Below are 230,686 nucleotides of genomic sequence, written 5' to 3' on the forward strand. Positions count from 1 at the left end.
CACGACGGTGGACAGCGACTTCCCCGGCAACGACTTCGCGCTCGTCCAGACCGAGCAGGGCGGCGCCGGCCAGAGCGCGGTCAACCTCTACAACGGCCAGGCCCAGGAGATCACCGAGGCCGGCGAGGCCGTGGTCGGCCAGCGCGTGTTCCGCAGCGGCAGCACCACCGGCGTCCACGCCGGCAGCGTCACCGCCACCGGCGCCACCGTGAACTTCGCCGAGGGCACGGTCACCGGCATGATCCAGACGACGGTGTGCGCGGAGCCGGGCGACAGCGGCGGCCCCCTCTTCGCCGGGAGCACCGCCCTCGGCCTCACCTCCGGCGGCTCGGGCGACTGCCAGACCGGCGGCGTCACCTTCTTCCAGCCCGTCACCGAGGCCCTCCAAGCCTTCAACGCCGAAATAGGCTGACCCCGCGGAAAGGAAGCCCAGGCCACATCCGGCCTGGGCTTCCTAGTGCCGGTGGTATCGCGTGCGACACCTGAGCCGTGAATCGGGTGACAAGGAGCGGATCGGCTGAAAGGCTGTGCGCGCACCGTGTTCGGGGTGCCTTCAGGGGACAGCGAGGAGGCGACGGTCGTGACCGTCTCAATGGTGAAGGGCCAGCGGATATCGCTGGAGAAGCCCGGCGGTGCGCTCAGCATGGTCCGGATGGGCCTCGGGTGGGACGCGGTGAAGAAGAAGGGCTTCTTCGGCTCCCGGGAGCGGGAGATCGACCTCGACGCGTCCTGCGTGCTGTTCGCCGACGGCAACCTCGCCGACGTCGTCTACTTCGGCAAGCTGGTCAGCGACGACGGGTCCGTCCGGCACACCGGTGACAACCTCACCGGGGCGGGCGACGGCGACGACGAGTCCGTCATCGTCGACCTGGGCCGGCTGCCCGTGCACGTCACCTCGCTGGTGTTCACCGTCAGCTCCTTCAACGGGCAGACGTTCAACGAGGTCGAGAACGCCTTCTGCCGCCTCGTCAACGAGATGGACGGCGGCGAGCTGGCCCGCTACACGCTGACCGGCGGCGGCGCCCACACCGCGATGGTGATGGCCCGCCTCTACCGGCACGGCGAGACCTGGAAGATGAACGCGATCGGCGAGCCCTGCCACGGCCGCACCTTCCAGGACATGCTGCCCACGATCGTCGGCCTCGCCTGACCGCCCATGGCCGAACTGTCGCCCGGCGCCAACGCACCGCTGCCCGCCCGGCGCGTGACCGCCACCGCGTCCTGCGCCGTCCCCGTCGACGTCAGCGCCCTGCTCGTGGGCCCCGGCCTGCGGGCGCGCTCCGACGCCGACCTGGTGTTCTACAACGCGCCCGAGGCGCCCGGCGTGCGCTGGTCCGGCGACGGCCGCCAGCGCGTCGAGGTCGACCTCGACGCCGTCCCCGCCGACGCCGCGGCGGTGCTGATCGCGGTCAGCCTGACCGGTGCGACGACGTTCGGCACGATGCCCCCGCCCCGGCTCGGCCTGACCTCCGGCGCCGGCGACCCGCTCGTCGAGTTCACCGTCCCGGGGCTGGGCCCGGAGCGGGCCATCATCGGGCTGGAGCTCTACCGCCGCGACGGCCGCTGGAAGGTGCGGGCCGTCGGCCAGGGCTACGCCGGCGGGCTGGCCGAACTGCTCGAAGCGCACGGCATCGAGGTGGACGACCCGGGCGAACCCGAGCCCGCCCCTGCCGTCGGCCCGCCCCTGGCAGCCCCCTCACCCGCCGTCCCGCAGCCCACGGGTCCGCAGCCCACCGTCCCGCCGCCCGCGACCCCGCCGCCTGCGGAGTCGCGACCGCCGAGCCCGCCGCCGGCCTCGGAGGTCGGCTACGTCGAGCGGTGCTGGCTCGTCTGGGAGGACGCCAGCCGGTCCCTGGCGGCGTTCCACTCCTCCACCGAGCACGCGCTCGTCCTGCGCAACGAGGAGATCGCCGGGCGCAAGCCGCCCGGCGGCTTCCAGCGGCTCATGGAGGCGGCCGACCAGCGGCTCCGCGCCGACGCGGCGCAACTCCGCGACGAGCTCGCCCGGGTGGAGCCGCAGGTCACCCCGGAGGCCGCGCCCTTCGACGCGCCCGCCTGGCTCACCTGGCAGCCCCGCGCCGACCTGGCCGAGGGCATGCTGCTGGGCCGCCTGTCCACCGCCGAGCTGCCCGGCCTGCAGGTGCCGCTCATCCTCAGGCTCCCGCTGCGGCGCGCCGTGTGGATCTCGCGGGGGACCATGCCGGGTGACTCCGCCGCCTACGCGTGGTCGCTGGTGACCCGCTTCCTGGCGGCCGTCCCGCCCGGGCTCGTCGGCCTGGAGGTGATCGACGCCGCGGGGCTGTCGGGCGCCGGCTGGCTGCACGGGTTCGACCCGTCCACCACCGCCCGCCTGCTCGGCGGCGGCGTGGCGACCGGCCCGGCGGCCGCCGAGCGCCTCCGCCGCCTCCTCGACCTGGTCGACCTGCGCCGCATCGGCGGCGACGACGGGCCGTCCGCGGGGCCGCCGCTGCGCGTGGTCGTCGTCATGGACGCCGGCGCCGCGCTCGACGGCGAGGACTCGCACCACCTCCTGCGCCTGGTCGAGGACGGGCCGCTGGTCGGCGTCCCGGTGCTCCTGGTGGAGACCGACACGCCCGCGGCCGATTCCGTGCGCACCATGCGCGTCCGGCAGGTCTGCAACGACCTGCCCTCCAGCGAGGGCTCCATCGGTGACTCGTGGGTGGGCGCGGAATGGACGCTGATCCCCGACGTGCTCCCGGACACGGTGGGCGGCTCCCGTGCCCCCGCCCTGCTCGCCCACGTCCTCGGCATCCACGCCCGCGCCGGCACCGCGACCTAGGCGTTCGGCGCGAGGTCCAGGATCTGCCTGGTGTGGCCCGGCAGTTCCGTCCCCGCGAGACCGCCGAGCAGGTCGCGCAGGGGCACGGGCTGGTCGACCAGAAGCTCGCCGTTGGACACCAGCCGGGTGGGCACCAGCACGTCGAGTTCGGCGTCGCTGAGCATCGACCCCCCGAGCGAGCACACGGCGTCCGCCTGGAGGGCGATGCGGTTCCGGAGCACCGCGCCCCCGCCGGCCTGCGCGATGACGCGTTCGATGGTCCAGGGCTCCTGGGCCAGGCGGTTGTCGTAGGTCGCGATGGAGCCCGAGGCGACGGCGGAGACGGCGGTGATCGTGACGGCGTTGATGACGATGACGTGCGCCAGGATCTGCTCGACGTTCCACTCGCCCGGCGGCGGGACGGTATCGGCGTCGGCCGCGCTCGCGGCGGCGTCCAGCAGGGCGCGGTAGGCGTCCCGCAGCGGAGCGGTGTCCATGATGTTCTCCTTCCGTCCGGGCTCAGGCGTGCGTACCGGACATCTCCCACGGCACCTGCGGGAGGACGTCGCCGGTCTCCAGCAGCGACTTGAGGTTCGCCACGACGGCCGGCCACCCCTGGGAGATGCTGCTGAGCGCATCCTCGTCGGGGAGGTTCTCGTGCGTCACGGTGAGGCGGACGATGTCGTGGTGCGGTTCGATGAGGAAGGTGACGACCGACGCCTCCCCGGGCGATCCGGTGCCGGAGGGGTCCTCGAAGGTGATGGCCAGGCGCGTCGGCGGCTCGGCTAGCAGCACGCGCCCGACGCCGTCGACCACGCCTGATCCGTCGGAGCGCCGGTGCTCCCAGGACGAGCCCGGCTGCCAGTCCGAGATGTTGGCGTGTCCCCAGAAGCGCGCCGTCAGATCCGCGTCGGTCAGCGCGTGCCACACCTGCTCCGCGGTGGCGCGGATGTAGGTGACGTAGACATAGGTCGGGACGGTCGTCGAATCGCCGGTCATGGCGTACTCCTCTGCCTGGGACTTGATGGCGCCGAGCGCTTGCAGGCGGGGCCTGTCGAACTCCGAGATCCAGCGCTCCTCGATCTCGTGGAGCGGCGCCGGGTTGAGGTAGTGGAGCCGTTCGCGTCCCCGCCTGACGACGGTCACGAGGCCGGCCCCCACCAGGACGTCGAGATGCTGCGTCGCCGACTGCCGCGCCATGTCCAGCCGCTCGCACAGCTCACGCAGCGTCTGCCCGTTCTGCTCCCGCAACCGGTCGAGCAGAAGGCGCCGCGTGGGATCGGCCAACGCCTTGAAGACCGGATCCATCCCGCCCGCTTCCGAGTTCACCCGCTCATTATGCAGGTAGCTACCTGCCTATCGTCAAGCACGCGTTCGGTGGTCGAGCTGGGACGGGACCAGTCAGATGGCCTGGGCGTCTTCGTGGGCGACCGATTCCCCGCGTGGTCGCTGCGCCCATCGGACGGCCAGTGGCGCCGCCAGGCCCGTCAGGGCGAACAGGGCCCCCACGACGTACCAGCCGGGACGCCCCCACGTGACGCACAGGAGGATGAGGAGGCCCGGGCCGATGGCCTCGGCGAGTCCGGCGCCCAGGCCGAACACGCCCAGGTACTGGCCCGTGGCGTGGTCCGGCGCGAGGGCGAACGACACTTCGAAGCCTCCGGCGGAATGCCACAGCTCGCCGAGCGTGTGGACCACGACCGCGGCCATGAGCAGCGTCACGGCGGCCCACGGCGGAGTCCCCGCGGCAAACGAGACGAGCGAGCAGGACAGGAGGAAGGCCGCGCCCGCCCGGCGATAGGCGCCGCCGCCGCTGGTGGGGGAGTCGATGCTGCGGCTGGCCCGCACCTGGAAGACGATGACCATGACCGTGTTGAGGACCATGGTCCCCGAGACGAGCCAGCGGGGAGCGGTCGTCGCTCCGACCAGCCAGAGCGGCAGGGCGACGGTCAGCACCTTGAACTGCACGGCCATGATCCCGTCGATCGCGGTGAGAGCGAGGTAGGGCCGGTCGCGCAAGGCGACCCACCGGGGGCCGTCGGTGACGGGCCTGGGAGGTGCGTGCGGCAGGAGGCACACCACCGCCGCGGACACCGCGAAGGCTGCCGCGTTGCCGACGACCAGGAGCCGGTAGGCGGTGAGCGTGCCCGCCTGCACCGCCCAGCCGGCCAGCACCGCCCCGAGCGAGATGCCGACGTTGGTCACGGCGCGAAGGTAGGCGCGGAACTCCTGCGGCCGGTCCCCGCCGTAGCGGCGTATCAGGGGGCTGCGTGCCGCGAGCCCAGCCGCCTTGGCCCCGGTGGCCGTGCACACGGCGACTAGGAACAGCCAGAACCGGTCCGCCAGCACGAATCCCGCCGTCGCCAGCGCTTGGACGACAAGGGTGACCGCGTAGACGCCGCGCGCTCCCCGGGTGTCCGCGAGATGCCCGGCGGCGATGCCCACGGCCAGCGAGACGAGCCCGGCGAGCCCGAGCCCGGCCCCGACCTGGCCCGCCGGAAGGCGCACCGCCTCGGTGAAGTACAGAACGCCGGCGGTCAGATAGAGCCCGCTCCCGACCGTGTAGACGAAGTTCGACGCCGCGATGACGCGCTGCGGCCCGGCAGGGGGCATCAGGTGGGGCATGGGTCGCCGCACTCCAGGAGCTGAGGCATTAATTGCGAATATCTTGCAACAACAACTCTCTTGCGGGAAGACCTGAAGGTCCGGGTTCATGCCGGAGTGAGTGATCTTGGTAAGGCGTCGGGGGCGGTGTACTGCGTCCGCAACCACCTGAGCCCCGGCCGGTGACGGCGGGGTCCACCAGGCGTACGGCGGGCTGCTGCGCGACCGTCCGGCGCTCCGCGCACCGATCACTAACAGCTGGACGACACGAAACGGGAGATCCGCAGGGCCGTCGCGGCGGGCCTGGACGGCTTCACCGTCGACCTGCTGATCAAGGCGGCCGAGCAGGTCGACTCGCCGAATCCCAGGAGCGGCAAGGCCACGAGAGGGAAGGGCGGGCATGGCAGTCCCGCGGAGACCTGAAGCCGTGCAAGGCGATGAGCTGGACCCCAGCCGCCTAAAAGAGTGGCGTGTACCGAAGCCGCCACGGGCCTCAAGGCACAAACAGAGCCCCAGCCCCGCACACAGGGGGCGTGGGGGACGGAGTCCCCCACATCGGGGGTCTGGGGTCGCCCCCCAGGAAAGCATTGCGGGCCACCGGGAAGGCGGCAGAGGCGCCGAACATGATGGCCCCGACTCGGGGGTCTGGGGGTCGCCCCCCAGGAAAGCATTGCGGGCTGCCGGGGAGGGCGCGAAGCGCCGACCATGACAGCCCGACTCGTGGGCGATACTGGGATTGAACCAGTGGCCTCTACCGTGTCAAGGTAGCGCTCTCCCACTGAGCTAATCGCCCGGGTCCGTCGCCTCCGGGGGGAGGTACGGGTTGAGGTGGAGACGGGATTTGAACCCGTGTACACGGCTTTGCAGGCCGTTGCCTCGCCTCTCGGCCACTCCACCAGAAGGAGACCTTCTGGTCATAGCCTGAGGCCCCTCAGAGCGGAAGACGGGATTTGAACCCGCGACCCTCACCTTGGCAAGGTGATGCTCTACCCCTGAGCCACTTCCGCTTGCGCCCTTCGGCGACGGGGAAAACATTAGCGCGTCCTGGGCGGTGACGCGAACCGGTTTGCGCGGTGGTGCGGTGCGGGGATGCTTCGGCGCTGGTCGAAGGGTGGGTCGCCTAGGCTCGGTGGCATGGGCTCGGAACAGGTCGTGAGTGTGGATTTCGCGCCGGTCGCGGCTCTGCTCGCGGACCGGGCGCGGGCCGCGATGCTGACGGCGCTGCTGGACGGGCGGCCGCTCGCGGCGGGGGAGCTGGCGAGGACGGCCGGGGTGAGCGCCCAGACGGCGAGCGCGCATCTGTCGCGGCTGCTGGACGGCGGGTTCGTGACGGTCGTCAAGCAGGGGCGGCACCGGTACTACCGGTTGCGGGGGAGCGAGGTCGCCCAGGTGATCGAGGCGTTGTCGCGGATCAGCCCGCCGGTGCGGGTGAACAGCCTGCGGCAGTCGCGGGACGCGCGGCGCCTGCACGAGGCGCGGACGTGCTACGACCATCTCGCGGGCATCGCCGGGGTGGCGCTGTTCGCGGCGCTGGTGGACGGCGGCCTGATCGAGGCGGCGGGCGGCGACGCCTACGAGGTGACGGAGAAGGGCGAGGAGCGTCTCGGGGCGCTGGGCCTGGATCTCGAGGCGTTGCGGAGCGCGCGGCGGAGGTTCGCGTGGCAGTGCCTCGACTGGACGGAGCGGCGGCCGCACCTGAACGGGGCTCTCGGGAAGGCGCTCACCAGCCGGATGATCGAGCTCGGCTGGTTCGAGCGCGGCAGTACGCGGCGGGCGCTGGTGGTGACCGAGGCGGGGCTGGCGGGCCTGTCCGATTCGTTCGGGTGCGTGCTGGGGTGAGCTTCGCCTATGCCGGGGGGCTGCTGGCCACCGGGCTCGCGGATGTGACGTCCGACCTGGGGGCGCTGGATTCGCGCGGCTGGTGGGCGGTCGTGGTGACCTACGAGGGGGCGGTCACGTGCGCCCGGTTCGAGACGGTGAGGCCCGCGCCGCATCCGGGGGGCGCGTGGGCCGGGCCAGGGGGGTGGACGAGTTCGCTCGACGAGGCCGCCTACGTCGCGGGGGTCGAGCGCATCCGCGGGGCGATCGCCGACGGTGTCGTCTACCAGGCCAATCTCTGCCGTGTGCTGTCCGCGGAGTTGCCGGTCGGCGCCGACATCGCCGGGCTGGGGGCGAGGCTCGCGGAGCGCCATCCGGCGCCCTACGCGATGACGCTCAGGGTGCCGGGCCTGGAGGTCGCCTCCGCCTCGCCCGAGCTGTACCTGCGGCGGGACGGCCGAGTGGTCGAGTCGCGTCCGATCAAGGGGACCGGGCGGACGGCGGACGACCTGCTGCCCAAGGACCGCGCCGAGAACGTGATGATCGTCGACCTGGTCCGCAACGATCTCGGACGGGTCGCGGAGACCGGTTCGGTGAGCGTGCCCGAGCTGTGCGCGCTGGAGGAGCATCCCGGGCTCGTCCATCTGGTGTCGTCGGTGCGGGCGCGGCTGGCGGGGGGAGGCTGGCCGGAGCTGATCGCCGCGACGTTTCCTCCGGGTTCGGTGACGGGCGCCCCGAAGTCGAGCGCGCTGAGCCTGCTGGAAGAGCTCGAACCCGTCCCCCGGGGGCCGTACTGTGGGGCCATCGGCTGGGTGGACGCGGACTCCCGGCGCGGCGCCCTCGCCGTGGGCATACGGACGTTCTGGGCGCTGGACGGCGTGCTGCGGTTCGGGACCGGCGCCGGCATCACCTGGGGGTCCGATCCACATCGCGAGTGGCGCGAGACCGAGCTGAAGGCGGCTCGGCTATTGGAGGTGGCTTCCGGTGACGGAGCAGGCCAGGATCTGGCTGAACGGGGAACTGCTCGACCCTGAGCGGGCGGTGGTGTCGGTCTTCGACCACGGCATGCTCGTCGGGGACGGGATCTTCGAGACCGTGAAGGCGGCGAACGGGGAGCCGTTCGCGCTGACCCGGCATCTGCGGCGGCTGGCCCGGTCGGCGGCCGGACTCGGGCTGCCCGAGCCCGACCACGACGCTCTCGCGCAGGGCACGCTGGAGGTGCTCGCGGCCGCCCCGAAGTGGCCGCTGGCCCGCATACGCATCACCTACACGAGCGGCCCGGGGCCGCTCGGCTCCGCGCGCGGCGACGCGGGCCCGACCGTGTCGATCATCGCCGGCCCGCAGGCCCCGTTCCCGGCGACGGCGGACGTGACGATCGTGCCGTGGCCGCGCAACGAGCGGGGCGCCCTGTCGGGTCTCAAGACCACGTCCTACGCGGAGAACGCGCTGGCGCTGGCCTACGCCGGCGAGCGCGGCGGCGGCGAGGCGATCTTCGCCAACACCGCCGGGAACCTGTGCGAGGGGACGGGGAGCAACATCTTCCTCGTGCTCGGCGGGCGGCTCGTCACGCCGCCGCTGGCGTCCGGCTGCCTGGCCGGGGTGACGCGCGCGCTGACGCTGGAGTGGTGCGGCGGCGAGGAGGAGGACGTCGCGCTGGACGACCTGTACCGGGCGGACGAGGCGTTCCTGACGTCGACGACCCGCGACGTCCAGCCGATCCGGGCCGTGGACGGGACGATCCTCCCGGCGGCCCCCGGCCCGATCACGGCGAAGGCCATGGAGGCGTTCGCGGCCCGGTCCGCCGAGCTGATGGACCCCTGAACCAGAAAAACGATCTCCGAGTCTTTACGTGATCGAATTCTTCGTTCACGTTATGTGGTGACGCTTGTAGGAGGTCACCCATGGTCTTCTCCAGTAGGGACTTCTCCAGGAGGCGGATCGGCGCGGCGGCCGCGCTCGCACTGGCGGGCGCGGCGCTCGCCGGGTGCGGCGGCGGTTCCCCGGCGGACCCCGACCGGGGCAAGGACGCCAAGAGCTTCTCCCTGACGATCACCCGCAACGCCATCGCGGGCGGTAAGAACACCGAAGAGGCCGAGTGGATCACCAGGACGCTGATCCCGAAGTTCGTCGCCGCGCAGAAGGCCAAGGGCGTGACGGCGAAGGTGTCGTTCCGCGGCCAGGGCGTGGACGACGAGGTGTACAAGACGAAGCTGGCGCTCGACCTGAAGTCGCGCTCCGGTGCCGACATCATGGACATCGACGGCATCTGGGTCGGCGAGTTCGCCCAGGCCGGCTACATCCTGCCGCTCTCGAAGGCGGTCGGCGCCCCCGCCGGCGCCTGGGAGGGCTGGTCGCGGATCCCCGGCTCGGTCCAGCGGCTGGCGACGTTCGAGGGCGAGCGGTACGGCGTCCCGCCCGCGACCGACGGCCGCCTCATCTTCTTCAACCGGAAGCTGTTCGCGCGGGCCGGCCTGCCCGCCGGCTGGCAGCCGAAGAGCTGGCAGGAGATCATCGAGGCGGGCCGCGCCCTGAAGAAGCTTCCCGGCGTGACCCCGATCCAGCTGAACGCGGGCACCGCGATGGGCGAGGCCACCAGCATGCAGGGGGCGCTCCCGCTGCTGGCCGGGGCGGGCGCGGAGATCTGGGCGGACGGCAAGTGGACGGGCGGCGGCCAGGCGCTCAAGCAGGTCCTCGGCCTGTACGCGCAGGTCTACGGCCGTGAGGGCCTCGGCGATCCCAAGCTCCAGCAGGAGGCCAAGGGGCGCGACAAGTCGTTCGAGGAGTTCGCCGCCGGCAAGATCGGCATCCTGTTCGAGGGCGACTACTTCTGGCGGGACGTCCTCAACCCGAAGACCGGCGTCGCGAAGATGGCCACCCGCGACCAGGACGTCGGCTACGCGCTGATCCCCGCCGCCTCCCAGGGCCGGGGCCTGCGCGGGCAGTCGTTCGTGAGCATGTCGGGCGGCTCGGTGACCGTCCTCAACCCGAACACGAAGTTCCCGCAGCAGGCGTTCGAGCTGCTGGCCTTCATGAACTCCCCGGAGATGGTCAAGGCGCGGACGGCCGGCACCCCCGAGATCACGTCCCGGACGGACGTGAACAAGGAGATCCTCGCGAACGACCCGTTCCTGACGTTCGTGTCGGAGAAGGTGCTGCCCGTCACCTCGTACCGGCCGGGGCTCTCCGCCTATCCGCAGGTGTCGACGGCCTTGCAGGAGGCCACGGCGAGCGTGGTGGCGGGCAGGAGCCCGGACCAGGCCGCCGCCGAGTACGCGAAGAAGCTGGAGGGGATCGCCGGTGGCGCCGCCCACGTCGCCCCGCGCTGACGTCGCACCCGTGGCCGCGCCGTCCTTCGGGGACGACGCGGCCGGGCTGGGCCGGGGGCGCGCCGCGGCGTTCGTCGCGCCGGCGCTGGTCCTGGTCGCGGTGTTCCTGGTGTTCCCCGCGCTCTGGACGCTGTACCTGGGCACGACCGACTACCGGCTCACCGGCGTCGCAGCCAGCGAGCCGCGGTTCGTCGGGACCGGCAACTACCGGGACGTGCTCGGCGACGGGGACTTCCACCGGTCGCTGTGGCTGACGCTCCAGTTCGTCCTGGGGTCGGCGGTGATCGGGCAGACCGTGCTCGGCTTCGCGATCGCGTGGGTGATGCGCGACCGGTCCGGCCCGGTCAGGCGTCTGGTCGAGGGGCTGGTGCTGCTGGCCTGGATCCTGCCGTCCTCGGTCATCGCGTTCCTGTGGATCGCGCTGCTCGACCGCGACGGCGGGACCCTCAACGCCGTGCTCGGCACCCCGGGCACGGCGTGGCTGCTCGACCATCCGATGGCGTGCGTCGTCGTGTTCAACGTCTGGCGCGGGACCGCGTTCTCGATGATGCTCTGCGGCGCGGCCCTCGGGAACGTTCCACCGTCCCATCTGGAGACGGCGCGGCTCGCGGGCGCCTCGACCTGGCAGACGCTCCGCGACGCGGTGTTCCCGCGCGTCAGGGGCCATCTGCTGACGAGCCTGCTGCTGGTCAGCCTGTGGACGTTCAACGACTTCACCCCCTTCCTGATCACCGCGGGCGGCCCGGACGGGCGCTCGGAGATCATGTCGGTGTACGTGTACCGGACGGCGCTCGGCGACGGCCGGCTCGGGTTCGGCGCCGCCATCTCACTGATCATGATCCTGATCAACCTGATGATCGCGCTGGTCTACCTGCGGGCCCTGCGCGACCGCGGCCGCGGCCGCGGCCGCGCCCGCGCGGCGCACGCCGGTGCGGCGGAGGAGGCGGCCGCGTGAACGCCGCCGTGCGCGAGGCGCTGCGCCGGATCGGGCTGGCCACGTTCGTGTCGGCCGTCCTCGGGTTCTTCGCGCTGCCGCTGCTCTGGCTGGCGTTCGCGCCGTTCGACGCGAACCCGGGCATCGCGGCGTCGCTGCCCGAGTTCACCCTGCACAACTTCCGGGTCCTGCTCGACAACCCCTACGCGCTCGCGTCGCTGCGCAACTCGGTGCTGCTGGCCGCCGGGACGGCCGCGCTCGTGGTCGCGACCGCGTCGCTGGCCGCGTACGCGCTGAGCCGGGTCCGGGTGCCCGGCCGGGACCTGCTGCTCTACGTCCTGCTCCTGCTGTCGTCGATCATCACGGGGACGGCCGCGATGGTGCCGGTGTTCCTGCTGGCCTTCAACCTGCACCTGATCGACTCGCGGATCGGCGTGATCCTGGTGCTGACCGGCGGGCTGCTGCCCGCGGCGATCTTCCTGCTGAAGGACTTCACCGACGCCACGCCCACGTCCTACGAGGAGGCCGCGCGGGTGTTCGGCGCCTCGCCGCTGCAGGTCCTGCGGCACGTCGTCGTCCCGGTCATCCGGCCCGGCCTCGCCACCGTGGCGGTCTGGACGGTCGCGCAGGTGTGGGGCGACTTCCTCATGCCGTTCCTGCTCCTGCGCGACCCGGACAAGGCCCCCGCCTCGGTGATCATGTACACGTTCTACACCGAGGGCGGGCAGCCGGACCTGCCGCTGATCTCCACGTTCTCGCTGCTGTACTCCCTGCCGGTCGTGCTCATGTACCTGTTCGTCAGCCGCCGGTACGGGTTCCGCTTCCACGGAGGGATCAAGCGCTGATGGGGTCCATCACGATCCGGCGGCTGACGAAGGTCTATCCGGGCGGCGTCCGGGCCCTGGACGCGCTCGACCTGGACGTCGCCATGGGCGAGTTCTTCGCGCTGCTCGGCCCGTCCGGCTGCGGCAAGACGACGCTGCTCCGCACGATCGCCGGCCTGGAGGCGGCCACGGGCGGGACGATCCGCCTCGGCGACGAGGACGTGACGCGGCTCCAGCCGGGGCGCCGCGACGTCGGCATGGTGTTCCAGGACTACGCGCTGTTCCCGCACATGACCGTCATGGACAACATCGCCTACCCGCTGCGCGTCAGGAGGCAGAGCCGCGCCGTCCGGTACGGGCGGGCCGCCGAGGCCGTCCGGGAGCTCGGCCTCGGGGGGCTGGAGCGGCGGCGCCCGGGGGAGCTGTCGGGCGGTCAGCAGCAGCGGGTGGCGCTGGCGCGCGCCGTGGTGGCCGATCCGCGGGTCCTCCTGCTGGACGAGCCGCTGTCCAACCTGGACGCGCGGCTCCGCCTGGAGGCCCGCACGTTCCTGAAGAGGTTCCAGCACCGCCTCGCGTTCACCTCGGTTTTCGTCACGCACGACCAGGCGGAGGCGCTGGCGCTCGCCGACCGGATCGCGGTCATGGAGGCGGGACAGATCCGGCAGATCGGTACGCCCGCGGAGGTGTTCCGGCGTCCGGCGAACCTGTTCGTGGCCTCGTTCATCGGGTCGACGCCGATGAACCTGCTGCCCGGCACGGTCCGCGGTGGTGCCGTCGCGGCCTGCGGGACCGTGCTGCCGGTCCCGGAGGAGGCGCGCGGCCTCGTTCCGGACGGGCAAGAGGTCGTGTGCGGGGTACGTCCCGAGTACATGGAGTTCAGCACCGAACCGGTGGACGGGGCGTTCGGCGGGAGAGTGTCAGTGGTGGAGAACCTCGGCGCGTCCTCCCTGGTGACCCTGGACGTCGACGGCGAGACGGTGCGGGTCGTGGTGGGGGAGGGCGTCGAGGTCCAGCTCTCCGCGGAGGGGTGGGCGTCGCCGCGTCCGGGACGCGTCCTGCTCTACCGCGACGGCGAACTGGTGACCGGAGACGGCGACGAGGTCGGGAGGGCGGCGGCGTCCCTGACCAAGGACGGGAAGAGCGGATGACCGTGCACGGCGGACGGTGGAGCCTGGAGGACCGTCTGGAGCAGGGCCTACACGAGCTCCCCTTCGAGGTGCCGCAGGGCACGGCGTCCATCACGGTCGAGCTCTCCTTCGACGGCGGTGTGATCGACCTGGGCTGCCACGGGCCGGACGGGTTCCGCGGCTGGTCCGGCGGGGCGCGCCGCCGGTTCACGATAGGCGCGGACTGGGCGACGCCCGGATATCTCCCCGGCGAGCTCGAACCGGGCCTATGGCACGTCTGGCTCGGGCTGCACCGCATTCCACCGGACGGCGTCCCGTACGAGGTCACCGTCACCACCTCTGGGACGGCCCCAACGCGGCCGGACGAAACAGCGCCTCCACGGCCGGAACGACCGTCCCGCCCTGGTCTCCCCGCCCCGGACGGGATGCGCTGGCTCGCCGGTGACCTGCACTCGCACACCGTCCACAGCGACGGCACGCTCACCGTCCACGAACTGGCGTGCCTCGCCGCCTCCCGGGGCCTCGACTACCTCGCGGTCACCGACCACAACACCGTCAGCCACCACCCCGAGCTCCCCGCCGCCGGGGCGCACGCCGGGATCCTGCTGCTGCCCGGCCAGGAGGTCACCACCGACCTCGGCCACGCGAACGTCTTCGGCGACACCGGCTGGATCGACTTCCGAGGCCCGAGCGCCGACTGGGCGGCCTCCGCCGCCGCGCGGGGCGGGCTCATGTCGATCAACCACCCGCTCAGCGGCGACTGCGCCTGGCGCCGCCCGCTGCCCGCCGAGCACCGGCCGCGCCACGCCGAGATCTGGCATTCGTCCTGGTGGGACCGCCGCTGGGGCGCCCCGCTCGCCTGGGCGCAGGTCTGGCGTCCGCAGGGCGTCGTCCCGCTCGGCGGCAGCGACTTCCACGACCCGGCGCAGGAGAAGAGCCTCGGCGAGCCCGTCACCTGGGTCCTCGCCGAAGGAGACGACGTCCTGGGCGGGATCGCGGCGGGCCGGACGGCGGTGTCCGCCGGCCTGGAGGCGCCGGTGCTGCTGCGCGTCGACGGCGAGCTCGTCGCCCTCGGCGCGGACGGCACCGTGCTGGTCCGGCCGGACGGGCGCCGCACCGCCGTCCGGGGCGACCGCGTCCGGATGCCGGCGGAGGCGGCGGGCATGCATCGACTGGAGACCCACGAGAACGAGGTGATCGCACTGTGCGGGTAGCAGGCCGGGCCGAGGACTCAGAGATCGTCGTCGTGCCGCACACCCACTGGGACCGCGAGTGGTACCTGCCGTTCCAGCGTTTCCGGCTCCGCCTGGTGTCGCTGCTGGACGGCGTCATCGACGGGATGGAGGCCGACCCGCGCTGGCACTTCACCCTGGACGGGCAGATGGCCGCCGTCGACGACTACCTGGAGATCCGCCCCGAGCGGCGCGAGCGGATGGCCGCGCTCGTCCGGGAGGGCCGGCTCGCCGTCGGGCCCTGGCAGATCCTGCACGACGAGTTCCTGTGCTCGGGGGAGAACATCGTCCGGAACCTGGAGCTCGGGCTGCGGCGCGCGGAGGAGCTGGGCGCCGCGATGATGGTCGGCTACCTTCCCGACCAGTTCGGGCACTGCGCGCAGACCCCGCAGATCCTCAGGCTCGCGGGGATCGAGCACGCCTGCGTGTGGCGCGGCGTCCCGGACCGGGTCCGCACCCGCGCGTTCGCCTGGGAGGCGCCGGACGGGACCGCGATCCGCACCCAGTACCTCCCCGAGGGCGGCTACGGCAACGCCGCGTCGATGTTCGAGGAGTTCGAGGACGGCGCGTCCCTGCTGCCCGGCCGCGTCGCCGGGTTCGCGGAGGCGATGGGCCGCTGGTACCCGGGCGGCGGCCCCCTGCTGGCCATGTACGGGGCCGACCACACCGCGCCCGCCGCCGACCTCGCCGACCGGGTCGCCTCGGCCGGGCCCGCGATGCGGCTGGACACGCTCGCCGGCTACTTCGCGGGCGAGACCCCGTCCGTGGACGGGCTGCCGCACGTCCGGGGCGAGCTGCGGTCCCACGCCCGCGCCAACATCCTTCCCGGCGTGCTGTCGGCCCGCGTCCGGCTCAAGCAGCTCATGGGGCGCGCCGAGCGGCTCGTGGAGCGGTACGCCGAACCCCTGACCGCCCTCTGGTACGCCGGCGACGCGCAGCGGTTCCTCGACCTGGCGTGGCGGCGCCTCATCGAGGTGAGCTGCCACGACTCGGTCACCGGATGCGGCAGCGACGAGACCGCCGAGCAGGTCGCGGCGCGCATGGCGGAGGCCGAGCAGCTCGGCCGCGCGGTCTGCGACCTGGTGACCGCCGAGCGCGCCGCGACGGTACCTCTCGGCTCGCACCTGGTGTTCAACCCGACCCCCGCCGCCCGGACCGGCCTCGTCACCCTGGACATTCCGTGCGAAGGGGAACCCGGTCTGGTGACGGGGGACGGACGGCCCGTCCCCGTGCAGACGCTCGACATCGCGCCCACCGTCCTGGACGACGCCGTCCACCCGGCCTCCGAGCTGCCGATACTTCTGGAGCGGGTGTACGGGCGGGTGCTGTTCGGGCAGGAGATCCGCGACTGGGCGGTGTCCCAGGCGGATCGCACGCTCACCTTCCACGTCACGTCCCGCGCCGAGGTCCCGTTCGACATCGGCGAGGTGCGGGAGGCGCTCCGCGATGCGGACGGAGACTGGCGGGTCCGGATCGTGGCCGACCCGCGCCGCACGGTCGCCGCGCTGGTCGACGTGCCCGCGCTGGGGCTCACCGCCGTCCAGCCTGCCGCGCCGGCCGGTGCCGCCGAGGGGCCGGTGACGGCCGAGGGGCACGTCCTGGACAACGGGCTGCTGCGCGCCGAGGTCCGGGTGGACGGCACGCTCCAGCTGCGCACCCCGTCCGGCCACATCGTCGAGGGGGTCGGCCGCGTCGTGGACGGCGGCGACCTCGGCGACTCCTACAACTACGCCCCGCCCGCCGAGGACCGCATCGTCGGCGACCCCCTGACGGTCGACGTCCGTCCCGTGTGGGACGGGCCGCTCGTCGCCGCGCTCGACATCGTCCGGACGTACCGGTGGCCCGCCTCCGGGGACGCTTCGCGCGACGCCCGGTCCGAGGCCGAGGAGGACGTGACCGTCAGCACCCGCGCCGAGCTGCGCGCCGGCGAGCCCTTCCTCCGGCTGCACGTCACGTTCGACAACCGCTGCGACGACCATCGCGTCCGGCTGCACATGTCGCTGCCGCGCCAGGCCGGCTCGTCCTTCGCGGAGGGGCAGTTCGCGATCGTCGAGCGGGGGCCCGCGGCCGAGGGCGGCTTCGGGGAGCGGCCGGTGCCGACGTTCCCCGCGTCCGGGTTCGTCGCCGCCGGCGGCCTCGCCGTCCTGCTGGAGCACGCCACCGAGTACGAGGTCCTCGGCGGACGGGAGATGGCGCTCACCCTGCTGCGCTCGATCGGCTACCTGTCACGGGACCGCAACGCCTACCGGGACCAGCCCGCCGGACCGCAACTGCCCACCCCGGGGGCCCAGTGCCGCGGCGAGCGCGCGGTCGGCCTCGCGATCATGCCGTACTCCGGCGAGGCGCCGGGAACCGACGTCCTGCAGGCCGCCGAGACCTACCGGCATGACCTGCTCACCGCCGTCGGATACGGGCGCGCCGCCCTGCCTGTCCCGGCCCCCCGGGCGGGCCTCTCGATCACCGGCGACGGCGTGGCGATGACCTCGCTCCGCCTTCGCGACGGCTGGACCGAGACCCGCATGGTCGCCCAGTGCGCCCACCCCACCACGGCCGTCCTGCGAGGCGACCTCACCGAGGCGACCCGCGTCGACCTGCGCGGACACCCCGGCATCCCGCTCGACGTCCACGACGGGACGGCCACGCTGGCACTGCGGCCCTGGGAGATCGCGACCGTCCGCTTCCGGACGTCCTAGCGTGCGGCCTCCGCCGAACGCGCCGCCTCGTCCGCCCTGTCATGAGCGGCCTCGGCCGCTCTGTCATCAGCGGCCTCGGCCGCTCTGTCATCAGCGGCCTCGGCCGCCATGGCCGCCCCCACGATGCCCGCGTTGTTCACCAGCCGCGCCGGGACGATCTCCGCCCGGACGCCCTCGATCAGCGGGAGGAAGTGCTCGGACTTCTTGCTCACCCCGCCGCCCACGATGATCAGCGAGGGGGAGATCAGCGCCTCCAGATGGCCCATGTAGACGCTGAGCCGCTTCGCCCACTTCTTCCAGCTGAGGTCGTGCTCCTCCCGCGCCTTCGCCGCCGCGCGGATCTCGGCGTCCTCGCCGTCGATCTGGAGGTGCCCGAACTCGGTGTTCGGGACGAGGACGCCGTCGGTGAACAGCGCGCTGCCGATCCCCGTCCCCAGCGTGAGCACGACGACCGTGCCCCGCCGGCCGCGGCCCGCGCCGAGCCGCATCTCCGCGATCCCCGCGGCGTCCGCGTCGTTGAGCAGCGTGATCTCCCGGCCGGTCGCGTCCGCGATCAGCGACTCCGCCTCCAGCCCGATCCAGTGCCCGGACACGTTCGCCGCCGACATCGTCCTGCCGCCGATCACCACACCGGGATAGGTGACCCCGACCGGCCCCTCCCACCCGAAGTGGTTCACGACCTGCGCGAGCACCTTCGCGACCGCCTTGGGCTTCGACGGCTGCGGCGTGTCCACCCGGAACCGCTCCCGGGTGAACGACCCGTCCGACAGGTCGACCGGCGCGCCCTTGATCCCCGACCCGCCGATGTCGATCCCCAGCATCTCCCTCGCCATGCCCCCACTCTGCCCGATCTTTACCCCGTTAAGAGCCCTCCAGCATCTGCAGGCCGACCACGCCGACGACGATCAGGCCGAGGAACGCCAGCCGGGCCGGCGACGCGCTCTCACCGAACGCGACCATGCCGACCAGCGCGACGCCGAGCGCCCCCAGGCCGACGAAGACCGCGTACGCCGTCCCGACCGGCAGCGTCCGCAGTGACAGCGACAGCACCACCACGCTGAGCAGCGCGACCGACAGGCCGATGACGGTCGGCCAGAGCCGCGTCAGGCCGTCCGACTGCTTCAGCGCCGTCGCCCACACCAGCTCCGTCAACCCCGCGATCAGCAGATAGATCCAGGCCATCAGGCTGCGTACCCTCCGTCCACGGCGATCGCCGCACCGGTGACATAGTCCCCGCCCGGACCCGCCAGATGCGCGACCATGGCGGCGATCTCCTCGGCGCGCGCGTACCGGCCGAGAGCCGTGAACCCGCGCTCGAACTCGGCGTCGGGGGAGTCAGCGGGATTCATCTCGGTGTCGGTGGAGCCCGGCTGCACCACGTTCGCGGTGATCCCGCGCGGCCCGAGATCGCGGGCCAGGCCCCGGGTGAGCCCGGTGAGCGCCGACTTGCTCATGGCGTACAGCGTCCAGCCCGGGTAGGGGACGCGCTCGGCGAGGCTGCTGCCGATGTTGATGACGCGCCCGCCCGGCCCGAGATGACGGGCCGCCGCCTGCGCCGCGACGAACGCCGCCCGGACGTGGATCGCCAGGGTCCGGTCGAGCTCGGCGGCCGTCACGTCCTCCAGAGGCCCGTAGGGCGCGATCCCCGCGTTGTTGACCAGGATGTCGAGCCGGCCCAGTTCGGCCGCCGTCCGGTCGACGGCCGCGACGACGGCCGCGGGGTCGGCGGCGTCGGCGGCGATCGCCAGCCCCCGCACGCCCGCCGCCTCGATCTCCTCGACGACGCCGGCGGCCCGTTCCGGGGCCCGCACGTAGGTCACCGCGACGTCGGCGCCGTGCCGCGCCAGCCGCCGCGCGATCGCCGCCCCGATGCCGCGACCGCCCCCCGTCACCAGCGCCACCCGTCCTGCCAGATCCGCCGTCATCTCAGCTCCCGCCACTAATCGGAGAAGTTTCCGCTTAGCGAGCATAACCGGAGAGTTTTCCGGATACAAACCCGTTACGCTGGGGTGCCGTGCCGAGAGGGGACTGGATGCGGGAGTTGCCCGTGGTCGGGCGGCCGCCCGCCGAGCGCGCGGACGCGGCGCACAACCGCCGCCGCATCCTGCGCGCGGCCGCGGAGGTGATCGCGACCCGCGGCCCCGAGGCCGTCACCATGGACGAGGTCGCGCGGGCCGCCGGGGTCGGGGTCGGCACCGTGTACCGCCGCTTCGGCGACCGGGCCCGCCTCGTCTACGCCGTGATCGACGACCGCGAGCGCGACTTCCAGGCCGCCTTCATCCAGGGCCCCCCGCCGCTCGGCCCGGGCGCCGCCCCCGCCGAGCGCGTCCGCGCCTTCCTGCACGCCCTGGCCGACCGGACCGAGGCCCAGGCGGATCTGCTTCTGATGGCCGAGTCCGACCCACCCGAGGCCCGCTTCCGCGACGGCTCGTACAGGCTCTACCACCGGCATCTGACGCTGCTGCTCCGCGAGGTCCGCCCGGACGCCGACGCCGCCTACCTGGCCGACGCCCTCCTCGCCCCCCTCGCCGCGAACCTGTTCCTCCACCAGCGACGCGCGCGCGGCATGCCACTGGACCGCATCAAGGCCGGGCTGGACACGCTCGCCGGCGCCCTCGTCGCACCGCCCGACGCCGCTCCCCAGGAGCGGCCGGGCTGATCGTCCATCGGGACGCGGGACGTCCCAGGGCGGACGCCCCTCACAGGCGCGGCGCCAGCAGGGTGAACGCCTGGTCGATGAGGGCGGCGCGGTCGGCGGTGCCGTCCGAGCGCAGCCACTCCCGGGCGGCCACGTCCAGGGCCGCGCCGGCGGCGGCGGTGAGCAGGTCGGCTGTGAAGGCGTCGAGGGAGGCGCCGGGCCGTTCCCTCAGCGCGGCGCTGATCCGGTCCCGCAACTCGTCGCGTTTCTGGTGCAGACGGGCTCGGAGCGCCGGGGTCGTCTCGATGAGGCGCATGCCGGTCAGGTCGCGCTGGGCGGCGTGAATGCGCGGCTCCCACTCGCGCAGAACGGCATGCAGACACTCCCACGCAGTGCCGTCGCAGCGCCGCAAGCGGAGGTCGTCGGCGATGCGCCCGGCGAGCTCGTCGACGTCGCCGAACAGCACGTCCTCCTTGGTCGGGAAGTAGCGGAAGAAGCTGCGCTTGGACAGGCCCGCCGCGGCGGCGATGTCCTCGACGGTGGTCCCCTCGTACCCGCGTTCGATGAACAGTCCCAGCGCGAGTTCGGCCAGTTCGGCGCGCACCGCGCGCCGTGTCCGCTCCCGCAGCCCCATCGTCTCCGCACGTGTCATGCACCGAGGATAGATTATGGCACTCAACGCTAAACATGGCACTCGGTGACATATGCTGTGTCCGTCAGAGATGCGAGGAGAAGGCCATGCATGGCAAGACCGCCCTGGTGACCGGCAGTACTGCGGGGATCGGCCGGGAGACCGCTCGGAGGCTGGCCCTGATGGGCGCCGACGTGATCCTCGTCGGACGGAACCCCGAACGCGCGAGGGCCGCCGCCGGCGAACTGTCACGGGAGGCCGCCGGCAGAGTCGTGGCGCTGACCGCGGACCTGTCCGACATGGCCGGCCAGCGCCGTCTCGCCGAGCAGGTCACCGAGCGTTACGACCGCCTCGACGTGCTGGTCAACAACGCCGGGGGCATGAACGCCGAACGGCGGCTCACCCGGGACGGCGTCGAGGCCACGTTCGCCGTGAACGTCCTCGCGCCGTACGCCCTCACCTGCCTGCTGCTGCCGCTGCTGCGCGCGGCCGGCAAGGCGCGCGTGGTCAACCTGACGGGCGGCATGCCCGACGGGACGATCGATCCCGGCAACCTCCAGGGCGAGAAGAAGTACCTCGGCTGGACGTTCGCGCACTACAACCAGGCCAAGACAGCGCTCATGGCGATGAGCCACCGGTTCGCCTCCCGGCTGGAGGACGGGGAGGTGACCGTGAACGTGGCCTACCCGGGCCACGCCTACACGCCCGGGAACCAGGCCACACCCATGCGCGCCTTCCCCTACCTCTACCGGCCCGCCGCCCCGCTGATCAGGCTGCTGGGGCCGCTCCTGCTGTCGGACATGGGCAAGGCCTCGCATTCCAGCGTCCACCTGGCGTCGAGTCCGGAGATGGAGGGCGTGACCGGCGTGTACGTCAACGCCCGGGCGTGCCGCGCAGCCTGGCCGTCAGGAGCGCTTGACACGCAAGCGCAGCAGGCGGTGTGGTCGGAGTGCGAACGCCTCAGCGGTCTGGACCCGGATCGGGACCGGCCCGTCAGATCATGAATCGTCCCGGAAAGCCCTTATCGGATGGACGGCGGGCGGTCAGACTGGGGGAGTGAGCGACTTCGATCTCCTCGTCCTCGGCTCGGGGCCCGGCGGCCAGCGCGCGGCCATCGCCGCCGCCAAGCTCGGCCGCAGGGTCGGCATCGTCGACCGCCGCGACATGTTGGGCGGCGTCTGCATCAACACCGGCACGATCCCGTCCAAGACGCTCCGCGAGGCCGTCCTCTACCTGACCGGGCTCAACCAGCGCGAGCTGTACGGGCAGAGCTACCGGGTCAAGGAAGAGATCACCGTCGCCGACCTCGGGATGCGCACCCAGCACGTCATCGGCCGCGAGACCGACGTCGTCCGCAGCCAGCTCGCCCGCAACCGCGTGACCGTTCTGCCCGGCACCGGCCGCTTCCTGGAGCCCGACACGGTCGCCGTCAGCGGGACCGGCGACCGCGAGCAGAAGGTCACCGCCGACCGCATCGTGATCGCCACGGGCACCCGCCCCGCACGGCCCGACACCGTCGACTTCGACGACCGCACGATCATCGACTCCGACGGCATCATCCACATGGACCGCATCCCCGAGACCATGGTCGTCGTCGGCGCCGGCGTGATCGGCATCGAGTACGCCTCGATGTTCGCCGCGCTCGGCACCAAGGTCACCGTCGTCGAGCGGCGCGACCGCATGCTCGACTTCTGCGACCTGGAGATCGTCGAGGCGCTCAAGTACCACCTGCGCGACCTGGCCGTCACCTTCCGGTTCCGCGAGAGCGTCGCGTCCGTCGAGCGGATGGCGCACGGCGCGATCACCGTCCTGGAGAGCGGCAAACGGATCCCCGCCGACACCGTCATGTACTCCGCCGGACGCCACGGCATGACCGGCGACCTGTGCCTGGAGGCCGCGGGCCTCACCGCCGACCACCGCGGCCGGATCAAGGTCGACGGGCACTACCGCACCGAGGTCCCGCACATCTACGCGGTCGGGGACGTGATCGGGTTCCCCTCGCTCGCGGCCACCTCGATGGAACAGGGCCGCCTCGCCGCCCACCACGCCTGCGACGAACCGGTCTCGCAGATCCACGAGACCCAGCCCATCGGCATCTACACCATCCCCGAGATCAGCTTCGTCGGCCGCACCGAGGACGCCCTGACCGAGGCCAAGGTCCCCTTCGAGGTGGGCGTCTCCCGCTACCGCGAGCTCGCCCGCGGCCAGATCATCGGGGACTCCTACGGGATGCTGAAACTCCTCGTCTCACCCGAGGACCGCAGGCTCCTCGGCGTCCACGTCTTCGGCACCGGTGCCACCGAGCTCGTCCACATCGGCCAGACCGTCATGGGCTGCGGCGGCACCATCGACTACCTGGTCAACGCCGTCTTCAACTACCCCACCCTCGCCGAGTCCTACAAGGTCGCCGCCCTGGACGCGATGAACAAGATGCGCCACATCGCGCGGCTGTCCGGCTAGGACGGCCAGAGCAGGTTCTCCAGCTCGGCGTCGATGTCGATGAACTCGCTCTCCTCACCCGCGGGCACCGCCTGGTACGTCCGGTGGAGGAAGTCGGCGAGAGGCGAGAGCGGCACCTCGAACAGCGCGTCCCCGAACGGGGAGGACAGTGCGATGTTGAGCGTGCCGTCGTCCTCGCCCGGCCAGACCTCGACGTCCCCGTCCCCGACCTTGCGCACGATGCCGACGGTGAGCAGCTCCCGAGCGAAGATCCACTCGACCGGCTCGTCGTCGCCCACGTAGAAGGCCATCCGGATCGCGTACGGGTCGTCGGCCGCGTACTCCAGCCCGGCCAGCAGAGGGACGGTCGTGCGGTCGGGGACGACGAGACGAAGGCCCAGCTCTGCTGAGACGGTGGTACTGCTGTTCATGGCCATTCCCTCTTACGTCGGTCCCGCTGGCTCACGGGGTGCTCCGGTGGCGGTACTCCTTCTCACCGACATCCCCGCGATCTATGACGCCTAACTGCCTGAACTCGGCCGAACATTCCGGCGTCCCCGGCGTTTGTGATCCATCTCACCATAGCAAAACCCGCGTCTGACCTGGGCAAAAGCGGATCATTCGCAACTTTCCTTCGCCCCGCCCGCCCTGCCCCGCAGCCCGATCCGCACGCTCCCCCCGCCCCCCGAGGGCCCATCCGCTGCCTTAGGGTAAAACGGTGGCAATAAATCATGAAAAGGACGCTCCACCACCGGAGCCGCGCCTCTCGCACCGCTTCCGCGCCCGGATCCGGCGCAACCCCCTCCTCAACACCGCCTGGCGCGCCGGCGTCTTCCTCACCGGCGCCGCCGTCCTCACCGGCGGCCTGATCATGATGGTGACCCCCGGCCCCGGCCTCCTCGGCATCGTCATCGGCCTGGCCATCCTCGCCACCGAGTTCGCCTGGGCCCAGCGCGCCCTCCACCGCGCCAGAACCGCCGCCGACCGCGCCAAGGAAAAAGCCCTCGACCCCCGTACCCGCCGCCGCAACACCATCCTCGGCGCCCTCACGGCCGCCGCCCTCGCCGCAGCCCTGACCGCCTACCTGGTCGTCTACGGCACGACGCTGCCCTGGAACATCGAAGACCCCACCTTCTGGACCTGACCAGTCACCAAGCGTAACCAATCAACTCCCGCCCGTCCCCCAACCCGCCGCGAGCCCGAAACCAGCGCGCGACCACCCCCCGACATGCGCTAAAGTTTCCGACGTCGGAACGCACGTTCCGCAGGGGCGATTAGCTCAGTGGGAGAGCGCTTCGTTCACACCGAAGAGGCCACTGGTTCGAACCCAGTATCGCCCACCCCGTTGTAGCAGGTCAGACTAGGTCTCGGAGATCATTCCGAGACCTTTTTCGATCTTGAGGCCCCTCCGGGAGCCAAACGGGGAGCCACCGCTCCCAGACTTACGCGGACTTGCTCTGACCGAAGACCGTGTTCATGGTCTCGGCGCCCTTGGTGATGACCGGCCTCAGCTGGTGCCGGTAGACCTTCTCGGTGACTGCCGTTCCGGCGTGCCCGACCAGGTCGGCGATCGTCTCCAACGGCACCCCGCTGTCACTCATGATCGAGACGAACGAGTGGCGGAGCTCGCGAGGAGTCCACTCGTCACCGATCCCGGCCCGCGACGTGATCAGCCGGAAGCTGCGCCGCACGTTCCCGGCGGCCAGGGCCGTCCCGGTCCTCGTGCAGAACACCAGACCAGTGTCCTGCCAGACCTCACCCGCCTTCAGGCGCTGAACGGCCTGGCGCGCATGGTGCCTGCGCAGGGCGTCCGCCGCCTGTCCGGGGAGCTCAAGCGTGCGGCGAGACTTCTTGGTCTTGGTGTCGCCGTGGACCCGCACGGAGCGCCACACGTACAGGGCGAACCTGGTGTGATCGAAGCCGGCTTCGCTCACCGACCGGAACCTTTCTTTCCCCTCGTCCCAGGCGATGACGTGCGCCCACTGCAGAGCACGTGCCTCTTCGGTGCGGATGCCGACCATCAGGCTGAGCACCACGTAGGCGTGCAGCGGGGACGACTCGGCCTGTTCCAGGACGGCGTTGGCCTGGGCGAGCGTGAGCGCCTTGCTCGGCCGCCCGGCCCTCCCGCGAGGCGTCGTGACGAGTTCCGCCACGTTGCGTGCGATCTTGTCTCGGGCCTGCGCATGCCGGATCGAGCGCTTGAGGATCGAGTGGACTCCTTGCAGGGACCGCGTTGACAGCCTGCCAGTGAGTCCGTCGAGCCACTCGTCCACGTCGTCGGCGCGGAGCTCGGTGAGCTTGGCCCTGCCGAGATAGGGGATGACGTGCTTCTCGGCGAGGATGCGGTTGGTGGTGACCGTTTGGGCGTCACGTCCCTTGAGCCCCTTGGACAACCAGTCGTCGACCGCGTCGCCGACCGTGTAGTACGCGGTGCTCTTGATGCCGGCCTCCAGCTCCTTGACGGCACTGACGAGCTTGTCCCGGACCTCGGTCTTGGTCTTCCCCTTCCTCTTGAGCCGCTTGCGCTTACCGCTCGAAGCGAAGCCGAGCGAGATGGCACCCGTCCAGCCATCTCCTTCCTCGTAGATCGACCCTTCGTACTTACCGATCAGGATCTTTGCCACTGCATTCCTCCTCCTACCTGTAGTTCGCGATCGCCTCTGTGGGCCCCTGGCCCTGAGGCGCCTGGGCCTTCACCTGCGCCCAGCCAGGCGCATCGTGAAGGGCTTCGCCCGCACATTGGCAGGCGTGGGCACCTCTCTCGGACTGCCACTAGTCACCTCCTTTGAGCATGTTTGCGCTCCATACTATCACGATCAGTACTTTTTCTTTAACTTAGAGTGAGATGCATCTGACGTAGAGCCTATAATTGATCTACGATGTAAGGGAGTTGGCTGGCTTGCTGAATGAACACCCATCAGGGATCGATCAACGTCAACCATCTGGGCTGCCACGGTCACTGGCGCCTTCTGACTCACCCTCCTACGACTTCGTCGACCGGGGTGAGTTGCCCGTGCCGCTGGCAGGATCGGAGGACCGCAAGTTCGACGCGCAGGTCGCCCGCGCCAAGCTTCTCGTCGACCTGTACTGCGACGCCCAACGATTCCGGGAACAAGCCTGGTCGCTCTACCCCAGATCGTCACCCGACCACTCGGTACCGAGCTCGTCGCGACCAAGCTCCCGCCGACCCGCGACCAGAAGGCGTCAACGCTCGGTCTCGCCTACGACGCGATCGAGTCCCAGGAGCCACAGAACGCCGACCACGAGGCGCCCTCGCCAGAGTGACGGCGGAGTGCCGTGTTTCTGCAGGTGGCATCCACGCGAACTGCGGAAACACGGCGAGTCGGCGTCAGGCTTGCTGCTCGGCTGAGCCGCTGGGCGAGAAGTAGGAGCGGCGAAGCTCCCAGATGCAGTCATCGTCGCTGGGGCGCCCAGTGAGCCGACGCAGCGGCGGTCCTGCCGGAGCGAGGCGCGTTCGCGCGACGTTGACGAAGTCCTGCCGCTTCGCCTCGATCCCGGCGCGAAGCTCGAACCATTCGCCGTCTGCCGTCCAGCCGCGGGCGATCTGAAGTCCGACAGGCCAGAAAGCTGCGTCGATCTCCTGCGCAGCCTTGACGATCTCGTAGTCAGCGGTCAGCACGACCGTTCCCAATGCCTCGTTCCAAGGCCGCTAATCGATCGGCGTGGGGACGCGCACTCCGTCGTCAAGCACAGGCAGGTCGCGGGCGTCCAGCTTGCCCAGCTCGATGAGGACGCTCGACGATTCGCGCAGGATAAGGGCGCATGCTTCCGCTTGCCGGTCGCGCGACCAGCGTTGCTGCTGCGAGCGATGCGTGATCGCGCCACCAACGAAGACCCCGAGCAGCGTGGTGATGGCTGTGCCAACGGTTGTGATGTACAGGCTCATAGCTGAAGCGTGTACTTGATCAGGCGTTGCGGTCTGTGCTCGAAGACTCAGTTGCATCCACGATGCGGTGGCGCGCGGAGGCGGGGAAGAGGGCATCAGTGTCGGCCTCGTCTTCCACTCGTACCAGCAGGTCGAGGCTCCACTGGAGCGCAGCCTCAAGCACCGTCCGCGCGGCTTGGCGCCTGGACGGCTTAGACGACCACACAGCCGGCAGCAGCACGCCGAACAACACGACGACCACGCTGAGGGCGATCAGGAGTAGGAACCAGCCCCTGATGGCGAGAGCCGCGACCAAGGAGATCATGGCACTGCTTGTGATTTCGAGAGACGTTGAACTAGGCCTCTTCACCGTCGAACCGGGGCGGCGCCCTTCCCTAGGGAGGGCGGTCGTCCAGGCCACGGCGACCGGTCAATAGATGGCCACAACAGATATTCTCTCGCACCTTCAGCTTGGCAGCGTCCGCCCTATGGCCGCAGGCGTGTCCCGTACCCGCCGGCTCGCTGCGGTTGCGGCTGGCGGTGGCGTGGCTGAGGGGTGGTCGTGCCCCCGACTGTCGCCCTGGAGTTGGTCATAAGCGTGATGTCCCGCAGGCAAATCCGCTCGATCGTCGAGTCCGAGCGGGTGAAATCTCGCTGTGGGAGGGTGCGGTCTCCAGCGGGAAGACCACCGACAGCCTCGTCGCGTTCCTCATCGCGGTGGCGCAGGCTCCAGAGAACGGCTGATCTTCTGCGTCGGCCGGACGCTCCAGACGGTGGAGCGGAACATCATCGAGGTGTTGATGCAGCCCCTCGGGCCGTTCGGGCCGTTCGGGCCGCTCGTGACGTACGTCGAGCACACCCGCGGCTCGAACGTGGTCACGATCTTTCGGCGGACCATGCACATGGGCGGCGCGAGCGACGTCCGCGCCGAGGGCCGCATCCACGGCGCCACCGCGTCCCTGATCTACATCGACGAAGCCACGCTGAACCCGAGAGCATCGTGCGGCGACGACGTCCGGATGATCCTGGACCTCAGCCCGATGTGCGGCATCGCCTACGACCCGCGCCTGCAGGCCTGGGCCGTCGAGGCCAGCGCCACCAACTGGCTCGTCTACAAAACAAACGATCAAGAGGCCGGTTCTCCGTGGTGGAGGTGCGGGCTCTGAACTGGTGTTTTGTCGGGACGGGCGAGATCTGAAGCCACGCCCTCTTGACCCCAGATGGGCGTGGATTCCACGATCGCCCGGGTTAACCAGCACGCCGCCGACGCCCGCAGTCGGCCTGGCGAGCAGGCCGAACCTCTTATCAGTCGGGCCGCGCGGACGTCCGGCGACTCCCTCCGGTTTACATGCCAAATTGTAACGGCGCACTGCGGTCAGTCACCGAATTGGGTTGCGGTGGGACGCCTGTGAGCAGTGAGGTTGGTGTGTGCGGATACAACGGGTGGCGATCAGGAACTATCGGTGTCTGCGAGACGTGGACATCCGCTTCGACGACATCACGACCTTCATCGGGCCGAACGGGGTGGGCAAGTCCGCGGTGCTGCGCGCGCTGGACTGGTTCTTCAACGGCCCGCCGGGAGGTCGTGGGCTTACCGAAGACGACGTGTGGGCCGGGGCAGAGCGGAAGCAGATCAGCGTCGGGGTGGAGTTCTCCGACCTCACCGACACGGACCGGAACGCGCTGGGCAAGTACGCGGCCGGTGACGTCCAGACCGTGTGGCTGTGGCGCCGTTGGGAGGACGGTTCCGACAAGCTGTCGGGACGCGCGCTCACCTACCCGCCCTTCGACGAGATCAGGGCCATCAAGGGTGCGATGGATCGCCGCAAGCGTTACAAAACGCTGAGCGACGAGGATCCCGGGCTGGGCCTGCCGCCCGTCAAGAATGCGCAAGAACTGGACGACGCGATGGCCAGGTGGGAGCGCGAGCACCCAGAGCGGCTTGAGGGGACGGAACTCGATTCCGACACTCACTTCTTCGGATTCGCCGGCCAAGCCAAGATGACCGGCCTGTTCGACTACGTATTCGTCAGCGCCGATCTGCGGGCCAGCGAGGAGGGACGGGATGTCAAGGGCTCCGTCATCGGGCGGATCCTGAACCAGGCCATCGACCGCAGTGAGGCGGAGGAGGAGATGGCCGAGCTGCAAATACTGGTCAACGCGAACCGGGAGAGCATCCAGAGCAAGCACTTCGGAAAGCAGCTGGAGTCCCTCTCTGATCAGCTGACCACGGAGATCGAGCAGCTGACCATGGGCCGGCGCGTTCAGGTCGACTCGCTCGTACCCGAGCTGCTGTTGCCGCAGGCGCAGTTCCAGGTCTCCATCCAGGACGGCACCGCGCGCACCCGGATCGACCAGCAGGGCCACGGCTTCCAGCGCGCCCTGCTCGTCACCGCCCTGCGTGTCCTCGCTCAGAGCGCCGTCACGGCAAGCGATCGCACGATCTTCCTCGCCATCGAGGAGCCGGAACTCTTTCAGCACCCGGTACAGGCCCCGCGCATTCGCGGCCGTCCTACGCAAGCTGGCCGCCGACACCGGCCACGGGGTCCAGATCGCCTACGGGACACACAGTCCGTATTTCCTGGAGACCGAGGGCTTCGCGCAGATCCGCCGGATGACACGCGAGTTCGCCCAAGGCGCCCCGTCCGTGCGGATCCATTCGACAACCGCCGACGACGTTGCGGCCCGACTCGACACAGTGCTGGGCCGAGACCAGATCGACCGGCGGCTGACGAACATGTACCTCCTGAACCTCCCCGAGGCGCTCTTCGGTCACGCCGTACTCCTGGTGGAGGGCAGCACCGACAAGGGTGTTTGGGAAGGTTGTGGTCAACGTTTGGACCCGCTGAAGAGACACAGCGTCGTGGTGGCCAACGTCGGCGGTAAGGACAACATCGCGCTGGCGCATGCGGTCCTTACCGAGTTGGGCGTGCCCTGCTACGCCGTCTTCGACGGTGATGCCAACTGCAAAGCGGAGACGCTCGAGGAGAACAAACGCAAGAACCGCCTGCTGGTCGGTTACCTCGGCGGGGTGCCAGAGGACTTTCCGGTGACGAAGGTACACGACTCCTATGCGGTCGCTCATGAGGACCTGGAAACGTATCTGCGCAGCGAATGGCCCGAATGGGAGGACGCACGGCGATCGCTCATCACCGACGGGCGCGGAGTGGACGGTAAGAACTGGGCCACCTACCGGCAGGCCGCCGTTGAGGCGGTCTTGGATCCGCCAGCGTGGCTTAGCGACGTGATCTCAAAGGTCCGGGATCTGTGCCCCGACGGGTGAGACGGCAACTCCGCGGAGCGAGAGTCCCGCCATAGAAGGTCTCGGATGGGCCCGGGCAATCCGAAAGTGAGCCTTTTTCAGCGTGATGCGGTCTCGCAGAGTTGCAATGTGTAGATGGCCTTGGCGAGACGTCCGGTGCGGTGGGGGCAGCGGAGCTTCCGCAGGATTCGCCATGACTTGAGCTGGGCGTTCGCGCGTTCTCCGGGTCTGCGGAGCTTCGCGTGCCTGCATGTCCGGGGGACGGCACCGGTCCTTGCTGCCGGTGGCCCAGCGGTGGCGGCCGCACCACCCCGGTGGCGTAGGTCAGGGCCTGACGCGACAACGGTAGCGAACAACCGTCCTACGAGGGCTTCTTGACGTCCGGCACTGCCTACATCGTCCGCGATCATGCTGTGATCAGCACGCACGGAACGGCCGCTGAAAAAGTCTCAGTCCCGCCTCGAGCGTCGAACAGGTTAATCTGCGGGCGCCTGTTGCTCGATATGCTGGAGGAGGGGCTGAGTAAGTGGGTCTCTGATCATTCGTGGTGCCGCTGTAGCGGTTATCGGAGGCGGAAGCACTCCCGCTGTGGTGAGTCTTGACGTGCTTACTGTTCGATGAGTGCAAATCCTTTGAAGGAGGTCCTTCTGCTGGTCCTCTAGGGCCACGCACCCGGTGAGAACCGCAGTGAGGGCGAGGAGTTCGTCGGTCATCGCGGCTGTCCAGCGTTGCGGCCTGACATGGTCAAGGGGCGAGGACCGGCCGTGGTACTCGGTGGTCCGGTAGTTCAGCCAGTGCCGTATTACTCGCATGCCCCCGACGTCGTATTCCCAGACGTCTAGCGTTACGGGGCGGATGCTGCCAGTGCCGATGTGTAAGGTCAGGGAGGTCGCGTCGTGAGTGATCTCTGCGGCCGAGCGGGAGGGCAGCGTACTTATCGGCGCGGGGTTATGGATGCCGAAATGCTGGGCGAGAGCTCGATGTCCACGGGGCCGGCTTGCGGCACCATCATGCTGGTGCTCGCCAAAGGTGTGCAGCCACAATAGGTGCCGCCCGAGATCGACGGCCTCGGCCCACAATGCGGGTTCCGTCGTCAAAGGTACACGGACGCCAGGAAGCCTCAGGTCTGCGCGGAACCGTTCGGTGTAGCCGCGGTGAGCGGTGACGGCGGCCATATAGGAGAGCAGGTCGCCGGGTGTGACTGTGGTCTTCAAGTTCTGCGAAAGTATGGATAGCAGGCCGGGGGCGATGTTGGTTGAGGTGTCCCTGGTGTCATGGGCGTTCCGGTAGAGCGGCCTTACGCCACCGCCGCGACCGTTGAAGTGATCCAGGTCGGGAATGTGGTTGGTGAATAACAGTCCTGGGCCGCTCTTGATGCTGTGGGAATCCTGCTCGTTCACATAGATCTGGTGGTCTGAACGTACGGCCCATAACGGCGGCCGAGGCATCTCCATCAGGCGGCTGTCGGGAATTATCCACTGCCGGTCAAACGGGCGATACGCGACCGGGATCGGTTCCGGGCAGGGGCCGGTCTCTTCAGAGAGTGATCCGCTGGCGGGTGGAAAGCCAGGGAGAGGGCAGGGCGCAGTGTCAATCTTGCGGTCGCGCCCCTCCTTGAATAGTTGGACACGCCTGGTGCCGGAAGCTGAGATTAGCTTGAGCCAGCGGGTCTTGAGCGTGTCTGGATCGGGGGCGTAGATCCATGAGCGACCTGGGGTTACGCCGCGTGATCGCCACGGCATGATGTCGCTGAGCGCTGGATACTGCGACCATTCGGGAGTTGCTTCCGGGAGGAAGGGCGCTTCCCAGCCTTTTCTGCAGGTCCGCCATTCCGGATCGTCCGGTCCGAGCGCGGCGAGCCGGGTCAGTTTCTCTTGTCGGCTTCCGTGAAGTTCCAGATACCGGACGATGGCCGGCCTGGTGGGTGCGGGATCGTTGGAGCGGCTGAAGACGGCGATGCAGAGTTGGCGACTGACCGCTGCGCCGAAGATTCGTGTTCCGGCTTTGGATCGGTTGCCCTCAGGTGACAGTTCGATGACCCAGCCCTCGTCGCAGATGCTCCGCAGGTAACGGCGGACACCGGCGAACGCCCTGCTGCTGATGAGGCTCGCTGGAACGATGAAGGCGACGACTCCCTGGTTGTGGTCGTCGTGGGCCTCGAATGCCTTCCAGATGGCCCAGCGCCAGAACAGCCACGGCATGCCGTGTAGATCGGACGTGTACCTGCCCATGCCGGGAGTGCGGAACTCATCCAGGGAGGGGCGAGTCCGGTTGCCGTCCGTTCCGGAGCGGCGGGGCTGCTCGATCCATGGTGCCTGCCCCTTGGTGTTCTCCACGTGGGGTGGATTACCGATCACCACCATGACGGGCACTTCGCGTTTGAAGCGGTTGGCCTCTTGGCGGGAGCGCTCCAGAGGCCAGGTGGCGGCGCCGCCTATGCGCCCTTGCTGTGCCGCAGGGTTCTCAAGGGCGTCGGTCAGGAAGCGGGTCTCCACGCTGGGGACCTCGGTGCTGAAGCGGGACAAGGCTTGATGGATGCGCAACTCGGTGATCGCGTAGGGAGCGACCTGTACCTCGAAGCCCACCAGCCGGGTGGAGAGCAGTTCGCGTAAGCGCTCGTTGCGTGCGCCGTCTCCTTGGGCCTGGCCGATGGTGTCGGCGACACGTTGGACGACCTCGACCAGGAAGGTCCCTGTGCCCATCGCGGGATCGACCACGACGACGTCGTCATCGGCGAAGCCCCATGGTCTTGCCAGCCGGCTGCGCAGGATCTGGTCAACGAAGTCGACCATGGCGTGCGCCACGGGTTCGGGTGTGTAGTAGCTGCCGCTCTCTTTGCGTCTGCTCGGATCGTAGGCGGCAAGGAACTTCTCATAGAGATCGACGTAGATGCTTGGCCGGACACCCTTGGGCCGGTTGAAGTCGACTACACCGATGATGCGGTGCAGGGTGTCGATCGTGCGGAGTTCCTCGACGGCGGCGCTGTCCAGCAAAACCTGGAAGGCCCGCCCGATGAGGAGGTGTTTCTTGCTGAGTTGTCGGCCGATCTCCAGCAGCGGCGTGCCTTGAAAGACGATGCCGTCCAGTCGGGCCAGCAACATCGCAAAGACGATGGTCTGGGCATAGGCGTCGGCAAAGCCAAGGTCGTCCAAGCCGGGGAAGAGCAGGGCACGCCAGTCCTCGGCGAGCAGGCTGAGTCCTTCGTAGGCGCGATGATCGGGCGAACCGCGCAGAATCGCCGCGACTTCGTCGCGCAGTAGCCGGCAGAGACCTGCGACTCGCCGGATGAGTTCGGGTAGTGAAGTCAGCCGCTTAGGCTCCCAGCACAGAAAATCAAGCACGAGATCCGAGAACCCGGCGCCGGAGAGACGAAGAGGTTTACGTGGATCGGTGAGGTCACCGTCAATACGAAAGAGATTCTTGCATTCACCGAACGAGTAATGTGCCCACGCTGTGCCATCGGTGTAGATCAGGTTGGGCAGGGCGCAGAGCCGTTCCCACTGTTCTCGCTCACGTTTGTTCGGACGCCACTCTTTGGTGCAGGGCACGCCCCGGTTCGGGGCTTTGACCTCCAGGTAGCCCACACGGGTGTTACCGAGATCAACGGCATAGTCCGGGCGAGCGCGGATGTCCTTCAGTAGCACCTCGCCGTAGGCCACGGCGTCAAGTCCGAGCCTGAGTGCTACTCGCTTCAGCAGAAGCTCCAGGGGTCCGCGAAGCTGATCTTCCGGGGCCCCGCCTCGGCTCAGCTTCTCCATGACGTCGGCCCCGAAACTCGAGACGGCGTCCTCGACCGTGTATCCGGGCAACGGATCACGGCGTTGGCTTCCGGCCATGAAGGATCCCGCCTCCCACAGCAGCGAATCCACCCTGCCTGGAGAATGACCCGCGGCTCAGGTTGGCTCAAGAGCCTGCCTTAAACTCTTTTGGCCGCATTGGGCAACGAACACTGGATAGCGCACTTGTATGGGCCAGACTGACGGCCGCAGGAATGCCCAAGCTGCTGGGGCGTAGATCGCGCATGAGAGCACATCTGGTCGGAGTGTCACCGGTTTGCTCCGGTGGCCTCACCGCCTGAGGAGCGGGACCGCGACGGCATGCTCAAAAGGTGGCATCTGCCGCGATTCGCAGGGCTCTCAGGCGAACGCGCCGTGAGCTTCCCCCGGTTCCACGGACACCTTGATCTTCCCCTGGTTTTTCGGACTTGATTGTTGAGAGACTGCGGACTTGGTGATAGCGAAGGAGACTCCGCCTCATGCCCAAGCCGTATCCGCCCGAGTTCCGACGCAAGGCTCTGGACCTTCTCGAATCCGGGCGGAACGTCCGCGATGTCGCGGCGGCGCTCGGCATCGCCGAGTCGTGCCTGCACCGGTGGCGTTCACGCGATCTCATCGAGCGGGGACTCAAAGCCCCCAGCGCCGGAGCGGTGGAGTCGGCGGCCCTGGCCGCGGCCAACCAACGGATTCAGGAGCTGGAGAACGAGGTCAAGATCCTGCGCAAGGCGGCGGCCGCGGTCGAGGAGGTGGTGCCCCCAAAACGGCGGTTCGAGCTCGTGACCGAGCTCGCCGATGAGGGAGTCCCGGTCAAGCAGTCCTGCCTGGCCCTGGGCGTCTCCCGCTCGGGATACTACGACGCCCGGTCCCGGCCTCCCTCGGCGCGGGCGATCAGGCATGCCTGGCTCACCGATCTGATCGGCACCGTCCACCAAGCCTCGCGGCAGACCTACGGGTCACCCCGCGTCCACGCCGAGCTGGTGCAGGTCCACCAGATCACGGTGGGGTGCAACACCGTGGCCATGCTGATGCGGCGCCAGGGCCTGTCCGGGCTGCCGCTGCGGCGCCGCGCCAAACGGGCTCCGGCATCGACCGTGGTCACTGACCTGGTCAACCGCAACTTCCATCGCGACGGCCCGAATCTACTGTGAGTCACCGACATCACCGAACATCCCACCCGGGAGGGCAAGCTCTACTGCTGCGTGGTGATCGACGCCTTCTCCCGGCGGGTCGTCGGCTGGGCCATCGACTCGCGCCAGCGGGCCGACCTGGCTACCAGCGCCCTGGGCATGGCCATCGACTCCCGCAGCGAGAACGGCCGGATTCCCGGCGCCGTCATCCACGGCGACCACGGCATCCAGTTCACCTCATGGGCCTTCACCGAACGCGCCCGAAAGGCCGGCCTGCTTCCCTCTCTGGGAACCGTCGGCGACCCTTACGACAACGCCGTCGCCGAAGCGTTCTGGGGCAGGATGCAGACCGAACTGCTCAACCGGCGGCGCTGGAACACCCGCCTCGAACTCGCCAACGCGATCTTCGAATACATCGAAGGCTTCCACAACCGCACCCGGCGCCACTCCGCCCTCGGCTGGAAGTCACCACAAGAATTCGAACAACACCACCAACTCCAGGCCGCCGTCTCCTCACAAACGTGACCGGAAAACCAGGGGAAGATCAGTCGGCATGCCCGAACCCAACCCCATTCCAGGCAGCCACCTACAGCCCCAGGTTGACAGCGGGAGTCTGCATCGTGCACCTGCTGCGCAACATCATTGCCAGGCGTCGTCGACGAGGGGCAGCGCGGCGAGCACCCCGGCGGCCATGGCCCGGGCGGTCAGCTCGACCGCATCGTCCGCAGGCAGGAACTCCGCGTGGTGCAACGCCGCGCCGGCTGAGGACACACCCGCGAACATCATCACCGCGGGCGCCAGTGCGCCGAAGTAGGAGAAGTCGTCCGCGCCGCAGGACCGCAGTGGCGCGCTGACCGGCATCGCCTGGGCGTGCAGCCGTTCCCGCACGGCCGCGCTCAGACCCGGGTCGTTGTTCAGCACCGGCTCGCCCGGCGTCATCTCGACGGCACCGGCGCACCCGTGCGCCGCCGCCGTGTGCTCGACCGTACGGATGAGGTCCTTGTGCAGCCGATCCCGGTCGTCCGGATGCAGGGTTCGGATTGTGCCGCGCGACCGGACCTCCTCCGGGATGACGTTGGGCGCGGTCCCGGCGGACAGCTCGCCCACGGTCACCACGGCGGCGTGGGTGGGATCGGTGTGCCTGCTGACGAGCTGCTGGATCGCGGTCACGCACTGGCAGAGCGCGAGCACCGGGTCGGCGGCGAGGTGCGGATAGGCGCCGTGCCCGCCGTGCCCCTTGATCGTGATTGTGAACTCGTCGGCGGCGGCGTTGATCGGCCCCGCGTCCACGGCGACGGTGCCGTCGGGGATGCCGGGGTGCACGTGGACCGCGATGTAGGCGCGTACGGTCTGCGCCGCGAGCGCCGCGTCACGGGCGACGTCGAGGGCGCCGGAGGGGTACACCTCCTCGCGCGGCTGCAGGATGCCGAGTACCGGCAGCCCGGTACTCCGGGCCGCCCGCAGCAGCGCGGCCAGCGCGGCGAGATGCACGTCGTGGCCGCAGGCGTGCATGTAGCCGGCGCGTGCGGCCCACGGCACCCCGGTGCGCTCGTTGATCGGCAACGCGTCGAGTTCGGCGCGTACCGCGATCGTGGGCCCGACGGGCCCCACCCGCAGCAGGCGGCCGGTCTCGGCGACTATGACGCCGGGCTCGCGGACGAACGCGGCGACCCGTTCGGCCGTCGCGTGTTCCGCGCCGCCGGGCTCGGGGTTGGCGTGCAGGCGGCGCCGCAGCTCGACCGCCTGGGGGATCTCTTCGCCGAGCGCCGCGAACAGGCGCCCGGCCAGGTCACCCATGGACATCCAGCCCGTAGACCCGAAGCGCGTTTCCTCCGCAGACCAGGGATGTGATCCGCGCGACGTCCGCGGCGTCGACGTGCCCATCGTCCTGCCATCGGGCGAGTGTCGCGGCCAGTCCCCGGCGGAAGAGCAGGGAGCCGAGCAGGTACAGCTCGGGCAGGCCAAAGGCGTCGGAGCTGAACAGCACCTTGGTGTAGGGCGCCAGCTCCATCGACTCGGCGATCACCCGTTCCGCCGAGGGGCCGGTGAAACTGACGGCGAGCCCCACGTCGAAGTGGACGTGCGGGTACACGGCCGCGAGATACCCCGCCTCACGGTGGTAGGGGTAACAGTGCAACAGCATGATCGGTACGGAGACGGCCCGGATGAACTCCGTCATCAGCGTCGGATCGTTGCGGTACAGCACGATGTCGGGGTCGCCGTAGCCCACGTGGAACTGCAGCGGCAGCCCGAGGTCGACCCCGCACCACAGCGCGTGCCGGAGCAGCACCGGGTCCTCGACCCGCCCGCCGGCGCGCAGCCAGGCGTCCGCGGCGGCGAGCACCTCCCGGCGGCCGGGCCGCGCCGGGTCGAAGTCCAGCCCGTGGCGGTAGGCGATGATGGACTTCAGCCCGACGCTGCGGCTCTCGGCGCACTCGGCGGCGAGCGTCGCGCCGAAGCCGTCTGCCAGGTGCGCAGCCCCCTCCCAGGCGGTGCTCTCGAGTACGGCCTCCAACCGGGTGATCTCGCGGGTGCTGACGTCGCCGATCCGCTCCATCTCCGCCGGGGTGAGCAGGTCGGCCGCCCGGAATCCGCAGTCGAGGAGGAACGTGTCGATCCCGGCCGCGGCGAGCAGCCGCCTGGCCACCTCGGCGCAGCCGAGTTCGTTCCGGCGGGCGAGGTAGCCGCCGGGCGCGGCGTGCGGAGGCAATCCGAGGACCGGCGCGCAGTGTGCCCGGATCGCGAGCCCGACCGGACTGTCGAAGTGGCTCGTGCCCGGGGCCGGCGGTGTCGTCGCCTCGGTCGCGAGCTGCTCGAACTCCTCGCGACCCAGGTCGGTGCGGATGAGTCCATGGCAGTGGTGGTCGACCATGACCAGGGAGTCAGTAGACATGCGCGAGCACCTCGTGGACGTCTTTGGTGGTCTCGGCCAGCGCCAGCTCGGTGTGCTTGACGGCCTCGAAGCAGGCGAGCAGGCGCGGTGGGAACCAACCGCGTACGGTCTCGTCCGCGGCGAGCGCGCGCAGCGCGTCGGGCAGCGACGCCGGAAGTGGCGCGAACCGGGCGGCGGCCCGGCCGTGCTCGGTGAGCTCGCCGACCTCCCCTGTGACCGGCTCCGGTGGGATGAGGCCGCCAGCGATGCCCGCGGTGCCGGCCCGGATCAGCGCGGCGAGCAGCAGCCAGGGGTTGGCGGTGGCGTCGGCGGCACGGTATTCGAGGTTGGCGGTGCCGGCGGCGCTGTTCACCGGCGAGCAGATCCGCACCATCGCCTCGCGGTGACGCAGCCCGAGGAAGGCGCCGCCGGAGCTCCACTTGTGCGGCCGTAGCCGGTCGTAGGAGATCACGCTCGACGCGGTCAGCGCGACCAGCGCCTGCGCGTGGTCGAGGATCCCGGCGGCGAACGCCCCGGCGGGCGCGGACAACCCGCCCGGCCCGGTCGGGTCGTGGGTCGCGGGTGTCCCGTCCGGCTGGAGGAGGCTCACGTGCACGTGCACGCCGTTGCCCGTGCCCCCGGAGACGGGCATCGGCGTGAACGACGCGCGTCGCCCGTGTCGGGCCGCGACGTCGCGGACGAGTTCGCGCAGCAGGATCGCCTGGTCGGCGGCTGCCACCGGCGGTGCCGGCCGGAGGGTGACCTCGTACTGGTTGGTGCCGTACTCGGGCAGCCAGTTCTCGGGTTCGAGCCCGGCTGCTCCCAGCGTCGCGACTAGCGTCGAACCGAAAGGTTCGGCCGCGCGCAGGCCACGAATCGAGAATGCTGGGTACGGCTCGTGGCCGTCCAGGGTGAACTCCTGCTCGAACGACACCAGCAGGCGCAATCCGGTGGCCGCCTCGAAGTCGCGTACCGCGTTGCGGAGCGTCGTGCGGGCGCAGCAGTCCCACGGCTCTCCATCGCAGGTCACGGAGTCGGCCAGGTAGAGGGCGAGGGCGCCGCCGCCGAGCACGGGCTCGATCTCGGCCCGGGTCGCGGGGTCGGGGCGCAGCCTCAGGTCGCCCGCCGAGCCGAACGGGTTGGGGTCGGCGATCTCACCGAAGGCGGTGAGCGCCAGGTTGGCGGGCACCCAGCCGACCCCGGTGGTGAGCCGGTCGGACAGATCCTCGACGGGGAACGTGCGTCCGCGACAGACCGCCACCAGATCGCTCGTCGCGACGCAGACAAGGTCCTTGGTCAATGTTCTCGTACCTCCCGGTCGGCCGTAAGAAGCTGGTCGAACTCCGAAACCCGCTCGCGCGGCACCTCGCCCATCTCGTCGACGATCGCGGCCACGAGCGCCTCCACCAGGGCCATCGCCGGGGTCAGGGCGTCGAACGGCGACGGCGTGGTGACGGTCGCGGGCAGCACGACATCGGCCACCGCCGCCGCCGGGGACAGCCAGGGATCGGTGAAGAGCACGACCTTGGCGCCGCGAGCCGCGGCCTGCTCGGCGAAGCGGACGGTGTCGGACTGATAGCGCCGGTAGTCGAACACGACGACCGTGTCGGACCGGCCGATGTCGATCAGATATTCGGCGTGCTCGTGGACGCCGCCGGAGACGTAGGTGGCGCGCGGGCGCAACTGCCGCAGGTGCATGACCAGATAGCGCGCGAGAAGCGTGCTGAAGTATCCCCCGATGGTCCACGCGGGCCGGCGGCCGTCGGCGAGCAGCGCCGCCGCCCGCTCCAGTTCCCCGTCGGGCAGTTGGCTGAACGTCTCGCGTATCCCCCGGCTGAACATGTCGCGCGAGCGCGGGCCCGGGGCTTCGTCGAAGCTGGTGTCGTACTGGGTGAGCGGCGAGGTCAGCCGGTCCTGTAGCTCGATCTTGAGCGCGGTCTGGAGGTCGGCGTAACCGGCGAAGCCCAGCCGTTGAGCGAGTCTCAGCACGGTCGGGGCGCTGACCGTGGCCCGCCGGGCGAGCGCCGCGACGGGTTCGAGCGCGACGGTCGGGTAGCCCGCCAGCAGCGTACGGGCGACCTTCTGCTCGGCGGGGGGCAGCGTGCCGACGAGGGCGCGCAGCCGCTCGGCCAGCGTACGGCCCGGCTCGGACTCTGTCATACTGCAAATCATTACATCAACTCCTATTGACAGGCAACCTGTAACGAAACAAATATGTACGCTCACAAGCTCACAAGCCGCTGAGGAGGCACGTCGTGCGTCGGAATCTCACCTTGTGGGGGGCGCTCGGGCTATCCCTCGCCATCACCGCCCCCACCCTGGCCATGGGTCTCAACGGCGCGTTGCCCGCGAAGCTCGCGGGCCCCGCAGTGCCTTTGGTGTTCCTCATCGGCTTCGTCGGTGTGGCGGCGGTGATGTACGGGTTCGTCCGGCTCACCCGCTACTTCAACCACGCGGGCTCGGTGTACGCGCTGGCCGGGGTGACGATGGGGCCGCGGGCCGGCTTCTTCGGCGGGTTCGCGCTCCTCGGCGTCTACACCGCCCTCGCGATCAGCACCTTGGGGTCGACGGCCCAGTTCGCGAAGGTGTTCCTCGCCGACGCCGGGGTCCATCTCGACATCCCCTGGCCGGTCATCGCGCTGGCGACACTCGCGTTCGCGACCTATCTGGCCACCATGGACACCCGCAACGCGACCCGCGTGCTGCTGGCCATCGAGTCCATCGGCATCGTGCTCATGCTGGTGATCGTGGTGGTGGTGTTCGCCAAGCTCGCGGGGGGAGACGCGCCGCGCGGGCAGACCTTCAGCTCCGACGTGCTCGTGCCGAGCGGAGTCTCCTTCGGCGCGATCATGGCGGCCACGGTCTACGCCTTCCTGTCCTTCGCCGGCATCGAGGGCGCGGCGGCTCTCGGCGAGGAGACCCGTGACCCTCGGCGCAACATTCCACGCTCGATCATCGGCGCGGTGCTGTTGACCGGCGTGCTGTACTTCGTGGTGATGCTGGCCCAGACGCTCGGCTTCGGCACGGACGCGGCCGGGGTGAAGGCGTTCGGTGAATCCGGCGCGCCACTTGCGGACGTCGCCAAGTCCTACGTCGGAAGTACCGTCGCCACCGCGTTCTCCGGCGCCGCGACCGTGAGTTCGTTCGCGGCGACGCTGGGGTGCGTGACCGCGGCGAGCCGGATCCTGTTCGCGCTCGGCCGCGACGGCTTCGGGTTCGCCGCCTGGGCCCGGGAACCCCGGCGCGGCGGCACACCGATCCCGGCACTGCTCACGGTCGCGGCCGTGTCCGTGGTGGCCACGCTGGCCCACGCGATCGCTGGTACCTCGCCGTTCGATATGTACTTCTACTGGGCCACGCTCGGCGTGATTGGCCTGCTGGTCGTGTACGCGGTGACGAGCCTCGGCGCGCTGCGGTACCTGTTCACCCGCGGGCTGGCCCCGCGCTGGGAGGCGGTGATCCCGGTCGTGGCGGTCGCCTATCTGGCCTACGTGTTCTACAAGCAGGTGTGGCCAGTCCCCGACCCGCCGTACAACCTGTTCCCCTACATCGTCGCGGCGTGGCTGCTCGCCGGGGTCACGATGATCGTGTTCCGCCCGGAGCTGACCCGGCGCATCGGCGAGGGCTTCGAACGCGCCGAGGGCCTGCTGGACAACGAACCCACGGCCCCGTCGAACACCTGACCGCCCGCGCCGCCCCGCACCCTACCTGTCAGCGTGGCCTCACCGTGCTATCCCCGGGTGGGGCCACGCCCACAGCCAAGGTACAGCGGCGCACAGGCGCTTGACGTGGAGGCCCGGACGATGCGGCGGTACGGGCCATGTTCACACGTGAGGTGCAGCGGCGCGCGCATCCACGAAGGTCCGTCATCGGATGTGGGTGGTTCCGACGACCCCCCGTCTAATTACAGCGCCAGTGTTCCGGGCGTTGACGTATTGCCCTTGTGGCTTGTGTCCATACATAGCACTCCGCGCGGAGTACGGCCTTGGCCAGGGCCATCATGCGGTTTCGCGACGTGGAGGGCGTCGATCGAGTCGGACTCTCCCTGGAATCGGCGGGTCCTGGCGGTCGAGGCATCCACTTCCACGACCTGCACGTTCTGGTCGGCCAGTAGCCGGGCCAGCCCGGCACCGTAGGCACCGGTGCCCTCGACACCGATCCGCAGCAGGTCCCCGAACCGGCGCATCCAGGCCAGCAGAGCGGCGTAGTCGACCGCTGTAGCGGGGAACTGCTCGGTGCCCAGCACTCGCCATACCTGGTCGATCACGGCCGAGGTGTGAGGGTCCAGATGGGTTCGACACCGCCGACGAATTCGAATACGGCCTGTGCGGGCGGAGACCAGCCGGGGCATCAGAACGTGGTGACCGGCGTATTCCCGTTGTCACCGTGGTTTCGCGGCGGTCCCCTGGGCGTCTGGGCGCAGACGAGTCATCTCGATGCGCCATGGCGGTGCCCAGGTCGGTCGTAGGCGGGGGCGGGGGCGGTCGTGGTGGTCGGAGTCGTAGGCGCGAGCAGCGTCTTGGGGCGGTCCGGCCAGGGCCGGGACACCGGGGCCGGTTTGTGTTGTTACCCGAAGCCATCAACGCACGCGCTAGGTGCGGATGAACCAGGTACTGCAGGTCTTCCCAGGACCAGCGTGCGGCTGGATTGCTCTCGGGGTCACACCCGAATCGAAACCGTTTCTGATAGTCGGGGCGGAGGCTGAGCAAGGTGTTGATGCCAGTGACCAGGCGCCCGTCTTCGGCGTAGCGGAACTCGACCATGGGCTTTTCGTTCGCGTGCAGCACCACGGCCGTCGCGCCGACCGAGACCCTGCGCACCAGGTCGTCGTCTTCGACGCACAGCCAGCTTCCGTGCTCCCACGCCCATGCCCACGACGCGTACTGTCCGGCAGATACCACTAGGCGTCGTCGTAGCACCCTCGACGACCCGCGCGCCGTGGCACTCCTATTGACGGACCTGCTGCGGGCGCTGCAGAGGAGGTAGAAGCAGAGCCTAGATGGCTGAATATGCGGGCCCGTGCCCCGAAGTCGGAGGAACGATCGGAGCTTGGGGCCCCTCTGCTAGCAGCGGACCGAGCAGCGCCGCCGATCCACCCCCGCGAGTCCTGGCCGCTTCTACCATCTCCGGGTCCGGGTCGTTTCCAGGATTGTCGACCTCGAAGGGCTCAGCGCTGGTCCTGCGCCCCTCGTTCGGCTTCCCGACCGAGCCCAGCTATTCGGCCGCGTCCACCTCTTCCACGTCCAGTGCATGCGCGGTAGGCGCCGCTGGGTGCACCAAGCCTCGGCCCCGAGCAGCCTGCTGCTTGGTCACGCTGCTCGCGGCCTCCAAGGCGGCCACATCGTCGAGCCCTGTATCCAGGGCGGCAGCGAACTCTTTTACCAAGAAGGTGACCTCCCCCATCCCGATGCTCTCCAGGAGGAAGTAGGCGACCACTTCGAGAGCTGCGCCGACAGAGGCATCCGCCGATTGGCGGTCAGACCCGGCGTTTGCAGCCAGCACATCTGTTTCGGTCACCACCTGCGCCTTCCACAGCGCAACGGGCAGCATCCACTAAGCTGCCGCCGCCGCGAACAAATCCGCAGGCTGCCGCTGATTGCCACTGGCCTCATTCATGTCCTCGACCTGGCCTGCCAGATGTGCCAGCTCGTCAACGGCGGCGCCTAACGCGTCTCCGGCACGGGCAGCTGTGCGGCTGGTCTCTTCGCAGGCCTGCACAAGTTCGGCCAGTTTCTCATCGTCGGAACTGCCGAGGCCCTTGAACGAGACGGCAGCCTCCTCAAGTCGCTCACTGGCGGACCCGAGATCGGCTATACCGTCCTGTACCGGGGCGCTTGCGTCGCGTATCTCCCTCCGCAATCGCTCGAGATTCTCTGCCCCGGCAAGGTTCTGGGCACGGGCCGCATGGTCGTCAGTCGGCGCCTCATCATGACCTCGCTCCGTCCGCCGCCCGGCATCTCGAACCTGCTCGCGGACCTGCCGCAACTCCTCGCTGAGCTGCCGCACGCGTTGTTCAGCCTGGGCTCCGGCCCGCTTGGCAGCCCGCACCTGGGTCTCGGTCTCCGCGCGGGCCTGCTCAAGCTTCTCGACGGCCTCCTGCTCGGCCTCATCGCATTCAGTCTCGAGCGCAGACTAGGGGATGAAGTCTGCTTCTTCCGCCGCCGCCGCTCGGACCTGCGTCTGCTCAGGCGGTTCATCCTCGATCAGAGCTTCCCAGGGCGGCGCGTGCTGTTCCGCGGGCTCCTGGTCCGCGATCTCGTCATAGCCCACCCCGACGTCTCCGATGTCATCGCGCATACATCGAATGTCAGCCCTTGGCCTTCCCAGCGCAACCGGCTAGGGAGCAGGACGTCGTCGCTGCGGCTCGTTCGGCCTCGGGCCGGGCGGCCGGCTCGTCGACCACCCGGACATCCTGCGCGGCGGCGGCCGCGCGCAGGACAACTCGGCGTCGCCGAGAGGGCCCGGCAGGACCAGACGCTGACCGACACGATCACCAAGATCCACATCCGGTCACGGCAGACCTACTCGGTGCCCCGCGTGTCCACGCCGAGCTGCGAGATGACTTCGGGGGAGCGCGTCGGAGGCAAGCGGGTCGCCCGGCTGATGCGCACCGCCCGGTTTGAGGGCGTCACCGGCGCAGCAGGCGCGGGTTGACCCGCCGCGACCTGGCGGCGGTGCCATCGCATGATCTGGTTAACCGTGACTTCACCGCGTCGGCGCCGAACCGCGTCTGGACCGCCGACATCACCTACGTGCCGACCGGCCGGGGGTGGCTTTATCTGGCGGTGGTGCTGGATGTGTTCTCCCGCCGCATCGTGGGCTGGGCGATGGCCGACCGCCTGCGCACCGAACTGGTCATCGACGCCCTGGAAATGGCGATCTGGCACCGCCGGCCTGGGCCCGGCCTGGTTCATCACAGCGATCAGGGGGCAGTACACGGCCCTGTCGTTCAGCCGCCGCTGCACCCCAGCGGGCATCCGCACCTCGACCGGCAGCGTCGCGGACTGCTTCGACAACGCCGTCACCGAAAGCTTCTTCGCCACGTTGGAGACCGAACTACTCGACCGGCACCACTTCACCACTCGAGCCCAGGCCAAGGCCGCCTGCTTCGACTTCATCGAAGGCTTCTACAACCCTCGCCGCCGTCATTCGACCCTGGGGATGCTCAGCCCCACCGAGTATGAGAGGAGACAGCCTCAACCACCGGACTACGGTGCCGCCTAGGGCCTGTTTTGCGGATCTGGATCTTTGGTTTGTGGCTTGATGGTGGCCATGGTGCGGCGACATGAGTTGACCGATGCGGCGTGGGCGCGGATTGAGCCGTTGCTGCCGGTGGCTTCGGGGCCTGGTGGGCGGTGGCGTGACCACCGGCAGGTGATCAACGGGATCTTGTGGAAGGTCCGGACCGGCGCGGACTGGCGGGACGTGCCCGAACGCTACGGGCCCTGGCAGACGCTCTACCAGCGGTTCCGCCGCTGGAGTAGGGACGGGACCTGGGAGCGGCTGCTGGCGCACGTCCAGGTCCACGATGACGCGATCGGGGTGGTGGACTGGTCGGCGGTGTGCGTGGACTCCACCATCGTGCGCGCCCACCAGCACGCCGCCGGCGCCCGCAAAAAGGGGAACGGCCGGGGACGAACCCGGCATCACCGGCCGGCGGGCAGGAATTCGGGCAGGCGCTCGGGCGATCCCGCGGCGGACTGACCACCAAGATCCACCTGGCCTGCGACGGGCGCGGCCTGCCGCTGGCCTTCACCCTCACCGCCGGCAACATCAACGACTGCACCCGGCTGATCGAGGTCGTCGAAGCCATCGCCATCCCTCGGACCGGGCCGGGCCGACCGCGCACCCGGCCCGGGCACCTGATCGCCGACAAGGGCTACTCCACCCGCATCATCCGCGACTAACTGCGCCGGCGGCGCATCCCGCACACCATCCCCGAACGCAGCGACCAGCTCGCCGCCCGCGCCCGCCGCGGACACCGCCGCTGCGGCTTCGACCGGGACCGCTACCGCCGCCGCAACGTCGTCGAACGCTGCTTCAACCAGCTCAAACGCTTCCGCGGCCTGGCCACCCGCTACGACAAACTCGCCGCCCACTACCGCGCCATCGTCACCATCGCCAGCCTCATCCTCTGGCTCAACCACGATCCACAAAACAGGCCCTAGCAGCAAGCCCCGAAGTGTCCACAGAACCGGGCAACATTACCTCTTTGAGAGACGCGAGGTCGGTAGGTGTGGGCTTCCACTAGGGACATTGGTTTGAGTAGGCGGACCCGGTGGCCGAGGAGGGTTACCGGCGGGTGGGCGGACCTGATGGGAACCCCTTGCGCTAGCCGCGCCATGGCTTTTGAAGAATAGGGTCCGTGCCTCATGCGGATGGCACGGACCCTGTTCGATGTCATCAAAGAGCGAAGGCGTTGAAGGAATATTCATTCCATTGTTCGCGCTCGCCGCTGCGTGGATCTTTCGAGACCTTTGCGGGGATGTCCCAAATCATGGTGGCGCGTTCGGGTATCCGATAGGCGGGCCAGTCAGGGCGGGGGACTGTGCGGCGAGTGCTGGGATTGCCCGTCCTGGCGAAGGACGTCCAAGCGTCGATCATCTGATGTGACAGGGCGGTCATGCGTTTTCGGTCCGCGTTCAGTGCTGCGGCTCCTCCGACGACGCCGCTGAATCTGAGCGTGCCGAACATGAAAGGCAACTCGATTGTGTGCACGGCTCCGTAGCCTTTGGGTGGCTGCCAGGCGAACTCGTACATATATGTGGGACGCCATCGGCTCTGTGCTTCAGCGAGCCGTGTTGCGGGCACCCGTAGGCCCTGGTCGGTGAACATCGCCAATCTAGCTTGGCGTTCCGATCTGCCCTTTCGGTAGACCGAGGTCATGGTTCGGATGCGGGGTGCGAGCGACTTCGGGAAGAACACATTTTCATACTGGTCGGCCACGAATCCCATTTGACCAGGGCCGAACTGGCCGAAGAAGTTGACCTCGTCACGGTTCGTTCCTATTAGAATGTCCACCCCCTTCGCATTTCCCTGGGCGATGCGGTTGATCACTGAATCGCGAACCAACTCGCCGTCGATGTGCGGTCCGAAGTAGACCGCGCCCAGCACACCGGGGGCGGCCTTCTCGAGGGTCTTCTCCTGAAGTTCGAGCAGTCCACGGGTGGACGCCGACGTGAGTTCGGCGACCCTGCTGACAGGGAGGCGGGCGGCGGTTTCGCGCGCGTACTCGCTCGTGTGGACCAAGTATCCGCTGCCGCTTTGGAGCACGACTCGGCGGAAGAGCCGCTCGGGATGGTCTGTGGCCAACATCGCAGCGAGGGAGAAGGCTCCTTCGGACTCGCCTACCGCGGTGACGTTGTTCGGGTCACCGCCAAAGTCTGCTATGTGGTCGCGTACCCACTTCAGGGCCGCGATCTGGTCACGCAGGCCGTTGTTCCCGGATCCCCGGTATGCCGGGTCGAGGCCGCCGAGTTCGGTCCAACCGAGCACTCCCAGGCGATAGTTGAGGGAGACGACCACCGCCTCCCCCACGGTGGCGAGCTTGGTTCCGTCATAGCGCGGCTCGTTGGCCGTCCCGAACCGCGCAGCGCCGCCGTGAACAAACACGATCACCGGGCGTTTGCGACGGTCGGGGCCTGGGGTCCAAACGTTCAGGTGCAGGCAGTCCTCGTCGGTGAACACCTTCGTGTCGCTCGCGTAGTCCTCGGTGAGAACATCGCGATTCTGCGGGCAGACGCGTTCGTCGTCGGTGGCATTGAGGGTGCCGTGCCAGGGCGGAGCCGGTTGCGGAGGCCGAAAGCGGCGTTCGCCGACCGGTGCCGCGGCGTAGGGGATACCACGAAATACGCAGAGGCCGTTCCGGTCGGTCCCCGAGACGGCGCCGAGGGTCGTGCTGGTCTTGCAAACACGGAGGCCGACGCGGTTGTGAGCATCGTGGGAGCCGAGGGAGCAAGCGGTTAGGAGCATCAGCGAGGTGGCTGCTGTTGCGATTGCGCGCGTGCGCATGGGAAGCCTCCTTTCGAAGCCGTCCCGATACTGCCCCGCCGGGCCCTCGCGGCAGATCGCCCACGTGAGCGAATCAGGAGTCGCTCCTGCGGATGAGACGGAGCGGCTTCGACTCCCCGCGATGGACGAACGCGCTGAAAATGTGCGGCGTGTGGCCGTTCAACCGATGCCAGGGGCGATGAGACCGGACTCATAGGCGAAGACGACGGCCTGAACCCGATCTCGAAGATCCAGTTTCGTCAGCAGGTTGCTCACGTGGGTCTTGACGGTGTGCTGGCTGACCACCATGGCAGAGGCGATCTCCGCGTTGGACAGTCCCCGGGCAAGGTGCCGGAGCGTAAGGGTCTCGCGGTCGGTCAACTCGGCGAGACGCTGCGTGAGATCTGGCCGAGCGGCCCCCCGCCGCACCAAGTCTGTGATCAGCCGTCGGGTGACCGATGGAGCGAGCAGCGCCTCACCGTCGTGAACCAACCGCACAGCGTCGACGAGTTCGTTCCGCCGCACGTCCTTGAGCAGGAATCCGCTGGCCCCCGCGCGCAGGGCATCATAGACGTATTCGTCGATGTCGTACATCGTGAGAACCAGTACTTTTGCCCGTGTGCTCCGGCAGATCCGGTCGGTCGCCTCGACGCCGTCCATGACGGGCATCCGGATATCCATGAGCACTACGCCCGGGTCGAGTTGGGTGGCTTTGCTGACGGCCTCCGCGCCATTGGCCGCCTCGCCGACGACCTGAATGCCTTCCTGCGCGTTGAGGATCATGGAGAATCCGCTACGGAAGAGCTCCTGGTCCTCGGCGATAAGTACACGAAGCAACGAGTTATCCGATCGGCAATGAAGCGGTGACGGTGAAAACGGTCGGGTCTACGGAGAGCGTCCCGCCGCATGACTCGGCTCTCTCCCGCATGCCCACGATTCCGTGCCCCTCTTGGAAGCCGCAGACGCGTTCACCGCCCTTCCCGTCATCGGTGACCTCCACAGTCAGAGTAGTGGGGGTCCAGCTGACTCGAACCCACGCGATGTCAGTAGCCGCGTGACGCAGGACGTTTGTTAGCGCCTCCTGGACGATTCGATACGTGGCTATTCCTACTTCGACCGGCAACTCGTGTGGAGACCCGCGCTCCTCGAAGGTCACATCAAGGCCGGCTTGTTGTGCTCGCGCAATCACGTCGGGTAGGGACTCGATCCCCGGCTGTGCTTCGCGCACCGTCTGCCCCCGAAGCGCCCTCAAGATCACCCGGAGCTGGGTGATGGCGTCCCGCCCGGCTTCCCCGATGGCATCGAAGATGGCCTCCGCTCTCGCGGGATCGCTGCGCAGGACCAGCGGTCCGGCTTCGGCCTGGACGATCATCAACCCGACCGAGTGGGTAACGATGTCATGCATGTCCCGCGCAATGCGGGTGCGCTCGCGCGTGATGGCTGCTGTGCGTTCCTCCGCCAGACGCAGAGTGCGTTCATCCTCCGCTGCGCGCTGCTCTCGCCGCGCTCGTGCGCTCGCACCGAGCGCATAGGCGGCGATGAACGCCATCGTGACGTACCGGAAGGTTTCCAGATTCTCATGCGGCAGGACCAGTGAAACCGGTACCCCTGCCAACAGACCCGCAAGGCCGACCACCCGGCCACGGGGTGATGTCCTCACCGCCGCAAACGTGTAGGTCCATACAAGCGCTCCGTACGGAAGGAACAGGATAGGAGCGCCCGGCTGGGAGTGATAGGTCAGTGCGAGAGCGGTAGTGGCGGCCCCCACTATAAATCCCACAGGCAGCAAAGCAGCGCGCCGCCAATAGAGGGGGGCTGATCCCATTACCGCCAAGCCTACGAACCACCACGACTGCGGCGCTAGCAGAGTCGGCAAGACGGTCGCGAGGACAACCACCACAGTCGTCCCTGCCTCGACGCGGAAAGGCATGCTCCATGCAGCGTTCACTCCACCACCTTCCTACACGCGGGAACAGCGAAGATACTCGAACCCAAGATGGTACTGCTGGAGGACTGTGTGGAGGGGGCATGTGGGTGGGTGGCGATCCGATAAGGATGAGGCCGGTGCTCGATGTGGGTCATGGCCAGCCGTATGAGGGGGTGTGCGTCCACGAGGTCCCCAGGTCCGCCGCGGCTGCCCATCACTGGCCGCCCGCGATCGCACCGTTTGATGCTTGCGCCCCTACTTGTTTTGGCGCCTCGCCTGCCAGCAGGGCGCGGACCTGCTGGAGTGCATCGAAGCTGTAGCGGCCTGTTCGTGACGGGCCGTTTCTTGCCGGGATGACTTGGCTGCCGTCCAAGCTTTGCCTGTTGCTGCTTCGGTGACTCCGACGTTGGGTCTGCCGCCGCGATCTTGGTCGATCCAGCCTCGTCGTAGGCAGCGCCGAGGTCGCTGCTTATCGTGGCCGCCAACTTGAGTTGGCAGACCGCCGGCCTGCGCGACACGCTGCGTTCGAACCGGCCCGCGAGGTCCGGGAGCTTCGAGATGAGTGGGAGACGTCTCAGCTACCGCGTTCGCGCTCTGCTCAACGAAGCCCCTCTTATCGCACACTTCTTGCACTAGCCGAGATCCTGCGACAAGGAGCCTCCGTGGACAGTGTGATTCAGTTGGACGGACGGTGCTACGCGGCTCCACCCTGGTCGGAGACGACCGCACAACTCGCTGACTATCCAGGCAAGCTGATCTCGTCCGCGCGACGCCCAGGATTTGCCGCCTGGATCATGCCGGTTGGCGACCAACTGTCCGGCAGCCAGATCTACGCGACGCTTACCAGAGCAGTTGGCGCACAGGGAGTGGCCCTGCTGACACGGGACGCCTTCGAGGTCGCCGAACTTTTCATCCATCCCTCCCATCAGGGGCGCGGCCTAGGGCAAAAGTTGCTGACCCGTGCAGTCGCGGGCAGGGATACCGCTTGGCTGATCCCCCATCCTGGCGCCCCGGCGGCGCGCTTGTACCAGCGGCTTGGCTGGCGTCGGCACGTGGACCTGCCCACCCACTTCTATCCGAACCTGCCGAAATCTGTATACACCTTTGGCCGAACGGGGGGCGGCCACCATAGCGGGGAAGTGCAGGCGGAGGTCGACCCTCTTTGACCGGCCCTATCGCGACGCCACAATTGTACTGCCTGGGACGTTGGTCAATCTGGTGATGGGTGGTTTGCGGCCGGTTGTGGTGTGGGCGGATGGTGATTTGTAGAAGTTGAGCCATGCCGGGAAGACATTGCGGTGGATTTGTTTGGAATTGTAGAAGCGGCCCAGTGTCCGGTGTCGCCGAGGCTTTCCGGCTTGACCGCCCAGCTAATCGCCATAGGCCTGTAGACGCCTTCCACAACCACGACGGCTCCGCGAGTTCCTCACCCCCCCTCGCATTACGTGGCTCGGGTGGACACCACCGGCGAGAGGATGACCTAGGGCATTCGGGTTCGAGTAGGTGCTGAGCACAGATAGCGCGGCAGCCGCCGCTCCTCTACCGCGAGCACCGCATCGACGCGTTCCCCCTGCTCCCCAACCTCGCCATCGCCGTCGGCAGCGCCCCTGTGAGATTCCTGGCCCGGCTCCACGCCCAATGCGAGCTGCACGGCTACGTCGAGGGCCCGAACCGGGCGTGGCTCGCCGACGTCATCGACCAGGGCCCCGCCGCCGGCGTCCCTGCGCCGCACTCTCCGCTACCAGCCCGACTCCGACAGCCCAGGTACTACCTGGATGCGCTGCGACAGCAGGGTCGCCAGGTCGAGGGCCGCGACACCGAGCCGAGCGCGGGGATCATCTACTCCCATCGTGGACGCCGCCGCCGTCTGCGCGAAAGTCGTCTGTGTGAAAGGGGGGATCGCTGACCGGCCACAACCCGGCCGATCGCGGCAAGAAGGGCAGCAAACTCCACGTGCTGTCGGATGCGGCCGGGCTGCCGCTGGTGGTCGGGGTATCGGCGGCAACGTGCACGCAGTCAGGCGTTCAAGCCCTTGCTGATGGCGCTGTCGGCGATCCGGTCCCGGCGTGGACCGCGCCAGCGCAGGCCAGGCAAGGTCCGCGCCGACAAGGCCTACAACTTCGCCGAGCATCTGGCCTGGCTGCGCGGGCGCGGGATCGTGCCACGCATCGCCCCCGCCGGCGTCGGATCAAGCGAGCGCCTGGGCCGCCACCGCTGGAAGATCGAACGGACCCTGCCTGGCTGTTCGGCTACCGGCGCCTGACCGTCCGCTACGAACGCAACGGCCACCTGTTCAACGCCTTCCTCGTCCTCGCCGCCGCCATCACCTGCTACAAGAAGCGCACCAAATCGCCCACGAAAAACACGCTCTTAAGGGAACCAGCAGGGATGCCTATCGTGCTGTGCCGCAACGGGTGGTCGGTGCAGGTCCCCGGGATGCCGGGGCGATTGATCGCGACGACCGGACCATCGAAGTGTGGAAGTAGCAGATGTGGCCGCAGGGGGACTGACGCGCATCGACCACGACTTCGGTTGCGCGTGCTGCTGCGATCCGCCGGCTCTGGCGCCCGGCCCCAAGTCCAGCACCGTGACGGATATAAGAACATAATGGTCGGACCTTGCGATGCAGCCGCAGCACGGCGATGCCGTTCGCGCATCACCCGCTCTATCCGCTTGTGGTTGATCTAGACCGCCACAGGGGCCGCCCTCAACCCCACACCCGCCATCAGTCGACCGGTTGGTTATGCCCATTGTAGAGTTCAGATTCGTCTCGGCATCTGTTGGGTGGCACAGTGAATACCGCCTCCGCCTTCAGCGAGGGCGTCAACCGGAAATTGCACGACCTTGCGGCCCGGGTAAAGGTCACGCACAATGGAGGCGGCGTTGGCGTCAGCCTTCCGGTCCCCGAAGCATGGCATGACGACGCCATCGTTGACCACGTAGTAGTTAACGTAGCTAGCCAGGAAATCCTGCCCGCGGGCGCCGATGTCGACTGGCTCGGGCAACTCTACGATCTCCAGTAGTTTCCCATGGGCGTCAAGGGCTTGGCCCAAGACGCCATGGGCCTGGTCGTAGACCTTGACCCACGGCGCATTCTCGTTTGGAGTGCTCATGACTAGGACGCCTGGTTCGGTGAACCGTGCCAGAGCGTCGATGTGGTAATCGGTGATGTCGTGGCCTTTGACGCCTTCGACCCAAAGTACCTTGGTGACACCTAGAGTGGTCTTCAATGCGGCTTCGATGTCTTCGCGTGATCTTCCGGGATTGCGATTCGCGTTGACCAGAGAACTTTCGGTCGCAACCAGGGTGCCCTGGCCGTCGACCTCGATGGCTCCGCCTTCACCGGTTATCGGCGCCTGGATACGCTCGATACGCTCGCCGGTGAGGATCTCGCGGGCGACCTGCCGGTCATGGTCGTGAATCTGCTTGTCGCCCCAGCCGTTGAAGTTGAGATCGATCCCGGCGATGCTGCCGGGCCCCAGTACGAAACTCGGTCCGGTGTCCCGCACCCAAAGATCGTCTACCGGGATCGACACGACATCGATCTCCGAAACGCATGAGTGCCGGGCGGATTTGACGTCTCGACGATTGGCCAGAAGGACCACCGGCTCGAACTCGGCGATCGCTCTGGCGATCCTTGCGATATCTTCCCGAACCTCGGCCACATGCGATTTCCAGACCTGCCGGGTAGGCCAAGCCATGAAGGTGTGCTGGTGAGGGTGAGGTTCAGCAGGCATGCGCAACGACTGGGAACCCACTACTGCCGGAGCGGTCCGGCCCTCGTCAGGGTGGTCACTCTGCTTAGTTTGCAGGCGCTGAGTGCTCCATTTGTTAGTGCAACCGCTGTCGCTTGCAGCGCCTGACGTCGTGACAGGTTCAGGTTCATATGGCCTCCTGGTTGGGAACCGGTCAGACGGGTGCACAGGACGTGATCGAAGCAGGGTCGGCCGCCCCGCGAGCGCACCCGGCACGCACATGTCGTCTGTGGTTGTGCTGCGGGACCTTATCCGGCGGTGCTGGCGGTCCAGTCGACCAATGGCGGCCGGACTGTGGAGCACAGCGGCTGGCCGTGGGGGTCGGTGAGCCGGAGCCTGGTGATGAGACGCCCGTAGCGGCGAGCGGTTTGGAGGGTGGCGGTGTCAACGGCGTCGAGCATCAGTTTCGCTCGGCGGAACATGGTGAAGGCGCCTGTGTGGTCGACCGTGCCCCAGGTGAGGTAGATGAACCGCTTTCCTGGTGTGCCGTGGATGTGGGGGCCTTTGATGTCGATGCCCGTGGGGCTGGAGACAGCGGTGGCGTTCAAGGTCCATGTGGCGGTGGCGGCGTCGCCGGGGTGTAGGTCCAGGGGTTCGTTGGGGCGCTGGCGTTGCTGGATGCCGACATGGATGTTGCGGTACGGGGGCATGTCGGGGGTGGGCGCCCACTCTCGCCCGGGCAGGTCGGACGCCTCGATGCGGATCTGGATGCCGGCGGGCTCCGCTCGGGATCGACGCGGGCGGCTGACTCCGGTGACCGGCCGCAACATGGCGGCGACCTGGTCGTGGGCGGGGCTGTGGGCGGGCCTGTTGGGCGGCTCGCATGTCTGCAGGGCGGTGCGCCGGTGCACGGGGTCGCGTAGGTCGGGGTCGGCGCCGTGGCGGAGAAGCCGCCGGACGGCCTCGGGCCTGCCGTTGCCCGCGGCGGTGTGCAGGGGGAGCCGTCCCCATTCGGCGTCGGCCTCGTTGATCGGGGTTCCGGCGGCGACGAGTTCGTCGATGACGTCCAGACGCTGGTGGTCGGCGGCGAACGTCAGTGCGCGGAGCCTGCTCTGCGGGGTGCACCGCGCCAGCGGCCAGGCGGCGATGTCTCCCGCGGCGGCGGCGGTCTCTAGGTCGTGAACGCGAGCGCCCGCGGCCACCAGGACGTCTAGGACCTCGGTCATCCCGAAGACCGCGGCGTGAACCAGGGCGGTGGCGCCGGGGACGCCTCCGGAGTCGGGGGCGGAGACGGCCTCAAGGTCGGCGCCGGCGGAGACAAGCACACCGGCGACCTCGGCGTCGCCGTAGCTGGCGGCAGTGATCAACGGGGTTTCGGGGTCGCCGGGGCGCCCGTTGACCGGCGCACCCGCCTCGATCAGGGCCCTGGCGATGGCGCCGGTGCCGGGCAGTTCGTCGGGCAGGCCGAGCCAGTCGTGGTTGAAGCGCATCATCGTGACGTAGCCGAGTGGCTCTTCGTGGGCGTGGTCGGCCCAGCGTTCGAGGTGGCTGGTGGCCATTTCCGGATGCAGGGCGAGCAGTTTTGTCAGCCGGGACAGATCCCGGCTGTTGAGTACGTCCCGGCGCTCGACTTCCAGCTTCATCTTCGTCCAGCTGGTGAAACCGTGTTCACGGGCGAGCGCGAGTTGGGCGGAGGCCAGGATGGTCTGGTGCGAGACGGTGTGGATCCGCGCCGTGGCTTCGCTGTCGCCTTGCTGGGCGTCCCGCAGGAGTTCCTTGGCCTGGTGGCGGAGCTGGTCCAGGTCGGGACGGGCCGGCAGATCGCGCATGACGTCTCCCTCGTCACCCCGTGGTCCGCATGCGGGGCCGAAGAGATCGTCATCGTCACGGCCTTGCGTGGAGATATGGAGGTGGACTCTGTCCTGCCCGCGGACCCGGTGGCGCCCTCCCTCGCCGGATACCCACACTATACGAAGGAGCGCTCGTTGATCCGCCCCCGCAGCGCTTTTGGCTACGGCGACCGCTGAGGTTGGGTCGCGAGATGATGTTTGGGGGTGTCGCGTTGACGGTGGACGCCCCCTTGCCCCCGGGTCGTGCTGGTGTGCGCTCGGGCGGGGCGTTCTCTGTCCATACGGTCACCGAGCTGGGTGTCCGCCCGGGTTCCCATTCCCCCGGCTCCGATGACAGGCCGCCCGGCGATGGTCAAGGCTGCTCACGACGTAGGCCGCGCCGGAGCCGGTCGGTAGTTCATGGGGTCCGCTTTGCGTACATCGAGGGTTTGCAGGAACTGCGGGATCATCCGGTTAGTGCCGCGGTGAGCGCGGCGGTGGTGGTCCGGTAGACCGACAGCAGGTCCAGCCTGTGGTCGGGGAAGTTGACGACGGTGACGCGCTTGGCCTTGATGGACGACAGCGCGTCGGCGCCGGGCATCGCGGAGTTGTCCAGGACCAGGCCGGGCTTCTTGGCGGCGAGGCCGGCGACCTGAGAGGCGGTCGGGGGTTGCGGCCCGTAGGTGCCGACGGCTTCGGCGCCGAGCAGTTCCGCCGCCCAGCCGACGAAGCCTGGGCGACCACGGGAGGCTTCCCCGCTTTGTCATAGGCGGCCGCGGCCTTCTGCTTCTCGGCGGCGTAGGCGGCGTCGTACGAGGTCAGCCACTTGCTCGCCTGGGCGGCGGTGCCGAACTCCTTGCCGAGCCTGGTCACCTCCTTTCTGACGATGTTCGGGGAGTTGTCGAGCTGGAGTTCGACCATCTCGGCCTTGGAGCCGGCGGCGGACTTGAGCTTGGGGGCGAAGCCTTCGAAGGCGGCGTACAGCACGAAGTCGGCACCGGCGACCTTGGCGATGTCGGACGGCTTGGGGTCGTAGTCCGGCGGGTGGCTGATGCCCGGCGGCACGATGACGTCGACGTCCCGGGCGTCGGCCGCACGAGCGAACGCGGCCTCCCAGGTGGAGGCGGCGACCACCCGGGGCCCGCCCTCTCCGGAGGCGGCGCCGTCTTCGGTTCCGCCCGATGAGCCGCACGCCACGAGGACGGAGGCCGCCGTGACGACAGCGGCCAGGCGTGCCGCGCCGCGTCGGTGCCGGTGGAACCTGTCGAGGAAGTTCATGGGTCAGGCTCTCGCTTTCGGTACGAGGTGGATCAGTAGGGTCAGTGCGCCGCCGAACAAGACCAGGACCGGGCCCGGCGGCAGATCGAAGAGCAGGGCGAGCGCGAACCCGCCCAGGTTGAACAGGAGCCCGCACCCGATCGCCCAGCCGGCCATCGAGGTCAGCGAGCGGCAGAGCTGACGGGCGGCCAGGGCGGGCAGCAGGGTCAGGGCGTCCACGAGCAGCGCGCCTGGCGACCGCCAGAGTCGCCAAAGGGCCACACCTTCGACCTGGCCATCCGGTGAGGTCTGTGGAGAGATCGCCCGGCTGGAACAAGGTGCGGATGCTCGCCAGGCGATGTCTCGCCATACGTAACCAAAAAACTACGTTGGGTGCGATTAGAAAAGCCCCGTTTCGGCGTCTTATACAGCAGAGCACCGACACGGAGGATGACTGTGGATGACCGTACGCGCAGCCAGGCCATCGCTTGGGCGAAGGCAGGCGACCAGGAGGCGTTCGCCGGGTTGGTCGAGAGTCACCGGCGAGAACTGCATGTGCACTGTTACCGGATGCTGGGGTCCTTTGACGAGGCTGAGGACCTGGTCCAGGAAACCTTCCTTCGCGCTTGGCAAGGCCGGGAGGGTTTCCGGGGCGGTCCCGGGTTTAGGGCGTGGCTCTACAGGATCGCGACCAATGCGTGCCTGGACTTCCTTTCACTGCACCCACGCCCGCTCCTGACCGCGGCCGGCCGGGAACGGGGGAGCGTCCCTCCGCCGGCGGCGGTGCCGTGGCTGCAGCCGTATCCTGACGGGTTGCTGAAGGAGATCCCGTCTGACCAGGATGAGCCGGAGACGGTGTTCATTGCCAAGGAAACCATCGAGTTGGCGTTCCTGGCGGCCATCCAGTACTTGACGCCCCGCCAGCGCGCGGTGCTGATCTTGCGGGACGTACTGGGCTGGTCGGCGAGAGAGACCGCGGAGTTGCTGGGGGTGAGCGTCCCCTCGGTCACCAGCGGCCTCCAGCGCGCTCGCCTTACCATGCGTACACATCTGCCGCAGCACCGGCTCGAATGGACGTCGGCAACCGATGCCGGGGACGTGGAGCGAGCCGTCGTGCAGCGTTATATGGACGCACTGCAGCGCGCCGACGAAGACGCCGTCGCACTAGTGCTGTGTGAGGATGCCAAGGTCGGCCACCAGGGCGGATCCGGAGGACACACCGGGGCGGAACCCGTCTGGTTCGAGGGCCGCGAGGCGGTCATCGAGGCGTGGGCGCCGATTCTGCACGGGCCTGACGCGCAAGATCTGCGCTTCATCCCAACCAGAGCGAATATGCAGCCTGCCGTCGCCACCTACGTCAGCAACCCCGGTGCATCGGACTTCCGAGCTTTCGCCCTGGCCGTGCTACGCGTCGAGGGCGAACTCGTCGCGGACGTCACGATCTTCGGCTCCAAAGCCTTTGCCGCCTTCGAGTTGCCGGAGGCTCTGTGACCCAACCCAACGAACCATTCATACACCACAACAGGAGGATAGGACCCATGCTGCTCGAAGGAAAGAACGCCATTGTCTACGGAGGCGGAGGAGCGATCGGGGGAGCCGTCGCCCGCACCTTCGCTAGGGAGGGTGCGACGGTTCATCTAGCCGGGCGCACCCAGGCCAAGCTTGACAGGGTTGCCGCGGACATGGCCGCAACGGGGATGAGCGCTCACACCGCGCAGGTTGACGCGCTCGACGAACAGGCAGTGGACCAGCATGCCGCTGCTGTTGCCGACCGTGCGGGACGTATCGACATCTGCATCAACATGGTGGGGATCGACGTCGGAGACCAAGGAGTACCCCTGATGGCCATGTCGGCGCAGGAGTTCCTCGACCCGATCACCGCCTACCTACGTACCAACTTCGTGACCGCTAGGGCCGTGGCGCGGCATATGCTCGAGGCGCGGGCTGGGGTGATCCTCTCGGTATCGCCACCGATGGCCCGCATGCCGGTCGCGCTCTCGGGACCGTTCGGGATGGCCGAGGCGGCGACCGAAGCTTTGTGCCGGCAGTTGGCCATGGAACTCGGTCCGTCCGGTGTCCGTGTAGTCGGTCTGCGATTGAATGGCATCCCGGAGTCTGCAGTGGAACTCGGTTCCCACACGCGTGGGATGTGGGAACGCGCCGCCGAGCGGCTCGGCGTGCCGTTCGAACGCCTGCTGGACGAGGTGGGAGGGGGCGGCCCGCTACCGGGACCCCTGACGGTGCAACAGGTCGCCAACGCCGCCGCCTTCCTGTCCTCTGACCAGGCCGAGGGTATGACGGCCACCGTCGCCAACCTGACTGCAGGTGCTTCCATCGACTAGGACAGCCGCATGATAGCTCGTACGCTCAGTGGCAACCCCGCGCGAGTAGACCGTGTAGGTAACCATTCCATTGCTTGCATGATCTGTATGAGGTGCTGCCGGGGGCAGCACCGTGAGTCTGCCCCGATAGCGGCTCCCGCGCTGCCCGAAGAGCCCCAGGCTTCACGCGCCCTCGGCCGTTGCCAGCAGCGCTAGGTTCGCCCACGATGACCACAGTAACGAGCAGCAGCGACCGCTGACCATGCAGCGTTCGTGTTCCGCTACGAGAGATCACGAAACGAGTGGCCCGTTGCGCAACTGCGGTACTCCTTCGGTGGTGTGATGATCCTAAGGTTGGGTATGGCACTCCCTGTGTTTCGCGTTGCTCCAGGTCAGGCCGCTGGCGGCCACCGGAGCCGGAAAGCGCGATACGTCAATTCAGGATCAGTGCAACTATCCGCGATTCTCACCATCAGCTCATAGATAGTGCTTTGATGCCAGTTTGTCTCACGGGGTAGATCTAGATCTTCGGGCCTCGGAAGCGGACGCTTGTGGAGTGGGGATGTTTGTTGAGTTAGTCCAGGGCAGGACGCACGATCCGTCGGAACTACGAGCAGCCACTGACCAGTTGGCGCCAGCAGAAGGATGCCCTCGCGGCCGTCTTCCTGTTCGTCGCCCTCGGATTCTGGCTACTAACGCTCATTCTCATGGCAACTCTTCAGGATGCCGCGTTCGATCCAGGCGCCCCACCGTTCTTACCGCACTCGCCGCCTTCGCGGTGGCGGCGACCGGAGCATTGATCACGATAATTCGCGCTGTACTCTCTCGCCGACCAGACAGCCGAGCGTGAATCCGACGCTCCCGAACCGCTGCGCCCCTGCGGAGACAAACGACACCCCAGCACTCGTGACGGGCAGGACGACGCCGAGGCGGTATGGGGCATGGCACAACAGTCACCTTCCAGCCGCGCTGTTACTTCCGCGACGTCAGGTTAGAGGAGGTCGTTGTCGCGGGCGTAGAGGGCGGCCTGGGTGCGGTCGCGCAGGCCCAGGCGCTGGAGGATGCGGGAGATGTGGTTCTTGATCGTGCCCTCACTCAGGTAGAGGCGCGCGGCGATCTCCTTGTTGGTGGCGCCGGCGGCGACGAGGCGCAGGACGTCGGTCTCGCGGGGGGTGAGCAGGCCGGGGTCGGGGAGGGCGGCGGCGAGGCGGCGGGCGATCGTCGCGTCGAACTGGGCGATGCCGGAGCAGGCGAGGCGGACGGCGGCGGCGAGTTCGGCCGCCGGCAGGTTCTTGAGCAGGTAGCCGGCCGCTCCGGCGCGCATGGCCTGGACGATGTACTCCTCGTCGTCGAACGTGGTTAGCATCACGACCTTGCAGGACGGGGCGCGGCCGAGAACCGCGGTGGTGGCCGTGACGCCGTCCATGCCGGGCATGCGGACGTCCATCAGGACGACGTCGGCGGACGCGGCCAGGTCGACTGCGGCGGCGCCGTCGGCCGCGGTGCCGATCACCTCGATGCCGGGCTGGATGCCGAGAAGGGAGGCGATTCCCTCGCGGACCAGTTCCTGGTCGTCGACGACGAGGACACGCACGGGGTTCACCAGGACACCCTGATCGAGATCGTGGTGCCGGCGGGGGTGCTCGCCAGGTCGAGGTAGCCGCCGAGTTGTGCGACACGTTCGCGCATGCCGCGTAGTCCGAATCCTTGTAGTCCGAATCCTTCGCGCAGGTCGAAACCCTGGCCGTCGTCGGCGACGGTGAGGCTCGCCCCGGAGTCGTCGTAGGCGAGGGAGAGCCGGACGTTGGTGGCGCCGGAGTGGCGGCAGGTGTTGGTCAGGGCCTCCTGCGCGGCACGGTAGAGCGCGGTGAGGGAGGTCGTCGGGCGTCCGGTTTCCTCGCCGGTCACGTCGAGGGTGATGGTGAGGCGGTCGCCGTTGAGGTGGTCGATCAGTTCGGTGAGGGCGTCAGTGAGGCAGAAGGGCCGCCGGCCAAGCGTGCGCACCGAGTGACGGACCTCGGTGAGCGCTTGGTCGGCCGACCAGCGGGCGTTGGCGACGGCGTCCCGGGCGCCGGGCGGGTCGAGTTCGGCGAACGCGGTGGCCTTCTCCAGTTGGACGGCGATCGCGGTGAGGTGGTGGCCGAGGCTGTCGTGGATCTCGCGGGCGAGCCGGTTGCGTTCCTGGGCGGCGGATAGGGCCTCGACCTCCTGCATGACCTGTTCGAGCCGGACGCGGGCCTGCCGTTCGCGGACCGCGACGGCCGCCATCGTGATCGCGAGGACGATGCCGAGGGCGAACATCACCAGGTCGGAGACGTACTCCGCGCGGGTCTGCCAGCCCGGGACCCGGATGGTGAACACCACCGGCAGCGCGGCGGCGCAGGAGGCGCCGAGGATGATCGCGATCCGCCGTCCGAAGGTGAAGTACGCGCTGAACGGAATGAGCACGAACAGGACCCGCGAGACCCCGGAGCTGTCGAGCGCGTTGACCGCGATATAGAGCGCCGTTCGAGTGATGAGGAGAACGGCCGCTGGAATGTGCCGTTCGAGGACGTCGAGTCCGATCAGCAGGAGCAGAAGCGCGGAGAATCCGGCCTGTCGGGCAGAGGGGTCGGCGTCCACGAGCGCGTAGTACACGCCTCCGGCCAGTACTGCCAGGCAGAGGAGGGGCGACACCCAGGGCACCGGGCGCGTCGAGGACATGAGGGGAGACTACATGGGGCGTGGGCGCCGAGCCGCCGGGCGGAACGGAGTCCGGCCAGAAGTCATGTGCCGTTCGGCCTACACGGGTCCGGCCGTTTCGCACTTATCCGCGAATGGCGACGCTCATTACGGTGCGTGATGTCTCTCACGGAAGGTGTTCGAGATGTTGCGTGCCATGATGCTCGTCCCGGTCCTGCTGGCCTCCCTGGCGGCGCCGGCCGCCGCGGCGGATTCGGAATGCGGTGACCGAGGGCTTCGGGTTCCGGGTGCCGTGCGTTCCACCGTGGTGTGCCTACCGGACCTCACGACGGCGGGGACGGTTCCGGGCGGGTACACCGATCCGACCGACTGGGAGGGCTTGGAGGCTCTTGGGACGGTCAATCCGTCGGGCGTTCCCGGAATCCAGATCGACGGCTATTTCCCGGACTCGTCCAAGACCAATCCGACCCACGGGTGGAACCACGATTCGCAGTTCGTCATCCGCTTGCCGCACCGCTGGAACGGCGGCCTCGTCGTCAGTGGTCCGCCCGGCGTCCGGGAGCAATACGCGAACGACCGCATTATCGGCGACCATGTCCTGGCCAGGGGATACGCGTTCGCGGCAACGGACAAGGGCAACACCGGGCCGTCCATCTACAAGGACGGGCGCCGACCAGGTGACGCCATTCAGGAATGGCACCTTCGGATGGCTCAGTTGACGTTGGCGGCCAACCGCGTAGCGGCGCAGAAGTACGGTCATGCACCGCGCTACACCTACGCTGCGGGGCTGTCCGCGGGAGGTTATCTGGTTCGTGGCCAGCTCGAACGATTCCCATGGCTCTACACGGGCGGCGTCGATTGGAACGCGGTGTTGTTTACCCCCGAAGGGCCGAGCCTGCTGACGACGTTGCCGCCGGCCCTGCGCGCTTATCGCCGGTACGCGGCGGGCGAGTCCGGAGCGCACGAGGAGATGCTCGCCGCCGGATATCCGGCGGGCTCGGAGCCGCTCTGGGGTTATCACTACAAGAACCTCTGGGATTTCCTGCAGCGCATTCTGCGCGAGGAACTAGACCCGTCCTACGACGGTGCGAAAGAGGCGGGGACAGCGTTCTGTGCTGAGGGCACGGGCGCGGGATGCGACACTGACTACGACTACGGCTCCCGCCCGCGGGAAGTGTACGCGGCCATGCGGCGTGTCTCGCTGACAGGGCGGATTCTGCGTCCTCTCATCAGCGTCCAGGGCACGCTCGACGTGCTGACGCCGATCAGCAAGGCCGGCGATGTGTACGCCGATATGGTCCGGAAGGCCGGACGCGGAGACCTCCACCGCTACTACCGCGTGCCCGGCGGCACCCACACCGATGGTCTGAACGCCGCGTTTCCCACGCTCGTGCGGCCAATGGAACCAGACTTCCTGACCGCCTTCGACCGGCTCGCGTCCTGGACACAAAACGGCACCGAGCCGAAGTGACCAACCTGGGCCTCCGTCCCGTCCTCCCACAGCCGGACGGAGGCCCAGCCGACTTATCGCGCGCAATCCGGTCCTGAACGGCCCAAATCACTCCCGTTACTCGGCTCGCCGGCGCGGAAAGCGGGGCGCCTTGGCCCACCAGAACCACCCGCAGCGTCTGCACGGCGTCCCGCCTGACGTCCAGCTGCCGATTTCGTCTTGCCTGACCGGGGGCACGGTGACGAGATACGCAGAAATCGGCGTGATGACGTGGTCGGCGTAGGCCTAGAAGACTGCTGAAGATCTTGTGAGGGGCTGTCCGGCCGTGGGCCGGACAGCCCTGTGTGGTCAGGCTTGGGCCGAGGACAGATGCCAGGTGTGGTTGGTTCGGGTGAGTCCGAGGTTGATCAGGCGGCGGAGGTTGAGGGCGGCGGCTCGGGTGTGGAGCCAGGCGTCGGCCTTGATGGTGCCGCGGTGGCGCAGGCGGCGGTTGCCGTGGTGGACGAGCCAGGCGACGGCGCGTTCGACTGGTGGTCTCCAGTGGCGGTAGTCGGCTTGCCAGGCGGGGTCGTCGGCCGCCTGTCGGCGGGCGGCGGCTTGGAGGTCGTGGTGGGGGCGGATGGTGAGGATCCGGCCGGTCTTGGCTTGGGTGCACCGCTCGCGCAGGGGGCATCCGGTGCACAGTTTGCCGAAGGTGGCTTTGCGCTGGTGGTGGCGTCCGCCGGGGTCCGATAAGGGGGTGGTGTGCCCGGCGGGGCAGGTCACGGTGCCCCCGGTGGTGTCGATGGCGAAGTCGTCCAGGGTGAAGCCGCCGGGGATGGCGGGCCGCAGCGGGGCGGGCTTGATGAACAGCCGGTGCCCGGCGGTGGTGAGGGCGTGGCGGGCCTGGCCGGTGGAGTAGGCGGTGTCGCCGAACACCTCCACCGGTGCCTGCTCGCAGGCGAGCAGGTCCAGGCCGACGAGGGCCTCGTGGTGGGCGGCTCCGGCGCCGGGCCGCAGGGCCACGGCGGTGAACAGGCCGGTTTCGGGTTCGACGGCCAGGTGGGCCTTGAAGCCGTCCTGGCGGTGGCTGCGGGTCTTGTGGACGTGCCGGGCCTCGGGGGCGACGGTCGAGATCACCCGGTCTGGGGCGGTGCCGTCGGTGATGCGCCAGCGCCCGTCGCGGCCGTCGGACCCCTCGGCCGGCTCGACGTCCTGCCCGGCGACCAGGGCCAGCAGGCCCACCGCGTTGGCGGCCGCCTCGCCCAGTTCCTGCTCGGGCAGATGGCCCAGCAGCCGCAGCGCGTCACCGACCAGGGCGTCCACCAGGCCGGCGCGGGCCTGCTCGTCGTTCCAGGCGATGCGCGGTTTGCCCGGGTCGGTGTAGTCGTGCGCGGTGCACGCCGCCGCGGCGACCTCGGTCGCCCCGGGGACGTGGCGGATCACTGAGCGGACGGCGGCGATCAACTGGGTGACGGTGTCCTGGGTGGCGACCGCGTCGTCCAGCACTGTGGAGTCCAGCGCCCGGCGGTGCCTGCCGGTGAGCAGGCCGGTGGCCCGCACCACCTCCCGCACGGCCTCGAACACGCGGTCGGGCTGGGCCGAGCGTGCCAGCCGGCGGCGGAAGTAGGCCAGCAGCGAGGCATCGAACGCGGTGTCGTGCAGGCCGAGCCCGCAGGCGGCCTTCCACCGCAGGTCACACCGCAACTCCTGAACCGTCTCGAAGTCCGACAGCCCGTGCAGGGCCTGCAAGGTGATCGCCGCGGCCAGGATCTGCGGCGGCATCGACGGCCGCCCGTTCGCCGAGGGATACATGTCGGCGAACATCCCCGCTGGGAACAACGCGCCACGGTGCTCGGCAAGGAACGCGAACACGCTCCCCGCCGGGATCAACTCCCGGCACGTCTCCCACACATCCGGACCGACCGTCTCCCCAGCCCACTCACCCATCACCACAACACAACACACTGGCCCCGCCGCGTCCGCGGCGGGGCCAAACACCAAGATCTTCAATAGCCTTCTAGGGCCTGTTTCGGCTCACTGCTCTGGCTTGGCGGGACGGCACTGCGCAGGCACTCAGCGCGGCAGGCCGAGCGCCGAGCCCTTCGGCAGCAGGCCGTGCAGGAAGTTCGCCTCCGGGATGGGTGAGACGGCCACCTCGCCTATGTCGAGCGCGTCTACCAGCGTGCCAGTACCGGCGCCAAAGCGATCATCGTCTGGGACGCCACCGGCAACCGGCAGGACGCGTGGTTTCACGACTGGCCCGGCATCCCCACCGGGACCTACCTTCTGCTCGCCGGAACCACCGGCTACGGCCCCCATAACCACAACCCCTGGGTCTACTACGTCCGACCCGGCCAGGTCCTCTCCATGATCTGAGCGATGCCGGCCCTGGTGTCAAGCGGTGGGGCAAAAGTAGCGGGTCGAGATCACCCTGGGTTCGCGCTCGGAACCCAGACCACGGTCACGGGCCGCGTCGCCGGGGGCATCGAGAGCCTGGCGGACGCCCCCGCGCGAGCGTGCGAGCCGGGAGGGTGGCGTACGGGTGGATGCGCTGTTCACCGGCGGGCAGGGCCCGGACGGTCGGCGAGACCCACGCGCTGAGTTGAGTCAGCGCCAAGGGCCGGGGATGCGCCATGGTTGACATCCCGCTGTTTAGCTGTTCGAACGGCTGGAGGGCAAGGCCGCGATCTTCCACGAGCCCCACGGCGCCGACTCTGCGTACAGCGTCTCGATCGCCTTGGACGACGACATCCCCGTTCCACCCCGGTGCGGCCTCCAGCCCACCCGCGATCTCTGATCGCTCCGACCGTCCCGTCTGCCGAGGGCCGCGCGGGCTGTCCGGGCGCCCCACCACTTGCCACGGACGGCCGAGCAATACCTCAACGGCGCTTTCGGTGCCTCCGCCTGCACGGCCACGGCGCGAAGGAAACCCGGGTGGTCGCTTCGTTCCGCAGGTGGCTGGCGTCCGGGGCTTGGACTCTGGTCACGCTTGCGGACAAGAACACCGACGTCGAAGCCGTCCGGGGTTCGGAAGCACCGTAGGAGCGGCGCCCGCGGGATCGGGGCGCGCAGAGATCCACAGTGGGTTCGACGTGCTGCGCGACGAGGGCGGACGCATACGCCGCCGCCCTGCGCGTCGCCGAGGCTCCGGTGGTCCACCGCCGGTGGCAGCCGCTGACCCACGGCTTCTTCGGGCTCGGCGGCGTTTCGGCAGCGCGGACCGGGGCCTTCCGCCAGGCCGCCGGCCTGCGGGCCGTTCTCACAGCCGGTCAGGATGGCGCGAGCGCGGCGGCGAACCTGGACGTGATCCACTGAGGGTCGGTGATGGCGGTGCCGACGACGACGCAGGTCGCGCCCGCGCCGAGCGCCGTCGCCGCCGACTCCGGCGTGTGGTACCGGCCCTCGGCGACGATCAGCGCGTCCGGCAGTGCGTCCCGAAGCTCGCTGATGAGTCCGAGGTCGGGGCCGTCGGGGGGTGGGTGGGGACGGGTGTAGCCGGAGAGCGTGGTGGCGACGGCGTCGGCCCCGGCCGCAGCGGCGGCGACGCCCTCGTCGAGGGTGGACACGTCCGCCATGAACAGCGCCCCCTCCTCGTGCACGGCCTGGATGGACGCGGCGAGGGCGCGGCCGTCGGGGCGCGGGCGGAACGTGGCGTCGGCGGCCACGACGTGCGCGCCTGCGGCGGTGACCGCGCGGGCCGCCTCGACCGTGGGGGTGATGAAGACGCCGGCGGTCCCGTTCTTGGTCAGGCCGATGACCGGGACGTCCACCGCGGCGGCGACGGCGGCCACGTCGGGCACGCCGCCGACCCCACCGCAGCGGATCGCGGCGGCGCCGCCCGCGGCGGCGGCCCGCGCCATCCGGGTCAGGGCGGCGGTGTCGCGCAGCGGATGGCCCTCCCCGGCCTGGCAGGACACGATCAGCCGGCCGGCGACGGCGGCGGCGAAGGTCTCGGGGGTCATCGGCGGCTCCCTCGGGGTGCGGTGGCAGTCATCGCGAGCAGCGCCGCGCCCACCAGCGGGGCGTCGGTGCCGAGGCGGGCGGGGACGATCGGCGTCGCGCGCAGCGGCGGCAGCGCCTCCGCGCGGAACGCGGCGACGACGGCGTCCAGGAACGGGGCGCCGATCTGCGCGACGCCGCCGCCGATCACGACGGCGTCGGGGTCCAGGACGGCGAGCAGCCCGGCGAGCGCGCGGCCGAGCAGTGTGCCCGCGCGGGGCGCGTCGCCGGTGGCGGCGATGGCCGGGCCGGACGCCACGGCCTCCAGATGGTCGCGCCTGCCGCAGCCGCACGGCACCGTCCCCCGTTCCGGGACGAGCAAATGCGCGATCTCCCCGGCGGTGCCGTGCGCGCCCTGTTCGAGGGCCCCGGCGACGGTCAGCGCGCCGCCGACGCCCGTCCCCACCGAGACGTGCAGGACCCGGTGGTGGCCCGCGGCGGCCCCCGCCTTCGCTTCGCCGCAGGCCATGGCGCGGACGTCGTTGACGACCGTGACGGGCAGGCCCGTGCACTCGGCGAGGATCTCCCGGACGCGCGTGCCTGCCCATCCGGGCAGGATGTCGGTGGCCGCGACGACCGTGCCGGTCGCCGGGTCCACCACGCCCGGCGCGCCGACGCCGAGGGCTCGGACGGGAACACCGGTGAAGCCGTCCAGGAGCTCGGCGGCCGCCGCGAGCACGGCGTCCCCGCCCCCGCCGGGCGTGGGGACGCGGGCACGCTGCAGGACCGTTCCACCCTCGTCCACCAGCGCCGCCGCGATCTTGGTGCCGCCGATGTCGAGGGCTGCGCACGCCCCCGCGCCGGGCACGGTCACAGCAGCCCGGCCGCGGCGAGCCCGCGCCGGACCCGCTCGGTCTCCGCCGCGTCGAGCGGGATCTGCGGCGGGGCCGTGATCGGGCAGTCGATGATCCCGCGCAGGTGCAGGGCCGCCTTGAACGAGCCGAGGGCGGACGAGCCGCGTCCCATCCGGGCCGGCGCGCCCGCGTCGACGATGCCGAACAGGCGCAGCAGCCGCTCCTGCTCGGCGCGGGCCTCGGCCCACCGTCCGGCGCGGCAGTGCCGGTAGAGCCGGACGTACCCCTTAGGATCGACGTTGCCGAGGCCCGGCACGACCCCGTGCACGCCCATGGCGAGTGCCGAGTCCACGGTCAGCTCGGTGCCGGTCAGGACGCTGAACCCGCTCGTGCCCTCGTCCCGCAGCGCGAGCAGCAGGGCGCGCAGACCGCCCTCGTCGCCGCTGGAGTCCTTCACACCGGCGACGACCCCCTCGGCCGCGAGGCGCAGCAGCATCGCGGGGTCCAGTTTCGAATGCACCGAGACCGGCAGGTCGTAGGCGAACACGGGCACCGGCGCCGCCGCGGCCACCTGGCGCAGGTGGGCCTCGACCTCGGCAGGGTGCGTGCGGGTGTAGAACGGCGCGGTCACGACGATGCCGTCGCAGCCGGCGCCCGCGGCGGCCCGGCCGTGCTCGATCACCCGCAGCGTTGCCATGTCGATCGCGCCGCCGAGCACCGGGACCTGTCCCGCGACGTGCTTGACGACGGTCTCCAGGACGGTGCGCCGGTGCGCGTCGGGCAGGAACGCCACCTCGCTCGTCGAGCCGAGCACGAACAGGCCGTCCACGCCGGCGCCGACGAGGTGGTCGACGAGCCGTTCGAGGGACGGGACGTCCACCTCCATCTCGGGGGTCAGCGGCGTGCAGACGGGCGGGACGACGCCGCCGAGCACGGGAGCAGCCGGCCCGTCCGCGAAGCGGGGGCCGGTGGGAGCGACGGTCACGGAATCTCCTGGGAAACGGTCGACAGCGCGAGGTGGGACGGGTCGGTGACGGGATGCAGGCACCGGTACCGGTGGGCGGGTTCGGCCGCCGCCGTGAACCCCGGCATGGCGGCGCCGCACGCGTCGGTGGCGCGCCAGCAGCGGGTGCGGAACGGGCATCCGCTCGGCGGGTGCACGGCGGAGGGCACGGGGCCGTCCAGCCGGATCGGCTCCATCGGGTCGAGCAGGCTGGGCGTCGCCGACATCAGCGCCCGCGTGTACGGGTGGCACGTCTCGCCGCGGGCCACCACGGCGGCCGGCGCCTCCTCGACGATGCGGCCGAGATACATGGTGACCACGCGGTCGGACATGCGGCGGACGGTCTGGATGTCGTGCGAGACGAACACCATCGCCAGCCCGAGCCGGTCCTTCAGGTCGAGCAGCAGGTTGAGGATCTGCGCCCGCACCGACACGTCGAGGGCGGAGGTGGGCTCGTCGGCGACCAGCAGCGCCGGTTCCAGCGCCAGGGCGCGGGCGATCGCGACGCGCTGCCGCTGCCCGCCCGACAGTTGCCCGGGCAGCGCCGGGGCGAGGTGCGGCGGCAGCCCGACCAGGGACATCAGCTCGCGGACGCGCTCGTCCCGCTCCGCCGGGGCGCCTCGCCCGTGCACGTCCAGCGGGTCGCGCAGGATCGTCCGGACGGGCAGCCGCCGGTTGAGGGCGGTGGCGGGGTCCTGGAACACCATCCCGACCGACGCGCCGATCCGCGTCGCGCGCTCGCGGCGGCTCAGCGCGCCGAGGTCCTCGCCCTGGAACCGGACCGTGCCCGAGGCGGGCCGGACCAGCCCGACCAGCACCTTCGCGAGCGTGGACTTGCCGCAGCCGGACTCGCCGACGACTCCCACCGTCTCGCCGCGCCCGACGGCGAGGTCGGCGCCGGTCAGCGCGTGCACGGCGTCGCGGCGGAACGGGGTGCCGCCGCGCACCGGCAGCCGCACGTGGATGTCGCGCAGTTCCACGACAGGGGTGGTCATCGTGCGTCTCCCGCCTTGGTCGAGACCTGGTCGGACGGTTCGGCGGGCTCGCCGGCCGGGTGGTGGCAGGCGAACGCGTGCCGTTCGGGGTCGCCGGACGGCTTCGGGCGGGCCGCCGCGCACAGCTCGGTCGCCGCGGGGCAGCGGCCGGTGAACCGGCAGCCCGCCGGGAACCGCGACGGCGCCGGGACGACGCCGGGGATCTGCTGCGGGCGGTCCCGGGCGGATTCCAGCGACAGGACGGCGCCGAGCAGCCCGCGGGCGTAGTGGTGCCGGGGCGAGGCGACGACCTCCGCGGTGACACCGGTCTCGGCGACCTGCCCGCCGTACATCACGACCACCCGGTCGGCGACGTCGGCGACCAGCGCGAGGTCGTGCGAGACGAGGATCAGCGCGAACCCGAGCTCGGCACGCAGCCGCAGCAGCAGCCGCATGACCGCGGCCTGCACGGTGACGTCGAGCGCGGTGGTCGGCTCGTCGGCGACGACGAGCCGCGGGTCGCGCGACAGGGCCATCGCGATCAGCACCCGCTGCCGCTGCCCGCCGGACAGCTCGTGCGGGTAGCTGCGCAGCGTCCGCTCCGGGTCCAGGCCGACGAGGTCGAGCAGTTCGGCGGGGGTCCGGGTGCCGCCGCGCCGGGTCAGCTGGCGCAGCTGGGCGCGGACGGTCATCGCCGGGTTCAGCGACGACAGCGCGTCCTGGTAGATCATGGCCATCTCGTGGCCGAGCAGCCCGCGCCGCTCGCGCGCGGGCATGGCGCGAAGGTCCCGGCCGTCGAACAGCAGCCTGCCGCCGATCCGCGCGCCGCGCGGCTCCAGCCCCATGATCGCCAGGCTGGTGAGGCTCTTGCCGCAGCCGCTCTCGCCGACGAGCCCGACAACCTCGCCGGGACGGACCTCCAGTGAGACCCGGTCGACCACGCCGATGTCGCCGTAGCGGTCGGGGAATCCGATGGTGAGGTCCTCGACGCGCAGCAGCGGCTCGCCGTACGGGAGGGGACGGGCACGGCCCGCGAGCCGCCGCCCGGCCTCCCGCAGCCCGGCGTCCGCGATCTCGCTCCGGGCGGGCGCCCGCACGGTCGCCGGGCGGTCGTCCGCCGTCTCCGGCTCCGCGCCGGGCGCCCGGCCCGCCGGCGCGGCCCAGGCGTCGGACACCCCTTCGGACAGGGTGTTCAGCACGAGCACCGTGATTAGGATGAACAGGCCGGGGAAGAACGTCGCCCACCAGCCGCCCGCGAGCACCAGGGACTTGCCGTAGGCGATGACGCTGCCCCACGAGGGGTTCGGGTCCTGCACGCCCGCGCCGATGAACGACAGGCTCGCCTCGAACACGATGGCGTTGGCCACGACGATCGTGCAGAACACCAGGATCGGCGCCGCGCAGTTGACCACGACGTGCCGCCGCAGGATGTGGACCCGTGCCGCGCCGATGACGCGTTCGGCCGCGACGTAGTCCTCGCCGTACTGGGAGAGCACGTTGGCGCGCACCACCCGCGCGATCTGCGGGACGTACAGGAACGCGATCGTGCAGATCAGCACGGGCAGGCTCGTGCTGAACACGGTGACGAGCACGGCCGCGAGCGCGACCGCGGGGAACGCCATGACCACGTCCAGGCAGCGCATCACGATCTCGTCGACGACGCGGTGCGCGGTGGCCGCCAGGGCGCCGAGCAGCCCCCCGGCCACGAGCGCCAGCGCGGTGGCGCCGAGCCCGATGGCGAGGGACCAGCGCGCCCCGTACAGGACTCGGGCGAAGACGTCCCGGCCGACCCGGTCGGTGCCGAACCAGTGCGCGCCCGACGGGCCCTGGCCGGCGATCCCGGTGGTCAGCGGGTCGTGCCGCGCCACCAGCGGCGCGGCGAGCGCGGCCAGGACGATCAGCAGCAGCACGAGCGCGGCGCGGGAGGCCGGCCGCAGCCGACCGAGCGCGCCTCCGGCCGCCTTCAGCGCGGTCATCGCGTCGCTCCCTTCAGCCGGGGGTTGGCGAACAGGTAGAGCACGTCCACGAGCAGGTTGACGATGAGGAACGTCAGCGCGATGCACAGCACGACGCCCTGGACGAGGGCGGGGTCGCCCGCCGTCACGCCCTGCATGATGAGGGTGCCGAGGCCGGGCAGTCCGAAGATCGCCTCCACCACGACCGCGCCGCTCAACAGGTAGCCGATCTGCAGCCCGAGCACGGTCAGCGGAGTGATCAGCGCGTTGCGCAGCACGTTGCGCCCCACCACGACCGTGCGCGGCAGGCCGCCGCCGACGGCGGTCCGCACGTAGTCGCGGTCGAGCTCCTCGACCATCGCGGTGCGCACGACGCGGGCGAGCAGCGACCCGACCGGGAACCCGACGGCGAGCGCGGGCAGCGCGAGGCTGCGCAGCCAGCCGCTCAGCGAGTCGGCCGGGTTGACGTACCCGCCGGTAGGGAACCAGCCGAGCCGCAGCGCGAACCACTGAATCAGCAGGATGCCGAGCCAGAACGAGGGCATCGCGACGCCCGTCATCGACACCACCCGGATGGCCTGGTCGGGCCAGCGGTCCCGGAACAGCGCCGCGGTCACACCGAGGGCCAGCGCGAACACCACCCCGGCCAGCACCGCCAGCAGGGTGAGCTGCAGCGTCAGCGGGAACGCCGTGCCGATCGCGTCGGTGACCGACCGGCTCGGCGGCGCCGTCACTCCGAGGTCGCCGCGCAGCAGGTCGCCCAGGAACCGCACGTAGCGGACGGGCAGCGGGTCGGTCAGCCCGTGCGCGGCCGCGTAGGCGTGCCGCGCCTCGGGCGTCGCCCCCTCGCCGAGGGCGTTGTAGGCGGGGTCGTTGGGGGAGAAGCGCAGCACGACGAAGACGAAGAGCGTGATGCCCAGCACCATAGGTACGAGGGTCAGCAGCCGTCCGGCCGTCATGCGCAGGATCGTTGTCATGGGTGGCGTCCGTTCTGCCGGGCGGCGTCAGCCGCGGCCGACGTCCAGGAACGACAGGCCGGTCGTCGACATCGGCCGGAACCCGGGCAGCGCCTCGCGCTTCCAGCCGGTGCCCAGCTTGCGGTGGAAGATCGGGTACAGCGCGGCCTGCTCGGCGACGACGTCGATCGCCTGCCGCCACAGCTCCTTGCGCGCGGCCGCGTCCGCCTCCCTGGCCGCCCCGTCCAGCAGGGAGACGACCTTCTTGGCCTCGGCGGTGCCGGAGTTGAAGCTGCGGTGCTCGGGCCAGGTGCCGACGTAGAACCAGCGCATGAGCAGGTCGGTGTCGTTGCCGAACACCGACGGGTCGCCGGGGGCGGCCATGACCTGGTACTTGCCGTTGTCGACGCGGTTGGCGTACTGCCCGCCGGACTGGCCCACGTTGAGCGTGGTGGAGACGCCGACCGCGTCCCAGCTCTGCTTGATCAGCGGCGCGCAGTCCTTGACGAAGTCGGTGTCGGTGGTGACGAGCTCGACCCGCAGGTCCTTGGCCCCGGCCTCCGACAGCAGCTTCTTCGCCTTGCCGGGGTCGTAGCCGTACACCGTGGCCGCCTTGATGTACTCGGGGTGCCCGGCGGGCAGGAAGCTTGTCGCGGCGACGGCGTTGCCCAGCAGCGCCGTCTTGATCAGCTTGTCGGTGTCCAGCGCGTAGTGCAGCGCCTGCCGGACGCGCACGTCGTCGAACGGCTTCGCCTTGCAGTTGAACATCAGGAACAGCAGGCCGAAGCTCTGCACCGACTGGACGGCCGCCGCCTTGGCCAGGGCGCTCGCGTTCAGGTACGGCACCGCCTCGATCGCCTGGACGCGTCCCGACTGGAGAGCGGTGACGCGGGCGGAGGGGTCGGCGAGCAGGAGCCACCTCATCTTCGCGACCTTCGCGGGCCGCGGGCCGTTGTAGGTGCCGGCCCTGACGAACGACAGCCCGTCGCCGGCGTTGGCGGCGGTCAGGCGGAACGGCCCGGAGCCGACCGGCAGCGCGTCGAACTTCTTCTGGTCCGCCTGGACGATCTTCTTCGGCACGATCCTGACGACGGACAGCCGCCCGGCGAACAGCGCGAACGGGTACTTGAGCTTGAAGTCGACCGTGCTCGCGTCGACCTTCTCCACTGCGTCCAGGAAGGGCAGGAACTGGACGAACAGCGAGGCGTTCTTCGGGTCGAGGACGCGCTCGAAGCTGAAGACGACGTCGTCGGCGGTGACCGCGGAGCCGTCGTGGAACTTCGCGCCGTCGCGGAGCGCGACCCGGTAGGTGGTGTCGTCCACCTTGGCGGGGGCGGCCTTCGCGAGCGCGTTGAAGGGCTGCCGGGTGACCGGGTCGAGGTCGACCAGCGGCTCCAGCACGTGCAGGTTGGCCGCGACCGCGACGGCGCTGGAGGCCGTCATCGGGTCGAAGCCGCCGGACAGGGCGTAGGCGAGGGCGGCCTGGATCGTGTCCTTGGCGCCGCCGGATCCGCCGGAGCCGGTGGAGGAGGGGCCGCCGCACGCGGTCAGGCCCGCGCTGATCGTCGCCGCCGCGCCGAGCAGTCCGGTGTAGCGCAGGAAGTCGCGGCGGCTCGTGTCGCCGCCGGGGCGCAGGTCGGTCACGTCGTCTCCCAAGTGAGGTTGGGGTTGCAGGGTAGTCGGCGCAGGTCGTAGGGGAGGTAGGACATCCAACGTCGTTCGTCGGTGTACGGTAGGCCCCGGTACCGGCGAGGTCAAGTGCCGGGCCGCGGACGAATCGAGCGGATGGGGAGCGTGGGCCGATGACCGCAGCGCGGACGCGGGGACGTGCGACGCGCGGCCGGAGCAGCCGGACCGAGGAGGTTCAGCAGCGGATCAAGCAGTTGATCCTGGAGCGCGGGCTGGCGGTCGGCGACCCGATGCCCACCGAGTTCGACCTGGTCGAGGAGCTCGACGTCAGCCGCAACTCGCTGCGCGAGGCGCTGAAGGCGCTCCAGGCCGTCGGCATCGTGGAGATCAGGCACGGCTTCGGCATGTACGTCGGGAGCATGTCGCTCGACGCGCTCGTCGACGAGCTGACCTTCCACGCCCGCATCTCCAAGCGGCAGGGCCGCGACGACCTGGCGCACCTGGTCGACGTCCGCGAGGTGCTCGAACGCGGCCTGGTGGAGCAGGTGATCGACCGCGGGCTGGCCGCCGGCAACACCGAGCTGGACGAGGTCATGCGCCGGATGAACGCCGAGGCGGACGCCGGGCAGGTCACGCCGGAGACCGACCGGATGTTCCACGAGCTGCTCTACCGCCCGCTCGCCAACCCCATCGTGAACCAGCTGCTCGGCGCGTTCTGGGACGTCTACCGGACGCTCCAGCACGACCTCGCGCCCGTGCGGCAGGAGGCGTCCGACGTCGCCCAGCGGCACCGCGACATCTACGAGGCACTGCGCGCCGGCGACCGCCGGGCCGCCGCCACCGCGATGGCCGCGCACTTCCGCGGCATCCGGGAACGCCTGGCGCAGGCGCGCGGAGACTGATCGGCGGGGGTTGACGGCCCCTCGCTCCACGTCTACCTTCATCGGACATCCTACATCCCACGTCCGAGGTACACGCCATGCACGCGTCCCCACGCGCCGCCACGGTCGCCGCCATCACCCTCCTGGCCCTGATGCCCGCCGCCCCCTCGCACGCCGCCGACCAAGCCGCCCTCGTCACGCAGGACTGCACATCCAGCCGCATCCAGGAAACGGTCGTCAACCGGACGTCCAGCCCCACCACCTTCACCCTGACCTGGCCGGGCACCGGCACCTGGACGGCCCGGGTCGCCGCCGGCGACAGCGCCAACTTCCACTTCACCAGGCCGTCCGGAACCGCCTACACCTTCCACACGACGACGCCTGAGGGCCTCGACCAGACCAACAGCGGCACACTCGACTGCACCAACGCGCTCAGCGCGCGCACCGCCATGGACTGCGGCGCACCCCACCGCCTTCGGCTCATCCTGGCCAACAGATCCCCGGCAGACCGCGCGTTCACCGTCACCTGGCCCGGACGCTCCAGTTGGACCGTCACCGTCCCTGCGGGCGCGGGCAACAACGACCTCTTCTGGACGGTCCCCGACAGGACCCCCTACACCTTCCGGATCTCCTCGGGCACCTGGAGCGACACCCTGTCAGGCACCTCCGGGTGCGGTCTCGGCTCCGGTACGCCCGGCATGAACGCCCAGACCGTCCTGACCACGTCCACCGTGATCGACGGCTTGGACAAGGCGGCCAAGTCCGTTCGCATCCCTGCCCTCGCCGTGAGCAACCACGGCACCGTGGTCGCCGTCATGGACGCCCGCGTGGACGGGAGCTACGACCTCGGCGGCGGCACCAACAACATCCAGCTCGCCATGACCCGCAGCACTGACGGCGGCGCGACGTTCTCCCACCCGAAGATCATCGCCAAGGCGCCCACGACCTCCGAGGGGTACGGCGACCCGAGCCTGCTCGTCGACCGGACCACCGGCCAGATCTTCTGCTTCTTCACCTACGCCCCCAAACCCGGCGTCGGCTACTCCGGCTCCACTCCCGGCGACACATCGGCGACCGCGACCACCAACACCCACATCCGCTACGTCACCTCGACCGACGACGGCGCCACCTGGAGCACCCCCGTCGACCTGAACCCCCAGGTCCGCAAGGTGGACTGGGCGGGCATGTTCGCCTCCTCTGGCCACGGGATCCAACTGGCCTCCGGTCGCCTGGTCCAGCCGATCGTCTACCGCGACGCCTCCGGCGACCACGCGGCCGACATCTACTCCGACGACCACGGAACGTCCTGGCACAACGGCACGACCGCGGGCTCAGGTGTCAACGAGAGCAAGGCCGTCCAGCGCTCCACCGGCCGCATCGCGCAGAACATGCGCTCCAACTCCGGCGGCGACCGCTGGTACTCCACCGCCCCCGACGTCACCGCCCCCTTCGGCGCCGCCTGGAACAGCGGCCTGATCGACCCGGGCTGCAACGGCGACGAGATCTCCTACCTGCGCCCCACCGCCGGCGCCCCGTCCCTGACGAACATCGCCCTACACAGCAACAACGCGGCCACGTCCCGCACCGGCCTCACCATCCGCGTGAGCCGCGACGACGGCGCGAGTTGGCCTCACGAAGCCCTCATCAAACCCGGCACCGCCGGCTACTCGACCATGGCCGTCCTACCCGACGGCACCACAGCCACCCTCTACGAGATAGCCGACACCGGCGGCATCGTCTTCACCCGCCAATCCCTGCGCTGGCTGGAGTCCTGAACCCAACGGAGGCCGAGGCCGAGAGCCTCGGCCTCCGATCCCGTGCCGAGGTTTTCACCGCCGGGTCGGTCAGGTGATCGGTCTCAGGCCGGAAGGGTGAGGGCCCGTCGTAGGATTTGCGGGCCTTAACCTGCCTGCAGAACGCCTCCGGAGGCGGACGATCGCGCCCCGCTCAGGGAAGATCCCGGCCACGTCGGTTCGCGGCGGATCTCCTAGTTCGGGCGATCCTGGGGATCATTCGACCAGATCTGCTGCCAGCGCTGGCATGGGAGGCGGGTGAAGCCAGCAGATCGAGTTCGGCCGCCTCCAGGTGCTCGACAGGTCGGGATGCTTGGCCTCCAGGCAGGTGTCCACGCGGGCATGGGCGTGGACCTCCACGTGCGCGGGCCTGTCGAAGATGAGTCGCAGCCCGACGTGTAGCGGTCGATGATCAAGTCGATGGCCCGATGTTCGGTCGAAGGCGCATTAGCGCGTCCGGCACCCTCGTGGGTCATCACTCATTCATCTCTTGACTGCTGTGACCTCTCGTTCTTAGCTTGCCAAGGCAAGGAAAGCGCTTTCTCATCCGTCGGTGGAAGACCCGAACCAGTCCATATGCCGCTACCACGCCGCGGTTCCGACGGCAGCCGCCGATGGCCGCGCTGACAGGAGGAACGGGATGGCACGCAGGTCCATCGGGATCGTCATGAACGGCGTCACCGGCCGGATGGGGTACCGCCAGCATCTTCTGCGCTCGATCCTCGCGATCAGGGAGCAGGGCGGGGTCCGCACGGCCGAGGGCACCGTGCTGTGGCCGGAGCCGGTGCTGGTGGGACGCAGCGAGGTCAAGCTGCGCGAACTGGCCGAACGGCACGGGCTGACGGCGTGGACGACCGACCTGGCCGAGGCGCTGGCGCGTCCGCACATCGACGTCTACTTCGACGCCCAGGTCACCTCCGCGCGGGTCGAGGCGATCCGCGCGGCGGTGGCCGCCGGCAAGCACGTGTACACCGAGAAGCCCATCTCGGAGGATCTCGACGAGGCGCTCGCCCTGGCGCGCCTGGCCGAGGAGGCCGGGGTCAAGCACGGCGTGGTGCAGGACAAGCTGTTCCTGCCGGGGCTGCTCAAGCTCAAGCGGCTGGTGGACGGCGGGTTCTTCGGCCGGATCCTGTCGGTGCGCGGCGAGTTCGGGTACTGGGTGTTCGAGGGCGACTGGCAGGAGGCCCAGCGGCCCAGCTGGAACTACCGCGCCGAGGACGGCGGCGGGATCATCCTGGACATGTTCTGCCACTGGCGGTACGTGCTGGACGGGGTGATCGCGCCGGTGCGGTCGGTGCAGGCGCTGGGCGCGACGCACATCGGCGAGCGGGTGGACGAGCACGGCAAGCCCTACGAGGCCACCGCCGACGACGCCGCCTACGGGATCTTCGAGCTGGAGGGCGGGATCGTCGCCCAGATCAACTCCTCGTGGGCCACCCGGGTGTTCCGCGACGAGCTGGTGGAGTTCCAGGTCGACGGCACGGAGGGGTCGGCGGTCGCGGGGCTGCGGCGGTGCCGCGTCCAGCACCGGTCGATGACGCCGAAGCCGGTGTGGAACCCCGACCTGCCCGCCACCGAGGACTTCCGCTCCCAGTGGCAGGAGATCCCCGACAACACCGAGTTCGACAACGGCTTCAAGGCCCAGTGGGAGATGTTCCTGCGCCACGTCGCCGACGACGGCCCCTTCCCCTGGGACTTCTACGAGGGGGCACGCGGCGTCCAGCTCGCCGAGCTGGGCCTGCGGGCGTGGCGGGAGGGCCGCCGCCTCGACGTCCCGGAGCTGACGCCATGACCAGCGGCTGCGTCGTCGCGCTGGATATCGGCGGTACCCGGATCAAGGCGGGCATCGTCGGCCCCGGACACGAGGTCCTGCTGGATCGCACCCGCGACACCGGGGCCGCCGAGGGGCGGACGCCGTGGCCGCGCGCGTGCTCGACCTGGTGACGGAGTTGCTCGATGAGGCGGAGGCGGGTGGGTGCGCCGCCGGCGCCGTGGGCGTCGCTGTCCCGGGCATCGTCGAGGAGGCCGCGGGCCGGGTGGTCCTGTCGGCGAACCTGGGCTGGCGCGACCTCGACCTGGCCGCCCTTCTCGCCGAGCGCACGGAACTGCCCATCGCGATCGGGCACGACGTGCGCGCCGGCGGTCTGGCCGAGTCGGTCTTGGGGGCCGGCCGGCACTGCCGCGATCTGCTGTTCCTGCCGATCGGGACGGGGATCGCGGGCGCGATGATCCTTGACGGCCGCCCGTACGCCGCCGGCGGCTACGCGGGGGAGATCGGCCATCTGCGTGTGGAGCCGGACGGCCGGCCGTGCCGATGCGGCGGCGGGGGCTGCCTGGAGCGGTACGCCTCGGCGGCCGCGATCGCCGGCGCCTACGCCGCCCGCGCCGGGGAGCCGGTGACCGCGGCCGAGGTCGCGGCGCGCGTGGCGGCGGGCGACCCGGTCGCCGTCGCGGTCTGGGGGGAGGCGGTCGAGGCGCTCGCCGTCGCCCTCGGCGCCTACGCCACGGTCTGCGCGCCGGAACTGGTCATCGTCGGCGGAGGGCTGGCCGGGAGCGGTGAGCTCCTGCTGGAGCCGCTGCGCGCCGCGTTGTCGGCCCGGCTGACCTTCCAGCGCGTCCCCCGGATCGTCCGCGCGGAACTCGGAGACCGGGCCGGTCTTCTGGGCGCCGCACTGCTGGCACGCGCCGGTGCCGGAGCGCCGTGAGCGTCTTAGTGGCCAATTGCCACCGGGTTTGCGGGCGGCGCTGAACGGGATTCAGTCGACGTCTCCGAAGTGCGGGTGCGCCCGGGGGCGTAGCCGTCATGATCTGTTTTCATGGGTCGGCCCCACGCAGATTCACGCCAAAAGTCGAAGTTCTCCTCATTGACTCTTGAATCCTCTCCTTCGCGCCGGATCTGATGCTGAGCCGCGAGAGCCGCCGGTTACAGGAGAATCGCCATGACGGACGAACCCCGCCCCATCGCGCGCAGGACGGTATTGGGCTGGGCGGCGCTGGGCGCCGCGGGCCTTTCGGTGCCCTTCAGGCCGCTGACCGCGTCGGCCGCGCCGGCCGCCACCGACCTTGAGCGGCGGGCGCTGGCGCTGAAGCCTCCGCTGCTGCTCTTCGAGACGGCCGTGCCGCCGCAGATGAGCGCGGGCGCCGGCTCGCGGCTGGCCGTCAGCGACACCGCGGTCATGGCCGGGACGCGGTCGCTGCGGTGGGACTACGAGCCCGGGGGCGTGATCACGGTGCGGGCCGACCTGCGCTACGCGCCCGCCGCCTACCGTCCCGGCGCCGACCAGGCCTTCAGCGGCACGGTCGACGCCATCGCCGTCTGGATCCACAACCCGTCCCCGCTGGACGGCGTCGTCCGGTTCGAGTTCGGCCGGGGCCCGGACCGGACCGACGCCTGGTTCGACCTCCACCTCGGATTCTCCGGCTGGCGCACCGCGTGGGCCCGCTACGACCACGACATGTCGGGGCGGCCCCACCGGGGCATGGACACCGTCCGGATCATCGCTCCCAGCGGTGTTCCCGCCGGGACATTGCATCTCGACCAGATGTTCCTCAACACGGCGATGCGTCCCGACCACCCCACCGGCGACCTTCAGGTACCGATGGTGAACCGCGAAGTCGCCAGTGCCGACAACGCCCACTGGCTGGCACTCCTGCATTTCAACGGACTGCTGAACTCCCATCGTCCGCCGGCGCCGGCGCCGTCCCCGCGAGAGCGCGATTCCCTGCAACACATCCTCACCGGATACCTGGATTACACCGCCGTGCCCCTCAAGGCGGATTCGTCGACCGTCGCCGCTTTCGACGCGAAGCTCGCCGAATTCGGCATTCCCGCGCCGGACGCTCCGCGCGGTAAAGGACGTCCCGTCTTCAGCCACCAGGCGGACATCTATCCGGCCGACCTTGCCGCCGATCTGAACGCCCACGTGAACGCCGTCCGGCTGCGGGACTGCACCGACCTGATGCAGCAGATCGCGCGAGCGCACGCCTCCGCGGACGCCGAACTGCGCCGGCCGCTCGGCGACCAGTACCTGCGGCTCGTCACGCACCTGCGGGACCGGGGCTGGGCCTTCGGCAGCTGCCAGGGCACCGTGCACCATCTCGGCTACGACATCCGCGGCTACTACGACTCGGTCCACCTGATGCGCGAGGTGCTGGCCTCCGCCGGGCTGCTCGACGAGGTCCGCGCCGATCTGACCTGGCTCACCGGCCTCGGACGCATCTTCTGCGACTGGGAGGACGCCGCTCCCTACGGCGGCGTCATGGACATCGTCAACACCACCGTCCGAGGGATCCTCGCCGCTATCCTGCTGATGGACTCCGACGCCGAGAAGGTCGCCTACCTCAAGGCGCTCAAGGGATGGCTCGACCACGCGCTCGTCCCCGCGCCGGGCATCCAGGACGGGCTCAAGCCCGACGGTGGCGCCTTCCACCACGTCGGCTTCTACCCCGACTACGCGCGGGACGGGTTCAACGGCCTCTCGCCCGTCATCACGGTCCTGAGCCGCACCGCCTTCGCGCTCTCCGAGGAGGCGCACACGGCCGTGAAGCGCGCCGTGCTGATGATGCGGATCTACGCCGACAGGGACAACTGGCCGCTCAGCATCACCGGACGGCACCCGACCGGGAAGACCTCGCTCTCCGTCACACCGTTCCAGTGGCTGGCGCTGGCCGGAACCCCGGACGGCGCGGCCGAGATCGATCCCGAGGTGGGCGCCGCGTTCCTGCGCCTCCTGCCGGCCCGCCCGTCCTCGGCGCAGAACAAGGCGGCCCAGCAGGTGAAGGCGGCGGGCATCACCGCCGAGCAGGCCCCGCAGGGCAGCTGGGCCCTGAACTACGCCGCCCTGGCCCTGCACCGCCGCGACGAATGGCTGGTCGCGGTCCGCGGCCACAACCGCTACCTGTGGGGAACCGAGATCTACCCCCTCAGCAACATCTACGGCCGCTACTGCACCTACGGGCAGATCCAGGTGCTCGGCCGCGGTGATCCGGTCAACAACCTCGACAGCGGGTTCCGCGAGGAAGGCTGGGACTGGAACCGGTGGCCGGGCACGACCACCGTCCACCTGCCCCTGGACGAGCTTGAGGCGGACCTGTCCGGGACGATCGAGGAGATGCTGCTGACGGACGCGCGCTTCGCCGGCGCCCACACCATCGACGGGCGCCACGGGATGTTCGCGATGGAGCTGCACGGCCACCCCAAGTACGACGCCGGGCACCGCGCCCGCACGTCGGTGTTCCTGTTCGACGACCGCGTCATCGCGCTCGGGTCGGGCATCCGCAACGACGACCGGCGGCACGAGACCGAGACGACGCTGTTCCAGGCCCACCTGGCCGATCCCTCCGCCCCGACCGTCCTCGGCGGGCGCGGGCCGATCACCAGCCTCCCCCACACCGAGCGGCTGGAGCGGATCCCCCGGCCGACCTGGCTGGTCGACCACGTCGGCAACGGCTACTATCTCGCCGCCGGGCAGACCGTCGGGCTGTCCCGCTCCGCCCAGACGTCCCGGGACCAGAGCGGCGCCCGGCTGACCAGCGCCGACTTCGCGACCGCATGGCTCCAGCACGGTCGCGCACCACGGAGGGCCGGCTACGAGTACGCCATCGTGGTCGGCGCGTCCCCGCAGGAGATGACCGACTTCACCGACCGGATGCGAGAGACGGCCGCCGCGCCGTACCAGGTGCTGCGCCGCGACGACGGCGCCCACGTCGTCAGGGACCGCGCCACCGGCATCACCGGCTACGCCGTCTTCGAGCCCGGCCGGCGGCTCGCGGTCGCGCCGGTCGCGGAGGTCGACACACCCTGCATGATCCTTTTGCGCCGTGCCGGGGACGCGCTCGTCCTCTCCGTGACCGATCCCGACCTGCGCCTGTACGAGGGGAACGACCCGGGCCAGTACGACGCCCGCGGCCGGTTCGTCGGCGGGGTCAGCCCGTTCGCGGTGAGCTGGCGCAGCGATCCGAGCAGGCCGCACACCCTGCGCATCACGCTCGACGGCGTGTGGCGCCTCCGCGAGGCGGACGGGGAGGTGCGGGCGGCGGTTGCCGGCGGCTCGACGGTCGTAAAGGTCCGGACCGTCGACGGCCGGCCCGTGCAGATGCGCCTGGAACCCGCCTGAGCGGCCGCCCTCCACAACCAGCCGCAACACCCTCAGAAGCCGGCAGGCGCCTCCCGTGCCCTTGCCCGTAGGAGGAAGGAAGCCAATTGCGACCCTTGAAATGTCATGGCGGGACGAGACCGCCCGCGGCGGCGCTGGTCATGACCGCAGCGGTGCTGCTCGGCGGGATCTTAGGCGTCCCGGACGCTTCGGCGGCCTGGAGAGGGCCGGCGGTCGCCGCGTCCTGCTCCAGCCTGGTCAACGCCGTCACCACCGGTGGAGCCGCCGGGGACGGGCAGACCGACGACACCGACGGCATCCAGCGGACGATCACCATGGCCTACGAGCAGGGCGCGTGCGTGTACCTGCCTCCTGGTGTCTACCGGATCACCCGTGACCTGGACTGGACCAGGCCCGCCTCCATCATCGGGAATGCGGGCTCGGCCGCCGTCCTTTACAGCCCGGACAACAAGGCACTGGCCGACACCGTCTACGGCAACCAGTGGGACCGCGCGCCGCTGGTCGACAACGTCGTCTTCGACGGGCTCCGCATCGACCTCAACGGCCCCTACAAGAGCGGCTTGGCGATCAAGCGGAGCGTCTTCGTCAACCGCATCGCCCCTGGAGAGACCCCCACCGGCGGCGGCAGCAACACCTTTACCACCGCGCAGGTGGCTGCCAAGCTCAGCAACCTCCGCGAATCGCAGGTCACCGATTCGATCTTCCTGTCCGACCGTCCGGTCGACGGCGGCACGCCCGTCTACACCTACCGAACCACCGGCGTGACGGTCTCCGGCAACCTCATCGGCGCCGACCTGTCGTCCCTGGGGTGGCTGAGCCGATGGCCCGGTTCACGGTCGTGGACGCAGCCGCCCGCGGCGCGGCTCGACCAGCTCCGCCGGCTCACCGGCCTGCCGAACGCGCTGGGCCACCTCCAGCGCGGCGGTGCGTTCCAGCTCGACCAGAACCTCACCGTGAGCGGCAACATCGTGATCCGCGACCCGCGGAGCCGGGCCAAGAGCGATCATGCGCTCTACGCATGGGGTTTCGGTGGCCTGATAGTCAAGGGCAACTGGGTGCGGGGCTGGCCACAGTCCGCCGCCGGCGGGCTGAAGGTCCGCAACGGCACGACCGCCACGATCGCCGGAAACCATCTCGACGGAACGGCCGTGCTGCTCTACACCTACGCCGCGACGAATGTTCCCGAGGTGTTCCAGGATGTCGTGGTCTGCGGCAACGTCTACGACATCCGCAACGTCACCGCCGGATCCGACCACAGCGGCATCCAGTACTGGCGCAACTTCGCGGGCACGGACGTGGAGCGGTCGATCGCCGTCTTCGGCAACCGCTTTATCGATCCCGCTGCCGGGCAGCCGGGCCGGCCCGACATCTCCCAGTCCGCCGGCGACCCGGACGCCTTCGGCGTCCACGACAACACCTATCCCGACGGGTCCCCGGTGCCGGTGGTCGGAATGCGCCCCGCCACGCCCACCACCCAGCAGCAAGCCCGTTGCTCCGGGGTCACCGCCCCTGAGATGCAAGTGCCTGAATACACCGGTTGACGCCGCGGCACGTGCCGATCTCCGGCCGACCCGCCGGGTCACGGCCGGGTGCCGAGCCGCGAGAACCATTTCCTTCCCGCGGCCAGGAGGGTGGGGAGCGGGGCCGCCTCGGGGAACCAGGCGGCCTCGTACTCCCAGCTGACCCAGCCGCGGTACCGGCCGCGCGCGAGGACCTCGCCGATCTCGTCCAGGGGAAGGACGCCGCCGCCGAGCGGCACCGGTGCGCGGGACGGCGAGACGTCCTTGAACTGGACGTACGCCAGCCGGTCGGCCAGCGCGGCATGGGTGGCGCGCGGGGGTTCGCCGGCCAGCCGTGGATGCAGGACGTCCCAGATCGCGCCGGCTCCGGGCGCGTCCGCGATGAGCGCCGCGACGTCCCGCCCCCGGGGATGGGAGTCGTGGGTCTCGACCAGCACGCGGACGCCGTTGTCCCGGGCGTCGGCGTCGACCTGGTTCAGCCGCCGGGCCGCCGCCGGGCGGTCGAGGCCGCCGGGGAAGACGCGCAGGAAGGGGCTGCCGAGGTCCGCCGCCAGTTCCAGGTGGCGGCGCAGGTCGTCGAGGACGGGCCGGTCGGAGCCGGGTGCGGCGATCTTGATGTAGGAGGCCAGGCACAGCGGGGTAACGCCCGCCTCGCGGCAGGCGGTGGCCGCCCGGCGCCGCTCGGGGGACGGCATGTCCGGCCGGACCGCTTCGCCGTCGGCGCACCTGAGCTCCAGCCCGGTGTACCCCTCGCGGGCGGCCAGCCCGAGCACCTCCGGCAGCGGCATGCCGGGGACCCCCAGCGTCGAGAAGGCGAGATCGATCACGGGGCGTCCAATCCGCCGCGGGCGCGGCTGGTCGAGCGGTGCCGTCTCCGGCGGTCGGAAAGCAATGAATCAGGAATCTTTGCGGGCAGATCATCCCTTGAACCGCCGACTCTACGGAGAGTCAAGGCAGTTCAGAGAGATTCATTCCTCATTCATCGTGTTGACTCAAAGAGGACTGTTCTCCAGGATACCGACATCGGTTCCATCTCTAGGAGTGATGTCCGATGTACGGATCCCTCCCCCCTCGACTACGCCGCCGGGTGATCGGCGGAGCCCTCGCCGCTTCGGTGGCCGTCTCGGCGGCGGCCTGCTCCGGCGGCGGCGAGCAGAATTCGAAGACCCTCGTCTACTGGTCGATGTGGAAGGCCGGTGAGCCGCAGGCGCAGGTCCTGTCCGCCGCCATCGACTCGTTCACCAAGGAGACCGGCGTCAAGGTGAAGGTCGAGTGGAAGGGGCGCGAGGTCGCCAAACAGCTCGCCCCCACGCTCAACACCCGCAACGTGCCCGCCGACCTCATCGACTCGGCCGACCGGTTCGTCAAGTCCACGTTCGAGGCCACCGGGCAGGGCCTGGACCTCAATCCCGTCTACGAGCGGCCCGTCCCCGGCGAGGAGGGCAAGAGCGTCAAGGACGTCGTCGACCCGAGGTACCGGCGGTACGCCACCGAGGACGGCAAGGCCTGGCTCCTGCCGTACGAGGTGCTGGCGACCCAGATCTGGTACGACGGCAAGTCCCTCAAGGACGTGGCAGATGCGCCGCCCCGGACCTGGGACGAGCTCGTCAGGCTGCTGGACGGGCGCAAGGCCGCTCGCGGCGGCGGCCCGCTGGCGCTGGACGCCGACGTCGCCGACTACCCCGCCTACTGGACCTACCAGGCGGTGCTGGCCGATATGGGGCCGGGCGCCTTCGCGGCGGCCGCGACCGACAGGACGGGCGCCAAGATGGACGACCCGGCGTTCCTGGCCGCCGTCCAGAAGATCGAGAAACTCGTCAAGGGCGGATACTTCGCCGACGGCTACAACGGCAGCAAGTTCCCCGCCATGCAGCAGAAGTGGGCCACCGGCGGCGCCGACTTCCTGCTGATGGGCAACTGGGCGCCGAAGGAGACCCTGACCTCGGCCCCCAAGGGCTTCGAGTACCGCTCCTTCCCCTTCCCGGCGGGCGCGGCTGGCAAGCCGGTCCAGTCGGTCTCGCTGATCGGGTTCGGCATCCCGCGCAACGCGCGGCACTCCGACGCGGCCCAGCGATTCATCGCCTACTTCATGAACAAGGAACGGCTGTCGAAGATCTCGACCGTGGCGAGCAACCTCACCACGCGCGCCGACATCCCGGTGCCGGCCGTGCAGGCCGACGTGAAGAAGACGCTGGACGGCGCCGAGACGGTCCCCGACCTCGACGGGGTGAAGATGAACCAGTCCGGCTGGTACACCAAGGTCTTCCAGCCGGCCGACACCGATCTGGTCACCGGGAAGATCTCCGCGGCGCAGTTCGTCGCGAGGCTCAAGAAGGCGACCGTCGACTACTGGAAGCTCAACGGCTGATGGCCGCCACCGCCGTCCGGAAGGCCCGGCCCGCGCACGCCGCCGCCGCCGCGCACGCCAGCCCGCTGGAACGCCGCCGCAGGCGCCTGTTCTGGCCGTTCGTCGCCCCCGCGCTGCTGTTGTACGCGGTGTTCTACATCGTGCCGACGCTGGTGACCGCCTGGATCAGCCTCAACGACTGGGCGGGCGCGGGGCCGATGCGGTTCGCCGGGCTCGACAACTACCGCCGGCTGATGCTGGACCCCGTCTTCCACGACGCGTTCACCAACACGCTGGTCATCCTGTTCGTCGTCGGCGGGGCGACGTTCGCGCTGAGCTTCGTGATGACGATCATCCTGCGGGACATGGCGGGGCGGAAGGCGGTCCGGTCGATCATCTTCTTCCCCAACATCGTCTCCGGCATCGTGCTGTCCATCCTGTGGGGATTCCTCTTCCAGGCCGACGGGGTGGTCAACACGGCGCTGCGCGGCGCCGGCCTGGCCCACCCGCCGAACTGGCTGGGCGCCCACCTGTTCACCGTCATCATGATCGGCCTGGTGTGGGCGCAGACGGGCTTCTTCACCACCATCCTGATGGCGGCGGTGGACCGCATCCCGAGGGAGCTGTACGAGGCGTGCGACCTGGAGGGCGCGTCCGCGCTCCAGCGGTTCCGCCACGTGACGCTCCCGCTGATGTGGGACGTGGTGGGCGTCTGCGCGGTGCTCTGGAGCATCCACGCGATCAAGCTTTTCGAGTTCATCTACGCCTTCGCCGGCGCGGCCGGGCAGCTCCCGCCGACCCACGTGTGGAACACCGCCGTCTACGCCTACGCCGAGGCCTTCAGCGGCGTCCCCCGGTACGGCTCCGCGGCCGCGACCGGCATGGTCATGCTCGCCCTCGTCGCCGTGCTGGTGGTGCTGCTGCGCCGCCTGTTCCGCCGCGACGGCGTCCAGTACTGAAAGGAGACCGGGGTGTCCGTGATCCGCAGAGCGCCGCGGCCGGCCAGGCACGCGGGGGCCGCCTTCGCCTGGCTGTTCGCCCTCTTCAGCGTGGCCGTCGCGGTCTGGATGGTGCTGAACTCGCTCAAGTCCACCCGGGCGGTCTTCGACGACCCGTGGGGGGTGCCGACCGACCCGCGGTGGGGCAACTACGCGCGCGCCTGGCAGGCCAGCGACTTCGGCATCGCCGCCCTGAACACCGTCATGGTCGTGTTCGGGACGGCGGTGGCGACGATCGCGCTGGCCGCGCCCGCCGCCTACGCGCTCAGCCGCCTGCTCAGCCGCTGGAACACCGGCCTGACCGTCTTCTTCGCCCTCGGGCTGGGGATTCCGGCGCAGGTCATGATCCTGCCGCTCTACGTGATGATGAACCGGCTCTACCTGGTGGACAGCCTGGTGGGGCTGTGGATCCTCTACGTCGCCACGTCCATGCCGTTCACGGTGTTCTTCCTCACCGGATTCTTCGGATCGCTGCCGAGGGAACTGGAAGAGGCCGCGGCGCTCGACGGCGCCTCACCGAACCGCACGTTCTGGCAGATCATGCTGCCGCTCGCGCGCAGCGGCGTGGTCACCGCGCTGATTCTCAACATCATCCAGCATTGGGGTGAGACGCTGTTCGCCTTGATCTTCCTGCAGAGCGAGCACAAGGCCACGCTGTCGATCGCGCTGCTCGGCTTCCTGCAACGCATGCAGTACAACGGCGCCGACTGGGGCGGCCTGTTCGCCGGAGTCTGCACCGTGGTGCTGCCGCTTCTGGTGTGTTACGTCTGGCTCGGCCGGCGGATCATCGAAGGCATGACGCTCGGTTCGTTGAAATGAGTGCAGGGGCGAAATGAGTGCGGAAAGAAAGAACGGCGCGGACGGCGCCGCGGCGGGCAGGGAACTGAAATTCCGGAAGATGGCCGGGCAGTTGCGCGCACAGATCCGCTCGGGCGCCTGGGTCGCCGGAGCGAAGCTGCCGACCGAGCAGGAACTCGCCCGCCTCCACGGCGTCAGCCTCACCACGGTCCGCCGCGCCATGGAGGATCTGGCCGAGGAAGGGCTGGTCGTCCGGCGGCAGGGCGCGGGCACCTTCGTGGCCGGGCAGCGGCCGGCGGTGCACGGCGAGGGCTCGGTCGTCGGCGTGATCGTTCCGGACACGACCCTGTACTACCCGAAGGTCCTCAAGGGCATCGAGGAGACCCTCGCGTCGGCCGGCGCCCGCCTGATGCTGGCGTGCGCCCACTACAACCCGGCGGAGGAGGAGGCGGCGCTGCAGCGCATGCTCGGCTCCGGCGTCCACGGCCTCCTGGTCGTGCCCACCCTCATCGGCTCGCCGGACCCGGCGGCGGTCGTCCGCCACCTGGCCGGGCTGCCGGTGCCCACCGTCCTGATCGAGCGAGGGCTGGACGGCCACGACGACCACGCCGACCACGTCCGCACCGACCACCGGGCGGGCGGCTACTCGGCCGTCCGCCACCTGGCCGCGCTCGGCCACAACCGCCTGGCCCTGCTGACCCGCTCGGAGAACCCCACCTGCGAGCCGGTGAGCCGCGGGTTCCAGGCGGCGGTGTCCGACCTGGACCTGACCGTCGTCCCCCCGTTCTCTGCGCCCATGCGCGCCTGGAGTCCCCAGGTCGCGGAGGACAACGTCCGGCGGATCACCGGGGAGGGGGCCACCGCCGCGGTGTGCTTCGGCGACAAGGAGGCCGCCTTCGTCGTCTCGGCAGCGCGGCGCCTCGGCCTCGCCGTCCCCGGCGACCTGGCGATCGTCGCCTACGACGACGAGATCGCCGAGATGGCGGAGATCCCGCTCACCGCGGTGTCCCCGCCGAAGCGGACGCTCGGGCGCCGCGCGGCCGAACTCGTCCTCCAGCGCATGCGGGAGCCCGACCTGCCGGTCCACCAGATCCGGCTGCGCCCGGAGATCGTCGTGCGCCGGTCCTGCGGCGCCGCCCAGAGGGAGACCCCTTCATGACAGACCTGCGTCTCGGGCTGATCGGCGCGGGCGCCGTCGGCCTCCTGCACATCGAGGCCGCACGGCGCGTGCCCGGCGTCGCCGTCACGGCGGTGTGCGACCTGAACCCGGCGACGGCCCGCCGCGTCGCCGCCCCGCTCGGCGCCCGCCACTACCGCGACCACCGGGACCTGATCGCGGCCGGGGAGGTCGACGCCGTCCTGGTCAACACCCCGCACGCCGCGCACACCGGCATCGTCTGCGACGCGGCGGCGGCCGGGCTCCACGTGCTGGTCGAGAAGCCGATGGCCACCTCGCTGGACGACTGCGACCAGATGATCGCCGCCTGCGCCGCGGCCGGCGTGCGGCTGGCCGTCGGGCACATCCAGCGCCATCTGCCCGACAAGGCCGCGGCCAGGGCCGCGCTGGTCGCGGGCGAGATCGGCGAACCGGTGCTGGTCTCCGACCGGCGCGGCTCCGACTACCGCGCCGGCTCGCGTCCGGACTGGTTCCTGGACCCGCGGCTGTCCGGCGGCGGAGTGTTCATCAACATCGGGGCCCACTGCGTGGACAGGCTGCTGTGGCTCAGCGGCCGGGACATCGAGCGGGTCGACGCGACGCTCAAGGACCCCCCGGTCGAGACCGACGTCCTGGCGCGGCTGACCCTCACCGGCGGCCTGACCGCGCACATCGCGGTGACCAGCACGGGCCCGCTGCCCGCGCACGACGAAGTCGTCGTGGTGGGGGAGACGGGGACGCTGTCGGCCTCCCCGCACACCGGCACGGTCGTCCACAAGGACGGCGCCAAGACGTGGCTGCACCGCCCGGCCCCCGACGACATCCCCTCGGCCTTCGCGGCCCAGCTCACCGACTTCGCCCGCGCCATCGCCACCGGAACGCGGCCCGCCGCGGACGGCCCGCACGGCCGCCGCGTCGTCCAGGCCGTGCTCGCCGCCTACTCCTCCGCGGAACGCCGCGCGCCCGTCTCGCTCTCCTCCGGAGACCTCATTGGCAAGCCGTGACCCCGCCCGCCCCAACGTCCTGCTCATCCTGAGCGACGACCAGGGCCACTGGGCCCTGGGCTGCGCGGGCAACCCCGAGATCCGGACCCCGAACCTCGACTCCCTGGCCGCCTCCGGCGTCCGGCTGTCGCGCTTCTTCTGCGTGTCGCCGGTGTGCTCCCCGGCCCGCGCCTCGCTGTTCACCGGCCAGATCCCGTCCCAGCACGGCGTCCACGACTGGATCAGCAGGCGGCACGCGGGAGCCGACGGCGCGGACTTCCTCCGGGGACGGCGCCTGTTCACCGACGACCTGCACGAGGCTGGCTACCGGCTCGGCATGATCGGGAAATGGCACCTGGGCGCCAACGACCGGCCCCGGCCGGGATTCGTCCGGTGGCTGGCCCACGAGAGCGGCGGCGGCCCCTACCACCGCGCGGTGCTCTACGACGAGGGCGCCCGCCTCCAGCCGCCGGACTACCTCACGGACGTGCTCACCGACCAGGCGTGCGCGTTCGTTGCCGACGAGGCGCGGCGCGACGAGCCCTTCTACCTGTCGCTGCACTACACCGCCCCCCACAAGCCGTGGAAGGGGCATCACCCCCGCGAGTTCGAAGCCCTCTACGACGACTGCGCCTTCGCCTCCTGCCCGCAGGGCTCCCCGCATCCCTGGCAGCCTCTGGAACCGGACGGCACGCCGGTCGGCGGCGAACCCGACGTGCGCGCCGCCCTGGTCGGGTACTTCGCGGCGGTGTCGGCGATGGACGCGGGCATCGGCAGGGTGATGGAATCGCTCGCGCGTTCGGGGCTGGCCGAGTCGACCCTGGTCGTCTTCACCAGCGACAACGGGTTCAACTGCGGGCACCACGGCATCTGGGGAAAGGGCAACGGCACCTTCCCCCAGAACATGTACGACAGTTCCGTCATGGTGCCTGCCATCGTGAGCCAGCCGGGCCGCATCCCCGCCGGCCGGGTGAGCCCGGAGCTCCTGTCGGCCTACGATCTGCGGCCCACCCTGATGGACCATCTCGGCCTGCCCTACGACGGCGGCGGGCTGCCCGGCAGGTCGTTCTCCGACGTCCTGTCCGGGGCGCCCGGCGACGGCCGCTCATCGGTGATCGTGTTCGACGAGTACGGGCCCGTCCGGATGATCAGAACCGAGGGCTGGAAGTACGTCCACCGCTACCCGCACGGCCCGCACGAACTCTACGACCTGGCCGCCGACCCCGGGGAAGAACGCAACCTGGTCGACGACCCCGGATCGGCGGCCGTCAGCACTGAGCTGGCGGGACGCCTGGACGCCTGGTTCGCCCACTACGTCGACCCGGCGGTCGACGGCAGCCGCCTGCCCGTCACGGGAGGCGGCCAGGCCGAGCCTCTGCGCCCGGGCGCGACCGCGAACGCCTTCGAGCCCCTGACCGGCGTCCGCCTGCCCGATCGACGAGCACCCTCCACCTGGCCGCGAGAACGCTGAAGTCAAAATCGGACCTTCATAACGGCCATATCAGCCTATACGGCCGCAACACAACCCGCACCGTTCTGCGCAGTCGTCATGCAGTTGTAAGGCACTAAAGACTTCCACGACACGTTCACCGGCAGCGTCCAGGACGGCCGTCAATCCGGCGCCAGCGTCCCGCGCGTTCGATCGCCCAGCAGCGCCTGCCGGGAAATGGAGCTCTGCGAACTCCAGCAGTCGGGCGTAGCCGCGAGCGTCGGTGGAGGCCTCCAGGTGTGCGAGCACCGCGCCCAGCGAGGTGACCGCGGCAGCGGCCAGCGTGTCTCGATGGATGTCCACGCCGATCACGGCATCGACTGCTCTGCCAGCATGACCATGCGTTTTTCCCTCCGGCTGACGACCGTGGATGGCATCGGCCCGGATGGGATCACCACGCGGCAGAACTGTGATAGGTCAAGCCGGCTAGGTGTGATGTCCAGGGAGGTTGTACCGCTCGGTGTCGGTGAGTCTGTCTGACAGATGAAGGCCTCCGGTTGTGAAGTGGAGCTGTCTAGTTCACCGCTTCGCCGACCGGAGGCCTTCATGTCCCACGCTAATGCCGCTCTGACCCCGCGCGCCCGTTTGCGGCTCGCCCAACTCGTCGTTGACCGTGGCTGGACCTATGCTGCGGCGGCCAAGATGTTCATGGTCGCCCCACGCACCGCCAGAAAGTGGGCCGACCGCTACCGGGCCGAAGGCGCCGCGGGCATGACCGACCGCAGTTCCGGCCACACTCCAACCCGAACCGGACCAGTCCGGCCCTGGTCCGCCAGATCGTGCAGCTGCGATGGCGCCACCGGCTCGGGCCGGTCCAGATCGCCGGCCGGCTCGGGATGCAGGCATCCACCGTGCACGCCGTGCTCGTGCGATGCCGGATCAACCGGCTCTGCCACATCGATCGCGTCACCGGTGAGCCCCTGCGCCGCTACGAGCACCCGCACCCCGGCTCCCTGATCCACGTCGATGTCACCAAATTCGGCAACATCCCCGACGGAGGAGGACACAAATTCCTCAGCCGCCGGCAGGGCCGGGCCAACGGCATCGCCACAGCACGCCGCACCGGACAACGCGGCAGGCACTACCGCCCGCTGATCGGGACCGCCTACGTGCACACCGTCATCGACGACCACTCCCGCCTGGCCTATGCCGAGATCTGCGCCGACGAGAAGGCCGCCACCGCCGTCGCAGTCCTGCAACGAGCCGTGACATGGTTCACCGAGCGCGGTGTCACCGTGGAACGGGTCCTGTCCGACAACGGCTCGGCCTACAGATCCCACACCTGGCGTGACGCATGCGCCGAACTCGACATCAACCACAAGCGGACCCGCCCCTACCGGCCACAGACCAACGGAAAGATCGAACGCTTCCACCGCACCCTGGCCGACGGCTGGGCCTACGCCCGACTCTATGAGTCAACCGAGCAACGCAACGCCACCCTGCCGTCCTGGCTCCACTTCTACAATCACTGTGAGTCTTTAGGTGGCTGGTCTGGGACTGGCCGGTCAGAGTAGGCGTCGGTTGCTCCGGCTTAAGTCGTGACTCATACCATCACTGGCCCCACCAGGGTGCATTTCGGTGGACTTGTCCGTCCTTGGGACGGAGCGGCCGGCGCCACCTGGCCCACCTCGGTGTCCTGATCAGGAGATTGCCCGACCGTCAGGTCGTGGCCCGTCACAGTGCTGCCCCGAAGTGACTTCCCCCAGGCCGGCGCCGGTCGCAAGCGGCCGGACCGTGTTCCTGGAACAGGAAGGGCTTCCGACCGCCGTGACTATCGCCGCGCACAACCATCCGTTCGTCATCGGGGTGGACACCCACGCCCGCAACCATGCTCTGGCCATCCTGGCCGCTACCGGGCAGCAGATCGATTCGGCCGAGTTCCCCACGACCAAGGCGGGCATGACCCGCGCGATCGCCTGGGCTGCCCGCCGGACTGGCGGCGACCTTGCCGCCCTGTGGGTGATCGAGTGCGCCGCCACTTACGGCGCCCGGTTCGCCCATGCCGTGGCCGAGGCCGGCTACCAGGTCCTCGAGGCGCCGCGGATGAACGCTCGCGCTCACCGTGGGGTCGGCAAGTCCGACCCGCTGGACGCCCGCAGGATCGCCGAGGCCACCTTGCCCCTGGAGGAAGACCAACTGCGGCACCCGCGCCATGGCGACGGTGAACGCGCCGCACTGCGGGTCCTGCTGGCCGCCAGAGACCACATGACCACAGAACGCACAGCTGCCGTCAACGCGCTGATCGCGCTCGTGCGGGCCGTCGACCTCGGGGTCGACGCTCGCCACCCGCTGAGCAACCAGCAGATCATCGACATCTCCCGCTGGCGCGCCCGCGACGAGCCGCTGGCCGCCGCGACCGCCCGTGCTGAGGCGGAGCGTCTGGCCAAGCGGATCGTCACCCTCAACGAAGAGTTGGCCGCCAACCAGAAAACGATGGAGGTCCTGGTTCGCTCCACGCCTGCGGCTGGGCTGCTGGACAAGATCGGGATCGGGCCGGTCACCGCAGCAGTCTGCCTAACCACCTGGTCACACCACGGCAGGGTGCGCTCAGAGGCCGCCTTCGCCTGCCTGGCGGGGGTGAACCCGATTCCCGCGTCATCGGGAAACACGGTCCGCCACCGACTCAACAGGGGCGGCGACAGACGCCTGAACCGCGCCCTGCACATGGCGACCATCACCCGCATGATCCACGACCCCGCCACCCGCGAGTACGTCGAGCGCCGCCGCGCTGAAGGACGCACCAGAAAAGAGATTCGACGCTGCCTAAAGCGCTACCTCGCCAGACAGATCTACCGACACCTCAACGCGACCGCCACCACGGCACTCCTACTTGACGGAACATAGGAGAGTCCACCGCGCCCACTCCGCCATCGGAGGCCAGCCACCGATCACCCGGCTGACCAACCTCCCTGGACATCACAGCTAGGGCGGACTAGGGCGTGTTTTGAAAGGGGTCACAGCCACTCGTTGATTGCGGCGATATGGACGGTGGCCTGGTAGCGGACGGCGAGCTTGTCGTACCTGGTCGCTACCGCGCGGTGGCGTTTGAGCCGGTTGATACCGCACTCGACGGCATGGCGGCCGCGGTAGTCGACCGGGTCGAAGGCGGGCGGACGGCCACCGCGGCTGCCGCGCCGCTGCCGGTGTCCCGCCTGGTCGTCGGGCACCGGGATCGTGGCGGCGATGCCACGCCGACGCAGATGAGTGCGGATCGCGTGGGAGGAATAGGCCTTGTCGGCCCGCACCCGCTCGGGCCGGGTCCGGGGACGGCCGCCCTCGGGACGGGCCACGCGGATGCCGGCCATCACCACCTCGAACTGCGGAGCGTCCCCGCGCTGCCCGGCGGTGATCACCAGCGACAACGGCTTTTGCCCTTGCTCGCAGGCCAGATGCAGTTTGGTCGACAACCCGCCCCGAGAACGCCCCAGCGCGTGATCGTCGGGCTCGTGGCTCACCCCTCCGGGCGGCTCGGCCTGCGCAGCCCCCTTTTGCGGGCGCCGGCAGCGTGCTGGTGCGCCCGCATGACGGTGGAGTCCACGTTCACCTCCCAGGTGATCAGCCCCGCCGAGTCCGCCCGGGTCTGCAGGGCGGCCAGGACGCGCGCCCAGGTGCCATCGCGCTGCCATCGGCGAAACAACCCGTACACCGTCTGCTAGGGCCCGTACTGCACGGGCACGTCCCGCCACGGGGAACCGACCCGCACCCGCCATCGGATGCCGTCGATGAGTTGCCGCCTGCTCCATTTCGGCGGACGACCTGTCGGCCTGGGGGCCGGCAGCAACGGCTCCAGCACCGCCCACTGCACGTCGGTCAGGTCGAACCGCCTCGTCACCGCTAGGGTGGCCACGAGGTCTCCGGGACATTGGTCTTCTTGGTCGAAGAACCACCTACCGGAGACCTCACTGCGTCCCGGGCACTGACACGCCCACACCGCACGATCACTTACAAAACAGGCTCTAGCTGCTAATCAAGCCAACAGGTGGGCCAGGCCGACGTCAGCGCCCGAGCAGACGTCTCGGCGCACAAGGCAACGTCCAGCTCATCGCTTTCGGTGCCGGTTCGGTTGTGGGTCATGCCCCGGTGCCGACGTCGAGCCTGGCAGGCCCATCCGGGCCGTGGCTCAAGAATCACAGCTCGGTTGCTTCTCAAGGGTCGTGACCAATGGTCTAGATGCATAACTTTAAGTTATGCATCAACCGATGGCCGGTGACGCATACCGACCGTAATATTCTTGGTGCTCCCCCGGCGGGCGCTCGCGCCGCCGATCACTCCTTCTCCTTGGACTCCTAACTGTGGGCGTGCGGCCGAAATGCGGTCTCGTCGGCATTCAGCGCGAGAGCCCTTCTCGCCCTTTCCGCTTTTGGGGCCCGCGCGTTATCGACGACTTGCATGGAAAGCGATGTTATGCCGGAAAAGCCGCATACGCCGGGAACAGCGGGGACAAAGCTGGCCGAGGGCGCGTTTTCGGCATGGCCCTTGCCGCCCGGCCCAAGGGCGGCGGCGGTCGCGCGTGCCGTCGTCCGGTCGGTGCTCGACGAGCTGGATCTGCCCTCGGAAATCGTGAGCGACGCGCAGACGATCATCTCCGAGCTCGCCACCAACGCCGTCGTGCACGGCGACCGGGAGAGCGCCGAGGTGTGGGCGTACCTCAGCCGCCACCCTTCTCCTCGGCTCAACCTCAAGGTGTTCGACGCCGCGCCCTGGCGGGGGAGCGGCGCCGCCGACCCGGCGGCCACCGTCACACCGACCGCGCCGATCACCGGTGAGCAGGCCTCTGACGCCTACAGGGGCCGCGGCCTGATGCTCGTGAACGCGCTGACCGGGGAGGCCGGCGGATGCTGGGGCATCCACCCCACCCGGCGTCGGCTCGGCCCGGACCCCGTGCCCGGCAAGGCCGTCTACTTCACGGTCCCGCTGCCGAAGTCGTCCGCGGCCGCCCTGCCCCCGCCCGCCCCGGGCCCGCTGCCCGAACGGCTCCGCGAGCTCGCCGGCGCGCGCGGGCTGCGGTCCCTCGTCTCGCTCGGCGAGGCGACAGTGGTGCACTTCGGCGCCGGACTGTGGGTCTGGGTGAAGGACCGGGCACTGCTCTGCGAGCTGCCGGGGCGCGGCCTCGTCCGGTACCCGCCCTCTGATGCGGTCGAGGTCGTCGAGCAGATGGTCCGGCTGTGTGAGGAGAGCACAGCCGACGGTGCCGCCCCGCTCGTCCCGTCGTGGGACATGTGCTGATCGGAGGCCGCCTCCACCGATTCTCGGGCCGGTCCGCCCAGATCCTCCGAACGTGCCGGAGGTGGTGGCAATCACAGCGCGGCGGGCAGCCCGAAGGCGGCGAACGCACTGGAGCCGAAGATTGTGACTTCGGCCGTGACCTCTTCCTCGACGGTCAACTGCAGCTCACGTGCGTTGAGGCCGTGCAAGATCGGCGCCCAAGCCTTGAAGATCGCCGTACGGCCCTGGTAAACGCGGGTCCGGCGCCCGCGTGGCCATTGCGACGGCGGCTCCTCGTCGGCCTACTGCAGAGCCCCCGTGCCGACGCCGACCACCGCCCTGCGACCGTGTCTGAGCAGACGGCACTACCCGCTGGAACAACTTGCCCGCTCATCTAGGACGCTGCGGCGCTGGGGATTCACAGCGTGTAGATGGTGCGCCCTTCAAGGATGGTCCTTAGGCAGGTGGGATCTTCGGTTTCGGGATCCATGGCGGGCAGACGGGTGCCGGGATCCAATGCCGTGCAGTTCCAGATGGCGAGAGAGCCCGGTTTCCCTGGCGCCAGGGATCCGCCATCGCGGCCGGCCGCCCGCCACCCGCCGATGGTGTGGGCACGAACTGCTTCGGCTACCGTGATCCTCTGCTCGGGGTTGTGATGGTTGACGGCGGCGCGGATGGCCTGCCAGGGGCCCATCGGCATGATGGGGGAGTCCGAGCTGAGTGCGAGCGGTACTCCCGCGTCAAGGAGTGCCCGGAACGGATTCATCGACCTTGCCCTGGCTCCGCCGAGCCGGTTTGCGTACATGCCGCCGGTCCCACCCCAGAGTGCGTCGGCGATCGGTTGGACGCTGGCCGTGATCCCCAGCCTGGCCATGACCGCGATCATGTCGGCGTCGAGCATTTCGACGTGCTCCAGCCGGTGGTGGGCAGCCCTGATGCGTTCAGTCCCGATGAGGATCGCCGCGACTTCGAAGCCGCGCAGGACGGTCTGCAGCGCACCGTCGCCGATGGCGTGGAACCCGGCTTGGAGGCCCTGGCCGGTGCAGTCCAGGACATGCTCGGTTACCTCTGCGACGGTCCGGTAACCGTGGCCGGTGTTTGCGGGTTCGTCGGTGTAGGGGCTGGTCAGGCAGGCGGTGTGCGATCCGATCGAGCCGTCGGCCAGGAGGTCGCCGGCCAGGCCGGCCAGGCCGTGCCGGCGGGCGAGTGCGGTGGCGCCGATCTCGCCCCAGTAACCAATCACCTCCGGTAGGGGCTCGCTGCGGGCCAGTTCAAGGAGCGCGGAAAGGTCGTCCTCGCTGGACAGGCCCGGTGCGGCGTTCTCGTGCAGGCAGCCGATGCCGCGCCGGGCCGCCTCCCGCAGCGTTCGGCGCTGGACGCGGCGGCGCTGCTGTGCGGTGAGGCTGTCAAAGGCGTACCGGCGGATGATGTGGTGCGCGTCCAGCCTCACCGGCTCTTCCGGCTCGAAGCCGGTGTGCGTGCGGGCCTGTGGGACGGCTGCCAGCAGTGCCGTGGACACGACCGCGGAGTGGGCGTCGGTCCTGGACAGGTAACAGGCCGCTCCGCGGGCGGCGGCGTCGAGTTCAGCGGTGGTGGGGGGTCGGCGCTCTGGCCAGCGGGTCTCGTCCCAGCCGTGGCCGATCAGGATCTCGTCCGGGCGTGCGGCGGCATGTTCGGCGAGCCGCCGCAGCGCTTCCCCTAAGGACGGGCAGCCGGTGAGGTCCAGTCCGTCCAGCGCCACCCCGGTCGCGGTGACATGGACATGGGTGTCGACGAAGGCGGGGGTGACCAGCGCGCCGGCAAGGTCCACGACCTGGTCGGCCCCGTGACCATCGGCCTCGGGGTCCTGATCGCGGCCCACCCAGACGATGGTGTCGCCCTGTAGCAACAGCGCCGTTGCGGCATCGTCCACGGGTGAGTGGACGATGCCGCCCCGGTACAGCACACGTGACATTCGCGTCCCCCTTTGTTCAGCGTTCGAGTACTGCGCGCAGAAAGGCCCGTGCCCGCGGCGTGGCCGGTTCGTCGAGGACGGCCTGTGGCCTGCCCTGTTCGATGATCCCGCCGTCGGCGACCAGGACCACGCGGTCGGCGACCTTGCGGGCGAACTGCATCTCGTGGGTGACGACGAGCATGGTCATGCCCTCGGCTGCCAGCGTCCGCATGACCTCCAGGACCTCACCGACGAGTTCGGGGTCGAGCGCGGAGGTCGGCTCGTCGAACAGCATGAGCTGGGGGCGCATCGCGAGCGCGCGGGCGATCGCGACCCGCTGCCGCTGCCCTCCCGACAAGCTGGACGGGAAGGCGTCGCACTTGTCGGAGAGGCCGACCTTGTCCAGCAGTTGATGAGCCTCCTCCCGGACTTTGTCGCGCTGCCCTCCCGCCACCTTGACCGGCGCGCACATGACGTTGCCGAGCACCGTCATGTGGGGGAAGAGGTTGAAGTTCTGGAAGACCATCCCGACATTGCGGCGGATGCGGTTGAGCGGGCCCGGCTGGTAGGAGAGCCGTTCGCCGCTGATGTCGATGGTCCCCGCGTCGAGCCGTTCCAGGCCGTTCACACAGCGCAACAAGGTGCTCTTACCCGCCCCGGACGGTCCGATGAGCACGACCACTTCGCTCTGGCGCACATCCAGGTCGACGTCCTGGAACACCGCGAGCGGCCCGAAGGCCTTGGTTGCCCCGCGGATCTGGACCAGCATCAGACGCCGTACCTTCCCAAGCGCCGTTCCAACATTCGGACGCCTCCCGACAACAGCAGGACGATGGCGAGGTAGTAGATCCCGACTATCACGAAGAACTCCAGCGGCCGGAACTTCTCCGCGGCCACGATCTGCGCGGTCCGGAACAGTTCGGCGACGGTGATGAACGCCGCGACGGAGGTGTCCTTCACCGCGATGATGAACTGGTTGCCCAGCGAGGGCAGGACGGTGCGCAGTGCCTGCGGCGCGACGACAAGGCGCATCGTCTTCCAGGAGCCCATGCCCAGTGAGCGGCCCGCCTCGACCTGCCCGGTGGGCACCGCCTGGATCCCGGACCGGTAGATCTCTGCCACGTAGGCCGCGTTGTGGGCCGTCAGCCCTATCACACCGGCCCAGAACGCCTCGATGGTCAGGACCGAGGCCAGGCCGAAGTAGATGATGAACAGCTGGGTGACCAGAGGCGTCCCCCGGATGAGGGCGATGTAGCCGGTCGCCGCTGCTCGCACTGTCCTCAGCCGACTCAGCCGGCAGTAGGCCAGGGCGGCGCCGAGGACGGCGGCGAGCACGATCGACCACAGCGCCAGCTGCAGCGTGAGCCACAGCGCCTGCAGGAAGGTCGGCGCGGTCTGGATGAAATCGGAGAGCCAATGCATGAAGGGCGGCTCTCACGGTTGGGTGGGGGAGATGCCGAACCAGTGCTGGAAGATTCTGGTGTAGGTGCCGTCGGCCTTCATGTCGGTGAGCGCCTTGTTGACGGCCGTCAGCAGCCTGCGGTGCTTCTTGCGGACTGGGATGGCCGCTGAGTTGTCCAGCAGCGCTGGCCCCACCGGCTTGACCTGCATGCCGCCCTTCTTGGCGGCGTAGGCACCGACGAGCTTGTCGACGATCGCGGCGTCGGCGCGTCCGGTGGGAACGTCCTTGAGGGCGTCGACGTCACTCTCATACGTCTTCACCTTCTCGACATTGGACCTCTTCTTCATCGCGGCTTCGAAGGTGCTGCCCAGTGGGACCCCGACCACGGCTCCGCGCAGGTCGTCGATGGATCGGGCGGTGGAGTCCGACTTCACCCACAGGAACGCGCCGGACTTGTAGTAGTCGGAGGAGAAGTCCACCACCTTCGCGCGCTCCGGTGTGTTGGTCATCGAGCCGACGATCGCGTCGTAGCGGCCCGCCTGGAGACCCGCGAGGAGGCTGTTGAACGCTCCGGTGGACGGCTTGGGCGTGAGCTTGAGCCGTTTCGCCACCTCCGTTCCGATGGCGACGTCGAACCCGGTGAGCTTGCCGTTCTCGTAGAAACTGAACGGGGCGAGCTGCCCGCTCAGGGCGAACGTGAACTCCCCATCGCTGACGAGTCCGTAACCGGAGTCTCCGCCGCTGCCCGAGCCGCCCTCGAGCCCGGCGCACCCGCCGAGCAGGACGGCCGCGATCACGATGGCACCGCCCCGGACGGCCGCCCTCCTGCCCGCCCTCCGCCTGCCCGCCATCCGCCTGGCACCATCCTCTACGCATCGGCCGACTTTCCTGCGGCTACTGAGCGTGCTGACGATCATGGTCAAACTCCATGTTCGGTCTTGATGGGTTGGGAAGCCCTCTCGCACACCACTTCAACCAGTCAGGGTCTTTGGCGGGCGCGCCCGCCGCTCTTCTCGGTCACCGTTCGGCGACCCTGCCCAGCCCCGCCTTGCGGGGACCGACGGACTCGCAGCCCTTGCCATGCCGGTCCCCGCGCCCTATGCGACCAGCGTCGGTCCGGCCCCCGACGGCCATCGCTTCGGTGGCCACGGCCCTTGCCTCCTCCCACGAATCGCGTAATGCTGTATACAGCACACTGCATCCTGTGTTCTCGTCAAGAGGGTGAGGCAAGGAATATGAAGGAGAGGGAGATGAACGCGCACCCCTACATCCCGAACTCGGTGCCCGGGGTGAAGCGGGAGATGCTGGCGGCGATCGGCGCGCGGAGCGTCGAGGACTTCTACGCGGACGTGCCCGGCCGCATCCGGCTGGACCGCCCGTTGGACCTGCCGCCTCCGCTGCGCTCGGAGGCCGAGCTGGTCCGGCACGTCGGCGGGCTGCTGCGGCGCAACACCAGCGCGGAGGAGGCGCTGAGCTTCCTCGGCGCCGGGTGCTACCACCACCACGTGCCCGCGGTGGTCGACGAGGTGGTCAACCGCAGCGAGTTCCTCACCGCTTACGCGGGCGAGCCGTACGAGGACCATGGCCGCTTCCAGGCGCTCTGGGAGTACCAGTCGCTGATGGGCGAGCTGCTGGAGATGGACGTCGTGAGCGTGCCGGTGTACGACGGCTACCAGGCCGCCGCCACGGCGCTGCGCATGGCGGGACGGATCACCGGCCGCCGGAGGCTGCTGCTGGTGACGGCCGTCGCCCCGGGCAGGCTTTCCAAGATCGAGGACTATGTCCGTCCGGACCACGACGTGGTCCTCGTGCCGGTGGACCCCGCCACCGGGCTGGCCGACCCGACTGCGGTGCGGGCGGCTCTGGCGGACAGCGACGTCGCGGCGGTGTTCGCCGAGGCGCCCTCCGCGTCGGGGATCCTGGATCCCGCCCTCCCGTCGCTGGCCGAGGTGGCGCACGAGGCCGGGGCCCTGTACGTCGTGGGCTGCAACCCGATCTCGCTGGGGGCGGTGACCCCGCCGTCGCAGTACGGCGCCGACATCGTCTGCGGCGACATCCAGCCCCTCGGGCTGCCCATGAGCTTCGGCGGGATGAACGGCGGCTTCATAGCGACGCGGGACGAGGAACTCTACGTGGGCGAGTTCCCCTCCCGGCTGTTCGGCCTGGCGCCCACCAGCGTCGAGGGCGAGTACGGCTTCGGTGACGTGGCCTACGAGCGCACCTCCTTCGCCGTCCGCGAGGAGGGCAAGGAGTGGGTGGGCACCGCCGCCGCCCTGAACGGCATCGCCGCCGGGGTCTACCTGGCGCTGATGGGGCCGCAGGGCATGCGCGAGGTCGCCGAGACGATCCTGGCGAACACCCGGTACGCGCTGGACCGGCTGGCCGAGGTGCCCGGAGTGGAGACCCCCTACGCGGACGCCCCCCACTTCGCCGACTTCACGCTCCGCTTCACCGGCTCGCGGACCGCCGCCGAGATCGGCGAGGCGCTGCTGGAGCACGGGATCTTCGGCGGCAGGGTCCTGTCCGGGACCGACGCCCTGTACTGCGTCACCGAGATCCACACCAAGGACGACATCGACCGGCTGGCCGAGACCCTCCAGGAGATCGCCAAGTGAAGACGGGAATCCTCGCCGAGGCAGCCGGCGAGGGGTCCGAGGACCCCGAGACCGTCCGCACGCGCCGCAACCGCTCGACCGTGCACCCGCGCCCGCGAGGACGTCCTGGAAGATCCGGCCACCTGCGCAGTCGCCAGGCGCGCCGCCAGCCGATGACAGGCGGCCCGAACGTGAACTCACTCGAGGGCAGGACCACAGTGGTCACCGGGGACTGCGTGCGGCGCCGGGCGGGCCGCCGCCGACTGCTGGTCGGCTTGACCGTCCGGTAACGGCCTGACCGTCCGGTCACCCCAGGAGAGGAAGACGACAGCATGCCGATCGACCGCCGCCCCCTTCGCGAACAGATCAAGGACGAGATCCTCGACCGGCTGGGCAAGGGGGAGTTCGCCCCCGAACAGGCGATCAACGAGATGGTGCTGGCCGCGGACCTCGGCGTCAGCCGCACCCCGCTCCGCGAGGCGCTCATCGGGCTGGAGCGCGAGGGCATCATCGTCAGCGAGCGCGGCAAGGGGTTCCGGTTCGCCCCGATGAGCGCGAAGGAGTTCGACGACCTCACCACGATCGTCGCCGCGCTGGAGTCCCTGGCGCTGGAGTCGACCGACCCCGAGTTCCTGCACGCGGTCGCCCCGCGCCTCCTGGAGGAGGCCCGCGCGTTCTCCGTCCCCGAGGCGGAGCACGCCGTGATAGAGCGCTACGACGACGCCTGGCACGATCTCCTGCTCTCCGGCTGCCCCAACGAGCGGCTGATGGACCTCATCACCTCGCTGAAGCTCACCATGCACCGCTACGAGCGCGTCGTGGTCGGCGACTGGGAGGTGCTGGAACGCTCGGCCGAGGAGCACGAGCGGATCGCCGAACGCCTGGTCGACGCGGACGTCGAGGGGGCCGTCGAGGCCCTGAAGGCCAACTGGCAGAGCGGCAAGGACAGGATCCTCGCGCGCCTCAGATGGCATGGGCCAGCCGAATGACTCGATCGTCGCGCCGCTTTGCTGCTACACATCTCCTTTCTCAGCGGCCCATGAGAAATTCGAAGGCGATGACGAGAGGTATCCCCAGGCGCGGAAAGTGATCTTGGGTCTCGGGGTCGCGACATTGGCGATGCGGGTCCGCGCGTTCCTCCTCCGCGCGGTGGGGTGGCTGGCCTTTCAGGGCATACGCCAGTAGCTCAATCTGGGCACCGCTCTGCCCGCGGCCCACAACACTCATGACATGGCTTGGAGCGCCGCCCGCGATCTACGTCGTCTTGGTCCTCAACCCCTAACACCCGCTGACCGAGACCGGGCGTCAGTGCCCGGCGTGCTGTGTGGTCGAGGAGGGCCGAATGCTCCGGTGGACCGCCTGCGGGCCGGTCCCCCTAGAGCACGCCACACCCGGCTGGCCCACATCGACATCAGGGATTCGGTAGGCATCCCCACAGGGGCGGCCCACCGCATGCAGTACCGCGCGGTCGGAGGGCGCGCCTCCTCAGCCTGCCGCGCAGGTGGATCCAGGTGATCTTGTTTCACAAGGCCGCAGTCATGGTCGTTCTCCTGGGGAAGGCCGGCGAGCCGAGTTTCGAGGGCGGGTGGCGGGCGGGTGATGCCGCAGGCCGGCCAGGAGGGCATGAAGGGCTTCGGCGGCGGTGTGCCGGGCTTCGGACGGGTCGGGGGCAGCGCCAGCGGTCATTGCCGCTTCGCAGAGAGCGCTGAAGATCAGGCGTGTCAGCATCGGACCAGGCTCCACCGACAGTTCCTCGGCGTCGTTCAAGCCGTCAAGGAGCGACTGCAGCGCGGGCAGCCCCATCTGTTCGTCCAGTTCCCGGCAGCGCTCGGCGCCCAGCGCCGCGGGGGCCTGCTGGAGCAGTGACCGGTGCGCGGCATCGGTGACGGTTCCCTCGAGGTAGGCATCCAGCGCGGCGTCCAGCCGAGGCCAGGGCCGGTCATGTCGCATGGCCGCAGCGGCGACGTCCTCCGCGAGGCGCTCCTGGCGGTCGCGGAACACGGCCTCGAACAGGTGGGCCTTGTCGGTGAAGTGGTAGTAGACCGTCCCCTTGCTGACGCGGGCCGCCTGGGCGACGTCATCGATCGTGGTCGCGGTGAACCCCTGATCGGCGAAGAGTGCTGCGGCCGCATCGAGCACCGCGCTCCTGGTGAGTTCCTTGTACTCGGCTCTGCGGCCCTTGACGGTCATGCGGTCTACGATATAGTCCCTGACTATGAGTCAGTTTACGACTGCCGGTCAAAATACTCTGGAGACGTCGAAGGGCACTGTCGGCTACTGGACGAACGGCGAGGGCCCTGGGCCCGCCGTGGTCTTCCTGCAGGGCTTCCTCGCCGGACCGGATGTCTGGTCGCCGGTGGTCGCCGAACTCGCCGGACGGCACCGGTGCTTCACGGTCGACTGGCCGTTCGGCGCGCACGACCGACCGATGCGGGCCGACGCCGACCTCTCCCCGCCCGGAGTGGCCGAACTGGTGGTCGAGGTGCTGGACCGGCTGGGCGAATCCAGCGCCGTCCTCGTCGGCAACGACAGCGGCGGTGTCATCGCGCAACTGGTCACGGCCGCACATCCCGACCGCGTCGCCGCGCTGGCGCTGGTGGCCTGCGACGCCTTCGAGGTCTTTCCGCCCGGGGTCTACCGGCTGCTGTTCCGCTTGGCCTCCGTCCCCGGGGTGGTGCGGGCGATGGCCGCCGCGATGAATGTTCCGGCCATCGCCCGCTCGCGGGTGGGGTTCGGAGCGGTCTTGGAGCACTGTCCCGGCTCGGTGCGGCACTGGGTCGCTCCGCTGGCCGCAGACCCGGGTGTCCGCCGCGACATCACCAAACTCATGACCGGGGCGTCCAGCGCCCAGACCCTCGCCGCCGCCCGCGCCTTCGGCGGGTACGACCGGCCCGTCCTGGTCGTCTGGGCCGATCGCGACCGGCTCTTCCCCCTTGCGCTCGGCCGGCGGCTGGCCCGGGCCTTCCCCTCCGGCCGCCTCGAAGTGATCAAGAATTCGGGGACCTTCGTCCCGCACGACCAGCCCGCGCGGCTCGCCGAACTGCTCGCGGGCTTCCTGGCCGAACAGGACCTCCGGTGACCCCCGAAGAGTTTCCCGCCGCCTTCGCCGCGGGCTGGGCACTGCCCAAACCCGACGCGTTCCTGGACTACTTCCGCCCGCTCATCGCTCCGGACGCGACGTTCACCCAGCCCATGTTCCCGGCCGCCCACGGCGTGACCGCCATCGAGAGCATGTTCCGGCGCCTGTTCGCCCTGTTCCCCGACATGGCGCTCATGGTCGTCCACACCGCCGTCGAGGCCGACACCGCCTACATCGAGTCCCTCTGCACCGCGAGCCTCGGCCGCGGACCCGTCGAGTTCCCCGTCTGCGACCGATTCACCCTCGCCGACGGCGCTATCAGAGCGCGCCACTCCTTCGCCGACCCGCTTCCACTCCTGCTCACCGGGCTGCGCCGCCCCTCCGCCTGGCCTCGCCTCCTCTGCAGCCGCCTCCCCGCACCCAGCACGAAGGATGCTCGTGCAGGAGAGGCCTAGCCGCTGAGGGCCCAGGCGCTGTGCCCGATCACTCTCACCGCACCATGATCCGCCCTGGTGTCCCGCAACCGGCGACCCAGACTTCCGTCGGCCCACCCGGCGACCCATAAGGTTCGTGGTCGAACGCCGCCCCTCTGCCCGGGACCGGCATAGAGGGCGCCTCTATTGACGGGGATTCTGGCTCAGCAATGAGCGAACCTCTCGGCCCGTCGGGGATGTCCGTCATTAGCCTGCCACGGCCGCAAGCTTCCGGATCACCACCCCACCCACACGATCTTCAGGACGGTCCCCGTCGCGCGGCCGGCTTTTGGTCATGCGGCTGGAGATAGGTCAGGACGGCGCGAACCCGGCGATGGTCGTCGGTGCTGTCCGCGGGCAGGTCGAGCTTGGTGAAAATCGAGTTGATGTGCTTGCCGACGACCTTCTCGCTGATGGTGAGCGAGGTGGTGATGGCGGCGTTGGAGCGGCCCTCGGCCATCAGGGCGAGGACTTCGCGTTCGCGGGGGGTGAGCCGGGTCAGCGGGTCGTGACGGCGGGTGAGCAGTTGCCGGACGACTTCGGGGTCGATCACGCAGCCCCCGGCGGCGACCCGCTCGACGCCGTCGACGAATTCGGCTACGTCCAGGATGCGGTCCTTGAGTAGATAGCCGACCCCGCCGGAGTCGGTCGATTCCAGGAGTTTGGCGGCGTAGGCGGTGGCGACGTACTGGCTGAGGACGAGGACGGGCAGGCCCGGGTGCCGTAGACGCAGATCGACCGCCGCGTGCAGCCCTTCGTCGGTGAACGTGGGCGGCATACGCACATCGGTGACGACCACGTCGGGGCGTTCGTCGTCGACGGCGGCAGCCAGTGCGATGGCATCACCGACGGCTACCACGGTGTGGTTGAACCGGGCGAGGAGGGCGACCAGGCCCTCGCGCAGGAGGACCGCATCGTCGGCAAGGACTATGCGCAGCATCCGGCTACTCCGTTATCCAGTGCATGGCAGTTCCAGCCGCAGGATGGTCGGTCCGCCGGGCGGACTGGACAGGGCCAGCGTGCCGCCGTACGCGTCGACCCGGTCGGCCAGGCCTGCCAAGCCGGTGCCGGCGGTGGGGTCCGCGCCACCGATCCCGTTGTCGCGCACCTTGATATCGAGGCGGGCGTTGGTGAGGCCGCCGGTGATGGATACCTGGGTTGCGGTGGAGTGTTTGGCGGCGTTGGACAGCGCTTCGGCGACGACGAAGTACGCCGTCGACTCCACTGCGGTCGGCAGGCGGTGGGGCACGTCGACCGTGACGGTGACCGGGACCGTCGCGCGGTCGGCCAGTTCGGCGACCGCGGCGGGAAGGCCGAGGTCGGTGAGGACGTGCGGGTGGATGCCGCGGATCAGCTCGCGCAGCTCGGCCAGGGCGGCTTTGGCCTCCTCTGCGGCCTGGTCGACGAGTGCCCGCGCGGCTTCGGGGCGATCGTCGAACTCCAACTGGGCGCCGACCAGCGTCATGCCCAGCGCGAGCAGGCGTTGCTGTGCGCCGTCGTGCAGGTCGCGTTCGATGCGGCGGCGCTCGACCTCGAACGCGTCGACCAGCCGTGCGCGTGAGCGGGTGAGCATGCGGACTGTCTCGCCGGATCCCGGCGCCAGCAGCAGGTGGGCAACTTTGGCGTGGGCGATCGCGGCGACGGGCACGGCGTAGACGGCGAAGAACCCGACGACCACCAGCGCCAGCGCCCCGAGCGCGCCGATCAGCACGGCGACGACGACATCGGTGCCGGTGGCCGGATCCGTCGGGGCGCGGGTCGTGGTCAGGTTGACCGACATCAGGGCCAGGACGGGGGAGGACAGGAGGAGGACCGCGGCCAAATCGAGCACCAGCAGCACGGTGGCGTGCAGCCCGAGGTAGGCCAGTTCCCGCCAGGTCACGGCTTCCGCGTACCGGAAGCGCAGCCACGCAATGGGCCCCGGCCGGTCGGGGCGGACGTGCGGGTCCTGCAACGGTGCCCCGCCGAGCAGGACCACCCGCCGCCGCTCCAGCGCCACGAGAGGGCGCGTGAGCGCCGGTGCCGCGACCACGGCGCCAAGTACGAGCGCTGCGGGAAGCCACACTAGACAGAGTGCGCCGAGCATGGCACCAGAGAGCACGTAGGCGACGGTCCGTAGAAGCCATAGCGAGGCGAAGAAGCGCAGCGGGTTGCCCCGCAACGCCTCCCATGCCGTATCCGCCATGACCACCACCGTAGACGGCGGCGACGCCTGCGGGCATGGGTGCTGGCCCTCCCTCAAAGATGCGGGGGCACGCTCCTGTACCAAAGAGCGCTGGCGGCTTGTATGGAGCTCGTGACGACTTCAATCGAGTGCCGGGGACTGCGTAAACGCTACGGACCGGCGGTCGCCGTCGACGGGCTTTCGTTCGCGGTGGAGGCGGGCCGGGTGACCGGGTTCGTCGGGCCCAACGGGGCGGGCAAGTCCACGACGATGCGGATGATTCTCGGGCTGGACGCGCCGGACGCCGGCACCGCACTGGTCTGTGGCAGGCCCTACCGAAGCCTGCGTAACCCGCTGCGCAGAGTCGGTGCGCTGCTGGACGCCGGCGCCCTCCATCCCGGGCGCCGGGCCCGTGACCATCTGCTGTGGATGGCTCAGTCCAACGGGATTTCGCCGAGGCGGGTGGACGAGGCGCTCGAGGCCGTCGGGTTGGCGTCGGTCGCCCGCCGCCGGGCCGGTGGCTTCTCGCTGGGGATGAGGCAGCGGTTGGGCATCGCCGCGGCGCTGCTCGGCGACGCGCCGGTGCTGCTGTTGGACGAGCCGGTCAACGGCCTCGATCCCGAGGGCATCCACTGGATCCGTGGGCTGCTGCGCGGGCTTGCCGGACAGGGCCGGGCGGTCTTCGTTTCCAGTCACCTGATGAGTGAACCCTGCGCAGCAGCCAATACCCGATCCCGAGGGCGGCGGCGGCGTAACCCTCGGCCGCGACGGCCGTGCGCGTCATCATCGGCAGCGCCGCGTTCCTCGCCCTCATCGCCCTGTTCAGCCTCGGCGTCGGGGTGATCGTGCGGCGTACCGCCGGAGCCATCACCACCGTCATGGCGTTGGTGTTCGTCCCCCAGATCGCCGCGCCTGCCCTGCCCGCGACAGCCGGCACCCGGCTGCTGGAGGTGACCCCGGTCGCGGGCATGTCCGTCGGATACCCCTGGAGCGGCGTGGCCGTACTCGCCGGTTACGCCGCCGCCGCCCTCGGGATCGGTATTGGCTGCTGCGCAGGCGCGACGCATGATCCTGCGCGCCGAATGGACGAAGCTGCACACGGTACGCAGTACCCCGTGGCTGCTACTGGCTGCCGCCACGTCAACGATCGGGCTGGGCGCCGCGACGGTCGCCCTGACGACCGGGTCCGACCTGGTAGCGGCCAGCCTCTCGGGCGTCTACTGCGGACAGATCGCCATCGTCGTGCTCGCTGTGCTGGCCATGACCAACGAATACGCCAGCGGCCTGGTCTCCACCACCCTGGCCTGCACCCCGCGCCGGACCAGGGTCCTGCTCGCCAAGACGGCGACCGTCATCGCGACCGTCCTCAGCGCCGCGCTGGCCAGTGTGACCGGATCGCTGGTCGCCGCCCGGAGCCTGGCGGGAGACCAGGGCATCACCGTCACCAGCGGGCCGGCCCTGCGCGCGGCATTCGGTACCGTGCTCTACCTCACCCTCGTCGCCCTGCTCAGCCTCGGCATCGCGACCGCGCTCCGGCACACCGCCGCAGCCCTCACCACCGTCCTGGGCCTGCTCTACCTCTTTCCGCTGCTCGCCCAGTTCATCGGCGACGAACGCTGGCACACCCGAATCGAGCGGTACGCACCGATGTCCGCCGGACTGGCCGTGCAGTCGACCACCAACCTAGGCGACCTGCCCATCGGCCCATGGACCGGTCTCGGCGTCCTGGCCGCCTACGCCGGCGCCGCCCTGCTGCTGGGCGCGGTCCTGTTCACCACCCGCGACGCGTGAAAGGAAACGCCAATGAACAAACGAACTCTCACGATCATCGGAGTCGCCACCCTGGCTGGCATCGCGCTCCTGCTGGTCCTCAGCGGGCTCCTTCCGCTGACGACGCAGGGCCCGTGAGGCAGATCGGCGACCTCACGCGCGGACCAGCCCCGCACCTCTGCCGGATCAGCACCGCGCCACATCCGCCGGCAGCACCTGCAACGTGGCTACAAACGCCAATGCCATACTCTCTCGCCGCTCCACGACCGCGCTGGGTCGGCGTCCCCATTAGCCCGCTGGTGCAACCAGCAGCGGCATGCCGCCGTCGGGGCCGGGGGAGCCGTCGACCACGCTCAGCGTGGCGATCAGCGCGCAACCCGCGCTGGCCACCGCAGTGACCTGGTCGTCGCTCATGTTCGAACGGCGCGTGCGCAAGCACGTCCACACCGTACCGGGCCACCGTGACCGCGCCGGCGGACGTCGAGGCGTGCGCGACCACGGGCAACCCGTGCTCGTGCGCGCGGCGTACCAGCGCCTCAATGGTCGCGGCGTCCAACGTCGGGATGTCCAGCAGGGAACCCGACCCGTCGTCGAGGACGACCTTGAGGTGTGTCGCGCCCTCTTCCAGACGCGCCTCGACGAAGGAAGCCGCGTCCGCCGGCCCGGTGACGTACGGCAGGGGCTCGTACGCCATCGTGGGATGGCCTCCGGGCGCGGTCGCCCCGACACTGGAAGTGCACAGGTCAGCCCGGACGGGACCCGAGCCCCGCGCGGCCGCGCCGACGGCCGCCCGCTCAGGCTCGATGACCTCCGGCTTGCTGAACTGGTCGATCAGGGTGGTGACACCGAACACCGCGGCCAGTTGCGTACATCCCGGCAGCAGATGGACATGCGCGTCGATGAGTCCCGGCAGCAGCGTCCCGCCGCGTCCGTCGACCAGCACGTCGTCCGCGCCCTGGACGGAGGCGTCGCCGACGGCGTCGATCCGGTCGTCGGCGATTCGCGCGTGTGTGGCTTCGAGGACTCCGCGGCCGTCGAAGATGCGCACGTCGGTGATGGTGAAGGGGTGATGTGTTTCACCCCGGCGACCTTAGAAGTTGACGTAACGAGAAGGTCTAGCCTGCCGGCCTGGCCCCGCCGGCCGCACCTCAGGCTCCTCTATAGCTCGGAGGCGTCGACCACAAATACGGCTGCCTCGCGGTCGCCGAGTACACCGACAAAGCAAGGCGGACACACGGTCCACACCCTCGTGCGCGTTCGGCACCTTGCTCCCCGATCCGCCACCTCTTTCTGACCTGTCCCAGCAGATCCCGGCCATTGCGGAGAGTTCAAGCTGAGTCCGCAGCTTACGGGCCGATTGTGTCTCGGGGGCGTGAGTGACGACGAGAGACCGGTAGATCGAGATTTGCGACGATCTTGATCATCAGGAGCCAGCTGTTGGACAGCTACGACGTAGGGCGGTTCCACGCGGCCAGGCCAGTTCAGACCGTGACTGATCGTGCGGCCTCGGTGTAAACCTCGAAAAGGCGCGGTGCGTTGTGGTGCGGTTTGCTGAGCAGTAGCGCCCAACATTGCGCGAGGAGTTCGCGGGCCTCTGTCCCGGGCCAGGGCTGTGGCAGCAGCTCTGGCGGCAGCAGGGGGTCGGGTTCCATGGCGTGGGTGAATTCGGCGGCCAGTTCGATGGCGATGGTCAGTTGTTCGGTCTCCGGTGGATCGGCCCGCAGCCGGGTTAGGTACGTTGCGGCGATCTCGATGAGACGGACGTGTCGTTCGGCGATCTCGTCCAGCATCCAGAGCCTCCCAGCGAGGGCCCGGGGGGCACTTTCAGTACCGATGCACAGGTCGCGGCTGGTGAGAAAGGTGAGGTGATCCGTGACCCCGAGCCTGGCGGCCTCGGCCTCAATCAGATCCTCCCAGGCGTGTGGCGATACGTAGAGGCCGCTCTGGACGGCGGCGCCGCCTAGATAGACGATCGCCTCCCGGAGCGCGTCCCGCGCGGGACGCGTCGATTCCGGGATCGCGAATCCCACCAGGTGCCATACCCCGTCCCAGGGGGCCTTGCCGTGGTCCTGCTGGTACATGAGCCGCATGAAATCGATGTCGGGCTCGATCGATCGCCATGTCTCGGCGGTCGCCCGCAGGGTGGCCTTTCGTCCGCGCCCCTCCTGGACGACACGGCCGTCGGCCACCAGCCGCCTGATGGACAGGCGCACCTGTTGGTCGGTCATCCCCAGCAGCCCCGCCACCGTGTAGAGGTCACCGCAGTCCACGGTCCCGTCCGCGCGGACCATCGCCTCCACTAGCAACCGGCCCGGTATCTCCCGCATGACAACTAGCATAGTGCGTTCGTTGTCATTACGATCGTATCTAGAATGAACGAAAGAGGTGGCATGCGGAAGCTCATCCGGGTCTCGCTGCTGACCGTGCTGGTGGTGATCGCCGGGGCCGGCGGTTGGGTGATCTACCAGCATGATTACGACCTCAGGGAGGAGAAGATGACGATCACCGGTGGCGAGCACCCGCTGAGGGGGGTCCTGGCGATGCCGAAGCATGGTCACGGGCCATACGGGCTAGTGGTGTTCGTTCACGGTGACGGACCGGTCGACGCCACCGACGACGGGTTCTACCGTCCGATCTGGGAGACAATGGCCAGGGCTGGCTATGCTTCGCTGTCCTGGAACAAGCCCGGCGTCGGCGGAGCGCCTGGCAACTGGCTGCACCAGAGTATGCAGCACCGCGCGGAGGAGACCGTCGCGGCGATCGAGTGGGCCAAGCGGCGCTCCGACATCGACCGTAACCGGATGGGGCTGTGGGGCGGCAGCCAGGCGGGCTGGGTCATGCCCAAGGCTGCGAGACTGTCGTCCGACGTGAAATTCCTCATCGCCGTCTCTCCCGCGATCAACTGGCTCCGGCAAGGCCGCTACCATCTGCTCGCCGAACTCCGCGCACGGAACGCCGCACCCAGCCAGGTCAAGTCCAAGCTCGCTCAGAGCGACCGCATGCTCCGGGCACTCAGCAACGGCCAGACCTATGAGCAGTATCGGGCCGCGGGGGGCGATGTGAGCGGCATCTCGAATGACCGGTGGACGTTCATCACCAGGAACTACGCCTCGGACGCGTCCGCGGACCTGGCCGCCCTGCGGGTGCCGGTGCTGCTGATCCTGGCGGGCCACGACATCAACGTCGACGTCGCAGACACCGAGGCCGGATATCGCCAGCGGTTGCGCACGCCGGGCCAACTGCGGATCCTGCGTTATCCGGCTGCCGCCCACTCCCTGATGCGCAAGGACATCGAGGACTCCTCCTTCAAGACCTACATGACCGCCATCGCCGCGCCCCGGTCGCTGTTCGTCGCAGGGTTCCTACGGGACCAGCGACGGTATTTGGAAGAGACCGACCGTTGACCGCCATCGCCACCCGGATCTAGTTCGGCGGCGACCGCCACCGATTCACCAACGCCCGCAGGCCGACGCCTATGCCGATTGGCACTCGTCACCCGAGCCTCGGGCAAGAGCGATGCCGTGCACCACCGAAAGGCCAAGAAGCCAGCACCTGGCTGCCACCGGATAAGTCTGGGCTTTCGCCGCTGTGCAAGCACCCTGCCCCCGAGCTCGACTACGACCACCGCCGCGGCGTCAGAGGAGATACGGCGCCTCCGCCGTATCTCCTCCCAAGGCCCTAGGAGTGCTGTTCGGCGGATCCTGCAGGCCAATCGGGTACGCAGAGTGATGGTCCTCGTGGGTTCGGGGGTGGTTGCCCGGTCGGATTACGACCTTTTTCGGTTCTCCAGTCGGCGGACAAACTTCAGCCCGGACCAGTCCTCGCCGAGCGTGGCGACCTTCACGTCGACGATGCCGTGAGGGAGGAAGAGGTCACGCACCAGATTTTCCGTGATGTCGCTTTGGTGACCGGCCGCTCGCCGCGGCCAGGCGATCCACAGCATCGCCTGGTCGCCCAACTCCGCCGCCATCCCTGAGGCGTCGGAGCGCAGCGAGCTCAGCGACCGGTAGAACGCGATCGTCGTGTCCGCCTTTGAGGGGCTCCCACCGGCTATTGTGCAGCCCCCGGGTAGATCCGGGATCGCCCAACCGGCTGGGCGGTGGAGCAGATGAATGGTGTGGCCGGGCTTGATGCCAATTTTCTGAGCCAGGGGCGTGCTGGAGTAGCCGCCGCTTTGGGTGCTCGCACTCACGTCTGGATCAGGGTCAGCAGGTTGCCGGCGGGGTCTTTGACCTGGGCCTTGGTGACCCAGCCGTTGTCTGTGGGCGGCATCACGACATCGCTCCCCAGTTCGCTGGCACGGGCGACGGCCTGTTCGATGTCGGGGACGGCAACGCCCATGCAGACGCTTGCGGCCGGGGCATTGCTGATCGCTCCACCTAGCCCGCCGGGCGTCTGCACCAGCGCGTAGCCGGGTCCCTGGGGGCTGACCTGCCAGCCCAGCAGATCGCGGTAGAAGCGGTGCAGGTCCTCCTCATGCGGGCCGCTGATATCGAAATGCACCACGGCGTTCGCTCGGTGCGTCCTGTCTTCGTTCATATTCGTTCCTCAGATTTCCGGTGGGGAGGTGTCGAACCCAGCCGGCTGTTCCATGCCCGGGAAGGCTCGTGCCATCAGTACGACGCTGTGCCGCACCTGCTCCGGGCAGGTTCGGTAGAACCGGAAGGTGCCCTCGGCCCTCATTGTGGCCAGGCCCGTCTTGCGGAGCACCTTCAGGTGCTCCGACACGGTGGCAGGTGCGAGGCCGAGGAGGCCCGCCAGCTCTCCGGCCCCGCGCTCGGTCTCCCAGATCCCGAGAAGGATCTGGCGCCTGTGCCTGCTCGCCAGCGCGCGCAAGAGCTCGTCGAGAGCCTCGGACTCCTCCATGCGCCAAAGGCTAATTCGGGAAAGTACGAAATACAACACGCGTCCAGGTGCTCCCCGCCCCGACAGCGTCTCGCGGGCAGCAGAAAGCTCCGAGCTCACGGGGCCTCATGGGGCGCTTCGTTTCCTTGGCCGGCCTGTTCCGCGGTACCGCGCAAGGTCGGGTTGTAGGCGGGTGGGGCTATGTGGAGCTGGTCGGTGGTGTAGTCGCCGAGGCGGAGTACGTTCTCGCGCCGGTAGGGGCTGAGGCCCGCCAGGTTGGTGGAGTGGATGGGGGCAGCCTGGGCGGGAGATCGGGACGGCCTCCAGTGCGACGTTCGCCAGGTCCCCACCGAGGCGCGGATCGGGGCCGCCTCCTCCGTCGCGGCAGTGGCAACCGCCCGGGCGGCCCGGACCGGGCCGTACGCCAGCCCCAGTCACTCCCGGATCCAGGCGCGGTACGCTTCTCCGCCCGTTCCTCGGCTACCGGTACGACATCCTCCGGCAGGCCCACCGCAGCACGCACATGGGCAAACGACCAGCACCGGAGCCTCGGCTAGACACGGGAAATGGTCCAGCCTGGTACACGACTTCAGCAGCGTCAGGAGCGACTCCGGACGGTCGTGGGTCCGCTTCGCCGCCCACGCGATCTCAGCTCAGCATCAGCCGGGGGAGGGACTGCGCCAACCCGCGGTCGGAGATAATCCGCTTGAACCACGGATACACCGGCGCCACCACCACACCGCCAATCACATCGTCGGCAACACGCTACCCTCGTCTCGCGCCCACGATCAGTACAGATCGCTATCCTTGATTGGGCACTTTCCGTAGCCAGATAGAACGCAGCGTGTTCGAATGGCCGGTTTCGTGCGTATCTCCTCCGGCCCCCTATCAGCGGCTGGGGCGCTTTTCGAGGTTGGCCGATGTCCCGGCGGTGGCTGAGGAGCACACTCACGCCTGGTCGGGCTGCCGGAGGGCACGGAGTTGGCCGCGGAGCGGTCAGCCAAGCGGCACCGCAGTTTCATGCGCGCCCGGATGGGCGTCACCTTCTAGGCGGCCGGGGTAAGGGCGGTGGCGACTGAGGCGATTCGTGCCGGGCTCAGACGAAAGACACCCGGCCGGTCTGATCAACGTGGCGTTGGAGTGGGTAGCGACTGAGAGGCGCATTGTGCGGGGACTTGACCAAAGGTGGCCGCAGCCGAGGTATTCCCGGTCGGGGCTGCGCTTCAGGGCCGCTGGCAGCGCCCTATGGTCTTCTCAGAGATGGTTGCTCTTCTGGTCATCCGCTGGCTGGACATGACGCCACCACTGCCTCTTGTCCGTATCGCGTACGAATACGCCGAGCTTCGCCAGTTCCGTTCGCAGTTCGGCGATGTTCGTCTCGTCCTGCTTTTTCAGTGCCTCGGCCCGCGCTTTGAGGAGTGCGTTGCCGCCGACCGGCAGGCCCGGCATGTCCTCGACCCATCGCCTGTATTCGTCTCGGTAGGGGTCCCCCTCCGTAAGCCACGGATATCCGTGTTCTTGAAAGCCCTCCTTGAGTTGCTTGACCGACGGCAGGTCCGCGCCCTCGTTCTTACTTTCCACGGCCAACTCCTCGCCCCGCTCGCCGAGTATCACCAGCCGCCTGCCGTCGGCGAACACCCCATGGATCATGGCCCGGGGAACGCTCTGGCTGGAGTCGCCGCGATCTGTTGTGACCTGGTCATCCTCGATGGTGACGGTAACGTAGCCGTATTCGGCCATGAGTACGAGGACGCCACCGGCCAGGGCCCCGACCAGCAGGCTCACCAGCGTCGCTGTCGGTTCGGGCGCATTGTTGATGAGTTCGAGCGGCCCCGGCAACGGAATCCAGGGCCAGGAAACAGCCCAGTTTGCCAGGAGCTTCAGCAGCCATCCGGCCACCGCCCCCAGGGCAGGAAATCCGGCCGCCACCAGAATTCGGTTCGACATTTTCTGTCGAATAACGATCTTTGTTTTCGTGCCGGACATGCTGATGCGCCTTTCCTCTTGAAGTAGATCAAGAAAGTGAAGGTACGAAAAAGAACTATGGCTGGGGTGACCGTGTCTCGCTGCGCAGGCGCCACGGGGGTGTCGACAGCGTGGTCCAGGCACGCAGCAGCCATTCCAATGGGCCGTAGGCGTGGTGTCGCAGCCACCATCGACTGGCCACTGCCTGCGCCGCGAACAAGGTCAGGGCGATCGCCGCGACGCCAATGGGCGGGACGCGGCCGACCAACGCGGCCCCGAAGCCGGTGAACAGCAGGGCGCAGAGCAGGGACTGCCCGAGATAGTTGGTCAGCGACATACGGCCTGCCGGCGCGAGCGCGGTTACCACTGCCTGGCCGCAACGGCCGCGGACCAGGCGGAGCACGGTCGCGGCGTAGGCGGCGGCCAGCAGGGGAGCGGTGATCACGTCGAGGCCCATGGCGTAAAGCTGGTGCGCCGACTCGGCGTGTTTCAGGCTGGCGTGCGCGTACACGATGCCGCCCAGCAGCCCGGCCGTGAAGCCGACCCACTGGAGCCGCCGCAGGAGCCGCCGGTGCCGGTCGGTGTCCGCGAGGGCGCCACGGCGTCCGGCCGCTAGGCCCAGCAGGAAGGCAGCGAGCACGGACGGCGCCTGGAAGAAGAGCAGCAGGGCTGCCACGTCCGGCAGCTCCTGGAGGTGCGCGCGGATGACCGATGCCGGCCCGCCCCGCAGGGCCTCGGTCGCCTGTGCCGCTGCGGATGCCGTGGACGCGGGAATCGTACCGCTCCCGCCGGCATGAGCGACGGCGAGCGCAAGGAGCGCGTATCCGACGGCGGTCACCGCCAGCAGCGCGACGGCGGTCCGTACCGCGGTGCGGGGCTGGATGCGGCGCAGCGCGAGGAGGATCAGGCCGAGGACGGCGTACAGGGTGAGGATATCGCCGGGGAAGAGGACGACGGCGTGGATGACGCCGATCACGAACAGCCCGGTCAGGCGCCGCAGGAAGCGTGGCGCGAACCGGGCGCCGCGTCGCTCGGCCGAGTCGAGCTGCAGCGTGAAGCTGTAGCCGAACAGGAAAGAGAACAGCAGAAAGAACTTCGTCTCGAAGAGCACCGCCACTAGCCAGCGGACACCCTCGCTCAGCGGGCCGCCCAGGCCCGGGTCCTCCAGGCCGGTGCCGTGATAGGCGGAGGCCATGTAGGTGATGTTGACCGTCAGGATGCCGAGCAGCGCGAAGCCGCGCAGCGCATCCACCTGCGCCAGCCGGGCGCCGCGTCCTTGCCGCTGGTCCCAAGTCGTGGGTAAGGGGCGCGGGGTGGTCTTGGTGCGTGTTCGGGCGCTCACGACACTCCTCAAAGCTATCGAAATGAAAACGGTCGTTGTGAAAACGATCGTACTATGATCTGTCGGTATCGGTCCAGCAAGCGGAGGTACGCGCGACGGCAAAGCGCCGGAAGGACGAGAGAAGGTGACCGTGGACGCATCACACGAAGCGGCAGGCCGGGGCGACGGCGACGCCTCCTGTCTGCATCGGGGGATCCACGAAGGGGCTGAGCGGCAGGTGGCCGCTGTACGCTGGGAGGCGTTCGGCCGCAACCTCGGCAGCGCGCGCTCGGCCCGCCCGAGCAGGGGCCCCTGCCTTCGCTGACATCGTCGCCACACTCATCTGCCACCGCTGACTCGCCAACACGGATGACTTCCTAACGTGGTCGCTCCTCGCACCCCGAAACCCGCCGATCACATCTTCAAGATCCAATTTGTTGCGGCCCTGCCCGGGTATCTTCGCCGCTCTCACCTGGGCTTTTGTTGGGCGGCTGAGGCGGGCGGAAAGAACAAGACTGTTGTGCCGCAGGTTTCTACTGCACGGTTGTCGGCGTCTCCATCGCTTACCTCCAGGAGTTCCAACGTGTCCGAAATCGTGCCGCTGCACCTGGCGGGCAACAACGCGCCGGTTCCCGAAGAGGTGACCCTGGAGCCGTCCAAGGTCGTCGGCGAGATCCCGGCCGAGCTGAGCGGGCAGTTCCTCCGCAACGGGCCCAACCCGCGTACAGGCTGGTCGCCGCACTCCTTCTCGGGTGACGGCATGGTCCACGCCATCGCTCTCGACGGCGGCAGGGCGCGCTGGTATCGCAACCGGTATGTGCGCACGCCGCTGTACGAGCACCCCGGCCAGTCGCGCTTCGCCCTTGCCTTCGACCGGGAGACGGGCCGGATCGATTACCGTGTCACCACCGCCAACACCCACCTGGTCACGCACGCGGGCCGCCTGTTGGCGTTGGAGGAGGGCGGCTTCCCCTACGAGGTGGCACCCGACCTCGCCACGATCGGGGCGCACACCTTCGACGGGGCCCTTCAGACCCCGATGACCGCGCACCCGAAGACCTGCCCGATCACGGGAGAATTGCTGTTCTTCGGCTACCAGCTGCGCCCGCCGTACCTGACCTACTACCGGGCTTCGGCCGCCGGCGAGATAGTCCAAATGCGGGCCGTGGACGTGCCGCGGGCGACGATGATGCACGACTTCGCCATCACCCGCCACCATGTGATCTTCATGGACCTGCCGGTCGTCTTCGACGCCGCCCAGGCCGCAGCAGGCGGGCCCCCGTGGCGCTGGGACGAGGGGCACCGCGCCCGTTTCGGTGTGCTGGCGCGTACGGCCGTCAACGACGCGCCCGTACGCTGGTTCGACGTCACCTCCTGCTACGTGTGGCACACCATGAACGCCTACGAGAACCCCGAAGGCGACACGATCACCGTCACCGGCACCCGCGTCCCCACTTTGTGGCGCAGCGGCGCCGACGACCTGGAGGGCGCGCTCCCGGTCGTGTACCGCTGGACGCTGGACCTGAGGTCGGGCGCGGTCGCCGAGGCGCCGCTCGACGACGCACCCAGCGAATACCCCCGGGTGGCCGACTCGATGCTCGGGCTCTCCCACCGTTACGGCTACACGACGAGCTTCAGCCTGGACGCCGAACCCGATCGGTCGCAGATCTACGCCTACGACCTCACCAGCGGTGGCACACGAGCTGCGCACCGCCTGCCTGCAGGCCACACCTGCGGCGAAGCCGTCTTCGTGCCCCGGGCTGGAACCGGCGAGAACGAGGGCTACCTGATGACGTTCGCCCACGACCGTGGCGCCGGCACGAGTTACCTGGCCATTCTGAACGCCGCCGACCTCGACGCGCCCCCGATCGCCGAGGTGCACCTCCCCGTGCGCATCCCCGCGGGCTTCCACGGCAACTGGATCCCGGCACGAGCATCAGGGCCCCCACGCGCGGGCCGGTGACCGTCGGCCTCCCACCGCAGCTCTGCAACGGTGCACTGAGCACCCGCGCGCTGGTCTTCTTCCGCAGCCACGATTCACACACCTGGAATATCGCCGCCGCCTCGGCGGGCGTGTGCGGCCGGGCCCCGGAACTGGATCTGTGTTCTGGAGTTCACGAACAGTTTTCTAAGAAGGGTGTCTCCCGTGGGGAACTTGGTGAGTTCTTGTAGCAGGTGATGGAGGTGGCGGGGGTGAGGAAGGTGTTGAACAGGTGGCCTTGGCGTTCGTAGCGGACGGTCGGCCGCTGGTAGCCAAACAGCCAGGCCAGCGTTCGTTTGACGGCCCAGCCATGGTGGTCTTGGCACTCGCCGGACTCGATGGCGGGTTGGCACGATCCCGTCGCCGCAGCCAGGCCCGGTGCTCGGCGGAGTGGTCCGCCTTATCGGCACGCATTGTCACCGGCCGCTGCCAACACGCCCCACGGCGCGTTCGGATCGCTGGCAATTCCATCAGCATTGGCTTGACATGGTTAAGGCATCGGGCTCGGGGGCTGCCGGAGGCGACCCATGGAGATCTCGCTGCAGACTGCCGTCCAGCAGGCGTGGTGCACCCGGTCCGCTCGGCGGCGCGGTATGCCTCCAAGGCCCACTGGAGCCGGCTCATCCGCGGACCTGTGGGTGGCGCTACCTGCTCGGAGGTCCACCCGGTGATCGGCCATGCGGCGCTCGGTCAGCGTCGTCGGCGTCATCGTTGACGAGCAGGGTCGGCCCCTGCTCGTGCGCCGCTGAGACCGCGGCCCAGCGACATCCCTGCGGCGTGCGACAGCCACGTGAAGTTTGCTGCCTTCGTTACCATGATCGGCCGGATCGGGGCCGGTCGGCGCGCCCCCTTTTCGCGCGGACCTTGGCGGCGTCCACGATCGTCGACGCCCAGTCCACCTGCGCTTGCGCTCGGTGCTCGTCCTGCACGGCATGGCGCACTCGCGGCCACAGTCCTGCCCTGGTCCATGCGGTGAACCGCCGATGGGCCGTTGGCACGCTCACCCCGAACTCATCCGGCAGATGCCGCCACGCGTGCCCGCTGGTCAGCACGTACACGATCGCGGTGAACACCTCCCGATCGTCCACCGGCACCGTCCCGCCACCCTGCCAACGCGGCGTGAACTCCGGGATCAACGGCTCAACAATCGCCCACAGCTCATCCGGCACCAATCGGAGCCCAAGATCGGACGACACGATCCCCGGCCGCGCCTCCCCCGGCGCGGCCGTGTGAGACCCCCTCTTCATATGTGGGCGCACAGGAAGCTCCATGGCCGATGGTCCAGGTCGTTGACAACTCGCCGGCTGGCTCGAGGCCTTCGCCGCGGTGGCCGAGGCTGGGGTTGCCTGGCGGCGCATCCATCCTGGCCAGGGTCCTTCCCCGAGCTCTCCTGAGGCAGAGCGGTCGATTCTGTCGGTCGTGTCGGTGACCAGGATGGTCGTGGTGTCTTGTGTGGGGGTGTGGTGGCGCGGGCGGGCGGTACCGCCCCCATCGCGGCACCGCCCGCCCGTCCTAGACGGGTCAGCCTCTGAGGAGGGAGACGCCCATGCTGGACAGGGCCCGGCCGATGGGTTCGTGGATCATTCCGCATCCGGAGTTGGGGCCGCCGCTCAGGATGCCGTGGGCGTAGTTGCCGTAGAAGACGCCGCTACCGCTGTCACCGGGCCCGTCGCAGGCGGTGCTCCAGGTCATGCCGGACAGTGTGCGGTTGGGGTAGGAGACGGTGGCGTTGACCTCGGTGATCGACCCGCAGGTGTAGCCGGTGGTGGAGCCCTGCTTGCAGACGTATCCGCCGACGTAGTCGCGTTCGCTGCCGTAGACGCGTGTCTGGGGCAGGACCCAGCCTTTGGGCTGCCACCAGGTCGGGTTGTCGATTGAGACGATCGCGGAGTCGCCGTACCAGCCGAAGGTGTAGTTGGAGGCGCCGCCGACGTTCTGGTAGCCGTAGCTGTAGGTCGACACGTCCCAGTAGTAGCCGAGTTCGGCGCAGTGGCCGGCGGTGAGCATGTAGTACCGGCTGCCCGAGTACGTCATGAACGCGCTGGTGCAGCGCGCCCCGCCGGTGAAGATGGCCAGGCCGGACCGCAGTGGCGGGTCGCAGGCGTAGTCGTCGTAGCAGTAGCGGGGCACCGACTTGTGGGCGTAGGTCGACACCTGGACGGCGCCGCCGAACGTGCGCCGCGCCCAGCCGATGACGTCGCGCTGGGCCGGGGTGAGCGCGGCGCCCTTGAGGCTGCTTAGCTTCACGGTGTTGCCGGAGGTGACGATGCCGGTCTGCAGGCCGGCCTTGGCGCCCTTGTTGGCGGTGGCGACACGCTTGGCCAGGGAGTCCGACACCTGCTGGAGGTGCTGGAAGCTGTACCGGACGGTTGTGGTGGCGGTGTCGTTCATACCGGAGGCGGTGGCAGTGGTCCGCGCTTTGGCCGCCGCGTGCTTCTTGGTGACGGCGACGGTGAGCCTGCCGCCGTGCGCCTGGTCGATCCAGGCGCCGCCGTAGGCTGCGCCGAGCTTCTTGTCGATCTTGGTGGCCAGTTTGAACTGCGCGGGCTGCCGGTCGGCGCGGCGGCCCGCCTCGGCCGCCGATACGCCGTGGTCCTTGGCGATCTGCTTGACGAGGGTGTTCTTGGCCTCCTGCTGGATCTGGGCCTGGGACCGGTGGTTCGGGGTGGGGGCGGGGGGCGCGCCGCGGTCATCGGGGGCGCCGGCGTACGCCGGCGCCGCCATTGAGGCCGTGGTCAGGGCGGCGGCCGCGGCGACGGCCGCGGCGACCCTTCTGCGTTTGGGGCGGACCATAGGGGGTGCCTCCTTCGCGGACGGGGGTGGGCGCGGCATCCGGCCGCGCCGTCCGCTATGCAATGTGAAATTGCACTGTAAAATGTGAGATGACAGTCGCCTAGGGGCAAATGTTGACAACAAGCCTGGGTGCCGAGATCAGCGGCCTGATCCGGCCGGGAAGTGCGTGCGGGCGGGCGCCCCCCGCTGCAGCAGGGCGTCAGGTGGCTTGGACCGGATGAGGACTTGCTCGGCGATCTTCACTGCCGTGTGATCTTGCTCGTGGTGTTCGGGGGGTGCTGCACGGCAGCAGGGGCTTACCGGGCTCGTCGGCACGGTACCGGGAAGGGGAGGAGGGTGATCGTGGTGACTGCTGTGCTGAACGTCGCCGCACAGCGGCATGGATCGTGGCGGGTGCTGGTGGTGTCGGGCGATCTGGACGTGGCCACAGCTCCCCGACTGGTCGACTACTTGGCTGGCGCGTCGTGGACGGATCCGCCGCCACGGATCGCGCTGGAACTGTCAGGGCTTCGCTTCTGCGGCGCAGCAGGCCTGCGTGCGTTTGTCGACGGCTGGGAACGCGCGGCCTCGCTCGGCGGTGATCTAGTACTGGTGGCGCCGCCAAGACGGGTCGTGGAGTTTCTGGGAATCTTCAGGGCGGACCACATCACCATTGCTGACGCGGTCACCGACCTCCCGCAATGACCGGCCGTGCGGGCCGGAGGATCGACCTCGCCGCGAGACCGGTCAAGGATCGCCCGGGGGCCCGCTCGGCTTCGGTGAAAGTCGGTTGGAGCGCTCGTCTCAGCGTGGCCTCATGTCACCCCCGAGGTAGGCTTCGACGACGCGCGGGTCGACGGAGAGTTCAGCTGCTGATCGCTCCAGGGTGCAGCGGCCGTTCTCGATCACGTAGCCGCGCTGGGCGATCTGGAGCGCCGCTCTGGCGTTCTGTTCGACCAGCAGGACGGCCGTCCCGTCCGCGGCGACATCGTGGATGACCTCCATGACCGCCGCGACGACGAGGGGGGCGAGTCCCATCGACGGCTCGTCCAGCATCAGCAGTTCGGGCCCGGCGACCAGGGCGCGGCCGATGGCCAGCATCTGCTGCTCGCCACCGGACAGTGTCCCGCCCTCCTGCCCGCGCCGTTCGGCGAGCAGGGGGAGCAGCCCGTAGACCCGGTCGATGCGCCTGGCCAGCCCGCGGCCGTCCCGCACCAGGTACCCGCCGAGCAGCAGGTTCTCGTGAACCGTCAGGGTGCTGAAGATCCGCCGCCCCTCGGGGACGTGCACCAGGCCGCGCGCCACGATCTCCGACGGCGGCGCCCCGGCCACCGACCGTCCCTGATATCTGATGTCGCCGCCGGATGGACGGACCAGGCCGGAGATGGCCGACAGAGTGGTGGTCTTGCCGGCGCCGTTGTTGCCCAGCAGCGCCACCGTCTCCCCTTTCCGGACGGTGAGCGACAGGCCGTTCAGCGCGGTCACCGCGCCGTACTTCACTGTCAGGTCAGTCAGTTCGAGCACCGCGCACCTCCTCGGTCTCCTCCGGGCCGGCATCGCGCCCGAGATACGCCTCGATCACCGCCGGGTCGGTGCGGACCCGGGCTGGGGTGCCGTCGGCGATCTCCTTGCCGTAGTTGAGCACCACCACGCGGTCGGAGACCTCCATGACCAGGCCCATGTCGTGCTCGATGAGCGCTATCGCGATGCCGAGGTCCCGGATCCGCCGGATCAGGCCGAGCAGCTCGGCCTTCTCCGCGTGGTTGAGCCCGGCGGCGGGCTCGTCCAGCAGCAGCAGGGCCGGCCGGCGGGCCAGGGCCCGCGCGATCTCGACCCGGCGCTGCTCCCCGTACGGAAGGTGCCGCACCAGGCCCGTCCGATCCCCGCGGAGCCCGACGAAGTCGAGCCACTTGTGCGCCTCGTCGGTGGCCTGCTGCTCGCTGCGCCGGTAGCGGGGGGTGTGCAGCAGCACGTCGAACGTCCGCTGCCGCAGCCACAGGTGGGTCCCGGCTCGCACGTTGTCCAGCACCGACAGGTCGCCGAAGACGCGGAGGTTCTGGAAGGTGCGCGACAGGCCGCGGGCGGCGATCGCGGACGGGCGCCGCCCGGTGATGTCGGCGCCGTCTAGGGCGATCCGGCCACCGGTCGGCTTGTAGAAGCCGGTGACGCAGTTGAAGGCGGAGGTCTTGCCCGCCCCGTTCGGGCCGATGATCGAAACGATCTCGCCCTCGTCCACGCGGAAGGTGAGCCCGTCGACCGCCCGGACGCCCCCGAAGGCCAACTGTAGATCCTGCACGTCGAGCATCAGGCTCCTTCCGACCTGGCCGCCATGCGGTCGGTCTCGCGTGACCGGTGCGGCCAGAGCCCCTGCGGACGGCCGATCATCATCGCGATCAGCAGGACTCCGAACACGAAGAACCGGTAGTCGGCCAGCCCGCGAAGCATCTCGGGCAGCAGGCTGATCACGACCGCGCCGAGGACGACGCCGGGCGTGGAGCCCATGCCGCCGAGCACGACCGCCATCAGCACCAGGGCCGACTGCAGGAAAGTGAAACTGGCCGGAGAGATCGCCGACAGCTGCGCAGCGAACAGCACGCCCGCGAGCCCGCCCCAGACCGCCCCGGCGATGTAGGCCGCCAGCTTGACCCGGTAGGTGTGGACGCCCATGGCCTCGGCGGCGTCCTCGTCCTCCCGGACGAACCGCCACGCGCGTCCGAGCCGGGACCGTCCCAGCCGGGCGGCGAGCAGCACCGCCACCGCGGCGATAAGCAGCGCTGCGTAGTAGAACACCACCGGATCGGAGACATGATCACCGAACAGGCCGGGGATTCCGTAGATGCCCGAGGGCCCGCCGGTGACCTCCAGGTTGTTGGCGGTGATCCGGACGATCTCTCCGAAGCCGAGCGTCACGATTGCGAGATAGTCGCTGCGCAGCCGGAGCGTGGGGCCTCCGATGACGATGCCGGCGATCACGGTGGCGACGATGACGAAGGGGACGGTCGCCACCAGAGGCCAGTTCAGCCGGGTGGCCAGCAGGCCGCTGGTGTAGGCGCCGACCGCGAAGAACGCGGCGAACCCGAGGTCGAGCAGACCGCAGTAGCCGACCACGATGTTCAGCCCGACCGCGAGCATCACGAAGATCACTGCGCTCGTCATGATGTTCATCGCATACGGTGTCGCGATCGCGAACGGGGCGGCCAGTCCCACGGCGAGGCCGGCCCAGCCGAGGTGGCGGCTCTCCAGCAGACGCGAGACGCCGCTCGCCGCGCGGCGTTTCGCAGCGCGGTCCGGAAGCGCCGCCATCACACGCGCTCCGTGACGCGCTCGCCGAGCAGCCCGGTCGGCCGCACGGTGAGGAAGAGGATGAGGAAGCCGAACGCGAACACGTCCCGCCACTGACCGCCCACCCAGTGGGTGCCGAAGGATTCGAGCATTCCCAGCACGATTGCCCCCAGCATCGTGCCGGGAACGTTCCCGATCCCGCCGATGACGGCGGCGGTGAACGCCTTGAGGCCGATGATGAACCCCATCAGAAAGTCGATCTTTCCGTAGTAGCCGCCGGCCATCACGCCCGCGGCCCCGGCCATCGCCGAGCCGATGAAGAAGGTGCGGGCGATGACGGCGTCCACGTTGATGCCCATGAGCAGGCACGCCTTCGGGTCGAGTGCGATGGCCCGCATCGCCCGGCCCTGCCGGGTCCGCCCGATGAGCATGGTGAGCCCCGCCATCAGCACCACCGAGACGGCCATCAGCAGGAGCTGCTGCACCGTCACGCGTGCACCCAGGACGGTGAAGGACGCCCCGTCCAACCGCACCGGGTAGACCCGCGGGTTCGGACCGGCCGCGATCCGGGTGCCGTACTCCAGCGCGAACGACGCGCCGACCGCGGTGATCAGCAGCGACAGCCGGGGCATGCCGCGCAGCGGGCGGTAGGCCACCCGCTCGACCGCCAGCCCGGCGATCCCCGTGGTGACCATGGTGAGGACCAGCACGACGAGCAGCGCGACCAGCGAGGAGGAGTGCACCAGGCCGCCCATCGCGCCGAGCATCGCGAACCCGGTGAAGGCTCCGAGCATGTACAGGTCGCCGTGGGCGAAATTGAGCAGCTTGATGATCCCGTAGACCATGCTGTAGCCGAGGGCGACCAGCGCGTAGAACGAGCCGACGAACAACCCGTTCCAGATCAACTGTGCCATGGACGCCTACTTCAGGTCGTCGCGCAGCGTGAAGGCGCCGCCCTTGACAACGAGGATCACGAAGCCGCCGTTGCCGAGCGTGTGCTGCGGGGTGAACTTCAGCGGCCCCGTGAAGATCGGGAAGCCGTTGACGGCCTCCAGTTGCTTCGCGATCTTGTCGCCGTCGGTGCCGCCGGCCTTGGCGATGCCCTCGGCCGCCACCCGCACGGCGTCGTAGGACTGGGTGGAGTACGGTCCCGGATCGCTGCCGAACTTCTGCTTGTAGGAGCTGATCCAGCCGCCTGCACCCTCGATCGTGTCCGGGGTCTGGGTCATGGTGGCGAAGACGCCGTCCGCCGCCTTCCCTCCCGCGATCTTGATGAGCTTGGCGTCCACCGAGCCGTCTCCCACCATGAAACCGCCGGTGTAGCTGGCCTGCCGGAACTGCCGCAGCAGGAGGCCGCCCTCCTGGTAGTAGCCGGTCCAGTAGATGAAGTCCGGGTGGGTCTTCAGGACGTTGGCGATGTTGGCGGAGTAGTCGCTCTCCCCGGGGTTGACGGCGTCCAGGGTCGCCTTGTCGGGCCCGCCCGGCCTGTCGAGCGCCGCTGCCGTCCGCAGCGCGATGTCCTTGGAGTAGGAGGTGTTGTCGTGCAGGACCGCGACCTTCTTCGGCCCGCTCTTGGTCATCCAGTTCATCGCCGCGACGGCCTGCTGGTCGCCCGTCCCGTTGATCAGGAAGACGTGCTTGAGGCGCTGCGCGACCAGTTCGGTGGAGTTCGCCGCCGGAATGATCATCGGGATCCGGGCGCGGTCGAACACCGGCAGGGTCGGCAGCGTCGCCCCCGAGCAGTAACCGCCCACCGAGACGGCGATCTTCGCTGCGACCAGCTTGCTGGCCGCCGCCACCGCGGTCTTGGGGTCGCAGGCGTCGTCCTCGACCCGGAGCCGCAGCTTGCGCTTGCCGACGCCGCCCCGGGCGTTGATCTCGTCGACGGCCATCTGGGCGCCGTTCTTCATGTAGGGCCCGATGTCGGCGCTGGACCCCGACAGCGGGATCGCCATGCCGATCGTGATCGGGCCCGAGTCCTCGGCATCGTCCGAGCCGAGAAGTCCCTGACCGCAGGCGGACACCGCCAGGGACGCGACTGCGAGCACGGCGCCCATTGTGAACTTCTTCATCGGTCTTCCTTCGTCAGGCGGCTGATCAAAGTTCTCCGGCCAGGCGCCGTTCGCGGGGCGCCGATGGACGGCGCTGGTCACCTGACCGCGTAATTGATGGAGTGGGATACTCGTCCGAGACCGGCGGGCTTGGGCCTTCCGGTATTAGCTGACAGGCCGAGATCGTTCGAGTCCGGTTCCTGTCGGGGTTCTCGACCGGGAACCGTGCGTCCAGCGCTCTTCCCTTGTGGGCCGCCACGTCCGTGACGGCCCGTACCGCCTCCTGTTGTCCTAAATCCACTGCCCGTTAAAACAGGGCACGGCATTCCTGAATCGCCTCACAGCGTCCAGGGAGCTTGATCGCCGACACGAACTCGGATCTCAAGTCGTGGCGGATGCCCGGCGAATCAGCGCACTTGGTACCCAAACGTGGCCGTTAGCTCTCGTCGCCAGGAGCGGCGTGGTCTAGTACTCGTGGAAGCACGAAGTCACCTGCCCCGTGATCCACTTCCCGCCGCCCGGCTTAGGCGAACCCGACGGGGTCATCGTCGCCGATCAGCAGGTGAAGAACGGCCCTATGCCAGCGGCACCGTCCACGGCGACTCCGGGGATCACCCGGTCGCCATCGAAGAAGTCGAGGTTCGCCACGGCCACTGACAGCCGTCAGTTGACCGCCAGGCTGTGGTCTTCGCCCGGCGGTCCGCTGGGGCGGGCATCGGCGCATCCCGCGTCGAGTATCGAGCGAAAAGTGGTTGGCGCGCTGGCGCTGAACGACCCTGAGGCCATGCAGCGGCAGTGCGGTGCCGATGACGACGCCGAGCCTTGGCTCCACTCCACCTCCCCGATATGCCATGTAACATTGCACACTCGGGAGCTGTCTCGTCAAGAGGTCTGAGCCATCCAACGAGCCCTTTACAGCAGGTCATGCGGAGGGTAGAGGGACAGTTGCGGTGGTGAAGCTCAGCTAACGGCAAACCAGGGCGGCCACGGTGGTTAGTCGAGGCCGACCGATCGAAGATCCGGGAGCGCACCCGCATGGCCCTGGATCTGCACGATGTCGTCACGCTCGGGTGAGCCTGATGGTGCTGAACGCCGGGGCTCTGCGGGTCACCGCCGTCATGCTGCTGCGGGCCGCGAAGATGAGCCCCCACGAGATCGGAGAGCTGACGGGACACTCGTCGGAATCCTGTCTGGCGGCGCCTGAACGGCGGGGAGCACAGCCAACAGGTGGCCTGGGAGGGCTCAGCCGTGGCGCAAGCCAACGGCTTGATGAAGGCGTCGCCGGTACCCGCAAACGAGTCGGCTACCGCAGGTTCTCCCACGACCAGCTGGCGGCGGCGCTCCCATCGCGGTCACGCCCGAATCGGAATCGCCCCCTTCGGCCGCTGGTCGCAACGAACTGAGCGAACAAGCCGGCGGCGGACAACCGTCGGTTAGATCGTTGATGGGGGTTTGCTGAACCGCTGCGGGCATGACGAAGGGCGCCCATGATCAGTGTGTGAAGACAAACCTGGACGCCCTTCTGACCGCACTCTACGTCCATCTGGACGATCACGTCCTGCGGTCGGCCGACCGGCCGCGGCGACGCGGCCCCGACCGGGTGCTCAACGACGCCGAGCTGGTGTGCGTGGCCGTGGCCAGGTCCTGCTCGGCTGCGATTCCGAGCGGCGGTGGCTGCGGACGGCGCCGGGCAGGATCGGGCACCTGTTCCCGCGGCTGCCCGGCCAATCGGAGTGCAACCGGCACCTGCGCGATGCCGCGCCCGCCCTGTTCGCCGCGGTTCCCGTGTCTTGGATACGCGGTCCGATCGATCGAGATCACCCCCAGGACCGCCGCTAGTCAACGTCGACCACCCTAACGATCATCCACCAGGGCCGTGATCCATTTCTGGTGTATTCCGGTGCCCTGCTGGTGGGGCATCGAGTGCTGGGCGGGCAGGGGAGCCGCCCCATGAGTAGCGCACCGCCGTTCTCGGCGCCGACGCTTGGTGGCTTATCCCTCGTTCCGAGGCCCGGGGCGAGTGAACTTGGGGTGAGGGGTCGAGGCACTGATTCGAAAACGCGAATTCGCCCGGCAGAAAATGCCCGAGGGTCGATCAAAGTGTCACTGATGATCAGGAGTCTCGGCGCCCTCGCTCGTGTCGTCTAGCGGGTTCGCCTCGGCTACGGGTTCAAGTATCCACACCGGCCGCAGTGCCCAGCCTGCGGGCGGTCCCGGGGCAGGGGCAGGGGCAGGGGCAGGGGGTTCGGCTGCTCCTGGATGTGGGGGGTGGGTAGCTTGCGGCCGGCGTCGACTCCGCAGTCCGGCCAGGGCGCCAGTACTGATGCTGATCACGGCAATGATCGCGGATGCGATGTTGGCTAGCGCCTCAATGTCCATAGGGTTCCTTTCGGATCTGCCCATATGTCGGTTTATGGGTGGCTGCAAAGACTCGACTCAGGTGATCGCACTCGATTTTGTGTCGGGATCATCACGAGTGCGAGGGTTGTGGCAATCTTGGACGGTAAATGGACGGAGTTTGCCGTCCTTCCTGCCGATAGGCGCAGTAGCGTTCGCGATGTCCGTGGTCATGAACGATGTGAGGATCACTGTGCGCGAGCCGCTGGATAACAGTCCGCTGTTGCCACCTGAAGATTGTTTTGACCGGGAGACCTTCGCCTGTGCCCTGGAGGAGTTGCGTGCCGCCGGAGGCTGGTCGCTGCGGTCGTTGGCGGAGGCCTGCCAGGAGAAGGGGCATCCGATCGTGCATGGCACGGTCGAGGGCTGGTTTAAGGGCAGGGTGATGCGAAGGGATAGTGAACCGGCGTTCCGGGTCGTGTTGAGCGAGCTTGGTGTGACCTCGAAGGATGACCAGGACCGCTGGCTCGCCACCGCTCGCAAGCTGCGAGGTCGTCCGCGGCCGTTGATCGGCGGAGAGCCGTACCGGGGTCTGGAGAGCTATGAGGCCACCGACGCTGAGATCTTCTACGGCCGGCAGGCCCTCGTACGGCAGATCCTTGAGGAGGTGCGGGTTGTGCAGGGCCTTGGTGGCGGGGCCGTGCTACTGGCGGGTGCCTCGGGGGCCGGCAAGTCATCGGTGCTGAAGGCCGGCGTGCTGCCCGCCCTGTCGGCTGGGTCGGGTGGGGAAGCTCCCCAGGTGGTGTTGTTCATGAACGCGGGTCCGGATTTGTTGGGCAGGCTGGCTGAGACGGTCGCTGTCGTGCTGCGTGCCGATGTGAACCGGGTCGTCCGTGACCTGCGCGGTGGCGGTGACAGCGTCGCCAATGTCATGCAGAGGGTGGCCGCGATGACCGGCCTCGAAGCCGCGCGGACCAGCGGCGCGTGCGCTGACACCGGGCCCCAGGGTCGCGTTGTGGTGATCGTGGATCGGTTCGAGCAGGCCATGATCGCTACAGGGGACTCTGGTCAAGACGGCGGGGCGGGGTTGGAGTCGTTCCTTGAGGTGTTGCGTGCGATGACCTGCGGGCCAGTACCTGTCGCGGCGGTACTTGGCGTGCGGATGGATTTCCTCAACTCAGCGATGCATCTCAGCTCACTGCGTGCACTAACTCGCAAGAGAGCACCGGTCCTGGTCGGGCCGATGGATGAGGACGAACTCACCGAGGTGATCGAAAGGCCAGCACAGCGCATGGGCCTCAAGCTGGCGACTGGGTTCGTGGAAGTGTTGCTGCGGGAGGTCTCGGCTCGGGACGGCAGGGCCGGGCATAGGGCAGGCACTTTGCCGTTGCTGTCGCACGCGCTGCATGAGACCTGGCAGCGGAGCGGCGGACGAGAGATGACCGTGCAGAACTACCGCGCGGTCGGCGGCGTCGATGGCGCGGTGCGGGCGAGCGCGGAGAAGGTTTACGCCGCTCTTTCGCCGGGGCAGCAGGTGATAGCGCGGCGTCTGTTCCTCAGCTTGGTGATTGTGCATCGTTCCGGCGCCGACACGCGCCGCCGGGTGACCCAGGACCAGCTATTCGAGGAGATCGAGGGCGGCGTCGATCTGGAGGAGGTTCTGGATCGCTTCGTGGCGCAGCGGCTGCTCACTGTCGACGAGGAGACCGTGGAGATCACCCACGAGGTGCTGATGGAGGCCTGGCCCCAACTGCGGACTTGGCTGGACGCCGACCGCGGTGGTCTATTGGCGGCACAGCAACTCAACGACGACGCTCGCGCCTGGGATGCCGCCGACCGTCCCGCCGCCGACCTGTACGTGGGCACGCGGCTGGAGGCCGCCCGGCAGTGGCGGGACAGCCACCCCGCCGACATCAACAAGTTGTCACAGACGTTCTTGGACGCGGCCATCCGCCAGGCCCGCCGCGCCACTCGCATCCTGAAGTCGACCGTCGCGCTGCTGGGGGTGCTGCTGCTGTTGAACGTCGCCCTGACGCTTGTGATCTCGGATAAGAGTGAGACCGCTCAACGGCAGCGAGACCAGGCTCAATCGCGCACACTCGCCAGCAGGGTGAGCGGATTGCGGAGCCGAGACCCTGGGCTGGCCCGCCAACTCGCGCTGGCCGCATACCGCATCTCGCCAACCACCGAAGCACGGTCCGCGCTGATCGACGCGACCGCGATGCCCCCCGCAGTCCGGATGCTGGGCGGTGCCAACTTGGGGATCATGTACGCAGTCGGGATCCACCCCAGCGGTAAGATCGCCGCGGCCGCAGCCGAAAACACGGTGCGCCTGTGGGACATCACCGACACCGCTCACCCTCGGCCGCGACCGGACCCGCCCAGCGCCAAATGTGTCAAGATCTACGCACTGGCGTTCTCACCGAGCGGGGACTTGCTCGCCGCCTCCTGTGCTGACGGCAGCGTGCGCCTGTGGGACACCCGCGATCCGATGGCGCCAACCGCGCTGCCGGCGCTGACCGGCCTAGGCGCCAAGGTGTACTCCGTGGTGTTCAGTCCTGACGGCTCGATGATGGCCGCTGCTATCGCAGAGCCTAAGGCCGGCGAGTCCGTGCCAGGCAGCGTTCAGATTTGGGCGATTAGCGGCAACCGACCGCGACCGGTGGGTGGAAAACTGCGTGTCAATGACACCGCGCCGGCCAAGTCGGTGGCCTTCCGTCCCGGCAACCAGTACTTGGCCGTGGGAGCCGATGACGGTGACGTGGAGATATGGGATATCGGCGACCCTTCCCATCCCGCCGGCCCGGTCCGCGCGGACGGGCCGACCAAAGCGATAGGCCAGTTAGCCTTCAGCCCCAGCGGCGACCTCCTGGCCGCCGGCGGGGCCGATGAGCAGGTCCATCTGTGGTCGACCACCGACCCTCGCCGACCAGTTCGATCGGGGCAGGCGATCGGCGGTGCCTCCAGTTGGATTAACGCTCTCGCGTTCTCCCCGGACGGCGCCACCCTTGCGATCGGCGGCTCGGGCACCAGCACCGGGCTCCGGTTGGTCGATCTGCAAAGCCGCCGCGTCACTGCAACGATGCCGCACCCCTCACCTGTCACCTCCGTCAAGTTCAGCCCTGACGGAAGCGAGGTGATCACCGGCGCCAACGACGGCATCGCGCGGCTCTGGCCTGTCCGCGCCCCGATTCTGGCAGGGATGAACTCCACCGTAAGCACCACCCGCTTCAGCCTAGACGGGACCACGCTGGCTATCGGCAGTGCCGACCTGCGGCTCTTTGACGTCACCGACCCACAGCGACCTCACCTACTCGGGCGCCCACTGCCCAATCACGACAACTTTTCCAGCAACGTAGTCTTCGCCTCCAACAACCGGCTGCTCGCCGAGGCCCGCGGTCGCTCTGGGACCGTTCAGCTGTGGGACGTCACCGACCGAACGCGACCGCGCCCGCTCGGGCCCCCGATCAAGGCTCACTCCAACCAGGTGGAGTCCGTCGCGTTGAGTCCTGACGCCACCCTGCTAGCCACTGGCAGCCGCGACGGTACCGTCCGCCTGTGGGACATCCGGGTCCCTAAGAACCCGACCCTCCTGCCAGCAGTCGGCACGTTCGGCGGAACTGTCTTCCAGGTCGCCTTCAGCCCCAACGGCAAGTTCCTGGTCGCTGGCAGCGCGGACAAGATCGTCCGGCTGTGGGATATCGACAACCCGCGATCCCCACGCCCGGTCGGCCTCCCGCTCGCACCCGGCAACCACTACGTCTACGCTGCCGTCTTCAGCCCCGACGGAACCAAGCTCGCCATCGGCCTCGCCGACAGCACCGTCCGGCTTTACGACATCGCCCGCCCGGCTCATCCTCGCCCGCTGGGCCCCCCGCTGACCGGACCGGAAGGCTACGCCTACTCGGTCTCCTTCACCACCAACGGAACCGAGATGGCGGTGGCGAGCACTGACGGCACCGTCTGGATCTGGAACTTGCATCCACACCGTGCCCCGACCCTCTACGCCACCCTCACCCCAGGAAGCCAAGCCTTATACCCGGTGGACTACCAGCCCGGCACCCGCCTCCTGACTGCCGGCGGTGACGACCGGAAGGCATGGATCTGGACCACCGACACCACCGCCGCTGCAGCACTGACCTGCAACTCCAGCGGCGATCCGATCACGCCTCCTGAGTGGGAGAAGTATGTCCCCGATCGCCCCTACAACCCGCCCTGCCAGCCATAACACGGTGGCCACAAGTGTCTGATCCTGTCCAACTTAAGGCTCTGGTCTGGCTCTCAGCACCGCGAGATGGTCATGGTCTTCATGTCGAACTCGATCAGCAGTCTCGACACCAAGGGTCCTCACGACCCGAACACCAGAAGGGAACGATCGAGGGACATGAAGCGAGGACGCTTTCACCTGAAAGTGCGCACGCTAGTCGCCGCCGCCGCGATCCCGGGGCTGGCGATCTTCGGGATCACCGCGCTCGCGCCCACCGCGAACGCCGAACCCTCGTGCGGCTCGGGCAAGTTCGTCGAGAAGATCGAGGTCGTCGAGTGGGGAGACGGCCAGTTCCAGATCGTGCTCACCCCCACCACCGAAGCCCGCAAGGACGCGGCCTTCTCCATGACCCCCCGCAACGCCGTGGTCGAGCAGTGGCACGCGATCCAAGGCTGTGTCCCTGGCCTGTATGGGGACCTCGCCGACACCATCTGGGATCAGCTGGAGTGTCACCAACTGAACTCCTGGCTGGCCCTTCCCAACGAAGGAGACATCTGGCTGACCGGTGCGACCTACGACCTGGAGAGTTGGAGGCCCACGCTTCCTCGCTGGGTAAACGGCCAGGACCTCATCGTCACCAAGTGCCTCAACATGCTCGGCCGTGACCCGGCCCCACGTGTCAGCAGCCCCTTCCGGCCCGACACCGCGCAAGTCAACCCCTGGCGGAACATCGCCTAGCCAGCTAGCAGCCCGGGCGGCCATCCACTACACGGGGGGTGGGGCAGGTGTACACCTGCCCCACCCCCGTGTAGTGGTGCCGCCGCTCGCCCCGCACCGCCGCGCCTCCTACCTGACTCACATTCATCTCATCTACGACTCATATTTCGGTATGCCCCTGCTCTTACCTAGGTGCTCCCCGCTCCCGCCCTGGGGCGTGTCGCTGAAGTCCCTGATCTACCGCTCCCGCGAAGTCGGCCTGATGTCGGAGGCCACCGCACGCTGCGGCTACCAACGCATCAAGCAGATGAGAAAGCTCGGCCTCATCGTCGCCGAGCCTGTCACCCATTACGGGGTTGAGGAACCTGCGGACAGCCGTTCGCGCTAAGAATGATCTTGATGTCGAGCGGCGCCCGGCCAGCGGCAGAAATGTGCCTGCGGGAAGTCGAACCGGCCGCAGTGCGCGTCTGAGGGGTGTGAGCGAGTCCACTGAACCGGTCCCAGATCCGGAAGCCGGCCAGGCGAACCAGTCGGCGCAGCCGCCGGGCAGTGCCCCAGCCGGCCGTCGGCGCCGTGTCCGGGTCGTCCCGCCGACACAGGAGCAAATCGATGGGTTATCGGCCAGGGAACGGCTGGAGTTGCTGGACAAGCGGCGAACCGGGCGGCATCAGTGGTTCAACACCAGCGGCATCCTGCTGACGATCGTGCTCACCGCGCTCGGCCTGTACTTCACCCGGCAGACCCTGGTCAGCAGCCAGCAGGTCCAGATCACCGACCGGTACACCAAAGCCGTCGAACAACTCGGCTCCCCTCAGCAGGAGGTCCGGCTCGGCGCCATCTACGCGCTTGACCGGCTCGCCGCCGATTCCGGCCGCGATCACAACACGATCATGGATGTCCTGGCGGCCTACGTGCGTGTCCACGCCCCCGCACCCAACGCCCAAACACCCAATGCCCGGACACCCCGCGAGCCCGCCGCCGACGTACAGGCCGCGCTGACCGTCCTGGTCGGCAACGACCGGGCCCGCCAACCCCGCCCACTCGACCTGCACGGCGTCCGGATACCGGGCGCCGACCTCGCCAGTTCCGCATCCAACAGTGCCCGAAGAGACACCTACTTCCACGGCCCGTTTCTCACCGTCACCCAACTGCGGCGCGCGGGCTGGTACGTCGCGGACCTGCGCGGTGCGATCCTGGAGGGCGCGGATCTGAGCGGTGCCGCGCTGGGAGCCGCCGATCTGGGCAGCAGCGACCTGCGCCGGGCCGTCCTGCGCGACGCCCACTTGCACGGCGCGCGACTGCACGGCGCGGACCTGACCGGCGCGCAACTGATGGGCGCCGATCTACGCGGCGCCGACCTGACCCATGTGCTGGGGATGACGCCGGATCGGATCCGCAAAAGCGCCCTGACCGACCCCACCACCCGATTCTGAACCCACGCCAAAGCCCACCAAGGACAACACGGCTGGCAACGGACATGCCGCACGCTGGCCCGTTGCGCGTCGGTCGGCTCGCCGGTGCCGAACACGACACGGGCGATCGAGGTCACCCCCGCGAAGTCGGGCGCGCCAGTGAACGAGCGTCCAGCCGGCTCGCCCGCCAGATGCTCCAGCACGGCCCGCTGAACGCGGCCCAGTCCCCGGGACATACCTTCCATCATCGGTCTTGGTCAGCAGGAGACGTGCGTCTGGGATACGAACGCTTATTGCCCCCAGGACAACAGACCCGCCGACAACAAGATCGTTCTCAGCGCTAACGGCTATCCGCAGGTTCCTCAACCCCGTCTTCGCGTGCGCCCCGCCTCGAGGTGCCGTCGGCTACTGGCCGCCTTCGCCGGGGGCGAGATCGCGCAGCAGCTCGGCGCGGAGCGCGGCGACGATCTGATCGGTCTGCGCGGCGCCGGCGGTGATGATGGCGCCGATCGCCTCGTGCCGGTCGACGCGGCCGCCGAGCGCGGACCGGATCCGCTCCACCGCCTCGTCCAGGGCCGCGACCGTGTCGGCGGCGAGGTAGTAGGTCTTGCGGGTCTTCCCGGCCGGCTCCCGCCTCTGTCTTGGACCTGCCCCCGACACGGGTGTGAGCGAGGTATGAGGCGTGTGTACCTGTGTATGAGCCGTCTCATCCTCGGGTGTACCCGTGTCGGAGTCGTCTCGGAGACGGCTGCCGAGGACGTCCCGGGCGGCCTGGGCGGCCTGCGCGGCACCCTTCGGCGGCCCGATCACCCTCTTGTGCGCGCTCATGCGTTCACCGGCGCGGCCGCGCCGGCCTCGACGCCGCCATGGCCGCTGGTGACCTGGCGGGCGAGTTCGCGGAATGAGGCGGCCGAAGGCGAGTCCGGCGCGTACTCCACCACTGGCAGGCCCTCCCGCCACGCCTCCCGGACGGTGGCCAGGTCCTTGACGACGGCCAGGACCGGCAGCGGCATCGTTTCAGAGTGTCCAGCGTGCTGGTAACGATCTGGCCGCGGCGCTTGTCGAACAGGTTGACCACCATCCCCACCAGGTCGACCTGGACTCGGAACTCGGACTGCAGGGTGGCGATCTGTTCCAGCAGCAGCCGCCGCCGCAGCGCGCGCAGCGCCGAGTCCTCCAACTGCACGGGGACCAGGCCCTGCCCGGCGGCCACCAGGGCGTTGTCGGTGAGCACTCCCAGCGACGGCTGGCAGTCGATGAGGCAGACGTCGAAGCGGCCGAGCGCCTCCACCACCTTCAGGACGCGCTCCAGCCGCCACTCCACTCCGCGCATCCGGTACAGCTCCCGCTCCAGCAGGAACATGTCGATGTTGGTCGGGACGACGTCGATCCGCTCCCGCCACGGCGTGATGATCTGCTCCACATGCTCGGCCGCGACCTTGTCCGCGTCCATCGGCAGCGTCTTGGCCAGCGTCGCCGGCGGCGTCGTCTCCGGGACCCCGCACGCCTCGGTCAGATGCCCCTGCGGATCCAGATCCACCAGCAGCACCCGATACCCCATCTCGGCGAGCGCGCCGCCGAGGTTCACCGTAGGCGGTCTTGCCGACCCCACCCTTCTGGTTGATCACGGCCAGGATGTCCATCCCGCGGCCGGACGCCCGAGAGTCGGCTCACACCCGGCTCACACACGGGAACACCCAGATAAGAGCAGGGTCTTACGCAGATATGAGCTGTGGCAGAGGCAGGTATGAGTCAGGTATGAGACAGGTGTGAGGAGCTTGTGAGGAGCTTGGTAGGGGCGGCTGCAGGGCATCTCGGACGCCGTCGCCGGGTGAGCCCTGACCGGACGGCCGGTTAGGAATCTCACCGGCCGCCGCAGGGGACCTCACTCGTGCGCCGACCTGGCCGGAGACGTCCGGGAGTGAGGTGAGTTAGGTCGTGATCCGGGGGTGGGGCGGGCCGGATCTTGAGGGCGTGGAGGCGTACACCACGCCCGCCGGCGACCTCACTCACTCGCCGGGAAGAAGACCGGTCAGAAGCCCGAGAAGGCGGCAGGCGCTGGACCGCTTGCGGGGTTCAGCGCCTGCCGTCCGGGGCGGCGTTTACCGTGCGGGCATGGACGAGAAGGGTGGCCCCCATGAGCCGGTCAACGAACTGGACGCGCGGCGCCGCGAGCGCGCGGGCGACGACTTAGACGCGGCCGCCGAGGACAGCGAAGCGTTCCACGACGATCTGCGTGAGGAACTCGGACGGGAGCGGCTGCGGTTGGAGCGGGAGGAAGCCGAACGCGCCGCCCGACAGGCCGAGGCCCGGCAGGGAGCGGGGGAGGACGAGCGGCCGGGCTGGTGGCTGGCGCTCGAAGGCTCCTGGCGCGACCACCGGGCGGCCTTCGCCGAGGGGGGACGGGCCGGGGTGGTGGACATGTACCTGGACGGCGGGCGCCGCTGGTGGGAGATCGCCAGTGTCGTCGTGGTGGCCCCGGCGGTGGTGGCGGTGCATGTCTGTCAGGCTGATGGGCGCCGTCGGCGCGATCGTCGCCGGCACCTACGAGGTGGGGCGGGCCGGGGTCGAGGCGCTGGTGGATCTGGGCGTTCCGCATACCATCTACCGGCCGGTCACCGCCTACCTGGACGGTCACTGTCAGGGGCTGCCGATCACCGCCGGGCAGCTGGCCGGGCTGTGGCTGGGGGCCAGGTCGCGCTGCTGGTGTTCGGGTTCTTCGGATCGTGGGGCGCCCGCCTGGGCTGGATCGCCACCGGCGCTGCCACCGTGGCGATGGTGTGGGCCGGCACCACCCCGCACGCCTCCCGGTGGACCGCCGCCGGCGTCGCGGTCCTGGCCTGGAGCGTGCTGTCGATCGTGGCGTTCCACGGCGCGGGCCGCGGCCGCCGCCTGACCATCGTCTCCGACGCCTTCGACCGCCGCCGACCGGCGCCCGGGAAGCAGCGAGCGGTAGCGGCCCCGAGGCGTGGGGATCGTCTCGGCGGCCGCCGAGGATGCGCCGAGACGATCCCCGCCGGACGGTGGGCGGGCCAGGGGGCGGGCGGGGTGTGTGTTTTGTGGTGGGAGTGTGCGGTAGCCGCTGGGGAGGCGAGGTATCGGTAACCCCTGCCATGGAGGGTGCGCGCGCGCCGGGCGGCGGCGAAGGCAGCGCACACTCGGCTCCCGCGCGCTCCCCGGGGGTGTGTGTTTTTCGGCGGGCCGGGGCGGTCGTTGTCACCGCGAATCGTCGCCGGGGCCTCCGCCGCGGTGTCGGCGACGATCCCGGCGGGTGAATCGTCGTCGCGGCCGCGCGGCGCCGGCGCGTGACGAACCACCGTGCGGGCAGGCATTCGTACGGCGGTGCCACGGGCGCCTGAACAGGCGCACACCGTCAGAGGGCGTTGGCCGGGGGAAACGAGGGCGAACGAGATTGACCGGGGCGGCGGCGACGGCCACCATCACGGCTGCGGAGGAAGGCCCCACCCTCCAACTGTGATTGAGCCGGGCGGGATGGAGTGTGACGGCTGGCGGCTCGACGACTACCCGCCCCGGGGCGATGTGATCTCCACACCCGGCGCCCGCGGGTAATCTCGGAGTCCATGACGGACGAGGACGTGCTGCAGGACGCGCCGCATCGCAGGGTGGTCCGTGTCGGCGACACCGTCCGCAGGCCCACCCACCCATGGACACCGGCCGTCCATGCGTTGCTCGGGCACCTGGAGCAAGTCGGTTTCCCTTACTCGCAGCGGCTGCTGGGCATGGACCAAGAGGGTCGTGCGGTCCTGACCTATCTGGATGGCGAGTCCGGCCCGCGCGGCTGGGCCAAGGTGGCCGATGATGCCGGGCTGAAGACCTTCGCCCGCCTGTTGCACGACTATCACGACGCCGTCGCCGATTTCCGCCCGCCCGATGAGCTCGCCTGGTTCACCGGCGAGAGCGGGCTGGGCGATGATCAGGTGATCTGCCACGGGGACTTCGGCCCTTGGAACATCGTCTGGAGGGGCGCGCGCCCGGTCGGGATCCTCGACTGGGACTACGCCCGGCCCGCCGACCGCATGCACGACATCGCCTACGCACTGGAGTACGTCGCGCCGTTTCGCGATGACGCCGAATGCCTGCGCTGGCTGCGCTATCCCCAGCCGCCCGACCGACGCCACCGGGTGGAGGTGTTCGCCGCCACCTACGGCCTGACCTCCACCACGGGGCTGATCGATGCGGTCATCGACGTCCAGCAGGACGGGATCGAGCAGGTTCGCAGGCTGGCCGATGCCGGACTCCAGCCCCAAGCCCGCTGGGTCGCTGACGGTCTCCTCGACGAACTGGACCAACGGCTGGCCTGGAGTCGAGCCAACCGCCACCTGTTCGAGTAACTAGAGGATCCCGAGCACGCCGCCAGACCGGGCGCCCACTCGCGGACCCAAGCGCTCGGTCACACCAACAGGTGGGGCCAAAACTCATCCGTGATCAAGGCAGCCAAGATCGTCAACTGGGGCCAAAAAACTCATCCGAAGATGGGGCCGCTACTCGTTCTCGCGGAGCTGCTGCCGCTAGTCCTCGCGGCGACCATGGCGGACGTCTTCCAGGCCCTCTTCGGATTCGGACTCATCGGCATCAAACGGACGGTCCCCAGTATGATGTGCTTCGCTGTGTGTTACGGGGCGCTGGCGATTGCGGCCGGTCCGGCGGCGGCGATGGGCGGCCTCAGTGGACTCTGGGGCGCGCTCCTCTCGGCCAACCTGGTGCTGACCGCGGCACAGAGCTAGTGCTTCCACCGGCTCAGCGCGGAGGCGGTCGTTCTGGCCACTGCCTGAGCGCGCGCCCGGTGCACCAGGCGCGCGCTCAGCGCCTGTCCTCTCCGCCGGGCGAAGTCGCCGCGGGTCCTCCCCCTTGATCGTGGACACCTTCAGATCTGGATCATGAGTGGTCCAGAGGGAAGGAGTCCTGGTTGGGGACCTATAGGTATCCGGCCGAGTTTCGGGCTGACGCAGTGGCGTTGGCCCGGTCGTCGGGTCGGCCGATCGCGCAGGTGGCCAAGGAGCTGGGCGTCAATCACGAGACGCTGCGGACCTGGGTGCGCAAGACCGAAGAGGCCGAGTGGCCCGGCGCGGCGGTCGAGACGGCCAAGGACGCTGAGCTGGCGCGGCTGCGCGAGGAGGTCGCCGAGCTGAAGCTGGAACGGGAGATCCTGCGCTAGGGGTACTGCCCACGGAGGTTGTGGGCGTGACGACTCGTAGCCGATGATCTTGGAATGAGGGAGGGCCTCCGGGTTCGGTGTGTATTGCGACATCTACGCCGGCACCGCAGGAGGCCCTCATGCCCCACCGTAACGCCCCGCTGACCGAGACCGGACGCCTGCGCCTGGCCCGCTGTGTGGTCGATGACGGCTGGCCGCTGCGGCGGGCCGCCGAACGGTTCCAGGTCTCGCCCACCACCGCCGGCACAAAGCTTCGGTCGCCGCCCCGGCCATCCCGAACGGTCCCGAGAGCGCGACCGGCATGCGGGCCATCGGCGGCGACACCGAGAGGATCACCCCAGCCCGCGCCTCGAGCATGTGCCGCGCCACGGCCCTAGCGGTCACGAAGTTGGTACGTAGGTAGGCGGTGATCGGGTCGAGGAACTCCTGCGCCGACATGGCCATCAGGGGTACTCCTTGGTCTCCGACGTCGATCCCCACCATGTTGACGCAGATGTCGATACGTCCTGCACAGCCGGCAACAGCAGCGGCATGCTGATCGACTGCCTGTTCGTCGAGCGCGTCAACCTGCGCGGTGTGAGCGCTCATCCCCATTGCGGCCACGTCCGCGGCCACCCTGTCAAGCTTGGCTCGGGTGCGCCCTGCCAGATGAACAATCGCGCCCTCCCTGGCGAACGTGCGGGCGACAGCTCCACCGATCGCTCCTCCGCCTCCGTAGACAATGGCGTTCTTTCCTTCGAGCAGCTTGCAGCGCTGGGCTTCTGACTGGCGCCGGCTCGCCATGGTCGCCGATACCGCGGAAACCCGGGCGGCCAACAAGGACGTCATGGGTCTCAGCCGGGCGGGATGACGCGAGCCGTCCTGCCGCCGTAGGGCCTCCCCGGAGGCAGGGCGCCCTCATCCCTCTCCACATAGCCTCACCTAACTTGCACGGCTGCGGACCCGGCAGACCCGGGAAGCGGGCACGGCCTGCCGTGCCCGCGGCCGCCCGCCCATGGGCTGACCGCAACCGCGTCCTCCAGGACCGAGCCGGCCTCCAACGGGACCGGCTCCAGCGGCATAAGCGGGAGTTTCGTGAGGCCGTAACACACGCGGCCGCGCGGGAGCCTGGGCTCGGAGGCAGGATTAGAAACCTCACTCTGCCGTCGGCCGGGCCTCACTCCTGGGCTGACCTGGTGGTGGTCCGGCCGGGAGTGAGGCGAGTCAGGCCGCGTGTGCGAGCGCCGCGAAGGCATCCAAGCCGCCAGTTCGTCCTTGTGCCTACCGCCGACGGCCTCACTAACTGCACTGCCGCGGGCGCGGCAAGCGTAGGAAGCGGAGGCGGTCTACCCACGCTCGCGTTCCGTCGATGGAGCCATGGTGGCGACGTCCGCGTGCTTTCTGATTGTCGCCATCCCCGGGACAGAGAAAGTGCGGTTGATGAACAACGAGATGATCCCTGCTGGCTCGCATGAGTCCGCTGCGATCGGCGCGCTGCATGACGACCGCACGGACGAGGCTCAGGTACACGCCCTCCTGGCCCTCGCCTCGGCGGTGGACCGGCTGGCCGCCGCACACGAGGATCAAGCCGTCGGTTCATAGTCGCTCCCCGCTCGGTGCTCCCGCTGCACAGGGACTGGTCGTCGGCACGGCCCGTGTCTCGGCCCGAATCGCCTTCCACTGCGCGGGCCTGCGGGACGGCGAGTCCGAGACGCTCCGAGGCGGGGGCGATCACAGGGCCTACGACGGGCACTCCATGCGGGTGGGTGCTCAGGCAGTGAGGACTGTTGGATCCCGGGATTGCAGGGTCCCGGGATCCCCCCGCTCAGACGGCTGGTCTCACGCCGCGGTGATCGCGCGAACAGTGACGCAGCCGGCGAGCCAGGCCACGGCGTGCGCGAACACCCGGTCCGCTCCCTGACGGAGCAGCCAGTTGTAGACGGCGGTGCGGACCCACGCGCCCGCGAACCACTCGAGGATCTGGTGGGCATTCATTCCCATCTCGTTCACCTCCTTCGATGATCCTCTTTGAGGTAAGCACGCCGGGCACTTGAAGTCGAACTTCTGTGCGAACAATGATGTCTGTGCAGTTCTGCGCGCTAAAGAGACGTGTCTGTGACGGCCTCGGATACGGCAGGCGCGGTAGGCCAGGACCTCGCTGGGCTAGGCCGTGTTTCGAAGTAGGTGGAGCCATTCGTTGATGGCGGTGATCTCGAGGGTTGCCTGGTAGCGGACGGAGAGCTTGTCGTATCTGGTGGCCACGGCGCGGTGGCGCTTGAGGCGGTTGATGCCGCACTCCACGGCGTGGCGACCGCGGTAGTCATCCGGGTCGAAGGCGGGTGGACGGCCGCCGCGGCGGCCCCGCCGCTGCCGGTGCCGGGCCTGGTCGGACGGGACCGGGATCGTGGCGGCGATGCCGCGGCGGCGCAGGTGAGCACGGATCGCGCGGGAGGAGTACGCCTTGTCGGCCCGCACCCGATCGGGGCGCGTGCGGGGATGGCCCGGCCCGGGGCGGGCGACTCTGATCCCGGCCATCACGGCTTGGAATTGCGGGGCGTCCCCGCGCTGCCCGGCGGTCACGACCATCGACAGCGGCATCTGCCCCTGCTCGCAGGCCAGGTGCACCTTGGTCGACAACCCGCCGCGTGAGCGCCCCATTGCGTGATCGTCCGGCTCGGTGGCCGTCCCGCCGGGTGGCTCGCGCTGCAGGTCACCACGCCGCCGGGCTCCGGCGGCGTGCTGATGGGCCCGCATGATCGTGGAATCGACGTTCACCTCCCAGGTGATCAGCCCGGCGGCATCGGCCCGCGTCTGCAGGGCGGCAAGGATCCGCGCCCAGGCGCCGTTGCGCTGCCAGCGGCGAAACAACCCGTAGACCGCCTGCCAGGAGCCGTAGCACTCGGGCACGTCCCGCCACGGTGCACCGGTCCGCACCCGCCAGCGGATCCCGTCAATGAGCTGCCGTTTGGTCCACTTCGACGGTCGACCCGGCCGCCTGGAGACGGGCAGCAGCGGCCCCAGGATCGCCCATTGCGCGTCGGTCAGGTCGAACCGCCTCGTCACCGCTAGGGTGGCCACGAGGTCTCCGGTTATGGGTTCTTCTTGGTCGATGAACCATCTACCGGAGACCTCACTGCGTCCGGCTCACAACACGCCGATGCTCACCCCACTTCGAAACACGCCCTAGCCTCCGAAGACGGCTTGGTACGCATCCTGCCCTTGCTTGATCAGCACAGTGAGGCCGGCGGAGGTGGTGGTAACCGCCGTCAGTGCCTCCTGGACCCGCTGGTAGGCCGCGCGTACCCGGCCCGGCTCGGGCTGGGAGCCGGTGGTTTCCTCGGAGAGGATCTCGGCGTCGTGGATGAGCTCTTCCTGCTGCTCGGGCGCGATGCCCAGTGTGGGGACCAGTTGCAGCACCAGGTCGGCGAACTGCCGCATGTCCGACGGGTCGAAACCGATGGTGTTGTTCATCAAAGGCTTGTGCTGCCGGCCCGCCATGAAGCCGGTGGAGTCCTTGATGTGGTAGGTGTCTCCACCCTGTCGTTGGTGGCTGAGGAAGTCGTTCACGGTTCTCCCTGAGAGGACGCAATCGGTGCCGTCGTCGGTGACTCGCACCTTGATCGACGCCGCCGTGGTGGTGTCGGCGGTTCCGGCGTGCTGGACGAGGCCGCGCTGTTCGAGGTAGCGGAAGGCGCCGAGGATCTCATCCACCGTGAGTGAGTCCCCCGCGAAGTAGGACCCCGCCGTGTCCACGAAAGCCATGATCTCGACCGGATCGCCTTCCTGCCCGGCTTCGAACGCCCAGCGCAGCAGTTCATCGCAGGCGTTTGCGAGGCGGGCAGTCCGGCTGTTGCGCAGCCGCTGTAACCGCTGGGCCTCGATGACGCCCGCCTCGGTCAGCTGAACTTGCGTGATGTCCTTGCCAGTCAGGGACGTCGATACCTTGATGAGGTCGCGGTGCTCCAACTGCACGACCACCGCCCGCGCGTCGTCCTGCGAGAGTTCATGGTCTGCGATGAACGCCGAGATGTTGACGATCTGGTGCTCGTGCCCCTGTTCACTCAGCCAGCGCAGCAGCAGCGACTGATACGGATCGGCCTCGACCGTGCCGAGTGGCCGCTGTGGCCCCTCTGCGCCAAGGAAGACATCCGGCATGACCGTTTGAACTGGAACCCGCACGGGGTGCTTACGGGCCGCGCGCTCGAATTCCTTGCCGATCTCCTTCTGTATCTGCTCGATGGCACGTCGGTTGATCTTGATTCCCTTGTTGGACAACGCCTACCTCTCCCCATGATCGTTGCGAATCGATGATGAGGCAGCCTATGAGGAGCGTCCGACATTTCTTCGTCTCGGCCCTGGATCTCGCGGCGTCCTCAGGTGCGGCAGGCCCGGAAAGCGGGCGGGGCCTTCCGCGCCCGAGGACGCCTTCCCTACGCGGGCATGGGCCCGGTCGACGTCCACCAGGAGCACGCCAGGCGCACGTTGCCGAAAGACGCTCCAAAGGATGTAGCGGCGGGAAGGGCGCCCCTCCGAAGGCATCCCTGGCGGGGGTTTCCGGGCCGGAGACGTCATCGGCGCTACCCGCTACCCGGCGGCGATGACGCAGGTCGTCATGGGGATGAGCGGTAGCGGCACCAGGTAGCGCAGCCGCTACCCGTAGCGGCCCGGCCGCTACCCCGTAGAGCCCTCGTAGAGGCATCGCCGGGCCGGTTATCCATGGAACACGATTCCTGGGCTTTGGTGACGCCGGCGGCTCATCGTCGAGGGCATGACGAGCACGAGTATTAGGACGACGAGGGCGCACCGATCGCATGGCGCCGAGTTGGCGGACCTCGCACAAGCGCTCGCCCGGCAAGAAATGGAAAATCCTTGGGATCTCGCCGTGTGCGGCGAGGATGTGCGGCGGTGCCACAAGCGCCAGAGCAGGCGCACACGGCCGAGCGCGATGACCAGAGGGAAGTCGCGTGTGCGCACACCAGCTCCGGCCGCATCGAGGTGCCGCGCGGGCGTGTGCGCACACGGACATCCGCCTCGAACACGAGCGTTCTGTGCCTGCGCTGCCGCTCCGGCCGCAGACCATCGGGCGGCGGCGGGAGAGGGCATAAGGGAACCTGGCAACACGGCCTGGAGGCCGCACGCCGATGCGTTGCCGAATTCAGCTCATTGGGATCAAGGGGCGGCGGCCTGGCGGCCGCCGCCGGCGCGCGGCCCGTCCGGGCTCAGGTACCGCCAACTTTGGTGGCGAACGGCGCAGCGCTCTACCGCGGGCAGGGTCGTGTGCGGGGAGTACGTGGCCGTCGGGCGCTGGCTCCCTCAGTGGGACGCGCGTAGGGAAGTGTCCAGGGCGCTCATGAGTTGCGCAATGCGGTTCTTGCCAGTTGGCACGAGGGGGTATCGGGAAAGCACGGCGATCAGGGTCGGCGTGGCGCGTTGCCGCGCTTGTTCGATAGGCATGTCTCCGACTGAAGGGTCGTCGCCGGTATTCAACTCGGCGATGCGCGCGGCGCTCGCGGCTGCGCGCAGAATGTGGCCCACTTGGGTGGCTCGCGATATCGGGTGCAAGTATGCGGCGGATGCGGCATCGCCGGCGCAGCGCGCAGCAAGACGTGCTGTCTCCGTGCCGGCTTCCTTCGCGGCCCGGTGTGCGTCCAGTGCGGTGACACGTTGCAGTTTGGTCCTCTTGGCGCCATTGACGAACTCCCAAGCGGCATCAAGGGCTGCGCGCGGCCGAGAGTCACCGGGAACGGTCTCCTCGAACACCGGGAGGACTTCTTGAGCGCTCTGTGCGACGTAACGCGCTATGTCTCGAAGCTCGTCCATGGTCAGCTCGAAATCACCCGTCACCGTCGTCATGGCCCCAATCCTGCCACGCGGCCAGAACGCCCGGACGCCGCGCGGGTCACCAATACGGTCTGTCCCCCGCGAGGTCTAGCGGAGCGGCCGCTAGACGTCCACGGCCCGCTAGGGGAACATCTCAGCGCGTCCCCGGGGACCTCTGCAGGACGTCCGACCGGCGTTGCCGAAAGAGCGGACGGCGGACGAGGACGAGCGCTAGAAGACCGCTGAAGATCTTGTGAGGGGCCGTCGGGCCATGGGCCGGACAGCCCCTTTGTGGTCATGCTTGGGCCGAGGACATGTGCCAGGTGCCGTTGATTCGGGTGAGTCCGAGGTTGATCAGTGTGCGGAGGTTGAGGGCGGCGGCTCGGGTGTGGAGTCAGGCGTCGGCTTTGATGGTGCCGCGGTGGACGAGCCAGGCGATGGCGCGTTCGACCGGTGGTCTCCAGCGGCGGTAGTGGGCTTGCCAGTCCGGGTCGCCGGCGGCTTGTCGGCGGGCGGTGGCTTGGAGATCGTGGTGGGGAGGCCGCGCGACGCGGGGCCCGGGACCGGGCGATCGTCGCCGTGCTGCTGTACTCCGGCGCCCGGGTGGAGGAACGCGCGCGGCTGCGGGTCGAGGACGTCGCGGTGACCGCGCGGACCGGAACCGTGCGGCTGCACGGCAAGACCAGGTGCGCACCGTGCCGATCCCCGGCGCCAGCCCGCGCCGCGCTGCTGGACTACCTCGCCGAGCGCGGCAGAAGGACGGGCCGCTGTGGTCCGGGCAGCGCGGGCCCCTGACGATCTCCGGAATCACCCAGGTGGTGCTCGCGGTCGGCGAGGACGCCGGGGTCGCCGACCTGCGGCCGCACCGGCTCCGGCACACCTATGGCACCCGGCTGCGCCGCGACGGCGCCGACCCTGCCCAGATGCAATACCTCCTCGGCACGCCGACCTCAAAACCGCCGGCCGCTACTTCCGCGCCGGGCAGCGCGAGGTCGCCGAGCTCGTCGAGCGCGCCTTCCCATCATCTCTCAGCGAACCAGCTCCGGGGCCCCCATCCCCGCCTCGGGGCAAGGCCGGAGCAGGCGGAGGCGTCTGATCCTTGTGAGCGACTCGACCGAACCTGCCGGCCCGCAGATCCGCCCGTGTGGTGGAGGGCGGGTCCGCGTTGCCGGGGTGGAGCGGGCGCCGGCCACTAGGGTTTGTGGACGGCGCCTCTGTGAGGCAAACGAGTGACGTCAGCCGTTACAAATCGGTAGACCATAGGCGGCTTGTTCCCCGTCTTGGAGCAATGCTTGAAATCTGTGGATCCGCCGGGAAGGGGTGTACCTTCCCGATGATCACGTGAAATCTCAAGCATGGCCGACGCGCCAGCGGCGGTCGGGAAGGCACATCCGATGCTCAAGGTCGTCCTCACCGTCCGACCGCGATCCGAGCGGCGAGGCGGCCGGGTCGTCGTCGTTGATCGACGAGATCGTCCGTGAGGGCGCCTGCCGGATGCTGGCCGAGGCGCTCCAGGCCGAGGTCGACGCCTACATCGCCCCCAAAACCCTGATGAGCTACCTCGGCATGCTCCATCCGCGTGCCTGAATGATCTGGATCAAAGACCTTGCCCAGGGCGTCTGTTGACCTCGACGCGCTACACGCCTTGGCGCAGCCACCGCATGGCCGCGTCGGCGCAGTCCTCGGGGCTGGCGTTGAAGGCGATGGCGGCGTCGGGTGCGTGCTGCCGGACCAGGTTGATCACCTTCTCGAAGAGTTCGAGCAACGGCTCGTGCGTACGGATGCCGCCCCCGATCACCACACAGGCGTAGTCTTTACGGGTCAGCGCCTCAACGATCGCTCCCTCGGGGTTCTCCTCCAGGGCCACCAGGCAATAATCGGCCTCGATGCCCCGATCTTCGAAACGGGCCTGACCACGCGCTATCGCCGCCTGAACCGGCTCCGGGTCCCAGCCCTGGATCTTGGCAGGATCAACGCCGACCACCAGTACTCGCGCCACTGCCCCTCCTTCCCGGAATGTCTCCACGCCAGAACCCTATCGAAGGTGGTGCCGGGAGCCATCGCCGCAGCCGGCCCGGGGCCAACAGGAGCGAATCTGGCGGCGGCGGCCGCGTGGGCGCTGTGAGCGTCGCTGGCCTGCGCGGTCCGCTCCCGCTGCTGAGCGTCGGCGAGCTGGTCGTGGGCCTCGGCGGCATCGGTGCGGTCGGTGGTGGCGGTGTGCCGTGTCTGCTCCTCGGCGAGCTGTGCGCGTGCGGCCTGCAGGTCCTCCAGCAGTCTCGCGGTCTCCTGCTGCGCGGCGTCCAACTGCGCGGCAGTGTCGGCGCGCTCGCGCTCGGCGTCGGCGGCCTGCTGGGCGCGTTGGGCGGCTATGCAGTTTTAAACTGAGCTAGCGGGGTTCGAGTGGGGGCCAGAGCTTGGGGCCACTCGGGTGGTCTCCGGGGCGCGGCGGAGAAGTCGCCGCGGCGGCCGCCCCAGCGGCGACATCCGGATGAGACGGGGGGTCCTAGCTCGGTAGGGGGCCGGCGCTGCTCGGGCGTCGGGAGGGTCGCCTACGTGGCGGGGATCTCTCGGATGAGGCGGGAGTTCCAGTCGCACCAGACCAGGCCGGGCAGGAAGGCACCGCCCGCTTCGTCGATGTGGTCCTCGGCGTAGGGGATGGTCGCGTCGCAGACCTCGATGCCCTCGTTGAAGAACTCGATGGTGTCGGGGTCGGCGTGGTAGCTCCAGCGGGGGTTGTAATCGGCCGTCCGCTTGAGGATCCGCGTGACCTCGTGAGGCCTGTCGGTGGTCTTGCCGTTAACCCTTGGAAGTCCTGCTGGGGCCAGAAGCACATGCCCTCGCGGACCTGGAGTCGGTCCAGTGCCTTGCGGCAGGCGGTCACGGCGGGCTGGGTGCGCGGCAGGATGGTGACGGTGATGGGCCGGGTCTGGTCACCGAGCTTGATGGAGCCTTCGAAGGTGCCGCCTTGCTGGGGGGGCGTCATCGGTGGCCTGCAGGGTCACCTCGATGTCGTCGGTGAAGGACCAATTCACGGTGAAGTTGCCGGTGGCGGTCCTGCCGTCGTCAGCGATCGTGACCGGGCACTGGTGGCCCTGGGTGCAGTGCAGGTCCAGTGCCGTGATGCGGGTGTAGGGGGGATTGGCCGGCGTTGCCGCCGGGTCCGCCTCCGGCGCCGAATTCTCCGGAGGCGGCGCGGGCTGGGCGGCCATGGCGGGCGAAGGCCACGCCGGCAGCGGTCGCCAGGCTCACCGCGCTGAGACCGGTGAGCGCGACCTTGGTAAACAGATTGGTTCTCATGGGGAACTTCCTCCTGCACTTGGAGGTGAACGGCGGTAGGGAACAGGCCGGGGCCGAAGGCCCCTGGACCGGCTGCTCCCCGGACTCGTCCTCAACGACGATGTCGGTCACCTGGCGTCTCCTTGATCATCGGATCCGCTGTTAATTAGACACTCCCGTTACGACTTCTTAGAAGGGCCCCTGCTTCTTGGAGGTGGCGGCGTCGGTCGCTGTTGACGGTACCTGTCCTCGCGGATCGAGCATGATTTCATGGGTGTCGACTGCCGGCATGGCGGACGGGTCGGGTCCGGGGTCGCGGTAGTCGTGCACGGCATCAGTATCGAGGAAGCTGTCCCGGGTCTGTATCCACCCGGGCACCTGGGCCATGGCGTCTTGGATGCGGTCGCGTACTCGCCGTGTAGTGTCCGCGTTTTCGGTGTCTCCGACTTCTTCGGCGACCTGCGCCCAGCGATCGACGATCGCGTGGGCCAACGACCACTGGGTGAGCGTCAACGAAACGACGATCTCCTGATCTTGCGGCGGCCAGTCCTGGCGGCCCTTGCTATGGAGTATCTGGTCCCAGGCGTCTTCGCGGATGCTGGTGGCCAGTGCCACGATGCCTGTGGGGTCCCCGGCCACGACTACGCCGTCGATTTCGTTGTCGGTCGAAGCGTCCACGACTCCCCACTGGGCGACGGTCATCGGAATCGGATGCCTGGAGCCGACGGCCATCACGCAGTCCCTTCTTCCGTGGGATGGGCAGGGGTCCCTGCTTCACGTAGGGACCCCTGCCCGGCTGATGCTCAGATTACGGGACGATGTCCACCCAGAAGGGATCCGTCTCAATGATCCGGAAGTTGTCGAACCACCATGAGCGGTATCCACCTTCGGCGCTGTTGTCGGTGTCTTTGACCAGCTCCCAACTGAAGTCTCCCTTGCCCTGCAAGGCCGCACCCTGGTGGGTTGCGGCGAAGGGGTACTCGTCGCATTCCTTGCCGGCGGGACGAGGGCTCGGGGCAGTCTTGCAGGCCTCGTAACGGTTCTTATTGATCAGAGTGGGGTCCATCAGCCGTGTCAGGGGCTTGTCGATGGCCGGGTTTCCGGTGTATTTGCCCCAGTGAATCCGGGTACTGGTTTGTGCCCGTTCGATGTGCTGAGCCACTGCCTGTGCGGTGCCTGTGGTCTTGGACAGGCTGTAGAAGGGGGTCAGGTCGGCGAAGACGTAGCCGCCCTGGTCGGCCCTTACTGGGGTCGCTGCCCGGCAGCCGCTTGTCGCAGCGGATGCTCTCGGAGTCGTGGTAGAAGGAGTCCCCCTTGGTCGAGAGGTCAGTGGCGGTGTGCGTCACGGTGACGGTGGTCCGCATGTAGTGCCACAGCGCCGTGTTCGGATCATTGCTGGCCGTCGGCGCGGAGTGGAAGTTTGCATAGCCGTAGAGGCCCTTTGAAGCCCACCGGTTCGATGAAGTCCTTCAAGCCAGTCATGATCTTGGCTGGCAGGGAGGAGAATCACCGCGATGGCAGCACCACGTAAATACCCCCAGGAGCTCCGGGACCGGGCCGTCCGGCTGGCGTTGGAGCCCGACCGGCCGATCGCCCAGATCGCCGCCGAGCTCGGCCAGCCCCGGACGAAGTAGTCATGGTGGTCGACCACCTGCGTGACCGCTTCGGGGTCGAGCCGGTGTGCCGGATCTTGGACCTGTGCCCAGGCACCTACTACGGCCGCAAACGCCGTCCGCCGTCCGACCGCGCCCAGCGCGACGCGGTGCTGATCGAGCAGATCAGCGACGTCCATCAGGCCAGTTACGGCACCTAGAGTCGCGGATGGGGCGGACGGCGTCGCCGCCTTGGCCGGCGGGGTCGTCGAGGGTCCAGTCCAGGTAGCGCTTGCCGGGGAAGACGGGGGCAGGTGTCGCCGCAGCCCATGGTGATGACGACATCGGATGCCTGCACGGCGTCCACGGTGAGGACCTTGGGGATCTCGGCGGAGATGTCGATGCCCTCTTCGGCCATGGCCGCGACGACGGCGGGGTTGACCTGGTCAACGGGCTGCGATCCGGCGGAGCGGACTTCGACGCGGTGGCGGACGAGCCCGTTCACGAACCCCCTGGTCGGCGGCACTGATGCACGTCGACGAGCATCCTGGATGAGGATTTTTGATACGTCCTGGCGCCCGCTGCGCGGCCGCCGGGACGTCGCCCGGCGGGCGGGGCGTGCGGCCTCTTCGGGCCGGTCCCGGCCGCCGGGCGACGTCCGCTGTGTGGCGGCTAGGTGGTCTGGTACTGCAGCAGCCAGCTTGCGGGGATGTTGTCGGCTCTGTCGCCGGAGCTTCTCTTCACTCGGCCGATGCTGATCTTCTGCGTCGAGGCGGGGAGTTGGTCGCCGACGCGGTTGCCGCCGGCGGTGAGGTCGTAGTTCTTGACGGAGGTCCAGGTGCTGCCGTTGTGGACGGCGACCCGGAGCCGCACGTCGGCCCAGTCGCTGCCGAAGCTGATGTAGCCGTCGCCGGCCCAGCCACCCTGGTTGGCCATCGGGACGGCCAGGACGATCGCGTACCTGTAGTGGATCAGCCCGCCGTTTTCGTCGATCGCGAAGCCGTGGGGGATCTCGCCGGTCTGGAATGCCTGCATCGTGCTCCTTCCGGTCCGGTGCGGGCGCCAGCCCGGGGGCACGGCGCTGAGCACCGGCGGGGGGTTGACCCTCTCGGTCAGCGGCCAGCCGGGAACTCAGCCGACCACCAAGAGAACCGTAATCAGGCAGATGCGTACAGTCAGATAGATGATGGAGAACTGGCCAGACGCGCCACGTATCTGTCCCGTTGCGGCAAACCCCCGTCACCCCTCCGCCCGACCCGCAAGCGCACTGCCCCCACGCGTTGCCGAATTCGGCTCATTGGGATCAAGGCGGCGCCCGGCCCGGGCGCCGCCCGGACGACGGCCGGCAGCGCGCGCCAGAGCACGGCCGGGACGGCGTCAAAGCCGATACCGAGGTCGACCTGCCACTGTTCGCCACCCCCACTGGCCGCCCGATCGATCAGCCCTACGTCTTCCGGCTCCTGCAGCGCGTCGCCAAGGCCGCCGGCATCGCCCAGGCCGACCGGCTCTCCCCGCACTCGCTGCAGCACTCGGTGGCCACGCTGCTGCTGGACCGCGGCCACCCGCTGCACGTCGTGCAGGACTTCCTCGGCCACGCCGGCCCCCGCACCACCTTCGGCGAGGGTGACCTGACGTAGGTCTGGTTCTCAGCGGTGTTGTGGGCGGTGGCGCAGGACTGGCCGACGGTGTCGCCGGCGTGCTTGACCTTCAGCGGCGCGGTGGTTCGGGCGGCTGTGGGGTAGACGCCCGCGGCGGGCCAGATGATCTTCCAGTGGCAGGCCGGGGTCGCTGGCGCCGGGGGCGACACCCGCGCCGCTGCCGCGGGGGCGGCGGCAGTGAAGTCGACCGTGCCACCGGCCAGGGCGGCGCGGGTGAAGTCGACCGCGCCGCTCTCGAATTTGGCGCCGGTGAAATCGACGAGGCCGCTTACAAACCGCGCCCCACGAAACGAGACCCGGCTGGTGACGAAGAGGGTTTCGCTGAAGTCACCGCCGTCGAACACGACATCGGTGAAGTCGAAGTCGTGGCCTTGCCAGGAGACCGGGGTTCCCGCGCGCAGGTGGTTGCCGACGATGCGGATGATGGTGTGGCGGACCTATCGGAGGCCGCGGAAGGCAGCACGGGCGCGGGGATGCTCGCCGAGGTCTTGGCCCTCGGCCGGTCCGTCGCCGGGATCGGAGTCGTAGGGCAGGCGCAGGAACGCGCACAGTACGTCGATGCAGGTTTGGCGGAACTCGCGGGTGGGGGCGTCGTCGGCGAGCCCGGCTAGGGCGTGGACGCCGCCGAGTTGGATCGCGGGGGAGGGGGCGCCGAGCTGGGCGACGGCGGCGGTGAACCGGTCGGTGCGCTGCCCCTGCTCGGTCAGTTCATGGGTGCGGCGCTGCCCTTCCTGCACTGCCTCGACTCCTCCGATGGCGGCCTGGGCCGAGCGGCGAGCCGAGGTAGCATTGGAGGCGCCACCGGCCCAGCCAGCGGGCAGCGGCTGCGGCCAGGGGTGCTCGTCACCGGCGGGCGTGAGCAGGCCGGCCAGCTCCCGCCGCGCCGGAGCAGCCAGCGGGGCCGACCGCGCGACCACGCGCATCCGGCCGCGGCCGTGCTCGTACCGTCCGAGGATCAAGGTCCGCGGCGCCTGCACGGGACCGGTGACACCACCGATGATCATTTCGGTGGTGGTGCGGTGCTTCACCTTCGACCAGCCGCGTTTGCCCTCCCGGTAGCGGCCGGCGGCGGCCTTCACCACCAGGCCCTCGACATCCTGCGCAACGAGGACCTCGAACCACAGCCGGGCCTCGCCCACGTCGCGCAGCTGCGGGCACAGCACGACGCGGGACGTGCCAGGCAGGCCGGCCAGAAGGACCTCGAGTTCGGCGCGGCGCTCGGACAGCGGCGCCGGGCGCAGGTCCTCACCCGCAGTCTCCAGCAGGTCGAACACCACGTAATGGCAGGGCTCGATAATGGCGAGGTCTGCGCGGCGGCGGCCCGCGACATGGCGGCGCTGGAGCGCCGAAAAGTCCAGCCGTCCATCGCGTCCCCAGCGGACGATCTCGCCGTCGACGACGGTCCTGGGCGGGAGCGTGTCGAACACGGCGAGGACGATCTCGGGGAACGCCGCGTTGAGGCGTTTGAGGCGCCGAGACGAGAGTGGCACACCGCCGTGCTCGTCAATGTGGGCGATACAGCGGAACCCGTCGAATTTGGGTTCGTATCGGCATCCGCCCGGACACCCGCCCTCGCCGGGGATGGCGTCGATGCTCGCCACCGCCATGGGCACGATGGGGCGCCGGATGTGCATCGTCCGTGCCCCTTCTGTGCTGGTCGTGCGGGGGGCTTGTGGGGGACGCCTACCCGCAGGCTGATGGGAGCCGCGAGGCCCGGGGCAGCCTTGGCCGGGGGTTGACCCCCGCGTGCCCGTCCTCGGCCCGATAGGCACCGGCGGTGCGGGGCTGGCACCTGTCGCCGCGCTGACCGGCGTCCTCGCCCTGGTCGACGCGCTCCACTTGCCGGTACAGCTGAGCGTGGAGCCGATCGCCGGGGACGCGGGCACCGATCGCACGGCGCCGAGATGGCAGACCTCGCACGAGCACTCGCAAGCAAAGCGTTACGAACTGGCTGCCTGGGTCCCAAGGAGCACGGGGGCCCAGCGGTGTTGCCGGGGCCCTGCAAGGTGGGGGTGTTCAGCGGTCTCTGAAGAGGGCTGGAGTGGCTACTCCCCGGCGGGGGGTGCGGGGCGGCGCAGGCCTTTGCCGCACAGGTCGGTCTGTTTGAGCGCGCGGAGCCGGCCAGATCTGGATGAGATAGACCTCTGGTGATCGCGACACGCATCCGTCGTATGCGATGTCGCGGCCACGAGCATGTGCGCGGAGCCGGTAGGTGCCCGGCCCTGCCGGGGTGAGCATCGGCAGGGCGGGTGGATCTGCCGTCAGGCAGCGCACCATGAGTGGGCCGTGTTCCACCTTCGTGCTGGCCTCGGCGACTTCTTCCCAGTCCGCATCGTCCAAGGGCGGCTGGTGGTCGTGGATCTCGATGTGCACCGCGACGTTGCCGTTGGCGATTCCGGTGTGTACGAGCACCCCTTCGCCGGTGGTGGAGAGGAGCCGTCCAGCTTCCTCGGGCACGTAGTCCTGCTGGTCCGGCTTCATGAGAAGGAACTGGTGGTAGTCGATGTAGGTCCACGCGGGGCCATGTCGGGCGATCAAGGTCATCGAGCTATTCCTTCGCTGTTGGTGGGTTAGCGGTTCAAGGTTCCGCCGGCTTGGACTGCTGCGATCCAGATTGGGAGATCCTGGCCCTGGCGTTGGGTGAGGATGACGGCGAAGTCAGGGACGTGCCGGGCGAGCACATCCAGTTCCGGGCACCGCGCCAGGATCGCTTTGAGCTGGAGTTGGTGTTCCTCGTCGGGCCGGTCGGGGCGGGGGGTGATCCAGCCTGCCGCTTTGCGGGCCGAGGTGCAGCGAAGGTGAGTTCGGCACCGGCCGCGCGGGCGACCCCCGGTAGCGGTCCTGCGGCGTGCTCGACGTCATCGAGTACACCGACGTTCGGGTCCGGGCTCGTGCTGCTGTCGCACCGGCTCAAGCCCATCGCGTGGCGGGTGAGCGACCCTCGCCGTCCAGAGCGTCCGGGTGCTGGTCCTAACAACCGGCGCTGCCCGGCCACGGCGCCCGCACGGCCGCGAAGACGCCGTGGCGGGGCGTCAGGACGCACCAGGGTCGAACCGTTCCCTGGGCGGAGCAGGGGCCAGTCAGGCGTCGAGCGGGTTGCGCCGGATGCGGTCGGCGACCCCAGCGGACACCGACAGCGCGGCGGAACTGCCCGGCTTGCGCGCCGCCTGGTCACGGAAGCAGGTCGTGAACTCCTCGGCCAGGTCCAGGCGCGGGTAGCGCTCCAGTACCTCGCCGCGCAGCCCGACCGGGATCCCATCGAGGCCGCGACCGGAGATGTCGATGCCGGTGGCCAGCTCCAGCAGGTGGCCCTCGGGATCCTCTTCGACGGGCACCTCGGGCCACATGTGCCGCACGATGATCTCCGACGCCCGTACCCGGCGCTCCGGGGGCCAGCCCGCGCAGGCGCCGAAGACCCAGGCCACGTGGCCGCCCGCATCCTCGAACGGCACCGTGTGGCTGTCGAACTCCGCCACCAGGCCGATGTCGTGCAGGAGAGCCGACACGTAGAGCAACTCGGCGTCGAACGCGATGCCGTTGCGCTGTGCGTGTGCCGCCGCCCAGAGGTAGGAGCGGACGGAGTGGTTGAGCAGGGAAGGCGTCTCGTACGTGGTCGCCACTTCGAGAGCGCCGCGGCAGGCCGGGCTATCGGGGATCAGCAGGTCGTCCAATCCCACAGAACTCATCGTGTTCCTCCGTTCTCCGACCTCGGCGCGCCCACTCGTACGGTGACCTCGCCGCACGGCCGAGGGCAAGACCAAAAACGAGATCGTCCGCTGCCTCAAGCGCCACGTCGCGCGTGAGGTCCACCAGGTGATCATTCGCTCGACGGCACTCCTGCCACCGGTTGCGCAGACCTAGGAGCTGATGTTGCCCCCGATTGACGGGCGCGGATGTTGAGAGAGGTAGAGTTCGGCGATCTTGTGAAGGAAATCGTTTTCGTGCCCAAGCCTTACCCGCCGGAGTTTCGTCGGCGTGCCCTGGATCTGCTGGAGTCGGGACGATCGGTGCGGGACGTGGCCGCGGCGCTGGGCATCGCGGAGTCGTGCTTGCACCGCTGGAAACGGCGGGACCTGATAGAGCGTGGCCTGAAGCCGCTCAGCCCCGCAGAGGCCGAGTCCGCTGCCCTGGCCCAGGCCCGAGCACGGATCGCCGAGCTGGAGAACGAGATCAAGATCCTGCGGAAGGCCGCCGCGGCGGTCGAGCAGGTGGTGCCCCAAAAGCCCGGTTCGCCCCAATAGCCGAGTTGGCCGTTGAGGGCGTCCCGGTCAAGCAGGCATGTCTTGCGCTCGGAGTGTCCCGATCGGGCTTCTACGACGCCCGCACCCGACCCCCCTCGGCGCGCGCCATCCGTCAAGCGTGGCTGACCGGCCAGATCACTGCCATCCACCAGGCATCACGACAGACCTATGGATCGCCCCGAGTGCGCGCCGAGCTCGTCCAGGGCCAGGGCGTGGCCGTCTCGCGCAAGACGGTGGCGGTGCTGATGCAGCGGGCCGGCCTGGCAGGGCTGCCCCTGCGGCGTCGCGCCAAGCGGGTCCCCGCCGCGGCAACGGTCACCGACCTGGTGAAACGCGACTTCCACCGCGATGGCCCCAACCAGTTGTGGGTCACCGACATCACCGAGCACCCCACCCGCGAGGGCAAGCTCTACTGCTGCGTGGTCCTGGACGCCTACTCCCGCCGAGTGGTCGGCTGGGCCATCGATTCACGGCAACGAGCCGACCTGGCCACCTCCGCTCTCGGCATGGCAATCGACTCCCGCGGCACCGCCGGACAGATCCCTGACACGATCATCCATGCAGATCACGGCACCCAGTTCACCTCATGGACCTTCACCGAACGCGCACGCCGAGCCGGACTCCTACCCTCCCTGGGCACCGTCGGAGACCCCTACGACAACGCCGTGGCCGAATCGTTCTGGGCACGCATGCAAACCGAGCTACTCGACCGGCAACGCTGGCGGACCCGCGTCGAGCTCGCCAACGCGATCTTCGAATACATCGAAGGGTTCTACAACCGCCGCCGACGACACTCCGCCCTGGACTACATGAGCCCGATACAGTTCGAAAGCACCCACCCGCTGAACCTGATCTCCTGACCAGCGAGTCCGTGAAACCGGGGCAACATCAGGTCGACCGGTGGCGGGCGGAGGTGTGGCCGACGGTGGAAGCACCGCGGCGGACCTGGGCGCCTGGATCTGCTTCGAGGACGAAGCCGGCCAGGGGCTGAGGCCGCCCAAAGGCACCACCTGGGGACGGCGCGGACGCACACCGGTGGTGCGCGTCACCGCCCGCGGCACCCACCGGATCTCGCTGGCCGCGCTCGTGGCGATCAAGCCCGGCGAGCATCCCCGGCTGATCTATCGCGCATACGCCTACCGCGGCCGAAAACGCGAGAGAAAGGGATTCGACGAGGGCGACTACATCCGCTTACTGGATGCCGCTCACCAGCAACTCGGCGGGCCGATCGTCGTCGTGTGGGACAACCTCAACACTCACCGCTCGGCCCGGATGCGCCGCTACCTGGCCGCCCGGGACTGGCTCACCATCTTCTACCTGCCGCCCCATGCTCCTGAACTCAACCCCGTCGAGGGTGTGTGGTCACACCTGAAACGGTCCCTGGCCAACCTCACCAAGCACACCATCGACCAGCTCATGCAGCTGATCAAGACCCGCCTGAAACGCATCCAGCACCGGCCCGCCCTACTCAACAGCCCCCTCGCCCACACCCACCTGCAAATCAGTAACCCAGCTATTGAAGCTCTCTAGGTGGGGATCTCGCATTGGGCGGTGAGGTCATGCAGAACGGTCGAGCACCGCGCATAGCCGGTGAGTTCTCCCACCCCCGGAAGCGTAACGTTTAGCCCCCCCATCACCGGACAGTTTCACGGACCACCTATCTGAGACAACACCACAGCAGGTCGTGATCTCGTTGTCGATCTCCAAAGTCTCCTGCACGGTTGTCCGACGTCCCGAGCACTAGAGCCATACCGTTAAAGGTAGATGCGTGGCGAGGTCGCACCTGGGCTCTGATAGTGAGGCGTCATGACGGGGCGTACATGGGTTTGGATCGGGGCCGGGGTCTCAGTCGCGGCGGTGGTCGGGGTGGGCGTCTACTTCAGTGTGGTGGGGCTGGACCGGGCCGACAAGCTGGGCAGCGTGATCGGGGGGCTCGCCACGCTGGTAGGGCTGGCCATGACGCTGTACGGGCTGGTGTCGGGCTCGGGAGGGAACCGACGAGTGTCGCAGAATGCCCGAGCTTCGGGCGGCCGGATCTTGCAGGTGGGTGGGAGCCAGACCAGTTCGACATCAGGTAATGGGGCGGTGGACGAGGTGCGGCAGCGCGGTCGGACACGCAAGGCCGGGGAGATTTCCCAGGTCGGGGGAGATCAGAACCCGTCCGCGCAACCATGATCGGACCGCTGCGTCGACGCGAGGGAGTGTCGCAAAACGCCAAGGTCAAGAACGGCGGTGAGCTCATCCAGATCGCTGGTGACCTGGTCACCCATCTTCATTACCACGAGACGGGCGGGCCGATCGGTCCCTCAAGGGAGGCTGGTGGACGAAGCACTGACACTGCGGTGGGCGGCCAAGATTCTCTGTCCGAGGATCCAGCCGCTGTCCCCGTTGCCGTGGCCGGGAATAGGAAGGCTGGGCTGGGGTCTTCACCAGCCCAGCGGCCACAGACGCCGTCTGAACAACAGCCTCGAGGCCGGGCACGCAAGTGGTGGGTTACTGGCGCGGCGCTGCTGCTGACCGTGGCCTGCGCGGCCGGGGTGACTGCCCAGGCTCGACGCGGTGATGATCAGGCCGGGAAGGGCGCGGCAACGCCGAAGACTCCAGCCGCTGAGCGCACCGCTGGCGTGCCCTGTCGTCCCAGGGGTGGCGCAGTATCGGGGACTGTGGCACCGGGGCGGCCCCCAACCGCGTACGCACCAGGAGGTGCGGGACGCGCCGAGTTAAACATTGAACGGCGTCGTATGCTCCTGACCGACGATCGCCGCGACGGTTGTGCGACTATTCTCGCTGTCACGACCGACCACGGCGATCTCGGTACCTGGGCTAACACTCACAGCGGCCCCCGCAACGGCACCCCTACGCCACCCAAGCTCATCGACATGCCCCGGATAGACACCATCGGCTGGCTCAAATTCCGTGTCTGCCTCGGCGAGGTTATCCAAGGCCGTCCCACCGTAAGGGAGGAGGGCCGCTGCGGACCATGGACCACGGCGGATCTGAAAGCGGCCGGACGCTGAAATCCGGGACGGTGCCGGTGTGCCAGCCGATAATCTCCCTGCCGGCCTCTAGCCAAGAATGCCCTGGTCGGCGAGGTAGCGGTGCAGAGAAGCCTGGGGGATGCCGGTCCTGGCGGCGATTTGGCCCGAGTGATTTGCCCTGGTCTTTTAGCAGCCGGGCATATTCGATCTTGTCTTCGGGGTGGACGATGGGGCCGGCCGACCTGGCGGGCGGCGGCGCGGGCGTGGGCGGCGTTCGGCGTTGAAGGTGCGTGCCATTGCTGTGCGGGATCTTGTTCGTCCGGGGTGCTGACGAAACCCTTTGATCAGCGGCAACGTGAGGGCCCCGCTCCACCGGATTCCAGGCCAAGCAAGATCATCTTCCACCTTTCTCAGGTCTGGTGAGAGGCACACGTTGATCAGCGCACGACCGCCCGGAGATGAACATCGCCAGTTCCGGCACCTTCCAGCGTCGGCCGATGTCCTCCCGAACCCGCTACAACTGGGTGCTGGACTTCCACCCCACACTGGCTGGCTCGCTGGCAAGGTCGCCAACCTCGGCAGTGATGGGCGCACCAGCTACCAACCGATCGACCAGGCCTCCTCGGCAAGGTTCAGTACAACTACAGCCTCGACCGGACCAAACTCCTGGGCTTCGATCGCGGCAAGCTATGGCGGGCCAGCGACAACATCGCCTGGAACAACTGGACCGACCACAAGAAGGATCCGCAGCCGCGCAAGGTCGAGACCGATCCGGTGCTGCACGCCGGGTGCGCCAGGACCTGCGGCGTGGACGCACGCCACGGCAGACCGCCGGGCGGTTGCGCCTGCAGGCCGGTCGCGACAGCGTGAGTGTGGCGCGTTGCCGCCGACGGCGCGACCGCCAGCCACGAGGCGATCTACACCTAAACCTATGCCCTTGCCCAGGGTCGAGCTGGGCTGCCACGGCATCATGCTGCCGTCCGGGCAGACCCGGCGACATCGCCGCACCAACTTTCATATTGGCGCGCTGGGAACTGTGGATCACCTGCACCGCAGGGGTTACGTTGTGTGAGTGTCTACGGACAATGAGAGTGATCGATTTTCCGATGCGATCCGGCTGCTGCTACTCATTGCGGCTGTGGCCGATCCTGTCGGGGAGCCTGTCGGGCCTGATGTCCCGACAAACGCGGTGGCTGTCCTGCACGCTGAGAGCCGTCTGCAGAAGCTCGACTTCTGGCTGAGAAACCCCGACTATCTCGCCGATGAGCTGCTGAACGACTACGAGCGCAGCGGCGAGACGATCCTGCTGGACCTCGCGGGCCGGATCCTAGATTCCGACGAGCCCGAGGTGTGCGCGATCCCGATGCTGCGCTATTTGTTCGGGGCGTTTGAGTATCTGGACCAGGCGTTGAGTGTGCTGGCCGCCCCGCGCCTGGTGGTAGTCCGGCAGCGCCGCAGCCAAACCCGTGTCATCCAAGACAGCTACTACCTAACCGGCAAAGGCCGTCAGATCGCAGATCAGGCCACCGCTCAGTTCCCCGAACTGGCCTGGTACACCGAACGGGCGCTCCTGGTGCGCGCCTTGGCCGAGGCGACCGGCCACACGGCGCTCGCGCTGCGGCGTCGCCAGTATCTGCAGCGTGACTATGCCCAGACGCCGCTGGGGGAGATCATTCCATCGATCGCCGACCGAACGCGCGAGCGGCTGACCGTGATACGCGAAGCGACCTCGCAGGGAGCCGTCCATGAGTGAGGAGCTGGCCATTCCGTCGGAGAGCGAGTTGCACCGGCGGATCACCACCAGGCTCGGCGACGCCGACCCTGAGGAGGTCGCCGCGATCCTCACCGCGCACGGCCTCGATCTGACAGCGCCGTTGCCTGCCCGCCGCGAACTGGTCGTGCATCGCCTGTACTGCGAGGGCGTGAAGAGCACCGGGACCGCCGCCAAGGACGGCCCGTTCACCCTGGACATTCCGTTGGGGCCAGGGCCGTGGGCGATCGCAAGCGAGATCAACTCCGCGGGGAAGTCGAGCGTCCTGTGGGCCTTGAGTTTCGCGCTGCGAGGCGAAGGTTTCGCGGCCTTCCGGCGCCCCGAGACGGTGGGCTGGTTCCACTATGTGCGCGCCGACGTCGAGGTCGGCGGAGTGGCGGCGTCGGTTCGGCTCACCTTCGAACGGCCCGGCCGCCCGCACGCGCGCCTTCTGAGCGCTGACGCTCTGCCTGCTCTGCTGGCCCTTGAGGGCCGCGGCGAGGAGGGGCCCGGTGTGCGCACGGTGTCGGAGGCCGAACCGCCGGAGGTCGAGGCGCTGATCGGCCGTTTCATGATGGACCGGCTCGGCCTGCGCCCGATCTCGGTGTGGACGGCTGAACCCGGCGCGCCGAAGGGCGAGGATGGGCAGCGCGACAGCACCGAGCAGGTGCATGGGTGGCCGAGCTTCTTCTACGCGCTGGCGCTGAACTCGGCCAATGACACGATCCTTCTGGGACCCACGACGGTCGGACAGCTACCGGTGCGGCTCATGCAGCTGTTCCTGGACGTCCCCTACGCCTCAGAGCTGACGCGCCTGGTCACCGCACGCAAAGCGGAACTCCAGGAGGAGAGCAGAGTCGCGCGACGCGCCGATGAAGACGCCCGAGCCCGCCAGCAGAAGGTCGAGCCGCTGCGCGCCGCGCTGGCCGACGCTCAGCAGCGGCTTCGCGACCTGCGGGACGCACAGCCGGACATCACCGCGTTGCTGCAAGCCGTGGAACGCGCGGCCGCGCAGGTCGTCGCCTGCCAGGATGCCCATCAGGTCGCGGCCGGTCAGCTTGAGGCCGCCCGCAAGAACAGACTGGCCGACCAGCGGGCGGCCCGGCGCGCCCGGCAGAGCAGCGCCGCGCGGCTACTCCTGGGGGCCCTGGACCCCGAGGCATGCCCTCGCTGCGACCACGACATCGATGACGCCCGCCGGGCCATTGAGGACACCGAGCACCGATGCTCCGTCTGCGCCAACCCTCTGCCAGACGAACCTAACGACCCGGAGGCGGCGCAAGAGGCCCTGACCCGCATAGACGACCGTCTGGCCGCCTCCCAGGCCGCCGAGACCCGCTTCAAGGCTGCGGCGGACCAGGCTGCCCGGACACTCGAGGGTGCCCGCACAGCCTATGAGGATGCGGCCGCGGCTCTGGCTGCGGCGCGGTCCGGTGAGGCGTTCACCCTGCTGGAACAGACCCAGCAGGAGGTGTTCACGTTGCAGGGCGCGCTCACCCTGGCGGCTGGCGAGACCACCGGTGCGCTTCCCGCACTGGCCGCAGCCTTGTCCGAGCCCATTGCGCAGCCGACCGGACCGCACCCGCTCAATGACGAGCGAGTCCTGGCCGTGGCCACCGAGGTCGTCAAAGAGGTCGTTGACGCCCATAGCCGGGCCCTGTTCACCGAACTCAACGGCGAGATCCTTGCCATCGCCCAAGCATTGGGCGTGACCAATCTCGGCAGCGTCAACCTCAACCTGGCCGGCCACCTGAACGCCATCAAGTCCGGCGCCAAGCACCCTTATTCGTCTTTCAGCCCCGTCGACCGGCTCCGGATGAGGATTGCCGCCGTCGTCGGGATGGTCCGGGTCGGACGCCGTCGAGGCATCGTCTCCCATCCCGGGCTCCTGCTCATCGACGCCCCCACCGCCGACGAAGTCGTCCCCGAAACCGCGCATCAGGTCTTGCAGACCCTCTACGACACCGGCAACGACATCCCCGGGATACAGATGATCATTACGTCGACCGAGAGCGCCGTCTGGGACATCTTCCCCGAGGACCGTATCGTGACGGGCGTTGACGGTCGCGAACTGTTCTAGGCCCAGTTGGCGTCAGGCCCGGCGGGGGAGAGGGACAGCATGCACCCCATGGACGAGCGCATCACCGCGTGGGCACACAGCGTCCCAGCCGGTGCCCGCCGTGACGGGCCGAGCCTGGCCGACCTGGGAGGCAAGGACGAGGTCCTGGCCGCCGACGCGTACTTCTTCGACGGGCCCTTCCTTGATCACCTCGTCTCGGCCGTCGCCCACCAGATGGAGCACGAAGTAGAAAACGGGGAGGGAGACGACGCGGATCTCCACGAGCTCGTCATCGCCGGCCTGGCGGCTACGACCCGGCACGTGGCGTTCGCCGGGGCCGTCGATGCCCTCACCCGCCACCCCGCTCTGGCACGCGCCCTAGGGCCTGTTTTGCGGATCTGGATCTTTGGTTTGTGGCTTGATGGTGGCCATGGTGCGGCGACATGAGTTGACCGATGCGGCGTGGGCGCGGATTGAGCCGTTGCTGCCGGTGGCTTCGGGGCCTGGTGGGCGGTGGCGTGACCACCGGCAGGTGATCAACGGGATCTTGTGGAAGGTCCGGACCGGCGCGGACTGGCGGGACGTGCCCGAACGCTACGGGCCCTGGCAGACGCTCTACCAGCGGTTCCGCCGCTGGAGTAGGGACGGGACCTGGGAGCGGCTGCTGGCGCACGTCCAGGTCCACGATGACGCGATCGGGGTGGTGGACTGGTCGGCGGTGTGCGTGGACTCCACCATCGTGCGCGCCCACCAGCACGCCGCCGGCGCCCGCAAAAAGGGGAACGGCCGGGGACGAACCCGGCATCACCGGCCGGCGGGCAGGAATTCGGGCAGGCGCTCGGGCGATCCCGCGGCGGACTGACCACCAAGATCCACCTGGCCTGCGACGGGCGCGGCCTGCCGCTGGCCTTCACCCTCACCGCCGGCAACATCAACGACTGCACCCGGCTGATCGAGGTCGTCGAAGCCATCGCCATCCCTCGGACCGGGCCGGGCCGACCGCGCACCCGGCCCGGGCACCTGATCGCCGACAAGGGCTACTCCACCCGCATCATCCGCGACTAACTGCGCCGGCGGCGCATCCCGCACACCATCCCCGAACGCAGCGACCAGCTCGCCGCCCGCGCCCGCCGCGGACACCGCCGCTGCGGCTTCGACCGGGACCGCTACCGCCGCCGCAACGTCGTCGAACGCTGCTTCAACCAGCTCAAACGCTTCCGCGGCCTGGCCACCCGCTACGACAAACTCGCCGCCCACTACCGCGCCATCGTCACCATCGCCAGCCTCATCCTCTGGCTCAACCACGATCCACAAAACAGGCCCTAGGCCGCCGCAACCGACAGGCAGATCGAGCCCAATGATTGGGTCCCGATGGCTCGCCGTCCTCAGCGCCGGGGTTGGTGCGCGTCCCGAACCGGGCCAATCCGGCGGATCGGGACGTGCTGCCGGCCTATCGGAGGTAGCGTCCACCCGCGTCCCCTTGATCGTGGGACGGTGCAACCCCCGAGCCGTCTCTACGCGAACGCCCGCTCTTCCCTCGGGGAGGGCGGGCGTTTCGTCGTCTGAATATTCAGATGTTTTCGGACGATGCGGCGCCTAATCTGACCGCAGATGAAAGGCCCCGCGCTCGCGGGGATGGTTCTGGGGCGTGCAGCGCCTCGCCGAGCTCGACAACGTTGGCCCCGCACATGCGGGGATGGTTCGATCAAGGGCGTCGATACGGTGACGCTTTACAAGTCGGCCCTGCGTATGCGGGGATGGTCCCGAGATCAGCGGTCCCCGGTGACCCAGGGGGCAGTGAGCTCCGGGCTCGGGGGGATGGTTCCGCGACGAGATGGCCGACTTCCTCGACCGTCTCGTTGGCTCCGCACACGTGGAGATGGTCCGCCATGTGCCAGGCTCGCTTCCCGGCGGGGGATGTCGGCCCCGCTCCGGCGGGGATGAACAGCGACGCGAAGCGGCTCCCGCCCCCACGGGACACTGTTGGCGAATCAGGCGGCCAGCACCGCGAAGTGTGAAGTGCGGGCTGGGGCGAGCTGCACGCCAAGCAGCCAGGCGTCGATCCGCGTGAGGTTCCGCAGCGCTTGCACGGTGGTCAGCGCCGGGTAGGTGTGGCTGCCCGTGCCGCCGCTGGTGACGAGCAAACGGAACGAACTGCCCGAGGCGCATGGCCGATCTCGGCCGTGGTTGCCTGTTAGGGCCAGCGGCGTTCCGGTTCGGGTCCGGCAGCGCTTCCTCTTTCCGGGTCGCGCGGGCCCGTCCTACGCCGATCAGTCATCCAGCAATCCCCGGGTAGCGCCGGCCTCCACGAGCAGCCGCCGCCGCACGATGCGCCGCTGGTTGGTCCGCTGGCGCCGTACCGAGCAGCAGACCGGCGACCTTGGCCAGCACGTCGCGCATAGCACCGGAGTCGGCTGATGCACGGAGCCGGGTCGCGTCGCCGGGCGGACGGTTGCGATCTCCCGCACCTCCGCGACCGCTGCAGCGCGGGCCTTGCCGGCCAGCGGGTGCTGGCCTGCGAGGCGCGATGCGGCTCCCTGCAGGCGAGCGGCGATGATCCGATCAGGGCTCCCCATCACCCAAGGATCTAGAACCCACATTCGACTAAGACGTCATCTCATTTGGCGAGTCGGCGGTGGCAGATGAGGGTGGCGGCGATGGCGACGAAGGCCAGGAAGTGCTCGGGTTTGCGTTCGTAGCGGCGGTGCAGTCGGCGGCAGCCGCTCAGCCAGGACACCGTCCGTTCCAGCACCCAGCGGTGCCGCCCGAGCCGGTCGCAGGGCTCGATGCCACGGCGCGCGATGCGCGGGGTGATGGCCCCGCCTGCGTAGCCAGCGCCGCAGGTCGGCGTAGTCGTAGCCCTTGTCGCCGTGCAGCTTTGCGGGGCGGTGCCGGCGCGGCCCTCGCCGGGAGCGGATCGGCGCGATGCCCCGCACCAGCGGCTCCAGCGCGAGCTCGCCCCTGGGTGTTGGCCGCTGAGATTCCGACAGACAGCGGCAGTCCGGCACGATCGGTCAGCAGATGGATCTTCGACCCACGTTTGCCGCGGTCGATCTGATTCGGGCCTGTCAGCTCCCCCCTTTGCTCGCACGGACGCTGACAGAGTCGATCGCGCACCGCGACCAGTCCAGCTCGCCGCGCCCGCCCAACTCCTCCAGCACCAGCCGGTGCAGCTTGGCCCACACCCGCGCGGCACTCCACTCGGTGAAGCGCCGCTGCGCCGTAGGACCCGACGGCCCGAACACCGACGGCAACTGCTGCCACGTACAACCAGAGGTGGCCACGAAGATGATCGCCGCCAGCACCTCACGATCCCCGTACCGGCACCGACCACCGCCCTGCGGCCTCGTCGAAGCGGGCGGCACCACCCGCTGGAACAACTCCCACAACTCCTCAGGCACCAGCCACTCGACCATCTCCACGGCCGCAGACCACCGACACCCACCCAAATGAAATGATGTCTAAGGGTGGCCGTGGCGGCACCGTGACAACTCCCACATACCCTCGAACGTCCCAGAATCATGCACGGCCTACCCAGCCAGCCTCCGCCCCCCATGCCCGGCCCCCAGCCGCCCCGCCGCCCGCCGCGGCGCGGCTGGCTCATCGCCGCCAGCGCCGGCGTCCTCCTCGTCCTCCTGATCGCCGCGCTCGCAGCCGTCACCGGCGACGACGACCAAGCGCCCGCCGCGGCCAAATCGAGCCCGGCCGCGAAGCCATCTCCCTCGAGCTCAAGAGAGACGTGGGAGTACCTTCCCGCCGAGCAGCGCAAGGCGTTCCTCGCCTACCTCCACCAGCTCGACCCCGGCCTCACGCCGGAGTCCACCGGCGCGCGGCCGCGGCCACTGCGCCGCGCGGTGAGCGTGTGCTGGGACATCTACGACGGGAAGCCGGTCGCGACCGTCCTGCACAACAGCACCTACCGCTACAACGGCGGAATGGCGAGCGTGCCTGAGGGGTCGGAGAAGGCACGGAAGATCCTCGCCGCGGTGAAGCGGTGGGTCTGCTCGTCGAAGGAACTGCGAGCGGTGTACGACGCGCGGCACCCGTGATCCTCCCGCCCTCCTAGACCGTTGGCACCTTTCACCTCCCTGAACCCTCGCCGACGCTCAGGTCGCACGGAGTGAATTGCGCCACTTGTCCGACTTAACGCTGTCGGTGACGTTCAGCGGTTTCTTTAGGTTGACGCACGGCCAGACTCGGACAGATCTCATACCGAAGGTCGCATTTCCGTGACAACATTGTCATGCCTACGTCAATCTGCTTCTCGCGGTAAGCGAAGCGGAGGTACTTTTGACGCATGGCGACGACACCACAGCCCCCAAGGACGAGCAACCGCCCGTCGCCCCTGAGCATCGGTTTCGCCAGTCTCAGTCTGGATCCGTCGCCCCGCCTACGCAGGGTGAGGCTGGGGCAGAGGGAACCGGTAACGGAAGCCTGGAGAAGCGTCGGCAGGACGCTAGCCGAAGCGATGGGCTCCTTGTCGGAAACGATTCGTCGCTCGGGGCAGTCGAGGAACAGCAGTTACTGAACGAGATCCAGATCAGCCTCCAAAACGACTGGTCCGGCCCGCTCCCCCCACCTGCGGCCCTCCAGCAGTACGAGATGGTCCTGGCCGGCGCCGCAGACCGTATCCTGTGCATGGCCGAGACCGGGGCGACGGGCACGAGCAAGAGAGAGGACAAACTCGCTGAGGCGGAGATCGAACGGGCCAAACAGGGGCAGGCCATAGCGTTCACGCTCACTCTGCTCTCGTTCATCGCGAGCATCGTCTTCTTTCTGTTCAAACAGTCGATCCCGGGCATGGCGTTCATTTCTTTCCCGGTTCTCATGATGATCAAGGCGTTCCTTGGTCGATAACGCAACAATGCCCGCTATTTCGAAGGAGGCAAAGCATTCGGCTGCTTGCGCCGGATTACTGGGCACCGCGTCCAACGCAGCCGTCGCTGGTCCAAGTCAGTGCCGTCGTTGACGACGTGCACCCCCCGGGCAGCCCACGGTCAGTGGACGCGGAGCAGGACCGGCCAGGTCTGCGGGCCGATCACGCCGTCCAGCGCCCTTTGCTCTCGCCCTCCGTGCGTGAGGTCGCCCAGTAAGCGTCGTTACCGTCCAGGAACACCTGGAGGTTGGACGTCTTAACGGCCCAGTTCTATGGAAGAGGTCGTGACGGAGTCCCAGTACTTCTACGGGCAACGCGACGACTTCGAGCGGGCCGCCTACCTCGGTGGCATCGTGGAGCGTGCGGCGGCCTGGCACGGGAGGGGAACGCGCCGAGCAGGCCGGGCAAGCCCGGCAGGGCGGCCGCGCATAGACCGGGGTGGCGCCGCCGACCAGTCCCCAGGGCGGCACCACCCCGCCAGACGCGTGCCGGGCCGCGGGCCGCTGCGTTATCCCCAGCCCAAGTAACTGCGGCCTGCGCACGCAAGAAGCGGCCCCCCGCCTCCTCGTGCAGAGGGGGCGGGGGCCGCTTCGCGTCGCTGTTCATCTCCGCCGGAGCGGGGCCGACATCCCCCGCCGGGAAGCGAGCCTGGCACATGGCGGACCATCTCCACCTGTGCGGGGCCAACGGGACGGTCGAGGAAGTCGGCCATCTAGTGGCGGAACCATCCCCCGAGCGCGGGGCTCACTGCACCCTGGGTTACCGGGGGCCGCTGATCTCGGGACCATCCCCCGCATGCACGGGGCCGACCGTGTGGATCATCAGCGAGGCGGCGCGGATGCCGAACCACCCCCGCGAGCGCGGGGCCAACAAGGCGCGGAGCTGCGCGGGCGTGGCCGGCCTCGAACCATCTCCGCGGGTGCGGGGCCGCCCCATGCAGCCGGTCCGCGCCTGGGTGGCTGCGGACCGGCACCGCTTACGCGGGGCCGACCGCTTGGCCGGACCATCCCGCGCACGCGGGGCCAACCGGACGCTTCCGAAGCCCCTCATGATCGACGCCGAACCGTCCCCACGTATGCGGGGCCGACACGATCCGACAGCACCTCGCCACCATCTCCAGCGAACCATCTCCGCGTGTGCGGGGCCGACCAGCTCCTCGCCAAGCCGCCGCTTACGCATCGTGGACTATCCCCGCGTGTGCGGGGCCGACTCGAACCCTGTCACCCGGCTCGGTGTCGAGTGGGGACCATCCCCGCGGGTGCGGGGCCGACTCCGACATCTCCTCCGGGGTGGAAGCGAACACAGGGCCATCCCCGCGGATGCGGGGCCGACTCGCGGTGGATCTCCAGCGCGGTCGTCGCCGACGGGCCATCCCCGCGCGGGGATGGTCCCCGTGCAGGTATTCAAGAAGGCAGAAAAGGCGGCTCGGCCCCGCACGCGCGGGGATGGTCCAGGTCTCGGCGTACCTGCGCCACCTGGTCGGGCCTCGGCCCCGCACGCGCGGGGATGGTCCCCGCCGGCGCTCGTCCGGCGCGGCCCGGTGGTACTCGGCCCCGCACGCGCGGGGATGGTCCTGCCCTCCATCTCCTGATCGGTCATGAGCCACGCTCGGCCCCGCACGCGCGGGGATGGTCCGAACCGCGCCCCGTACTTCTCCGCCGCCATCGCCTCGGCCCCGCACGCGCGGGGATGGTCCCGCTACACACGCGCCCACGCAATGGCTGCCCTCCTCGGCCCCGCACGCGCGGTGATGGTCCGCCACCCGACTTGCGCTGGGTCACACCCCAGCACTCGGCCCCGCACGCGCGGGGATGGTCCGCACGACGCGTCCGAGGCGCTCGGCAAATACGGCTCCAGCACCGCGGCGGACCGCAGCAACGCGTGCAAACGATAGACACGCTGTGACCCCTTGACCGGCTCGGCAGGCACCGCCTCCCAATCTGTGCCCGTGACCAGACACCGGGGCACGCGCACACCTGCCGGTCGCTCACCGCGTACGTGCCGATGCAGCCGACCCATCCGCTGCAACAGCAGGTCGCTCGGGCACAGGTCCGTGACCAGGAGATCGAAATCGATGTCCAATGACTGCTCGGCGACCTGGCTGGCCACCACGATGTGCTTCACCGGACGCCCGCCCGCGCTGTCCTCCGGCGGTCCGAACCGCCTCAACAGGTCGGCGTCCTTCCGTGCCCGGTCCAAGTCCACGAAACGGGCGTGGGCCACGGTGACCTCGTCCACCCCGAACCGGCTCCGCAGGAACTGCGCGGTCTTCAGCACCCGCCCCACCGTGTTGCGGACGACCAACGCGCATCCGCCGTCGGTGAGGTCGTGTTCCAGCCGGTCGGCCAGCTCGGAGAGATCGTCGCCCAGACGCTCCATATGCACATCGGTACGTCGCCCCGACGGTGCCACCGTCTCGACCAACGGCTCAGCTCCGCGTTCGACCGCCGTCAGCAGCGGATAGCCCTGGGCTGACCGCACGCCCGACATATCGTGGCCGCTCTGCCCGGCGTACGCCTCGGCCAGCTCGCAACGCCGCCCCGATGGCAACGTCGCCGACAGCACCACCACAGGAACCCCGTAAGCGCCCAGCCAAGACAGCACCCGGTCCAGATACGAGCTCATGTAGGTGTCGTACGCGTGGGCCTCGTCGATGATCACGACCTTGCCCGCCAGCGCCAGATGCCGCAGCGCCAGATGCCTGCTCTTCAACCCCATGAACAACAACTGGTCGACCGTCCCGACCACGAACGACGACAGCATCGCCTTCTTACGGCCATGCAGCCACTGATGGGCCACCAGCTCAGCCGACCGCGCGAGGCGATCGTCCCGCGCCCGCCACTCGCCGTCCTCGCCATCGAGCTCGACCCCGACGACCCGCCGTCCCGCCCGCACGATCTCACCGAAGTCGTCGTTAAGCGCCGCCTTCGAGTGCGCCAGCATCACCGACCGCGGCCCCGCCCCCTCCGCGTCCGGGACTCGCCGCAGCCACCGCAACAACCGAGGAAACATCGCATTGCCCGTGGCCATCGTCGGCAACGCCACGAACACCCCGCCCGCCCCAGAACGCGCCGCGAACACCTCGGCGACAGCCAGCGCCGCCTCTGTCTTCCCCTCACCCATCGGGGCCTCGATCACCATCAGCCCCGGCCCGGACATCCGCCGCGCCACCTCCACACTCCGCGCCTGGACAGGACGAACGCTGGCCCCTACCGGCAAAGTGAAGCGCGAGGAGAAGAACTCGTCCGCGGCCATGACCGGCTCTACCGGCCGCCACGGCGCCGGAAGGGCAAGCCCCTCCCACGCCGCCTTGACGCGCTCCTCGTCGCTCGGAGCCCCGCCGTCGAAAAAGTGCGGAAAGAGGTCGGAATTACTGGCGATCCAATCAGCGACAATGACCAACCCGGTCAACACCACCTGCGCCGACTGCGACAGCTTCACCTGCCGCCACTCGGACAGCCGGTCATCGACACCGCACATCTCCGCGCAAGCGTCCAAGATCTCCTTCTGAACGCTCCGCCAAACCGACTCACAGCCCGGCGTCCACAAGAGATCAGGATGCACGTTCAATTCGCGTATACCGCTGAACGTCGGCGGCACTCCATGGTGCCCACCGGCAATGATCGTGAACGGCAGCGTCGCCGATCGAGACCAGCCACGCCCGATCAACCATTCCTGCAGGAGTGCCTGACCAGCCAGGCCATGCGGCGCGAGCCGTCGATCGTTCAGCCGCTTGGGCGTGGGCATGTCCAGCCCCGCCCTGCGCATCCGGTCGGCCAGTGACTCTACCTGGCAAGCGAATGCCGGCGTCGCCTTACCAATGTCATGAGTTGTCGCCAACCACACCGCTAGCCGACGAGCATCTTCAATACCCCAGGAAGCTGATCGGCCACTATCATGCGGCACTGACGAGGCACCCACAGATCCCACAACAAACCCGCGACGGCACCGCTATCGGCGAGATGGCGCCACAAGGGCAGCCACCCGTCCGTTCTGCGATCATGCTTAGCCCAAACCGACCTGGCTGCCTCTGACAGCCGCCCACGAAGCCATGCGCCGCCCGTCTCCCCGAACATAGGACTGATCTAGCACAAGCAAGCTGCGCGGTCCTGCCGGTACGAAGTAGTACGGCCACAAAGGGCCACCACAAGGCGACGGACGCAACCCCGCATGCGCGCCGACGCCGGCGGGATCCCATCGTCCGCCTCGTCAGCGCGGTTCTGATGAAGCCGACCTACGAGTGGACCGAGGTCCGCCACTGGCCAAAGCCCGCCTGTGCATCATCGAAGGCCCGGCATCCGTGCTGAGATCGACAACCGAGAACCCAGGTCCGCAAGCCCACCGCCTGGTACCGACACATCACCTTGGCCATGGTCGCCCACGCCCACCCGGCCTTCTTGGCCGCCGGTCCACCTCCAGACCCACGCGTTGACCGCGCCGACGGGGCTGCCGATCTCGCCACACAGGGGCCCCTCCACCAGGGACGATCGCATTTCAACAGTGCGGAGGGGGACGAAGCTCGATGAGCTGGCCCCGCTCCCCGTCAACGAGATCCGCCGCTTACACGCCCAACTCCACCAGCCCCGGCATCCATCCCGACATCGAATCCGCTGGTCACGCTGGCGACGCCACCCACCAAGGACGCGCCCGCCGTTGCCTACTACCCTCGACAACAACGCCTCATCGATCACCAAATGCGGCTGGAGTACTAACCGGTCCCCAATGCTCCAGTCAGTTGATACTGAGACCGCCGTGCACGTCCCGGAGTTGTACGACCTTCTCGGCCGTCCCAGTGAAGACGTTGATAACGCCCTCGTCGTTTGCAGTTGCCTCCAGCCGGGCCTGCTGGAGGTGGCTGTTGACCTTGTCGAGGAGGTCGGGGTCCTCCTCCATGGCGTGCTGGAAGGCCGCCTCGAGATCGTCAGCGAATCCAGGGTCCTCCTCGACTGCGCGGCGCAGAGCCTCTGCCAGCAGAGCGACTCGTCCGCCGTCGTCGGGGGCGGAGACGGCGCTGCTCAGCACCTCCTCGTCGGCAGGCCGTCCGCGGAAACGGTCGCGCACCTTGCGGCCGAACACGACGATGCCGTCCTTGACGGGCTGGCCGGTAAGTTCTACCGCCTTGCCAGCCGCCGCGGCGGCGATCGCCAGGGTCAATGGATCTGTCATCGATCACTCCTGAACACGAGGGACAGTCGATCGCCGCGCAGCCGGGGGATCAGCGCCTTGCTCTCCGATGAACATGGATCAAAGAACAGTACACCGTGCGTCCCCGCAATGCGTCAGGAATTCGGTCTGTTCCGACGTGAAGGATCTGGGTCGGCACACCGTTTCGCTCATATAACATAACATCTGCGATGCGCGTGCAGCGTCGGTAGGCGACCTTGGCTCGACTGGCTGGCAACTTTCGGTCACGTTGTCGAAAGTAGCCACGCGATCTTGATTGTTGTGTTATCCCCTTCTGGGGTAGATAGGTCGGACGAGGTGGATGGGGCAGCGTGACTGATCTCGGTGCGAAAGTCGGAGAGGCGGCGTCCAAAAACGAGGCGTCGGGTGATGCAAGGAATCTCACCCAAATAGGCAGCGTGCATGGAAACGTGAACTTAAACTCCCGAATGCCGAACAATGCGAAATGGGTTCGTATATTTGCGCTTATTTCGGCGGCTATTATAATTTCGGGTTTCGGGTTTTTGCTTCGGGGCGAGGAGGGGCGCGTGGCTTCCACTAGGCAGCCTGGCGCGGCCCCCGCCCAGTGGATCGCCGGTCATCCCCACGCCGTCGACCGCTCAGCCGACGGCGTCGGTTAGGAAGTCATCGGCCTCCCGCCAGCCCGAGCTGCCCGCCGTATCGCCCTCACCTGCGCCCACACGCCCATCGGGAGCGCAGAGCACACCACCGACCGTTCCGTCGGAACCGCCGATCAGTCAGTTGACGACGGGGTGCCACTGGAAGGTCGTCGGCGCCCCCGCCAGGGGCACCGTCGGCGTCTATGAGGACCCAACCAGGACAAGCCACCGCGTGACCGGCAAGCCCAACGGCAAAATCGTCGGTGACTACTGCACCACCGTTCGCAACGCCGCGGAGAACATCACGTTCATAGCTGTCAAGACCGACTCAGCCGCCAACGGCATTGGCTGGATGAACACCAAGGTCCTCACTCCCACCACCCAAACAGGCTGACCTCTCACCGGTGGGGTTCGCTTGACACAGCGGCCGACTCCCGCCCCAGGCCCGAACGAAGCCGCCTAAACAGCCGGGTTGCTACTCGAACGCGAGCCCGGCCACGCAGTGCGTAACACGTTCGGGGCCGCGGTCTATGCGCCAATTGGTACCGGGCGTCTTCGAGAGACCTGTAGCCGCCGGAGTCTGCAACCATTGGATGAACCCGAACATGAGCCCGAGCGTGCGGCGTGCCGAATACTGCGTCACCAGCTTCGAGTTGCAGGTTCGGTGGACGTGATCGACGGCCCGACGGGCACGTCCTGGGTCCGATTTTTTTGCAGAAACAGGATTCACGCGGAGATCAACTTTTGCAGCACTCCAGTGGATTTGGCCAGGTCCTTTGGGTGGTCTCCCCGGGATACGTGCCACTCGTGGAAAGCAGGCACCGCAGCGCCGCGGCCGGAGCGCCGCGCGATCTTGCCGGGGGAGTAAGGCTCAGTACGGGGGAGGCACCGATCTTCGTGAAACATGGCGTGGGCGGTTGTTGCGCGGGGTGATCGCGGCGTTCTAGTCGCCGAGGTGGAACGCGGAATGTCCGACCGCGGAGCGTAATAGGCTGGCCCTCGACGGATACGCACCCCTCGGCCAGACGACGCCTGGCCGAGGGGTCGGCAGCGGGAGCCTTTCCCGTTACTGCGCCTAAGCGATCTGATCGAGCATCTGAGGCAAGCTCGGCTCAGGCCGCCGACGCTGGATCGCGACAGGGCTGGTCGCCCGGATCCAGGACACGCCGACCTTGCTCGTGAGGGCCTCGGCATTGAGGGAACGGCCGTGTGCGACTGGACTGATGACGACACCGTCCAGCGGATCCCTGAGGCCTGCGATCAGGAAGCTGGCCCTGCTACGGGTGGAGCGAGTCGTGTCCGCGCAGCTCGGTTCGCGAAGCCCGGACAGACTGCCGAGAGGACTGCGGGAGACCTCTGTGTCCCCGCTCGGGGCGGTGAGCGAGCCTCTGTGGAATCGCTGGCTACTCGTCCCGTAAGGGACGTGTGAGGTGCGTGCCAGAGCGTTCATGGAATCCTCCGATCGTTTGCTGACGAGCCACAATGAAACCTTGGGAATTCAGGTTGTTAAATGAGGAGAACGTTCGCTGGGCACAACTGACCAGCAGTGCGATGCGGCTGCTGAGCGCTGAGGGCACCGCAGGGGATCCTGGCCCAAGGGTGTAGGCCTGGGGTGTTGCTGCTGGCTACTTGTACTGATTGGTAAGGAACACTCGCTGGCAGGCGGGTCCTGTAAGGAGAGGTTGGCTACCTATCACCCATCCAAAGATGGAAGGCAGGTGAACGCGGCGCCGCACGATGATCCCGGCTGGCCTCCCCGTCCCCGGAGCGGAGACAGCCATGTGGGGTACCCATGCTGGTCGCCGTCCTCAAGTAGGAGGACGTTCGCCTGGCGTCTCTTGATCACCGGATCCACTGTTTGCCCAGCTGAGGGTTCGGAGTCTGGCGACTGCCTGATCTCGGGTGAGGAGATCCAGGTTGTGGCAGGGCGGGTGCTGGGGGCCGTCGGTGGTGATGAAGTGAGTGGGGCCGTACGGCCAGGGTCCGTTCAACAGCGCGATGAGGTCTGTCGAAGGTTGATTTTCGAGTGTCTGGTGGACGACGTCAGCGTCGTCCCCTGGTGTCGCCAGCCAGAGCACTGGCGGTTGCTCCACCATGCCTGCGGCAGTGGTGGCGGAAGCCCTGCTCTCAAGGTGCTCGATCGCGTCTTCGAGGGTGTCGGTGATGTGCACGACGGGTGCCAGGTGTATCGGAACTGGGATGGAGGTGGCGCCGAGTAGGCGCTCCAGGTCGGGACGGGCGATGACGACATCGCATCCCTCTGCGCCACGGGCCAGGGTGTCGACCAGCACGGTCCGAAGCAGACGCTGGGCGCCAGGGCCGATGACGCCGGCTCCCTGAGGGTGGCTGAAGGCTCGGGCCAAGAAGGGGTCAGGGGCAGATTCACCGCACGCGCACTGGTTCAGTCCCGGTGTGGTGAGGCGGATGAGCCACTGGATCATGGGTGAGTGGGTGGCCTTGCGTAGACGGTTCATTCTCGCTCCGGTCGATCGGCGGCGGGGCAACTTGATCAAACCGGGTTCTGCCAGCTCACAGGCCTGATTGAAACGCCTCATGTTGGTAAGTGACCAGGGTTCGGCGGCCCGATTTAGGGGTGCTGGTCTCTGGGAGACCGCCTTTGGCGGCAGCTCTGGGCAGTCCCAGCCGTGGTGGCGGGGCTGTCGGTGGTCACTTTGCTCGTTGACGCCAAACGCTCATCGGCCAGCTTGTAACGCTATTCACTCGTGTCGATACTCTCTGTCATGGGAGGTGTGAGTGAGTACTGAGCTCGAACAGATGGCCACCAGGCTGTTGAAGGGAATCGTCGCCGATGAGCTGCTCGTCCCTTACGGCCAACTGCTCAGCTCGGATGGGTGTCTGCCCTCCGAAGCCGCTGAGGTGCTCGGCGGCTCGCAAGTCGTCGAGGCGTTGAAGGAAACCGGGCTGGCCTACGTCATGCCGCTGGGGATGGCGGTTCCTGCGCGGCTCGTCGCCACCGCGCCGGACCTGGCCCTCCAAGGGGCGCTTGCCGCGCTTTCTCGCAAGCTGGTCGATGACCAGCAACGGCTGCTGGACGGTCAGCGGCGCATGGTCGACATGCACCCCTTTCCCGGCGTGATGGAAGGCCAGGCCGATCAACTGGTGCGGATCCTCACCGACCGCACCGAGATCACAGACACCTCGCGCTCACTGCTGGGAACCGCACGACGGCACTGGTTGACCTTGGAGAACTTCGCCATGGAACGGCCGCTGGAGGAACTGGCTGGAATGCCTCCCCTTCCCGCGTTCGAAGGAAACGTTTTGAGCCGGACCATCTACCAGGCGTCCTGTGCCGAACACCCCGTCGGCGCCAAGATCATCCGAATGCACGCTGAGGCCGGTGAAGAGGCCAGGATCCTGCCCGAGATCGGCATGAAGATGAAGCTGGCCGACGAGGCGGTGGCGCTGCTGCCGCTGACTCCGACCGGATTGCCCGGTGCCCTGCTGATCAAGTCACCGGTCATCGTCGCCGCCTTGCGTGAGTACTTCGAACTGCTGTGGCAGCGCGCGGTTCCGCTGGGACAGGCCGAGCCCCAGTTGCCTCTCAAGCCGATCCAGATGTCGATCCTGCGGATGCTGGCGCAGGGGATGACCGACGACGGGATCTCGCGGCGGATCGGGCTGAAGACCAGCAGTGTGCGGCGCCACGTCAGCGCGATCAGCAAAGAGCTCGGCACCACCAGCCGTGTCGCTATGGGCGCTGCAGCCGCCCGCCGCGGCTGGGTCAAATAACACGATGCGTCTGGAGCACATCAGCGATGCCCGACTACCTGGACTTCGTCCCCACCGAGCGCTTCCGCGGGCAAGTGGCCCTGTCCTCGGATGCCGAGACCGTGGCCTACTGCAGTAACGCCGGAGGGTCTTTCGACGTATGGACGATTCCGACCGTCGGCGGGGCACCGCGCCGGCTGACCCGGCTCGAAGGCCAGGCGGCGTGCCAGCTCGCATGGTGGCCGGATGACAAGGGCCTGGTCTTCACTGCCGACCGCAACGGCGATGAGCAGTACCGCATCTACCGCATCGGTACTGATGGTGAGGAGCTCACTGAGATCAGCGCCGGTCCGGACTGTCAGCGAGTCTTGGCGGATATCCCATTCGGCGCGGAGGGCCGGTATCTCCTCTTCGCGGCCAACGACCGTGACCGCACTGTGCAGGACATTCTCGTCCGGGACCTGTCGGACGACACTGAACGCCGGATCGTTCCTCCGGACGGGGTCAACTTCACCCCTGCCAGCATGTCGCCTGACGGCCGGTGGCTGCTGGCGGCCGGCGTTCGGTCTAACACTGACGTCGCCATCTATCTCATCGACCTCACCGATCCCGACCTCGACGCCGTGTGCGTTACCGCTGAGCATGGGAGTGGCTACTTCGCCCCGGGACCGTGGACACTGGACTCGACCGCCTTCTACCTGTCCACCGACGTGTGGGGTGAGTTCACCGCCATTGGCCGGTACGCCCTGGGCGAGGCCTCGATGGAACGCATTACCAACGACGACTGGGACGTCGAGCACATCGAAGCCGTCGGCGAGATGCTCGTCTGGTCCCTCAACCATGGAGGACGTTCCGTGCTGCGCGCCACGCGGAACGGAACAGAACTGACGCTCGCGGGCCTCCCGCAGGGAGTCATCGACGCGATCGCACTCAGCCCGGACGGGGAACAGATCGTCCTGGAGATCGACACTCCGAGACGACCCAGCGAGCTCGGGGTCCTCGACCCGGCGGGTGGGTTCCGGTATCTCACCGACACCCGGCCACCCGCAGTTCAGGTGATCGATCCAGTCGAGCCCGACCTGATCACCTACTCGTCCTCCGGCGGACGCCGCATACACGCTCTGCTCTACCGGCCGAGCACCTCAGGCCCGCATCCGGTCGTGCTCTCGGTCCACGGCGGTCCAGAAGCCCAGGAACGTCCCGAGTACGCCTATGCCGGCCTCTACCAGTACCTCCTTCATGAGGGCGTCGCGGTGCTGGCACCCAACATCGCCGGCTCCACGGGTTACGGCCTCACCCACCAAAAGCTCATATACCGCGACTGGGGCGGGATCGATCTGGTCGACCTCGATCACGCGGTTCGCCACCTGACCACGCTTCCCGGCATTGACGTCGACCGCATCGCCGTCATGGGGGGCTCCTACGGAGGTTTCGCCGCCTTGTCCTGCCTGTCTCGGTTGCCCTATCGATGGGCGGCCGGGGTGTCGTTCTGCGGCCCCTCCAACCTGGTCACTCTCGCTCGGGCCTGCCCGCCCACCTGGCGGCCCACCGTCGACGCTGTTCTGGGCAATCCCGACACCGACATCGAACACCTCACCCGCCGGTCGCCGATCACCTACGCCGACGCCATCACCGCACCACTGCTGGTCCTCCAGGGCGCCCATGATCCGCGCGTTCCGCAGGACGAGTCCGACCAGATCGTCACCAGGCTTCGAGCACGCGGCATCGACGTGCGCTACGACATCTATCCCGATGAGGGCCATGGATTCAGCAACCGCACCAACGAGATCAAGGCCTACGGAGACATCGCCCAGTTCCTCCTCACACACCTGATGAGAAAGTAGAAGGCTCAGTGTCGGGATTCCTATCGCCACTCACCTTGTTCCGAGACCCGTCCGTGGCGCCCCTGTTCATCTCCCGCATCGTCTCCAGCGCGAGCGTCGGGTTCGGACAACTCGCCCTGGCCTGGGGCGTCATGGATCTGGGCTATGGCGCGCGAGGCCTGTCGTTAGTCATGGCCTGCAACGCGTTCCCAGCCCTGCTCATCATCTGCGGCGGAGTCGCGGGGGACCGCTTCCGCCGGCACTACGTCCTCATGGGAGCCGAGACGTTGGCCTGCCTTTCCTGGCTGGCGATCGGCGCCGCGCTTTTCACCGGTAGAGCGCCCCTGGCGCTGCTGTGTGTGCTGGCCGCCGTCGGCGGCGTCGCGACCGCACTGTTCCTGCCCACGCTCCGCGGCATCATCGCCGACCTCCTCGACTCACCGAACCGGCCGGCCGGCAATGCGCTGATCAACCAGACCCAGTCGATAGGCCTGCTCATCGGGCTCGTCTCGTCCGGGGCCATGGTCACTGCGGTCGGCCCAGCATGGTCTGCCTCGATGCGAGGTGTCCTGTGCGGGCTCAGCGTCGTACTGCTCAGCCGCCTAGCGACTTCTCGTCCCAGCGAACCCGGCACAGGACCCCTGCGAGACCTACGGAACGGATGGCGCGAGTTCGGAGCACGCCCATGGGTGTGGATCATGACCTTGCAGTACACGGCGATCACCACTGCGGTGGTCTGCTACACCAAGATCGCCGGTCCGCTCTACGCCACCGACGGGCATGGCGGCGCTTGGTCTTGGGGAATCATCAGTGCCTGCGAACCTCTCGGGGCCGTGATGGGTGCGTTGGTCGGCGCCCGCTGGCGTCCCGGCTGGCCCATGTCGGCGGCCGCGCTACTGCCCGTGTCCGTCGCGTTTCCCATGCTCCTCATGGGAAGCGGAGCCCCCTGGCCGTTGATCGCCGCAGCAGCAGTCGTGCCCGGAGTACTCCAAGCCGTTTACTACGTCCTGTGGGCGACTGCTCTACAGGAGCGGATAGCGCTGGACGTACTAGTCCGTGTCAACAGCTGGAACATGGTTGCCAGCTACCTTCTCATGCCACTGATCATGCTGGTGTCCGGACGATTGGCGACCATTCTAGGTGCCGAGGCGCTCGCGTTCTGGTCGGGGACGACGGCGATCATAGCAACCCTATACGCGCTGATCTGGCTCCGATTTATCGCTTGGCGGGAGAATCCTTCGGAGATCGAAACAAAAAGGCTATGGCGTAAGCAAACCAGCTCTGCTTCCAGCGAAGAAGCGGGTTCAGATATCGGCTCAAACACTCAACCTTAGGCATGCTTCATGCGCTCTCTCGAAGAGAAGACCGTTCGACTGCTTGGCGGAGTCGTTGAAGCGCAGACTCTTCGTCTGTATATCCGACTCCTCGTCGCAGACGGCTGTCCGGTGGATGAGGCCGCGGACCTCCTCGGAGGCGCAGAAGAGGTAGAGACCTTGCTCCAGGCCGGAATGGCACAGGTCTGCGAACCGGCAGTCGACTTGCCGACTCGCCTGGTGCCCGTTCCGATGGACGTGGTCCTGCAGCACACGCTCGTCGGTCTCGCTCGGAAGGCGCTGGCCGACTATGAAAGGCTTCTGGGCGGTTACCAGCGCATGTGTGCCCTCGCTTCTTCCACACGCGAAGAGCCGGACACGTCGGTTGGGCAGTTGGCACAGCTCATCACCGACGCCGATGAAGTCAGCAGACTGACCAGCACGCTCCTAGGCTCAGTCCAGCGCGAATGGTTGACCCTGAGCAACCACGCGCCGGCAGAACCAATGGATGGAGCCGGTATCACTGCGACTCCCTCTCCAGTTGGTCGCGGTGCTCGATGTAGAGCCATCTACGACGGCGATCTCCTGGCGGAGACAGTCGCGCGCGACAAGATGGAATCGATAGCCGAGACCGGCATCGAAGTTCGGATCCTTCCACGTATTCGCATGAGTCTGGGGCTCGCCGACGAGGGGGTTGCGCTCCTTCCCCTCACCTCCTCCGAAACGGCCGGTGTGCTGCTCGTTCAGTCCTCGGTGATCGTGGGCGCCCTCTGGGAGTACTTCGAGCTACTCTGGGAGAGGGCAATTCCATACGGGGGAAGTGGGGCCAACAGAAAAGGTTTACCGGAGATCCACATAAAAATCTTGCGCCTTCTGGTCCAGGGGTTGTCAGACGACGCCATCGCGCAACAGGTGAATCTGAGCCTGACCACGGTCCGTCGCCACATCAAGGCACTTCGAGAGAATCTCGACATCAGAACACGTTTCCAGCTCGGCGTGATCGCCGTCCAGCACGGCCTGGTGGACTGACCTGGTTAATTTCGAGGCAAGACCCTGCGGGCACCGATAGCAGAACGCCATTGTAAAGATCGAAATTGTCTATATCATCGCTGTGGGTTCCGGCAACACGGACGCGATGATCTGTAGGCTGTTTGGCGCCTCCTCGAACGACGAAGGATGCGTTGTCTCGTCGCCTCTCCAGGCGCCGTTCTGTCCGGCGAATGGCCAGCGGAAAAGGTCTCGATGACCGGTGAGCACGGAGACGGTCGTGTTTATGGAGAATTCAGAGATAGGCGCCGTACCTGCCGGGATCCTCAGGGGGAGCGCCATTGATGTCGACGCCTAGGATGTCTTCCAGACGAAGAGTACGTGTTTGCTCACTGGAGACATTATCTGCTGAGACGATGCGCATGGATTGGATGGCCACTGCGCGTTCGAGTATGTTGCGCATGAATCTGGCATTACCATGGCGTGCTTCTTGATGGATGCCTCGTAGTAGAAGCCGCACGCCTTCGACTGCTCCGGGCTCCAAAATCAAGCCGGCGTCCTCGGACATCACCGTGAAAATCTCGACCAGTTCTTCGTTGGAATAGTCCGGAAAGTGCAGGACCTTTGGAAACCGTGAGGCTAGGCCGGGGTTGCTTTCCAGGAGGTCAGCCATCTGGTTCTCGTATCCAGCCACGATGACGACTAGGTCGGAGCGGTATTCCTCCATGAGGCGCAAAAGTTCGGCGACTGCTTCATGTCCAAAATCGCGTTGATCTGATCCGCCTGCAACCAGAGAGTAGGCCTCGTCGATGAACAAGACGCCACCGAGGGCGCGCTCTACGGTTGCTCGTACTTTGGGTGCAGTTTGGCCGATGAATTCGGCGACCAGGTCCGCGCGGCTGACCTCGACTAGGTGGCCGGATGATAGTAGGCCAAGTTGAGCGTAGACAGCCGCGACGAGCCGAGCGACGGTCGTCTTGGCGGTGCCAGGGTTTCCTGCGAAGGCCATGTGGCGTGCTGGGAGGGGCGATGGGGCACCGGCCGTCCGCCGCATCTGGTTGGCCTTGACCTCAGCGATGAGCAGGTCGATCTCAGCCTTGATCTTGTCGAGACCGATGAGGCGGTGAATCTGAGCCAGCGGATCGCCGGAGACCGCAGCCAGTGTGGTGGGGATGAGCTGCTCGGGTAGATCTCCTACCAGCAGTAGGTTGAGTGCGTCATCACTATCGGGATCGCCTGACATCAGTACGCGGTGCGACTGCCGGGCGATTGTGCGGTCTAGCAGGTCGATTGCGATTCGTGCGTTGTTGCGTCGCCTGCCCTTAGGAGTCTGACTGATGAGTGTGTAGATATGGTCTAGTACTCCTTCTCCCAGTCGGAATCCTGCTGCGGCGGCTCTGGTGGCGAATACTTCAGCCAGTTCATGCTCGGTCAGGTCCGGGAAACTTATAATTTGGGTGAACAGTTGGGTGAGAATGGGAGAGGAACGGAGGAGGTCTTCGATCTTCTCGCGTTGACCTGCGAGCACCAATATGACCTGGTCGGGGTTAGCCTTTATTGCGGCGATGAGTGTGTTGATGGCCTCTCTGCCGGCCTCGGAATCTGCCGGATCGATCTCATGAGCATCTGAGACTAGTAGGACGCCTCCGGCTGACTTCTGTATCAGTTGTCTGGCCTTGGAAGAGCTTTGCTCGTAGGGGCTTCCTATGAGGTCCCTAGGGTTGACCTCCACAAGATGCCCGGATCCCAGCATTCCGAGTTCGTTGTAAAGCCGCCCGACGATTCGTGCCACCGTTGACTTCCCTGTACCCGGGTTGCCAGTGAAGACCAGGTGGCGGGAGGAGGTGTTGTGCCCCAGCCCCGCTTCTTGCCGTAGTTGGGTGGCCTTGGCCTCTACTACGAGTGTGCTGATCTCCCGCTTGACGGAAGTTATTCCGACGCAGGTGGCCAACTCGGCGAGGGGATCAGTGATTTCGGCCCCAGGCGTGGTGAGCTGAACTGGCAGATCAGAGTGGAGGATTTCAGGCTGGCCTGACCGTGATCGTGGTTGAGCGTTCGTGATGCAGAGCTCGGCGAGATGTGCTGCCAACCGGGCATTGCGCAGGTTGAGGTGGGGCGGGGTTCTCGCCAGAAGCCTTCCTGCTTCACGGACGATCGGGGGATCGACTTCGAAGCCATGCTCTGTCACGGCTCGGCGGAAAAGTTCTCCAAGCTCTAATTGGGTGAAATCACGGGTGCGTGCCACCTTGAAAGCGCGCACCAGCGCTGGGTTGATCTCCAGTAGTCGCCGGTCGGCGCCCGGTCGGGACAGTACGACGACGTCCAGGGACCGGAAACGTGTTACAAGTTGCCGAAGCTCTTCGATCGTGGCTGGACCGCAGCGATCGTAGGACGCCAGTCGTTCCAGGTCGGTGACGACCAGGAGCATCCGGTTCTCCATGCAGTCACGGACGCGGGCTTGCAGCCATAGGACGGCGTCGCTCACGCTTAGCGACGCGAAGACCTGGTCGGAGATATAGAGGGCCTCGCGGACGATCCCAGCCCTGGCGAGCAGTCTCTCGACGATCTCGGCGGCGGTGCGCTTGCCTGTGCCCTCCGGGCCGGTGATGAGCATTCGGACGGGGCGCTCGTCGGCGAGGCGCGCGTCGACCGCCTCCCGCAGCAACCGGGACAGCTCGGGTTGGCCGACGAGTGAGAGCTCATCGGTGTCGGTTCGTCCGGCGCGCTTCCGCTGTGCTGCCTTCTGAGGCTGGCTGGAGGGTTCGAACTTGAGCGTGTTGAAGACCCGGCGCATGGTGAATAGCCGCCGCAGGTCGGTCTGGAAGGGGCGCACCGGCACGCGGCAGCGAGGGCTGATTGGTGCCTCCGGCAGGCCCTGCACCGTGCCGGTTATGCGAACGGCCATGTCGAGCCAGGCGCGGGCGGCGTCGGCCTCTCCCGCGACCAGGCCCCGGGCGAGCCACGAGCGCACGTCGTGCTGCCATTCCTCGGCGGAAAAGCCTTCACGCGCGGCACGGAACTGCTCCTCCACGTTCTCATGGCGCGGCCTGCCGAGCACGACTGCCATCTCGGCGGGGACGACGGGCGCTTCGGCCGCGAGCAGTAGCCTCGCGAGGGCTACGTCCGGCTCATCCCCGTCGGTGACGGCGTGTGACAGCCGCTCGTGGGCGGTCTCGAAGCCGTCGCATGCCCAACCCAGGTAGCCGACGGGCCCAGACAGCTCGGGCAGGAGAACGAACTCCTCGTCCGTCAGGTCGGAGACCCAGGCGTCCTCCAGCTGCCGGTTGGGGACGGTCATGTCTATCTCGCGCAGTGCAGGGTTAGCGGCGCGCCGGTCGAACAAGCCCATGAGCGCGTGCCGACGTTGCTCGATCGGTTCCAAGCCCTCGAAGACGTCCAGCCCGGCTCGTGCCAGCTCGAACATCACAACGCGCCGCTCGCGGTCGTCCCCGGCCGGCTCGGGGAGCCACAGGCCCGGCGGGCGCCACCGGCCGCCCTGAGTGAACCACGCCATCGGGTCGCGGACGGCCGACTCGGGCTTCGCGAGGAAGTCCGACAGCAACTCGTAGTCGACGTCTCCGCGCGACCCCCCGCGGACCGCAGATGCGCCCAGCAAGAACGTCAGCAGCGACCACTGTTCCGCTCCCGCGGGACTGGTGGAGCTGCCGTAGAAGTCGCTGAGCTGCCGCTTCAGCAGGCTCACACGTGGGTCCTTATTGTAGGCGACCGCACGTTCGCGCATCTCCTCGTACAGCCCGTCGGGCACGCGCCAGGGCCCGTATGCGTAGACATCCAGAATCGGTTCGCCAGTGAGCAGCACTTGGAGATGTTCCGGCAACTGCTGGAGGCTCATCGGCTTGTCTCCTCCCGCTTAGGGGATACGGGCGTCTCCAGCATGTCAGTCGATCAGCTCGTGGAAGAGCTTCAGGGCACCAGCCACGACACCGATCGAGCCCAGGATCACCTCGGGCAGTGCCCGCCCCGCTGCAAGCAACAGCACCGCACAGCCGGCCCCACTGAGGAGCGAAAGAAGCAGTATCAAAGCCGCACGGGCCGTCAACAGGCCCGGACGACGGTGACCAGTGGAGTGAGTGTTTGGATCCGGTGCCATCGAGACCTCCCGGGATGCCGCGACACAGCGCCGCGAGTTCAGCAGAGGTACAGATGCCCTTACAGTGAGAATGCCATGGTGAAGGTCGGGCTCGGCCTCTGATGCTCCGCTGTCAAAAGATCTTGCCGACGGCGTGGAGATTCCTCGCCGGCTGCATCTACACCCTTGAGAAGGCCCAAGTAGCGGCAGCGCCTGGGAGGTTGCATGTCACGTATCGGCGATGATCCGGAAGCGCCGACAGGTGATTCTGGCCCGCGCAGCACCCCTCTCAACGAGGTGTCCAAGGCCGCGCGCACCAGTGTCGCTTTGCCCCGCACCGCCACCGAGCCCGTTGACGGTTTGCACGCTCGCACCGGGCTCGATGCAGACTTAGATGACGATGCTGGCGGGCTAAGTGATGCCGAAGTAATTCAGTTGGAGCAGATTCCGAAGGCAGACGAAACCTATCGCTTCGTCTCAGTTTCGATACAGCGTATGGCCTCCCCGGCAGAGCAACGGCGGCGCCGCCAAGGCGACGTGGAGCTCATTGAAGCATTGCGTGCGACACAGTTCGCCGGAAGGATTTTCGATCTTTTCTGCGCCGAGTACGCGGAATACGGCTGCAACATCATGATAAGTTTGATGCGTTCGGGGGAGATCATCTCACGCTGTGCTCGCATGCCAGCGCACCGTCCGCGCCCGTTGCCGATCTCAGAGACGCCACGCTGGTCTGAAGAAGACATCAGGGAGATGGCTGATGAGACTGTCACTCTTGCACTGAAGGTCTTCGTGGAGCGCGCCCTGCGCCAGGGCGGATGGGACCCGAACGGTCCGGCCTCTCTGCGGACCTACTTCGTGAACTGTTGCATACTCCAGTACCCCAACGTATTCTCTCGCTGGAGAGGCCAGCGAAAGAATTGGGAGGACAACTCTCTCCTGGACCGGGCCGAGTGCGTCTCCGTTTCGGCTGAAACGGTCACATTGCGTGCTTCTTCGCAGTGGAGCGACCCGACGGCGGCGGGGGCGCTCGACGCCGTCGTCCGAGAAGAGATCCTCGGGGCCCTGAAGCCTCGGGAACGCATCATCATGGAATTGTGCGCCCGCGGGCATTCTCAGGTACAGATCTCTGAATTCCTCCACCTGCCCGTCACGACGGTACGCGGTGTAGTGGACCGGGTTCGTAATCGTGCCAGAAGAGAGGCCGACCGTTGGAGGGCCGAATGATGCGTCAGCAGCGACAGATGATCCGGGTGTTCAGTCGGCGGATGGATCGCCTAACCCGACTGTGTCACACGATGCCAGAGATGCCGTACGGTAAAGCCTTGGCTGGTATGGCCAACGATATGGCTGTTCAAGTAACCAGTTCTCTCACCTCTACCGCCACAGTGCCGACCATTGTTCGGGTCGTTGCTGACCCCGAAACTTTCAGTGCAGTTCAGATTTCACAGGCTGTGCTTCAGTGGGTGAAAGAGGCGGTAGAGCGCGGAATGGTGGACGCGGAAGAGTGCGCCGATTTGGTTGATGTTCTCGTTGGTGAACTGCTCATCGAACGCTCGTCGCTAGGGTCGGCAAGCGCCCGAAATGTACGCCAAAGCCCGAGCAACCTCGGCAGCCAGACCTCTGGGCGGGTTGAGGGGCGCGGTTGGCCCGAAGGTTCGACCGGGGCACGGGTTGCCCCTGATCGCTTCCCAGCGGTTGATGCTATCTCGGCCGGTCAAAAGCACCTTATGGGTGAAGTAGCGTCGCAACTGCAGAGCTCCCCGGCCCGCGTAGCGCGGCTCTTCAGCCCCGACGACTCCGGTGCTCCTCCAGTGGGAGGCCCCGGCACACCCAGCTTGTGACCACGATCAAATGGTCATACTACCGGTCCTGTTCACGGTCGGAGATAAGTCCCTGTTCGGACCCGTGCTGGTTCGATTACCGGAGCTGGCTGTGGTGCCAGGATCGCCACCTTTTTAGTGGTAGCCGGGTATAGAGAGCAAGGGCGACCCGCTACCTCAACTTGCAAAAAGTGGAAGATAATCCAGATTGCTGCGGCATCTGTGCTGGAAGACACCTTGCTGTTGTTAAAGAACTCTCATCAGTATCTCTTGTGGGGGCGTCGGGGGCGTCGGGCGATTGTGTGCATTACCCCGAAATTTCTTGATCGTCACTTACCGGTGCAATCTTGGAGTTCGCGACAAGGGTTAGAAGTCGGCCAGAAATCGGTGGCGCTCAGATGGAAGACGCCACGCCGATGGAAAAGTTAGTCACCGGCGACCCGTTGCGGCAGTATGGAGCGCAAACAGTCTCACTTCACTTGAGTGACGGCTGTGACATGTTCCCGATGGAAAGGAGTGCCGCATGATCAGGTCCTTCTCGACGCTGGAGAGCACTTCACATGAACGATCACGAGACCCGTACGAACGAGGACATCGAGCGACTCGCTGGCGAGTTGCATGAGCGTGTCCGGGACCTCAACTATCTGACCCAAGACTCGCCGGGGCTGTCCGAGCCGGCAGCCGCGTACACGGTTCTGGGGAACCTGGCTCAGACCTCATTCCGCCTGGCTCAGACGGCTGAGCAGATCGACGCGTTCCTGACGAGGGAACTGGACGCCGGACGGCTCGGGCATGACCAGAGCGGTGACCCGACCCCCGCCGTGACGGCGGCACACAACGCGCTGGGGCGGGCGGCTGAACAGGCTGCCGATCTCGGTGACACCTTCCGGCGTGCGGCGAGCGCGCTCGCTCCCATCCACGTCGTGGATGCCGGCGAGAAGCAGTCCCTTGCGCAGGGGGCTGAGGCAAGGACTGGCGATCGTGAGGCGGCGCAGGTGGAGCCCGCGAAGAAGGACTTCCCCAATCCGATCGGTGACGTCCTGTCGAATCCCTGTGGTGCAGACGCGGTTCCGCCCGAGCTTCGTTCTCCGCCGCAGGTGCCGCACCCACGCCGGGAACGTTGACCCAGGGCGTCCTCTAGGGGCCCGGCGGCCGTTAGGCGTCGTCGCTGGCGCGGAAAGATAGGCCGTGTTCCTGGAGGGCTTGGCGCAACGCCTTCATCGCGTTGGGGCCCATCCCGTGCAGTGCAGCGATGTCGTCTGCCCTGGCCTGGGCGAGTTGGTTGAGGCTGCTGTAGCCGGCGGCCGCCAATGCTCGCCGGGCCGGGGCGGCGAGCTTGGGCAGGCCCGCTGCTGGCTCAGTGCTCATCGGTCGTCTCCTGTGGCGTTGTCGATCAAAAGGGGTGCTGTAGCACGGCTTCCAGCATGGGCCGACACGATGATCGCCGGAAGTTCCTTACCAAGGGTTCCAGCGATTGCGGGGAGACGGAGCTCGAGCAGCCGAGCTTCAGGTCGAGCGGCTGAGACCGGTCGTCTGAGTTAGCTCGGGTTGCCCGACGGTACGGGGGCGTCCGCCAAGAGTGTGATGACGATTCTTCGTTCTCCACGTTCCGACTAGATCTGCCCTGGTCGTGGGGCCGTCCTTGCAGGTCCTTACCAAGCGGTGCTGGACAGGTCCATGAGCCGTCCGCCGGGGGGCGGCGGGCGCGGGGCAAGAAATGGAAATCCTAAGGATTTGGTGTGTGGACCGGGCGCGGTCCACAGCGAGCGGACGGATCGAGCGCGATCCGGGGGAGGGTGATGACCGAGGACGGGGGCAGCGACTCGTCGCGGAGGAGCGAGACTCGCCGGAACCGAAGGACGCATCAAACGCCGCGGCGAGGGCGTGCGTTGTTCGTCGCGTTGTCCGAGGACGAGCACGCTCTACTGGTGACGGCGGCGCAGCGAGAACGGCTGGCGACGGGGGCGTGGGCGGCTCAGGTCCTGTTGGCCGTGGCAAATCAGGCCGAGCGTGCCGACTATGTCGAGCTGCGAGAAGCTCTGGCGGCGGTGATGCACGCGGCGGGGCAAGCCCGGCGGATCGGAGTGAACCTCAACCAGGTCGTGGCAGCGCTGCACGCGGGGGATCCGCCGGCTCAGCTCCAGTGGTACGCCGAGGCGGCGGCGCGGACAGTGCGCAAGCTCGATGACCTGGCAGACGAGCTGAGGCGCAGCCTTCCTTGATGGGCGAGCAGTGATCGGGAAGGTTCTGCGGGGAAAACGGGTCCAGGGCTTGATTCGGTACCTGTACGGGCCCGGACGGCGCGGGGAGCATCGCGATCCGCACATCGTGGCGGGCTTCCGAACCCCAGCCGAGCTGGAGCCCGCGCTGCGGCCGGACGGCAGCCGGGACTTTCGTCACCTGGACGGCTTGCTGAATCAGCCGCTGGCGTTGCTGGGGGAGCGCAACTACCGCAAGCCGGTGTGGCATCTGTCCCTGAGGGCGGCACCGGAAGACCCGATTCTGAGCGACCGGCAATGGGCAGAGGTCGCCAAGACGGCCATGGCTCGCACCGGGCTCGCGCCGGACGGAGACGAGGACGCCGTCCGCTGGATCGCGGTTCGTCATGCCGATGACCACATACACGTCGTCGCCACTCTCGCCCGTCCGGACGGGACACGACCAGAGGTATGGAACGACGGGTACCGGATTCGGGATGCCTGCCGGGCGATGGAGCGGAAATTCGGGTTGCGGTCCACGGCCCCGGCGGACCGGACGGCGGCGCGGCGGCCCAAGCGCGCCGAGACCGAGAAGGCGGCGCGGATCGGACGCGGTGAGTCTGCTCGCGCCGTACTTCGGCGGCGGGTCGCCACCGCGGCGGCGGGAGCACGGACCGAAGCGGAATTCTTCGCTGCCGTGGGAGCTGAGGGCGTCTTGGTGCGCCTGCGTCACAGCACGCAATTCACCGGGGAGGTCACCGGTTACGCCGTTGCTTTGCCAGACGATCTGGGATCGTCCGGGCAGCCTGTGTGGTTCGGCGGCGGGAAGCTGGCAAGTGACCTCACCCTGCCCAAACTCCGTCGCCGATGGGCCCCAGAGCAGGTCGATCGTCCGGGGGCTCGTCCGCCGTCTGGACGGCATCTGTCAGCGCGGACGACGCGCGCCGTGTTGCGGACGACCGTCCGCCGCGCGGCGGACGAGGCGCGGACGCCCGCCGACTTCCTCGAGCTGTTGGAACGCCACGGTCTGCTCGTCCGCCGTCGTTACAGCCGGCTCGATCCCGAGCAGCTCACCGGCTACGCCGTAGCGCTTCCCGGTGGGGAGGAGCCCGACTGGTATTCCGGCGGCCAGCTCGCCGACGACCTCACCCTCCCGTGCATTAGGCAACGCTGGAGCCCATCAGGGCCGGGCGCCGAGGGTGGTGCTTCTCCGAGGGATGATCTGTCGCCAGAGGAGCGCCAAGCCTTCTATGACGATGCGGCTCGTGCCGCCGCCTACGCCACCTCCCACATGCGCAGGTATCTGGCCACCAATCCCTACGCGGCCGAGGACGCTTGCTGGGCTGCATCCGACGTCTTGCACGTGGCCGCCAGAGCTACCGGCAACCGACACCTGGGTTATGCCGCTGATTCCTACGAGCGTGCCGCCCGCTCGCCCTACGGCCGCATTCCTCACCCCACCTCAGCGGGCAATGCCCTGCGCTCTGCCGCTCGTCTCCTGGCGCTGACCGGAAACCAGAACCACACCACCGTCTCGATCCTCGTCTTGGCCAGTCGGCTAATCGCACTCCTCGAAACCATCACCCAGATCCGCTTCCTGCAGCAGCGCCAGGCGCAGGCGGACGCGGCTCGTCGAGCAAGACAACACCTCGGCCGCGTGACCGACAGTTCAGTTCCGTGGCTCGAAACCGCGGCCCAGCCAACCCCAGCTCGCCTTGCCATGGCCGCCTTCCCAACACCTTGGGCTCCTGCGACCGCCGACACACACGGCAGACGGACGTCCAGTACACCGCTGCGGCAGGAGGGCCAACGGCACAGCCCATGAGCCCTTGGCATCACCCAAAAAAGTCACAACACGCCGGACGCTCCCTGTAGTTGACCGATGCCTATGAGTGATGCATCTTCATCCTCGAAGGCTTTAGTTGATGATGCGCTGGGCTGACATCACCGGGGGAGCGATGGGGATGCAGGCATCGACCATGCAGGTTGAGCTGGAGGAACGGCGCGCCCGTCTGCTCCGGCTGCGCTACGAGCTGAGACGGCTGGGGCTCAGAGTACGAGTCCGAAAGCCGCGCAACGGACGCTGGTGCCTGCGCATCCGGCACAACGGATGGTCCGAGACCGTCCTGTGCGCTGGAGCTGACGGCGTCTACGCCTACGTCACAGCTCACGGCCGTCTCTTGGGCACCACAGGTGAGCCTCGGTACGTCGCCCAACTGCTGCTCTGGATGGTCGAAAGGCGGCGGCGGTGACCTGGCTGAAGCGATCGCAAGCGATGGTTACGGACGACCCTCGAAACGACATCGTCCGGGCGCACCCGGAGCCAGGCGTTGTCAGGTGGGCGGCAGCCGGGGTCGCACCGCTGATAGCGGCGCTGGCGATCCTCGGAGGCCTTGGCTCCTTCACCACTATCCGGCAGATGGCCGAGCCGCACTTCAAGGGGCTCGCCTGGATCGTCCCCGTCGGAATGGATGTAGGCATCCTGATCCTGCTGGCCTGGGACTTGCTGATGGAGTACCTCGACCTGCCGTGGCCGGTCCTTCGCTTGGTCGCCTGGCTCTACATCGCCGGCACCGTCCTGGTGAACGTGTCCGCCGCACACGGAGAGTTCGCGGGCAGCCTCATGTACGCGGCCATGCCCGTCTTGTTCATCACGGTGATCGAAGGCGTGCGGCATCTGATCCGACGGTGGGTGGGGTTGGCCTCGGCCCGCCGAGTGGAGCGAGTGCCGATGGCTCGCTGGGTACTCGCGCCCGCTTCCAGCCTCCTGCTGTGGCGACGGATGGTCCTCTGGCACATCACCGAGTACCAACAGGGCCTCGAACTGGAGCGCCAGCACCTGGAGGCCGTCTCGCGACTGCAGCAGGAGTACGGCAGGTGGTCGTGGCGATGGCAGGCACCGTTGGCCGAACGGCTGGCTCTCAACCGGCCGCCTGCATCTCCCACCTCACACGCGCCCGGCAACGAGAGCGCACCAGAAGACCGGTACGACGAAGAGGTACTGGCCATCGCTCGTCAGCTTCACCGCCAAGTGGAACGTGAAGGAGGCTCGTTCAGCCGGGACCGGCTTGGCCAGCGGCTGCGAGAACTGGGCTTCAGCATGGCCAACTACCGGCTGACAGAGTTGATCGCCCTCGTCCGTGAAGAATCCTCCGGCCGGGAGACGTCATGACCGCGCCCTCAGGGGATGAGCGTCTCGCCCAGGAGGAGGAACAGCATCGCCAACTCGGCGTGCTCCACGGCATCGTTGAACACTCGGTCGGCCGCCTCGTCGACGGAAGCCTGGCGTGGGATGCCTGGCTCTGCGACGCGAGCCGGCATGGGCGCTACGGATTCATCAACACCCTGCTCATCCCAGCCCAGCGTCGCTCGGCGACCGACGTCCGCTCATACGACGCATGGCCGGAGCACGGGCGACAAGTGCGCCGTGGCGAGACCGGCATCCGGATCATTTCCATGCGCGGCAACCCCCGAGCGGTCTTCGATGTCGAGCAGACCGACGGCGAGCCGATCGCAAAGGTGTCGGTCTCACCGGCTGAAGCCCTTCAGAAGCTCTCACGGCTGGCTGCCGACCTCGGCTTCTACCTAGACCGCGGGCAAGATTGGACCTACCTCGGGCGCCCGGGGCGACGTATCCAACTCGCTCCAGAACTTGACGACATCTCCGCAGCATCGCGGCTCGTACACCAGCTCGCGCACGCCATTGGACCTGGTGGCCTCCTCGACGAGGCCGCCAGCAACGCCGCACCGTGCCAGGGGGCTCGGCGCGTGTTCGCGGATTCAGTCGCCTACCTCGTCCTGGCCGACCTCGGACTGGACGTCTCACACCTCCGTTTCCCGCCGACGGAGCAATGGGCCGGGACGGACGCCCGGACGAACGCGTCTGCCGCGATCCGTGTCGTAGGCGACCAGCTCGTCAGAACGAGCACACGACTCCGACGACGCCTGCACGCTCTCGCCAGTCCGGTAACCAGTTCCGCTTCAACCTCGGCCGTCAGCCCTGCCGAGCGTTCTCAGACGACTGCAACACGAGACAACTCGGCGCTCCGAGCAGCGCTCACCGACGCGCATCACTTCTACCGGCGGGCCTTGCCAGGAAGCTGGGGCGCCCGCTACCTCGCGAACCGCGGCTTCAACGCTGTGGTCCAGGAGCGATGGGATCTCGGCCTCGCACCACACCCCCGCCGTGCACTGCTCCATCATCTGCGTGGTCTTGGACATCAAGACCAGACGATCATCGACGCCGGCCTGGCAAAAGAGAGAGACGGCGGCGAACCTCTCGACGTGTTCCGCGACCGAATCCTGTTCCCGCTTCGAGACCGAACCGGAGAGATCATCGGCTTTATCGGTCGCCGACGTGACGAAGCCCCGGGGCCGAAGTACCTCAACACACCCGACACGGCTCTCTTCCACAAGCGAGAAGTACTGTTCGGCCTGCACGAAAGCCGTGCCCAGCTCGCGACCACCTGTCGTCCTCTCCTCGTCGAGGGACCGCTCGATGCGATCGCGGTCAATGTCGCCCTACCGGCCGTCTACGCCGCGGTCGCTCCCTGCGGCACAGCGATCACCACCGCGCACGTCGAGGCGATCGCGGCACACGCTGACGGGCCCACGTCCGGGTTGGTGATCGCGCTTGACGGTGACGATGCGGGACGAGCCGGAGCGGTCCGCGCCTGGCGCACCCTCCACACGATCCCAGGGCCCATCGAAGCGGCCCTCCTTCCACCAGGCCACGACCCGGGCGACATCCTGTCCCCAGCGAGCCAGTTCGCCGTCCGCGAGGCACTACTTTCCGTAATCCCCCTCGCTGACCTGGTCATAGATGAGAAAATCCAGCGGTTCGGGGGAGCGCTGGAGTTCGTTGAGTCCCGGTTGGCCGCCGCCCAAGCCGCCGCAGCCCAGATCGCCCAACTGCCACCCGAACAGATCGCTCGCCAGGTCGACCGCGTCGCGGCACGCACGGGCATGGACCCGGCAGACGTCACCGCACTGGTCGCCGGAGCGATCAGCCCGGACCTCGACCCGGGTGCCTCATCACCGCGGCCTCCACCCTCCGCCCAGCAGAACCGCGGCGCGCAACGCTCCTCGCCCACGACCTCGCCGAAACCCCACCATCGGAGGACGACGTGAACCAGCAACACCCTGACCCGATCAACGAAGGCCTCCAACACGGCGGACAGCGCCTGGTCCAGGTCGTCTCCGCAGCTGTCGGAGTCCGACAAGCGCTCGCCCATCGCCGGCATCAATTAGAAGTCGTCCAGCAAGCCCAGGACCAACAGGCTCAGCGTGAAGAGGCCAGAGCTCAAAGGGCAGCGATGTCCGAAGCCCGATCGCGCTGGGGGCGCGCCCACGACAGCGAATGGCTCCGCCAGGCGAACTTGCTCAAGGTAGCCGAGGCATGGGGAGCCGCCGTCCCGTACGCCTCGGGGAACGTCTCGGCGGCCCTCGCCGTGCGCAAGTGCGAGGAACGGCTCCGCCGCCTTCATTCGCATGGGATGAGCCACTACGACCGCTTCCGCGGTGAAGGCATGGACCCGCTCGACGCCATGGCCCAAGCCGCACCCTTCTTCACGCGGGACCCGAACGTCCGCCCTGGCGATCCTGGACCCCAACACCGCGAGCTGCACGAAGGCACCGGCGCCAAATGGGCTGCACGAGTCCACGGCCCGGAGCGCGGCGAGTGGGAGGAGGCTCGCCAGGAACTGCGCGCAAGCCAGATCGCGGACAAGCTGAGGACCAGCCTCAACCTTCAGGGACGTGAGCCTCAGCCTGAAGAGTTGCGCATGATCCTGGAGCTCACGACCAACCTGCCCGAACACATCATCCTCAAGGCCGTCCCGGCGACCCCTGGGCCGGACCCCAGTCGGGGCTCGGACGTGGAGCGGGCCGCTGAGGACTTCCCTCTCTCCATCGACGAGGCACTGGAGATGAGCTCGAACCAACCCTTCGACGCCCCAGCCGCTCGCCGGACCCAGCCACAGATCCCCGAGCGCAACCGCCGGCGGAACCTCTAACCGAAGGGAAGATGATGATCGCCATCCAGAGCAGCGCGTTCTTCTGGCTCGGACTGATCGGGCTCCTGGCGTTCCTTGCTGTCCTGCCGACGCTCATCGCGCTCGTACGAGGTGTCGACGACATCGGCTACATCATCCTGATCAACCTGATCTGCTGCGCGACCGTCCTCGCCTGGCCCATCGCAGTCTTCGCAGCCATGAGATGGCCGATCAGCCACCCACGTTCGTCCGGCTCATCACGGAGGCCTGGACATAGACCGCCACTCGGCGGCTCCCGCAACAACCTCCGCCGCCGAGGCCCGAATGCGTGACGCCGCAGCCGCCAGGGACCCGCTCCAACGAGGCCAAGGCAAGCCAGGTCACGGGAGCCGAACACAAGCCCGAATGCGCGGAGTAGCGGGCCTATGGGGTGCATTCCTCCTCAGCTCCGCCGCCCTCCTCTGTACTGCCGTACCGCTTGCGCCGCACCAGAACACTGGCCCGATCGCCGTCCAGCATGTGGCGACATGCGCTCCGATCGGTCCGATCGCCAGCAGGTACGTCGACAAGAAGAAGGTCTGTCGCCGTGCTCGCAAGGAAGTCTTGCGAAGCCTCAAAACCGGCCGCGACCCCGACTGGGGCGACGTCTTCCGCGACTCCATACCCAAGGCGTTCAAACGGCCCCTTCACCACCAGACCCCGAAGCCTCGTCGCCAACCTTCCAAGAAGCACGAGTCGCCCCCGACGCCGCCCCGGAAGGCACCCGCAACCAGCGCTACCGACCGCAGCCAGCCTCCAGATCAAACGCAAGGACGGCTGCCACCAGGGTTACAGGCCCCTACCGCCAAGAAACCGCCGAACACATCCCAGCCCGAACCGGCGCCCTCCGCTGGTCCGTCCGCCCACACGGCCATCCCAACCGCACGCACACGACCAGACGGCCGAAGGCCGTGGGCGATCAGTGGGACGGAAACCTGTGCACTAGTCGTCCTCCTCGGCGCTGCCGCCATCCTGAGCAGATACGGACGAACCCTCGTCTCGGCGGCAAAATCGGTGTCCGGCCAGAAGGAGCGACGCTCGCGGCCAGAGCCCAAACTGATGTCACCGGCCCCCGCCGACCCGCCTGACAATGTCTCGCTCACCGCGACGGGGGAGTCACCTGAGGGCCCAGCAGCCGAGGACGCCGCCCGCCGTCTGGTCATGGAGATCCTGAGCAGTCGGGCCGGAACCACTACCGAGTTCGTCCTGAGTCGACCAGACGCACGGCGACTACTCGGGATAGATATCGGCACTCTGCAGGAGGATCGGATTCCCGGCTTGGAGCTGACCGAAGGCCTGGAGCAGACATGCGCCTTCCTGCGGCGTCAGACAGTCTCCCGGCGTCTCTTGATCACTTACGACGGCGGCGCAGCAGACGTCCGCGAGCTTCTCAGTAACCAACGAGGCCAAGTCGCCGTCATCTCACTGTCGCCTCCCACGGTGGCAACTGTGGAGGTCCCACACGACAGCGAGTTCTCAATGAACACCGCGCAGCTGCTCGACCCTGCGCGCCTAGCGCCACTGTCGAAGGACGAGGGCTTCATCAAGCTCATGTCCATGCCAACGGTTGCTCGGCGATCCACCCGCCCGTGACGTCCGCCAACCCGCTACCGTCCAACGCCGCGACGCCCGCACCAAGCTTGCTTTCCTCAGTCGCACAAGCGCTCGAAGGAGCAGTGCGCGTGTCGCCAGACCACAACGGTCGTGCTGCCGGAGGAGGGTGAAGTGCTTCCGCGCTCTCCTCAGACAGATGACCGACCGCCGTCGCGGACTCACCCGTCAACCGTGCTGTCTTCTTGGGGTGGGCAGCAAGTGCGCAAGTAGGCCTGGAGTTCGGTGAGGGATCGCTCTACCGAGTGGGTGTCGACGCGGTAGCGGACTTGCTTGCCGTCCTTGCGGGAGGTGAGCAGGCCGCCCCGGCGCAGTACTGCGAGTTGCTGGGAGGCATTGGACTGGCCGACGCCCAGGCGTTCGGCAACGGTGCCGACGGTCAGCTCAACACCGCCGGCGAACAGTTCGAGCATCTGCTGCCGCTGCTCGCTGGCCAGGCCCTTGAGGAACTCGCGCAGCTTCTCGCTCGGAGGCTCGACGACGGCTCCGCAGCTGAGCTCCGGCTCGGGAAGCGAGCTGCTTGTGGCCTGGTCAGGCACCTGTTTCCTCCTCTATCTCGGACAACATATTAACATTTCATGAAATGATGTTATGTTGAGCCCATGCCTCAGCGTTCCAACACCATCATCATCGGGGGCGGCCAGGCCGGTCTCGCCACTGCCCAGGTCGCCCGCGGGCTCGGCCTGAGCCCCTTGGTCCTGGAAGCCGCGCAGTCGACGACCGGGTCATGGCCGCGGTACTACGACAGCCTCACGCTGTTCTCTCCGGCCCGCCGCAGCGCCCTGCCAGGCGCTCCGTTTCCTGGCGACCCGAACGGTTATCCGACCCGCGATGAGGTCATCGCCTACCTGGCCCGGTACGCCGAACGGCTCGACGTCGATGTTCGGACCGGTCACAGCGTGGCGAAGGTCGCTGCGGAGGCCGCCACGGCGCGCGGGCGGATGTTCGAGGTCGCGACCGAGAACGGAGACAGTTTCACCGCACCGATCGTCATCGCTGCGACCGGAGCGTTCAGTCGCCCGTACCGTCCCGAACTGCCAGGGCTGGGTTCGTTCACCGGCAGAGTGCTTCATTCGTCGCAGTACTGGCGGCCCGAGGAGTTCGCCGGACAGCGGGTCGTGATCGTGGGTGGCGGCAACTCTGCGGTTCAGATCGCCATCGAGTTGGCCGCACAATCGCGCGTCACGCTGGCCACCCGGCATCCGTTGCGATTCATGGCGCAGCGTGTGCTCGGCGTTGACATGCACCTGTGGCTGCAGCGCAGCGGCCTTGACGCGGCTGGGTGGGCGCGTCCGCTACTCACCGGCGGCAAAGGGACGCCGGTGTTCGACACAGGCGCCTACCGGGCGCGGATCGCTACCGGCAATCCAGACCGCCGCCCCATGTTCACCAGCCTGGACGGCGATCACGTGGTGTGGCAGGACGGGGTACGCGATCGCGTCGACGTAGTTCTGCTGGCCACGGGGTTCCGTCCCGGCGTGGGATACCTCGACGCGCTGGGCGCCCTCGATGACGAGGGCCGGCCGCTGCACCGAGGCGGCATCTCCACGACCCATCCAGGCTTGGGCTACGTCGGCTTGGAGTGGCAGCGTTCGTTCGCATCGGCCACCTTGCGCGGCGTCGGCGCAGATGCCCGTCACGTCCTCGGCAGGCTCCGCAAGTGCACGTGAGCCGTCGGTAGAGGGTCAAGCCGAGGCGAGATGGGGCAGGGTGAACAGGCCGGAGAGTCGGGTGAGGCGCTCGGGGACGACCCGGTAGTACACCCAGGTTCCTCGGCGTTCCCCGTCGATCAGCCCGGCCTGGCGGAGCACTTTGAGGTGGTGGGAGATGGTCGGGGCGGTCAGCTCGAAGGCGCCGGTCAGGTCGCAGACGCACGCTTCGCCGGCGTCAGCAGAGGCGATCATGTTCAGCAGCCGGAGCCGCACTGGGTCCGACAGCGCCTTGAACACTCCCGCCAGCTCTGCGGCATCGTCTTCGCCCAGCGCCGGTCCGCTGAGCGGAGCGCAGCACGCCGGGGCGGTGACGTCTTCCAGATCCATCAAGTTAGACATATCTCTAATTTGACATCTATCTAGGCAGCAAGGCAAACTAGCGGCTACTTAGAAGTCCATCTAATCAGGAGTCGGGGATGAAGACGCTGTTCAGTCGGATCGCCGCCCAGGCCGTCCGCGCGAGCGAGCGGATCACCTTCAGTGACGACCGCAGCGAAGTCTGCACAAGCGGCTGCCGCGCTGCCGCCCACCGCGACCGGATCACCACGGCGGCCTACCGCGCCCGGCTCTAACCCTGACGAGTCCTTGGCGAAGTCCATTCCTGACGACCACGCAACGCAGCGAGGAGAACTGATGAGCGAGAGCACCGAGGCTCCGCGGCCTGCCGACGGCGACGCCGCAGGTAGCTGCTGCGGTGTCAGCAGCTGCTGCAGTGACACCGAGCAGTCCCTGGACCCGGCGATCACCGTGCTCGAAGCGAAGACCGATGCCGGCTGCGGCTGCGTCAACGACCAGGACGGCGCCCATGACCTGCCTGTGGTGGTCATCGGTGCAGGGCCGGTGGGCCTCGCCGCCGCCGCGCATCTGGCCGAACGCGGGCTGGAATTCCTCGTGCTGGAGGCAGGCGACAGCGTCGGGGCGGCGATCTCCGACTGGGGGCACGTCCGGCTGTTCTCACCGTGGCGGTACGACACTGACGCCGCCGCACGACGTCTCCTGGAGCCCACCGGGTGGACGTTGCCCGATCCGGAAACGCTGCCGACCGGCGCCGAGCTGGTCCGCGACTACCTGACGCCCTTGGCGGAGGTGCCCGAGCTGGCCGTCCGGATCCGCACCGGCACCCGCGTGGTCGCGGTGGCCCGCCAGGGCGTGGACGTGACCCGCACCGTCGGACGCGACGAGCAGCCGCTGCTCGTCCGCACCATCGATCCGGATGGCACCGTCACCGACCTGACCGCCCGCGCCGTCATCGACGCCTCGGGCACCTGGGGCCGCAGCAACCCGCTCGGCCACTCCGGCCTCCCAGCTCCCGGCGAGGACCAGGCCGGCCCCTACCTGACCGGACCGCTGCCGGACGTGCTGAGCCGTGACCGCGACCGTTTCGCTGGCAAGCACACCCTCGTAGTCGGCATGGGCCACTCGGCCGCCAACACGCTGCTGTCTCTCGCCGAACTCGCCAAGACCGCTCCCGGCACCCGCATCACTTGGGCGGTGCGCAGCGCCTCGGTCGCCCGCTTGTACGGCGGCGGCGACGCCGACGGCCTCCCCGCCCGTGGCGCGCTCGGCACCCGTCTCAAGGCCGCTGTGGAAGGCGGCGAGATCGAACTGGTGCGCAGCTTCACCATCACCGGCTTCGCCAGCCCCAACGCCGGCCCGGCTGCCGGTCCTGTGAAGGTCATCGGCGTGACCCCGGACGGCGAGCGCGTCATTGAGGCCGACGCCCTGGTGGCGGCCACCGGTTTCCGTCCTGACCTGGACATGCTCCGCGAAGTCCGGGTTGAACTCGACCCGGCCACCCAGGCGCCCGTGCGGCTCGCGCCGATGATCGACCCCAACTTCCACTCTTGCGGCACCGTTCCGCCGCACGGCGAACGCGACCTCGCCCATCCCGAGACTGGTTTCTACCTGGTTGGGATGAAGAGCTACGGCCGCGCCCCGACTTTCCTAATGGCCACCGGATACGAGCAGGTCCGCTCCGTCGTCGCCGCGCTCGCTGGAGACCGTGCCGCGGCCGACGCCGTCGAGCTCGACCTCCCCGAAACCGGCGTCTGCTCCACTAACCTCATCACTGAGGACCAGCTGCCCGGCGCCGCTGCGGGCGATGGCTGCGGCACCTCCTGCGACACCGAGCCCGCCGAGACACCGGCCGCGGTCACAGCAGGCGAAGCGGGAGGCGGCTCGTGCTGCGGTGGATCGGCGCCCGAGCCAGTCACCATCGGCATCGGCGCTCCCGCCGGATTGGGGTTCGCGACCGGAAGCGTCCACGGCTACTCCGGCGAGACCGAACGCGACGACAACTGACCGGTGCCTCACGAACCATCGACGCCAGAGCCGGTGCCGACGACGGACGATCCCGTTGCCGGCACCGACACCACCGCTCCCAGCAGCCCGAGCAGCGCCACCGCCAACGGTGCGGTCACCCGCGTCCCTCTGATCGCGCTGTGCGTCACCGAAATCACGAGCTGGGGCATCCTCTACTACGCCTTTCCCGTCCTGGCCCCTGACATCAATCACGACACCGGCTGGTCGACCGGTGCCATCACCGCGGCGTTCTCCGTCGCACTCGTCCTGGCAGCCCTCGGCGGCATTCCCATCGGGCGAGCGCTCGACCGGCACGGCCCCCGGCTGCTCATGACCGGAGGCTCCCTACTGGGCGTGCTGGCGGTCCTCGGCATGGCCGCAGCCCCGAACCTGTTCTGGTTCGTCGCCGCGTGGATGCTGGCCGGTGCAGCTATGAGCGCCGTGCTCTACCAACCCGCCTTCGCCGCGCTCACCCGCTACTACGCACCCCGTCACCTCGGGGCGCTGACCACCCTGACCCTTGTCGCCGGGCTCGCCAGCACCGTCTTCGCACCCCTGACCAATGCCCTTGCAGCGGAGATGTCCTGGCGAACCGTCTACCTGGTCCTCGCCGTCGTCCTTGCCGTCGTGACCATCCCCCTGCACTACTTCGCCCTGCGCCGTCCATGGCCACCACCTCACGTGCCTGACACCGACCGCTCCTCCAGGATCGGACGCGACCAGGTGAGCACGGTGGTGCGTAGCTCACCGTTCCTTCTGATGACCGCTGCGCTCACCCTGTCGGCGTTCTCCATGTACGCCGTGCTCACCAACCTCATCCCGCTGCTCACCTCGCGCGGCGCCTCCAGCAGTGTCGCCGCTTGGGCGCTCGGCCTCGGTGGCATAGGCCAAGTCGCCGGACGCCTTGGCTACGCCACCCTGACCCGCCGCCTCGGCGTCCGCACCCGCACCGTCTGCATCCTGGCCGGCTCGGCCGTCACCACCACCGCACTCGCGGTGCTGCCCGGCCCTGTGCCACTGCTCATCGCCGTCGCCGTCCTGGGCGGCACCACACGAGGCATCGCCACGCTTCTGCAGGCAACCGCTGTCTCTGACCGGTGGGGCACAGCCGTCTACGGGTCCCTGTCGGGCGTCATGGCCGCACCAGTCACCATCGCCGGCGCCATCGCCCCCGCCGCCGGCGCCGCTCTGGCCGTCGCCCTGGGCGGCTACCCCACCTTGTTCACCGCACTCGCGGCCACCGCAGTCCTCGCCGCCGCCCTGGCCACCGGCAGTGTTCCTGGTGCAAAGCCAGACGATCTGCGCGACCAGACCACGCGCCGCACCACCTCCTGACCAAGTGTCGACGGTGAGGGCCACAGGCCTGAACCGAGCGACGCGCAGTTCAGCTCAGGAACCTCCCTCACCGAACGCGAGTGCTTGTGGAGGTCAGCGCCTGCTAACGTATCAGTTTGTGATGATGTCAGTTGATAATGATGTGCTGCGACTGCTCGCAGACCCGTTGCGAGCACGGATCGTTTCGTTGCTCGCCGGCGAGGCGCTGTGCACCTGCCACCTGGTCGAGGAGACCGGGGCCAGGCAGACCAACATCTCCAACCACCTGCGCGCGCTTCGCGAGGCAGGGCTGGTGGACACCGAGCCGTGTGGCCGCTTCACCTACTACCGGCTGCGCCCAGAGGCCCTGGACGGCCTGGCCGTCCAGCTGACTCGCCTGGCCGAGGCGGCACGACTGGCCAATCTCGAACAGCGGAAGAGGCCCTGCACTTGACCAGCATCGAATCGGAGCACGCCACCGCCGATCACAACGAGCCCAAGGTCGTGGCAGGGCTGTCGACTCTGGACCGCTTCCTGCCGGTGTGGATCATCATGGCGATGGCGATCGGCCTCGGCCTCGGACGGGCCGTTCCCGGACTCGATGACGCCCTGAGTAAGGTCGAGGCGGGCGGAATTTCGCTGCCGATCGCGCTCGGGTTGCTGGTGATGATGTATCCGGTGCTGGCCAAGGTGCGCTACGACCGGCTCGACACCGTCACCGGCGACCGCCGTCTGATGGTCTCTTCGCTGGTGTTGAACTGGCTGGTCGGACCCGCCGTGATGTTCGCGCTGGCCTGGATCTTCCTGCCCGACCTGCCCGAGTACCGCACGGGATTGATCATCGTCGGGCTCGCGCGCTGCATCGCGATGGTCATCATCTGGAATGACCTGGCTTGCGGCGACCGGGAGGCCGCGGCGGTGCTGGTCGCGCTGAACTCGGTGTTCCAGGTCGTCGCGTTCGGGGTGCTCGGCTGGTTCTACCTGCAGGTCCTGCCGGGCTGGCTCGGACTGGACACCAATGACCTGCACTTCTCCACCGGCAAGATCGTGGTGAACGTGCTGGTGTTCCTCGGCGTCCCGCTGCTGGCCGGCTACCTCACCCGGCGTTTCGGCGAGAAGGCTCGCGGCCGCGAATGGTACGAGTCGCGGTTCCTTCCCCGCATCGGCCCGGTCGCGCTGTACGGGCTGCTGTTCACCATCGTGATCCTGTTCGCCCTGCAGGGAAAGACGATCACGTCCCAGCCGGGCGACGTCGCCCGGATCGCGGTCCCGCTGCTGGTCTACTTCGCGTTGATGTGGGGCGGGGCGTTCGCCTTGGGCCGGGGCGTCCGGCTGTCCTACCCGCGCACCGCGACCCTGGCGTTCACCGCCGCCGGGAACAACTTCGAGCTGGCCATCGCGGTCGCGATCGGAACCTTCGGCGTTACCTCCGGCCAAGCCCTGTCGGGCGTCGTCGGGCCGCTGATCGAGGTACCTGTGCTGGTCGGGCTCGTCTACGTCTCGCTCTGGCTGCGTCGCCGCTTCTCCAAGGCGCCCGAACGGCTGGAGAGCCGACGATGAGCGCGACCGTCGACCGCGCCGTCTTCGACCGCATCGCCGTGCGACTGGCCGCCCGCTCCCATGGGTTGGTCTCCGTCGACACCGTGAAGCGTCTGGTCATCGACTCCTACCAGCAGCTGCACTCCACCTCGCGCATCGGCGCTCACCTGGTGGTCCTGGCCGAGCGGTTCGCCACCGAGCGGCTCACCGCCCTTGCCCAGGCCGACGGCCGATTCGCCAAACCGGCCCCCGAGGTGCTGTTCGTCTGCGACGCCAACGCCGGACGCTCCCAGATGGCGGCGGCGCTCGCCATAGCCCGCGGACAAGGCCGTGTGCATGCACGTTCGGCAGGCACGGCACCGAAGGCCGAACTGGAACTGGCCGTCGTCGAGGTCATGGCCGAGATCGGCGTGGATCTGTCCGCCGAGTTCCCCAAGCCGCTGACCGACGAGCTGGTCGGCGCCGCCGACCTGGTCATCACGCTGGGCTGCGGCGGGGCGTGTGCCTTCCTACCCGGCGTCCGCTACCTGGACTGGAGCATCCCTGACCCTGCCGGCCAGCCCCTATACGAGATCCGCCGCATCCGCGACGAAATCGACCTGCTCGTCACCGACCTGCTCACCACCCTCGACCCGCAACGGAGCCTTGATGCCTGACAAGCCCAGTGTGCTGTTCGTCTGCGTCCACAATGCCGGACGCTCCCAAATGGCCGCCGCCTACCTCACTCACCTCGCCGGCGACCGGGTCGAAGTCCGCTCCGCTGGGTCTGAGCCCGCCGACCAGGTGAACCCCGCCGTCGTCCAAGCCATGGCGGAAGAGGGCATCGACATCTCCACCGAGATCCCCAAGGTCCTCACTATCGACGCCGTCCAGGCCTCAGACGTCGTCATCACCATGGGCTGCGGCGATACCTGCCCGGTTTTCCCCGGCAAGCGCTACCTCGACTGGCAGCTCGACGACCCCGCCGGCCAAGGCGTCGACGCCGTCCGCCCCATCCGCGACGAGATCCGGGGCCGCATCGAGAAACTCACCGCCGAACTGAAGGCCGCGCCAGAGCAGGCGTGACCCCCATCCTCGTCTCACTCCGCCCCGGATTCGCCGTCGGTCACTACGTCCGTCGCGCCGAACTGGACTTGTCATCTTCTATGCCCCGGACCAGCCTGGCGGGGCTTGGCCGCACGCCTAAGACTCGCTTCGACTCTTCCCGCCGCCACTGCAGCTCCCTGCCCGGCTGGCCGATGCCGCCCTCACAGCACCTCCGCAACCCGCCCGCCGCCCACGTCGTCGACTACCTGACGGTCTACGAAGAGCGTTACCAGCTTCCGGTCAGCCGTCTCGTCCGGATCAAAGCCTTTACCGGGACGGCGACCACCTCCTACTGGACGACGCGACCCGCTCCTAGAGGCCCGGCACGGGATCAGCACGACAGGCACCTGGTGGCGCGGACTTTGCGGAACGTGGTCACCCTATGCGGACGAGTTACGGTGCTCTCTGTATGCGCTGGCGCTAGAGGTCGAGCTTTCCGTGGCTAGCCATCTTGGCCAGTTGGCGCCACCCATCGCGGTTCAGAAGAAACACCGGACCGTCGGGGTCCTTGGAGTCGCGGACAGCGATACCTCCGTGGAGGGGAGCGAGTTCGACGCAGCCCTGGCTGCCCTGGCTGGCGGTCGCCTTGCGCCAGGGGAGGGGGGAGGGGGGCTGGTTAGTCATTGAATCTCCTCTTCGACTCTGCGCAGGAAGGACGCCGTTTCACGGGGGTCGAGTGCCGATGCCACCAGCAGGTTGAACTTGGTGTTCATGCGGTTCACTTGATGCGGTTGCTCCAGGTAGGCGTTGCCGGCCTGACTCTCGACGTATACGACGTCCGGGTCGGTGGGTTCGGGAAAGCCGAGTAGCGAGAACGGCCCGTCGAGCCCGACGTGCGCGCCCTTAGCGAAGGGTAGGACCTGCAAAGTGACGTTGGGAGTCTTGATCGCTTCGAGGAGCCGGTGTATCTGCTCACGCATCACCTGAGGGGCCCCGATCTGCCTGCGCAGTACGTTCTCGTCAAGGATCACCCATAGGGAGAACCGCGGGAAGGCACGCTCGAGGAGCTGTTGCCGGGCGAGGCGGAGCTCCAGGAGTCGGTCGATGGTCTTGGGCGCCTCGCCAGGCAGAGTTGTCCGTAACACCTCACGTGCGTACTCGGGTGTTTGCAGTAGGCCGTGGACGAGTTGGTTGTCGAAATGCCGCAGCTCAGTGGCTTCGCTCTCCAGGCCGATGTAGGAGCCGAAGTGCGGCGGGAAGACGTCCTGGAATTCGCTGTACCAACCCGGCTGTGCCGCTTCCCGAGCAAGTTGGAGGAGGGCGTCCTGAATCCGGGCATCGGACGCGCCGAACAACTCCAGCAGGTCGCGAAGCTCGCGCTGTTTGGGCGGCTGTGCCTTGCCGGTCTCGATCCGACTCACCCGTGAGGGTGAGCACTCAAGGTGTTCAGCGACCTGCTCGATCGTGTATCCGGCGCTCTCCCTCAACTTGCGAAGCTCGGTGCCGAGTCGGCGCATACGTACTGTCGTGACCCGCGGTTGCGGCATGGAGCTCTCCTTTCATGCCTGGCACAAGTTATACGGCGCAAGTCCCCTCCGGCCCCTGAAGCTCTAACCTCCCACAGGCCTGTAGGGACGTCTCTGACAAAAGAGACAAGCTGTCCTTACTTTGGTCGGCACACTTGTGCGGCACAGATTCCAGGTGCATGCTGTGCTGTGTTCGGCCAACCACGCAGAGCGACTGAATCAAATCTGAAGAAGCCGATCCCGCTGATCTTTTCCGGTCGAATCCGGCTGAAGCCCTCAGCGAGAGTGATGCGACCTCGGACGCGGTGCGGGCATCATCCGCCGCGGCCTTGATCGAACAGTGGAGGTCCTCCGACCCATGCATGATCGAACGAATACAACACCCGGCCCGGTGATCGCTCACGCCACGAAAAACGGGCCTGACGGCGGACGGCGCCATGGCCATACGTCTGTTCGGTTCACGGCGTCCGTGCCATACAGGACGGTTGATCGAGGCCCGGCCCAGGCTGTCGCCGAACTCGGCCATCGGTACCCTCACACCGCGATCTGGTTCGGTGCGTACACAGGCAATTACTGGGCCTTGGTCCGTACCGAGAACGGCGAGCCTCGGCTGATCGAGCAGAGCTCGCCGGAGGACCTGAGTCGATATCTCGCGACCATGGCGCCCCTTACGCCGGAGCATCACCGGCTACGGCCGCCCTCCCGTCACGCCTCCCACCACAGCTCAACCCCGCTCGTGGCTCGTGAAGCTTCTGACGCTCAACCGATTCCCGGTCGGGAGGGGACCGGAGCCACCGACTGGGGCCGAGACGGTCACTCCAACCCTTGGCTTGAAAGGGGGAGAGACAGGTGCTGACGGGCGAACCGACCGACATCCCAGCCGGCGGAGCGTGCGCTTTCCGCCTCCCCAGTGACGCGAGTACCGCCTCCCAGGCACGCTCTCTCCTCGCTGCGACAATGCGCCCGCTGGGCTTCGCCTCAGATCAGATCGAGGACGGTGAACTCGCAGTGTCCGAGCTAGCTACCAATGCCTACACCTATGCGTCCCCGACCGGGCGCGTCAGCGCGGCGGAGCAGGAACTCTGGATCTGGGCACGCATCTGTCCCACTCCTGAACTGGTCGTCTCGATCTTCGACACACAGCGAGAGACCTGGCCAGTCATCCGCGACGCCGAGCTGCTCGATGAGCACGGCAAGGGGCTCTCCATCGTCGCGGCCGTCTCCGCCGGCACCGGGACCCACCTCACCCGGTCACGCCTCACCGCGGCGCCCGGCAAGTGTGTCTGGTTCACCCTCGCATTACCAACCCCCTGGCAGATGATCGATCAAGCTCCTACGCCGACGCTGGCGGCATGTCAGCTCTCCGACGCACTCAAAGCCCGCGGCATTTCGACCTCCTACCGCAGGGAAGACAGCGGAGCCACCGTCCTCAGCACCCGAAGCCTGAGCATCTGGATCGGGTCCAAGACGTTCACCTGGCACGACGGTCACCGCTACACCCGCCAATCACTGATCGACCTCCAAGAGACCGCCGAGCGCATCACCAGCCATCACGAAACTCACCCCTCGGTATCCCCTGCCTGATAGCTCGAGCAGCCCGACCGCCTGGGGACCCAACGCCGGGGATGCGGCGCCACCCCCGGTTCGCCGCGTCCCCGGCCCACAACAGCACCCAGGACCAGTACCTATGCCTACCGAAGCCGACCGCCTTGCTCTACTGCGGCGAAGCGCCGAGAAGACCCGGATTCTCGCCGAGCGAGCCGACCGCACCGCCATCGATCGCCTCCTCGCTCGCCCAGACGCCGCCAATCAACTCGACGCCCCCACTCTCGACTTCCTCCGCCAGGCCCAAGACCTGGTCTGCTCCACTGCGCAAGCGCTGACAACAGCGCTAGAAATCGCGAAGCCAACCTGCAACGACGGTAGCCAGCCGACAGGGGTCCCTGGTGCTGACCTCTACCTCGCCCCACTCTGCGCGAACTCTCTAACACCAGCTACCTCACATCCCCTGGACACTGCCGAGGCTTGGCGCCGCGCCCACCTCCGCCTGCCCCACCGCGGCGACGTCCCGATCCTCATCCACATTCGAGAATTCGAGGACGGCTACCAGGCCATCCCTATCTCGGTTCCGATCCCTGAACCACCCCCGATCCCGACCGTCGAGACTGCCATGACCCTGGTCATCGACAAGTCCACTGGCACCGTCACCCGGTGGCCCCTACTCCCGCTCGACGCCCTGGCCCGCCTGTATCGCCGCTATCAACAGAGGGAACTAATGACCTTTGATGATCAGCCGCAGCCGCACTGACAATGCGGGCGAGGCACGTGTCAATGGCTCAGAACTATGCCCGCGCCCGAGCGCACCGGAAGCCCAACAGTCGGCGCCGCGCGCGTCGACTTGCCATCTCGCGTGCGCGGGGAGCACGGGAGTAGAAAGCGGCAATAAGTGGTGACAATGGACCATTCCCGCGTGCGCGGGGAGCGAAAAGGCCCGGTGATCGCGGGCTGACCTAGGACGATCCGGCCACCCCCGATGGCACGAGTTGATACCCCGACCATGGGCCACCGCGTACCATGAAGATCATCGCACTGCTGCGTCAGCTCCGCCGGAACCGAGTGAATGTGCCAGCCGCGGGACCTGTGAGCGCTGGCCCGATGCAGTCGGCGCAGGCAACTCCATTGACGCCACGCAACTCGCGGAAAGTCCTGTATGTCCGTTTGTTTAGAAGTGCTCGAAACCAGGCCCGCACCACGCTAAGAGCCCAGGTCGCGGAGTGTGCTCCCCGCGCACGCGGGGATGGTCCCAGTCGTAGGGTTGTGCGCATCGGATGGTCCCTGTGCTCCCCGCGCACGCGGGGATGGTCCTCGACGACGAACAAAGAAGCGGACCGCCCCCCCGGTGCTCCCCGCGCACGCGGGGATGGTCCCTGGGCGATCGCGCCGTCGGACACGCGCGTCTTGTGCTCCCCGCGCACGCGGGGATGGTCCCTCCTGCTCGGCCAGCGTGGTGAGCCGCTGCCAGTGCTCCCCGCGCACGCGGGGATGGTCCCGAAAGGACCCCCCGGTAATGGAGATCAGGGGAGTGCTCCCCGCGCACGCGGGGATGGTCCCGGCCAGGGCGTTGGTGCCGGCGGCCTCGGTCAGTGCTCCCCGCGCACGCGGGGATGGTCCCACCGCGGCGACTGCCGACCTCGCCAAGGAGTTGTGCTCCCCGCGCACGCGGGGATGGTCCCACGCACGCCCCCGCCACCAGCAGCGCCGAAGCGTGCTCCCCGCGCACGCGGGGATGGGCCCGAGAGCAGGCTCAGAAACCATGGTGGTCCTACGTGCTCCCCGCGCACGCGGGGATGGTCCCGCGAGAACCCAGCAATGCCCGTTGCTCTTAGAGTGCTCCCCGCGCACGCGGGGATGGTCCCGAGGAGGCCCGTTGACCCACACCGAGCAGCGTGTGCTCCCCGCGCACGCGGGGATGGTCCCACCGGCTCGGTCAACGAACTGCCGGTCAAGGGGTGCTCCCCGCGCACGCGGGGATGGTCCCGAACATCAGGTCAGCCCGCGACCACCGGGCCTTTTTGTGCTCCCCGCGCACGCGGGGATGGTCCCACCAGCACGCCGACGGCGAGCGGGTGGATGCTGTGCTCCCCGCGCACGCGGGGAGGGTCCCGGGAAGCCCTCGGCAAGGTCGGACCACTCCAGGTGCTCCCCGCGCACGCGGGGATGGTCCCCGACATGCCACGACACCCCCAGCGGACGCAGGGTGCTCCCCGCGCACGCGGGGATGGTCCCGCCGACTCCTCCAAGGGGGTCCGGTTCGGCTAGTGCTCGCCGCGCACGTGGGGATGGTCCCACGTCAGATCGAAGTCGCTCGGCCGGGACTCGGTGCTCCCCGCGCACGCGGGGTTGGTCCCACGCTCACCGCTGAGACCCCGCTGATGACGCCGTGCTCCCCGCGCACGCGGGGATGGTCTCCGAAGGAGAACCAGATGGGCAGTGCATCGGCTGTCCTCCCCGCGGACGCGGGCGATGGTCCCTACCTGCCACGAACGAGTCGGTCCGCCGCCTACCGCTCACCGCAGACGTGGGGATGCTGCCATGTTGCACGGCGCCTTGGTTGCCGCCAGACCCGCACTGGTGAACCTTCCATGACCGTGGCCCCCTTCGTGCTGACCGGCGGGAACGGGGTTAGTGGTACCTGGTGGCCTAATCGGCGTCCGGTGATTTGGTGCTGTTGTGCGGCCTGTCTTGTTCGTTTCGGGTAAATCATTTCCTGCGGCTAATTAATGTATCTCCACGGCTTCTGGTTCGCGGGGCGGTGGTAGGCCTATGTCACCATCTTGGGTGCCCATAGTCTCGCTTAACTTGTGAAGAAGGGGGGTTGGTTGAAACGTTCATGCAGTTGTTCGAGCTGGTGAGAGTCCTGGCGAGTGGGGCTGGGAAGTCGACTGCGGCCAGCTTGGGCTGGTTTTGCTCGTGGAAATTGGTCGCTCGACGGATTATTAGGCATACTTCCTGCGGGACGGAGTGCGGGGAGGTGAGGTCTTGAATTGCTTGGGCTAGTGTTGTGATTGCCTGACTGCCTTTGGTTTTGGCGGCGTCGTAGCGGGTTGATAGTTCGCGCACTGATCCTGGCACGCGTGGTAGGTGGGTTGGGTATTTCTTGTGTCGGTTCACTGCGCCTATTGTGGCTGCGTCGTTGATCGCGGCGTGGTGGTGTGCGGCGAGGTTGTTGCAGGCTTCGATGGTTTTAAGGGTGGTTACGGCGAGGGCGGCTGCGTGGTGGAGGTCGGGGGCGAGTTCGTGGGGTGGTTTTAGTCGGCTGGATGAATGAGGGCTTGGTGTCCACGCCGGGTCGGCGTGTATGAGGCGGCCCCAGGCGGATGATGAGGTCGCTGGCGTCGGTGGCCGGACCGTTGGCGGGGTGGCCGTAGTGGCCGATGTGCTCGTCCCAGCGCCGGATGATGGTTCTCCAAGTGCGACCAGTTCGTTGGATGTCTGTTGCGGCCTGCTTGAGGGCGGGTAGGCGGTCATATTCGTTCAGTTCGTTGATTCGGTGGATCAGTTGGTGGACGGTTTTCGAGTCGAGGTCGCAGATGATGGCGGCTGCTCGCGCGAGGTAGCGCCAGGTGGTTACCGAGGTACTGGTTTGCGGGTTGCTTAGCCGTTGGATGCTGGCGCCAATGCCGGCGAGGGCTTGTGTGAGGTCTTCGCCGACCGCAGGGGGGATGCGGCCCGGCGTGTGCAGGGGCTGTACGGCGGTGATGGGCGGTGAGGTCTGGTTCTCGCTGTAGATGTGGGAGAGGAGCGCGGCCTTTAAGAGCAGAACGCCGGCCTCGTTGGTGGGCGTTGGAGTGCGCCTGGCAAGATGCCCGACGGTGGACGTGTGAACGCTGAGCTGTCGCAGGAGCGAGCGGGCGCTGTCAGCAGACGCGATCACGCTTGCGGTCGCCGAGGTCGCATGGTCATGGGTTGCGGAGAAGTGGGTGGACAGCAGGTCCAGACCGCAGCCCAGAGCGATCGAGGTGGCGCGGAGTTTTTGAGCCAGGGCCGACCGTGGGGTTTCGGTGTCTGGGTGTGGGCCGAGGAGGTGTTCGGCTTGCTTGATGAGGTTGCTGGCGCGGCGGGCGCCGACCCTTACGCCGGCACCGGTCGGGTCAGGGACGCCGAAGCCGTCAGCGATCTCGTTGTGGTAGCGGGCGAGGACGTGGGCGAGGCGTGCCAGTTCGGGCACGGCGGTGCGACTGCGGATGTCTCTTTCGAAGCGCGCCAGGTGGAGCTGGTTTCGGAGGTCGGTGAGGTGTTCGTTGGCGAGTGCGGTCATCTCCCCGAACGTGGCCATGGGCGGCTACCGGAGTGCGTCGCGTAGGCGTCCGGCGTGCAGGGCGGCTTGGAGGCAGGCCAGTTTGTCGTCGGGGTCGCTGGCCAGTTCCGCGGCCCGGACGAGGCTCTGGGAGGTCTTTCGGGCGAGGTCGAACAGGGCGTCAGCGGTCGCGTTCTGGCCGGTGTGGTCGGCGGGAAGCTTTGCGCGCAGGGATGGGGCTTGGCGAAGTGCCTGGTGGGCTTGGACGGCTTCACCCTCGGCCATGCCCCAGGCGATGAAGCCGTCGGGTGATTGGGCGGCGTAGGCGGTGATGACGCGTTCGGCGTGGGCGAGGTCGTTGAGGGCGCTGTTGAGGAGTTCGGTGAACCAGCTTTGGCGGACGTCCTGGTGCTGGCGTTCGTTCGTCATTGCGGTGTCCTCCGGGTGGACGGCTGGGTTGGCCCGTGTGCCGACCGGGCGGCGGCGGCACGGTTTTGATTGCAGCGGCGATGCGATGGGCTATTCGGAGCCTTGGGATGCTCCAGCCGGGTGGTTATGCGGTGGGAGTTGAGCCCTGGGCCGAGGGAGGCGGCTGCTTGTGGTCGGGTGCGTCCGGTGGCGCTGCGGTGAGTCTGTGGTTGATGTCGGTGGGGAAGTCCGCGGCGGCTGCACGGGTATCGGGCTGTTGGAATCTGGCCGCGGTCGGGCGCGGGGCGAGTTCGTTGTGGATCCGGGACCCGGAGATTCCGCTCCAGGAGCTCAATGCGGCCAGCAGCCGCTGGCGGTCGTTTTCTAGCTTGAGGCGGGTTGCCTCAGGAGCGTTCGGAAGCTGCTTGGCGATGTTGAAGTACAGCTGTTCGGCTTGGTCGGGATAGCGCACGGTGCCGAGGATTGTCTCGGTCGGTGGGAACGCAGGCGCGGGTTCAAGGTGCGTGGCCGCCTCGGCATAGATGTAGGGGATGCCGGGGATCGTGACGAGGTAGGAGGTCTCGTTGTCGGAGCCTGTGGTTTGCCAGCCGATGACGGTTCCGCAGTAGTTGTACTGGCGAGTGAGGCGTACCTGGTCGCCAGGCTTGTAGGGGGCGTCCTCGGAGGCCTCTTCGGCGTTAAGGGCGCGGCCAGTGCTGACGACGCCGGAGAAGCTGATGCCGTGGTGGTTGGCGTAGTGCTCCAGATCGCAGACCAGCGCTGCCAGCAAGGCCTCGGTATAGAAGGGGTCGCGTTGCAGAAGCGAAGGCTTGCCTGGGAAGGCCTCCTGTTCGTAGGCGGTCAGGGCGTGGGTGGCGCGGTCGATGCGCTTGGTGTAGTGAGGCACGGGTCCTACTTCATTGCCGCGTGAACGTTGCCGGCGTGGTGGGCGGCTCTCAGACAGGCCACTCGATCGGCTGGGTCGGTGGTTTTGGAAGCGACGTTGAGGATGGCTTCGGCCACGACCATCACCAAGGCGGCGATGGATTCGGCGAGGTCTGATACGTCGGTGTCTGAGATAGCGCGGTCTGGCCAGGTGAGGGTGGGAGCGTCGACCAGGGCCCACCAAGCGTCGCTCGCCTCGGCGAGTGCGGTTTGGTAGGCGTCCTCGGGTGCGGTCTGGGCCAGGACGGTGGTGGCGCGCTCGATCAGTTCCATGCCCATGAATGCGGCTGCGAGGAGCGCGGGGATTGAGTCGGCCGTCTTGATCTGGCGGGCGGCGTAGTCGAAGAAGTACTTCAGCGGAACCTCCAGGTTGTTGACGCCCATCTCCAAGGCGTGTGTCTAAAAGCACTGACAACAGCCATCGTTGCTCATGATCAATAGGCCAACGATGGAAGCGCGTCTCGCGATGAGTTTCCGCAGGTGGCGGCGGCCCTATCGATGGCGGTCGGTGCGCCTGCTGGCGGAGGCGGTGGGGTGAGGAGTTGTGCGGGTGCCAGGGCGGTGCTCTGCGAGTCCTTGCTCCAGCGGTATCGGGAAGTCCTGTGCTGCGAGTCGGCCGGGGCTGAGCGCTGTGTCCGCGACTGGGATCTCGACCTGGGACGTGGTGAGTCGTTGTTCCACCTGAGCCAGGAGCAGGTCGGTGACGTCACGAGTGTCCATGCCGTTCCAGGCCACGAGGGCATCCAGCAGGACATGGCGATCGTTGAGGTCGTCCTGGTTCGGTGGGACGCCGTTGAGGTCGGCTCGCGCGATCTGGGTCATCACCTCGACGAGGGCGCCTTCAGCCAAGAAGGGGTCACTGATAATGCCCTTTGTGGTGGATGTGTCCGGGAAGGTCGGCGCTCCTGCCAGTTCGGTGGCGAGGATGCTGTGGCTGCCGGGTTCGCCCAGGAAACGAACGTAGTACTCGGTAGGACCGTCATGAGGGACGTAGATTCCGGTGACGCCGCCCCTGGTCGGTCGACCGAGCAGAGCTGCCTCGTCGGCGGCCGGCCCTTCGAGCTGGACGACCGAGCCGATGGCGTAGACGTTGGAGCTGTTGCGTTCGCTGAGGTAGTGACCGTTGGCTTGGGCGAGGACGTCGTTGAACTCCAGCCCGCGGTGCTGGGCGTAGTGCATCAGATCGATCAGCAGGTCGCCGAGGAGCTCTCGGGCGTGTACGTCGTTGCTGCGATGGTCGAGATGCTCGGTCTCCTCGAAGAGGGCCTGGAAGGAGTCCAAGGCTGCGGCTCCGAACTCGGCGAACTCTTCGGCGCCGGCTTCGGCCATATGGCCTCCAAGGGTTCGAGTTAGGTGGCATGGGAGGCGCCGGTGGGTCTTAGGGGTGGTGCTTGCGTGGGTTGTGCCGGTTGTCTGGGCTGGGCCTTGTGCTGGGCGGTTGGTCGGGTGACGGCGAGGGAGTCGGGCCCTGGGGGAACTCGCTTGCGGACAGCCGCGCTGCAGGTCGTCCTCGTCCTGGCTGGGACGGCTTCTGAACGGCGGCCAGTATGCGGTCGTGGAGGTGACGCATGATTGCGTCGGGCTGGCCGCCGGACCAGGTCCCCAGTCTCATGGTCAGCTGTGCGAGGTCGGTGAGCGCCTGCTCGTCGGCGACGAGGCCGCTGGCAGCGGCGCGCTTGAGCCGGACGCCAATGTCGATGATCGTCGACTCGGCTCCCCGGGCACTGACGACGACACCAGCCGTTCGGGTGGAGAGTGGCGGAAACGGATCGGCCGGTTCCAGCTCGGATGCGGTGACGTGTAGACCTTGGTGGATGCCCGGCACGCGGACCGTGCACTGTGCGCCACCGTTTGGTGAGGCTGCCAGTGCGGTGATGAAGCCGCGCCATAGCGGAAACCGCGGCTTGGCCCCTGTGGCGGTGGGCTCTTGCCGGAACTGGACTTCGCTTGCGAGCCGGAAGCGTTCGACCGGGTCGTGGGCGCGCCCGCCGCGGTCGAGTCGTTCCTGATGAAGCAGAGCCAAGGTGTCGTTCACTTTCAGGTCCCGGCGCTCGGCGTAGCGGACGAGTTGATCGAGGAGCGACTTGCTGAGCAACTCGGCCAGCAACGGGTCGGCCCGGTGGCTGGGAAGTTTGTCGGGCAGGACTTGCCGCTGGTAGGTGTCGAGCGCGTTGGCGACTGCCTCTTCATGTTCGCGCATCTAGTACCTCCGGATAACTGAGCGGGTAGGGCCGATCACCTAAAGCGGAGAGGCGGGTTCGGGTCTGGCGGCTTGGGCCGGTGGGCCGCTGACGTGGTGAGCTGCTCGCCGGCCAGGCTGGCGGCGATGCCGTTCGGGAATGCTGCTGCGGCGCGGCGAGCGGCTGGTGAGCGGTGATCCGACAATGGCGGGGAGAGTCTCGCCTGGTAGCGGAGGTGGTGCAGGACCCCTTGGGGAGTCGTGCCGGACCAGGTGGCCAGGGCGGTGGCCAGCTCGTCCAGATCCGCGAGCACCTCAGGAGCAGGAGCGGTGTCCGGCTTGCTCGTCAGGCCACCGAGGATCTCGATGATGGTGTCTTCGGCCTCCAGTGCGGAGAAGACGATTCCGCAGGTACGAGTCCGCACAGGGACCAGCCGGATAGCCGGTTGAAGCTGCGAGGTGATGGTGTGCTGCGGGTCGATGAGCCCCGGGACGCGCAGGACGCATTCGGCGTCCTGCCTGGAGCCGGGTGACTTCAGTTCGGTGATGAAGCCGCGGTGCTCGTCGGCGCCTCGGTCGCGGAACTGGACTTCGGTGTTGAGGCGGAAGCTGTAGCGAGGGTTGATGAGGGCCCCGCCGCGGTCGATGCGGGCTTGGACGAGGGCGTCCAGGAGGTCGACGACGTCCAGGTGGTTGCTCTCGCCGTAGGTGATGAGGTCGACGACCAGGGCGTGCACAAGCCCTTCGGCTTCTGCGTGGTCGTTGTGGTGCCCATGGGCGAGATCCCCGAACAGGTGCTGTTCGTAGGCTTCCAGCGCCAGGGCAGCGGCGGCCATGCGTCCAGTCATACGGGCCTCCTGCCAGCGGTTCGCAGCGTGCGAGTCGAGTTCATGCGTCCGCCGCGGCGAGGTCGTCCTGGTCGACGCCCAGCCACCAGGCGGGGACCGGGATGATGCGTGCCTGGTGCGGGGCCAGATGCTCGTTCTCGGTGCACTGGTAGAAGGGGCCGCGCGGTCCCAGCAAGACGGGGATCTGGTGGTCGAGGTGGTCGCGGTACCACAGGGCCATGCCGGTGGCGCCCTGGAGCCGCATCGCCTCCCAGGAGAACCACAGGGCGGTGAGGCGTGAGATGGCTTCGCCGTGCCGCCACCATTCGGCGCACCAGCGGAATTCGCCGCCGAGGGTACGCCGGTACATCGGGACGAAGTGCTGGGTCACCCAGGCGGTGACATCCGGATACAGCGGCTTGAGACGCTGGTCGTTCGTGCGTGGCGTGTCGGGGTGGGACTCGGGGTGAGACATGGAGCCTCCAGAGCCTTCGAGGTGTGCATGCAAGGGCCTTTCTCGGACGGGGGGATCAGTTGATGCCGCGGTGGTAATGGCGGCGGGCGGCATCGGCGATGGCAACGTCGGCGGTCTTGATCGCCTGGTTGATGGCTGCGGCGTGTGGTCCGGCGTACCAGGGGCGCAGGCGGATGAGGGCGGGTTTGGTGCCCGTCGCGAGCAGTAGCGCGGTGCCGGTGGGCAGGGCGCGGATGTCGGCGGCTTCGAGGATGTCCTGGCGGCGCAGCGAAATCTGCTCGCTGGCGCGTCCCTCGCTGTAGGTGATGGACCGGACGGGCACGTCGTGCTGGCCGATGAGGGTCGCCAGGTCGCGGACGAGGCGGGGCGAGTCGATGCCGGCGCCGATGAGTTTGCGGGTTGCGGCGCCCCACAGGGCGGCCATACCAGGCTCGCCCCAGACGGTGACGCCCTGCTCGTAGCTCTGCAGGATGGTGACCGGGATGATGCCGCGCGAGCCGAGGTGGGAGTAGAGCTGCGGGAGGTCGGCGATGCGGCAGATGTTGGCGGCCTCGTCCAGCGTGACGATGAGCGGCGGGTCCAGGCGTCCGCCAGCTTGTTCGGCGCGGCGCTCGGCGGCGCGCATGGTGGTGTCGGTGAGCGCGGCGATCAGCGGAGCCGCCGCCGAGAGCGACTTCGACAGCAGATACAGCGTGTCGCGGGAGCTCGCGAACGCGTCCGGGTCGAAGACCGGCAGGTCGCGGTCGGGGGTTACCCAGGCAAGGATTTCCTGGTCGCGCAGTGCCTTGGCCGCCGTCCGAGCGGTCTGGTAGATGCCGTCCCGCGTCTCAACGGCCCCGTTCTGCGTGCCTTTGAGTGAGGAGGCCATGAGCTGGAAGCCGGCCTTCTGAAGCAGCTCGATCGGCGTGGGGACGGCTGGCTCGTCCAGCCACTGCGCTACGTGGTGGAGTGAGCGGCCGGAGGTCGCGGCGGCCAGGAACAAGGCGCACAGCAGGTCTTGCGCGGCGGGCCCCCACAGGTCTTTCTTCTGGCCGTCGTCGACGGTGAGGACGAAGTGCCCGGCGAGCCGGTGGGCATCCTCGACGGTGGACAGGCCAGCGAGCGGGTTCCACCACCAGTCTTGCGGCTGATAGGTGATGTGCTGCGGATCGAACAGCCAGATCTTCCCGCCGGTGCGCTTGGCGCGGACGGTGGCGATCGCTGACCATAGATCGGCTTTATTGCTGGTCGCGATGACGGGGCCCGGCGCCGAGAGGGCGTGCGGGATCGACTGGGTGGTCGTCTTGCCCGACCGCGGCGCCATGAACGCGACCACGGTGTCCTCGAACGAGGCGAACAACGTCTGGCCGGAACGTTCGCCGGGGAGAAGGACGTCGCCCAGGACGAGGCCAATGTCGTCCCGGTCCAGCTCTTCTGGGGCGAACTTGGCGAGCGAACGTCTCAGCGCGATGGCCTTGCGTGCGGTCGCGTCGGGTTGAAGGGCGCTCAGGCCCGGGTTGTCGGCGAGCGCGGCGACAGCATCTCCAGGCTGGGGCAGGCGCGCAGCTATGCGCGAGCAGACCACCCAGGCGCCGCTCATCAGCGCGGTAACCAGGAGCGCGAGGATGAGAAGGACCAGCGGTGTCGGTGTTCCCGGCCACGTAGTGTCGGTCTGGCCTTTGGTGAGGGCGACCGCGAAATCGGAGCCGAAGGGCATGACCGTCCCGCCCGTCGCGACTGCACACACCTTGGCAGCGATCCACACGACCCACAGCACGACGATGGGCGTCCAGCAGGCGGCCAGCACCAGCCATCCGGCACCCGCGTTGGAATGCCACAGCGACGCCCGCGGCCCCAGCGCCCGTGTCATCCAACACCCCGGATGGCCTGGTCGGTGTCGTAGAGGTCGGTTTCGGGGCCGACGAGGGAGAGTTCGACGGGGATGCCGAGGCGTTCGCCGGTCTTGATGAGGTACTTGCCGCGCCCGGGGTGGCGGGCACCAGGCTGCCAGGAGTCGGGTGCCGACCAGGAGGTGACCAGGCGCTGTTCGGGGCCCGTGAGCGGGGTGATCTCGTGGACGCGAGCCAGTTCGCGTGGCGGGAGCCCGGCCAAAACGGTGATGGCGGAGCGGTCGGCGAAGCCCTTGGCCTTGGCGCGGTCTTCCTCGGTGGCCAGGGCGTCCAGGTCGGCGAGCGAGTGGGTGATCATGATGGAGGCGATGCCTTTGGCGCGGTTGAGGCGGGTCAGGGCGTCGGCGTGCTCGACCAGGCCGGGGGCGCCGCGCAGCGCCCGCCAGAGTTCGTCCATGACGCCCAGGTAGGAGCGGCGTGGGGCGGCGCCGAGGTCGGCGAGGGCGGTGGCGGCGTCGACCATGCCGAAGGCGTAGGCCCAGGTGCACAGCATTGCGGCCGTGAGCAGTTTGTCGCCGGCGGCTCGCACGCGGGAGATGTCGACGCTGATCGCTGGTGCGTCCAGGTTCAGCGGGCGGGTGGTGGGGGAGTCGAAGACGCCGGCGAGCGATCCGGAGATGAGGAGGTCGAGGGTGAAGACCAGGTCGCGGGTCTGGGCACGGTAGGACTCGGCGGAGTCGGTGCGGGTTGCTGAGCGCAGCTCGTCGGGGCCTTGTTCCAGGATGCGCAGGACGTCCACGACGGTGGGGTCGTGGGCCAGGCGCTCGTCGAGGAGGTCGATGGCGCGGCCGAGGACGACTTCCTCGGCATTGGTGATGCGGGCTTCGCGGACGAGCGTCGCCAGCGCCAGCAGCAGGGAGAGCCGTCGAGACCGCACTTCCCACCGCAGAGTTTCGGCGTCTGCGCTGCTGAGGCGTTGCCGTGCCTGGTCCAGAGGGCCGGCGTCGAGAGGGTTGATGCGGTCGAAACCGCGGCCGACGCGGATGACTTGGCCGCCCAGGTACTCGACCAGCAGGGTGTAGTCGGGTTTGGTGTCGCCGAGGATGATCGGTGTGGTGCCGGTGGCGACGGCGCCGGTGACCAGGCGCTTGACGAGGGTGGATTTTCCGGTGCCGGGTTGGCCGAGGACGAACATGCCCGGGTTGGTGACCAGGCCTTCGCGGAGCCAGGCCAGCGGGTCGAGGCAGACGACCTCGCCCCAGAGCTGGTGGCGTCCGATCGGGGTTCCGGCGGTGGGTGTTCCTGAGCCGGCGGTGAATGGGTACAGACCGCAGACTTGGCTGGTGGTGGCCTGGAACTCCGGGGCGGCTTCGACGTGCGCGGCGCGTCCGGTACCTGGACCGCGCCAGCCCCACGGCGGGGCGAGCGGCTCGGACATCGCTGCGGTTTCGGCGTTGGGCAAGCTCGGTTCCTCCGGTTCAGTGCAAGAGGCGGCGAGACAGTTCGGGTGGGCAGATGCCGCACGGCAGGGTGGTGGCGAATCCGGCGGCCTGGCTGCCCCACAGGCGGCGGAGCCGAATCTTGGCCGAGTCGGCCGACGCCTCCACATGGGCCACGGCGCGTTGAAGCTGGCCGGGATCGGTGACGGTGACGGTCGCGTACAACGAGACCAGGCAGACCCCGGCGCCCATGGCTTCCTCGGCGGCGGCCTGCCGGGCGCGGGCGGCGTCCCAGCTGTCGCGCGCGGTCTCGTCGCGGCCGGTGCGGCGCCGGAACTGGGCACGGAACGCCGCCGCGTTGACCTCCTGTTGCAGGACGCGGCTCGCCGCCGCGGCGGGCAACGCCCGGTACTGCAGGGTGACGCGCTTGGGGAACGGGCCGGGCGCGACCAGCCTGGCCAGGACGTCGGAGCGCACGTTCTGACGGGGTGGCTCGTGCCACGCCCAGCTCACCGAGTGCCCGCCGTCATGCTCGAAGTGGGTGGTGTGCTCGGTCGCTGCGACCGGTCCGGCATCAGCCCACGACAGGATCTCCTCGGAGTTCGGGCGGGCGAGCAGCCGGTTCACCTCACCGCGCGCGTCGGGGTCGAAGGCGATCCGTACCGCCCCGGCGATCTCGGCTGCGGTGGCGCGTCCCAGCACGGACACACCGCAGCCACCGAGACGTGACGCCAGCCCGTCCAGCGTGCGGCCCAGTTCGGCGACCGCCTCGAACAGGTCCTTCGGGCCGGCCGCGGACGCCTTGGGATCGAAGGTGATCGAGACGCGGGTGTCGACATCGGCGGCTGCTGCGGGGGCTGTGCGGACGAGCTCGCTCATGATGACGCGGGCCGGTTCCGGCGCGGTGTCCACGACGGCGCGGTCGACGGCGTCGGCGAGGGTAGAGCCGGGCTCGGGCGCGGTGTCGACCGTCACGCTCACCCAGCGCACGGCGGGCATGTGCCCGAGTGCGGCGAGCCAGCCGCCCCAGGCGGCGACCCAGGTGTCGGCGTCGCTGCGGTCGGCCAGCCACGTCGAGGCGGGGACGACGCGGAGGGTGGCGGTCAGCAGGCCGGCGCGGCGGTCCCACACGATTCCGTACCGGCCGCCGTAGCCGTCCTCGGCGCTGAGCAGTGTCAGTGGCGCGAGAACGCCCGGGAGTTGGAACGCGCGCGGGTGCTCGATGACGACACCGGCCCGGTAGCGGGTGTGGCCGCGCCACACGCCCCAACGCCAGCGGCACCGCGCCAGAACGACGCGCGCCAGGGGCACGCCACCGACCCGGATCAGGCTGAGCGCGCCACTGATCAGGACGGGCGGGATTAGGTAGACCAGGATCCGTGGGGCGGTGGCCGCGATCAGCACGAGCAGCATCGCGGTGCCGAGCGCGATGAAGGTCGAGGTGGTGTCCAGGCCGAGCAGGCCGATGCCCTGGCGGCGTCGCCAGCCGCCGTAGGTGCGGATGTCATGCTCCACCGCCGCCACCGCCTTCCCCGGCGGCGCCGGTCGGTCCGTCCAGACCGCCGTTGCCAACCCAGCGGATGGCGTCCTCACCGCGGCGGCGTTCACGGTCGGCCGCGCGGATGCCGGTAGGACCGACCGGTTCGCCGTGACCGCCGTCAGGCGGAGCCCACCCGTGACCGCCCTGCGCAGGCTGGCCTGCCTCAGGAGAACCGGTTCCTTCGGGGGAGCTGGAATCGGAAGAGTTATGGCCGAGACCGCCGGCCGGTGCCGATGTGTCATGGGGGTGACCGGGCGGGGAAGACGGCTGGTCGGCGGAGTCGGCGGTGGACGGTGGCTGCGCTGGGGGACTTTGGTCGCCGAGTTGCTGGTCGAGGTAGTCGGCGTGCTCGCCTGCCGAGTCCGACCGTCCGCCCGATGCGCCCAGGGCACCGTAGGCGCGCAACGCGCCCAACGCGGTCGCGCTGCCCATCAGCGCGCCGAGGATCCCGCCGCCGGTGCTCGATTCGGTGCCGCCGGTCGTCCAGGTGAAGAACTTCAGCAGTACAGGGAAGGCGATCAGGCTGATCAGCATCATCGTGAACCCCATCAGGATCACGCGCATGTCCTTGCCCTTGCCGACGAGCGTGAACGCCGTCGCGTACACCGCTGCCGCGGCGGGCTTGTAGAAGATCAGCGCGAGCATCCAGCCGGCCACACGGGTGAACCACGATCGGGTTGAAGTGGTGATCATGCCTGCGGCCGCCAGCGGCAGCAGCCCGGCCAAAATGACCAGCGCCGCTCCGCGGAACAGCAGCAGGATCGCCTGGATGATGCCGATGATCAGCGCGATGAGGCAGAGGAGGAGTACCAGCGCGGCCGGTGTCCCGCTCGGCATCATCACGATCTGGGTCATTCGCTTGGCGAAGTCACCCTGTGAGGACGCGTTCAGCACCCAGCCCGACCATTGATCGCCCCACTGCAGCAGCAGGTTCGGAAGGACGGTGCCGATCACGGTGACCGTCGCGAGCACGACCAGGCCGCGTCCGGCGTCGATCAGCGGAACCGCCTTGCGCGACAGCGCCATGCGCGCGGCGACCGCCAGCAACGCCAGTGCCGCGACCGCGATCGTCAGGGGTTGGACCAGGAGTTGCAGGTATCTGATCGCCGGCTCGCCCTCCAGGTCGGGGGAGGGGGTCTTGACCCACCAGGCGGCGGTGTTGGAGATCAGCCAGCCGACCGCCGACTGGAACGACTTGGCCGCCTCGTCCAGCATGTGCCCGCCGACCATGGCAGGGATGTCCGGTACCCCGGGCAGAGATGGGCCCCCTCCGCCGTGGCCGTCGTTGTCGACCGGCTGGACGCAGGCCGGGTCCATGACCGGTGAGCACGGATCGAACGGAAACATCAGGCGCCCCCGCTCGGGAAGCGGACATAGCCGTCCGGCGAATCGACGGGGGCCGCTGTTCCGACCCATGTTCCGCCCGGGGGAGCCAGGAGACGCCAGTCACCGTCCTGCCACTGCAACTGGAACCGGGCTACGGCACGGACCGTCACATCGCTGTCGCCCGGACCCGCCGACACCAGATCCAGGCTCGCCGCCTCGGGCGAATAGCCCTGCCAACGGAACGCCTCCAGCACGACATATCCGCGGCTGAGCAAGGCGCCATCGGGCCGGTCGCCCCTCAAACGCTCGTAGGCCCTGCGTGTCGCATCAAGCAGGATGCTCGCATCGGGGCCGGTGACCTGCCGCTCGATGGTCGGACCGAATACTCTGCTGCCCCACTGCACGTTGGCGCGCACCGCGATATGGATCGCGGCCAGCAAGGCCCCGCGCGGCGTCCTGGCGAACCCCGACGCCAGATCGCCGGCCGTGTTGCGTGGCCCGTCCTCAGCGGAGTAGGGCAGGAGAACGCCGTGGTAGTCCCGCCACGGCACACCGGCGAAGGAAACTGGCGGCGCGCTGACCATGTGCCCGGCTCGCGCCGTCGTTCGCACGATCACTGGAGTCGTCACGGGTGGCGTCCTGAAGGCTGGAGGCGCCAGAAGCCCCACCAGGACTCCGCAGCCGATCACCGACGTCGCGATGACCGGGCCTCGGCGCCACCAAGCCACGCGGTCCGACGGGTTCACGTCCTCCTTCGCCCGGGTCATTTGAAGAACACCCCGACGATCGGAGCCGCCGTCGCCGCCAGACTCAGCCCGCCCAGCACCCACGGGATGCCGGTCGCTCCGTCGGCCGCGAACGTGGACCGGTTCTTGCGGCCGATGGCCATCTGACCCGCGCAGATGAACAAGCCGGCGACGCCGCAGATCAGCACGCCCCACTTGCCCCACGACAGCAGCGTCGCCATCTTGCTATCCAGCCCAGGCGGGGGAGCCGGGGGCGGATCGGGCACATCGACATCCATGCCTACGAGCGGGACCGCGGTGAGCAGGGAGGAGATCAGAGTCATCGGTGCTCCTCGCTGACCAGGCGCCGGATCTCACCGAGGGCTTGGTGCGCCTTGCCTGGCATGGCGACCGTCGACGGGTCCTCGACGAGCCGCAAAGTCCGCACATGCGGGACGCGCACCACGCCACCGACCCGCGCGGTCAGCAGCCCGTACCGGGCGGTCGCGTCGCGCGACTCCGGGCCGCCGTCGCTGACGATCGCCAGCACGGCCACGCGCTCTCCCCAGGCGTGGAGCGCACTGATCGCGGCGGTGGCGTGCGTGGCCGCCACCGCGGTGTTGCGCGTGGCCAGCACCACCGGACGGCCCTTGGCCTGAAGCGGTGCCCGGTCGAGATCCAGTAGTTGGCCGATCGAGCCCATGTCCCACGCCGCGGGCAGTAGCGCGGCCAGCGTGGAGGTCCCGGCGCCGCCGTGCGCGCCGGCAACGACCACGTCAAGGACCTCTCTCGCCTGCTCGGCCTTGCTTGGTCCGGTTTGTCGAAGACTCACCCGCGTACCCCCGAATCAATGCGCTGGGTTGTTGGTCGCTCACAGTACGTGGCAGGATTATGGAGCGCAAGCAACGTCAAACAGTTTCTTCGAGAACCATCCGACCTCAAGAACGTGCTTCCGCAGCGCCCGTCCACCACACTGGAGAGGACAGCCGTGACCGCCGAACCAGGAGCCCCCGCGATGACCGAGACACCCAGCCGCGACCCCGACGTCCTCACCACCGCCGAACTCGCGACCAAACTCGGCCTCTCGCCCCAGACCGTCCGCCGGATGGCCAACGCAGGGCAGATCCCCGCCCTCAAGACCGGCAAGGACTTCCGCTACTCCTGGCAAGCGGTCCGCGAGGTGCTGCGGCAGCCCCACCAACCGGGGGAGACCGCACATGAGCCACCCGAACCCAAGAAGGGCGCCGGATACCGCGCCCAACGCCGCGCCCGCACCGGCGCCCACAACCAGACCACCCAGGAGCAGGTCAGCCAGGAGTAGAACACCCTGGCGGCTGGAGCGGTGAAAGCCGCCGCCACCGCATGCGCCGCCGCTCTTGCTGTCCCGCTGGCTTTGGTGATCCTGCTCGTCGGTCGCAACTCCGCCGCAGGAACCGGCTCAGAGCTGGCAGGCGCGCCCACTGCGGAAGCCGTACGCGACATACCGCCGGCCTACCTGCGCTGGTACCTCGACGCCGCTTCTACCTGCCGCGGCCTGCCCTGGAACGTCCTGGCGGCCATCGGCAAGATCGAATCCGACCATGGCCGCTCCACCGCGCCCGGCGTCCACTCCGGCCAGAACTTCGCCGGAGCCGGCGGCCCCATGCAGTTCCTCGCTCCCACCTGGGCCGCCTACGGCATCGACGGCGACCACGACGGCCGCAAAGACCGCTACAACCCCGCCGACGCCATCCACGGCGCCGCAAACTACCTGTGCGCCAACGGCGCCGGGAAAGGCGGCAAACACATCTACCGGGCCATCTGGCAGTACAACCACGCCCACTGGTACGTCCGCAAAGTCCTGGCCCAAGCCGCCCGCTACGCCGCACCTACCGCCACCGGACGCGGCGCCACCGCCGTCCGCGCGGCCCTGCGCTGGCTCGGCACCCCCTACTCCTGGGGCGGCGGAGGCCCCTCCGGCCCCACCTACGGCACCGCCCAAGGAGCCGGCATCAAAGGCTTCGACTGCTCCGGCCTCACCCAGTACGCCTGGGCACAAGCCGGCATCCGCCTACCCCGAGTCGCCGCCGACCAGTACAACGCCGGAACCCACATCCCCAGGTTTCAACTCCAGCCCGGAGACCTGCTCTTCTTCGCCATCAACCCCCGCAATCCCGCCACCATCCACCACGTCGGGATCTATCACGGCCGCGGTCGCATGATCCACGCCCCCCACACCGGCGATGTCGTCCGCATCTCCCAATTCACCGGCAACCCCTACCGCGAACGCCAATACATCGGCGCCGCCCGCCCCGCATTCCGCACCACAGAAGCCTGACCGGAGGCCTGCGTATGCGCCCACACCGCCACCCGAACCCCGCTGCCCATGCCTTCAGGATCGCTTCCATGCGAGCCCACGCACCAGTTCACCACCAGAACCTGAACCCGCGACCGCTACCGAAGCGGGCGAAGACTCCGTTGCCTCACGCCCGCGACGGTGCCGCCGGGCCTCTCTGTGGTCATCTCCATCGCGAAGTGGCACTCCGCCTCGAAGACGGAACCGGGGAGGTCATCAGCGACACCGGGGGGTGCTTGAGGTGACCACTCGTTGCAGATTCCCATGCCACGCATGTGAGCGCTGCGGTGCTCCGATCCTGTCGGATCCGGTACAGGCCTCCGGTGATAGGAGTGTGCCAATCGCCCGCTCCGAGTACGGACGGGCACGTCTGAGCGATACGACAGTTGAGAGTGGCTCCACCGATGACGGGATCCGGGTGCGCGTGTACACCGTGGAGCAGGTCGCCGAGATCCTGCAGGTCGGCCGCGACAAGGTGTACATGCTGCTCCGGTCCGGACGCCTGCGCAGTATCAAGATCGACCGATTGCGACGGATCACCGATCGACAACTCGACGACTTCATCGCCTCAGTGGAGCACGTTTGGTAACTCCGAGCGCCACCAGGAGCAGTTGTCAAACGGGTCTTCCAGGATGCCTTGAGGAAGCGCT

Annotated in this window: 201 protein-coding genes, 4 tRNA genes, 17 pseudogenes and 2 CRISPR repeat arrays (1 of these 224 cut by a window edge); of the genes and pseudogenes, 111 read left to right on the top strand and 111 right to left on the bottom strand. The window is 68.5% G+C overall.

Annotated elements, in window-relative coordinates:
• From BJY14_RS37600 to BJY14_RS46910, 3 genes are all read left to right on the top strand, one after another.
• A protein-coding gene (locus BJY14_RS37600) for a S1 family peptidase (protein WP_218905763.1) crosses the window boundary here: on the top strand, positions 1-412 show its 3' portion. 713 nt of this gene lie to the left of the window's left edge; only the last 412 of its 1,125 coding nucleotides appear in the window; its start codon lies off the left edge, out of view; the stop codon is at positions 410-412.
• 168 nt (positions 413-580) lie between these two features.
• Positions 581-1,150, top strand: a complete 570-nt coding sequence (locus BJY14_RS37605) for a TerD family protein (RefSeq protein WP_179847957.1) — start codon at positions 581-583, stop codon at positions 1,148-1,150.
• Between the two features lie 6 nt (positions 1,151-1,156).
• On the top strand, positions 1,157-2,800 hold the full coding sequence (locus BJY14_RS46910; protein ID WP_179847958.1) for a TerD family protein: 1,644 nt from the start codon (positions 1,157-1,159) through the stop codon (positions 2,798-2,800).
• Here BJY14_RS46910 and BJY14_RS37615 read toward each other — a convergent pair.
• From BJY14_RS37615 to BJY14_RS37640, 6 genes are all read right to left on the bottom strand, one after another.
• Positions 2,797-3,276, bottom strand: coding sequence for a DinB family protein (locus BJY14_RS37615; RefSeq protein WP_218905764.1), 480 nt, complete (start codon positions 3,274-3,276; stop codon positions 2,797-2,799). The two genes, BJY14_RS46910 and BJY14_RS37615, sit on opposite strands and share 4 nt — an antisense overlap.
• Before the next feature lie 22 nt (positions 3,277-3,298).
• Positions 3,299-4,108 (bottom strand): ArsR/SmtB family transcription factor, encoded by an 810-nt coding sequence (locus tag BJY14_RS37620; RefSeq protein WP_312879612.1) that lies wholly within the window; start codon positions 4,106-4,108, stop codon positions 3,299-3,301.
• A 72-nt stretch (positions 4,109-4,180) separates the two neighbouring features.
• On the bottom strand, positions 4,181-5,404 hold the full coding sequence (locus BJY14_RS37625) for an MFS transporter (protein WP_179847960.1): 1,224 nt from the start codon (positions 5,402-5,404) through the stop codon (positions 4,181-4,183).
• 700 nt (positions 5,405-6,104) lie between these two features.
• Positions 6,105-6,176, bottom strand: a tRNA-Val gene (locus BJY14_RS37630).
• A 33-nt stretch (positions 6,177-6,209) separates the two neighbouring features.
• Positions 6,210-6,280 (bottom strand) — tRNA-Cys (locus BJY14_RS37635).
• A gap of 38 nt (positions 6,281-6,318) precedes the next feature.
• Positions 6,319-6,390: transfer RNA gene (locus BJY14_RS37640), tRNA-Gly, on the bottom strand.
• 127 nt (positions 6,391-6,517) lie between these two features.
• Between BJY14_RS37640 and BJY14_RS37645 the strand changes: the two genes are divergently transcribed.
• The 9 genes from BJY14_RS37645 (at position 6,518) to BJY14_RS47515 (ending at position 17,337) form a co-directional block, all read left to right on the top strand.
• A complete protein-coding gene (locus tag BJY14_RS37645; RefSeq protein ID WP_179847961.1) occupies positions 6,518-7,222 on the top strand; it encodes an ArsR/SmtB family transcription factor in 705 nt (234 codons plus the stop codon).
• A complete protein-coding gene (locus BJY14_RS37650) occupies positions 7,219-8,235 on the top strand; it encodes a chorismate-binding protein (protein ID WP_312879613.1) in 1,017 nt (338 codons plus the stop codon). Before BJY14_RS37645 ends, BJY14_RS37650 begins: the two co-directional genes overlap by 4 nt.
• The gene (locus BJY14_RS37655; RefSeq protein ID WP_312879614.1) at positions 8,186-9,022 is read left to right on the top strand and encodes an aminotransferase class IV; all 837 of its coding nucleotides are present in this window, start codon (positions 8,186-8,188) and stop codon (positions 9,020-9,022) included. The genes BJY14_RS37650 and BJY14_RS37655 overlap by 50 nt, the downstream gene beginning before the upstream one ends.
• Before the next feature lie 80 nt (positions 9,023-9,102).
• Entirely contained in the window at positions 9,103-10,527 is a 1,425-nt protein-coding gene (locus BJY14_RS37660) for an extracellular solute-binding protein (RefSeq protein ID WP_179847962.1), read from the top strand.
• A gap of 10 nt (positions 10,528-10,537) precedes the next feature.
• Positions 10,538-11,482: a carbohydrate ABC transporter permease gene (locus tag BJY14_RS37665; protein ID WP_179847963.1), complete on the top strand. Its 945-nt coding sequence runs from the start codon at positions 10,538-10,540 to the stop codon at positions 11,480-11,482.
• Positions 11,479-12,306: a carbohydrate ABC transporter permease gene (locus BJY14_RS37670; protein WP_179847964.1), complete on the top strand. Its 828-nt coding sequence runs from the start codon at positions 11,479-11,481 to the stop codon at positions 12,304-12,306. The genes BJY14_RS37665 and BJY14_RS37670 overlap by 4 nt, the downstream gene beginning before the upstream one ends.
• Positions 12,306-13,433: an ABC transporter ATP-binding protein gene (locus tag BJY14_RS37675; RefSeq protein WP_179847965.1), complete on the top strand. Its 1,128-nt coding sequence runs from the start codon at positions 12,306-12,308 to the stop codon at positions 13,431-13,433. The genes BJY14_RS37670 and BJY14_RS37675 overlap by 1 nt, the downstream gene beginning before the upstream one ends.
• Complete coding sequence (locus tag BJY14_RS37680) at positions 13,430-14,626, top strand: CehA/McbA family metallohydrolase (protein WP_179847966.1); 1,197 nt, start codon at positions 13,430-13,432, stop codon at positions 14,624-14,626. The genes BJY14_RS37675 and BJY14_RS37680 overlap by 4 nt, the downstream gene beginning before the upstream one ends.
• Positions 14,617-17,337, top strand: a complete 2,721-nt coding sequence (locus BJY14_RS47515) for a glycoside hydrolase family 38 N-terminal domain-containing protein (protein ID WP_179847967.1) — start codon at positions 14,617-14,619, stop codon at positions 17,335-17,337. The genes BJY14_RS37680 and BJY14_RS47515 overlap by 10 nt, the downstream gene beginning before the upstream one ends.
• Here BJY14_RS47515 and ppgK read toward each other — a convergent pair.
• From ppgK to BJY14_RS37700, 3 genes are read right to left on the bottom strand one after another with little or no spacing between them, the layout of a single operon-like run.
• Positions 17,334-18,170 carry a polyphosphate--glucose phosphotransferase gene (gene ppgK, locus BJY14_RS37690; RefSeq protein ID WP_179847968.1) on the bottom strand — a complete coding sequence of 279 codons (837 nt, stop codon included), beginning with the start codon at positions 18,168-18,170 and terminating at the stop codon, positions 17,334-17,336. The two genes, BJY14_RS47515 and ppgK, sit on opposite strands and share 4 nt — an antisense overlap.
• Positions 18,171-18,198: 28 nt before the next feature.
• A complete protein-coding gene (locus tag BJY14_RS37695; protein ID WP_179847969.1) occupies positions 18,199-18,519 on the bottom strand; it encodes a DMT family transporter in 321 nt (106 codons plus the stop codon).
• Complete coding sequence (locus BJY14_RS37700; protein ID WP_179847970.1) at positions 18,519-19,262, bottom strand: SDR family NAD(P)-dependent oxidoreductase; 744 nt, start codon at positions 19,260-19,262, stop codon at positions 18,519-18,521. Before BJY14_RS37700 ends, BJY14_RS37695 begins: the two co-directional genes overlap by 1 nt.
• Before the next feature lie 107 nt (positions 19,263-19,369).
• Between BJY14_RS37700 and BJY14_RS37705 the strand changes: the two genes are divergently transcribed.
• Positions 19,370-19,996, top strand: coding sequence for a TetR/AcrR family transcriptional regulator (locus BJY14_RS37705; protein WP_179847971.1), 627 nt, complete (start codon positions 19,370-19,372; stop codon positions 19,994-19,996).
• Positions 19,997-20,036: 40 nt separating this feature from the next.
• Here the strand turns inward: BJY14_RS37705 and BJY14_RS37710 are convergent, their stop codons facing one another.
• A complete protein-coding gene (locus BJY14_RS37710) occupies positions 20,037-20,627 on the bottom strand; it encodes a TetR family transcriptional regulator (RefSeq protein WP_218905765.1) in 591 nt (196 codons plus the stop codon).
• An 86-nt stretch (positions 20,628-20,713) separates the two neighbouring features.
• Between BJY14_RS37710 and BJY14_RS37715 the strand changes: the two genes are divergently transcribed.
• Both BJY14_RS37715 and sthA read left to right on the top strand, forming a co-directional pair.
• Positions 20,714-21,610, top strand: a complete 897-nt coding sequence (locus BJY14_RS37715; RefSeq protein WP_179847972.1) for an SDR family NAD(P)-dependent oxidoreductase — start codon at positions 20,714-20,716, stop codon at positions 21,608-21,610.
• Between the two features lie 52 nt (positions 21,611-21,662).
• The gene (gene sthA / locus BJY14_RS37720) at positions 21,663-23,066 is read left to right on the top strand and encodes a Si-specific NAD(P)(+) transhydrogenase (RefSeq protein ID WP_179847973.1); all 1,404 of its coding nucleotides are present in this window, start codon (positions 21,663-21,665) and stop codon (positions 23,064-23,066) included.
• Here sthA and BJY14_RS37725 read toward each other — a convergent pair.
• Positions 23,063-23,476: an SsgA family sporulation/cell division regulator gene (locus BJY14_RS37725; protein WP_089312133.1), complete on the bottom strand. Its 414-nt coding sequence runs from the start codon at positions 23,474-23,476 to the stop codon at positions 23,063-23,065. The genes sthA and BJY14_RS37725 overlap by 4 nt on opposite strands.
• 287 nt (positions 23,477-23,763) lie before the next feature.
• On the opposite strand from BJY14_RS37725, the gene BJY14_RS37730 reads away from it, so the two are divergent.
• Complete coding sequence (locus BJY14_RS37730; protein WP_179847974.1) at positions 23,764-24,189, top strand: TIGR02611 family protein; 426 nt, start codon at positions 23,764-23,766, stop codon at positions 24,187-24,189.
• A gap of 124 nt (positions 24,190-24,313) precedes the next feature.
• Positions 24,314-24,385, top strand: a tRNA-Val gene (locus tag BJY14_RS37735).
• 102 nt (positions 24,386-24,487) lie between these two features.
• Here BJY14_RS37735 and BJY14_RS37740 read toward each other — a convergent pair.
• The 4 genes from BJY14_RS37740 to BJY14_RS37755 all read right to left on the bottom strand — a co-directional run bounded on the left by BJY14_RS37740 (position 24,488) and on the right by BJY14_RS37755 (position 27,256).
• Positions 24,488-25,669 (bottom strand): site-specific integrase, encoded by a 1,182-nt coding sequence (locus tag BJY14_RS37740; RefSeq protein ID WP_179847975.1) that lies wholly within the window; start codon positions 25,667-25,669, stop codon positions 24,488-24,490.
• 725 nt (positions 25,670-26,394) lie between these two features.
• Entirely contained in the window at positions 26,395-26,685 is a 291-nt protein-coding gene (locus BJY14_RS37745; protein WP_179847976.1) for a hypothetical protein, read from the bottom strand.
• Between the two features lie 30 nt (positions 26,686-26,715).
• Positions 26,716-26,952 (bottom strand): hypothetical protein, encoded by a 237-nt coding sequence (locus tag BJY14_RS37750; RefSeq protein ID WP_179847977.1) that lies wholly within the window; start codon positions 26,950-26,952, stop codon positions 26,716-26,718.
• 19 nt (positions 26,953-26,971) lie between these two features.
• Positions 26,972-27,256 carry a hypothetical protein gene (locus BJY14_RS37755; protein ID WP_179847978.1) on the bottom strand — a complete coding sequence of 95 codons (285 nt, stop codon included), beginning with the start codon at positions 27,254-27,256 and terminating at the stop codon, positions 26,972-26,974.
• Between the two features lie 448 nt (positions 27,257-27,704).
• Between BJY14_RS37755 and BJY14_RS37760 the strand changes: the two genes are divergently transcribed.
• The 3 genes from BJY14_RS37760 (at position 27,705) to BJY14_RS37770 (ending at position 30,214) form a co-directional block, all read left to right on the top strand.
• On the top strand, positions 27,705-28,097 hold the full coding sequence (locus BJY14_RS37760) for a hypothetical protein (RefSeq protein ID WP_179841663.1): 393 nt from the start codon (positions 27,705-27,707) through the stop codon (positions 28,095-28,097).
• Between the two features lie 277 nt (positions 28,098-28,374).
• Positions 28,375-29,817, top strand: coding sequence for an AAA family ATPase (locus tag BJY14_RS37765; RefSeq protein ID WP_312879618.1), 1,443 nt, complete (start codon positions 28,375-28,377; stop codon positions 29,815-29,817).
• The gene (locus tag BJY14_RS37770) at positions 29,720-30,214 is read left to right on the top strand and encodes a TOPRIM nucleotidyl transferase/hydrolase domain-containing protein (protein ID WP_312879619.1); all 495 of its coding nucleotides are present in this window, start codon (positions 29,720-29,722) and stop codon (positions 30,212-30,214) included. The genes BJY14_RS37765 and BJY14_RS37770 overlap by 98 nt, the downstream gene beginning before the upstream one ends.
• A 77-nt stretch (positions 30,215-30,291) precedes the next feature.
• Here the strand turns inward: BJY14_RS37770 and BJY14_RS37775 are convergent.
• A pseudogene (locus BJY14_RS37775) lies at positions 30,292-30,438 on the bottom strand (IS5/IS1182 family transposase); the annotation flags it as partial.
• Positions 30,439-30,669: 231 nt separating this feature from the next.
• Positions 30,670-34,062, bottom strand: a complete 3,393-nt coding sequence (locus BJY14_RS37780; RefSeq protein WP_179847981.1) for a type ISP restriction/modification enzyme — start codon at positions 34,060-34,062, stop codon at positions 30,670-30,672.
• A 386-nt stretch (positions 34,063-34,448) separates the two neighbouring features.
• Between BJY14_RS37780 and BJY14_RS37785 the strand changes: the two are divergent.
• Positions 34,449-35,621 (top strand): annotated as a pseudogene (locus tag BJY14_RS37785) (IS3 family transposase).
• A 114-nt stretch (positions 35,622-35,735) separates the two neighbouring features.
• Here BJY14_RS37785 and BJY14_RS37790 read toward each other — a convergent pair.
• From BJY14_RS37790 to BJY14_RS37805, 4 genes are read right to left on the bottom strand one after another with little or no spacing between them, the layout of a single operon-like run.
• Positions 35,736-36,893, bottom strand: a complete 1,158-nt coding sequence (locus BJY14_RS37790) for a M20 metallopeptidase family protein (protein WP_179847982.1) — start codon at positions 36,891-36,893, stop codon at positions 35,736-35,738.
• Positions 36,886-37,989, bottom strand: coding sequence for an amidohydrolase family protein (locus BJY14_RS37795; RefSeq protein ID WP_218905768.1), 1,104 nt, complete (start codon positions 37,987-37,989; stop codon positions 36,886-36,888). The genes BJY14_RS37790 and BJY14_RS37795 overlap by 8 nt, the downstream gene beginning before the upstream one ends.
• Complete coding sequence (locus BJY14_RS37800; RefSeq protein ID WP_179847983.1) at positions 37,979-39,268, bottom strand: glutamine synthetase family protein; 1,290 nt, start codon at positions 39,266-39,268, stop codon at positions 37,979-37,981. The genes BJY14_RS37795 and BJY14_RS37800 overlap by 11 nt, the downstream gene beginning before the upstream one ends.
• Entirely contained in the window at positions 39,265-40,128 is an 864-nt protein-coding gene (locus BJY14_RS37805) for a MurR/RpiR family transcriptional regulator (RefSeq protein WP_179847984.1), read from the bottom strand. Before BJY14_RS37805 ends, BJY14_RS37800 begins: the two co-directional genes overlap by 4 nt.
• Before the next feature lie 95 nt (positions 40,129-40,223).
• On the opposite strand from BJY14_RS37805, the gene BJY14_RS37810 reads away from it, so the two are divergent.
• Positions 40,224-41,651 (top strand): APC family permease, encoded by a 1,428-nt coding sequence (locus BJY14_RS37810; RefSeq protein WP_179847985.1) that lies wholly within the window; start codon positions 40,224-40,226, stop codon positions 41,649-41,651.
• A gap of 221 nt (positions 41,652-41,872) precedes the next feature.
• On the opposite strand, the gene BJY14_RS37815 is transcribed toward BJY14_RS37810, so the two are convergent.
• The 3 genes and pseudogenes from BJY14_RS37815 to BJY14_RS37820 all read right to left on the bottom strand — a co-directional run bounded on the left by BJY14_RS37815 (position 41,873) and on the right by BJY14_RS37820 (position 43,518).
• The gene (locus tag BJY14_RS37815; protein WP_246396258.1) at positions 41,873-42,319 is read right to left on the bottom strand and encodes an IS110 family transposase; all 447 of its coding nucleotides are present in this window, start codon (positions 42,317-42,319) and stop codon (positions 41,873-41,875) included.
• Between the two features lie 373 nt (positions 42,320-42,692).
• Positions 42,693-42,887 (bottom strand): annotated as a pseudogene (locus BJY14_RS47855) (DUF6461 domain-containing protein); the annotation flags it as partial.
• A gap of 295 nt (positions 42,888-43,182) precedes the next feature.
• Positions 43,183-43,518: a hypothetical protein gene (locus BJY14_RS37820; protein ID WP_179847987.1), complete on the bottom strand. Its 336-nt coding sequence runs from the start codon at positions 43,516-43,518 to the stop codon at positions 43,183-43,185.
• A gap of 378 nt (positions 43,519-43,896) precedes the next feature.
• On the opposite strand from BJY14_RS37820, the gene BJY14_RS37825 reads away from it, so the two are divergent.
• The 4 genes and pseudogenes from BJY14_RS37825 to BJY14_RS37835 all read left to right on the top strand — a co-directional run bounded on the left by BJY14_RS37825 (position 43,897) and on the right by BJY14_RS37835 (position 46,136).
• Positions 43,897-44,622 carry a helix-turn-helix domain-containing protein gene (locus BJY14_RS37825; RefSeq protein ID WP_179847988.1) on the top strand — a complete coding sequence of 242 codons (726 nt, stop codon included), beginning with the start codon at positions 43,897-43,899 and terminating at the stop codon, positions 44,620-44,622.
• Between the two features lie 20 nt (positions 44,623-44,642).
• Positions 44,643-44,840, top strand: a pseudogene (locus BJY14_RS47860) (DDE-type integrase/transposase/recombinase); the annotation flags it as partial.
• The gene (locus BJY14_RS37830; protein ID WP_179847989.1) at positions 44,764-45,192 is read left to right on the top strand and encodes an integrase core domain-containing protein; all 429 of its coding nucleotides are present in this window, start codon (positions 44,764-44,766) and stop codon (positions 45,190-45,192) included. The pseudogene BJY14_RS47860 and the gene BJY14_RS37830, both read left to right, overlap by 77 nt.
• 51 nt (positions 45,193-45,243) lie before the next feature.
• A pseudogene (locus tag BJY14_RS37835) lies at positions 45,244-46,136 on the top strand (IS5 family transposase).
• 235 nt (positions 46,137-46,371) lie between these two features.
• Here the strand turns inward: BJY14_RS37835 and BJY14_RS37840 are convergent.
• The 3 genes from BJY14_RS37840 to BJY14_RS37850 all read right to left on the bottom strand — a co-directional run bounded on the left by BJY14_RS37840 (position 46,372) and on the right by BJY14_RS37850 (position 49,888).
• Complete coding sequence (locus BJY14_RS37840) at positions 46,372-47,979, bottom strand: carboxylesterase/lipase family protein (RefSeq protein WP_179847990.1); 1,608 nt, start codon at positions 47,977-47,979, stop codon at positions 46,372-46,374.
• Positions 47,980-48,138: 159 nt separating this feature from the next.
• On the bottom strand, positions 48,139-48,795 hold the full coding sequence (locus BJY14_RS37845) for a response regulator (protein WP_179847991.1): 657 nt from the start codon (positions 48,793-48,795) through the stop codon (positions 48,139-48,141).
• Positions 48,796-48,799: 4 nt separating this feature from the next.
• Positions 48,800-49,888 (bottom strand): sensor histidine kinase, encoded by a 1,089-nt coding sequence (locus tag BJY14_RS37850; RefSeq protein WP_446678452.1) that lies wholly within the window; start codon positions 49,886-49,888, stop codon positions 48,800-48,802.
• A gap of 659 nt (positions 49,889-50,547) precedes the next feature.
• Between BJY14_RS37850 and BJY14_RS37855 the strand changes: the two genes are divergently transcribed.
• Both BJY14_RS37855 and BJY14_RS37860 read left to right on the top strand, forming a co-directional pair.
• Positions 50,548-51,051, top strand: coding sequence for a GNAT family N-acetyltransferase (locus tag BJY14_RS37855; RefSeq protein WP_179847993.1), 504 nt, complete (start codon positions 50,548-50,550; stop codon positions 51,049-51,051).
• Between the two features lie 866 nt (positions 51,052-51,917).
• Positions 51,918-52,148, top strand: coding sequence for a hypothetical protein (locus BJY14_RS37860; RefSeq protein WP_179847994.1), 231 nt, complete (start codon positions 51,918-51,920; stop codon positions 52,146-52,148).
• A 496-nt stretch (positions 52,149-52,644) separates the two neighbouring features.
• On the opposite strand, the gene BJY14_RS37865 is transcribed toward BJY14_RS37860, so the two are convergent.
• From BJY14_RS37865 to BJY14_RS37880, 5 genes and pseudogenes are all read right to left on the bottom strand, one after another.
• Positions 52,645-53,862 (bottom strand): agmatine deiminase family protein, encoded by a 1,218-nt coding sequence (locus tag BJY14_RS37865; RefSeq protein ID WP_312879621.1) that lies wholly within the window; start codon positions 53,860-53,862, stop codon positions 52,645-52,647.
• A gap of 26 nt (positions 53,863-53,888) precedes the next feature.
• Positions 53,889-55,409: a DUF5990 family protein gene (locus tag BJY14_RS37870; protein WP_179847996.1), complete on the bottom strand. Its 1,521-nt coding sequence runs from the start codon at positions 55,407-55,409 to the stop codon at positions 53,889-53,891.
• 466 nt (positions 55,410-55,875) lie between these two features.
• Complete coding sequence (locus BJY14_RS46925; protein WP_281382164.1) at positions 55,876-56,010, bottom strand: hypothetical protein; 135 nt, start codon at positions 56,008-56,010, stop codon at positions 55,876-55,878.
• Positions 56,011-56,375: 365 nt separating this feature from the next.
• Positions 56,376-56,687, bottom strand: a pseudogene (locus BJY14_RS47865) (hypothetical protein); the annotation flags it as partial.
• Between the two features lie 3 nt (positions 56,688-56,690).
• Complete coding sequence (locus BJY14_RS37880) at positions 56,691-56,948, bottom strand: metal ABC transporter permease (RefSeq protein WP_312879622.1); 258 nt, start codon at positions 56,946-56,948, stop codon at positions 56,691-56,693.
• Positions 56,949-57,122: 174 nt separating this feature from the next.
• Between BJY14_RS37880 and BJY14_RS37885 the strand changes: the two genes are divergently transcribed.
• Both BJY14_RS37885 and BJY14_RS37890 read left to right on the top strand, forming a co-directional pair.
• The gene (locus BJY14_RS37885) at positions 57,123-58,157 is read left to right on the top strand and encodes an RNA polymerase subunit sigma-70 (RefSeq protein WP_312879623.1); all 1,035 of its coding nucleotides are present in this window, start codon (positions 57,123-57,125) and stop codon (positions 58,155-58,157) included.
• 47 nt (positions 58,158-58,204) lie between these two features.
• Positions 58,205-59,008: an SDR family NAD(P)-dependent oxidoreductase gene (locus BJY14_RS37890; RefSeq protein ID WP_179847998.1), complete on the top strand. Its 804-nt coding sequence runs from the start codon at positions 58,205-58,207 to the stop codon at positions 59,006-59,008.
• A 970-nt stretch (positions 59,009-59,978) separates the two neighbouring features.
• Here BJY14_RS37890 and BJY14_RS37895 read toward each other — a convergent pair.
• Positions 59,979-60,590, bottom strand: coding sequence for a response regulator (locus tag BJY14_RS37895; protein WP_179847999.1), 612 nt, complete (start codon positions 60,588-60,590; stop codon positions 59,979-59,981).
• Complete coding sequence (locus BJY14_RS37900) at positions 60,587-61,690, bottom strand: sensor histidine kinase (protein WP_179848000.1); 1,104 nt, start codon at positions 61,688-61,690, stop codon at positions 60,587-60,589. Before BJY14_RS37900 ends, BJY14_RS37895 begins: the two co-directional genes overlap by 4 nt.
• Positions 61,691-61,844: 154 nt before the next feature.
• Between BJY14_RS37900 and BJY14_RS37905 the strand changes: the two genes are divergently transcribed.
• Positions 61,845-63,140 (top strand): tannase/feruloyl esterase family alpha/beta hydrolase, encoded by a 1,296-nt coding sequence (locus BJY14_RS37905; RefSeq protein ID WP_512770961.1) that lies wholly within the window; start codon positions 61,845-61,847, stop codon positions 63,138-63,140.
• 327 nt (positions 63,141-63,467) lie between these two features.
• On the opposite strand, the gene BJY14_RS37910 is transcribed toward BJY14_RS37905, so the two are convergent.
• From BJY14_RS37910 to BJY14_RS37950, 9 genes are all read right to left on the bottom strand, one after another.
• Complete coding sequence (locus tag BJY14_RS37910) at positions 63,468-65,048, bottom strand: IS1182 family transposase (RefSeq protein WP_179848001.1); 1,581 nt, start codon at positions 65,046-65,048, stop codon at positions 63,468-63,470.
• Between the two features lie 126 nt (positions 65,049-65,174).
• Positions 65,175-65,354, bottom strand: coding sequence for a hypothetical protein (locus tag BJY14_RS37915; RefSeq protein ID WP_179848002.1), 180 nt, complete (start codon positions 65,352-65,354; stop codon positions 65,175-65,177).
• Positions 65,355-66,370: 1,016 nt separating this feature from the next.
• The gene (locus BJY14_RS37920) at positions 66,371-67,063 is read right to left on the bottom strand and encodes a putative N-acetylmannosamine-6-phosphate 2-epimerase (RefSeq protein ID WP_179848003.1); all 693 of its coding nucleotides are present in this window, start codon (positions 67,061-67,063) and stop codon (positions 66,371-66,373) included.
• Positions 67,060-67,908, bottom strand: coding sequence for an ROK family protein (locus BJY14_RS37925; protein ID WP_179848004.1), 849 nt, complete (start codon positions 67,906-67,908; stop codon positions 67,060-67,062). The genes BJY14_RS37920 and BJY14_RS37925 overlap by 4 nt, the downstream gene beginning before the upstream one ends.
• Positions 67,909-67,910: 2 nt before the next feature.
• Positions 67,911-68,879: a dihydrodipicolinate synthase family protein gene (locus BJY14_RS37930; protein ID WP_218905769.1), complete on the bottom strand. Its 969-nt coding sequence runs from the start codon at positions 68,877-68,879 to the stop codon at positions 67,911-67,913.
• Positions 68,876-69,892 (bottom strand): oligopeptide/dipeptide ABC transporter ATP-binding protein, encoded by a 1,017-nt coding sequence (locus tag BJY14_RS37935; protein WP_179848005.1) that lies wholly within the window; start codon positions 69,890-69,892, stop codon positions 68,876-68,878. Before BJY14_RS37935 ends, BJY14_RS37930 begins: the two co-directional genes overlap by 4 nt.
• Positions 69,889-71,847: a dipeptide/oligopeptide/nickel ABC transporter permease/ATP-binding protein gene (locus BJY14_RS37940; RefSeq protein WP_179848006.1), complete on the bottom strand. Its 1,959-nt coding sequence runs from the start codon at positions 71,845-71,847 to the stop codon at positions 69,889-69,891. Before BJY14_RS37940 ends, BJY14_RS37935 begins: the two co-directional genes overlap by 4 nt.
• Positions 71,844-72,803 (bottom strand): ABC transporter permease, encoded by a 960-nt coding sequence (locus tag BJY14_RS37945; RefSeq protein WP_179848007.1) that lies wholly within the window; start codon positions 72,801-72,803, stop codon positions 71,844-71,846. The genes BJY14_RS37940 and BJY14_RS37945 overlap by 4 nt, the downstream gene beginning before the upstream one ends.
• A 27-nt stretch (positions 72,804-72,830) precedes the next feature.
• Positions 72,831-74,426, bottom strand: a complete 1,596-nt coding sequence (locus tag BJY14_RS37950) for an ABC transporter substrate-binding protein (protein ID WP_179848008.1) — start codon at positions 74,424-74,426, stop codon at positions 72,831-72,833.
• Positions 74,427-74,584: 158 nt separating this feature from the next.
• Between BJY14_RS37950 and BJY14_RS37955 the strand changes: the two genes are divergently transcribed.
• From BJY14_RS37955 to BJY14_RS37980, 7 genes are all read left to right on the top strand, one after another.
• Positions 74,585-75,313, top strand: a complete 729-nt coding sequence (locus BJY14_RS37955; protein WP_179848009.1) for a FadR/GntR family transcriptional regulator — start codon at positions 74,585-74,587, stop codon at positions 75,311-75,313.
• A 77-nt stretch (positions 75,314-75,390) separates the two neighbouring features.
• The gene (locus tag BJY14_RS37960) at positions 75,391-77,067 is read left to right on the top strand and encodes a sialidase family protein (protein ID WP_179848010.1); all 1,677 of its coding nucleotides are present in this window, start codon (positions 75,391-75,393) and stop codon (positions 77,065-77,067) included.
• A 658-nt stretch (positions 77,068-77,725) separates the two neighbouring features.
• Positions 77,726-78,877, top strand: coding sequence for a Gfo/Idh/MocA family protein (locus BJY14_RS37965; protein WP_179848011.1), 1,152 nt, complete (start codon positions 77,726-77,728; stop codon positions 78,875-78,877).
• Entirely contained in the window at positions 78,874-79,029 is a 156-nt protein-coding gene (locus tag BJY14_RS46015; RefSeq protein ID WP_246396261.1) for a hypothetical protein, read from the top strand. The genes BJY14_RS37965 and BJY14_RS46015 overlap by 4 nt, the downstream gene beginning before the upstream one ends.
• The gene (locus BJY14_RS37970) at positions 79,002-79,790 is read left to right on the top strand and encodes an ROK family protein (RefSeq protein ID WP_312879625.1); all 789 of its coding nucleotides are present in this window, start codon (positions 79,002-79,004) and stop codon (positions 79,788-79,790) included. Before BJY14_RS46015 ends, BJY14_RS37970 begins: the two co-directional genes overlap by 28 nt.
• 234 nt (positions 79,791-80,024) lie before the next feature.
• Positions 80,025-83,201 (top strand): chondroitinase family polysaccharide lyase, encoded by a 3,177-nt coding sequence (locus BJY14_RS37975; protein WP_179848012.1) that lies wholly within the window; start codon positions 80,025-80,027, stop codon positions 83,199-83,201.
• 140 nt (positions 83,202-83,341) lie between these two features.
• Complete coding sequence (locus tag BJY14_RS37980; protein WP_179848013.1) at positions 83,342-84,742, top strand: glycosyl hydrolase family 28-related protein; 1,401 nt, start codon at positions 83,342-83,344, stop codon at positions 84,740-84,742.
• 38 nt (positions 84,743-84,780) lie between these two features.
• On the opposite strand, the gene BJY14_RS37985 is transcribed toward BJY14_RS37980, so the two are convergent.
• On the bottom strand, positions 84,781-85,548 hold the full coding sequence (locus tag BJY14_RS37985) for a sugar phosphate isomerase/epimerase family protein (RefSeq protein WP_218905770.1): 768 nt from the start codon (positions 85,546-85,548) through the stop codon (positions 84,781-84,783).
• Between the two features lie 224 nt (positions 85,549-85,772).
• Here BJY14_RS37985 and BJY14_RS37990 point away from each other — a divergent pair, with 224 nt between their 5' ends.
• From BJY14_RS37990 to BJY14_RS38030, 8 genes and pseudogenes are all read left to right on the top strand, one after another.
• Positions 85,773-87,089 carry an ABC transporter substrate-binding protein gene (locus tag BJY14_RS37990; RefSeq protein ID WP_179848014.1) on the top strand — a complete coding sequence of 439 codons (1,317 nt, stop codon included), beginning with the start codon at positions 85,773-85,775 and terminating at the stop codon, positions 87,087-87,089.
• On the top strand, positions 87,089-88,027 hold the full coding sequence (locus BJY14_RS37995; protein ID WP_179848015.1) for a carbohydrate ABC transporter permease: 939 nt from the start codon (positions 87,089-87,091) through the stop codon (positions 88,025-88,027). The genes BJY14_RS37990 and BJY14_RS37995 overlap by 1 nt, the downstream gene beginning before the upstream one ends.
• 12 nt (positions 88,028-88,039) lie before the next feature.
• Positions 88,040-88,885, top strand: coding sequence for a carbohydrate ABC transporter permease (locus BJY14_RS38000; protein WP_179848016.1), 846 nt, complete (start codon positions 88,040-88,042; stop codon positions 88,883-88,885).
• 13 nt (positions 88,886-88,898) lie between these two features.
• A complete protein-coding gene (locus BJY14_RS38005; protein WP_281382165.1) occupies positions 88,899-90,023 on the top strand; it encodes a GntR family transcriptional regulator in 1,125 nt (374 codons plus the stop codon).
• Positions 90,020-91,024 carry a Gfo/Idh/MocA family protein gene (locus tag BJY14_RS38010; RefSeq protein ID WP_179848017.1) on the top strand — a complete coding sequence of 335 codons (1,005 nt, stop codon included), beginning with the start codon at positions 90,020-90,022 and terminating at the stop codon, positions 91,022-91,024. Before BJY14_RS38005 ends, BJY14_RS38010 begins: the two co-directional genes overlap by 4 nt.
• On the top strand, positions 91,011-92,474 hold the full coding sequence (locus BJY14_RS38015; RefSeq protein WP_179848018.1) for a sulfatase family protein: 1,464 nt from the start codon (positions 91,011-91,013) through the stop codon (positions 92,472-92,474). Before BJY14_RS38010 ends, BJY14_RS38015 begins: the two co-directional genes overlap by 14 nt.
• 564 nt (positions 92,475-93,038) lie before the next feature.
• Positions 93,039-94,006, top strand: a pseudogene (locus tag BJY14_RS38025) (IS481 family transposase).
• 253 nt (positions 94,007-94,259) lie between these two features.
• The gene (locus BJY14_RS38030) at positions 94,260-95,336 is read left to right on the top strand and encodes an IS110 family RNA-guided transposase (RefSeq protein WP_179849899.1); all 1,077 of its coding nucleotides are present in this window, start codon (positions 94,260-94,262) and stop codon (positions 95,334-95,336) included.
• A gap of 110 nt (positions 95,337-95,446) precedes the next feature.
• Here the strand turns inward: BJY14_RS38030 and BJY14_RS38035 are convergent.
• Positions 95,447-96,339, bottom strand: a pseudogene (locus BJY14_RS38035) (IS5 family transposase).
• 557 nt (positions 96,340-96,896) lie between these two features.
• On the opposite strand from BJY14_RS38035, the gene BJY14_RS38040 reads away from it, so the two are divergent.
• Positions 96,897-97,718: an ATP-binding protein gene (locus tag BJY14_RS38040; RefSeq protein WP_246397719.1), complete on the top strand. Its 822-nt coding sequence runs from the start codon at positions 96,897-96,899 to the stop codon at positions 97,716-97,718.
• Between the two features lie 397 nt (positions 97,719-98,115).
• Here BJY14_RS38040 and BJY14_RS38045 read toward each other — a convergent pair whose 3' ends face one another.
• From BJY14_RS38045 to BJY14_RS38060, 4 genes are read right to left on the bottom strand one after another with little or no spacing between them, the layout of a single operon-like run.
• A complete protein-coding gene (locus BJY14_RS38045; protein ID WP_179848021.1) occupies positions 98,116-99,651 on the bottom strand; it encodes an amidohydrolase in 1,536 nt (511 codons plus the stop codon).
• A gap of 16 nt (positions 99,652-99,667) precedes the next feature.
• Positions 99,668-100,399, bottom strand: a complete 732-nt coding sequence (locus BJY14_RS38050) for an amino acid ABC transporter ATP-binding protein (protein ID WP_179848022.1) — start codon at positions 100,397-100,399, stop codon at positions 99,668-99,670.
• The gene (locus BJY14_RS38055) at positions 100,399-101,052 is read right to left on the bottom strand and encodes an amino acid ABC transporter permease (protein ID WP_179848023.1); all 654 of its coding nucleotides are present in this window, start codon (positions 101,050-101,052) and stop codon (positions 100,399-100,401) included. Before BJY14_RS38055 ends, BJY14_RS38050 begins: the two co-directional genes overlap by 1 nt.
• Before the next feature lie 12 nt (positions 101,053-101,064).
• A complete protein-coding gene (locus BJY14_RS38060) occupies positions 101,065-101,883 on the bottom strand; it encodes a transporter substrate-binding domain-containing protein (protein ID WP_179848024.1) in 819 nt (272 codons plus the stop codon).
• Positions 101,884-102,282: 399 nt separating this feature from the next.
• Here BJY14_RS38060 and gcvPA point away from each other — a divergent pair, with 399 nt between their 5' ends.
• Together gcvPA and BJY14_RS38070 are read left to right on the top strand one after the other, a co-directional pair.
• Entirely contained in the window at positions 102,283-103,647 is a 1,365-nt protein-coding gene (gcvPA, locus tag BJY14_RS38065) for an aminomethyl-transferring glycine dehydrogenase subunit GcvPA (RefSeq protein WP_179848025.1), read from the top strand.
• A gap of 311 nt (positions 103,648-103,958) precedes the next feature.
• The gene (locus tag BJY14_RS38070) at positions 103,959-104,615 is read left to right on the top strand and encodes a GntR family transcriptional regulator (RefSeq protein WP_179848026.1); all 657 of its coding nucleotides are present in this window, start codon (positions 103,959-103,961) and stop codon (positions 104,613-104,615) included.
• Between the two features lie 547 nt (positions 104,616-105,162).
• On the opposite strand, the gene BJY14_RS38075 is transcribed toward BJY14_RS38070, so the two are convergent.
• On the bottom strand, positions 105,163-105,816 hold the full coding sequence (locus BJY14_RS38075; protein WP_179848027.1) for a TetR/AcrR family transcriptional regulator: 654 nt from the start codon (positions 105,814-105,816) through the stop codon (positions 105,163-105,165).
• Positions 105,817-105,841: 25 nt separating this feature from the next.
• Between BJY14_RS38075 and BJY14_RS38080 the strand changes: the two genes are divergently transcribed.
• Both BJY14_RS38080 and BJY14_RS38085 read left to right on the top strand, forming a co-directional pair.
• Complete coding sequence (locus BJY14_RS38080; protein WP_179848028.1) at positions 105,842-106,705, top strand: alpha/beta fold hydrolase; 864 nt, start codon at positions 105,842-105,844, stop codon at positions 106,703-106,705.
• Positions 106,702-107,160 carry a nuclear transport factor 2 family protein gene (locus BJY14_RS38085; RefSeq protein WP_179848029.1) on the top strand — a complete coding sequence of 153 codons (459 nt, stop codon included), beginning with the start codon at positions 106,702-106,704 and terminating at the stop codon, positions 107,158-107,160. The genes BJY14_RS38080 and BJY14_RS38085 overlap by 4 nt, the downstream gene beginning before the upstream one ends.
• Positions 107,161-107,437: 277 nt before the next feature.
• Here BJY14_RS38085 and BJY14_RS38090 read toward each other — a convergent pair whose 3' ends face one another.
• Both BJY14_RS38090 and BJY14_RS38095 read right to left on the bottom strand, forming a co-directional pair.
• Positions 107,438-108,115, bottom strand: coding sequence for a response regulator (locus BJY14_RS38090; RefSeq protein ID WP_218907502.1), 678 nt, complete (start codon positions 108,113-108,115; stop codon positions 107,438-107,440).
• A gap of 15 nt (positions 108,116-108,130) precedes the next feature.
• A complete protein-coding gene (locus tag BJY14_RS38095) occupies positions 108,131-109,363 on the bottom strand; it encodes a sensor histidine kinase (RefSeq protein WP_179848031.1) in 1,233 nt (410 codons plus the stop codon).
• A gap of 102 nt (positions 109,364-109,465) precedes the next feature.
• Between BJY14_RS38095 and BJY14_RS38100 the strand changes: the two are divergent.
• Positions 109,466-110,050: pseudogene (locus BJY14_RS38100) on the top strand (ABC transporter ATP-binding protein); the annotation flags it as partial.
• A gap of 357 nt (positions 110,051-110,407) precedes the next feature.
• Positions 110,408-111,133 carry an ABC transporter permease subunit gene (locus tag BJY14_RS38105; protein WP_179848033.1) on the top strand — a complete coding sequence of 242 codons (726 nt, stop codon included), beginning with the start codon at positions 110,408-110,410 and terminating at the stop codon, positions 111,131-111,133.
• Positions 111,134-111,212: 79 nt separating this feature from the next.
• On the opposite strand, the gene BJY14_RS38110 is transcribed toward BJY14_RS38105, so the two are convergent.
• Together BJY14_RS38110 and BJY14_RS38115 are read right to left on the bottom strand one after the other, a co-directional pair.
• The gene (locus BJY14_RS38110; RefSeq protein WP_179848034.1) at positions 111,213-112,160 is read right to left on the bottom strand and encodes an amidohydrolase family protein; all 948 of its coding nucleotides are present in this window, start codon (positions 112,158-112,160) and stop codon (positions 111,213-111,215) included.
• A 433-nt stretch (positions 112,161-112,593) separates the two neighbouring features.
• Positions 112,594-113,439: a PaaX family transcriptional regulator C-terminal domain-containing protein gene (locus BJY14_RS38115; protein WP_246396263.1), complete on the bottom strand. Its 846-nt coding sequence runs from the start codon at positions 113,437-113,439 to the stop codon at positions 112,594-112,596.
• A 63-nt stretch (positions 113,440-113,502) separates the two neighbouring features.
• Here BJY14_RS38115 and BJY14_RS38120 point away from each other — a divergent pair, with 63 nt between their 5' ends.
• Positions 113,503-114,516 carry an alpha/beta hydrolase family protein gene (locus BJY14_RS38120; protein ID WP_179848035.1) on the top strand — a complete coding sequence of 338 codons (1,014 nt, stop codon included), beginning with the start codon at positions 113,503-113,505 and terminating at the stop codon, positions 114,514-114,516.
• A gap of 362 nt (positions 114,517-114,878) precedes the next feature.
• Here BJY14_RS38120 and BJY14_RS38125 read toward each other — a convergent pair whose 3' ends face one another.
• The 5 genes from BJY14_RS38125 to BJY14_RS38145 form a co-directional block, all read right to left on the bottom strand.
• Positions 114,879-115,304, bottom strand: coding sequence for a DUF3052 domain-containing protein (locus BJY14_RS38125; protein ID WP_179848036.1), 426 nt, complete (start codon positions 115,302-115,304; stop codon positions 114,879-114,881).
• Positions 115,301-115,651, bottom strand: coding sequence for a VOC family protein (locus BJY14_RS38130; protein WP_179848037.1), 351 nt, complete (start codon positions 115,649-115,651; stop codon positions 115,301-115,303). The genes BJY14_RS38125 and BJY14_RS38130 overlap by 4 nt, the downstream gene beginning before the upstream one ends.
• Before the next feature lie 9 nt (positions 115,652-115,660).
• A complete protein-coding gene (locus BJY14_RS38135; protein ID WP_179848038.1) occupies positions 115,661-115,978 on the bottom strand; it encodes an ArsR/SmtB family transcription factor in 318 nt (105 codons plus the stop codon).
• A 1,233-nt stretch (positions 115,979-117,211) separates the two neighbouring features.
• On the bottom strand, positions 117,212-117,943 hold the full coding sequence (locus BJY14_RS38140; protein ID WP_246396265.1) for a YqeB family protein: 732 nt from the start codon (positions 117,941-117,943) through the stop codon (positions 117,212-117,214).
• A gap of 55 nt (positions 117,944-117,998) precedes the next feature.
• Positions 117,999-119,174: a DUF418 domain-containing protein gene (locus BJY14_RS38145; RefSeq protein WP_312879628.1), complete on the bottom strand. Its 1,176-nt coding sequence runs from the start codon at positions 119,172-119,174 to the stop codon at positions 117,999-118,001.
• Positions 119,175-119,826: 652 nt separating this feature from the next.
• Between BJY14_RS38145 and BJY14_RS38150 the strand changes: the two genes are divergently transcribed.
• Entirely contained in the window at positions 119,827-121,206 is a 1,380-nt protein-coding gene (locus BJY14_RS38150; protein WP_218905771.1) for a carotenoid oxygenase family protein, read from the top strand.
• Positions 121,207-122,033: 827 nt separating this feature from the next.
• Here BJY14_RS38150 and BJY14_RS38155 read toward each other — a convergent pair.
• Both BJY14_RS38155 and BJY14_RS38160 read right to left on the bottom strand, forming a co-directional pair.
• On the bottom strand, positions 122,034-122,393 hold the full coding sequence (locus BJY14_RS38155; RefSeq protein WP_179848040.1) for a transposase: 360 nt from the start codon (positions 122,391-122,393) through the stop codon (positions 122,034-122,036).
• A 352-nt stretch (positions 122,394-122,745) separates the two neighbouring features.
• On the bottom strand, positions 122,746-124,017 hold the full coding sequence (locus tag BJY14_RS38160) for a S1 family peptidase (RefSeq protein ID WP_179848041.1): 1,272 nt from the start codon (positions 124,015-124,017) through the stop codon (positions 122,746-122,748).
• A 342-nt stretch (positions 124,018-124,359) separates the two neighbouring features.
• Here BJY14_RS38160 and BJY14_RS38165 point away from each other — a divergent pair, with 342 nt between their 5' ends.
• Complete coding sequence (locus tag BJY14_RS38165; RefSeq protein WP_218905772.1) at positions 124,360-124,701, top strand: STAS domain-containing protein; 342 nt, start codon at positions 124,360-124,362, stop codon at positions 124,699-124,701.
• Positions 124,702-124,800: 99 nt separating this feature from the next.
• Here BJY14_RS38165 and BJY14_RS38170 read toward each other — a convergent pair whose 3' ends face one another.
• From BJY14_RS38170 to BJY14_RS38190, 5 genes are read right to left on the bottom strand one after another with little or no spacing between them, the layout of a single operon-like run.
• Positions 124,801-125,520 carry an ABC transporter ATP-binding protein gene (locus BJY14_RS38170; protein ID WP_446678450.1) on the bottom strand — a complete coding sequence of 240 codons (720 nt, stop codon included), beginning with the start codon at positions 125,518-125,520 and terminating at the stop codon, positions 124,801-124,803.
• Positions 125,504-126,301, bottom strand: a complete 798-nt coding sequence (locus BJY14_RS38175; RefSeq protein ID WP_179848044.1) for an ABC transporter ATP-binding protein — start codon at positions 126,299-126,301, stop codon at positions 125,504-125,506. The genes BJY14_RS38170 and BJY14_RS38175 overlap by 17 nt, the downstream gene beginning before the upstream one ends.
• A complete protein-coding gene (locus BJY14_RS38180) occupies positions 126,301-127,299 on the bottom strand; it encodes a branched-chain amino acid ABC transporter permease (protein WP_179848045.1) in 999 nt (332 codons plus the stop codon). Before BJY14_RS38180 ends, BJY14_RS38175 begins: the two co-directional genes overlap by 1 nt.
• On the bottom strand, positions 127,299-128,192 hold the full coding sequence (locus tag BJY14_RS38185; RefSeq protein WP_179848046.1) for a branched-chain amino acid ABC transporter permease: 894 nt from the start codon (positions 128,190-128,192) through the stop codon (positions 127,299-127,301). The genes BJY14_RS38180 and BJY14_RS38185 overlap by 1 nt, the downstream gene beginning before the upstream one ends.
• 6 nt (positions 128,193-128,198) lie before the next feature.
• Positions 128,199-129,350 (bottom strand): branched-chain amino acid ABC transporter substrate-binding protein, encoded by a 1,152-nt coding sequence (locus tag BJY14_RS38190; RefSeq protein ID WP_179848047.1) that lies wholly within the window; start codon positions 129,348-129,350, stop codon positions 128,199-128,201.
• A gap of 1,477 nt (positions 129,351-130,827) precedes the next feature.
• Here BJY14_RS38190 and BJY14_RS47980 point away from each other — a divergent pair.
• From BJY14_RS47980 to BJY14_RS38210, 5 genes and pseudogenes are all read left to right on the top strand, one after another.
• Positions 130,828-131,108 (top strand): annotated as a pseudogene (locus tag BJY14_RS47980) (IS982 family transposase); the annotation flags it as partial.
• Between the two features lie 778 nt (positions 131,109-131,886).
• Positions 131,887-135,894 (top strand): NACHT and WD repeat domain-containing protein, encoded by a 4,008-nt coding sequence (locus BJY14_RS38195; RefSeq protein WP_179848048.1) that lies wholly within the window; start codon positions 131,887-131,889, stop codon positions 135,892-135,894.
• Positions 135,895-135,960: 66 nt separating this feature from the next.
• Positions 135,961-136,611 carry a hypothetical protein gene (locus BJY14_RS38200; RefSeq protein ID WP_179848049.1) on the top strand — a complete coding sequence of 217 codons (651 nt, stop codon included), beginning with the start codon at positions 135,961-135,963 and terminating at the stop codon, positions 136,609-136,611.
• Positions 136,612-136,807: 196 nt separating this feature from the next.
• The gene (locus BJY14_RS38205; RefSeq protein WP_179848050.1) at positions 136,808-136,978 is read left to right on the top strand and encodes a hypothetical protein; all 171 of its coding nucleotides are present in this window, start codon (positions 136,808-136,810) and stop codon (positions 136,976-136,978) included.
• Between the two features lie 250 nt (positions 136,979-137,228).
• Entirely contained in the window at positions 137,229-138,023 is a 795-nt protein-coding gene (locus BJY14_RS38210) for a pentapeptide repeat-containing protein (RefSeq protein ID WP_179848051.1), read from the top strand.
• A 384-nt stretch (positions 138,024-138,407) separates the two neighbouring features.
• Here BJY14_RS38210 and BJY14_RS38215 read toward each other — a convergent pair whose 3' ends face one another.
• The 3 genes from BJY14_RS38215 to BJY14_RS38225 form a co-directional block, all read right to left on the bottom strand.
• On the bottom strand, positions 138,408-138,662 hold the full coding sequence (locus BJY14_RS38215) for a hypothetical protein (protein ID WP_179848052.1): 255 nt from the start codon (positions 138,660-138,662) through the stop codon (positions 138,408-138,410).
• A 172-nt stretch (positions 138,663-138,834) separates the two neighbouring features.
• On the bottom strand, positions 138,835-139,590 hold the full coding sequence (locus BJY14_RS38220) for a ParA family protein (RefSeq protein WP_218905773.1): 756 nt from the start codon (positions 139,588-139,590) through the stop codon (positions 138,835-138,837).
• 602 nt (positions 139,591-140,192) lie between these two features.
• Positions 140,193-140,501, bottom strand: a complete 309-nt coding sequence (locus BJY14_RS38225; protein WP_179848053.1) for a hypothetical protein — start codon at positions 140,499-140,501, stop codon at positions 140,193-140,195.
• Positions 140,502-140,681: 180 nt separating this feature from the next.
• Between BJY14_RS38225 and BJY14_RS38230 the strand changes: the two genes are divergently transcribed.
• From BJY14_RS38230 to BJY14_RS38250, 5 genes and pseudogenes are all read left to right on the top strand, one after another.
• On the top strand, positions 140,682-141,107 hold the full coding sequence (locus BJY14_RS38230; RefSeq protein ID WP_179848054.1) for a hypothetical protein: 426 nt from the start codon (positions 140,682-140,684) through the stop codon (positions 141,105-141,107).
• 476 nt (positions 141,108-141,583) lie between these two features.
• Positions 141,584-142,354, top strand: coding sequence for an aminoglycoside phosphotransferase family protein (locus tag BJY14_RS38235; protein WP_179848055.1), 771 nt, complete (start codon positions 141,584-141,586; stop codon positions 142,352-142,354).
• Between the two features lie 90 nt (positions 142,355-142,444).
• The gene (locus BJY14_RS38240) at positions 142,445-142,747 is read left to right on the top strand and encodes a hypothetical protein (RefSeq protein WP_179848056.1); all 303 of its coding nucleotides are present in this window, start codon (positions 142,445-142,447) and stop codon (positions 142,745-142,747) included.
• A 182-nt stretch (positions 142,748-142,929) separates the two neighbouring features.
• A complete protein-coding gene (locus BJY14_RS38245) occupies positions 142,930-143,178 on the top strand; it encodes a transposase (protein ID WP_281382166.1) in 249 nt (82 codons plus the stop codon).
• A 119-nt stretch (positions 143,179-143,297) separates the two neighbouring features.
• Positions 143,298-143,420 (top strand): annotated as a pseudogene (locus BJY14_RS38250) (IS481 family transposase); the annotation flags it as partial.
• 55 nt (positions 143,421-143,475) lie between these two features.
• On the opposite strand, the pseudogene BJY14_RS47870 reads toward BJY14_RS38250, so the two are convergent.
• Positions 143,476-144,006, bottom strand: a pseudogene (locus BJY14_RS47870) (SDR family NAD(P)-dependent oxidoreductase); the annotation flags it as partial.
• Positions 144,007-144,597: 591 nt separating this feature from the next.
• Here BJY14_RS47870 and BJY14_RS38260 point away from each other — a divergent pair.
• Positions 144,598-144,759: a hypothetical protein gene (locus BJY14_RS38260; protein ID WP_218905774.1), complete on the top strand. Its 162-nt coding sequence runs from the start codon at positions 144,598-144,600 to the stop codon at positions 144,757-144,759.
• A 237-nt stretch (positions 144,760-144,996) separates the two neighbouring features.
• On the opposite strand, the gene BJY14_RS38265 is transcribed toward BJY14_RS38260, so the two are convergent.
• The 4 genes from BJY14_RS38265 to BJY14_RS38280 form a co-directional block, all read right to left on the bottom strand.
• Entirely contained in the window at positions 144,997-145,158 is a 162-nt protein-coding gene (locus tag BJY14_RS38265; RefSeq protein ID WP_179848059.1) for a hypothetical protein, read from the bottom strand.
• Between the two features lie 162 nt (positions 145,159-145,320).
• Positions 145,321-146,235 (bottom strand): IS5 family transposase, encoded by a 915-nt coding sequence (locus BJY14_RS38270; protein WP_179848060.1) that lies wholly within the window; start codon positions 146,233-146,235, stop codon positions 145,321-145,323.
• Positions 146,236-146,340: 105 nt separating this feature from the next.
• The gene (locus BJY14_RS38275) at positions 146,341-147,432 is read right to left on the bottom strand and encodes a hypothetical protein (RefSeq protein ID WP_179848061.1); all 1,092 of its coding nucleotides are present in this window, start codon (positions 147,430-147,432) and stop codon (positions 146,341-146,343) included.
• A gap of 1,038 nt (positions 147,433-148,470) precedes the next feature.
• A complete protein-coding gene (locus BJY14_RS38280; RefSeq protein ID WP_179848062.1) occupies positions 148,471-149,010 on the bottom strand; it encodes a putative immunity protein in 540 nt (179 codons plus the stop codon).
• 546 nt (positions 149,011-149,556) lie between these two features.
• On the opposite strand from BJY14_RS38280, the gene BJY14_RS38285 reads away from it, so the two are divergent.
• From BJY14_RS38285 to BJY14_RS46930, 3 genes are all read left to right on the top strand, one after another.
• Positions 149,557-149,772, top strand: coding sequence for a site-specific integrase (locus BJY14_RS38285; RefSeq protein WP_179848063.1), 216 nt, complete (start codon positions 149,557-149,559; stop codon positions 149,770-149,772).
• 23 nt (positions 149,773-149,795) lie between these two features.
• A complete protein-coding gene (locus BJY14_RS47875) occupies positions 149,796-150,173 on the top strand; it encodes a site-specific integrase (protein WP_376770060.1) in 378 nt (125 codons plus the stop codon).
• Between the two features lie 262 nt (positions 150,174-150,435).
• Positions 150,436-150,564, top strand: coding sequence for a hypothetical protein (locus BJY14_RS46930; RefSeq protein ID WP_281382503.1), 129 nt, complete (start codon positions 150,436-150,438; stop codon positions 150,562-150,564).
• Positions 150,565-150,613: 49 nt separating this feature from the next.
• On the opposite strand, the gene BJY14_RS38295 is transcribed toward BJY14_RS46930, so the two are convergent.
• Positions 150,614-150,976 (bottom strand): hypothetical protein, encoded by a 363-nt coding sequence (locus tag BJY14_RS38295; RefSeq protein WP_179848065.1) that lies wholly within the window; start codon positions 150,974-150,976, stop codon positions 150,614-150,616.
• A gap of 122 nt (positions 150,977-151,098) precedes the next feature.
• On the opposite strand from BJY14_RS38295, the gene BJY14_RS38300 reads away from it, so the two are divergent.
• Positions 151,099-151,362, top strand: a complete 264-nt coding sequence (locus BJY14_RS38300; protein WP_179848066.1) for a hypothetical protein — start codon at positions 151,099-151,101, stop codon at positions 151,360-151,362.
• Between the two features lie 164 nt (positions 151,363-151,526).
• Here BJY14_RS38300 and BJY14_RS38305 read toward each other — a convergent pair whose 3' ends face one another.
• From BJY14_RS38305 to BJY14_RS38320, 4 genes are all read right to left on the bottom strand, one after another.
• Positions 151,527-151,808 (bottom strand): BP74-related protein, encoded by a 282-nt coding sequence (locus BJY14_RS38305; RefSeq protein WP_179848067.1) that lies wholly within the window; start codon positions 151,806-151,808, stop codon positions 151,527-151,529.
• Positions 151,809-151,907: 99 nt separating this feature from the next.
• Positions 151,908-152,186 (bottom strand): hypothetical protein, encoded by a 279-nt coding sequence (locus BJY14_RS38310; RefSeq protein ID WP_179848068.1) that lies wholly within the window; start codon positions 152,184-152,186, stop codon positions 151,908-151,910.
• Positions 152,187-152,442: 256 nt separating this feature from the next.
• Entirely contained in the window at positions 152,443-152,988 is a 546-nt protein-coding gene (locus BJY14_RS38315) for a hypothetical protein (protein WP_218905775.1), read from the bottom strand.
• 73 nt (positions 152,989-153,061) lie between these two features.
• A complete protein-coding gene (locus BJY14_RS38320; protein WP_179848070.1) occupies positions 153,062-153,415 on the bottom strand; it encodes a NucA/NucB deoxyribonuclease domain-containing protein in 354 nt (117 codons plus the stop codon).
• 352 nt (positions 153,416-153,767) lie between these two features.
• Here BJY14_RS38320 and BJY14_RS38325 point away from each other — a divergent pair, with 352 nt between their 5' ends.
• A complete protein-coding gene (locus tag BJY14_RS38325; RefSeq protein WP_179848071.1) occupies positions 153,768-153,887 on the top strand; it encodes a transposase in 120 nt (39 codons plus the stop codon).
• Between the two features lie 2 nt (positions 153,888-153,889).
• Positions 153,890-154,066, top strand: coding sequence for a hypothetical protein (locus BJY14_RS38330; protein ID WP_179848072.1), 177 nt, complete (start codon positions 153,890-153,892; stop codon positions 154,064-154,066).
• Here BJY14_RS38330 and BJY14_RS38335 read toward each other — a convergent pair.
• Together BJY14_RS38335 and BJY14_RS38340 are read right to left on the bottom strand one after the other, a co-directional pair.
• Positions 154,032-154,335: pseudogene (locus BJY14_RS38335) on the bottom strand (arsenate reductase/protein-tyrosine-phosphatase family protein); the annotation flags it as partial. The gene BJY14_RS38330 and the pseudogene BJY14_RS38335 sit on opposite strands and share 35 nt — an antisense overlap.
• Positions 154,336-154,517: 182 nt before the next feature.
• On the bottom strand, positions 154,518-154,880 hold the full coding sequence (locus BJY14_RS38340; protein ID WP_179841665.1) for a hypothetical protein: 363 nt from the start codon (positions 154,878-154,880) through the stop codon (positions 154,518-154,520).
• A gap of 245 nt (positions 154,881-155,125) precedes the next feature.
• On the opposite strand from BJY14_RS38340, the gene BJY14_RS38345 reads away from it, so the two are divergent.
• Complete coding sequence (locus BJY14_RS38345; RefSeq protein ID WP_246396269.1) at positions 155,126-155,482, top strand: tyrosine-type recombinase/integrase; 357 nt, start codon at positions 155,126-155,128, stop codon at positions 155,480-155,482.
• A gap of 458 nt (positions 155,483-155,940) precedes the next feature.
• Here BJY14_RS38345 and BJY14_RS38350 read toward each other — a convergent pair whose 3' ends face one another.
• The 3 genes from BJY14_RS38350 to BJY14_RS38360 form a co-directional block, all read right to left on the bottom strand.
• Positions 155,941-157,137, bottom strand: a complete 1,197-nt coding sequence (locus BJY14_RS38350) for an ATP-dependent DNA ligase (protein ID WP_179848074.1) — start codon at positions 157,135-157,137, stop codon at positions 155,941-155,943.
• 382 nt (positions 157,138-157,519) lie between these two features.
• A complete protein-coding gene (locus tag BJY14_RS38355) occupies positions 157,520-158,047 on the bottom strand; it encodes a hypothetical protein (RefSeq protein WP_179848075.1) in 528 nt (175 codons plus the stop codon).
• A 536-nt stretch (positions 158,048-158,583) separates the two neighbouring features.
• Positions 158,584-159,189 (bottom strand): HD domain-containing protein, encoded by a 606-nt coding sequence (locus BJY14_RS38360; protein ID WP_218905776.1) that lies wholly within the window; start codon positions 159,187-159,189, stop codon positions 158,584-158,586.
• Between the two features lie 255 nt (positions 159,190-159,444).
• Between BJY14_RS38360 and BJY14_RS38365 the strand changes: the two are divergent.
• The 7 genes and pseudogenes from BJY14_RS38365 (at position 159,445) to BJY14_RS38395 (ending at position 167,857) form a co-directional block, all read left to right on the top strand.
• Positions 159,445-160,604: pseudogene (locus tag BJY14_RS38365) on the top strand (IS3 family transposase).
• A 55-nt stretch (positions 160,605-160,659) separates the two neighbouring features.
• On the top strand, positions 160,660-161,274 hold the full coding sequence (locus tag BJY14_RS38370) for a transposase (RefSeq protein ID WP_179848076.1): 615 nt from the start codon (positions 160,660-160,662) through the stop codon (positions 161,272-161,274).
• Positions 161,275-161,610: 336 nt separating this feature from the next.
• Positions 161,611-161,919, top strand: coding sequence for a hypothetical protein (locus BJY14_RS38375; protein WP_179848077.1), 309 nt, complete (start codon positions 161,611-161,613; stop codon positions 161,917-161,919).
• A 1,875-nt stretch (positions 161,920-163,794) separates the two neighbouring features.
• Positions 163,795-164,475 carry a hypothetical protein gene (locus BJY14_RS38380; RefSeq protein ID WP_179848078.1) on the top strand — a complete coding sequence of 227 codons (681 nt, stop codon included), beginning with the start codon at positions 163,795-163,797 and terminating at the stop codon, positions 164,473-164,475.
• Positions 164,468-166,552, top strand: a complete 2,085-nt coding sequence (locus BJY14_RS38385) for a hypothetical protein (RefSeq protein ID WP_179848079.1) — start codon at positions 164,468-164,470, stop codon at positions 166,550-166,552. The genes BJY14_RS38380 and BJY14_RS38385 overlap by 8 nt, the downstream gene beginning before the upstream one ends.
• Positions 166,553-166,600: 48 nt before the next feature.
• The gene (locus tag BJY14_RS38390; protein ID WP_179848080.1) at positions 166,601-166,978 is read left to right on the top strand and encodes a hypothetical protein; all 378 of its coding nucleotides are present in this window, start codon (positions 166,601-166,603) and stop codon (positions 166,976-166,978) included.
• Positions 166,965-167,857: pseudogene (locus BJY14_RS38395) on the top strand (IS5 family transposase). Before BJY14_RS38390 ends, BJY14_RS38395 begins: the two are co-directional and overlap by 14 nt.
• A gap of 665 nt (positions 167,858-168,522) precedes the next feature.
• On the opposite strand, the gene BJY14_RS38400 reads toward BJY14_RS38395, so the two are convergent.
• Together BJY14_RS38400 and BJY14_RS38405 are read right to left on the bottom strand one after the other, a co-directional pair.
• Positions 168,523-168,675 carry a hypothetical protein gene (locus BJY14_RS38400; RefSeq protein WP_179848081.1) on the bottom strand — a complete coding sequence of 51 codons (153 nt, stop codon included), beginning with the start codon at positions 168,673-168,675 and terminating at the stop codon, positions 168,523-168,525.
• Between the two features lie 473 nt (positions 168,676-169,148).
• Positions 169,149-169,947, bottom strand: a pseudogene (locus tag BJY14_RS38405) (IS5 family transposase).
• A 138-nt stretch (positions 169,948-170,085) separates the two neighbouring features.
• Between BJY14_RS38405 and BJY14_RS38410 the strand changes: the two are divergent.
• Both BJY14_RS38410 and BJY14_RS38415 read left to right on the top strand, forming a co-directional pair.
• Positions 170,086-170,580, top strand: coding sequence for a hypothetical protein (locus tag BJY14_RS38410; protein WP_179848082.1), 495 nt, complete (start codon positions 170,086-170,088; stop codon positions 170,578-170,580).
• A gap of 241 nt (positions 170,581-170,821) precedes the next feature.
• Positions 170,822-171,388: a DUF2335 domain-containing protein gene (locus tag BJY14_RS38415; protein WP_179848083.1), complete on the top strand. Its 567-nt coding sequence runs from the start codon at positions 170,822-170,824 to the stop codon at positions 171,386-171,388.
• 1,443 nt (positions 171,389-172,831) lie between these two features.
• Positions 172,832-173,225: direct repeats of the CRISPR family, unit length 28 nt; unit sequence CTCGGCCCCGCACGCGCGGGGATGGTCC.
• Between the two features lie 216 nt (positions 173,226-173,441).
• On the opposite strand, the pseudogene cas3 reads toward BJY14_RS38415, so the two are convergent.
• Both cas3 and BJY14_RS38425 read right to left on the bottom strand, forming a co-directional pair.
• Positions 173,442-175,483 (bottom strand): annotated as a pseudogene (gene cas3, locus BJY14_RS38420) (CRISPR-associated helicase Cas3'); the annotation flags it as partial.
• A 655-nt stretch (positions 175,484-176,138) separates the two neighbouring features.
• Positions 176,139-176,573: a hypothetical protein gene (locus BJY14_RS38425; protein WP_179848084.1), complete on the bottom strand. Its 435-nt coding sequence runs from the start codon at positions 176,571-176,573 to the stop codon at positions 176,139-176,141.
• A gap of 849 nt (positions 176,574-177,422) precedes the next feature.
• On the opposite strand from BJY14_RS38425, the gene BJY14_RS38430 reads away from it, so the two are divergent.
• Positions 177,423-177,584 carry a hypothetical protein gene (locus BJY14_RS38430; RefSeq protein WP_179848085.1) on the top strand — a complete coding sequence of 54 codons (162 nt, stop codon included), beginning with the start codon at positions 177,423-177,425 and terminating at the stop codon, positions 177,582-177,584.
• Between the two features lie 1,414 nt (positions 177,585-178,998).
• On the opposite strand, the gene BJY14_RS38435 is transcribed toward BJY14_RS38430, so the two are convergent.
• Entirely contained in the window at positions 178,999-179,481 is a 483-nt protein-coding gene (locus BJY14_RS38435) for a hypothetical protein (RefSeq protein ID WP_179848086.1), read from the bottom strand.
• Between the two features lie 463 nt (positions 179,482-179,944).
• On the opposite strand from BJY14_RS38435, the gene BJY14_RS47520 reads away from it, so the two are divergent.
• The 4 genes from BJY14_RS47520 to BJY14_RS38455 are packed head-to-tail and all read left to right on the top strand — an operon-like array spanning position 179,945 to position 185,084.
• A complete protein-coding gene (locus BJY14_RS47520; protein ID WP_179848087.1) occupies positions 179,945-180,940 on the top strand; it encodes a helix-turn-helix transcriptional regulator in 996 nt (331 codons plus the stop codon).
• 26 nt (positions 180,941-180,966) lie between these two features.
• Positions 180,967-182,763: a S9 family peptidase gene (locus BJY14_RS38445; protein WP_179848088.1), complete on the top strand. Its 1,797-nt coding sequence runs from the start codon at positions 180,967-180,969 to the stop codon at positions 182,761-182,763.
• Positions 182,764-182,771: 8 nt separating this feature from the next.
• On the top strand, positions 182,772-184,076 hold the full coding sequence (locus BJY14_RS38450) for an MFS transporter (RefSeq protein ID WP_376770027.1): 1,305 nt from the start codon (positions 182,772-182,774) through the stop codon (positions 184,074-184,076).
• Between the two features lie 9 nt (positions 184,077-184,085).
• On the top strand, positions 184,086-185,084 hold the full coding sequence (locus BJY14_RS38455) for a helix-turn-helix transcriptional regulator (protein WP_179848090.1): 999 nt from the start codon (positions 184,086-184,088) through the stop codon (positions 185,082-185,084).
• A 253-nt stretch (positions 185,085-185,337) separates the two neighbouring features.
• Here BJY14_RS38455 and BJY14_RS38460 read toward each other — a convergent pair whose 3' ends face one another.
• Both BJY14_RS38460 and BJY14_RS38465 read right to left on the bottom strand, forming a co-directional pair.
• A complete protein-coding gene (locus BJY14_RS38460) occupies positions 185,338-188,895 on the bottom strand; it encodes an AAA family ATPase (RefSeq protein ID WP_179848091.1) in 3,558 nt (1,185 codons plus the stop codon).
• Positions 188,896-188,940: 45 nt separating this feature from the next.
• Complete coding sequence (locus BJY14_RS38465) at positions 188,941-189,153, bottom strand: hypothetical protein (protein WP_179848092.1); 213 nt, start codon at positions 189,151-189,153, stop codon at positions 188,941-188,943.
• 204 nt (positions 189,154-189,357) lie between these two features.
• On the opposite strand from BJY14_RS38465, the gene BJY14_RS38470 reads away from it, so the two are divergent.
• Both BJY14_RS38470 and BJY14_RS38475 read left to right on the top strand, forming a co-directional pair.
• The gene (locus tag BJY14_RS38470; protein ID WP_179848093.1) at positions 189,358-190,356 is read left to right on the top strand and encodes a helix-turn-helix domain-containing protein; all 999 of its coding nucleotides are present in this window, start codon (positions 189,358-189,360) and stop codon (positions 190,354-190,356) included.
• A gap of 1,156 nt (positions 190,357-191,512) precedes the next feature.
• A complete protein-coding gene (locus BJY14_RS38475) occupies positions 191,513-192,076 on the top strand; it encodes a hypothetical protein (protein ID WP_179848094.1) in 564 nt (187 codons plus the stop codon).
• Positions 192,077-192,107: 31 nt separating this feature from the next.
• Here the strand turns inward: BJY14_RS38475 and BJY14_RS38480 are convergent, their stop codons facing one another.
• The gene (locus BJY14_RS38480) at positions 192,108-192,320 is read right to left on the bottom strand and encodes a helix-hairpin-helix domain-containing protein (RefSeq protein WP_179848095.1); all 213 of its coding nucleotides are present in this window, start codon (positions 192,318-192,320) and stop codon (positions 192,108-192,110) included.
• Positions 192,321-192,841: 521 nt separating this feature from the next.
• On the opposite strand from BJY14_RS38480, the gene BJY14_RS38485 reads away from it, so the two are divergent.
• The 8 genes from BJY14_RS38485 to BJY14_RS38520 all read left to right on the top strand — a co-directional run bounded on the left by BJY14_RS38485 (position 192,842) and on the right by BJY14_RS38520 (position 200,775).
• A complete protein-coding gene (locus BJY14_RS38485) occupies positions 192,842-193,174 on the top strand; it encodes a hypothetical protein (protein ID WP_179848096.1) in 333 nt (110 codons plus the stop codon).
• A gap of 10 nt (positions 193,175-193,184) precedes the next feature.
• Positions 193,185-194,975 (top strand): relaxase/mobilization nuclease domain-containing protein, encoded by a 1,791-nt coding sequence (locus BJY14_RS38490; RefSeq protein WP_179848097.1) that lies wholly within the window; start codon positions 193,185-193,187, stop codon positions 194,973-194,975.
• A gap of 100 nt (positions 194,976-195,075) precedes the next feature.
• Positions 195,076-195,402 carry a hypothetical protein gene (locus BJY14_RS38495; RefSeq protein ID WP_179848098.1) on the top strand — a complete coding sequence of 109 codons (327 nt, stop codon included), beginning with the start codon at positions 195,076-195,078 and terminating at the stop codon, positions 195,400-195,402.
• Positions 195,399-196,322, top strand: coding sequence for a DUF2637 domain-containing protein (locus tag BJY14_RS38500; protein WP_179848099.1), 924 nt, complete (start codon positions 195,399-195,401; stop codon positions 196,320-196,322). Before BJY14_RS38495 ends, BJY14_RS38500 begins: the two co-directional genes overlap by 4 nt.
• A complete protein-coding gene (locus BJY14_RS38505) occupies positions 196,319-198,280 on the top strand; it encodes a toprim domain-containing protein (RefSeq protein WP_179848100.1) in 1,962 nt (653 codons plus the stop codon). The genes BJY14_RS38500 and BJY14_RS38505 overlap by 4 nt, the downstream gene beginning before the upstream one ends.
• Entirely contained in the window at positions 198,277-199,164 is an 888-nt protein-coding gene (locus BJY14_RS38510) for a hypothetical protein (RefSeq protein WP_179848101.1), read from the top strand. The genes BJY14_RS38505 and BJY14_RS38510 overlap by 4 nt, the downstream gene beginning before the upstream one ends.
• Positions 199,165-199,175: 11 nt before the next feature.
• The gene (locus BJY14_RS38515; protein WP_179848102.1) at positions 199,176-199,475 is read left to right on the top strand and encodes a hypothetical protein; all 300 of its coding nucleotides are present in this window, start codon (positions 199,176-199,178) and stop codon (positions 199,473-199,475) included.
• 985 nt (positions 199,476-200,460) lie between these two features.
• The gene (locus BJY14_RS38520; RefSeq protein WP_179848103.1) at positions 200,461-200,775 is read left to right on the top strand and encodes a hypothetical protein; all 315 of its coding nucleotides are present in this window, start codon (positions 200,461-200,463) and stop codon (positions 200,773-200,775) included.
• 179 nt (positions 200,776-200,954) lie between these two features.
• On the opposite strand, the gene BJY14_RS38525 is transcribed toward BJY14_RS38520, so the two are convergent.
• The gene (locus BJY14_RS38525; protein ID WP_312879635.1) at positions 200,955-201,332 is read right to left on the bottom strand and encodes an ArsR/SmtB family transcription factor; all 378 of its coding nucleotides are present in this window, start codon (positions 201,330-201,332) and stop codon (positions 200,955-200,957) included.
• A 63-nt stretch (positions 201,333-201,395) separates the two neighbouring features.
• Between BJY14_RS38525 and BJY14_RS38530 the strand changes: the two genes are divergently transcribed.
• The gene (locus BJY14_RS38530; RefSeq protein WP_179848104.1) at positions 201,396-202,463 is read left to right on the top strand and encodes a flavin-containing monooxygenase; all 1,068 of its coding nucleotides are present in this window, start codon (positions 201,396-201,398) and stop codon (positions 202,461-202,463) included.
• A gap of 15 nt (positions 202,464-202,478) precedes the next feature.
• On the opposite strand, the gene BJY14_RS38535 is transcribed toward BJY14_RS38530, so the two are convergent.
• Positions 202,479-202,832 (bottom strand): ArsR/SmtB family transcription factor, encoded by a 354-nt coding sequence (locus BJY14_RS38535; RefSeq protein ID WP_246396271.1) that lies wholly within the window; start codon positions 202,830-202,832, stop codon positions 202,479-202,481.
• Positions 202,833-202,921: 89 nt separating this feature from the next.
• Between BJY14_RS38535 and BJY14_RS38540 the strand changes: the two genes are divergently transcribed.
• From BJY14_RS38540 to BJY14_RS38570, 7 genes are all read left to right on the top strand, one after another.
• A complete protein-coding gene (locus tag BJY14_RS38540; RefSeq protein WP_179848106.1) occupies positions 202,922-203,077 on the top strand; it encodes a hypothetical protein in 156 nt (51 codons plus the stop codon).
• A gap of 61 nt (positions 203,078-203,138) precedes the next feature.
• Positions 203,139-204,806, top strand: coding sequence for an FAD-dependent oxidoreductase (locus BJY14_RS38545; protein ID WP_179848107.1), 1,668 nt, complete (start codon positions 203,139-203,141; stop codon positions 204,804-204,806).
• Positions 204,807-204,839: 33 nt separating this feature from the next.
• Positions 204,840-206,141 (top strand): MFS transporter, encoded by a 1,302-nt coding sequence (locus BJY14_RS38550; RefSeq protein WP_312879636.1) that lies wholly within the window; start codon positions 204,840-204,842, stop codon positions 206,139-206,141.
• A gap of 121 nt (positions 206,142-206,262) precedes the next feature.
• Positions 206,263-206,574, top strand: coding sequence for an ArsR/SmtB family transcription factor (locus BJY14_RS38555; RefSeq protein ID WP_246396272.1), 312 nt, complete (start codon positions 206,263-206,265; stop codon positions 206,572-206,574).
• A 98-nt stretch (positions 206,575-206,672) separates the two neighbouring features.
• Positions 206,673-207,680: an ACR3 family arsenite efflux transporter gene (gene arsB, locus BJY14_RS38560; protein ID WP_218907516.1), complete on the top strand. Its 1,008-nt coding sequence runs from the start codon at positions 206,673-206,675 to the stop codon at positions 207,678-207,680.
• Complete coding sequence (locus BJY14_RS38565) at positions 207,677-208,315, top strand: arsenate reductase ArsC (protein ID WP_179848109.1); 639 nt, start codon at positions 207,677-207,679, stop codon at positions 208,313-208,315. Before arsB ends, BJY14_RS38565 begins: the two co-directional genes overlap by 4 nt.
• Complete coding sequence (locus BJY14_RS38570; protein WP_179848110.1) at positions 208,308-208,724, top strand: arsenate reductase ArsC; 417 nt, start codon at positions 208,308-208,310, stop codon at positions 208,722-208,724. The genes BJY14_RS38565 and BJY14_RS38570 overlap by 8 nt, the downstream gene beginning before the upstream one ends.
• Positions 208,725-209,165: 441 nt before the next feature.
• Here BJY14_RS38570 and BJY14_RS38575 read toward each other — a convergent pair whose 3' ends face one another.
• Together BJY14_RS38575 and BJY14_RS38580 are read right to left on the bottom strand one after the other, a co-directional pair.
• The gene (locus tag BJY14_RS38575; protein ID WP_179848111.1) at positions 209,166-209,369 is read right to left on the bottom strand and encodes a DUF397 domain-containing protein; all 204 of its coding nucleotides are present in this window, start codon (positions 209,367-209,369) and stop codon (positions 209,166-209,168) included.
• Positions 209,366-210,232: a helix-turn-helix domain-containing protein gene (locus BJY14_RS38580; RefSeq protein WP_179848112.1), complete on the bottom strand. Its 867-nt coding sequence runs from the start codon at positions 210,230-210,232 to the stop codon at positions 209,366-209,368. The genes BJY14_RS38575 and BJY14_RS38580 overlap by 4 nt, the downstream gene beginning before the upstream one ends.
• Before the next feature lie 828 nt (positions 210,233-211,060).
• Between BJY14_RS38580 and BJY14_RS38585 the strand changes: the two genes are divergently transcribed.
• A complete protein-coding gene (locus tag BJY14_RS38585; protein ID WP_360576956.1) occupies positions 211,061-211,795 on the top strand; it encodes an ATP-binding protein in 735 nt (244 codons plus the stop codon).
• A 103-nt stretch (positions 211,796-211,898) separates the two neighbouring features.
• Positions 211,899-212,519, top strand: coding sequence for an SUKH-4 family immunity protein (locus BJY14_RS38590; RefSeq protein ID WP_179848114.1), 621 nt, complete (start codon positions 211,899-211,901; stop codon positions 212,517-212,519).
• 468 nt (positions 212,520-212,987) lie between these two features.
• Positions 212,988-214,180: direct repeats of the CRISPR family, unit length 29 nt; unit sequence GTGCTCCCCGCGCACGCGGGGATGGTCCC.
• 775 nt (positions 214,181-214,955) lie between these two features.
• On the opposite strand, the gene BJY14_RS38595 is transcribed toward BJY14_RS38590, so the two are convergent.
• The 15 genes from BJY14_RS38595 to BJY14_RS38665 form a co-directional block, all read right to left on the bottom strand.
• Positions 214,956-216,029 (bottom strand): hypothetical protein, encoded by a 1,074-nt coding sequence (locus tag BJY14_RS38595; RefSeq protein WP_179848115.1) that lies wholly within the window; start codon positions 216,027-216,029, stop codon positions 214,956-214,958.
• A 24-nt stretch (positions 216,030-216,053) separates the two neighbouring features.
• A complete protein-coding gene (locus BJY14_RS38600; RefSeq protein ID WP_179848116.1) occupies positions 216,054-216,437 on the bottom strand; it encodes a hypothetical protein in 384 nt (127 codons plus the stop codon).
• 124 nt (positions 216,438-216,561) lie between these two features.
• Positions 216,562-217,323, bottom strand: coding sequence for a hypothetical protein (locus BJY14_RS38605; RefSeq protein WP_179848117.1), 762 nt, complete (start codon positions 217,321-217,323; stop codon positions 216,562-216,564).
• 5 nt (positions 217,324-217,328) lie between these two features.
• Positions 217,329-217,751: a hypothetical protein gene (locus BJY14_RS38610; protein ID WP_179848118.1), complete on the bottom strand. Its 423-nt coding sequence runs from the start codon at positions 217,749-217,751 to the stop codon at positions 217,329-217,331.
• Between the two features lie 102 nt (positions 217,752-217,853).
• Positions 217,854-218,690: a hypothetical protein gene (locus tag BJY14_RS38615; RefSeq protein ID WP_179848119.1), complete on the bottom strand. Its 837-nt coding sequence runs from the start codon at positions 218,688-218,690 to the stop codon at positions 217,854-217,856.
• 49 nt (positions 218,691-218,739) lie between these two features.
• Complete coding sequence (locus BJY14_RS38620) at positions 218,740-219,561, bottom strand: hypothetical protein (protein ID WP_179848120.1); 822 nt, start codon at positions 219,559-219,561, stop codon at positions 218,740-218,742.
• Between the two features lie 35 nt (positions 219,562-219,596).
• Positions 219,597-220,388 (bottom strand): hypothetical protein, encoded by a 792-nt coding sequence (locus BJY14_RS38625; RefSeq protein WP_179848121.1) that lies wholly within the window; start codon positions 220,386-220,388, stop codon positions 219,597-219,599.
• Between the two features lie 40 nt (positions 220,389-220,428).
• A complete protein-coding gene (locus BJY14_RS38630; protein WP_179848122.1) occupies positions 220,429-220,842 on the bottom strand; it encodes a DUF4913 domain-containing protein in 414 nt (137 codons plus the stop codon).
• A gap of 55 nt (positions 220,843-220,897) precedes the next feature.
• The gene (locus tag BJY14_RS38635) at positions 220,898-222,691 is read right to left on the bottom strand and encodes a type IV secretory system conjugative DNA transfer family protein (protein ID WP_179848123.1); all 1,794 of its coding nucleotides are present in this window, start codon (positions 222,689-222,691) and stop codon (positions 220,898-220,900) included.
• The gene (locus BJY14_RS38640; RefSeq protein WP_246396273.1) at positions 222,688-224,133 is read right to left on the bottom strand and encodes a putative type IV secretion/conjugal transfer ATPase; all 1,446 of its coding nucleotides are present in this window, start codon (positions 224,131-224,133) and stop codon (positions 222,688-222,690) included. The genes BJY14_RS38635 and BJY14_RS38640 overlap by 4 nt, the downstream gene beginning before the upstream one ends.
• A gap of 16 nt (positions 224,134-224,149) precedes the next feature.
• Positions 224,150-225,625, bottom strand: a complete 1,476-nt coding sequence (locus tag BJY14_RS38645) for an SCO6880 family protein (protein WP_312879637.1) — start codon at positions 225,623-225,625, stop codon at positions 224,150-224,152.
• A complete protein-coding gene (locus tag BJY14_RS38650) occupies positions 225,615-226,865 on the bottom strand; it encodes a TrbL/VirB6 family protein (RefSeq protein ID WP_179848124.1) in 1,251 nt (416 codons plus the stop codon). Before BJY14_RS38650 ends, BJY14_RS38645 begins: the two co-directional genes overlap by 11 nt.
• 131 nt (positions 226,866-226,996) lie before the next feature.
• Complete coding sequence (locus BJY14_RS38655) at positions 226,997-227,605, bottom strand: DUF8175 domain-containg protein (protein ID WP_218905777.1); 609 nt, start codon at positions 227,603-227,605, stop codon at positions 226,997-226,999.
• A 134-nt stretch (positions 227,606-227,739) separates the two neighbouring features.
• Positions 227,740-228,045, bottom strand: a complete 306-nt coding sequence (locus tag BJY14_RS38660) for a hypothetical protein (protein WP_179848126.1) — start codon at positions 228,043-228,045, stop codon at positions 227,740-227,742.
• Positions 228,042-228,476 carry a hypothetical protein gene (locus BJY14_RS38665; RefSeq protein ID WP_179848127.1) on the bottom strand — a complete coding sequence of 145 codons (435 nt, stop codon included), beginning with the start codon at positions 228,474-228,476 and terminating at the stop codon, positions 228,042-228,044. Before BJY14_RS38665 ends, BJY14_RS38660 begins: the two co-directional genes overlap by 4 nt.
• A 240-nt stretch (positions 228,477-228,716) precedes the next feature.
• Between BJY14_RS38665 and BJY14_RS38670 the strand changes: the two genes are divergently transcribed.
• The 3 genes from BJY14_RS38670 to BJY14_RS47525 all read left to right on the top strand — a co-directional run bounded on the left by BJY14_RS38670 (position 228,717) and on the right by BJY14_RS47525 (position 230,625).
• Complete coding sequence (locus tag BJY14_RS38670) at positions 228,717-229,022, top strand: helix-turn-helix domain-containing protein (RefSeq protein WP_179848128.1); 306 nt, start codon at positions 228,717-228,719, stop codon at positions 229,020-229,022.
• A 75-nt stretch (positions 229,023-229,097) separates the two neighbouring features.
• A complete protein-coding gene (locus tag BJY14_RS46030) occupies positions 229,098-230,018 on the top strand; it encodes a C40 family peptidase (RefSeq protein WP_312879639.1) in 921 nt (306 codons plus the stop codon).
• 442 nt (positions 230,019-230,460) lie between these two features.
• Complete coding sequence (locus BJY14_RS47525; protein ID WP_179849909.1) at positions 230,461-230,625, top strand: helix-turn-helix domain-containing protein; 165 nt, start codon at positions 230,461-230,463, stop codon at positions 230,623-230,625.
• Positions 230,626-230,686 lie beyond the last annotated feature (61 nt).

Origin of the sequence: Actinomadura luteofluorescens, assembly GCF_013409365.1 — a bacterium.
GTDB classification, from domain to species: domain Bacteria; phylum Actinomycetota; class Actinomycetes; order Streptosporangiales; family Streptosporangiaceae; genus Spirillospora; species Spirillospora luteofluorescens.

Excerpts from the sequence above, each read along its gene's own strand:
- BJY14_RS38650 (WP_179848124.1), bottom strand. The coding sequence starts at position 226,865 with ATGCTGGACGAGGCGGCCAAGTCGTTCCAGTCGGCGGTCGGCTGGCTG.
- BJY14_RS38080 (WP_179848028.1), top strand. The coding sequence starts at position 105,842 with ATGAGTCAGTTTACGACTGCCGGTCAAAATACTCTGGAGACGTCGAAG.
- BJY14_RS38480 (WP_179848095.1), bottom strand. The coding sequence starts at position 192,320 with ATGAGCACTGAGCCAGCAGCGGGCCTGCCCAAGCTCGCCGCCCCGGCC.
- BJY14_RS38105 (WP_179848033.1), top strand. The coding sequence starts at position 110,408 with ATGATCCTGCGCGCCGAATGGACGAAGCTGCACACGGTACGCAGTACC.
- BJY14_RS38135 (WP_179848038.1), bottom strand. The coding sequence starts at position 115,978 with ATGGAGGAGTCCGAGGCTCTCGACGAGCTCTTGCGCGCGCTGGCGAGC.
- BJY14_RS38265 (WP_179848059.1), bottom strand. The coding sequence starts at position 145,158 with ATGGGAATGAATGCCCACCAGATCCTCGAGTGGTTCGCGGGCGCGTGG.
- BJY14_RS38535 (WP_246396271.1), bottom strand. The coding sequence starts at position 202,832 with ATGGATCTGGAAGACGTCACCGCCCCGGCGTGCTGCGCTCCGCTCAGC.
- BJY14_RS38325 (WP_179848071.1), top strand. The coding sequence starts at position 153,768 with ATGGCAGCACCACGTAAATACCCCCAGGAGCTCCGGGACCGGGCCGTC.
- BJY14_RS37960 (WP_179848010.1), top strand. The coding sequence starts at position 75,391 with ATGCACGCGTCCCCACGCGCCGCCACGGTCGCCGCCATCACCCTCCTG.
- BJY14_RS38130 (WP_179848037.1), bottom strand. The coding sequence starts at position 115,651 with ATGAACGAAGACAGGACGCACCGAGCGAACGCCGTGGTGCATTTCGAT.
- BJY14_RS38175 (WP_179848044.1), bottom strand. The coding sequence starts at position 126,301 with ATGCTCGACGTGCAGGATCTACAGTTGGCCTTCGGGGGCGTCCGGGCG.
- BJY14_RS38530 (WP_179848104.1), top strand. The coding sequence starts at position 201,396 with ATGCCTCAGCGTTCCAACACCATCATCATCGGGGGCGGCCAGGCCGGT.
- BJY14_RS38555 (WP_246396272.1), top strand. The coding sequence starts at position 206,263 with ATGATGTCAGTTGATAATGATGTGCTGCGACTGCTCGCAGACCCGTTG.
- BJY14_RS37805 (WP_179847984.1), bottom strand. The coding sequence starts at position 40,128 with ATGACAGAGTCCGAGCCGGGCCGTACGCTGGCCGAGCGGCTGCGCGCC.
- BJY14_RS38055 (WP_179848023.1), bottom strand. The coding sequence starts at position 101,052 with ATGCATTGGCTCTCCGATTTCATCCAGACCGCGCCGACCTTCCTGCAG.
- BJY14_RS37995 (WP_179848015.1), top strand. The coding sequence starts at position 87,089 with ATGGCCGCCACCGCCGTCCGGAAGGCCCGGCCCGCGCACGCCGCCGCC.
- BJY14_RS46925 (WP_281382164.1), bottom strand. The coding sequence starts at position 56,010 with ATGCCCGGCGCCGACGCGCTGTCGTCCATCAAGGCCAAGCGCGTCACC.
- BJY14_RS38475 (WP_179848094.1), top strand. The coding sequence starts at position 191,513 with ATGAACGATCACGAGACCCGTACGAACGAGGACATCGAGCGACTCGCT.
- gcvPA (WP_179848025.1), top strand. The coding sequence starts at position 102,283 with ATGAACGCGCACCCCTACATCCCGAACTCGGTGCCCGGGGTGAAGCGG.
- BJY14_RS38660 (WP_179848126.1), bottom strand. The coding sequence starts at position 228,045 with ATGACTCTGATCTCCTCCCTGCTCACCGCGGTCCCGCTCGTAGGCATG.
- BJY14_RS37750 (WP_179847977.1), bottom strand. The coding sequence starts at position 26,952 with ATGAGCCTGTACATCACAACCGTTGGCACAGCCATCACCACGCTGCTC.
- BJY14_RS38330 (WP_179848072.1), top strand. The coding sequence starts at position 153,890 with ATGGTGGTCGACCACCTGCGTGACCGCTTCGGGGTCGAGCCGGTGTGC.
- BJY14_RS38195 (WP_179848048.1), top strand. The coding sequence starts at position 131,887 with ATGTCCGTGGTCATGAACGATGTGAGGATCACTGTGCGCGAGCCGCTG.
- BJY14_RS38185 (WP_179848046.1), bottom strand. The coding sequence starts at position 128,192 with ATGGCACAGTTGATCTGGAACGGGTTGTTCGTCGGCTCGTTCTACGCG.
- BJY14_RS37990 (WP_179848014.1), top strand. The coding sequence starts at position 85,773 with ATGTACGGATCCCTCCCCCCTCGACTACGCCGCCGGGTGATCGGCGGA.
- BJY14_RS38470 (WP_179848093.1), top strand. The coding sequence starts at position 189,358 with ATGTCACGTATCGGCGATGATCCGGAAGCGCCGACAGGTGATTCTGGC.
- BJY14_RS38235 (WP_179848055.1), top strand. The coding sequence starts at position 141,584 with ATGACGGACGAGGACGTGCTGCAGGACGCGCCGCATCGCAGGGTGGTC.
- BJY14_RS37830 (WP_179847989.1), top strand. The coding sequence starts at position 44,764 with ATGTGTTCTCCCGCCGCATCGTGGGCTGGGCGATGGCCGACCGCCTGC.
- BJY14_RS37755 (WP_179847978.1), bottom strand. The coding sequence starts at position 27,256 with ATGATCTCCTTGGTCGCGGCTCTCGCCATCAGGGGCTGGTTCCTACTC.
- BJY14_RS38045 (WP_179848021.1), bottom strand. The coding sequence starts at position 99,651 with ATGTCACGTGTGCTGTACCGGGGCGGCATCGTCCACTCACCCGTGGAC.
- BJY14_RS38060 (WP_179848024.1), bottom strand. The coding sequence starts at position 101,883 with ATGGCGGGCAGGCGGAGGGCGGGCAGGAGGGCGGCCGTCCGGGGCGGT.
- BJY14_RS38630 (WP_179848122.1), bottom strand. The coding sequence starts at position 220,842 with ATGTCTCACCCCGAGTCCCACCCCGACACGCCACGCACGAACGACCAG.
- BJY14_RS38425 (WP_179848084.1), bottom strand. The coding sequence starts at position 176,573 with ATGACAGATCCATTGACCCTGGCGATCGCCGCCGCGGCGGCTGGCAAG.
- BJY14_RS37790 (WP_179847982.1), bottom strand. The coding sequence starts at position 36,893 with ATGGGTGACCTGGCCGGGCGCCTGTTCGCGGCGCTCGGCGAAGAGATC.
- BJY14_RS37820 (WP_179847987.1), bottom strand. The coding sequence starts at position 43,518 with ATGCTGCCCGTTGCGCTGTGGAAGGCGCAGGTGGTGACCGAAACAGAT.
- ppgK (WP_179847968.1), bottom strand. The coding sequence starts at position 18,170 with ATGGCGAGGGAGATGCTGGGGATCGACATCGGCGGGTCGGGGATCAAG.
- BJY14_RS38465 (WP_179848092.1), bottom strand. The coding sequence starts at position 189,153 with ATGGCACCGGATCCAAACACTCACTCCACTGGTCACCGTCGTCCGGGC.
- BJY14_RS38160 (WP_179848041.1), bottom strand. The coding sequence starts at position 124,017 with ATGGTCCGCCCCAAACGCAGAAGGGTCGCCGCGGCCGTCGCCGCGGCC.
- BJY14_RS38580 (WP_179848112.1), bottom strand. The coding sequence starts at position 210,232 with ATGCCGCAACCGCGGGTCACGACAGTACGTATGCGCCGACTCGGCACC.
- BJY14_RS38390 (WP_179848080.1), top strand. The coding sequence starts at position 166,601 with ATGGACGAGCGCATCACCGCGTGGGCACACAGCGTCCCAGCCGGTGCC.
- BJY14_RS38225 (WP_179848053.1), bottom strand. The coding sequence starts at position 140,501 with ATGCACCGCCACCACCGCCGGGGCCACCACGACGACACTGGCGATCTC.
- BJY14_RS37980 (WP_179848013.1), top strand. The coding sequence starts at position 83,342 with ATGACCGCAGCGGTGCTGCTCGGCGGGATCTTAGGCGTCCCGGACGCT.
- BJY14_RS37945 (WP_179848007.1), bottom strand. The coding sequence starts at position 72,803 with ATGACAACGATCCTGCGCATGACGGCCGGACGGCTGCTGACCCTCGTA.
- BJY14_RS38200 (WP_179848049.1), top strand. The coding sequence starts at position 135,961 with ATGGTCATGGTCTTCATGTCGAACTCGATCAGCAGTCTCGACACCAAG.
- BJY14_RS37850 (WP_446678452.1), bottom strand. The coding sequence starts at position 49,888 with ATGCCTTTCCGCGTCGAGGCAGGGACGACTGTGGTGGTTGTCCTCGCG.
- BJY14_RS37865 (WP_312879621.1), bottom strand. The coding sequence starts at position 53,862 with ATGTGCGTGCCGGGTGCGCTCGCGGGGCGGCCGACCCTGCTTCGATCA.
- BJY14_RS37710 (WP_218905765.1), bottom strand. The coding sequence starts at position 20,627 with ATGACACGTGCGGAGACGATGGGGCTGCGGGAGCGGACACGGCGCGCG.
- BJY14_RS38355 (WP_179848075.1), bottom strand. The coding sequence starts at position 158,047 with ATGACCTTGATCGCCCGACATGGCCCCGCGTGGACCTACATCGACTAC.
- BJY14_RS38515 (WP_179848102.1), top strand. The coding sequence starts at position 199,176 with ATGATGATCGCCATCCAGAGCAGCGCGTTCTTCTGGCTCGGACTGATC.
- BJY14_RS37815 (WP_246396258.1), bottom strand. The coding sequence starts at position 42,319 with ATGCCCCGGCTGGTCTCCGCCCGCACAGGCCGTATTCGAATTCGTCGG.
- BJY14_RS37680 (WP_179847966.1), top strand. The coding sequence starts at position 13,430 with ATGACCGTGCACGGCGGACGGTGGAGCCTGGAGGACCGTCTGGAGCAG.
- BJY14_RS46015 (WP_246396261.1), top strand. The coding sequence starts at position 78,874 with ATGACCAGCGGCTGCGTCGTCGCGCTGGATATCGGCGGTACCCGGATC.
- BJY14_RS37615 (WP_218905764.1), bottom strand. The coding sequence starts at position 3,276 with ATGGACACCGCTCCGCTGCGGGACGCCTACCGCGCCCTGCTGGACGCC.
- BJY14_RS37965 (WP_179848011.1), top strand. The coding sequence starts at position 77,726 with ATGGCACGCAGGTCCATCGGGATCGTCATGAACGGCGTCACCGGCCGG.
- BJY14_RS38120 (WP_179848035.1), top strand. The coding sequence starts at position 113,503 with ATGCGGAAGCTCATCCGGGTCTCGCTGCTGACCGTGCTGGTGGTGATC.
- BJY14_RS38540 (WP_179848106.1), top strand. The coding sequence starts at position 202,922 with ATGAAGACGCTGTTCAGTCGGATCGCCGCCCAGGCCGTCCGCGCGAGC.
- BJY14_RS38360 (WP_218905776.1), bottom strand. The coding sequence starts at position 159,189 with ATGAGTTCTGTGGGATTGGACGACCTGCTGATCCCCGATAGCCCGGCC.
- BJY14_RS38190 (WP_179848047.1), bottom strand. The coding sequence starts at position 129,350 with ATGAAGAAGTTCACAATGGGCGCCGTGCTCGCAGTCGCGTCCCTGGCG.
- BJY14_RS38565 (WP_179848109.1), top strand. The coding sequence starts at position 207,677 with ATGAGCGCGACCGTCGACCGCGCCGTCTTCGACCGCATCGCCGTGCGA.
- BJY14_RS37940 (WP_179848006.1), bottom strand. The coding sequence starts at position 71,847 with ATGACCGCGCTGAAGGCGGCCGGAGGCGCGCTCGGTCGGCTGCGGCCG.
- BJY14_RS38350 (WP_179848074.1), bottom strand. The coding sequence starts at position 157,137 with ATGCACATCCGGCGCCCCATCGTGCCCATGGCGGTGGCGAGCATCGAC.
- BJY14_RS38310 (WP_179848068.1), bottom strand. The coding sequence starts at position 152,186 with ATGGCCGCCCAGCCCGCGCCGCCTCCGGAGAATTCGGCGCCGGAGGCG.
- BJY14_RS38115 (WP_246396263.1), bottom strand. The coding sequence starts at position 113,439 with ATGCGGGAGATACCGGGCCGGTTGCTAGTGGAGGCGATGGTCCGCGCG.
- BJY14_RS37725 (WP_089312133.1), bottom strand. The coding sequence starts at position 23,476 with ATGAACAGCAGTACCACCGTCTCAGCAGAGCTGGGCCTTCGTCTCGTC.
- BJY14_RS38600 (WP_179848116.1), bottom strand. The coding sequence starts at position 216,437 with ATGACGAACGAACGCCAGCACCAGGACGTCCGCCAAAGCTGGTTCACC.
- BJY14_RS38050 (WP_179848022.1), bottom strand. The coding sequence starts at position 100,399 with ATGCTGGTCCAGATCCGCGGGGCAACCAAGGCCTTCGGGCCGCTCGCG.
- BJY14_RS38140 (WP_246396265.1), bottom strand. The coding sequence starts at position 117,943 with ATGTCCGGCACGAAAACAAAGATCGTTATTCGACAGAAAATGTCGAAC.
- BJY14_RS37920 (WP_179848003.1), bottom strand. The coding sequence starts at position 67,063 with ATGACCCCCGAGACCTTCGCCGCCGCCGTCGCCGGCCGGCTGATCGTG.
- BJY14_RS38260 (WP_218905774.1), top strand. The coding sequence starts at position 144,598 with ATGAACAACGAGATGATCCCTGCTGGCTCGCATGAGTCCGCTGCGATC.
- BJY14_RS38595 (WP_179848115.1), bottom strand. The coding sequence starts at position 216,029 with ATGACCGCACTCGCCAACGAACACCTCACCGACCTCCGAAACCAGCTC.
- BJY14_RS38615 (WP_179848119.1), bottom strand. The coding sequence starts at position 218,690 with ATGGCCGAAGCCGGCGCCGAAGAGTTCGCCGAGTTCGGAGCCGCAGCC.
- BJY14_RS37890 (WP_179847998.1), top strand. The coding sequence starts at position 58,205 with ATGCTGCTCGAAGGAAAGAACGCCATTGTCTACGGAGGCGGAGGAGCG.
- BJY14_RS38505 (WP_179848100.1), top strand. The coding sequence starts at position 196,319 with ATGACCGCGCCCTCAGGGGATGAGCGTCTCGCCCAGGAGGAGGAACAG.
- BJY14_RS37910 (WP_179848001.1), bottom strand. The coding sequence starts at position 65,048 with ATGGGTGAGTGGGCTGGGGAGACGGTCGGTCCGGATGTGTGGGAGACG.
- BJY14_RS38445 (WP_179848088.1), top strand. The coding sequence starts at position 180,967 with ATGCCCGACTACCTGGACTTCGTCCCCACCGAGCGCTTCCGCGGGCAA.
- BJY14_RS37795 (WP_218905768.1), bottom strand. The coding sequence starts at position 37,989 with ATGTCTACTGACTCCCTGGTCATGGTCGACCACCACTGCCATGGACTC.
- BJY14_RS38070 (WP_179848026.1), top strand. The coding sequence starts at position 103,959 with ATGCCGATCGACCGCCGCCCCCTTCGCGAACAGATCAAGGACGAGATC.
- BJY14_RS38590 (WP_179848114.1), top strand. The coding sequence starts at position 211,899 with ATGCCTACCGAAGCCGACCGCCTTGCTCTACTGCGGCGAAGCGCCGAG.
- BJY14_RS38625 (WP_179848121.1), bottom strand. The coding sequence starts at position 220,388 with ATGACTGGACGCATGGCCGCCGCTGCCCTGGCGCTGGAAGCCTACGAA.
- BJY14_RS46910 (WP_179847958.1), top strand. The coding sequence starts at position 1,157 with ATGGCCGAACTGTCGCCCGGCGCCAACGCACCGCTGCCCGCCCGGCGC.
- BJY14_RS38670 (WP_179848128.1), top strand. The coding sequence starts at position 228,717 with ATGACCGAGACACCCAGCCGCGACCCCGACGTCCTCACCACCGCCGAA.
- BJY14_RS38545 (WP_179848107.1), top strand. The coding sequence starts at position 203,139 with ATGAGCGAGAGCACCGAGGCTCCGCGGCCTGCCGACGGCGACGCCGCA.
- BJY14_RS38040 (WP_246397719.1), top strand. The coding sequence starts at position 96,897 with ATGCCGGAAAAGCCGCATACGCCGGGAACAGCGGGGACAAAGCTGGCC.
- BJY14_RS38180 (WP_179848045.1), bottom strand. The coding sequence starts at position 127,299 with ATGGCGGCGCTTCCGGACCGCGCTGCGAAACGCCGCGCGGCGAGCGGC.
- BJY14_RS38280 (WP_179848062.1), bottom strand. The coding sequence starts at position 149,010 with ATGACGACGGTGACGGGTGATTTCGAGCTGACCATGGACGAGCTTCGA.
- BJY14_RS38410 (WP_179848082.1), top strand. The coding sequence starts at position 170,086 with ATGCCCGGCCCCCAGCCGCCCCGCCGCCCGCCGCGGCGCGGCTGGCTC.
- BJY14_RS38385 (WP_179848079.1), top strand. The coding sequence starts at position 164,468 with ATGAGTGAGGAGCTGGCCATTCCGTCGGAGAGCGAGTTGCACCGGCGG.
- BJY14_RS37870 (WP_179847996.1), bottom strand. The coding sequence starts at position 55,409 with ATGCGCGATCTGCCGGCCCGTCCCGACCTGGACCAGCTCCGCCACCAG.
- BJY14_RS37700 (WP_179847970.1), bottom strand. The coding sequence starts at position 19,262 with ATGACGGCGGATCTGGCAGGACGGGTGGCGCTGGTGACGGGGGGCGGT.
- BJY14_RS37825 (WP_179847988.1), top strand. The coding sequence starts at position 43,897 with ATGACCTCGCTCCGTCCGCCGCCCGGCATCTCGAACCTGCTCGCGGAC.
- BJY14_RS38005 (WP_281382165.1), top strand. The coding sequence starts at position 88,899 with ATGAGTGCGGAAAGAAAGAACGGCGCGGACGGCGCCGCGGCGGGCAGG.
- BJY14_RS38455 (WP_179848090.1), top strand. The coding sequence starts at position 184,086 with ATGCGCTCTCTCGAAGAGAAGACCGTTCGACTGCTTGGCGGAGTCGTT.
- BJY14_RS37675 (WP_179847965.1), top strand. The coding sequence starts at position 12,306 with ATGGGGTCCATCACGATCCGGCGGCTGACGAAGGTCTATCCGGGCGGC.
- BJY14_RS37975 (WP_179848012.1), top strand. The coding sequence starts at position 80,025 with ATGACGGACGAACCCCGCCCCATCGCGCGCAGGACGGTATTGGGCTGG.
- BJY14_RS38570 (WP_179848110.1), top strand. The coding sequence starts at position 208,308 with ATGCCTGACAAGCCCAGTGTGCTGTTCGTCTGCGTCCACAATGCCGGA.
- BJY14_RS37900 (WP_179848000.1), bottom strand. The coding sequence starts at position 61,690 with ATGTCCTCGACGCGCCCGGTGCCCTGGGTGTCGCCCCTCCTCTGCCTG.
- BJY14_RS38495 (WP_179848098.1), top strand. The coding sequence starts at position 195,076 with ATGATGCGCTGGGCTGACATCACCGGGGGAGCGATGGGGATGCAGGCA.
- BJY14_RS37660 (WP_179847962.1), top strand. The coding sequence starts at position 9,103 with ATGGTCTTCTCCAGTAGGGACTTCTCCAGGAGGCGGATCGGCGCGGCG.
- BJY14_RS37715 (WP_179847972.1), top strand. The coding sequence starts at position 20,714 with ATGCATGGCAAGACCGCCCTGGTGACCGGCAGTACTGCGGGGATCGGC.
- BJY14_RS37625 (WP_179847960.1), bottom strand. The coding sequence starts at position 5,404 with ATGCCCCACCTGATGCCCCCTGCCGGGCCGCAGCGCGTCATCGCGGCG.
- BJY14_RS37645 (WP_179847961.1), top strand. The coding sequence starts at position 6,518 with ATGGGCTCGGAACAGGTCGTGAGTGTGGATTTCGCGCCGGTCGCGGCT.
- BJY14_RS37695 (WP_179847969.1), bottom strand. The coding sequence starts at position 18,519 with ATGGCCTGGATCTATCTGCTGATCGCGGGGTTGACGGAGCTGGTGTGG.
- BJY14_RS38075 (WP_179848027.1), bottom strand. The coding sequence starts at position 105,816 with ATGACCGTCAAGGGCCGCAGAGCCGAGTACAAGGAACTCACCAGGAGC.
- BJY14_RS38635 (WP_179848123.1), bottom strand. The coding sequence starts at position 222,691 with ATGACACGGGCGCTGGGGCCGCGGGCGTCGCTGTGGCATTCCAACGCG.
- BJY14_RS38575 (WP_179848111.1), bottom strand. The coding sequence starts at position 209,369 with ATGACTAACCAGCCCCCCTCCCCCCTCCCCTGGCGCAAGGCGACCGCC.
- BJY14_RS37935 (WP_179848005.1), bottom strand. The coding sequence starts at position 69,892 with ATGACCACCCCTGTCGTGGAACTGCGCGACATCCACGTGCGGCTGCCG.
- BJY14_RS38460 (WP_179848091.1), bottom strand. The coding sequence starts at position 188,895 with ATGAGCCTCCAGCAGTTGCCGGAACATCTCCAAGTGCTGCTCACTGGC.
- BJY14_RS37955 (WP_179848009.1), top strand. The coding sequence starts at position 74,585 with ATGACCGCAGCGCGGACGCGGGGACGTGCGACGCGCGGCCGGAGCAGC.
- BJY14_RS38095 (WP_179848031.1), bottom strand. The coding sequence starts at position 109,363 with ATGGCGGATACGGCATGGGAGGCGTTGCGGGGCAACCCGCTGCGCTTC.
- BJY14_RS38010 (WP_179848017.1), top strand. The coding sequence starts at position 90,020 with ATGACAGACCTGCGTCTCGGGCTGATCGGCGCGGGCGCCGTCGGCCTC.
- BJY14_RS38620 (WP_179848120.1), bottom strand. The coding sequence starts at position 219,561 with ATGCGCGAACATGAAGAGGCAGTCGCCAACGCGCTCGACACCTACCAG.
- BJY14_RS38340 (WP_179841665.1), bottom strand. The coding sequence starts at position 154,880 with ATGCAGGCATTCCAGACCGGCGAGATCCCCCACGGCTTCGCGATCGAC.
- BJY14_RS37705 (WP_179847971.1), top strand. The coding sequence starts at position 19,370 with ATGCGGGAGTTGCCCGTGGTCGGGCGGCCGCCCGCCGAGCGCGCGGAC.
- BJY14_RS37840 (WP_179847990.1), bottom strand. The coding sequence starts at position 47,979 with ATGCGCACGCGCGCAATCGCAACAGCAGCCACCTCGCTGATGCTCCTA.
- arsB (WP_218907516.1), top strand. The coding sequence starts at position 206,673 with ATGGCGATGGCGATCGGCCTCGGCCTCGGACGGGCCGTTCCCGGACTC.